Here is a 230,686-nt window from a genome sequence, read left to right on the forward strand (position 1 = left end):
CAGTATCCAGTTGCATGACAAGGATTTCAGTCTGGTGGCCAGCACGGCGGCTGAGCAACGTGGGCAGGTATTGACCGAGGGGCCGTGGCAGGGCCGTTCATTGACGGACTTCAAGGATGAGGCGGGTCGGTCGGCCATGGCGCCGCTGTTTGCCGCCGATAGTGGCCAGTTTGAATATCGCCTGGCAGGCGAGGACAGCTCACGCATCACTCGCTTCCAGCACTACCCGGCATGGAACTGGGTCGTGGCCACCACCATCGACGAGAACGAGGTGACCGTTGGCATCACCCGTCTTCGCAATCAGGTCTTCGGCCTAGCGTTGCTGCTGGCGCTCTCGGTGGCCGCAATACTCTATTTCCTTGAGCGTCGCTTGATCAGTCGCCCGCTCGATGCCCTGGTCAAACTGGCTCAGGCACTGGCGCGTGGGGATCTTTCCCAGCGCATCACGAGCCAGCGTCAAGACGAGATTGGCAAGCTGACGGACGCCATGAACAGCATCGGTGAGGACCTGAGCCGCGTGGTCGGTCAGGTCCGGACGACCACCGTTGCCGTCAATCAGGCCGCCGGGGAGATCGCCCAGGGCAACGAGGAGCTGTCGGCCCGCACCGAGCAGTCGGCGTCGAGCCTGCAGGAAACCTCCGCCTCGATGGAGGAGATCACCACGACCGTGCAGCACAGCGCCGATTCCGCTCAGCAGGCCAGCCAGCTGGTCAACTCGACCTCGGAACAGGCACGCCGTGGCAACGAGGACATGAACAAGGCGCAGGCGAGCATGGAAGACATCAATCGCTCTGCCGAACGCATCAACGAGATCATCAGCCTGATCGACGGCATCGCCTTTCAGACCAATATCCTGGCGCTCAATGCGTCGGTGGAGGCTGCGCGGGCCGGCGAGCATGGGCGTGGCTTCGCGGTGGTGGCCCAGGAAGTGCGAACGCTGGCGACACGCTCCAGCGATGCCTCTCGTGAGATTCGCGGCCTGATCGATGAGTCCATCTCCCACACGCAGCAGGGTGTGGCCCAGGTGAAGGACGCCAGTCATGCGATGGCCGAGATTCTGTCGAGCGTCGAGCGTGTCAACGACATGATCGCCGAGATCAGCGCCGGTGCCCGTGAGCAGAGTGCCGGGGTCGGTCAGGTGAATACGGCGGTCAGCGAGCTGGATGCGATGACCCAGCAGAACACCACCTTGGTCAATCAGGTCAGTGGCGCGGCGCGCAGCATGAGTGCCCAGGCACAGTCGCTAGAGTCGTTGATGTCAGGCTTCAAGGTGGCTGGCGGGCATGATGGGGCGAACCCGCACATGTCTGATGCAAACGCTTCTCCCCGACAGGAGAGTGCGGCGTTTCATCGGGCAACGCAGTCGCCGCGTGATTCGCGATTGCGTGAGGAAGAGGAATGGGAGGCCTTCTGAACCGGACTTGGGCATCATCGCCTGACTCGAGGACTGACTCGAGAGCCGGATAGGCGCACCTCGGGCGAGAGGGACAATCCGCGACGCCATGGCACGTTTAGCAGGCCCCCATCGACGATGTGTCGATGGGGGCCTGCTGCGTATCAAGCGCGCGGTGGACACGCCTTCAGCCTGGATGACGCGCCGCGAAGCGCGCCAGTTCATGTGGCTGGCAGGGTTCACCCACGAAGATTTCCACATAGTCAGCGACGCGCCCGATGCGCTCCGCGACGCTTTCCCGGGTGCGCATCGAGAGGTAGCCGATCTGGGTCAGGTAGATGGTGCGTGCTCGGACATCGGCCTGGGATTCAGGCTGGCCATGACGCATCAGCATCGCGGTCAGTGCCTGAATGCGTGTCTGATCCGCCTGGTCGACGACGGCGGCAACGTCCTCGTTCTGCAAGCCCCAGTTGCGGATCGCCAGCTCGAAGCGAGAGCCGAACAGCGACTCATCCAGCCAGCAGTCGAAGACATTGAGCATGGCCTCCACCACCGTGGCGGCGTATTGCTCGCAGCGCCCGATCAGCCTGGCGGTATTGTGGGCATCCCAACGGGCGAGCAAGGCGGCGAGCAGGGCATCGCGGTCCTTGAAGCTCCAATAGAAACTGGTGCGAGACAGCCCCAATGTCTTGGCCAGCGTCAGAACGCGTACCGAGTCCACGCCACCGAGCAACAGCTGCTGATAGGCGGCCTCCAGCCAATCCTCGGCCTTGCCACGTCCTTCCGTTCTGGCGCTCGCACTCTCGGGTCGTGTGGCGGTGGTCTCTGACATGGTGGGCTCCTGAAGGGGCTGACAGGCGGGGGATGCTGTCGTCGGGGGCTCGAAGATCCAAGCGTGACACCCGTACGGGGGTGAGTGGCGTGGCTCGAGCATGCTGTTTGCGACAGTGAGGATTCAGTCTGCGCCAGCGGAACAAGAATGCCATTTCCAGCGACGCACGATCTGGATTCTAGGGCTATAGTCAGTTCATGTACACATGTGTACACGATAAAGGCATCTCTGTTTGTGATGTCTCATGACCTGACGTTCAGGAGGCCGCATGGCTCAGGATCCGCTGCTCACACCGTTCACGCTCAAGCACCTCACTCTCAAGAATCGCTTGATGATGACCTCCCACGAGCCCGCCTATCCCGAAGATGGCATGCCCAAGGCACGTTATCGCGCCTATCACGAGGAGCGTGCGCGCGCTGGTATCGCCTTGACCATGACAGCAGGCTCCGCCTCCGTTGCCCGGGATAGCCCGCCGGTGTTCAACAATATTCTCGCCTGGCGTGATGAGGTGGTGCCCTGGCTGAGCGAGCTGACCGATGCCTGCCATGAGCACGGTACCGCAGTGATGATCCAGCTCACCCACCTGGGGCGTCGAACGCGCTGGGACAAGGCCGACTGGCTACCTGCCGTGTCGGCGTCGCATCGTCGCGAGGCGGCTCATCGCGCCTTTCCCAAGCGGGTCGAGGACTGGGACATCACGCGCCTGATCCAGGACTATGCGGACGCCGCAGAACGCATGAAAGCGGCGGGTCTTGATGGTATCGAGCTGCAGGCCTACGGGCATCTGATGGATCAGTTCTGGTCACCACTGACCAACACCCTGGAGGGGCCCTACGGCGGCAGTCTCGAGAATCGACTGCGCTTCACCATGGAAGTGTTGAGCGCGATTCGTGCCCGGGTGGGCAACGAGTTCATTGTCGGGGTGCGCTACACCGGGGATGAATGCCTGAGTGGCGGCCTGGATGCCAGTGATGGCCTTGCGGTCTCGCGTCTGCTGCGCGATAGCGGACAGGTCGATTTTCTCAATGTGGTACGCGGCCATATCGATACTGATGCAGGCCTCACCGATGTCATCCCGATTCAGGGCATGGCCAGTGCGCCGCATCTCGACTTTGCCGGACAGATTCGTGAGGCGATGGATTTCCCGACCTTCCATGGTGCCAAGATTCAGGACATCGCCACCGCGCGCCATGCCATCGCCACCGGCAAGGTCGACATGGTCGGCATGACGCGTGCCCACATGGCGGACCCGCATATCGTGCGCAAGCTGTTGGCCGGCAAGGAAGAGGATATTCGCCCCTGTGTCGGGGCCAACTATTGTCTCGATCGCATCTATCAGGGTGGCTCCGCCTACTGCATCCACAACGCCGCCACCGGGCGTGAGCTGGAGCAGCCGCATGACATCGCACCGGCCGAGGTCGCCAGGAAGGTGGTCATCATCGGGGCGGGACCGGCAGGGCTTGAGGCCGCACGTGTCGCCGGTGAGCGCGGCCATCAGGTGGTGGTGCTGGAAGCGGCGGATCAACCCGGTGGCCAGATTCGCCTGACCGCGCAGAGCGAGCGGCGTCGCGAGATGATCGGTATCATCGATTGGCGCATCAGTCGCTGCGAGGCGCTGGCCGTCGAGATTCGCTACAACGTCTTCGCCGAGGCCGATGACGTGCTGGCGGAGCAGCCGGATGTGGTCATCGTCGCCACGGGCGGCTACCCCGAGGAAGACATGCCGCAGGCCGGCAGTGAGCTGGTCGTCTCCAGCTGGGACATCCTCTCCGGCCATGTCACGCCTGGCCGCAACGTGCTGCTGTTCGATGACGCGGGGGACCACGCTGCACTCCAGGCCGCCGAGATGATCGCCAACACCGGAGCCAGGCTCGAGATGATGACGCCAGATCGCACCTTCGCGCCGGAAATCATGGCCATGAACCTGGTGCCTTACATGCGCAGCCTGCAACGTCTCGCCGTCACCTTCACGCCGACCTATCGCCTCGGCGGTGTCGCGCGCGGTGAGGAGGGCCAGTTGATCGCCCAGATCGGCAGTGATTATCTGGATGACGCCGTAGCACAGGGCAAGGGCACCGGTGCCTACGCGGATCAGCGAATCGTCGATCAGGTAGTCGTCAACTACGGCGCCCGCCCGATGGAAGATCTCTACTTCGAACTCAAACCTTACTCGCGCAATGGCGGGGCAGTGGACTATGACGCCTTGATCGAAGGACTCGCCCAGCCTGCAGACGGCCCAAGTCCTGAGCACACCGAGCGCTCAGCAGACGGCAAGTTCCAGCTCTACCGCATCGGCGATGCCGTCGCGACCCGCAATACCCATGCGGCAATCTATGACGCGCTGAGGCTGATGAAGGTGGTGTGAGGGTGAGCAGAGAGGTTGGATATCACAGGGGAGCCATGGCAAGTGACAAAGAAAGGCTCACGTATTGTCTTGAGAGAAGGTGTGGATCACTCGCCCTTTGACTCGCCGACAAGACAGCAAGCCCATCTTTTCAGTCGAGGTACTGTCCGGATGGGTACCTTCCAGCCATAGCATGCCGTCTGGTTGTATCGCGCGGATACGCTTGATGATGCGGCCGAAGTGGGGGTGCCGTGCCACCACGATATCCCCGACGCGATAGCGCGATTTCCAGCGTTTCAGCGTGACGACATAATCTTCCGGCGCAAGGCCGGGAGACATGCTGAGTCCATTGACGCGATAGAGCCCGATGGGCATCCGTTCACGCTTTCTCCATTCATGCTTTTGCGCTTCATGTGTCGTGTCTTGGGGCATTGATCAGTCCAGCTTCGGATACACGACGCTTTCAGACGGCGGATACGGGCAGGTGGCGGTAAAGGTGGTGAGTCCCTTGGTATCCCAGAACGCCGCGGCGAATTCATTGATGAGGGTCAGCAGTTTCTCGCCCTTGTCGCGCTCGATGCCCTGTTTGCAGGCAGAGCCGGCCAGCATGATGCTGTGGACCAGTGCATCGATGTCCGGATAGGCGTCACGCTGCGGCTGCTTGAGGTAGTCGCCCCAGATGATGCGGATCTCATGCTTGGCTTTCTCGGCGTGGCTTTCCTTCTGCTCCACCAGACGGGCGAGCAAGGCCTGGTCTGCCAGCGTCAGGCTGTCCTCCTGGTCCAGCTCATTGATGAGGTCCATGAAGCGGATCACGCTGAGTGCGGCGATCTGCGCAGCGGACGGGTCATAGATCTTGCAGGGGATATCACAGTGCGCGGAGGCCGCAGGGAGTGAGACCAGTCGGTCAACGGTGCGGAGCAGGGCATGAAGCATGTTCAATCCTCCTTTTGCTGAGTGGTCTGACGTTTGTGACGCGACTGACGAATGACAAAGAACGCGGTTCCGATGACGGCTGCGATGGCGCCATAGAACAGGGTGTGAACGAGGGGGCTGCTCCAGTCACTGTGGTCATGTCCCGGGTGGGCCAGTGCCGTATTGGCGGCGGTCAACAGCAGCAGTCCACTCGCGATGAGGGGGTTCTTCATGCCATATCTCCTGTGGGGGTGAGGATCAGTGATGGACCCGCGTCGCCGCATGACGCGCGGGGGTTGGCCGATAAGTCCGCTGACGAGAGACGCCCAGCCATTGCACGGTATTCATGATGTCCATTCGCACCTGGCCACTGCCGCGCAGCAAGGCTTGCTGGTGGGCATGGCACAGGCCCGGGGCGGAAAGCGCATGGGAGAGGCGGGCATGGGCAGCCTGCAGGGCGCTCATCGCCTGCGGGTGCTGCCCTTGGGCGCGATAGAGCTCCACCAGATTCTGATAGCTCACCACCAGCGCCGTGACCCCGCCTTCCGGGTCTGCACCGGGCATCAGAAAGATGTCTGCCAGGTGGCAGGCACTGAGATAGTGCTGCTCTGCCATGACGTAGTCGCCCTGTTCGAACAACGCATTGCCTGAGCGGGTTTCACGCTTCCATTGGTCCATGAGGCCCTCCTGTGTCCGGGTGTCGTCAGCATGCTAATCTTAATGATTATGATAATAATTATCATTCAATAATGGTGCAATGCCTCGACTGCAGCAAGGGCTCAGGGAGAATCCGTCAGGGACGTCCTGTGATACGTCTCAGGCTGGCAGGGCCAGGCAGGTGATGTCAGCGAAGCACCGAGCTTGAATGGGACGGCTCATTGACGACTGGCAGTCGCCGGGGACGATTGGGGAAGACGGTTGCTGCCGCCATCAGACCCGGGTGAGGCAGAGGGTGTCGGACATTCAGGTGTCAGCGACGCTGTCGGGGCTGAGGCATAGCGCTGTCTGGCCGTGTGCATGATGGTCTCCATGCTGGCGTAGACCATGTAGAGCTCTCCCAGATGCTTGTCAGTCCTTAGCGTGGCATCGTGAAGCGGCAACAGACCGAAGCGCTTGAAGATCTTCATGTTGGCGCGGTTGCACAACCCCAGAATCCCATCACCATTTCTGGATTTCACATGGCGTGCCGCTGCTGCCATCAACAGATTGCCATGGGCGAAACGTTTGGCCTCCGGGGCCATCACCAGACGGCTGAATTCATAGATGGCACCTTCTGGGATGGAAACGACATCACTCTCGTCAAAGAGGGTGCGCGACTCGAGACCGCCAGGTGTGATGCGAATGCTGCCCAGCAAGGTATCGTGCTGTGTGTCCATCAGGCAGATATGCTGACTGTTGCTGTCGATCACGTCATCGTGGTCCGTGTGCTTCTTGAGATATGCCTTGGCGACACCATGGTGTTGGTCACGCAGCTTGAGGACCTGCTGGAAAAGTGGATGGCGACGACCGAAGAATGACACCGTCTCTCGATGGGTCTGATGCGTGAAAGAAGAGATGAACTGCGTGATGACGGCGACGTCGTGACTGTCTTTCATTCCCTTGCTGACTCCTCGTTCCCTGAGGTGGATGAGATATCTCATGCTTGCGGGATGGTAAAGCTAGCACTTTATTAGTTTTGGTGCATGTTTGTTGCGTCGCCATGACAGGTTCATGATGGGGGAATCCGGATGTCGGTCTGCGCGAGACTCCGCCCTGCGGGATCACGCGAGGACTGAAGCGCGAAGAGGGCATGGTCGGTTATTTGGCGATATCATTGGCAAAAATGTCGCGAAAATTGGGTTGATGGCATGATTCTGGGTGGTTCGGCAGACGCGGTCATCCATCGTGAGCCATCTTTCCGCCTTGCCAGTGGCGGGGGATCGTCGTCCATCGTCAGCAAGGAAATGACGCAACCTCGAATATGCCATAACGCTACCCAAGGCTCATTGCTGGCGGAGATGTGCTGAGGAAACGGTGATGTGGCGTATCGTTTCCTGTCGAGGAATTCGTCGAAAGCGATCTCACCTTCGCGAGGTTAGCCCTGGGTGACGGGCGAAAATAGCGAAGACATCGAGTCTGATGTGTCGCTTCCGATCACGAGATGCCACGAAGGGGGTTGCGGTCAATCTGCCAATCGGCCGAGATGGCAATGGAGCATGGTGGGAATGCGTGATTCAGGGGTGATGCGCTGCCAGAATCACCTTACATGACACACTTGAAGGAGTTGACAATGGCGCTCAAGATTCTGGTCTTTCTGGGGTCGGTACGGACAAGTTCACCCCCATCCCCCGCACGTCTGGGAGAGCGGGTCGCCAGATGTTGCATGGCCAAGCTTGAGGAAAGTGGTCATGAAGCGGTGTTGATCGACCCCCTGAATTACGACCTCTCGGACCCCTTCAAGCCGCTGTTTTCCTATGCACAACGCAATGCCCCGCAGGATTTGCTGACACTCGCCCAGGAAATAGAGTCGGCGGATGGCTATGTGGTGGTCAGCCCCGAGTACAACCATTCCATGAGTCCGGCACTGGCGAATCTCCTGAATCACTTCGGCAGCTCGCTCTACTCCTACAAGCCCTCGGTGATCGCGACCTATTCCGCAGGACAGTGGGGTGGCGTGCGGGCGGCGGTTAACATGCGCACCTTCCTCTCGGAGCTGGGCTGTCTGCCGGTCTCGGCGATGATCCACGTGCCCCGGGCCCAGGACGTGCTCGCTGAGGACGGCAGCTACACCGAGACTCAAGATGCCCAGAAATGGAGCGGCTATCTCGAGCGGGCCTTCGAACAACTTGCCTGGTGGGCGAATGCGGCCAAGCGCTATCACGAGAGTGAAGAGGGTGAAAAACGCCCCGGCGCGTTCACGCGCAGCCCCTCGCAGCGCAACGCGCCTGAATGAATCACTGAGTGTGGAAAAGCAACAAGGGACTGCCGTGGCAGTCCCTTGTTGCTTTGCGGGTCACTCTCACGCCGCGTCATGCCATCTGGCGGATGGCTTACTCGAAGTAGGCGCGCAAGGTGTTCATGTCATCGGTTTCGGTCAGCGCCAGCGAGAGCAGAATGCGCGCTTTCTGAGGGTTGAGTGCACCGCTGCCGATACCTTCTTCCTTGGCCGTCACGATGCCGTTGCCGGTACGCGTGCTGCGAACGACTGGCAGACCATCTTCCATCGCCTGCTTCACCAATGGCTTCAGAGTGTCCGGAATGGAGCCATTGCCGCTGCCGGCTATCACGATACCCTTGGCGCCATTGTCGAGTGCAGCGGTGAACAGCGCCGGGTCCATGTCCTGATGGGCGTAGATGATATCGACCTTTGGCAGGCCATCGAGGGACGTCACGTCAAAGTGTGGCTTGTCGGTCGGGGTCGCCGGTGTGTAGTAGAAGTGCGGCTTGCCGCTGATGAAGGCACCCAGATAGCCCTGCTCGGTCGCCTTGAAGGTGTCCATCATGATGGCATTGGTCTTGGTGGTGTAATACGCCGAACCGATGCGGTCGTTGAGCACGATCATCGCCCCACGACCCTCCGCGCCTTCATCGGCGGCCAGCGTGACCGCCTCCAGCAGATTGAAGGGACCATCGGCACTGATGGCGGTCGCCGGACGCATGGCACCCACCATCACCACCGGTTTGTCGCTTTCGACCGTGAGATCCAGGAAGAAGCCGGTCTCCTCCAGCGTATCGGTACCATGCGTGATCACCACGCCATGTGTGGCATCGGTGGCCAGCGTCTCATTGATCGATTTCGACAGCTTGAGCAGGATTTCCTGATCGATGTTGCTGCTGCCGGTATTGGCGATCTGCTCGCCCGTCACCTCTGCCACGTCTGCCAGTTCCGGTACGGCATCCAGCAGTGCCTGTACGCCGATGCTGCCGGATTTGTAGTTGGTGGTGTCCGTGGAGGAGGCTGAGCTGCCCGCTATCGTGCCGCCGGTCGCGTAGATCTTGACGCCCGGGTGATCCGCCGCATTGGCCTGAATGCCATAGGCCAGAGAACAGGCGGCGATCGAGATGGCAGCTACAAGGCGGCGAGGAGTCATGAAGGAAGCTGTAGTCATTGTGGTGAGTCGCTCTTTGTCGTTGTTGTCGGAGTTATCGATGCCAATGGCCTGTCGATACCGTGCTGTCCAATGAACATCCGATGCGTCTGTGCAGAGGCAGGCGGTTTGCCTCATGGTTTCCTCAATCATGAATAAGGAAAGTTTCATGTCATGACGAGGTCTCATCCCTGCCCCCCGGTCTGACTGGGGGAGGGAGGGGGTTGAACCATACTATTGCCAGCATCAATCTGAGCAGCAATATCTCGGCCAGCTTGTGACGCTGAGCTGGCCGGATTTCATCAGGTCAGCGCCGCGCCACCATCGCTGCGTGGGTCATGTGCGGCCTCGACCTGTCCATCCGGGTGACGCATCACCGCACCGGCGTGACCCAGCGTATCGCTGTAGGCGTCTTCCAGCACCTCTACTTCATGCCCCAGCTCCCTGAGTGCCTCCGCCATGTCACCCTCAAGGCGCGATTCGAGCTTGAGGCTGGTGCTGACATCGCCCCAGGTGCGACCCAGCAGCCAGCGTGGAGCACTGATCGCGGCCTGCAATGACATGCCGTGACGGGCGATGCGAGTGAAGACAGCGGCCTGAGTCTGCGGCTGGCCTTCACCGCCCATGGTGCCGAAGGCCATCACACGGCCATCATCGAAGCAGGCGAGTGAGGGATTGAGGGTATGGAAGGGCTTGCGGCCCGGCGCCAGGCTGCGCAGTCTGTCGGGCGCCAGATCGAACGCCAGTCCGCGGTTCTGCCACATCACGCCACTGCTCGGCAGTACCATGCCACTGCCGAACTCCCAGTAGACGCTCTGGATGAAGCTGACGGTAGTGCCCTCGCTGTCCGTGGCGCCCATCCAGATGGTGTCGCCCTCGGCGGGCTCGTAGGGCCATTCCAGGGCGGCCTGCATGTCGATCATTGCCGCCTGCTGAGTCAAGGCATCCTGCGAAAGATGTGCCTGTTGCGTCGTGATGCCGCTTTCCAGCCCGCCCTCGAGGCAGTCCGGTGAGGTGATCAGGCTGTCGCGCACCAGGAAGGCACGCTTGGTGGCCTCGATCAGCGCATGTAGGTGACGCGGTGTATTGCCCTCCGCTTCGCTGATGCCGTGCCTGGCGCTCAATTCATCGTAGAGCCCGAGAATCATCAATGTCGCCAGACCCTGGGTCGGGGCGGGCAGGTTGTATACCTCACTGTCGCGCAGACGCACCTTGAGCGGGGTGACGCGTTGGGCGTGATAGCCGTTGAGGTCCTCCAGGCGCAGCGGACTGCCGGTGGACTGCAGTTCCTGCGCCATGTGAGCCGCCAGCTCGCCTCGGTAGAAATCGTCCAGCCCGGCATCCGCCAGGCGGGCGAGGGTCATGGCAAGCGCCGGCTGACGCAGGCGGGCGCCTTCCTCGAGCGCCATCGGCTCCCCTGACTCGCTCTGACCCAGATAGCGCTGCGCAAACCCGGGTTGCCGTGACAGCACGGCCAGGTGCTTCTCGCTCAAGGCTTGCTGGCTGGCGCTGACCGCGACCCCGTCATTGGCATGCCGGATGGCCTGTCGCAACAGCGTCGCGAGGGGCAATGGCGCGCGCTCGGCGTCGGAGGTGTCTGCCGAGAAGGCCAGTGCCTCCTGCCAGCCGCCGATGGTCCCGGCCACCGTCAAGGCGGACAGCGGCCCACGGGTGGGGATGCTGTCGCCATTCACCAGGGGAGCGCCTGTCTCGTCATCGGCCACACCGTAGCCTTGCGCGGCGTAGAACTCTCGGCTGGCCAGCGCCGCGGCCGGCCCACAGGCATCGATTGCGATGGGGGCGAGACCGGGTCGCTTGATCAGCCAGAAGCCATCACCGCCGATACCATTCATGTGCGGATAGACCACGGCGATGGTCGCGGCCATCGCGACCATCGCCTCGATGGCATTGCCGCCGTCACGCAGGATGTCACGGCCGGCCTCTGCTGCCAGATGATGGGGGGCAGCGCAGGCTCCACCGAATCCTCGTCGGGTATGCATCATGGCGTTTTGCTCCTGTGAATGTCGTTGTTGTTATTGCGCCGTTGTCAGTGCGCTGAGGGCGGAGATCAGCTGCCGGAGAACAGGTCGTAGAACATGCGCAGTGCCGTGAACATCAGGAAGATGGCGAAGACCTTCTTGAGCTTGGCGGCATCCATCGCATGGGCCAGCTTGGCACCGATCGGCGCACACAGCATGGTCGCCGGCACGATGGCGGCGAAACCGAGCAGATTGACGTAGCCGATGGAGCCCGGCAGCAGGTTCGGCTCCCCGATGCCATTGAGCAGGAAGCTGGCGGTGCCCGGCAGGCTGATCACCAGCCCGAGCGCTGCGCCCGTGCCCACGGCCAGGTGCATCGGAGTGCCCAGGGTGCTGAGGGTCGGCACGCTCAGGGTGCCGCCGCCGATGCCCATCAGGGTCGAGACGCCACCGATGAAGGTACCCAGCGCACCACTGCCCAGCGGGCCCGGCAGGCCAGTGCCCAGCACGGTGGACTGACGACGGAACATGTTAAGCGCCACGAGGAAGGCGACGGTGGCGAACAGCCCCATCAGGACCGCGCCGCTGAACAGGTTGGACAGCAGGCCGCCGATGATGACGCCGATGATCACGCCCGGCAGCAGACGCTTGAGTATCGCCGGGTCAAGATTGCCCTTGGCGTAGTGGGCCCTGGCCGACATGATCGAGGTGGGAATGATGGTCGCAAGCGAGGTGCCGACCGCCTGGTGCATGCGGACCGCCTCATCGACACCCAGCAGGCTGAAGAGGTGAAAGAGCACGGGCACGATGACGATACCGCCGCCGACCCCCAGCAAGCCGGCCATCACGCCTGCAATCATGCCGGTGACAATAAGTGCGGCGATCAGACCGAGAATCCAGTGCAGTGGATAGGCTGAGAACAGTTCCATGGTGTTTCCTTGTAGTACCCGTATGGTGCGGGGTCATTCATTGCTGGTGAAAGTTGCCGACAGACGACATCGGCAGTCGAGGCATCTCCCTGGAGCGCTTTCTCTCGCGCTGTCTCCGAGGGGGTGCGAGCGGGTTGGCGAGCCAAGACATTACGCGTTGCTGAATTATCTTTTCAATGCCCTTGTGATGGCCAGGCCCCGTTGGTGGCGTCAAGTCGCCTGTCAGGCTGGCCATCGTGACCGGGTTACCAACCGATGGCGTCCGGCAGCCAGGTGGCAAGACCCGGGAAGCAGAACAGCAGCACGATGGCCATGGCCTGCAGTCCCACGAAGGGGAGTACGCCGAGATACAGGTGGCGTGTCGTGACTTCCGGTGGCGCGACCCCCTTGAGGAAGAACAATGCCCAGCCGAAGGGAGGCGTCAGGAATGACATCTGCAGATTCATCGCCACCAGTACGCCCAGCCATACCATGTCGGTGCCATAGCCGATGAAGACCGGCAGGAACATCGGCAGTGCGATATAGCTGATCTCGATCCACTCCAGGAAAAAGCCGAGCACGAACAGTATCACCATCAGGAAGATGAGAGCGCCCAGTTCTCCCCCCGGCAGCAAATTGAACAGGTCGTGCACCATGTTCTCGCCGCCCAGGCCGCGGAAGGCCAGCGAGAATGGCTGCGCGCACAACAGGATGAAATAGACCATGGCGGTGATGGTCAGGGTCGAGTGCAGGCAAGCCTTGAGCATCGGGAAGTCGAGGCGCCGCGCCAGCAGCGCGATCACGAGACTGCCCAGTGCGCCCATCGAGGCCGCCTCGGTGGGGGCGGCCACGCCACCCAGAATCGAGCCCAGTACCGCGAAGACCAGCATCAGCGGCGGAATCACGCTGCGCGCCAGATCCCTCAGCAATTCCTTCATGCCGCCAGCGGCGGCGCGCTCCTCTTCCGGAATGGCCGGGACGAGTTCCGGCTTCCACCAGCCCAGCACCAGCAGGTAGACGATGTAGATGACCGCAATCGCCAGGCCCGGCACGAAGGCGGCGGCGAACAGGGTACCGACGGATTCGCCGAGAATCTCCGACAGCAGGATCAACACGAGGCTCGGCGGAATGATCTGCCCCAGGGTGCCTGAGGCGCAGATAGTGGCCGAGGCCACGCCCGGGTGATAGCCGCGGCGCAGCAGGGTCGGCAATGTCAGCATGCCGACGGTGACCACAGTCGCACCGACGATCCCGGTGGAGGCGCCCATCAGCACGCCGACCAGAATGATCGCGATGCCCATGCCGCCGTTCACGCCACCCATGGCGCGACCGATGGTCTCGAGCATGTCCTCGGCGACCCGCGATTTCTCGAGCATGACCCCCATGAACACGAACAGCGGTATCGCCAGCAACGTGTAATTGGTGACCACACCATAGAGACGTGCCGGCATCAGGCTGAACAGCAGCGGGCCGAAGCCTGCCAGACCCGCCACGAAACCGGCCACCGCCAATGAGATCGCGACCGGAATCCCGATCAGCATCAGGATCAGGAAGCCGCCGATCATGCTGAGGGCAATCCACTCATTCGGACTCATGAAGGCACCTTGGTGTTGGATGACGTGGTGGAAGAGGCGTCGGGCATGCGGTTCGTCAATGTCAGCAAGGCGCGCAGGCAATCCGCCATGCCCTGCAGGGCAAGCGCGGCGAAACCGATGGGGATGAAGGCCTTGAGCAGGTAGCGATAGGGCAGGCCGCCGGGGTCGGGTGAGCCTTCCATCAGTTGATACGACTGCTCGGTATAGCTCAGGCCGAGCCAGGCAATGGCCGTGCCGATGGCGATGGTCATCAGTGCGCCGAGCAGATCCACCAGCGCACGCCCCTTGGGGGAAAATCGATCATAGAAGACATCGACGCGAACGTCGGCGCGATGCTTGAGGGCATAGGAAATGCCCAGCAGCGCGATGGGGGAAATCAGGTGCCACTCGAATTCCTGGAGTGGCACGGGACTGATGCTGAAGAAGTAACGCAACAGCACGTTACTGGCGACCAGCACCACGAGTGCCAACAGCGAGTAACGGGCAATGATGCCCAGCCGCTCGATGATGCCCTCGAGACAGTGGATGACATGCAGCATGACATGACCTCACGAACGCCACGACGGGACAGGCCGTGGCGTAGACAGGGGGAGCAGGGATGACACCAGCGGTGATCCGTTCAGGCACTGGGGACGTGAGCCGCAGGTACCGCGACGGGGGAGGTTCGATGTCAGCCGTCAGAGTGCCAGGAAGGTCTTCTCGCTGACGGCGGCCCATTCCTTGTGTTGATCGCGGAAGGCCATGAACGACTCGTGCACACGTGCGGTGTCCGGATCGGCGGCCGCCATGTCGGTCAGCGTCTTCTCGGTGACTTCCTTCAGGCGCGCCACCACGGAATCGGGCAACGGCTGAGCGGTGACGCCCTCGTTTTCCACCAGATCATTGAGCGCTTCGGCGTTCACCGACTCACACCAGGCCTGGCTCTCGACATTGCACGCCTGAGCGGCGGCCTTGACGATGGCCTGCAGGTCTTCCGGCAGACTCTCCCAGGCGGCCTTGTTGATCATCAGCTCGGTCACGTTGGTCGGCTCGTGCCAGCCGGTGGTGTAGTAGTACTTGGCAGCCTTCTGAAGCCCCAGACGGCGGTCCTGATAGGGGCCGACGAATTCGGCGGCATCGATGACACCGCGCTCCAGCGCCGGGAATATTTCGCCGCCCGGCAACAGGCGCACGGCGACGCCCAGCTCGGCATAGACCTTGCCGGCAAGCCCCGGGATACGCATCTTCAGGCCTTTCAAGTCCTCCACCGTGTTGATCGGCTTGCGGAACCAGCCGGTCATCTGCACGCCGGTATTGCCCATCGGGAAGGCGATCAGTCCCTTGGGGGCGTACAGCTCATGCCATAGCTCCAGGCCGCCACCGTGATACAGCCAGGCATTCATGCCCTGGGTATTCATGCCGAAGGGGACGGTAGTGAAGTACTGGGCAGCGGGAATCTTGCCGGCCCAGAAATAGGCATTGCCGGCGTTCATCTCCACCACGCCACTGGCGACGGCATTGAAGCCTTCCAGTGCCGGAATCAGCTCACCGGCCGCAAAGTGCTGGATCTTCATGCGCCCGCCCGACATGGCTTCCACCTTGCGGCAGAAGTCGGTCGGGCTACCGGGGCCCTCGACATAGAAGGGCGATCCCGGGCCGTAGGCATTGGTCATCTTCCATTGATAGGTCTTGCTGGATTCCGCGCGCACGATGGCGGGCGCACCCATCACGAGTCCAGCGGTTGAGGTTGCCAGAGCGGCACCCAGGAACTTGCGACGATCGAATGTCATGGGAGGTTCTCCTGCGGACGGATGACCAGTAGTGCCCCTGCGGCGGTGGATGTGCGGATGCGGCAAGGGGAGCCTGTACGGCGTGCTGACATCGAGGTCAGCGATCTTGTTGTGTCGGTGTTTCTGCATGCTCTTGAGTAGCGATGTCTTTCATTTGTCAGTTTTGAGGCTGTCATTTGTCATCGCGCTACGAGGATGACTCTGCAAGCCGTGTGCCATTTCGCCGCCTGAGAAATTTTTCCAATTATTTCAATGAAATATGTACAGGCAGAGGGCGCTGTTTTCCGTTGAGAATGCGCGCATGCGTCTCCGGAGTTGCACATGTGAGACCGTGGAGCCGCTGATGTGCGGAGTTCAGTGCCTGACAAATGTCAGAAGATGACGCCAATCGCGGCATTTGTTCATCGATAGCATCACGGAAGGTGACATCTGGCTCGCGAATGTGGGGTGGTGATGACCAATTGTCATGCTTGCCGCATTACGGTGCGCTTGAGTCATCGCGGTGCATTACCTCTGAGCGAGGCTGTCAGGAAAGGGCTTGGCACGAGAGGGCTGAGCGGTGCGTGGGCTGATAGGGACGGGGGGCAGGGAGAAGAGAGAGCTGGGCGGAGAGAGCCGACAGGGACATGAACGGGGCCGGTGATTGCCGGGCGATGACGACAGTCAGCAAGCCCGGTGGCATCATGCGGCTTTGCCCTGTTGGAGCCTTGCATGTCACCTCATGATTCTGACGATTCCGCTTCTCCCACGCCGGCCACGTCTGCCGTCTCCTCCACGCCTTTCGCGAAACATGCTGGCGTGCGCCTGCCTGCCGCCCCCGGCGCACCGACTGACGCGCGAATACCCCGCGCCTTACTGATCGCCATCCTGCTGGTAATGGCAGTGCTTGCCTGGTGGGAGCTGCCCCAGCAGTGGGCACGCGATGTCATCGATGCCACCCTGGGGCAGGCCTTCAGTGCCTTCGCCATCGCCAAGGGCCTGAATGCGACCATCTCGGTGCTGCAGTCCTCGACCATCGACCTGCAGGTATTTCAGGTCTCGCCCGGGGAGGCGCTGGACCCCGCCAATGACATGATCGAGCGCTTCTCGTGGGTGATGTTCGCGGCCACCGGCTCATTGGCGCTGCAGAAATTGCTGCTGGGCATCTCCGGTTCCGTGATCATCAAGAGCATGACCACCGTGGCCTGTCTGCTGGCGGTGTTCGGCCTGCTGGCCGAGGGCAGGCGGGCAGACAGCGAAGCCGGGCGCGTCCCTCCCTGGTGGCAGCAGGCACTCGTGCGCCTGGCGCTATGGGGCATCGCGCTGCGCTTTGCCGTGCTCAGTGTCGCGCTGGCCAGTGGTGCGGCAGGTCAGGCCTTTCTCGATGACAGCCGAGATGCGCAGATGGCGCAGCTGAGCGTGACGCAGCAGCAGCTGGCGGAAGTGGCGGACAAGCAGGTGGGAGGCGAGCACGAAGAGCGCAGCTGGTGGCAGCAGTTCAAGGGCAGTATGGAAGGCTGGGTCGGCGGGCCGATCACCAGTGTCACCGAGGGCTTTGATGCCATGACCGACAAGGTGATCGACCTCACCATGCTGTTCATCACCCAGACGGTGCTGTTCCCGCTGGGCTTTCTGTGGGTCACCATGCGCTTGCTGCGTGGGTTGGGTCGCATGCATTGATTCGCGACCCCGGCGCGTGCCTATAGCCGCGCGCCACCACGACGATGCTTGACGCGTGTCATCAGCGACTTGCAGTCGACGGAGAGAATCTCGTCACGATTGAAGATATGTTCGCGCACGAAGCTGTCGAAGGCTTCGTAGCTGTCGGTGAGGGTGTGGATGTGCAGGCTTTTCAGGTCGCTCATGATGTAGAGGCTGACCACCTCGACACAGGCGGAAAGCTCCTCGGCGATGCGCTCGATGGCGCTGGGCGCGACGGTCAGGTCCACGAAGGTGGAGATGCCCTTGCCGAGCTTGTCCGGGTTGATGACGGCGGTGAACTGCTCGATCACGCCACTCTCGACCAATGCCTGGACGCGTGAGCGGGCGTGAGCACGCGAGATGCCCAGCTTGCGGGCGATGTCGGCATAGGACATGCGGCCGTCCTTGATCAGCAGGTTGAGCAGTTCGCTGTCGGTGCGGTTGAGGTTCATGGGCCAGGGTCTCGACGGTCTTTGTGGTGGTGGTGCGCATGGCTTATCAAACCTGTGCGATCCGCACTTGTATAGTCCGACGTCAGCCTCTGGTGAGGATATCCCGGCTCTGGAAACGACTACGGGACGCCTTGGCGTCCCGTAGTGGTCTATCTCATTCGATCACATCGCGTCGCGAACGCGTTGAGCGTCACTGATAGACGATCTCGCCCTTCGGGGCGTACGCCGAGACATCGATCGGGCTCTGCTCGGCAAGGTAGGCCTTGAGCACATCGGCATCGACGAAGCCGGTATCCAGGTAGCCCGGCAGGTCAGTGACCTTCGGATAGCCATCCCCGCCGGCGGCATTGAAGCTCGGGACGGTAAAGCGATATTGCGCGCTTCTGTCCAGGGGCTGGCCCTGGATCATCACGTCAGAGACGCTGCCCTCGGCCCGGTCGACCTGCATGCTGATACCGGCAAACTGGGCATAGGCGCCGGAGTCCACCGGCTGGGTCGCCACGGCATTGAGGTAGTCGAGCACCTCGCTGCCCGACATGCTGACGACCCCCACGGTGTTGCCGAAGGGCAGTACGGTCAGCACATCCTTGTAGGTGATCTCGCCCTGGGGCAGGGAGGCGCGCACGCCACCTGAGTTCATCACGCCGAAGTCTGCCTTGCCGGCCTGCATGGCGGCGGTGGCGATCAGGCGGCCCAGATTGGTCTGGGCAAAGCGCACCACGTCGCGATCCCCCTCCAGCTTGCCGTTGCTCTGCGCGACGGTGACATTGAGCTGCGCCTGGCCCTTCTCCTGATAGGGGCGCAGGAACTCGAGCAGCTCGCTGTCCTCGGCGATTTCCTCCTTGACCAGCACCTTGTGACGCTCGCCGTTCACTTCGACGCTCTTCTTGAGGTTCACCGGGATCAGCTGATAGTTGAGCATGGTCAGTTCGCCATTGCGGAACTCGTAATCGGCACGCCCCACGTATTTGCCCCACTCGTGTGCCTGCACGATGTAGGTGCCGTTCTGGCGGTCCGGCTGGCAATCATCGCCGGGCGCAAAGTCCGCCATCCGGTTGACGCCCTCCATGCACACCGGCTCCTGGGAGTGCCCTCCGACGATCATGTCCAGCGCACCGGTGGGCAGGTAGCGCGCAAGCGCGACGTCGCCCGGCGCGTTGATGCCATGCTCGGCATTCTGATAATGCCCCATGTGGGTGACGGCGAAGATCAGGTCCGGCTGCTCATGCTCGTTCAGTTGCTCGATGACCTTGCGTGCCTCTTCCTTGGGATCGCGAAACTCGAGATTGCTGAAGTACTCGGGATTGCCGATGCGCACGGTGTCTTCGGTGGTCAGGCCGATCACCGCGATATGGACGCCGTCTTCATCGAAGATCCTGTAGGGCGCGAACAGACGCTCGCCGGTGGCCTTGTCGTAGATGTTGGCGGCCAGCATCGGGAAATTAGCCCATTCGCGCTGCTTGAGCAGCACGTCCAGCGGGTTGTCGAATTCATGATTGCCCACCGCCATGGCGTCATAGCCGATGCGATTCATGCCTTTGAAATCGGGTTCGGCCTGCTGCAGATCGGACTCCGGCACGCCGGTATTGATGTCTCCGCCGGACAGCAGCAGCACGCTGCCACCCTCGGATTCCACTTCGGCGCGGATGCGGTCGACCAGCGTCTTGCGCGCCGACATGCCGTATTCGCCATCGCTGCTGCGCCAGAAACGGCCGTGATGATCATTGGTGTGCAGCACCGTCAGGTGATAGGACGTGTCTGCCTGCCATTCATGATCCTGATGGCTGGCGCAGGCGCTGAGCGTGCTCAGCAATGCAGCCCCCAGCAAGGTCTTCAGCGCCAGGCGCGAGCGGGGGGATGTGCGCAAGCCCGGCGCGTTTGATGAGGTGAGTCGAGTGTTCAGCATGAGCGATACGTTCCTTGTGTCTGGCTCCGAGGCGCAATGGCGCGCTCCAGCCTCAAAGTGCTGATTGTCAGGGTGGCGATTGCAAGACTGTTGATGAGAAAGCGCTTATGTGTAGTGGGTGAAGGGTAACCGATGGCAAGGCACACCGCTGTACGAGTCTGTCTTGCCATTGTGGAGATTGGATGACCTGCTCACGAAGTGCGAGCTGTACGCCGTTTGCGTGCGTCAGCGAATGGCGTGAAGAAGTGTGGCTGACCTGTAGAAGCGCGACTGGCCTCAAGAGGCGACCGACATGAAAAAACCGGCCAATGGTGCGCCGGTTTTTTCATGTCTCATTGCGGCGCCTGCGGCTCAGGCGTGTTCCTGATCTGCGCTGATGCTGTCGGTGGACTCACACTCACTCGCTCTGGGATTGAACACCTCGGCATCTTCCATCTTCGGCAGCAGCAACTCGGCGAGGATGGCGGTCAGGCCGCCCATGGTGATCGGCGAGCGCAAGGCATCGGCGAAGGCCCCCGGAATCGCGTTCAGCACATCCGGTACCATGCCGACGCCCAGGCCAAGCCCCAGGGCCAGCGCGATGATCATCATCTCGCGACGCCCGATGGGCTGCGCCATCAGGATGCGGATGCCGGACACCGCGATCAGCGCGAACATCAGCGTGGTGGTGGCACCGAGCACCGGGCGCGGCATCTGCGTGAGCAGGGTGGCGATGAAGGGCGACAGGCCCAGCAACAGCAGGAAGCCCGCCACGTAGCGGCCCACATGGCGGCTGGCGATACCGGTCAGCTGGATCACGCCGGTGTTCTGACTGAAGGTGGTGTTGGGGAAGGTGCCGGCCAGCGCGCCGAGTGCGGAATTCAGGCCATCCCCGAGCACGCCGCCGCGCAGACGCTTCTGATGCGTGTCGTCATCCACGGCAAGCCCCGAGGCGCGTGCGCTGCCGGTGAGATCGCCGACGGTCTCGATGGCGGTGATAATGAAGATGAAGGCCACCGGCAGGAAGGCGGCCAGCGAGAAGTCGAAGCCGGTATTCAGCGTCGCCGGATGCGGCAGAGCGATCAGTGCGGCATCCGCCAGTTGTGGCGCATCGTACATGCCGCCCAGCGCCGCGATGATGCAGCCGACGGCCATGCCGATGAAGATGGAGGCGATTCTCAGCCACGGGTGACGCGAGACCTGACAGGCCAGTACCGTGATCAGCACGCAGCCGGCCAGCGCCAGATTGGCGGGGGCGCCGAAGTCCGCGGCACCGAAGCCGCCACCGATATCCGTCATGCCGACCTCGATCAGACTCAACCCGATCAGCATCACCACCACGCCTGTCACCACCGGTGTGATGACGCGCTTGAGCCATGGCAGTACCGTGCCCAATGCCATCTCGATCAGGCTGCCGGCCAGACAGGTGCCGAACAGTACCGCCAGCACCTGTTCGTCACTGGCATTCTGGCTGCGCGCGATCAGGCCGGCGGTGATCAAGGCCGACACGAAGCTGAAGCTGGTGCCCTGGATGCTCAACAGCCCCGAACCGAATGGCCCCAGGCGCTGGGATTGAATCCAGGTGGCGATCCCAGAGACCACCAGCGCCATCGACAGCAGACTGGCGGTGTAGGCCCCGAGCGATAGCGCACTGGTGATGATCAATGTCGGTGCAATGATGCCCGCCAGACTGGCCAGCAGATGCTGGGCCCCGGCGAGCGCCGAGATGGGAACGGAGGGGCAGCTCTCGAGGCCGAGCAGTGGCTCGTCGATCCCCTTGTGCTGGGAGGAAGCTTGGGTCATGGGACGCTCCTTGTCGGCTCGCGGCAAATGCGGGAGGAATGGGGCTGATGATCGAGGATGACGATGCGTGATCACGCCATGCGATTCGCGGGCGGGCAATTATAAGCAAGAAGTGAACCAATATCAGGTGTCTTTTGCTGTCACGACGTCTTGTCGCCGAGGCACTCGATGAGTGGCCGGATAACGCAGGACCCCGCCGAGCGTGACTCGGCGGGGTCCTGGAATTGATGTCCCTGTGGCCCGGGCAAGCGGGCGCAGGGTCAAGCGACTGGCGTCAGACTGTCAGCAGACGTTGGATCTTGAGGCCGATCTCGCCTTCCGCGAAGGCTCCCAGGAAGCCCTGGAAGTGCTCGGATGCCACGTGGGCTTCCAGCGCTTCTTCATCCCACCATTCCTCCAGTACCACGAAGTCGCCTTCCGGTACCGGCTCGCCTTCCTCGACCTGCTTGTCTACCGCGAAGAGTTCATATTGCAGACAGCCCTTGTCGGACTGACTCTTCTCGACCAGGTCGGCGAGAATGTCACGGGCCTTTTCCTGCTGGTCGGCGGGGAAGGTCAGAGTCGCGATAAGCTTGAGAGACATGGCATGAATCCTTTCGTGAACGAAAATGATGACGCGTGAAGCGGATGCCCCACGTGACCGGCGGACGATGGGACATGAGCAGAAACGGTGTCATGTCCGATGGGCGGATGCAATGCGGCAGGCACGGAGCCCCGTGGGGGAATGCGCTGCCCGCCGCTCGATGACCCCTGCGCTTACAGGCGAGTGAAGAGTTCGTCTGCCGGCAGACGGGACTTGGGCAGTTCCGCATTGAAGTCGTCAGCGGCGCGATAGCCAAGGCTCACGGCGACCAGGGCGTTGAAGCCTTTCTCGCGCAGCCCGAATTCGGCGTCCAGCGCCACCGGGTCGATGCCTTCCAGCGGCACCGCATCGATGTTCAGGCTGGAGGCGGCATACAGCAGGCTGCCGTAATTGAGGTAAACCTGCTTGTCCATCCAGTGCTGCATGTCCTTGAGATCATGACGATGCAGGTCGATGAACAGACGACGCGCGCCGTCCATCATGGCGCTGAACTCGTCATCCTTCTTGAAGCGACCATCAGAGGCTTCGGTATCCAGTAGATGGTTCAGGTAGTCGTCGTCCAGGGTAGTGCGGGTGCAGAACAGCACGACGTGAGACGCATTGGTGATCTTCGGCGAGTTGAAGGCGTACTTGTCATCCGTACCGGCACGTGCGAAGCGCTGCTTGGCATCGTCAGACTCCAGCACCAGGAAGTGCCACGGTTGGGAATTGACGCTGGAAGCGCTCAGGCGCATCACGTTTTCCAGTTCCTGCCAGTCGGCGGCGCTGATCTTGCGCGCCGGATCGAAGGCCTTGGTGGAATAACGACGTTGCATGATGGCAGTGGGAGTCATGATGACGGACCTCGTAATGCGTCGACATCACTGAGGGTGCCCAGGACGTTGGGAGAAGATGGCGCCATCATAACGAGTGGACTCAGCGTTGAGAATCCATGTCTCATGCACCTTTATGATGAAAAAATGGCACCAATTCTATAAATTGGCACCATTTGTCAGCATGTTGTCACACCTGTGATGCCCTCAGGGCATTAATGCTTCCGCCCTTGGGCGTGTCTTCGCAGCGGTGTGATCACTCAGCAGCATGCCGTGCCGTTTGCGGCAGCGGCCCGCCACATGCACCTCGCGAATCGCGCGGTCATCCCCGAGCATCATCAGGGCGAACAGCACCTCCCCCAGCGGTACCTGCTGTGGCTGTCCCCAGCGGGTACGCCGCGCCAGCAAGTGAGTCGCCGTGGGGTCGAGCACGATCACGTCCGCCTCCATCCCCGGACGCAGGTTGCCGACCTTGTCCTCCAGCCGCATGGCGCGCGCATTGCCCAGCGTCAATTGATAGAAGCCCTGCCAGGGCGTCAGTGGCTGGTTGGCACGTGACGCAAGCCCCGCCACATCATGGGCGACCGCACCGTGCAACTGACCGACCTGATAGGCAGCCTTGAGGCTCTCCAGCTGACACAGGCTGGAGCCACCGCCGACATCGGTGGCGATGCTGATGTTGATTCCCTGATGGCGGGCGCTGGCGCGATCGAACAGCCCGCTACCGAGGAACAGGTTGGAGGTCGGACAGAAGGCGATGCTGGCGCCACGATCCGCGATGCGCTGGCGCATGCCATCGTCCAGGTGGATGCCGTGGGCGAAGGTGGTGCGCTCGTGACTCAGGCCGACATCCTCATAGACCGCCAGATAATCCCGAGCCTCGGTGAACAGTTCCGCCACCCACTTCACCTCATCGAGGTTCTCGGCCAGATGGGTCTGCAAGTGCAGGTCCGGCTGGCACTTGAGCAGTTGGCCGGCGGCCTTGAGTTGCTCAGGCGTCGAGGTCGGGGCGAAGCGCGGGGTCAGCACATAGCCGAGGCGATCACGCCCGTGCCAGTCCGCGATCAGCCGCTCATCGTCCTTGAGCGCGATGACGCCTGAATCGAGCAGTGCCGGCGGCGCATTGCGATCCATCATCACGCGACCGGCATGCACACGCATGTCGCGGCTCCGCGCGGCCCGGAACAGGGCATCGGCACTGCTGGCATGCAAGGTGGCAAACACCTGGGCACTGGTGGAGCCATGACGCAGCAGCTCATCAAGAAAGATCTCGGCGACCTCGGCGGCGTGCGCGGGGTCGGCAAAGCGCTGCTCGGCGGGGAAGGTGTAGGTATTCAGCCAGTCGATCAGGCAGTGACCATAGCTTGCGATGATATCCAGCTGCGGGAAGTGCACGTGGGTATCGATGAAGCCTGGCATCATCAGACCGGTGACGCTGTGCGGCGGGCTCAGGCGCATCAGTTCACTCACGGCATCATGCCGGGCAAGCGAGTGGTGATCCCCCACGGCGACCACATGGCCGGCGTGCATCACCAGCAGGGCATCCGCGTAGTACTCGATGGCGGGGTCCTGCTCGCCTGACGCAAGTGTTCCTTGCGGGTCGTCCAGAGGCTCATCCAGGAAGTGCAGCAGGGCGCCACGCAACAGGCTGACGCTTTCTGGCGCCTTTGCGGCCGAGCGCAGCGCCGCCGTCAGTCGGCGGTCATCCAGGTGGCAGGCCACAGATAGCGGGGTGTCTTGGTCAGTCATCATTCGGCCTTCCGTGTCGGTTCTGTCTGGTGCATCGCGTCAGGGGCAAGGCGGGCGCGCAGCTGGCGGGCACCCTTGCGCGTCAGGCCATTGCCGTCCAATGATGGGGGGTGTGACGAGGTTGGGGAGTTCGCGTCGTCGGTCTGCTGGGCGGCTCGGCTGGCCTGCAACTGAAGCAGTTCGGCCACCACCGCGATCGCGATCTCCTCGGGGCGTTTGCCCGGAATCCCCGGCACACCGATCGGGCAGCGAATGCGGGCGACCTCGTGCTCGTCGAGATCGCCGCGCAGGCGCTGGCGAAAGCGCGCCCACTTGCTGCTGGAGCCGATCAGCCCCAGCGAGGCCAGGTCATCACGCGGTGCAAGAGCCGCCACCAGCGCCTGGTCCTCGACATGATCATGGGTCAATACCAGCACATGACTGCCCGCCCTCACTGGCAGCGAGTCGGAGGCCGGCGCCGCTTTCGAGAGCGGCAGGTCCGTCAGGATATTGAATGTCTGGCGCTGCACACGGCCCTCACTGCCCTCACTGCCCGCAGGAATCGTGGCGGACTCGAGCTGCTCGGCGCGTGAATCCCGCCAGTCGATCTGCCAGTCCAGCGGCGCCAGGAGGTGGACGATGGCCTGACCGACATGGCCGGCGCCGAACAGGGTCAGCCGTGGCGCAAGCGCCGGGTACAGCTCGATCAACACCTGCACGTGGCCACCACAGCATTGTTGAGCATGCTGGCCCAGCGCGATCTCCTCGAGATGACAGCCCGATTGTCCCTGCGCCAGCATCGCTCGGGCGCGCTCCACCACCAGCTGTTCCAGCCGGCCGCCGCCGAGGCTGTCGTGCAGCGTATCCGGGGTGATCAGCATCTTGCTGCCGGCACCTCGCGGGGCGGAGCCCGCCACCGTCACCACGGTGGCCAGGGCATGGGCCGTCAGCGCTGCCTGTGCCTCGGCGAGCGCCTGATACCAGCGGCTGGTCGCGGCACTCTTGATTGCCCTCTTGATTGCACTCATGACGGCACCTGCGTTGGCTCTGCGCCGGCAGTGGCGTGCTGCTCCTGCCAATCACGCTGCTCACGCGCCGCCAGCATCACGCGCTCCGGCGTGGCAGGGGTATCCAGGCGCACTGCGCGGCGGTAGTCGGTCAACGAGGCCAACGCATCGCGCAGCGCCGCCCACACGCTGATGGCGAGCATGAAGGGGGGCTCACCCACTGCCTTGGAGCGATAGATGCTGGCGGCCGAGTTGGGATGTCCTTCTAGCAGGCGTACCGTGATCGCGCCGTCGGGTACGTCGCTGATGGCGGGTATCTTGTAGGTGGCCGGGCCATCGGTCAGCAGGCGGCCCTCCTCGTTCCACTTGAGTTCCTCCGTCGTCAGCCAGCCCATGCCCTGCACGAAGCCGCCTTCTATCTGACCGATGTCGATGGCCGGATTGAGCGAATCTCCCACGTCGTGCAGGATCTCGGCGCTTTCCAGTCGGTATTCGCCGCTCAAGGTATCGACGACCACTTCACACAGCGCCGCGCCGAAGGCGTAGTAGTAGAAGGGGTGTCCGGTGCCACTTTCGCGGTCGTAGTGGATGTCCGGGGTGGCATAGAAGCCCTTCTCGGAGAGCGAGATGCGTTCCAGATACGCCGCCTGGATCAGCTCCCCCCATGTCATCAGTACGCCGCTCGGGCCATGCAGCTCGCCATTGTCGAGGCTCAGGCTGGCGCGTGGCTGGGCGAGATGTTCGGCGGCGAAGTCGAGCAGGCGCGCCTTGAGGCGCAGGCAGGCATCACGTGTGGCCATGCCGTTGAGGTCCGCTCCCGAACTTGCCGCGGTCGGTGAGGTGTTGGGTACCTTGTCGGTGCGCGTGGCGGTGATGCGCACCCTGTCCACGCTCAGGCCCAGCTCACGGGCCGCGACCTGAGTGATCTTGGTGTGCAGGCCCTGGCCCATCTCGGTGCCGCCATGATTCACCTGCACGCTGCCATCGGTATAGACATGCACCAGGGCGCCGGCCTGATTGAGGTGCTTGGCGGTGAAGGAGATGCCGAACTTCACCGGCGTCAGCGCCAGTCCCTTCTTCACCACCGGATTGGCGGCATTGAAGGCGCGAATCTCGGCGCGTCGTGCCCAGTAGTCGCCCTGCGCCTCGAGCTGGTCGATCAGCGTGGTGAGCAGTGGGTACTGATTGACGTGCTGGCCATAATGCGTGGTCTCACGGCCCTCGCAGTAGAGGTTGCGCTTGCGGATCTCCAGCGGGTCGCGCCCCAGACGCCTTGCGATATCCTCCATGGCCGCCTCGATGGCGAGCATGCCCTGCGGACCACCGAAGCCGCGGAAGGCGGTGTTGGACGCCACGTTGGTGCGGGCACGGATACCGCGCACATGGGCATTGCCGAGGTAATAGGCGTTGTCGGCATGGAACATGGCGCGATCGACGATGGCATCCGACAGATCCGGTGAGTGGCCGCAGTCGCCGGTCAGCTCGATGATGGCGGTGTCGATGCGCCCGCTGTCATCGACACCGAACTGGTAGCGGTGATGGAAGGGATGGCGCTTGCCGGTCAGGCGCATGTCGTCATTGCGGGGCAGTCGCAGTCTGGCGGCCCGCCCCGTACGACGCGCCACCAGGGCTGCCAGACATGCCACCGGCGCGGCCTGGGTTTCCTTGCCGCCGAAGCCGCCTCCCATGCGACGGGTTTCCACCGTGATGGCATGGAAGGGCACGCCCAGCACCTCGGCGATCAGCTTCTGGACTTCGCTGGGGTGCTGGGACGAGCTGTGCACCAGCATCTCGTCGTCTTCACCCGGCAAGGCCAGCGCTGCCTGGCTCTCCAGATAGAAGTGTTCCTGTCCACCGCTCTCAAGCTCGCCGTCCAATTGCCAGGCGGATCTGGCAAGTCGTTCGCTGACGCTTTCGCGTGTCGCTGCCCGGCCGTTGGCCAGACGTGCCTGGGTATGGGTCGGACGCACCAGATCACCGCGACTGGCGGCCTGGCAGGGATCAAGCGTCAGTGGCAAGGGGGTCACCGCCACCTTGGCCAGTCGCGCCGCCTGACGCGCCGCCCGCTCGCTCTCGGCGGCAACCACGAACAGCGCCTGACCATGGTGACTGATGCGATCACTGACCAGCAGCGGGTCGCCGGGGAAGACCGGGCCGACATCGCGGTGGCCGGGGATGTCTGAAGCGCTGAGCACACAGACGACGCCGGGGGCGGCCCGCACCGCATCAAGAGCCAGGGAATCCAGAGTGGCATGCGCGACCTCGCTCATGCCGATGGCCAGGTGCAGCGTGCCTGCGGGGAGTGGCAGGTCGTCGACGTAGCGTGCCGTGCCACTGACGTGACGCTCGGCGCTCTCATGCTGATGTGACGGCGAAGCGTTCGTGGCCGGAGTGGCACTGGGGTCGGACTCAAGACTGTTCAAGGTACGCATCGAGGCTCTCCAGTGGCATGAGGGGGGCAGTCGCGTGACGTTCATTGTGGATTCGCTGCGCCACTCGGGGGACCAGATGGCTGGCGGCCAGCAGACGATACTCGCGGGAGCCACGCACGTCCGAGAGAGGCGAGAAATCGGCCTGGATGGCCTGCTCGATCCTGTGGCGAGTGAGGGTGTCGAGCTGGGCGGGCGTGAGCGATTCCAGCGTTTCACGGCTCAGGAGTGCCTCGAGATGCGGTGCACGTGTCGGAATGCCGGCCATGCCGCCGAAGGCGACTCGCCAGTGCTGAGCATGGCCACTGGCATCGCGCCGCCAGGCGAAGACCCCCAGCAGCGTGGAGATGTCATCATCTCGCCGTTTGGAAAGCTTGTGGACCGCCAGCCGCTGATTGTGAACCGGCCGCGGCAGGAAGAGAGAATGGATGATCTCGTCCGGCATCAATTGAGTGCGCTTGTAGTCGAGGAAGAAGTCCTCAAGCTTGAGGATGCGCTCCCCATCGACACTCATCAGCTGGAGATAGGCCTCCAGCGCGATCAACAGCGGCGGCATGTCCCCGATGGGTGAGGCGTTGCCGATGTTGCCGCCCAGCGTGCCGCGATTGCGGATCTGTTCACTCCCCAGGCGAGTGAGCAGCTCCGCGCCCTCGGGATAGTGTTCACGCAGCAGTGGCATCAGCTGGCGGTAGGTCACCGCAGCGCCGATCCACCAGCCTGCCTGGCCGGCGTGTTCCCCTTCCTCGATGGTGCCAAGTGCCGCGACACGCGTGGTATCGATCAGTGCCGGGAAGTCACGCAGGCGTTGCGTGTATTCGAGCATCAGATCCGTGCCCCCCGCGATCAAGGGCGCCTGGGGATGTGCGGCGCGCAGCGCCAGCAGATCTTCAAGACGGGTGGGACGATGGAAGGTGCCCGAGGCTTCCAGTTCGCTATCTCGCTCGCGACGGGACGCTGAATTCGTCTCGCCAGTGGCGGGCTGACAAGCTGCCTGCCCGGATGACAGCAGGGTGGCCGGCCCGAATTCTCCCTGCAGCAGGCGATGGGCAGCCTCGCGTATCGGTCGATAGCCTGTGCAGCGGCACAGATTGCCGCCCAGCGCATGGTCGATCATCTGATCGCGCCGCGCGGCATCGATACTCTCGCCCTCTGCGCTGCGCAGCTGATGATCGGCGTGCAGCACCGCCAGGCTCATGGCGATGCCCGGGGTACAGAAGCCACATTGGCTGGCGTGGGTCGTCACCAGCGCTTGCTGCACCGGGGAAAGCGAGGAGGTGGCGGTCTCGTTCGCCAGTCCCTCGATGGTGATCAACTCGCAATCCTGCAGCTGGTGGGCGGGCATCAGGCAGGCATTGACCGTCGTCATGGGCTGGCCCGGCACCTGCAAGGCAATCGTGCAGGCGCCGCAGTCACCGGACGCGCAGCCTTCCTTGGTGCCGGTATGCCCCAGAGAGGTGCGAAGGGCTTCAAGCGTTGTCGTTCCCGGTGCAGGCGCGGGCAGCTGACGCGCGTGTCCGTTCAAGGTGAAGTCGATCATGCAGGCATCCCGTCAGGTCGTCTTGTCATTGTGGTGCCTTCAGGCGTATGGCACAGCCGAATCTGGGCATCGCGGGCCCGATTGGCGTCTTCGAGTGTCAATGTAACAGCTCATGTTGTATTTCTAGCAAGAATCTGACCAAATGGTCAGCCCATGGTGTGGTATTTTTCCGTGGATGGCGCAAGTGCGCGTCAGGAGAGCGACGCATCGAGCGTATCGCGCCTGCCCGGGGTGAGCATTCTGACCACAGCATCGTGACGTGAGGCCGAAATCGAAGGTCATGTTCCGGTGCTGTGGTCAAGATGCTCGAACGATAACGTCTATTTGATGAGTGATGCTGATGCCTGCAGATTCTCCTTCTTCCCTGTATGCCGAAGTTCGTCGTTCCCGAAGTGCGGAATTCAGTCCGACACCCACCAGCTCTCCCCGTGAGCAGGCGGAAAGTCGAATCATGGAAGCTGCCGAGTGTGTCTTTGCCTGTCACGGCTATCGTGGCAGCACACTCAAGCAGATCGCGGACGTGGCCGAGTTGCCCAAGGCCAATCTGCTGTATTACTTCGGTTCCAAGGAAAAGCTCTATGTGCATCTGCTGGAGCAGACGCTGACGCGCTGGAATGCGTCACTTGAGGACATCACGGCCGATGATGACCCGCGCGAGGTGCTGGAGGCGCTGGTGCGCGTCAAGCTCAAGCTGGCACGCCAGGCCCCACAGGCATCGCGCCTGTTCGCGGCGGAGGTGATCAGCGGCGCGCCGTTTCTGCGTGACTATCTCAGCGGAGAGTTGCGTCAGTGGGTCCAGGCGCGCTGCGAGGTGATGAAGGCGTGGATGGCAGCTGGCAAGCTGCGCGAGGCGGAGCCGATGTGGGTCATCTATCTGATCTGGTCCACCACGCAGCACTACGCGGACTTCGCCGCCCAGATCGACCAGCTGGGCGGTGCGCCGCGCACGGATGAGGACTGGGAACAGCTGGCGGACTTCGTGGCCAGCACGCTGTGTGATGGTCTCTGTCCGCGCTGAGCCATCGGTTCGGCCAGATGGGTCATGGCAGACACGACAACGCCCGCTCCGGTGTTCCCGGCGCGGGCGTTGTCGTGTCTGCTGGTGCGTGTCATCGGAATGTCGTCGAGATGAGGGAAGGGGGAGCCGGAACAGGAGGCTCAGCTGGCCAGCTCAAGTGCACTCGCGGCCTGGCTCGTCAGGTGGGCGCCGTTGCGTTGCTCCGGCTCACAATGCTGATGCATCTGCCAGCCATCGCGGGCGTCCTGCGCCAGATAGATCAGTGCGGCATCGGCAGTGAGCCAGAGTCTGGCAAGATCACGTTGATGTCGGGTGCGGTTGGCAATCGGCAGGGCATCCGCACACACGATGACCACCGGCGCCTTGAGCAGCCAGCGTGGCGCATGGCTTGGCCAGCTGTGGTGCACGGCGTCCAGCCAGGGTGCCTTGGGGCTGGCGGGGGAGGTCTGCCAGCGCCAGCCACGGCCGACTTCCAGGATGCCGCGTGAGGTCCACAGGAGGCTGCGACGTGGCAGCTGTGCTTCCAGGCTTGCCAGCAGCGCGCTGTCACTGTCGGCCAGTGACTGGATGGCGCCCCGCTCGAGCGCCAGGCGTTCGCCGGCATGTAGTCCGGCGTCGATGTCGAAGGTCACGCGCATCACGGGTTCGGCGTTCACTGCGCAGTTTTCCAGCGGGATGTGCATGCCGCATTCCATGCCGATGGTATAGACACTCATGCCAGCATGCCCCGACGGACCATGCTGTGACGCAACAGGGTCTGATGGCGATGCTCGGCTTCCCAATCCGCGTGCACCTTGTGGTTGATGTTCGGGTCAAAGACGGCCTGTTGCTGGGCGACGCGTGATGCGTCGATATCACCGACCGCACGGGTGTCGCTCACCTGCGAGGACATCAGCAGGGGCGGAGCTTCGTAGCCCATTGCCATCACGCCCAGCAGTTGAGAGGCGCAAGCGGGGGTGTCAGCGGCTTTCTCTGCGCCCACTGCCAGAGGAGTGAAGGTCTGTGCGGCAAGCTTGTGAGTCATGGCCCGACAGGTATCGAGCAGAGTGGTCATCGTAGAGGTGGCCATGAGACAACTCCTTGCGCCACGCGAGCGCTTGATCGGTAAATTTGCCATCCGGGTGTTCGGTGGGTGTCCTGTCGGGTGGCGCATTGCCTGTGCCCGCAGGTGCCCACTTCATGTTTAGCGATCTGCATGCCGCTCCAGGGAGAATTACGCCAAATCAACCACTTGGTGAACACGTGCTGAGGCCGTGCCTGTCATCGCCAGCCCTGCAGCTCATGTGATGGGCCGAATTCCCGGGTCAACCGCCACCCGAGAGGGCAATTGATGCACTGTCACCTTGCCGCTGGCCCGACGCTTGCACTGTGATGAGGCACAATGACGTCTGGGGCATCCTTGAGCCCCGGGCGCGACGCCAGTCCCCCGTTGCCATATCAGACCCTGAGTGGCGGCCCACGGGGTGCCATGACACCAGAGAGACCCTTCGCCATGACTCAAGCCACGCGTGATGACTCCAGTGCTTCAGCCACTGACTCCGAGATGCATTCTCGCGCTGCGGCAGCGTCGCTGGCAGGCCAGAGCCTGCATCAGCGCCTGACTCACCACCTTGAGCGATTGACCCCCAACGAGCAGCGTATCGCGCGTTTTCTGCTCGCGCATCAGGATGAGCTGGCGCTCTACAATGCCGCCGAGCTCTCACGGCTGACGCATGTCTCCAAGGCCACCGTCAGTCGCCTGTTTCGCCGCCTCGGCTATCAGGACTTCCGGGAGGCACGTGATCAGGCGCGCAGCCTGCGTCATGCGGGCGTGCCTGTCGTCTCGAGCACGCCCACGCCAGACCACCATCAGCGCCACTATGAGCAGGAGTGTCGCAACCTGCGTCAAGCACTGGCGGCGCTGGACATGCTCGACATGGAAGCGCTGGGCCGCACCCTGGCCAATGCCGAACGCTTGCAGATCATCGGCTTTCGCAACGCCTATCCGCTGGCACTGCATCTGCGCCAGCAACTGCTGCAATTGAGAGGGCAGGTGGCGGTCCTGCCCCAGCCGGGCCAGTCACTCGGAGAGGAGGTCGCGCGGCTGAGCGCCACTGACGCCGTGGTGATATTCGCCATGCGCCGGCGCCCGCAGGGGCTGGCACGCCTGCTGGGGTGGCTGGGCCAGGCTCCCTGCACGGTACTGCTGGTTTGCGATGACAGCCTGAGCGAGATTCCTGCCGGTATCGAGCATGTGCTGCGCTGCCCGCTGGACAGTGTCAGCGCTTTCGACAGCTATGCCGCCGCCATGAGCCAGATCAACCTGCTGGCCACACGCCTGCTGCATGACGACCTCGTCGCTGGTCGCAGCCAGATTCGCCGGGTGACGGACACCTTCGAGTCACTCGAGGAGCTGGGAGACGGCTAGCAGTGTCATTGCGGTTGCCTGCGCTGCCGCCCATCCCATCACGATGCTTCACGCCCTGCGGGTTGCGCGCACCCGCAGGGCGCATGAACTGCCTGATTGCACCAACAGCGACCCTTTTCATGTCGATGACGCCTGGACACTGTGCGTTCGAAGAAGCGTCATCGAGGGCGTGCAATGCAACTTCTCTCCCTCGCACTGCCTTCCCGCTCGTGTTCAAGCCCGGCCTCTAGCCCGCCCCAGGCTCTCTTGAGGCCCGTCATCTGGCCTGTCTTCACGCCTGCACTTCATCACCTGAACCATTGTCAGACGAGCGCTTCGTGCACGTTCGGGCCCTGCTGGCGTGGCGTTGGCACACTCGTTGCAAAGATGGATAAGGGAATCACTTGTTTCATTGGTCAGGATTTGAGTTTCACGTTGCCCGCCAATGCGACGAGGAGTCAGCGGACAGGACTCGTCCGATAGGGCCCATCAGACAGGGCTTGTTGAAGAGGGATTGCCAGACAAGCCCTCGCGAAACACCACTGCGATAACCACCAACAACAATGAAACGCCCCAGGGCGCCGAGCGCATGATGAGTCGTTCTCCTCAGCGCTCGGAATTGACTGACACCGGAGTCGACCGATGAGCAAGCGTCACGAGAGCAAGGCCTTCAAGCACGCATCACGCACAGGCAACACGCAACGTCTTGGCAACTGGTTGCGCAAGGGGATTCTGCTGGCCGTCTGGGGCACGCTGGCCGCCACGGCCCTGACGGCCCGTGCGGATGCGCTGAGCGATATCACCGACAGCGGAGTGCTGAAGGTGGCGGTGCCCCAGGACTTCCCGCCGTTCGGCTCAGTCGGGCCGGACCTTGAACCACGGGGCTACGATATCGACATGGCGCGCTATCTGGCGGATGAGATGAACGTGAAGCTGGAGCTGGTGCCGGTCACTTCGGCCAATCGCATCCCTTACCTGCAGACCCGCAAGGTCGATCTGGTGATCTCGAGCCTGGGCAAGAATCCGGAGCGTGAGAAGGCGATCGATTTCTCCGATGCCTACGCACCGTTCTTCCTTGGCGTGTTCGGTGAGAAGGGCAGAGAGGTGGACTCCGCCCAGGGGCTGAGCGAGAAGACCATCGGCGTGACACGTGGCTCGGTGGAAGACATGGAGCTCAGCAAGGTGGTGCCGGAATCGACCACCGTGAAGCGCTTCGAAGACAACAACACGACCTTGTCAGCCTTCCTGTCGGGGCAGGTCGAGATGATCGCCACCGGCAACCTGGTCACCGCCGCCATCGCCGAACGCAATCCCTCTCGCGTACCGGTCAGTGTACTGCCGCTCAAGAACTCTCCCTGCTATGTGGGCATGCGGCATGACACGCCGGCGCTCAAGGCGCGCGTGAACGAGCTGATCGCCCAGGGGATCGAGGACGGCACGCTCAACGCGCTTTCCGAGACCTGGTTCAAGGCGCCGCTGCCGTCACTGGATGCCTGAATCGAGCTGTCGCACGCCTGACTCCCTTTTCCCGTGAGGCTTGATCGATGAACTATCTCCCGGATTTCTCGCGCCTGCTGCCGTATCTGCCCGACCTGCTGGCCGGGCTGATGACGACGGTCTGGTTGACCATTCTGACCACCACGCTGGGGATACTCGGTGCGGTGATGTGTGTCTGGCAGCGCCATCGTGCGCCGACCAGCGTCTTCAGCCGGCTGCTGGGCATGCTGGTGGAGCTGCTGCGCAATACGCCCTTCATCGTCCAGCTGTTCTTCATCTTCTTCGGCCTGCCGGCGCTGGGGCTGTCACTCAGCGCCGAGATGGCCGCGGTGATCGCGATGACACTCAACCTGGCGGCCTACAGCAGCGAGATTCTGCGTGCCGGTGTCGATGCCACCGGTCGCGGCCAGTGGGAGGCCGGGCGTGCGCTGGGTCTCACGCCCTGGCAGCGCTATCGCCATGTGGTGCTGATGCCGGCGCTGGAACGCATGTATCCGGCGCTGACCAGCCAGTGTGTGATCGTGATGCTGGGCTCCGCCGTGGTCTCCCAGATCAGCGTGGCGGACCTGACCTTCGCGGCCAACTTCATCCAGTCACGTACCTTCCTGAGTTTCGAGAGCTACGTGGTGACGGCAGGCATGTACCTGCTGCTGGCCATCGCGATGCGCGCCTTGCTCAACCGCATCGGGCGTCGTCTGTTCGGCTTTCGCCACCTGACGCCAGCCCCGCGCCGCCGTCTGTCTTCCCATGTGCTGAGAGAGGCCCACTCATGATCGACTTCACGCTGTGGGACATCCTGCGCAACTTGCTGCTGGCGGCGCGCTGGACGCTGGCGCTGTCTCTGATTGCCTTCATTGGCGGTAGCCTGGTCGGGCTGGCGCTGACCTTTCTGCGCCTGACCCGCTGGCCGGGGGCGGCACTCTTCTGTCGCCTCTACACGGAGCTGTTTCAGGGCACGCCGCTGTTGATGCAGCTGTTTCTGGCCTTCTTCGGCGTGGCGGTCTTCGGGCTGGATGTCTCGGCCTGGACGGCGGCGGCGGTCGCGCTGACGCTGTTCAGCAGTGCCTTCCTGCACGACATCTGGCGTGGCTGTGTCGAGGCGGTGCCCAAGGGGCAGTGGGAAGGGGCGCGAGTGCTGGGGCTCGGTTATCTGAAGACCATGCGTCACATCATCCTGCCGCAGGCGCTGCGCATGGCCATCGCACCGACCGTCGGTTTCTCGGTGCAGATCATCAAGGGCACCGCGCTTGCCTCGGTGATCGGCTTCGTCGAACTGATCAAGGCCGGCACCATGCTCAACAACGCCACCCTGGAACCCTTCACCGTCTTTGCGCTGGTCGCGTTGCTGTATTTCGCCATGTGCTATCCGCTCTCGCGGCTGGCTCGCCACCTGGAGGCACGTCTCAATGTCACTGCTCGCTGAAGTTTCCCCGCTGGACACCGTCTCATCCGATTCCTCGGTCACCGAGAGTGCTGCCGTCTCCGAGAAGGCAAAGGCGCCGCTGGTCAGCCTGTCGGCGCTCACCAAGTCCTTCGGCGATCTGACGGTGCTCAAGGGCATCGATCTTGAAGTGCGCCAGGGCGAGGTGGTCTCGATCATCGGTCGCAGCGGCTCCGGCAAGAGCACCTTGCTGCGCTGTATCAACCAGCTGGAACAGCATGACGGCGGTAGCATCCACGTCGCCGGCAATCTGCTGGACGGTAGCGAGATGGACGCCGCCGCTCTGGCGCAGGATGTCGGCATGGTGTTCCAGAGCTTCAATCTGTTCCCCCACAAGCGCGTCGGCGAGAACGTGATGCTGGCGCCGATGCTGGTCAAGGGCGTTGCACGGGATGTCGCGGAGCGCGAGGCCCGCGAGATGCTGGCCAAGGTCGGGCTAGGGGAGAAATTCGATGCCTGGCCGAGCCAGCTCTCCGGTGGCCAGCAGCAGCGGGTGGCGATCGCGCGCGCCCTGGCGATGCACCCCAAGGTGTTGCTGTGTGACGAGATCACCTCGGCGCTGGACCCGGAGCTGGTCGGCGATGTGCTCAAGGTGCTGGAGCAGCTCAAGCGTGAGGGCATGACGTTGATTCTGGTGACCCATGAGATGAATTTCGCCCGCGATGTGGGGGATCGCGTGATCTTCATGCACCAGGGGCGTGTGCATGAATCAGGCGACCCCGCGACGCTGTTTGCCAATCCAGCCACGGAAGAGCTGCGCCAGTTCCTTGGCGCGGTGCTGTGATCACACCGCACCGCGCCACGCCACGAAGGCGAACCCCCTGATGAGTCGAAAGGAGTCGGTCCCGATGGACAAGCGTATCTATGTTGCCCCGGCGCGTTTCTCCGGGCCGAAGGGAGAGGGGTCTCTTGAGGGTAAGCGACTGGTGGTGAAGGATCTGTTCGCGATCAAGGGCGAGCGCACCGGACAGGGCAATCCTGACCTGCTGGCGAGCGCTCCCATCGAGCGGGAGACGGCGCCCAGCGTGTTGGCGCTTCTGAAGGCGGGGGCCGATTATCGGGCGCGCACCACAACCGATGAGCTGGCCTACAGCCTCAATGGCACCAATGCCCATTGTGGCACGCCGCAGAACCCGCGTGCGCCGCTGAGGTTGCCGGGAGGCTCAAGCGTAGGCTCTGCCGTAGCGGTGGCGCGCGGTGAGGCGGAGATCGGGCTGGGAACCGATACCGGTGGCTCCATTCGCGTGCCGTCCAGCTACTGTGGGCTCTACGGGCTGCGGCCGACCCATGGCCGCATTGACATGTCAGGCCTCAAGCCGCTGGCGCCGCGCTTCGATACCATCGGCTGGATGACGCGGGATCTCGCGACGCTGACGCAGGTCAGTGAGGTGTTGATGCCGCCAACGACAGCGACTCGTTTGCCGGCAAGACTCATCCTGCTGGTGCCGGAAGGGCTGGCGGCGGGGCCTTATCAGCGACTGCTGGGGCCGCTGGCGCGTCGTCTTGAATCACTCGGTTTTCGCTGCGAGCGGCGAATGTTGAGCCAGGCCTTCATGGCGAGGGCCAGTGAGGCCTTTCGGATTCTGCAGGGCTGCGAGATTCGTCGTACGCACCAGGCATGGTTGAGTACGCCGGAGCAGGGCCCCGACTCTCGCTGGCCGCAGCTGAATCCGGATATCGCGGCGCGCCTCAAATGGTGCATGACCCTGAGTGATGCCGACGAGCAGGCAGCAGAAGCCAAGGCAGACACCGTGCGCCGCTGGTATCGCCAGCAGCTGGCAGCCAGTCATGAGGGCGGCGAGAGTGCCTGCGACGATGGCAGTGCGGCTGCCCATGCCGAGGCCACCAGCGAGGCGGTGTTCGTGCTGCCCACCACGCCGGGCGCCTCACCGCTGCTGGGCGCAAGCCTCGAGGAGATGGAGGCCTATCGTCATCGCCTGATGGGACTCACTGCACTGGCCGGCTTGAATGGCGCACCGCAATTGAGTCTGCCGTGGCTGACCGATGACGCAGCGCGGCTGCCGGAGGAGGCTGCACCACCGCCCTGGGGCGTCTCATTGCTGGGCCTGCCGGGCCGTGATGAGAGCCTGCTGGCATTGGCCTGCATGTTGGAAAACTGACCAGCATGCTGGAAGACTGACTGGCGCAGCCTTGAAGGTGCGATCGCTGACCTTCGCTGGATTCAATCACAAACGCCGCATCCCGAAAGGGCTGCGGCGTTCTTTTTGCGATGTCAGCTGGCGGGGGTATAGGGATGCTCACGCTGCCAGTGCTCGGCGATATCGATGCGACGGGTGATCCATACCCTGTCGTGGGACTGGACGTAATCGAGGAAGCGTTTCAGTGCCGCGAAGCGTCCCGGTCGTCCGGCGATCCGACAGTGCAACCCGATGGAGAGCATCTTGGGTGCCGTGTCGCCCTCGGCGTAGAGCACGTCGAAGGCGTCACGCAGGTACTGGAAGAAGTCCTCACCGTTGTTGAAGCCCTGGGCGCTGGCGAAGCGCATGTCATTGGTGTCCAGGGTGTAGGGGACGACGAGATGCGGCACCTGCTCGCCATTGGCGGTGGTCACCTCCATCCACAGCGGCAGGTCATCGCCGTAGTAATCGCTGTCGTAGGTGAAGCCGCCGTGCTCCACCACCAGTCGGCGGGTGTTGGGACTGTCGCGCCCGGTGTACCAGCCCTGTGGTGCGTGACCGACCAGCTCGCGATAGCTTTCCACCGCGCGCTCCAGGTGGGCGCGCTCATGGGCTTCATCCATGTGCTGGTAATGAATCCAGCGCCAGCCGTGACTGGCGATCTCATGACCATCCTCCAGGAAACGCGCGACCAGGTCCGGATGCCGCGCCAGCGCCATGCCGACACCGAAGACCGTCAGCGGCAACTCCCGGCGCTTGAATTCATCAAGAATCCGCCACACGCCACTGCGCGAGCCATATTCGTAGATCGACTCCATGCTCATGTGCCGCGCGGGGTAGGCCTCGGCACCGATGATCTCGGAGAGAAACTTCTCGCTCTCGCTGTCACCGTGCAGCAAGCAATTCTCGCCGCCTTCCTCATAGTTGAGCACGAACTGCACGGCGATCCTGGCACCCCCCGGCCAGTTGGCATGGGGGGGGTTGGCACCATAACCGATCAGATCACGCGGATAGTCGTCGCCCCACAGGGCATTGTCGTTGTCTGGCATCGTTCGGCTTCCTTGCGACCGGGGAGCGGAAAGGGGATGAGGCACTGTTCTATTGCCCATTGACGTGCAGGCTTTGTGCCATCTCGGGGCAAAGGCACGCCTGGCGTCACCCTGCTCGCGTCAGTCTGTCGGCGTCCACCAGCGCGGCAGCAGTCGTGCGACTTCCGGGCGCAGGAAGCGGTCATCGATCAGGTGGATCACGCCCTGATCCTGCTCGCTGCGAATCACGCGGCCTGCGGCTTGCACCACTCTGGTGAGTCCTGGGTACAGATAGGTGCAGTCGTCTGCCTTCAAGGGCTGGATGACAGGGGGCAGCGGACCTGCCTCATCGTCACGCTCCTCCTTGGCGCCGTCTGTCGAATGTCGTTCGACACGCCGCCTTGCATCGCTTTCCAGCCACTGCGCCAGACGTTGCTTGAGCGCTTCATTCTCCGGACTGAAGCCGGCAAGCCCCAGGGTGGCGATGAAGGCCCCGATCAGACGCGACCCCGGGAGATCGATCCCTTCGCCGAAGGCACCGCCCAGCACCGCGAAACCGATGCCCTGGCCGTCGGGGGTGAAGCGCTGAATGAAGGTGGTGCGCTCCGCTTCCGTCATGGCACGGGTCTGGCGCCATTGGGGAATCTCCGGCGTCAGCTGTTGCAGGGTGCTGGCGACCTGCTCGAGATAGGCGAAGCTCGAGAAGAATGCCAGATAGTTGCCCGGGCGCTGCTGGTATTGGCGTGCCATCAGCTCGGCGATGGGCCGGCAGGAGGCCTCGCGATCCCGCAGGCGGGTCGAGAGCCGATGGCGACTGACCTGCACCTGCGTCGCCCTGAACGGCGACTCGACACTCAACCAGACCGCATTGTCCGCCAGTCCCAGCAGGCGGTGATGATAGGCCGGCGGATTGAGCGTGGCCGAGAACAATAGGGTGGCGTGGCTGACGCGCAGACGGGGGGCCAGCCACGGCGCCGGGCTGACGCAGCGCAGTCGCGGCTGTATCTGGCGCACGCTGCGCCCTCGGGGCTTGCGAGGCCGGGCTGCTGCTTCTGCATCCGATGCTGCGCCGGAGCGTGAGCTTGAATCGCTGGTGAGCGTTGCCTGACGCGCCGGATTCATGGCGGCGAGTTCGACCTCGAACAGCGAGTGATCGCCAAAGCCTTCCGCGAGTCGCGTGAGCGTCAGCGCCGCGAAATAGGCCTCCATCATCTCGCCGTCAGGCTCCACGCGACGGCTGGCCGCGGTGGATGTCGGACTGGAGTCTGACGGGGTGGTGCTTGAGGCCAGGGTGGTGGTATCGCTTGCGATCAGGCCCAGCTGTTCGGGGGCTTGTGTGACCGTGGCTCGCGCTGCCTGTTGTCTGGCCGCAGGAGGGGTTGCGGCCTTGTCAGGCTCCGCCAACCAGTCACCCATCGCGCCCGTCCATTGCGTCAGCGCCTTGAGAAAGTCGCCGGGCAACGTCTCCAGCGCAAGACGTGCCTGTTGACTGCCGTCATCGGTGCTGCCGTTCCCGCTGCTTGGATTCCCTAAGCTGCCGTTTTCCGGCCCGAGCTGCTCCAGCGCTCGCCACTGCCGGGCCAGCGTGCGGGAGGCCGAGCGCAGCGGGGCCGGATGGCCCGTGCGACTCAATTGCTTGAGCAGGAAGTGGAACTGTCGGGCGTCGAGTTCGGTGCTGTACATGCCGCGGGCGCGTTCGATGAGGTTGTGGCTTTCATCGACGAGCACCACGGAGCGCCAGTCATTGGCCTGGGTCAGGGCGAACAGCAGCGCATGACTGTCGAAGTAGTGGTTGTGATCTCCGATGATCACATCCGCCCAGCGCGAGAGCTCCTGGGCGAGAAAGTAGGGGCAGATCTCATGGGCCAGGGCGTGTCGGCGTGTCGTCGCCAGCGTCAGTGGCTGGCAATCGGCAAGCGCGGCAGAGCGTGCCGCAGGCAGGCGATCATGGAAGCCGCGTGCCAGCGGGCAGGACTCACCATGACAGGCGAGAGTCGGGTGCTCACAGGTCTTGCTGCGCGCGCCGAGCTCCAGAATGCGCAGCGCTGCGGCAGGCGTGTCCGGTGATTCCGTGTGCTCGACTACCTCTGGCACCAGGGTGGTCAGCGCGTCCAGCGCCAGCGCGCGGCCCGGGGTGCGGGCGGTGAGGTAGAAGAGTCTGTCCGTGCCGTTTCTGGGCATTGCACGCAGCGCAGGATACAGCGTCGCCAGCGTCTTGCCGATGCCGGTCGGCGCCTCGGCCAGCAGCTCGCGTCCGGTCATCACCGCCTTGTAGGCATGCTCGGCCAGCTGGCGTTGACCGGGGCGCCAAGCAGGCCAGGGGAAGGCAAGCGTGCCAAGGGCGCTGTCACGGGCGTGGCGATGCGCCAGTTCATGGGCGGCGAACTCGCTGAAGCGTGCGGCCAGACGTGCAAGCTCCGCTTCCAGCGCCTCGCGGCTCCACCAGGCTTCCAGGCGTTGTTCATCCTGTGAAGCCCCGATGGAGTCACCGCCGGATTCCGCTTCATCCTTGGCAGCGCTGGCTGGTGCGTCCGCGGCGATATCCAGATACACCAGCGCCAGCGTGATGCCCTCGAGATCGCGACTGCGGCACATCAGGGCACCGTAGACACGCGCCTGGGCCCAGTGCAGGGCGCGGTGATTCGCGGGCTGACGGGACAGGTCACCACGGTGGGTCTTGATCTCCTCGAGACAGTTGCGCCTGGGATCATAGCCATCGGCGCGGCCGCGAATCTCGAGATTGTCGATGCAGCCGGAGAGTGATATCTCGCTTTCGTAGTCCTTGCCACGCCGACGCACGATGCGCTGATGGCCGCGAATGCCCTGTTGAGCGGTGGGCGAGGGCGTGAAGCGCAGGTCCAGATCGCCCTCGCGTGCGGCGAAGGCGCACAGCTCGCGTACCGCGATCCGATAGCGCTCGGGTGCGCTGCTTGAGGTGTCGGCGGTGATCATCGCGCAGTCGGTGCCTTGCGTGCCGGGGCCTCGTCCTCGACGGACGCATCAGAGGCGTTTACGGTCTGCCATTCGACCCGGCACTCCAGCGCCGGAATCGCATGGCGTGCGAACAGGGCCAGCCACTGGCGCTGATTGTCCTGCAGGCGGTCGGTGGGTGCCTTGACCTCGATCATCCGGTAACGCTCGCGGATGTTCTCGGGGAAGAACTGGATCAGGTCCGGCAGGCCAGCGCGATGCTCGCGGGGATTGGCCAGCAGGTGTCGGAAGCAGGCCTCCAGATGTGCCGGGGGGATGCAGTCCAGTGCGTGGGACAGCAGCTCCTCGCTCAACAGCGGCCAATGCACGAAGGGCGCTTGAATACCCTGTTTCTGCTGATGACGCTCACGAATCGTCTCTCGGTAGCGGCCATCGGACAGGCGCGCGAAGCAGTCCTCGAAAGCGGCCTGGCGACGGTTGACGAAGTCAGGGCGGTAGAGGTCCGCCGGACCGGTATGAAAGGCGTGGAAGAAGGCTCCCGGCAAGGGCGCGAACAGCACGTCCCAGCACAACAGGGTGAAGAGCGCGGGGAGCAGACCATTCTCGACGTAGAAGACCGGTGCCTCGGGCGTGGCCAGTGCATGCGCGGCCGCGCGCTCGACCCCATGGATGCCGGCGGCGGCCGAGGTGGCAAGGTCCGGCACCGTAAGGGTGATCTGTGGCGTGGCCGGCGCCTTGGCGCGTCTGGGCGCGGGCAAGCCAAGGCCACGGCACAGGCGAGGCAGGGCGCGCTCTAGTGCCAGCTGCTCATCCAGCGTGATGTCAGCACGCGCCAGACGCTCGCAGGCAAGTGCGTGGGCTGCGCTGATATCGCCGGAAAGCTCCAGCGCTCTCACTCGGCGCGGCATGGCACGCGGCGCGTAGGCGGAGTTCTCGAGGCAGGCGTACTGCAGTGCGGCTGCGTGATGCCAGCCCTGACGCTCAGCATCGCGCGCCAGCGAGAAACGCAGCCGGTCACGTCGCTGTGCCAGCCAGGCATTGGCGCGATTCGCCTCTGTCGCGTCGGCTTCTGACGATGTCACCTCGTCCAGGGCCGAGATGATGCGCTGCCAATGCGGCTCCAGTTCAGCATGCGCCGTCTCACGATTCAGACGCTCCCTGGCCGCCTGCCAGTCCTCACGCAGCTGCTCCAGGGCCAGATAACGATCCACCTCCCAGCGCTGGGTGAAGGCGCGCGAGTCTTGGGAAAGCGCGACCGCCTCGCAGCGCAGCAGGCCCAGTTCACTGAGCACGAAGTCCGACAGAGTCTGGCGCAGGTTGCCGAAGAACATCAGGCTCAGGCGTCGCGACAGCTCACCAAGCCCAACACTCAGCGTGTTGGCGGTGGGGTCATTTAGCCACTCGGGCAGTGACCGTGGCGTGGTATCTACCAGCAGCTCGCTGAGGGCATCCGGCATCCGGCGTTTGGGCGTGCTTCTTGGCAGCTCGGGGAAGGCGTCCTTCAAGCGCGGCAGTGTCACAAGTGACAGCATTTCCTCCAGGCTCAGGTCAGCGTTCAGGCGGCACAGCCCATCAGGCGTGGCACTGTCGGCGATCGGTGTGATCAGAGGCTGGCTTGCGGCCTCGATGTCACCGATTTCGGCATAATGCAGCTGCGTGCCCTCGAAATGATCGCCCTTGCGCATCAGCAGGCGGACCAGCAGGGCCCGTGAAGGCTCCGGCAGGCGCGTGATGGCGTCCACCGTGGCACGCTCCGCCTCTGTCAGCAGATCGGCGTGGCACTGGCAGACCCAATCGAGCAGGGTATCGAAGTTGGCCAGGTAGTAGCGCGGATTGTCGAGGGGAGCGGCTTGCATGGCGACCTGTCGAAGTGGCGGGCAGTGCAGCGGTTTGCCCGAAAGCATGGGGTTATATACAGTATATGGCCATCTGTCGGGCTGCAAACTCTTGCAAAGCCTGTCACGAGTCACCATCTGCCTGTCAGCAAGTGGTAAAATCCCGTGATCGACGTGTCATGGCAGCCTCATGGCACGTCTGCTGGACAGGCGTGAAAGCGTGTCATCCTTGATTCCTCCCCTCGGAGGCATTTCCGCGATGGTTCAGGACGGGCCATCGATCATCATTCAAGCAGGGCAGGAAGGCAGTCCATGTTTCTTGATCAGTTTCACCGGGTCGAAGATGGCCGCGTGCGGATCACCGCCGAGCAGGCCAGTCGCTTCGCCAAGCAGATGGCGGGGGATTACAACCCCATTCATGACCCGGATGCGCGACGCTTCTGTGTGCCCGGCGACCTGCTGTTCTCCCTGTTGCTGGCGAAATTCGGCCTTTCACAGTGCATGACCATCCGTTTCTGCGGCATGGTCGGCAATGATGTGCCCTTGATCTTCGAAGCGCTGGAAGAACCCGACGAGAATGGCGTGTCCCTGCTGGTGCGCGATGAAGCCGGCAAGGTCTATCTGACGGTCGAGCGCAGTGGTGATACCACCCATGACGAGGAAGTGGTCGCCAATTTCACTCGCCAGTATATCGCCTTCTCCGGGCGCAACTTCCCGCACTTCCTGCAGCCGCTGATGCTGGAGAAGGGCGTGATGTTCAATCCTGCCCGCCCGCTGGTGATCTATGACAGCATGGGCTTCTGTTTCGAACGGCTCGATATCGCCGATCTGCATCTCGATTTCGTGCGCTCCTCGCTTGAGGTCAACGGCAAGCGTGGTGACACCCTGCTCGAATTCGGCATCCATGATGGCGAGCAGTGCATCGGCAGTGGCTCCAAGAAGCTGGTCGTCAGTGGGCTGCGGGATTACTGTGCCGAGACGATGGATGCCTTCGTTGAGTCCTTCGAGGCGCTCAAGCGCGAAGCCGAAGCCTGAGCCGGTCGAACCGAGATGGCCGAACGGAGCCAGTCGAAGGTGAGATGGCCGAAGTGAGCTAGCCCTCGGGCTTGTGTGCTACAGAGATCAAGACGCCCGCCAGAGAGATCTGACGGGCGTCTTGTCGTGGGGGGCAAAAGACCGGCGGCAAGGGGGCGGCTGACGTCGTCGGTGAGTTGTCTCGCCGCGTTCAGCGCTTGATGCTGATCGGCGCCAGCGCATCACCCTGTGGCAGGATGCGCCCGATGATGGCGCTGGCGTGATAGCCGGCGGCCTTGAGCGCGGCCAGGCAGGACTCGGCCTCACCGGCCGGCACACTGGCCAGCAGGCCGCCGGCGGTCTGTGGATCGAACAGCAGCGGATAACGCGGATGATCGATGACGCTGGCCTGATCCTTCAGGGCCCGCTTGAGACGCAGGTTGGCCGGTTGCAGTGAGCTGACCACCCCGCGGGCGACGCAGTCCTCGGCGCCGTCCAGTATCGGCAGGGCGTCGATCTCGAGTTCGGCATCCACGCCGCTGGCGCGGGTCATCTCCACAAGGTGGCCGAGCAGGCCGAAGCCGGTGACATCGGTGGAGGCGCTCGCCTGATGGGCGCGCAGGATATTCGCTGCCTGCTGACTGGATTGCTGCATGCTGTCCAGTGCGGCGTCGATCCAGCGGCCTCGCGCTTCCAGGCGTGCGTGCGCTGCCAGCAGGGTGCCGGTGCCGATGGCCTTGGTGAGGATCAGCACCTCGCCTGGCTGCATGCCGCCCTTGCAGGTGACGCCGGCCAGACTCTCCTCCACCAAGCCATTGAGGGCGAAGCCCAGCGCCAGTTCCTGCCCCTCGCCGGTATGTCCGCCGACCAGTGTACAGCCTGCCTCGTTGAGCACCTCGGTGGCGCCTTGCATCAGCTCGCGCACCAGCGGTTCGACCTTGCGCTCGATCCCCTGCGGCACCGTGGCGACGGCGGTAGCGGTGTGGGGCGTCGCGCCCATGGCGTAGAGATCGCCCAGGGCGTGATTGGCGGCGATGCGCCCGAACAGGTAAGGGTCATCGATGAAGGCGCGGAAGAAGTCGACGCTGTGTACCAGTGCCTGACCCTCGGGCACTCGCACGATGGCGGCATCATCCGGGGCATGCAGCCCGACCAGCACGTCCGGGTTCTCTCGTGGGGCAAGGCTCTGCAGCGCTCGCGACAGCACGCTGGCACCGACCTTGGCGCCACAGCCGCCACAGCGCATTGCCAGTGCGGACAGGGCCTGATGCGCTTCCTGCTCATCCAGCTCGGCGGTCAGGCGCGGGTGGAGCCTGCCATCGCCGCCCTTGAGCGCCTGCCAGGCAGCGCTGATGCGCTGTTGCAATCCTGACAGGCCGCCGGTGTCCGCGGCGTCCTGCATGCTGGGCAGTTCATTGAAGCGTGCCATGAACTGGCGGTCGATATGGTCCTTCCAGCGCCACAGCCACGGACGCAGGCACGGCGACACCAGCCCAAGATTGCCGCGTGAGGCAATGGCATCACGATCCCCGGTGCTGATCAGGGCCAGCCAGCGGGACTGTGGAATATAGGGATGTAGTGACTCTCCGCGCACGGCGCGGCGCAGGTTGTCAGCCAGCGGCCGTGATTGGCGCACGGCGAATACGCCGGCCTTTTCACGCGGATGATTGACCTGATGCGCGATATCGCCCGCGGCGAAGATGGCATCATCCTCGAGCGTCTGCAGGGTATCGCGCACCTTGAGAAAGCCATCCTCATCCAGGCTCAGTCCTGTCTTCTCCAGCCAGCGTGCCCCCCCGGCGCGTGTCACCCAGATGGCCTCGTCGGCCGGATGGCGACTGCCGCTGGCACTGATCAGCTGGCGCTGGGACGACGCCCTGGAAGCGTCGACAGCGGTGATCTCCTCACCGAAATGCACCCGGATACCGCGTTCATGCAAGGTGGTGGCGAGTGCAGCGCTGACCTCAGGAGAATGCGTCGGCAACAGGCGCTGTCCGCGGGTGATCAGCGTCAGGTTCGGCGCGAGCGCAGCGGGCAACTCGGCGGCGAGGCGCTGCTGGATGGCCAGCAGCAGCTCGACCCCGCCGGCACCGCCGCCGACCAGCACGATGTCGAGAGGCCGCTCGGCGCTTCTGGCGCGCTCAAGCAGTCTCAGCCAGCGTTGCTGGAAGGTGCTGATCGGTTTGACCGCCACCACGGGGGCATCAGTCGCTTCGGGATCACCGATACCGTCGATGTGGGACAGGCGAGGCGTGGAGCCGATATTGATCGACAGCAGGTCATAGTCCACCGCCGGGCGCTCGGCGCAGATCACGCGGCGCTGGCCGCGGTCGATATCGATCACCTGATCCCGATAGAAGCGTGCGCCGGCGAACTGACACAGCCGACGCAGGTCGATATGCACATCATCAAAGGTGTAATGCCCCGCCACGTAACCGGGTAGCATGCCGGAGTAGGGCGTGTCGGTGTCGCGACAGATGACGGTGAGGCGTACGCCAGGCTCAGGCTGCATGGCGAAACGCATCAACACGCCAACATGGCTATGTCCCCCGCCGATCAGGACGATATCGCGCACGATGGGCGCCTTGGCAGGCATGGACGCAGATGGCATCAGAGGTCTCGATAGTCAGAAGAGGACGGGGATATTGAATAATGGGTAATGATATCAGGAGTCTAGCAACTTGAACTTTCTCGGTCATGCGCACCTGAGTCTGGCGGGCAGCGATAACTTCCTGTTTGGCAACCTGATTGCCGACGGCGTGCGCGGCAGTGATCTGAGCGGCTGGTCGCCTGAGATAGAAGCCGGCATCCGTTTCCATCGCCGCTGTGATGCGGTGATCGATGCCCATCCCGAGACTCGCTGGCTGTTGACTCAGGTACCGCCCGCGTCACGTCGTGTGGCCGGCATCGCCTTTGACATGATGTGGGATCACCTGCTGGCTGGTGAGATGCACGATGACGATATCGAGCGCCTCTATCGCCTGTTGGCGCGTGAGGAGGTGCCGTCACGCCTGACGAGCCTCATCGAGTGGATTCAGGTGCGCGATGCGCTCAGGCGCTATCAGGAGCTGGAGTTCACGCTCTCGACCATTGCCAGCATCGGCGAGCGCATGACGGCCAGACGCCGGTTACGCCAGACAAGTGATCCTCGCCAGCAAAGTGATTCACGAAGGCAAAGTGATACGCGAAGCGGAAGGCGTACGCACAAGATGGGGGATCTGGAAGCAGGCGCCAATCCGCTGGCGGACATGACGCCGTGGCTGGCGGATAACCGCGCGATGCTTGAGGACAGCTTCGCGCGGTTGTGGCCGGACATGCTGGCATTGCGCCAGACGATTTTTCATAAGTGACAGTATATGGCCAGGTGGGTATGCAAGCGCATATCAGTGACGTATAGCTGGTAGGCGAGTTGCTTGGTTGCCAACTAGGTTTGCTTGCCTGTGCTGATCAGCGTTGGAGAGGGCGAGAATTCTTCCCTCCTTGCCACTCCAGGTAGGCATCGATCTGTGACCGAGAGGCTTCGATCGGTGATTTCATCACAAACCAGGTAACGGGTTCTGAACATGGCGGAGTGGTCAGCGAGCCGGAGTATTGCCAGCCAGCATGCTCGCGTGGCAGTAGCAGGTTGGCCGACAGTCCGCTTGTCAGAGTCTCGGAGAGTCCTCGCTGTGGAAGACGGCTCAACAGACGGCTGAGCGCCAGGTTGTCATGTCCTTCCTCGACCAACACGGCCAGCACTGCCAACTTGCCTTCTGGAGTGGTGTGCACCAAATGGATTTCCATGGCAGCGCGCTTGCCATCGATCGCGTGTTCCGAGGGCACATGCAGATGCACCTGTGACAGAGTGTAGGGGGTGCCATCCAGTGTCATCGTGTTTCCGCTGGCCCCTTCGATCTGCAAGGTGTGCCCCGTGTCCCGAGTGACGAGCAGCGGCGAGTGGTAGTCGAGCTTCGGCCCTGTTTCCTCCAGAGGGCGTGACTGACTGTCGATGTCGATCGGTGATTGCCGGGCACCACTGGCGCATTCCGCGTAGCCGGGGGTGAGGTCTCCCCAGTGTTCCGGTCCATTGGCGCTGTCGCCCGACTCACTCGAGTAGCTCCATTCGGTGACGGATGTTCCCGGGGCTGGTGCCGTTTCATTGTCATTGGCCAAGGCCGGGAGGGATGACGAAGCGGTGGCAAGCAGCACAGCCATGGTGAGTGGGCGCAACAACGCACGAGGCGACGAGGAATTGGCTGGCATTGAGATGTCCTTGCTCAAGAGTCCGGAACATTCCAGCGTTCTGGCCTGCGGTTGGCAGGCCAGAACGCTGACGAATAAAAGCAGTCAGTGTGCCGGACTCAGAGGGAAGGTCAAGATGACGCTGGAGGGTCACTCGGTTGTCGCATTCCAGCGTCAGAGGAGGTGGGGATGCCGGTCAGTAGCGGAAATCACTCAACTCTCCAGCCATAGACATTCCACACTGTCGCCGGGGCTTATCTGTGCGTGGGGAGGGATCACGGCCAATGCCTCAGCGCCGACGCATGAGGAGAGCACGGCTGAGTTCTGGTCCGGGAAGGCGTGAGCCTCAAGCTGGCCATCATCGGCTGGAGTCAGCGTGACACGCAGATGGTCCTGACGGATGGCGGTGTTGGCCGAGAAGGCGGAGCGTACCCGGAGGCTTCTCAGGGTCCGCAGTGCGTCACAGTCGAGCATCTCGCCCAGTATGGGGCGAAGAAACAGCCAGCCACCGACCCAGCTCGACACCGGGTTGCCAGGTAGCCCCACCACACGCACCGAGTCGCCTTGCGTGTTGAGGATGCGCCCCAGCGCCAGTGGCTTGCCCGGTTTGATGGCCAGGCGCCAGAGATCCAGGCTGCCGAGCGCCTCGATGGCAGGGCGGACGTGATCTTCCTCTCCGACGCTGACCCCGCCACAGGTGACGATCAAGTCGGCCTGTTCTGCCGCTGTCGCAAGAGCATCGCGAGTGGCCTCGAAGGTATCGGCCACATTGAGTGGCGCAAGCACCACGTCAGCCCCGAAGTCGCTGAGCATCTGGCTGAGCATCACGCGATTGGAGTTGTAGATCTGCCCCGGTTCGAGGGGCTGTCCCGGTTCGATCAGCTCATCGCCAGTTGCAAACAGAGCCACTCGTACCTTGCGCCGCACCGAGACCCTGCTCAATCCTTGACCACAGAGCAGGCCCAGCATCGCGGCATCCAGTCGAGTGCCAGCGGCGATCAGCCGAGTGCCACGAGTGACGTCGCGTCCCTGTCGGCGGATATTGTCGCCGGGAATCCGTGGGCCGGGCAGCCAGGCTTCCGTGGTGCCATCTTCGTTCTCACGCAGTGTCACTTCTTCCTGCATGACCACAACGTCGGCGCCTTCGGGGATTTCCGCCCCGGTGAACAGCCGTGCACAACTTGCCGAGGCGAGTGGCGAGGTGGGCTGGCCTGCCGCGATGCGCTGGCTGGTTGGTAGCCAGGCGCCATCACCGATATCCGCCACTCTTGCACAGTAGCCATCCATCTGTGAGTTGTCGGCAGGAGGAACGTCCAGTTCGGCGTAGACGTCTTCAGCGAGGACACGCCCCGCGGCCTTGCTGACAGAGACTTGCTCTACCGGCATTACCGGACAGCATTCGCGCAATGCGGATAAGGCACTGGAAAGAGGGGCCAGGCCCTTGGCGCCAACCGGCACGCTATCGCAGCCGCAGGCGGTCGTTGCCTGACCCGTCCGGGATGCCTCTTGTGCAGAAGAGGAGTCAGTGGGCATGGGTTCCGCGCTCCGGGATCACCAGATTGGCGAAGTTGCAGGGACGGTGACGGCTGTCGAGCTGCTCCTTGAGGATGCCGTTCCAGGCTGTCCTGCAGGCCCCGGTGGAGCCGGGCAGGCAGAACACCACGGTACGGTTGGCCAGCCCTCCAAGACAGCGGCTCTGGATCGTGGAGCTGCCGATTTCCTGATGGGAAAGCTGACGGAACAGCTCGCCGAAGCCCTGGATTTCCTTGTCGAGCAGCACGCGGATGGCTTCCGGTGTGGAATCACGTCCGGTGAAGCCTGTGCCGCCGGTGGTCAGGATGACCTGCACGGCCGGGTCCGCGATCCACTCGCTGACCACGGCGCGCAACTGATAGATGTCATCGGGGACGATACGTTTTTCATGCAGGGTATGGCCGGCTGCCGTCAGGCTCTCGACCAGGGCGTCACCGGAGCGATCAGTGTCCTCGGTGCGCGTGTCGGAGACGGTCAATACCGCGATGGTGAGGCCGATCTGTTCGTCATTGCCGCTCATGATCAGTCCTTCTTGCCTTGTTGACGAGCCTCGAGCGCTGCGAGTTGCTCAGGGGTCGCCTTGGCCTGGTGATGTGTCTTCCACTCGGAATAGGGCATGCCGTAGACGTGCTCGCGCGCCGCGTCATAATCGAAGCTAACGCCGCGTTCCTCGCCGGCGGCCATCAGCCACTTGGACAGGCAGTTGCGGCAGAAGTCGGCGAGGATCATCAGATCGATGTTCTGGACATCCTTGTTGTCATCCAGGTGCTTGAGCAGACGGCGGAAAGCGGCCGCTTCCAGCTCGGTGCGGGTCTGCTCGTCCAGCTGGTTCAGGTCCTGGACGGTCTGGGGGGTCGGGTCGCTCATGGAAATCTCCTGAGAAGGCGCGGCATGGCGCAGGCCTTCATGGTAGAGGGGGCCTGGTGAGACCAGGCCAGATACCTGAAACTTTACGCAACTAATGCAGGGCTGTGAACCGGTGCGAGAGGCCGGGCGACGGGCAGGGAGAGGCGATATCAATGCAAAACGCCCGGCAGGCGAACCTGACCGGGCGAATCATCACTCATCCAGCGGATGTCTGGCCTCGGACTAATTCGGGCGTTGCTGACGCGCCAGGCTGTCGTCAGGTGCCGTGGCGGGGTCTGATGCCGGGTCCGCCGCCTCGGCCTGCTTGACCTCGTCATACCACAGATTGTGGTGTTGCTTGGCCCAGGTTTCATCGACGTAACCGGTCTTCATGCCCTCGAAGGCACCTTCCGTGCCGGCGGTACCGATGTAGATGTGGCCGAAGGACACCGCGATCAGCATCAATGAGGCAACTCCGTGGAAGACATTGGCCCACTGCATGTTGTCACGGGTCTGACCGAATATCGGGAAGTCGAGCACCAGGCCGCTGGCAATCACCACCAGGCCGACTGTCGCCAGAATCCAGTACCAGGCCTTTTCCCCGCCATTGGCGAAGCCGGCATCCGGGTGCTTGCCCTTCATCATGCCGCCGCCCTGGCGGAACCATTCAAGGTCATGCTTCTTGGGAAGGTTGAGCTTCAGCCACTTGGCCAGCACCAGAATCAGCATGATCGAGAACAACGGCCCCACATAGTTGTGGATCACCTTGGTCGCCATGATCATGTTGGCCCAGAACACATCCCCGAAGACATTGCGGAACACGAACTTGCCCCACAACAGATTGATGCCGGTGATGGCCAACGTGAGGAACAGTGTGGCCAGTGTCCAGTGCATGGCACGTTCCAGTGCCGTCCAGCGCAGCATCAACTTGCCTGAGCGGGGGTGGTCCAGATCGTTGCGCCCCACCAGCAGATAGAAGATCGCCAGCACGGCCAGCATACCGCCCAGAGCGATCAGGCCACCCGGTGAGATCCAGCGGTTGCGGATCTGGCGCCAGGTCTCGCCGCTCTGGTTGATCAGGCTGTAGTTGGAGTCATGGCGACTGTCGATGGAATTTTCCCCATCTTTCACCTGACGCCAGGTGTCGGCATTCACCGTGCCGACCGCCTGACCGATCTCGCCGTCAGGATTCGCGGCCAGCGCCTGAGGGGCCAGCCAGAGGCTGGCCAGCATCAGACACAGGAACATGGCGACGACGGTCAACCGTGAAGCTGTGAAGTGCGCGCGCATGTCGCCTCCTTACCCCTTGCGGGCTGCGTCGTAGGCCAGGTGATCCGCCTGCTGAACGCTGCTGGTGGTCAGGTTGGCCGAGGTTTCCGGGTGGCTGGCCTTGTCGACCGGCGACCAGGCACCATCCTCGTGACCGCGATAGACCACGCGCTGACGGAAGATGTCGGAGACGGTCTCGGCGTCACCGGCCAGCAGGGCCTTGGTGGAGCACATCTCGGCACACAGCGGCAGCTTGCCTTCGCTGATGCGGTTGGCACCGTACTTCTCGAACTCTTCTTCCGGGCTCTCGGCCGGGCCGCCGGCACAGAAGGTGCACTTGTCCATCTTGCCGCGCTCGCCGAAGGCACCTTGCTGCGGGAACTGTGGTGCGCCGAACGGGCAGGCATACAGGCAGTACCCGCAACCGATGCAGATATCCTTGTCGTGCAGGACGATGCCGTCATCGGTCTTGTAGAAGCAGTCGGTGGGGCAGACCGCCATGCAGGGCGCGTCGTCACAGTGCATGCAGGCCACCGAGATGGAGACTTCGCTCGGCTTGCCGTCATCCAGGGTCACGACACGGCGACGCTGAATGCCCCATTCCGTCTCGTTGGCGTTCTTGCAGGCCGTCACGCAGCCATTGCACTCGATGCAGCGCTCTGCATCACACAGGAATTTCATCTGGGCCATCTTGCTTCTCCTTCACGGCCCGTCGTCGAGTGGCTCAGACGACAGGCCGGATATTTCTGATCATCGACATATGATTGGCTCGATGATTCGGCGTTTACGCGATCGACAGTCAGGGTCGGGACGCGCTTCAGGCGAGGCTGACTCGGCACAGCGTGACCTTGGTTTCCTGCATCAGGGTCACGGGGTCATAGCCATAGGTCGTCGCGGTGTTGGCGGACTCACCCAGCACGTAGGGCACCGTGCCTTCCGGGTAGCGTGACTCCAGGGACTCGCCCTCGTAGTGGCCCCCGAAGTGGAAGGGCATGAAGACCACGTCCGGCCCGACTCGCTCGGTGACCAGCGCCTTGACCTTCACGCGGCCGCCTTCGGCACCCTCGACCCATACCATGTCGCCATCCTTGATGCCCTGGTCATTGGCCAGCGCCGGATTGATCTCGACGAACATCTCCTGCTGCAGCTCGGCCAGCCACGGGATGGAGCGTGTCTCTTCGCCACCCCCTTCGTATTCCACCAGGCGGCCCGAGGTCAGGGTGATCGGGTATTTGGCGCTGACGTCCTTCTCCTGAATGGAGGCGTAGAGCGTCGGCAAGCGATAGATGGATTCGGAATCCGGCCAGGTCGGATAGTCCTTCACCAGGTCACGGCGCGCGGTATACAGCGGCTCGCGGTGCTTGGGGATCGGGTCCGGGAAGGTCCACACCAGGGCACGTGCCTTGGCGTTGCCGTACGGCATGCAGCCATGCTTGATGCACACGCGCTGGATGCCACCGGAAAGATCGGTCTTCCAGTTCTTGCCTTCCGCCGCCTGCTTTTCCTTGGCCGTCAGGTCGTCCCACCAGCCCAGCTGCTTGAGCAGCTTGTCGGTGAACTCCGGATAGCCATCCTCGATCTCGGCGCCCTTGGACCAGGAGCCCTCGGCCAGGATATTGGTGCCGTTGTGTTCCACGCCGTAACGGGCGCGGAAGTTGCCACCGCCTTCGGCCACCGTCTTGGAGGTGTCATACAGGATGGGCGAGCCCGGATGGCCCATCTCCGGCGTTCCCCAGCACGGCCATGGCAGACCGTAGAAGTCGCCATTTGCCGGACCACCCCGTGCCTTGAGTGTCTCGAAGTCGAAGGTATGCCAGTTCTTCTGATGTGCCTTCAGGCGCTCGGGACTCTGGGCGGTATAGCCAACGGTCCACATCCCGGCATTGAATTCGCGGGTGATGTCCTCGACCACCGGCACGCTGCCCTCGACCTTGATGTTGCGGAACAGCTCGTCGGCAAAGCCCAGCTTGCGGGACAGCAGGTACATGATCTCGTGATCCGGCTTGGAATCGAACATCGGTTCGATGACCTGATCACGCCACTGCAGGGAGCGACTGGAGTTGGTCACGCTGCCGGTGGTCTCGAACTGGGTCGCGGCCGGCAACAGGTAGACGCCATCGGTGCGGTCGTGCATGACGGCGGCGATGGTCGGGTAGGGGTCGACCACCACCATCATGTCCAGCTTGGCCATGGCCTTCTTCATCTCGGGTCCACGGGTCTGGGAGTTGACGGCATGCCCCCAGTAGAACATCGCCTTGAGCGCGGTGCGCTGGGAGATGCGATCCGGGTCCTCAAGCACGCCATCGACCCAGCGCGAGACGGTGATGCCGTTGGTGTGCATCGGCTTGCCGTCGTGGTATTCGGTCTGGTCGTAGCGGTTCTGGATCCAGTCGAAGTCGACGTTCCATACCTTGGCCCAATGCTTCCACGCCCCTTCGGAGAGGCCGTAGTAACCTGGCAGGGAGTGGGACATCAGGCCCAGATCCGTGGCGCCCTGAACGTTGTCGTGGCCCCGGAAGATGTTGGCGCCGCCACCGGACTTGCCGATGTTGCCCAGTGCCAGCTCCAGAATGCAGTAGGCGCGGGTATTGTTGTTGCCGGTGGTGTGCTGCGTGCCACCCATGCACCACACGACACTTCCCGGACGGTTCTGGGACAGTCGACGTGCGACGTCGAGCATGTCGGCTTCACCGACACCGGTGATGCGCTCGACCACGTCGGGCGGGAAGTTGGCGACTTCCGCGCGTACCTCGTCCATGCCGTAGACGCGCTGCTGGATGTAGGCCTCATCTTCCCAGCCGTTCTCGAAAATGTGCCACAGCAGGCCCCAGATGTAGGCAACATCGGTGCCCGGACGCAGACGAACGTACTTGTTGGCTTTTGCTGCCGTGCGGGTGAAGCGCGGATCGACGACGATGATCTCGGCGTTGGAGCGCTCCTTGGCCAGCAGGATGTGTTGCATCGCCACCGGATGGGCTTCGGAGGGGTTGGAGCCGATGAACAGGATCGAACGACAATTGTGCATGTCGTTGAACGAGTTGGTCATCGCGCCATAGCCCCAAGTGTTCGCGACGCCGGCGACGGTGGTGGAGTGGCAGATACGCGCCTGGTGATCGACATTGTTGGTGCCGAACAGCGCTGCGAACTTGCGCATCAGGTAGGCCTGTTCATTGCTGAACTTGGCCGAGCCCAGCCAGTAGATGCTGTCCGGGCCATGCTGCTCGGTCAGCTCCAGTACCTTGTTGCCGACTTCCTCGATGGCCTGCTCCCAGGACAGCTTCTTCCACTTGCCGCCTTCGAGCTTCATCGGATACTTCAGACGACGATCAGAGTGACCATGCTCACGCAGCGAGGCGCCCTTGGCACAATGCGCGCCGCGGTTGAAGGGGTGATCGAAGGCGGGTTCCTGCTTAGTCCAGACGCCTTCCTGGACTTCGGCATAGACGCCACAGCCCACGGAGCAGTGGGAACAGATCGTGCGCTTGGTCTCGACAGGTGCCTGAGAGACTTCCGTCTTGGCCTCGGCACGCTTCATCATCGGGGTGGCCATGAAGCTGGCCGCGGCAAGGCCGCCGGTCGCAACACCGCTGCGCTTCAGGAACTGGCGGCGGTTGATGCCGAGTCCCGTACTCTCCGTGCTGGAGGGGGTGGGGGTCAGTCGCATGACATCTTTCTCCTCATCACCCGATACACGACATGCACCGCTTGGGCGGGTCAGGTGGCCGTGTCGGGAGTGGCGGTTCTTCAGGTGGCTCTTCTGGCATTCGCCAGCGAGCCCCTGTGCCGTCTTGTCGCTGTCAATGGCGGCTGGAGTGAACTCCACGCTGCCCTTTGTGTCTCTGATCGGTCACGCCGTCAGGCGAGTCTGTACTCTCCCGGAGGATCTGGCAGTGGCGGCGTTGCCACTGGCAGATTCCCCTGTGGAGGCGTGACCGACAGAAGGTCAATCTCGCAGAGTGGCGTAGAACGCCTTCACGTGATCCGTCTCGCGATAGTTGTCGGTCACTCTGTCTGCTGTCTTGCCGTCCTGTGGCGCGGCCTGATCCGGGATGACGGCCCCGGCCAGCGTTCCAGCGGCTGCCGCCCCGACGGTGCTGGCTCCCAGTACCCTCAGGAACTTGCGGCGGCCCTGACGGGCCAGTTCCTGGCCTTGCGTGTTGTCATCAGTCTTCATGCTGATCTCCTGTCTGACATGTCATGTTCAAGGCGAACGTCGCTGAATCCGTTGTCGCTTGAAGGGTGTCTCACGGTCTTGCTTCAGGTCTTGCATCAGGGTCTTGCATCAGCCCCAGCACTGGCCATGGCGTGTGCCGGGGCTGTGGGTGCTGTCCGGCGCGTGTCTGTCGGTCTCACGATTGGGGAAGTTGTATGCCTTGCCAGCCAGTGGTGCCTTGGCTTGCGATGTCCGCCAATGAGGCTGTCGGTTGGGGAGCCTCTCCGAGATTGCGTCGTTCGGCTGCCAGAAATGCCTGGCCAAGATAGCCAACCGCGGCATAGAAAGGGCTCTTGCGACGCGCAAGGTCGGCACAGCAACGCTCACCCCAGTTCGCCAGATGCTGACGGAAGAAGTTGACCTGTTCGCCGGGCAGATCCTCGATCAGCATGGCCATGACCTCGCATAAAGCCCCCAGGTGGTCCTCCGGCTCGCGAACGTCGGCTTCGCGCTCGAAACCGAGGCGCTTGAGGTCATGGCGCAGTGCCACCAGCGGCATTTCCATCAATGAGCCGGTCAGGTACCAGCTGGCATACGGCACCACTTCGCCCTGCACGACCCCGACCAGAGCCTGGAAATACTCATCCTCCAGTCGTCGAGGGTCACTGACCCGCGCCGAGAGAGACAGCGAGGCCAGCGCCCTGGGCAGTTGCTGCTGATCCGCGCCGGGCATGGTGATGGCCTCAGGCTCCAGCGCCGCCAGGAAGTCGATGAGTGGCTGATCGGGCGCTGCCCGCAGCAGGCGAGCCAGCAGGCGGTAGAGATCGGCCCGCAGTGCCTGTTGCTCGGCACTGTGGCTGATCAACGATCCATCATCAGGTGTCATATCAGTGTCATCACTTGAAGGCATGGACTCAGACCTTGAGTTGAGCATCGGGATTGCGGGCCATTTCGTGCCAGATATCCTTCACGCGGCAATCGCTGCACATCTTGAGGCGCAGCGCACCGTCACCCTGGAAATAGGCGTGGGAGGCCAGCTTGGTCTGCATCGCCGTGATGGTGGCGGTGGAGCCGAATGGGGTGCCGCAGCTGATGCAGGGGAACGGCGTGTCCTGCTTGAGCAGGCGCGGTTCACGGCGCACCTCTGGTTGTGCGGAAAAGCCCGGCGTCAGAGTGATGACGCTCTCGGGGCATGACTGCTCGCACAGGCCACATTGCACGCAATCTCCCTCGGTGAAGGACAGTGCCGGAGAGGTGCGGTTGGCGGACAGTGCGCTGGTCGGGCAGACCGCGACACAGGCCTGACACAGGGTGCAGCCGTCGCTTTCGACCTGAATCGCGCCGAAGGGCGCACCGGCAGGTACCTCGACGGCGGTCTGCGCCAGGTCAGCGGCGGCCAGCGTGGCCAGGTGATCCAGTACACGATTCAGGCGCTCACGCTTGCCGGGTCGGGCATCCGGTTGACCCAACAGCCAGTCACGCGCGATCGGCAGGCCCGGCTGGCCGTCCTCTTCGCGATCGGCACCGGGCGCCAGCGCGATGCAGAGCGGACTGACGAGCGTCATGGGCGAGGCCGGCACGGCGGACTCGGTGATCAGCACGAGACGGGGGGAACCCTGGGTGTCCGTGGCCAGTTGCATGCTCTCCAGCAACGCATTGCACAGACGCTGTTCCTGCTCGAGTTGCTGGTGCTGACCGGCAGGCAGTGTCCGAGGCAGTTCGACGATGACCTGGGTGGCGCCCAGCGCCAGCGCGGCCAGCCACTCGTCGTGCCCGGTGGCGCTGATTTCATCCAGTGCGATGTCCAGGCAGCGTTCCTGATCCTCAGGTGCCAACGGCGAGTGACGGTCACTGGCAGACTCGAGGCGGTAGCGCAGTATCGGCTGCGTGCCCCCTGCATCCTGATAGCGTTCAAGCAGACGCTGGATCTGTTCGAGACGCTGTTCGAGTGGCGGCTGGGTAAAGCTCAGCGCGCCGGACGGGCAGGCATTCACGCAACTGGCGGCACCATGGCAGAGGTACGGGTCGATCTCGATATGCGCGTTGCGGCGTCCCGCCACGGAGAAGATGGCATCGGCGCTGCAGGAGGAAAGACAACGTGTACACCCGATGCTGCCCGCACTTGAATGGGCACAGATGTCGAGATTGACGTTGACGTAATTGGGCTTGTCGAAGCTGCCGACCAGACCGGCGAATTCTGTCGCCCAATGGGTCAGGTTCGTGATCTGATCGCCGCTCTCGACAAGACTGGCGTCGCTTGCGAGACGATCCAGCTCGCCCAGCACCGTATCCTCTGCACGCAGATAGCCCGGCGGCGGAAGTTCCGCCTGATTGAGGGGCTGGTGACCCAGATCGGCGATCAGGTCGAAGGTCTCGACCTGTCGGGTACCTGTGGACAACAGTGCGCGCGCCAGATTGACCCCGCCAGACAGCAGCGTGAAATGGCCAAGATGGCCGCTCAGCGAGAGCGCCTCGCGGGTGCTGGCATGGGAGGGCAGTGCTTCGCTCGTCGTGATATGCCGCTCGTCGAGGGATACCAGAGCGCTGTTGTCCTGCTCGCTGATCAGCAGAGACAGTGACAGGGAGTGAGTGTCGGGCAGTGCCAGCATCAGGCTGGACAGGGCACGCAGGCGCGCTTCGCTGCCGATCAGCAGTGTGCGGCCCTGGCTGCGATAGCGGATCGGGGCGCTGCCGGCATCACTGGCCAGCAGTGGCAGGCTGGAAGCGGGGGAGGCTCCGAGCACTGCCGCCAGGGCGCGTTGGCGTGCTTGCTGGTTGAGCGCGCGCTGGGCGTTCTCGAGACTTGAACTGAGCATCCTCATCCTTATTTCGGTCGTGGCGGCTCCGCCCCTGGCGCCTGTCAGGTGGCGCGGTGGACGGTTCCTGATCGCCGCTGATTCTCGAGGCTTGCGCCCGGTCAGCGGTCGAAGGTCATTCAAGGAAGTGCATGGGCTTCCAGCGACGTCTTGCGTCTGATGTCATCCGGATGATCCGCTTGGCGGCATCATTGCGACTGGCTTCAGCATAGTCAGGGACTGAAGGGCCAGCGATGAGCATCGGGCGTAGACGGTCAGGTATCGGAAGGCAGTGCCGTTCTCTTGCTAGACGATACCTGCCTCTGTTGAGCGGATTCTTGCAGGCAGTGCGCCTCTCGCATGGGAGTGGAAGTCATGTGAGAGGCAAGGGAATGACCCCGCATGCCGAAAACGGAGCTCGCGCTGGGTCATAATGTCTCAGTGCCTGAGGGTAGGCGTGTCATTCTGGTGGTTGGGGCGATCTGTGGGTGGGCCCATGTCCGTCAGCCGTGACGCCATCGGTCTGGTCCCATACGCCTTGCCGTGCATGCGTGTCATGCGCAAGGGCAGCATCAGTATCAGTGTGCTGGTCCTGCGCGTGCTCGCGATGGGTCTGTGGGCCGTGATCCGATGATGTCTCATCCAGTGAGTCGAGGCCTTGCTCATCCGTTGAGGGTGCAGCCTCCGGCGCCTCATCTTGAGGCTGATCTTCCGAGCCGTGGCTGGTGGCTACGCACTCAGCCTCGTCATCTTCCAGCTTCTCGAGTCCCTCTTCGACATCGCGGGTCCAACGTCTCAGTGTCTCGGCCACACCTGCGGCGAGCGGACGCATCTGGGAGAAATCCTGATCGTAATCGTCCAGGCCATCGCGCAGGGAGTGCTCGCCTCCCATGAAGATGCGACGCAGGGCGCGTTGTCGCAGCGCCGGGTCCACTCCTGCCTGCATGTAGGCACTGATATCCGCATCCGGCAGCAGGGTGTCGGGGTCTGGCAGCTCCACGACGGGAGGGGGCTCATCTGCCTCCTGTGCAAGGGCCTCGGCGTCGGTCGTCTCACTGCCGCCTTCAGCGGACGCTTCGCCATGCCGCTCACTGTGCAGAGCATGGCCCGGCTCGTCCGATGCCTCGCAGGCCTCTGTTTCCGTGGGTGCGGTCTCAGTGGGTGCGGTGTCATTGGCCGTGGAGGGCCGAGCGACCGTCGCCAGTCCAGCGGCGGCGGCATCGGGGGAGTCCGTGGTCGTCCGTGAGGCTTCGGCGCGCTGCTTGCGGCGTGACCAGCGGGACAACAGGCCTTGCGAGGTATTGTCGCGGTCGTCGGAGTGACTCATGGCCCTTCCTTGTTGGCAGCATCAGCGTCCGGGCGCACGGTGTCGGTCTGACTGGCGCGCCCCGCCCCCTTGCGCTTCTTCTTCTTGCCTTCGTCGATGCGCTCACCATGCCGGGCGAGATAGCCCTCCAGCCAGACCATCAGGGCAGGAGGCATCGGGGTATCCAGTACCAGCTGGTCGCCATCCAGCCAATGCGAGGCCACTTCCTGGCAGGCGGTGACGACCCTTGGCTGCATGCCATCCGCTTCACGCTCTTCACACAAGACGAACAGGCGCGGCTGTTCGCAACGCAGGTTGTAACGATAGTCGGTGCGCTCGGTGAGATGCAGCTGCAGGGGCAGAGTGCGTTGAGGCTCCGGTTGCGCCGCCTGTTCAGGCGTCCGGGGCGTGGTCTCGCCGTGATCCGCGGGCGCGATCCGGGAAATCACCCAGGTGTCGAGAGTGAAGCGGCCGAGAGTCTGCTGCGAGGGGGCCAGTGTCACGGTCAGCCAGCGAGTGTCGTCAGGTCGTGATGACTCGCGTGAGGCGTCGAGTGCCGTGTCCATCAACGGGTCGGGTGGCTGGGTCATGGCGTATCTCTTGAGGGCGTTCTGGAGGTTGTTCAGGGGGTGACCTGAGGCGAGGTCGGCGGCGTATCGGGTCCAAGGCGAGTCTGCATCAGCGTCGTGGCTCGTACGTTCACGAACATGCGACGCTCTACCGGTTTTAGCAAGAAGCGTGCCGCATGCGTCGAGAATTGCATGACGCGAGATCGCAATGGCTGCCGGATCAGGACAGCCTCTCGGCCTGACTGGTATTCTTTGAGCGCTGGGTGACGACGCATGCCGCAACCTGCATGGCAGGTTCGCCGTGTGGCGGCACCCTCCGGCATCAATTCGGCTCGAAGAGGGAGACCCCGACGCCATGAAAACCTCCATGCCTCCGGTCATCAGCAATGCTCGATTGCCCACCACGCTGGATATCGTCGTGATGGATGAGCGAGGCCAGCGCCAGACGCAGTCGATCGCCGCCGAGCGCGCGCTGACGATCTACCTCAACAAGCGTGAGATCGTCACTCTGATGACGCTGGGGGCCGAGCCTGAGGCGCTGGTGGCGGGCTATCTGCGCAATCAGGGCCTGTTGGGAGATATCGAAGACCTGGAGGCGCTGCAAGTGGACTGGGAGGTGGAAAGCGCCTCGGTGGTGACGCGCCATCTACCGGAGGATATCGAGCAGCGACTGAGCAAGCGTACCGTCACCACCGGCTGCGGCCAGGGAACCGTCTTTGGCAATCTGCTGGAGCGTCAGACGCTGGAGGCGCTTGATGATCGCCCCTTTCAGCAGAGTGTGCTGTATCAGCTGCTGGCATCTCTCGCGGCCCACAATGCCACCTACCGCAAGGCGGGGGCGGTACATGGCTGTGCGCTGTGTCGGGATGATGAGGTGCTGGCATTCATCGAGGATGTCGGTCGCCACAATGCCGTCGATACCCTGGCAGGCCTGAACTGGCTTTCACCTGTGCGCGAGGACGAGACGGATTACCGGGGTGCCAATATCTTCTATACCACGGGGCGTCTGACCTCGGAGATGGTGCTCAAGGTGGCGCAGGCGGGCATTTCGGTGCTGGTCTCACGCTCCGGGGTGACCCAGAAGGGCGTTGAGCTGGCCAGCCGCTTCGGGGTGCTGTTGATCGCACGTGCCAAGGGCAGCCACTTCCAGGTGGTGGACCCTGCCGGTCGGATGATACTGGACGCCACCCCTCCGCTGCGTGCCGGTGATCAACTTCGTGAAGCCGGCAAGTCTCGCTCTGGAGGCGAGCAATGAATCAGCCTGTTTCCGGGGATGCGACGATGCATGACAACCCCTTTCTGACGGTCCATGAGGTCGCACGACTGTTGCACCTCAATGAAAAGAAGATCTATCAGCTGGCCAGTGAGGGCACCATGCCGGCCACCAAGGTCACCGGCAAATGGCTTTTCCCGCGGCGCCTGGTCGAGCAATGGATTCTGGAGTCCAGCCATCATGGGGTGCTGGCGGATCGCTTGATGATCACCGGTAGCGATGACCCCTTGCTGGCAGCGCTGACGATGCGACTCAACCAGCAGCACGATGGCAGTGCCTTCTATGGCATGAGTGTCACCGGGACACGCCTGGGGCTGGATCTGTTGAGTCAGGGGCGAGCCGATGTCTGTGCCATCCACTGGGGGCGTGCCGAGGAAGCATCGCTTCGCCATCCGGCCTTGATCCGCGGGCACGATGGTTATCGTCAGTGGGTATTGGTCCGGCTGGCTCGGCGCACCCAGGGGCTGATCATTCGTCAGGAAGATCGCCACCTGCCGATCAATCCCGGCGGCCTGTTCGGGTCTCAACGGCGCTGGGTAGTGCGTCAGGAGGGGGCCGGTTCGCAGCGCTTCCTGCAGGAGTGGCTGTCCGGCCATCAGATGCGCCCGGAGCAGCTCAACACCCTCGCCATCGCCTACTCGGAGCGAGAGGTCGCATCACTCGTCGCGCGCGGGGAGGTGGATGTCGGGCCGGGGACGTTATCGGCCGCGAATGAATTCGGTCTCGGATTCGTGCCGGTCTGTGAAGAGGCCTTTGATCTGGTCGTGCCACGCAACGTCTATTTCCGCGACCTCTTCCAGGGCCTGCTGGACTATCTGTCCACGCCCAATGGCATCCAGCTGGCACAGTCGTTGGGAGGGTATGACCTGCGTGAATGTGGTCAGCTCATCTGGCGAGGCGACGCCGCCCAACATGACTGAGTCAAGATCACCCGCTAGCACCAGGCTAAACGGTGATGATGTGGGCGCTGCCTCTGCCTCGCCAGGCCATTGTTCTGGCGAGGTAAAGATCTTTCACGTCACATGCTCCTGCAGAACGGTTTAGCGTTGCGCCAGTGGGCGTATCATCAATCGGCGTCGTTGCGCGTGCAGACCGACAGCACTACGGCATCGTCTTCGCTGGTGGAAACCAGAGCATGGCCCATGTCGGAGTCGAAATAGATGCTGTCTCCATCCCCGAGAGGCAAGGGTTCATAGAACTCGGAATACAGCAGAATGCTGCCCTCTAGCACCATCAGGAATTCCTCGCCGTCGTGGCGCACCCAGTCGGGAAACTCCTCGAAACTGCGAGCGCGCACCCGGGTCTTGAAGGGAATCATGCGCTTCTGAGCCAGCTGCCAGGAAAGCAGCTCATGTTCATAGGTCGGGGTCGGGTGGCTCTTGCCTTCACCGAGGCGTGTCAGATCACGTCTGCCCAGCGTGCCGCTCTGTCGCTTGGGAGGGCTGAGCAGTTGAGGAAGGTCGATATTGAGACCATTGATCAACTTCTGGACGGCGGTGAAGGTGGGGGATATCTGTTCATTCTCGATCTTGGACAGCGTAGAGCGTGCAAGCCCGGTACGCTGGCTGACGTCCTCGAGGGTCCAATGATTGGCGAGACGGATCTGCTTGACCCTCTCTCCAAGCTTGAGGGGCTCAACGAAGGCCTTGCGGCCGGAAGCGATCCGGACCGCGGCATCCTTGTCAGTCGGTGTACTCATGGGAAGCTTCGCTGTGGTCGATGGCGGCGGGAGTTCACAAGTTTACTATTGGAAACTTTTTCGCCAGCTTATCACAGCAAGGAAATCACGGTGTAGCTGAGCAAGGCATCGACGATGCTCCTGGCGACAGGGGATGCGTCTCTTGAAGTCGCATGTCTGGTCACTCAGAACAGCGGATGATCACGCTCATCTGGCCTTGCATGAACTTTGGGTGACGCGTGCTTGGCTGGCGGCGAATGACGCAGGGATATCCCGTCCTCCATCGGCAGACCCGCCAGTGCCTTGACATGGGCCTCAGTGCTGCGTGCCAACGCTTCCAGGCAGTAGCCGCCTTCCAGTACCGAGACGACACGTCCCTGACAATGGCGCCTGGCCACGTCCATCGCAAGGCGCGTGATCCAGTAATAGTCGTCGTCCTCGAGACACAGTTCGGCCATCGGATCCTCACGATGCGCGTCGAAGCCTGCCGAGATCAGGATCAGCTCCGGCTTGAAATCATCAAGCTTCTTCAGCCATTGCGCTTCGATGGCATGGCGAAAGTCCAGCGAACCACAGCCTTCTGCCAGCGGGGTATTGTGAATGTGCTCCCAGCGGCTCTCGAGATAGCGCCAGGGGTACATGGCGTTCTGGAACGATGAGCAGACCAGCGTGTCGGGGTCATGCTTGAAGATATCTACCGTGCCGTTGCCCTGATGAACATCGAAATCGAGGATGGCGATGCGTCTGACACCGTACTGCTGGCGGGCATGCAGCGCGCCTACTGCCACGTTGTTGTAGAAGCAGAAGCCCATGGCATCCGCGCGTTCGGCATGATGGCCCGGTGGGCGCACGGCACAGAAGACGTTGTCTGCCTGATTGCGCATCACCTGGTCGACCCCGCGCACGACGGCCCCTGCCGCGAGACGTGCCGCCACCAGGCTGTCTGCACACATCACGGTGTCCTCGCTGAGCGCCAGCAGCTGACCTGCCTGGGGCGGGCACTTGTCGAGAGCCTGCAGGTGGCGCATCGGATGGACTCTTGCCAGCTGTTCCAGCGTGGCAGGGCGTGCATCGTATTGCTGGACATGCTGAATCACGCCGCTCAATGCCAGCTGACGCTGGATGGCCTGCAGGCGCAATGGGCTCTCGGGATGTGTCGGACCCATGAAATGATTGCCACAGTCGCTATGAGAGATATAAGAGGTGATCATCGGCATGTGCCTGTTTGGCTGGGCGCTAGACTGAGGATAGTTCGAAACCTCACAGTAAGATTCACTGGTAGGCACGGATAGTGGCGGATGGTCTACCTTCTCCAGCACCTGCCGGCTGCTGTTCAGGCACTCACTTTCGCGGCATGCTGGTGGCATCGCGCATTGGATGCGCACCGGCTGACAGGACACCTCCATGGGGATGCGATTTCTGCGCAATTTCTTCGAGCCCACCAGTATCGCGGTGATCGGGGCCTCGGAAAAGACACACTCACTGGGCGGCCAGGTGCTGAGAAACCTGCTGGAAGGCGGGTTCAAGGGCACGCTTGTCGTGGTGAATCCCAAGGGCTATGACACGGTGCATGGAGTGCCCTGTGTGCGCCGGATCAGTGAGCTGGACACGATGCCGGACCTCGCCATCCTGTGCTCGCCTGCCGAGACCTTGCCGCGCATCGTCGAGAAGCTGGGGCGTCGCGGCGTCAAGGCCGCGCTGTTGATCTCCGGAGGAGTGGCACCGTCGCCGGCAAGCTCCCTGGCCCGCGTGACGGAAAAAGGGCTCGGAATGCTTGCCCGGCGTGAGCCTGTGGCCCCCGACCACGCGCGACTGCGCATTCATCCGGATCAGGAGAGTCTCAACAGCCGTCTGCTCAAGGCGGCACGTGGCAGTGGAATACGTCTGCTGGGCCCGGAGTGCATGGGGGTCTGCGTGCCCAATCGGAATCTGAATGCCTCCTTCAGTGGTCAGCCTGTCGCCAAGGGCAAGGTCGCCTATCTGGGGCAGTCGGGGATGCTGGGCAATGCCATGATCGACTGGGCGGCGGGGCGCGGTATCGGCTTCTCCCATCTGGTGACGCTGGGAGACAGCGTCGACGTGATGCTGCCTGACCTGATTGATTACCTGAATCAATATGGGCATGCCCAGGCGCTCCTGCTGCATCTCGAGCGCATCCATGACTCGATGCACTTCATGACTGCGCTGCGCGAGGCCTCTCGCAACCGACTGGTATTGGCGATCAAGAGCGGTCGCACGCCCGAGGCCGACCTGTTCGGGACTCATGTCACCCCCGGCATTCCCAATCGCGACCAGATCGTGGACGTCGCGCTGGCGCGTGCTGGGGTGGTACGCGTCAATGACAGCGAGGACATGTTCGATGCCCTCGAGACGCTCAATCGCATGAAACCGCTGCGGGGCGATCGGCTGGCGATCGTCTCCAATGGTCTCGGGCCGGCCCTGTTGGCGATCGACAAGCTGATGGCGGGAGGCGGCAAGCTTGCCGAGCTGAGCAAGGAGAGTCGGGATGCGCTGCTCAAGGATCAGCTGGATGTCAGCCTGCCCGGTCGCAATCCGGTGGATCTGGGGGGCAATGCCACGCCCGAAGACTTCGTTGCCGCAGTCAACATCGTGGCCAATGATCAGGGAGTCGATGCGGTGCTCGTCGTGCACGCCCCGACAAGACTTGCACCATCCAAGGACACGGCCGAGGCCCTGATCACGCATCGCAAGCAGTTCCGGCGCAATCTGCTGACCAGCTGGATGGGGCTCGAGCAGGCGCTGGCGGCACGTCATGCCTGCCACGCTGCGGGTATCCCGACCTATCTCTCACCCGAAAAGGGCGTCAAGGCCTTCCTGCAGATGGTGGATTATCAGCGGGTGCAGTCCCTGTTGCAGCAGACCCCGCCGAGCCTGTCCTTCACCACCAGCGCCGAGATTCGCGCCCGAGCACATGATCTGGTGCACAGCGCTCGGCGTGCCGGTCGTGAATGGCTGACCCATTCTGAAACGGCTCAGGTACTGGAGACCTATGGCATCGCGACAGCTGCCAGTCATTATGTGTCTGACGCCGCCGAAGCCGCGCAGGCCATTGCAGCTCTCAGGCAGGCGGCTGGCAAGGAAGACGCCGAGATGGCAGCGGGGCCCTTCGCCTTGCGGGTGGTCCACGAGCACAACAGCCAGCCCTTCCGTTATCGCCGCTTCCCGCAGCGTCTGTCTTCTGGCGTGGTCCAGGATCTCAATGGCCCGGAAGATATCGCCCTGGCCATGCGTCGCATCACCAGCAAGGTGAGCGAGCGTGATGACGAGCGGGGACGCAGCGGCAGCGAACGCACCCGCATCCATGAGTTCTGCCTGCAGCCGATGCGCCGCGGCAAGCACTCGCTGCAATTGAGTGCGGGCATCACGCGTGACGGGGAGTTCGGGCCGGTGGTGGTCTTCGGGCTGGGGGGCTACAAGGTCAACGTGCTGGTAGACCGCCAGGTTGCCTTGCCGCCTCTCAACATGACGCTGGCACGCGAGCTCATCTCGCGCAGTCATGCCTCGCGTCTGGTCGAGGAGCACTCGCCGGACCCCGAGCGGGATATCGCGCGCCTGTGTACCTTGTTGATCAAATTGTCGCAGTTGGCATCGGATTTGCCTGACATTCGAGGGCTGGAGATCAATCCGTTGCTGCTCAATCGTGATGAGGCCGTCGCGGTGGATTTCACGCTGGATCTGGGCAAGCCCGCGCGCTTCGCTATCATGCCGTACCCGGAAGAGCTGCGGGAGTGGGTGCGGCTTGAGGATGGCACCGAGGTGGAAGTGCGGCCGATTCGTGCAGAGGATGCGCCATTGATCACCGCTTTCCATGCCAGATTGTCCGAGGAAAGCATTCGTTTCCGTTATTTCCATCACAAGGCTTCCCTGACGCAACGCGATCTGGCGCTGCTGGCCCAGATCAATTATGACCGCCAGATGGCATTCATCGCCGAGCGTGAAGTCAGTGAGCAGGAGGAGGGCGGCTCACGTCGTGAAATGCTGGGAGTGGTGCGGGTCTGGAATGACCCTGACAACATTCGCACGGAGTTCTCGGTGATCATTCGTGATGACCTGCAAGGTGAGGGGATCGGACGACTGTTGATGGAAAAGATGCTGCGCTATTGCCGTTCGCTGGGCACTCTCGAGATGGTAGGCAAGATCATGATGGACAATCACCCGATGCGTGCACTGATGAAGCATCTGGGGTTCACCTGTCGTTACAACATGGAGGAACAGGTCATCGATGCGAGCATCCGACTCAATGAGCCCACCAGTGATTGGCAACGCCTGAGGCTTGAATCCAAGGCCTGATGCGCGCGTGTCAGGGCATGATCGGTGGTATGCCACCTTCGTCGTATAAACCTGTGTTGTTGTTTGAGTGAATATCAATAACTCTGTATCATTATTTTAAATATAAGAATCCTTTATGGAAATTGGCGCAGGGAATGACGTGGCATTCTGCTCAGTATCAGGCAGTGTCATGACGGGTATCTCCCGCATGACGGCCTGATTGGCGCTATGCCACCCTCAGCGGCGCAACATCGTGAAAGCGCGTTGCCTGCCGTGTGACTGATCAAGCCTGTTCACGCTTCCCTGTGCACTCACAACAGGAAAGCCAATGACTGACACTCGCGATGTGAAGATCCGGGTGCGCAACCTGAGCAAGGTGTTCGGTAACCAGCCTGACAAGGCGCTCACTCTGCGTGACCAGGGACTCAAACGTCCTGAAATTCTGGAAAAGACCGGCCAGACACTGGGCCTGTCCAATGTCGATTTCGATGTGATGGAAGGTGAGCTGCTGGTCATCATGGGGCTGTCCGGCTCCGGGAAGTCCACCTTGATCCGTTGTCTCAATCGTCTGATCGACCCGACAGAAGGCGAGATCCTGATCGACGGTCAGGACGTGGCCAAGCTGGATGAAAAATCGCTGCTGCGCTGTCGTCGCAAGCACTTCTCGATGGTCTTCCAGAACTTTGCGCTCTTCCCTCATCGTACGGTTCAACAGAATGCCGAGTACGGCCTTGAAGTGCGCGGCGAGGCGAAGGAAGTCTGTTTCCAGCGCGGGCGTGATGCACTCAAGCAGGTAGGACTGGACGGGTGGGAGGATGCCTACCCCGATCAGCTGTCCGGCGGCATGCAGCAGCGTGTCGGGCTCGCACGTGCATTGGCCAATGATTCTACCGTCCTGCTGATGGATGAAGCCTTCTCGGCACTGGATCCGTTGATCCGCAAGGACATGCAGCAGGAGCTGCTGGCGCTGCAGCACAAGATGAAGAAGACCACCATCTTCATCACCCACGATCTGGATGAAGCCCTGTCCATCGGTGATCGCATCATCCTGCTCAAGGATGGTGAAATCGTCCAGATCGGCACTCCCGAGACCATTCTCACCGAGCCCGCTGACGATTATGTCGCGCGCTTCGTCGAAGGCGTGGACATGTCGCGGATTCTGACCGCCCAGTCCGCCATGACGGATGTCCGTGCCACCGCGCGAGACGATGATGGCCCCCGTACGGCATTGCGCAAGATGGGAGAAAACGGCCTGGACAGTCTCTTCGTGGTGCGCCGCGACCGTACCGTTCTGGGAATCGTGACGGCAGAAGATGCCGAGCGTGCCGTGCGTGAGAACCTCACGGATCTCTCCAGTCTGATCCACTCCGATTGCTGTCGGGTCTCGCCTGATGAGCCCTTGCACAACCTGTTCGCGATGTTTGCTGGCCATCACCACCCGCTGGCAGTCGTGGATGAGCAATCGCGCTTGATGGGAGTCGTGGTCAAGGGATCCGTACTGGCTGAGCTGGCCGAAGCAGGGGAGGCGCATGCATGAGTGAATCGACAGGTTTCACCATTCCGAAGATAGAGCTGGGTGACTGGATCGAGGCAGGGCTGGATTATCTGACCAACAATTATTCCAGCGTGACCCGCGCCATTTCCAAGTTCACCGAGACCGGCATCGGTGCGCTTAATGACGCCCTGATGTGGATGCCCCAGTGGGCCTTGATCGCAATGGTCGCGCTGTTGTGCTGGCGGCTGGCGGGAACGCGCCTGGCGATCGGTTCCATCCTGGGCCTCGGCCTCATCTGGAATCTGGATCTGTGGGATCCGATGATCGAATCGCTCACCCTGGTGGTCATCGCGACGCTGGTGGCCGTGGTCATCGCCATCCCCCTGGGCATTCTGGCGGCGCTGTCGGATCGCTTCTATCGGGTCATCATGCCGGTTCTGGATTTCATGCAGACGATGCCGGCCTTCGTCTATCTGATCCCGGCCATTCCCTTCTTCGGTATCGGGTCGGTCTCGGCGATCTTCGCTACGGTCATCTTCTCGATGCCGCCGGCGATCCGTTTCACTACCTTGGGGATTCGTCAGGTGCCCAAGGAGCTGATCGAGGCCGCAGATGCCTTCGGGTCCACCCGTCGCCAGAAGCTCTTCAAGCTGCAGCTGCCCCTGTCGCTGCCGACGGTGATGGCCGGCATCAACCAGACCATCATGCTGGCCCTGTCGATGGTCGTCATCGCGGCCATGATCGGCGCCGATGGTCTGGGCAACGAGGTCTGGAAGGCGATCCAGCGTCTGCGTCCCGGAGATGGGTTCGAAGCGGGTATCGCGGTGGTGATCCTGGCCATGCTGCTTGACCGCCTGACCCAGACCTTGAGCAAGGAAAAGAAGTCGCGCTCCTGAGGTGACTCACCTCGACCCACAAGCCGGCACCGCCTGTCGTGCCGGCTTGTCCCATCTCTTCAGGGCGTTTCTTGCCCACATTTCTGCACCGCGACACATTCTCCTGTTCTTTACACGTTGCATGGGGATACGGCATTCGCGGCAGCCAGTCTTTCTGCTGGTCCTGTATTGATGAAAGGCTGACCTGATCGGCGATCAGGCAATTCTCGCCCTAAGAAATAAGTAGATTCAAATAAAGGGGAAGTTGATGAATAAGCAAGGTACTTCACGTAGCCATCTGACCATCACCGCCAAGGCACTGTTGCTGGGGGCCGCCATGTCATCCTCGGTGGTCGGTGTCAGCGCGGCTCATGCGGCAGGTGACAAGGGAGATGTCACCCTGGCGTATGTCGAGTGGTCCTCCGAGGTCGCCTCCACCAATGTCGTGAAAGCGGTGCTGGAAGCCCAGGGCTACAACGTCGAGCTCAAGGCGCTGTCCGCCGCCGCGATGTTCCAGGCGGTCGCCTTTGGTGATGCTGATGGCATGGTCGGTGCGTGGCTCCCCACGACCCATGAAGACTACATGGCCAAGGTCGGGCCCAAGGTCGAGGACCTGGGGGTCAACCTCGAGGGCACCAAGCTCGGCCTGGTGGTCCCGGCGTACAGCAAGCTCGAGTCCATCGAGGACATCACCTCGCATGCCGACGAGATTGATGAGCGTATCGTCGGTATCGAGCCAGGCGCCGGCCTGACCCGACTCACCGAGCAGGTGCTCGAGGATTACGATCTCGAGGATATCGACCTCACGACCGGTAGCGGCGCGACCATGACCGCAGCGCTGAGCAATGCCATCAAGGGCGAGCGGGATATCGTGGTGACCGGCTGGACCCCCCATTGGATGTTCGCGCGCTGGGACCTCAAGTACCTGGAGGATCCCAAGGGTGTCTATGGCGGTGCCGAGGAGATCCATACCCTGGCACGCAAGGGGCTCAAGGAAGACATGCCGGAGGTCTACGCGATCCTGGACAACTTCGCCTGGACGCCGGCGGACATGGGCGAGGTGATGCTCAACAACCAGGAGGATGATGCAGACCCCTATGAGACGGCCAAGGCGTGGGTGGAAAGCCATCCGGATATCGTCAATGAGTGGCTGCCGGCAACGGCTCAGTAACCTTCATCGTGATGGCAGCGGTCTAGTCCACCCTCGGGCTGCCATCAATGTGAGTAAGATCAAGATGAGACGCCCCCGCAGGCTTGCCTGCGGGGGCGTCTCGTCTATCAGGGTCGTCTATCCGTCTCATCTATCCGTCTCGCCGATGCGGGACGTCAGAGACGTTCAGAAGGGGCAGGGGCTGCGGACTTCCATGCGCTCGCCGCTGACCGGGTGATCGAAGGCGATCATCTCGGCATGCAGCATCAGGCGCTCGGCCATGAAGAAGGCTTCATCACTGGCATATAGATCGCAGCCCAGGATGGGGTGGCCCAGCTGCTGGCTGTGGATGCGCAGCTGGTGGGTGCGCCCGGAGACGGGCGTGAATTCGACCCGGGTACGCCTGGGGGCCTCGAGCCGCTCAAGCACGCGATAGTCACTGATGGCGGTCTTGCCTGTCTCATGGCAGATCTTCTGCAACGGGAACTGATCCACGTCCTTGGCAATCGGCAGCGAGATCCGTCCACTGTCCTGCTCGACGTGTCCCAGCAGCATCGCGCGGTAGGACTTGTCGATGGTCCGGGCCTGGAACTGGCGCGTCAGGTTGCCGTTGGCCGGCTTGTTGAGTGCCACCAGCATGATGCCTGATGTGCCGAGATCCAGACGGTGCAGCAGCTTGGCGGTCGGGTATTCCTTGACCAGCCGATGGTGCAGCGAGTCCAGATTGAGCGGATGCTTGCCGGACAGGCTCAGCAGACCACTGGGCTTGTGGATCAGCAGGATGTCCTCATCCGCGTAAAGCACCTTGTAGGTCTCATGACAGGGCGGAACGATGAACGGGTCGGCTTGTGGCTGCATGGGGTCTCACAGATGACGATGGGCGGTTCGACGGTGATGGTCGGCAAGGCGGGTGACGAGCTCGCCGTCACTCGTCAGGCAGCGGGGAGGCCAGCAGATCGATGTCTTCCCAGTGATACTCGTATTCCTCCTCCTCGGTGTCGTCGGGAGCTCGCCCGATGAACAGGCTGGCGGTGAAAGCCCGCACGAAGATCACCTCGCTGGCATCCAGTGCCGCAAGGCGCTCGCCTTTTCTGAGCTTCTTGATCTTGCGCTTGCGCGCCGCGACATCCTCACGCGCGGCGCGGGTCGCCTCTCGCCACTGGGCGGCAATCTCACCGGGGGCAGTGGACTGCGCCAGGAGTGCCGGCGGGCATTGCAGCGGAATATCTGGCGTGCCTTCATCCCGGATATGGTACTCCCAGCGGCTGGGGTCACCCTGTCGGGGAGCCTGCATCAGATGCTGGCGAATGAAGGTATGACCATGGGGATGCTCCAGCACGGTGTAGAGCACATTGCCGACCACGGCGTGATCCACCAGCGAGATGCCATGGTGATCGGAAGGTGTGTAGCTTGCCAGCAGGCGATCTACCAGCGTCTGACGAGCCACCTTGGGTGTTGCACTGTCGTCCCAGGCCATGTGGCCTCCCTTCCTGTAAACATGTGACGGTGTATGCAGGACATGAGCCGTGCAGCTGTCGCCGACCTGAGCATGCCCTGCACCGAAAAGCCGGCCATTGTCTGTTCTGGCACGGCGCAGGGCAAGTCATGCTTAATCTCGCATGCCGCGTCGATGGGATCGCATCGCGGGTGCCGCATGGCGTGATGTGAGGGGCATGGCGCGAGGGGCATGCGTGTATCGATCAGCACGCAGGCGCCTTCACGCAAAAGGCCCCGCCATGGCGGAGCCTTCGAGAGCGTGTGGCGATCAGGTGCCAATTACGGTGCGAGCATCACCTTGTGCCACTCATTGTCTTCGGTATCCAGACGCTGATAGCGGACCCGGTCGTGCAGGCGTGATGGCTGGCCCTGCCAGAATTCGATCATCTCGGGCACCACGCGATAGCCACCCCAGTGCTCAGGGCGCGGGACATCACTGTCGGCATAGACCTTCTCGAAGCGGCCCTGTCTCTCGCTGAGCCAGTCGCGATCCGGAATCTCGACGCTCTGCTGCGAGACCCAGGCGCCCAGCTGGCTTTCCTTAGGGCGGGAGGCGAAGTAGTGGTCCGAGGTGGCGTCCGAGACCTTCTCCACGCGACCCTCGATACGGACCTGGCGCTCCATGGCCGGCCACCAGAACGTCAAGGCCGCATGCGGCACATTGGCCAGTTCGCTGCCCTTGTGGCTTTGATAGTTGGTATAGAAGATGAACCCTTGTGCATCGTATCCCTTGAGCAGCACGATGCGCGCGTGCGGCTTGCCCTGGCTGTCGACGGTGGACAACGTCATCACATTGACATCGTTGTCATCGGCGGAGAGTGCGCTGGTCAGCCATTCCTGAAACTGCTCGAAGGGTTCGGCCGGGGTGTTGTCAAGATTCAGGCCATCACCGGAGTAGGTTCTGCGCACGTCAGCGATATCGCGATTCATGGTGGGCTCCCTTGATGAATTGCTCATGTAATGTAAGGACTGTGTACCGTCGAGCGCCAGATCGCAAGGGCCTCAGGCCTGTGCCATGGGGCCGAGCTGTACCCACGCCATGTAAAGGCCGGTACCGACGGCGATGGAGAGCAGCGCATTGCGTCGCCAGAGGTGAAGGCCGGCCACGCAGGCGGCGGATATCAGCATGCCGGCACCCTCGGCCTGCATCAGCCAGTCGCGCCAGAGCTCGCTGCGAGCAAGCGTGGAGGGCAGATCACGGGGGAAGTCGCCGGGCAACGACATGGCAGACAGGGACACGATGATCAGCACGACCATCACGATGGCCGGCAGATAGCGACCCATGTGCAGGATCAAGGGATGTGCGGAATGGCGTGAGAGAAACAGGAAGGGGGTCACGCGTGTCGCGAAGGTCGCCAGCGCGGCCACGCCGATCAGCAGCAGTGCCTGGGTCGTTGTCATCGTGTCCGGCTCCCGTCGCTCAGAGAGCGCTGTTGATGGAGATAATGGCCGAGCAGAAGGACACTTGCCGCGGCGATGCTGCCGAGCAGCAGTTGGTCATGGGGTAGTACCCATAGCCCCGCCAGGGTGATCACCAGGCCCAGCAGGAAGGGCCAGCGTTCCCGCAGTGCGTACCATTGCTCGATGCCGAGCACGACGAACAAGGCGGTGAGGGCAAATTCGATGCCGCTGCTGTCGAAGGTGAGCTGGCCGGCCGCCAGCCCCAGTGCGGTCCCCAATACCCACCACAGCTGGTTGAGCGCCGTAATGCGCAGCATCAGACGCTGATCATTGCGCCTGGCGGCCTTGTCATCCCGCTCACCGCTGCGCGGCAGGCTGGATAGCAGCGAGTAGGTCTCGTCGGTGAGACCGAAGATGAGATAGAGCTTGGCGATTCCGGCCTCGCGAAAACGCTCCAGCAATGACAGGCCATAGAACAGGTGGCGTGAGTTGAGCAGCAGGGTGGCGACGGCCACCTCCGTGACGCCCGCTCCAGCGCTCAGCAGAGCGACTGCCAGGAACTGCCCGGCACCCGCCAGGATGATCACCGACATCAAGAGTCCCAGCCAGGGGCTCAGGGGCAACTGGGTGAACAGCACCCCGAAGGCGGCTCCCAGCGGGATATAGCCGAACATCACCGGTAGCGTCTGACGCAGCGCCTCACGCCACGCCTGGCGAGCGCTCAGCCATTCGCTGGCCGTGTTGATCGATTCAGGCTCGGCCATCTCCAGGGAGTGCGCGCCGTCGTCGAGGGTGTGTGTCACGCCATCGGTGGTGGGTGTCGTAGGCATGAGGCGTACGGGGTTCCTGTCGGCTCAATGGGCATTGGCATCACACAAGGCTGCGTGACGACCCGATCCCGAAGGGGTCAGAGGCATCAGCATAGCGTGACGATGATGGTGTGGCGATGCGGCCAAGGTGGCACTCTGCAGTGCAATCCTCTGGATTCTAGCGCCAATTGCCCAGCAAGCCACCGTCGAGCGCTGACCTGTCATTGGAATCCTCCGCGCATCTTCAAGGGATAAGCGCTGAGGTCGAGGAGAAAGGGGGAGAGGAAAAGGGAGGCGGGAAGTTGGAAGCGGAAAGCGGGTTGAGAGTAGAGAGAAGAGAGAATAGGGAACAGTAAAGACAAAAGAAGAGAGCGGAGAGCTCGGAACAGAAAGCGGCAGGGACAGAAATGAGGGAAGGGACAGGAACATCGAATGAATCGCCGGTCGTGCAGACAAAGCGCCAGGCCTGATGACAGATAGCGCCCAGGGGGCGCTATCTGTCAGGTCCTCGTCGGGCGGCCTTTTACCCCATGGGGGTGCCGGCCCGCATCACGACTGAGGCTGATGCTTCAGATTGCGCGAGCGAAAGCGAGCATACGCCATGCTGGCGAGGAACAGGCCAAGTGCCGCCAGCGCCTCCAGTACGCCGATCACCCCATGGCCGGGTACGCTGGCCAGCATCACGCCCTGCATGAGATAGAGCAGGCTGACGAAGGCCAGCCAGACGTGGCCGCGGGCGCGACGAGTCAGCACGGCGGGCAGGAAAAGGGCAATGGGCAGCAGGCGAATCAACAACGGCACCAGGCCGGTATTGTCACTCTGGGCCATCAACTGGATGCCACCTACCAGCAGGATGATGGCCAGGGCCGCGAAGCTCACGATCACGCCGCGGCGGCTCTTGGCCTCGAGGGTGTCGAGGCCCTGTTCGCGTTCCATTCGTTCAAGCCAGGCGCGCATCTATCGGTTCTCCCTGAGGGGTTGCATGGCGAGGGCCAGACGCGCAATGCGCTTGCCTTGTGCGACGGCCAGGCGTCGCTCATGGTCGTTCACGTCATTGTCACCGCGCTTGCCGCTGACATGGGTGGTGCCATAGGGCGTGCCGCCCTGGGTGGTTTCCAGCAATTCAGTGGCACTGTAGGGCACGCCCGCATAGACCATGCCGTGGTGAAGAAGAGGCACCAGCATGGTCATCAAGGTGGTTTCCTGACCGCCATGCAGTGAGCTTGAGGCACTGAAGGCGGTGGCGGGCTTGTCGATCAGTGCCCCGTTCATCCACAGCTCGCTGGTGGAGTCGAGGAAGTACTTCAGCGGAGCGGCCATGTTGCCGAAACGGGTCGGGCTGCCAAGTGCCAGACCTGCACACTGACGCAGGTCATCGAGGGTGGCATACATGGCACCGCTGTCGGGGATTTCCGGCGTGGTCTGCTCGCAGGTCGTCGAGACTTCGGGGACTCGGCGCAGGCGGGCCTGGATTCCCGGAATGGACTCGATGCCAGCGACGATCTGCTCCGCCAGGGTCTGGGTCGCACCGTGACGCGAGTAATAAAGCACGAGCACATAGGGTGTCGTATCGGGGGACGTACTGGAATGGGTGTCAGCTGACATGGGCGTCCTCAGGTCACGAAGGGATCAGGCGTCGTCGAGCAGGGCGAGTACATCCTGCGGTGGTCTGCCGATGATGGCGCGCTTTCCGTCATCGAGAATCGGGCGTTGCATCAACCTGGGCGTGGCAGCGATGGCGTCCAGACGTCGTGCATCATCGGGTTCCTCAAGGGCGAGCGCCTTCCAGTCACTCTCGTTCTCTCGCGTCAGGGCTTTCGCCCCGCCTTCGAGTCGAGCGGCCAGCGCACTCAGCTGCTCACGGCTCAACGGGGTGTCCAGGTAACGAATGGTCTCGAATTCGTCGCTTCTCAGGCGTGACTCCAGCAACGCGAGGGTTTCGCGTGACTTGGAGCAGCGCGGGTTGTGATAGAGTTTCAGCATTGGCATGACTGTCTCCGTTTCCGGACAGGCGGTAAGGCGAATGGACTGTGCCGTCAGTGATTCCTGACGGCAGCTTCACATCAGGGATCCATTGTAGAGGGGCGCATGAGAATGCCACAACTGCCACAACTCAAGCGGATGACGCCTGCCATCGGGGTCGTCCTCAAGCTGGTCTCACGTTTCAACTATCACGATGGCAAGAAGACTGCCTCCGCCTTGACCTATACCACCCTCTTCGCAGTGGTGCCTCTGATGACGGTGATCTATTCGATGTTCGCCGTCATCCCGAGCTTTGACGGTGTCGGGCAGCAATTGCAGACCACCGTCTTTGCCCAATTCCTGCCCTCCACCGGCGAGACGGTGCTTGAGTACCTCAATGAGTTCTCGGGCCAGGCTCGCAATCTGACCTCCGTGGGCCTCATCTTTCTGTTCGTCACCTCGGTGTTGATGATGATCACCATCGAAGGGGCGTTCAATGCCATCTGGCAGGTACCGGAAGGGCGCAAGGGGCTGTCGAGCTTTCTGATGTACTGGGCGGTCCTGACACTCGGGCCGCTGATGCTGGGGTCCGGTTTCTTGCTGTCTTCCTATCTGACTTCGCTGTCTTTCTTCGATTCAGCGGCCTCGATGCTGGGCGGCAAGGCGGTATTGCTGCGCCTGTTGCCACCATTGTTGAGCGCGGTGGCCTTCACCTTCATCTACGCCGCGGTACCCAATTGCAAGGTGCGCCTGCGTGATGCGGCCGTGGGAGCGGTGACGACAGCTCTGGCACTGGAACTGGCCAAGGCCGGGTTCTCGTTCTACGTCACGCAGTTCCCGTCCTATCAGGCCATCTATGGTGCCTTCGCGGCAGTGCCACTGTTCCTGCTGTGGGTCTTCCTGTCCTGGTGCATCGTGTTGCTGGGGGCGGAAGTGGCGGCCTGGATGGGGGAACGCTCCAACGCTGACTGGCACCGCTGGCCACCGTTCTGGCAGACCCTGGGGGCCGTCATGCTGCTCAAGGATGCGCATGAACGGGGCGAGCCGCTGTCGGATGACAGCCTGACCGAGGTGTTGGGCAGCCGCTATCGTCGTGTACTCAAGCCCTTGATTGAGGAGAACATCGCCAGCCAGACCCAGGATGGTCAGTGGGTGCTGGGACGTGATCTCAATCACTATACGCTCTGGGAGCTGGCGCGAGCGCTGCCCTGGGATCTGCCGGCAGGCGAGGCCGGCGAAGCGCCGCACCCTCGTCTGGAGCCGTTGCGAGAAGCGTTGGCTCAGGCGCGTCAGGCCGAGAAGGAACGCATGGACTGCGGGCTGGTGGAGGTTCTGCCCAGTGTCGGTGAGGTCGAATCTGACTCTGCCCACACCGGCGACCCCCTTCCGACGAATCCGTCATCCACCTCCTCCATGGCGACGTGAGTTGTTCCAGGATGAATGCGAGATGACAGCAGGCCCTCGAGTGGGCAGAATGCGCACCTCACGACCTGCCTGAGGCTGGAGGATGCAAGCTGCCAGGCAATGCAAAAGGCCCGACTCCGGTACGGGCCTTTTCATGTTTCGTCGCTCAGGATTTCTTGCCGCGCGCATCGCCATGACGGCATGGACAACGGCTTGCATGACCGCCGTGGCGCAGCGGTAAAGATCCTGAGCTGGACCTTCTGCGTGCAGGCCGCGCAGGAACCGAAGAAGACTCGACAGTGTGGCGCGTCATTTCCGGCGCGCCATTTCATGTATCAGGGAGACGCGCGCGTTTCCCGCTGGAGGTGACCCCCTGCCGATGAATAGCTCTGCTCCTGAGACGACCCCACTGGTCAAGTTGCGCTCCATCACCAAGACGTTTGGCGAGCGCAAGGTGCTCGACAGCCTGGATCTGGATTTGAAGGATGGTGAGTTCGTGACCCTGCTAGGCCCCTCAGGGTGTGGCAAGACGACCGTACTGCGCTTGATCGCAGGCTTCGAGGACCCTGATGCGGGTACCATCACGCTCGAGAACGCGGCATTGCAGCACACGCCTGCGCACCTGCGTCCGGTCAATACCGTCTTCCAGAGTTATGCGCTGTTTCCGCACATGAATCTTTACGACAACGTGGCCTTCGGGTTGCGCATGGAGAAGGTGCCCAAGGCCGAGATCCACGAGCGTGTGCGTGAAGCGCTGGAAATGGTGCAATTGGCGCATCTGTCCGACCGTCGTCCGGACCAGCTCTCCGGTGGCCAGCAGCAACGTGTCGCCATTGCCCGCGCCGTCATCAAGCGCCCGCGTGTCCTGTTGCTGGATGAGCCGCTCTCGGCATTGGACTACAAGCTGCGCAAGCAGATGCAGAATGAACTGAAGCGTCTTCAGCGCCGTCTGGGCATCACCTTCGTCTTCGTCACCCACGATCAGGAGGAAGCGCTCTCCATGTCCGATCGTGTGGTCGTGATGCGGGAAGGGGGGATCGAGCAGATCGGCACGCCCCGTGAAGTCTATGAGTCGCCGAGCACGCTGTTCGTGGCGCGCTTCGTCGGCGAGATCAATCAGCTGGCGGCACGCGTCGAGCGGCCTTCCACAACGCCGGGGCGCATCCACGTCGAGGTGCTGGGAAAGTCGCTGGAACTGAGCAGCCACGGCCGCGAATACCTGGGTGGCGAGGCGGTGCAGGTGCTGCTGCGTCCGGAGGACATGCGACTCAAGTCCGCCGAGGACAGCGAAGGCTTCGCGGCCCGTGTCATCGAGCGCAACTACAAGGGCATGACGCTGGATACGGTGCTGGAGCTCGACAGTGGTCAGCAGCTGCTGGCCAGCGAGTTCTTCGATGAGGATGATCCGGACTTCGATTATCGTCTCGGTGAGCGCGTCAAGGTCAGCTGGGTGCCGGACTGGGAAATCATCCTGCCGGATGATGCCCCCGTGGAGGCGAGGGCATGAGTGTGGTGCGCAATCCCTTCAAGACGGCCACGCTGACCATCATCTGGGGCTGGCTGATCGTGCTGGTACTGGCCCCCACCTTGCTGGTGGTACTGGTCAGCCTGATGCCCGAGGGCAGTGGACAGCTACTGAGTGGCGACATCTCGCCTGCCACTCTCTGGCAGGGCTTGCTGACCAATTACGGCCAGATGATCAGTCCGGTCTATCTGGGAGTGTTTGGCCATTCGCTGTGGATCGGCCTGGTCACGACCCTGATCTGCCTGGTGCTCGGGTATCCGTTCGCCTGGATGATCTCGCGTGCCAGCCCCCGTCTGCAGCCGCTGCTGCTGCTGCTGGTGATCATTCCGTTCTGGACCAACTCGCTGATTCGCATCTATGCCCTGCGCACGCTGATCGCGACCCGTGGACTGCTCAATGATGTGCTGATGACTCTGGGGCTGATCGATACTCCCCTGCGGCTTCTGTATACCGAGGAGGCGGTGATCATCGGGCTGGTCTACATGCTGTTGCCCTTCATGATTCTTCCGCTCTACGCGGTGTTCGAGCAGCTCAGCCGCCCGACCCTGGAGGCGGCACGCGATCTCGGCGCCAATGGTCTGGCCACCTTCCGTCATGTGGTGTTGCCGCTGACCATGCCCGGCATCATCGCCGGCGTGCTGCTGGTGTTCCTGCCGGCGATGGGCATGTTCTATGTGTCGGATCTGCTGGGTGGCTCGCGTCACCCCTTGATCGGCAACATCATCAAGGGGCAGTTTCTGGAAGCCAACAACTGGTCCTTCGGGGCAGCCATCAGCGTGATGCTGACACTGGTGATGGCCTTCCTGCTGCTTGCGTATTACCGCAGCGTCAAGCTCTTCAAGCGGGAGGTGACACTATGAGCCTGAGCCGCCCCCTGCGGGTGTTCAGTCGTTGCTACATGACGCTGATCTTCACGCTGCTGTATGTGCCGATCCTGGTGTTGATCGGGATTTCCTTCAATGATTCGCGCAATCCGTTCCTCTGGGGTGGCTTCAGTCTGCGCTGGTACGACAAGCTGCTGGGCAACGCCAATCTGATGGATGCTGCGCTCAATACCCTGTGGCTGGGCGTGACGGCGGCGACTCTCGCCACGCTGATCGGCACCCTGACCGCCACGGCGCTGTACCGTTATCGCTTCCGGGGAAAGCCGCTGCTCAACGGCATGCTGTTTACCGTGATGATGATGCCGGACATCGTGATGGCGATCGCGTTCCTGGCGCTGTTCATCGCCCTGGGCATCCAGCTGGGCTATCTCTCGTTGCTGGTCTCTCATGCCACCTTCTGTCTGCCCTTCGTGGTGATCACGGTGTATTCGCGCCTGTCGGGGATCAATCCGCAATTGCTGGAGGCCGCACGTGATCTGGGGGCCAGCGAAGCACGGGCCGTCTGGCATGTGCTGGTGCCAGCGTTGATGCCGGCGATAGCCTCGGGTTGGCTGCTCAGTTTTACCCTGTCATTGGACGATGTCGTGATCTCGACCTTCGTCACCGGTCCGACCTTTGAAGTACTGCCGCTGCGTATCTATTCCATGGTGCGCCTAGGGCTCAAGCCTGAAGTGAATGCACTGGCAACTCTGCTGCTTGGATTGTCACTCTGTCTGCTGGTGATTTCCCAGTGGTTGATCAAGGAGAAAAAATAACATGCAAGGTTCCCGTTTCCCGCTGCGCGCCGCTGGCCTGATGGCTGCCGTCAGCCTGGCATCCGTGGCGACATCCGCCCCCGTTCTGGCCGCGGATGACAGCGACAAGGTGCTCTACGTCTACAACTGGACGGAGTACATGCCCGATGAGGTCATCGAGCGCTTTGAAGAACAGACCGGTATCGATGTCATCTATTCCACCTTCGATTCCAACGAAGCGATGTACGCCAAGCTGAAGCTGCTGGACAGCGACAACAGCTACGATCTCGTCTTCCCGTCGACGTATTACATCGACAAGATGGCGCGCGAGAATCTGCTGCAGAAGCTGGATGTCAGCAAGCTCAGCCATTTCAAGGATCTCGATCCCAACCTGGTCGACCGCGACTTCGACAAGGGCAATCAATATAGCGTGCCTTACATGTGGGGCAGCGCCGGGATCGGTTACAACTCGGACTATGTCGAAGAGGGCGCGCTGACCAGCTGGAACGATCTGTGGGATGACAAGTATCGTGACAAGCTGCTGCTCTCCAATGACATGCGCGAGGTCTTCCATGTCGCGCTGGCAAGCCTGGGCTACAGCGGCAATACCACGGACCCGGACGAGATCAAGGCGGCGTACGAGAAGCTGACCGAGTTGATGCCCAATGTTCGCGCCTTCAACTCCGATGCGGCGCGTGTGCCGTTCATGCAGGGCGAGGTCGATGCCGGTCTGATCTGGAACGGTGAGGTCTATCAGGCCAATGAGGAAGGCGTACCGGTGAATTACGTCTATCCCGAGGAAGGCATCATTCTGTGGATGGACACCATGGCCATCCCGTCCAATGCGCGTCACGTCGATGCGGCCTATCAGTTCATCGATTATCTGATCAGCCCGCAAGTCAGCAAGGAGATCAGCGAATATGTGGGTTACACCACCCCCAGCCTTGCCGCCAAGGAGATGATGGACCCCGAGGTGCGTGACAACCCGGTGGTCTTCCCGACGCAGCAGGATCTCGCACGTGGCGAGTTCCAGACCGATGTCGGCGATGCACTGTCGATCTATCAGAAGTACTGGGAACAGCTCAAGACGGGTCACTGATCCTGTCATGACGCCAGACGTGTGAACGCACGAATTTGGCATGGACGCTTGAGCTTGGCTGACGCCCCGAGGCATTCTCTGTCTCGGGGCGTCGTCGTTTGCGTCCTCTGCGCCCCCGGGTGGCCAACCATCGCCCCGGGCGCTGGCAGGTCTTGATGACGACCTGCTCCCTGATTGCCACGTCCTGGTGAAGACTGGAGGGTGCCATGTCACGTTTTTCCCCTGCAATGATGTCGGCAGCGCATTCGCGCGAGATCACCCCTGATGAAGCGGATGCGCTGTTCAGTCGTGAGATGCAAGGTGTTGCTCCTCTGACGCGTGGCAAGGATCGCGCGGATGTGGCCACGGGGCCCAGGGCACCGAGCGAAGCACAGCTTGCCCGTCGGGAAGAGGCCCAGAAGGCGCTGGGCAATGAGCTGGATGGGTTGTCAGACAGTTACGTGGAGCATCTGTCGCCGCATGATCCGGTCGAGTATCGGCGTGATGGCATTCAGGTGGGCGTGCTGGACCGTCTGCGTCAGGGCGGCTACCCCCCTGAGGCACAGCTCAATCTGATGCGTCGGCCCTTGATCGAGTGTCGTCGAGAGGTCCATCGCTTCATTCAGGATGCCTGGGGCAGTGAATTGCGCTCGCTGCTGGTGATCCATGGCAAGGGGCGTGATGGCGAATCGCATGCTGCCTTGATTCGCTCCTACCTGGTGCATTGGCTGCAACAGATGCCGGAAGTACAAGCTTGGAGCAGTGCCCCGCAGCGTCATGGTGGCCTGGGGGCAACGCTGGTGATGTTGCGAAAATCCCGTGCGGCGCGTGACAACAACCGTGAGCGCCACCAGAAGCGTCGCGGCTGACGCTTCGCTTCAAGGCTCACGACACAGAACTCACCACACAGAACTCACGACACAAGACTCACATCACCAGGCCTTCAGGTCTTCTGCGAGCAGGCAAGCAAAGGCCCGCCACGATGAGGTGGCGGGCCTTTTCGCGTGCACGCGGAGAGATGACGCGTGCCGGCTGACTCATTGCACGCTGTAGCCGCGTCCGCTGAAGCAGGCACTCAATGCGCGACGATAGGTGTCGGCATTGCCGGCGGTCACCGGCGGGGCGGCGGAATTGGCATCCGCGCCACTTTCCTGATTGGCCCAGCGATGACACTCGTAGCGATCCCTGGCCTGCTGGTCCTGGCTCTGCCCCTTGGAGGGATAGGCGATGACATCCACCGCGGGGGCGGAGAGTGTCGCCGGAGCAGGGGCCTGGACCGGCAGGTACTGTTGCTGGCTGGCCTCCCAGAGGTAATAGGTGCCCGCCGCCAGGTAGTAGAGAGTGGCGCCAACCCAGATGCCGCGAGCGCCTGCCGGCAGTCCATGCCCGTGGCCGGGGCCGCCCGGAGCCCAGCGTACCAGCGGCCCAGGGCCACCATGCCCGATGAAGATATCCGGGCCATCCAGACGTGGGTGCCCCGGACCGGCCATTGCCGATGCGGCCGGCAGGGCAGTCAACAGGGCAAGTGACAGCGCGAGGCCGCGCGTGGATCCTTTTCTGCTCATGCATTCAACTCCTCTGCATCAATCCGTCACGCCGATTATGCGCCTGCCGCGCTCGTTCAGTGTGCAAGCAACCCGCAAAGAAATGATATCTGATGATGTCGTGATACCCCGCAATGGCGTGTCCATGGCGTTGGGCGTGTTGCCATCAAGTGGTATTATCCGCGCCGCCATTGATGACGACTTTTCATTATGGATATGCGCGTTGAGGCGGCCAGGGGACATCAAGTGCCCACGCTGTCTCGCCAATACACCCACTAGGAAATGCCCATGCGTTCAACCCCTGCTGCGGGTGGTGGAGAGCCCGGCAAGGAGTCTCGTTCAGGCCTGTTTGCCAAGGTCAATCCGCCAGTCTTCTTCTGCGCCAACGCCATCATCCTGCTATTGGTGATCTTCACGGCAGTGTTCTCGGACACGGCCATGTCGGTATTTGACTCGGTCCAGCATTGGATCACCAATACCGTCAGCTGGTTCTATATCCTGTGTGTCGCGATCGTTCTCATTTCCGTGATCTATGTCGGTTTCTCGCGCCACGGCGAGATTCGTCTTGGTCCGGATCACTCGCTGCCGGACTACAGCAACGTCACCTGGTTCGCGATGTTGTTCTCGGCTGGCATGGGCATCGGACTGATGTTCTTCGGTGTCGCCGAACCGGTGATGCATTTCCTGAATCCGCCGACCGGAACCCCTGAAGAGGTGGAGACCGCGCGCGAAGCGATGAAGCTGACCTTCTTCCACTGGGGGCTTCACGCCTGGTCCATCTATGCCATCGTCGCGCTGATTCTGGCCTACTTCAGTTATCGCCATGAACTGCCGCTGACGTTGCGCAGCGCGCTGTATCCGTTGATTGGTGAGCGTATCCATGGGCCGATCGGCCATGCGGTGGACATCTTCGCCATCGTCGGCACCGTCTGCGGGGTTGCCACCACGCTGGGCTACGGCGTGGCACAGGTCAACGCCGGGCTCTCGCACCTGACCGGCATGCCCAACAATGACTGGACCCAGGTGGCGATCATCGTCGTGATCACCGGCCTTGCGACCATCTCGGTGGTGACCGGGCTCGACAAGGGCATCCGCATCCTGTCCGAGGTCAATCTCGGGCTTGCCGTCGTGCTGTTGCTGTTCGTGTTGCTGCTCGGACCGACTGCCTTCCTGCTCAAGGCCTTCGTGCAGAATTCCGGTTTCTACATGGCCGATATCGTCGGCAAGACCTTCGAACTCTATGCCTATGAGCCCAACGACTGGATCGGTGGCTGGACGCTGCTGTACTGGGGTTGGTGGATGTCCTGGTCTCCGTTCGTCGGCATGTTCATCGCGCGTGTCTCGCGCGGTCGTACCATCCGGGAGTTCGTGATCGGCGTGCTGTTCGTGCCGGCCGGCTTCACTCTGCTGTGGATGACCATCTTCGGCAACACGGCCATCTCGATGATCATGGAGCAGAACGTCACGGCGCTGGTCGATACCGTCAACGACAACTATTCGCTGGCCCTGTTCACCTTCCTCGAGCAGCTGCCGCTGGCGTCCATCACCTCGGTGATCGCGCTGGTGATGGTCATCGTGTTCTTCGTGACATCCGCGGATTCCGGCTCGATGGTGGTCGACATGCTGGCCTCCGGCGGGCGGGAAGATACCCCGACCTGGCAGCGTATCTACTGGGCCTTCGCGGTGGGCATTCTGGCGATCGTCCTGATGCTGGCCGGTGGGCTGGGCGCACTGCAGACGGCCACCATCGCCACTGCCTTGCCGTTCGGGATGATCCTGCTGGCGTCGATCTTCGGGCTGCTGCGCCAGCTCAATCTCGAGTCCGTCAAGCGGCGTTCACTGTCCGTCAACACGGCAGCGGCGACCCCGATGGGCGAGAAGGGCAACTGGCGCAAGCGTGCCCAGCACCTGATGAGCTTCCCGACGCGCGCCATGGTGCGGGGGTTCCTGCGCGGTACCGTCGCGCAGGGCATGCAGGAGCTGGCGGAAGAGCTGCGTGGTCAGGGGCTGGAGGTGGAAGTCACCATCAGTCGTGATCGCGTCTACTTCAATGCGCGCCATGGCGAGGAAGATGACTTCATCTACGGCGTGCGCATTCGCTCCCACCTGCGTCCGGACCTCAATCTGGATCAGGAAGACGAGGGCGATGAAGAGGATTACTGTCGTGCCGAGGTCTTCCTCAAGGAAGGCGGCCAGTCCTATGATCTGATGGGCTACAGCAAGGACCAGGTGATCAATGATCTGCTCGAACAGTACGAGCGCCATATGCACTACCTGCACCAGCTGCGCCTGACCCAGTCTGCCGGCTGACAGCGAGTCTCTGCGGGAGACCGTCAGACCCCAAGCCCCCGTGAGTTGACTCGCGGGGGCTTTTGTCTGTCTGGATGAGCCGGACTGGATAGTGCATCTGTCGAGAGACCGTGACCTGAGGCCTCGTCTTCTCAGCTCAGGCATTAGCTCTGCTTATCCAGGCGACGTCGAGATCTTATTTGTCTCGCGAGCGGGGGCCCTCTAGCATGGATTCTCCCCACAAAGTCGCATACCGGCGGGGGCCAGATGACATGCCGTGGTGGTTTCTCCTGCCAGGGTTCTCGCCCATGACTGACCGAAGGTGAACGCGATCTGCCCGCAATGTCGCCATGACGCCTGAGGTTCCCTGAGCCCCAGTATCCGCTGTCATGAACAACGATACCGGTGTCATGAAAAACGATAATAACAACCCGTCACGAGGTAGAAACATGCTGAAAGGAAAGGAACTGGATGCACTGATCGAGCAGCGAGGTGTCTTGAAGGGACTCAACTCGACGCTCGGTATCACCGCGATCACCATGACCGTGTTCTTCATTCTCTATGCGATTCTGTTGGGCAAGACGGCCAGCGATCAGTTTCTGGGCATCAAGTCCTGGATAGAGAGCACCCTGGGCTGGTACTACGTGCTGGTCATGTTCTCGACCTTCGTGGTCTGTCTTTACGTGATGTGTTCGCGTGTCGGCAAGATCCGGCTGGGGCGCGATGATGAACGTCTGGAGTTCAGCAATTTTGCCTGGTTCTCGATGCTGTTCGGCTGCGGTACCGGCGCGGGCATGCTGTTCTTCTCGATGTCCGAGCCCATGATCCACTTCGCGAGTGACTGGAGCGGGGGCAATCCGTTTCTGAGTGCTGACATCAAGGCGGCCGTCGCCGTCTTCTTCGAGGCCAAGCAGGCAGCCTTGGCGAGTGGGCTCATGCCGGGGGACGAAGGCTTCCCGGTGCCAGACAGCCGCGTCGCGGAAGCGGCGGCCGGTGGCATCAAGCTCACCGTCTTCCACTGGGGTACGATCGCCTGGGCCATGTATGCCATCGTCGGACTGTCACTGGCCTATTTCGCCTTTCGCAAGGGCCTGCCGCTCTCGATGCGCTCGGCCCTCTATCCGCTGATCGGCAACCGTATCTACGGACCCATCGGACATACCGTCGACATCCTGACCGTGTTCGGCACCATTTTCGGCATCGCCACCACGCTCGGCCTGGGCGTCGAGCAGATCGGCTCCGGCCTGATGTCACTGGGCCTCATCGAAGAGAAGTCGCGGATGGTGACCGTGGTCTCCATCCTGCTGATCAGCGCCATCGCCACTCTGTCAGCGACCAGCGGCGTGGCACGTGGCATCAAGCTGCTTTCCACCTTCAATACCTGGGTATGCCTCGGCATCCTTGCCTACTTCCTGCTGGTGAGCGATGCCAACTATCTGATCGCGAGCTCCATCACCGCGCTCGGGGATTACCTCACCGATGGCGTCTCGATGACACTGTGGACGGCGCGCACGCCGGACGAGCGCATCTGGCAGGGCGGCTGGACCATCTTCTACTGGGGCTGGTGGATCGCCTGGGCCGGATTCGTCGGCATGTTCATTGCCCGCATCTCGCGCGGCCGAACTATCCGTGAATTCATTCTCGGGGTGATGGTGATCCCCTCCATCGTGGCGCTGGTCTGGTTTGGCGTCATCGGCTCGGCGGGCATCTATCAGTCCCTGTACGGGGCCGACATGGGCATCTATACGGCTGCGGTCACCAACTGGGACTACGCCGGAACCCTCTACCACTCGTTCGAGGTGCTCACGCCCGGCATCGCCGCGACCGTAGCCAAGGTGGCGGCGCTGCTCGTGGTGATCATCTTCTTCGTCACGTCTGCGGATTCCGGCACCCTGGTGCTGGGACGCCTGTTGGCCTTCGGTCGTCCTCCGGTTCAGCAACGCATCATCTGGGGCATGATGCTGGGCGCCGTGACCTTGATCCTGCTGTTGCTGGGGGGAGATCAAGCGCTCAAGTCCTTGCAGGCTGCCTCGATCGCCGGCGCCTTGCCGTTCACCTTCGTGTTGATCGCCATGATGATCGGGTTGTTGAAATCGCTGCGCGAGGACGGCGAATCGATGATCGAGAACGAAGAGCATATCCGCAAGATGATCGAGAACGAGGTCCGCGACCTCTCTTGAGTTGCCTGTTCCTGACGTGCGCGCCAGACGTGTGCGTCCGGTGTGCAAGACATGAGGCCTCTGCCCCCTGGGCAGGGGCCTCGTTGTTTCTTGTGTTTAGGTGAGAAGGCGAGGTCTCGCTCATCCATGTCAGCGATTTTCCGGCTTTAGGTCAGGGCTGTTTCCTCCCTGGGCTCAGGGCTGTTTCCTCCTTGGGCTCAGGGCTGTTTCCCTGCTCCAGAGCCAGCCTGCGCATGTCACCAAGGTCGCAAGGTAATATCAAACGTACGTATGTTCCAATGCTGGCAGGTCCATCGATTCCGCCAACGGCGCGCAGCATGGGTTTGCGGCTATGCTGTCGAAAGTGAAGAGCCCACAGGCTGACACCCACCCGACGGAGCCCCAGCAGCGCCTCACCACGATGTCTTACGACGTAGTCGCGCGACGACGTTTTACAACAACGTCTTACAACAACAAGGTAGCGGGGGCAGTGACGCCGAGCGCCCCACGTACTGTTCAAGGAGCAACGCCATGCATGATCCCCTAGCGGCTCGACCCGATGAGTCAGGCAAGTCCACTAACGACGTGACTACAGATCCTTCCCACGTGGCAGATGCCTCGCCCGACGCTTCGAGAGCACAGCCAACGACAGGCGACATGAGCGGCATGTCGTGCCTGCGCTCCTCGCGGGAAGTGGACTTCACCGGCCTTGATTCCCTGATGGACATGTTCGAGAACGCCTGTCGCACCCACGCCCAGCGGCCGGCCTTCACTTGCATGGACCGCACCATGAGCTTTGAAGAGCTCGAAACTTCCAGTCGCCAGCTGGCGGACTGGTTCCAGCACGAGACCGATCTCAAGCCGGGCGATCGGGTCGCCATCCAGTTGCCCAATACCTTGATGTTCCCGGTGGTGGCCTTCGCCGTTATTCGTGCGGGGCTGGTGCTGGTCAATACCAATCCGCTGTATACCGAGCGCGAGATGGAGCATCAGTTCAATGACTCCGGCGCACGGGCGTTGGTGGTGCTGGCCAACATGGCCGACAAGGTGGAGCGGGTACGCGAGCGTACCGGCCTTGAGTACGTGCTGGTCTGCGAACTGGGCGACATGCATCCACCGCTCAAGCGCCTGTTGATCAATGCCGTGGTCAAGCACGTCAAGAAGCTGGTGCCGAGTTATCGCTTGCCGGATGCCATCCCGCTGCGTCAGGCCATCTCGCAGGGCAAGGCCGAGCGTTGGGAGCGGCCGACACTGGCACTCGATGATGTCGCCGTCCTGCAATACACCGGAGGCACCACAGGCGTCGCAAGGGGGGCGATGCTCACCCATCGCAACCTGCTGGCCAACATGCTGCAGGGCAAGATGGCGCTGACCCAGGGGCTCTCGGCCGGGAATGAGACGCTGGTGGCACCTCTGCCGCTCTATCACATCTATGCCTTCACCATTCATCTGGCCTGCATGCTCAGCGAGGGCAATCATTCATTGCTGATTCCCAATCCGCGGGACATTCCGGGCTTCGTGAAGACGCTGCAAAAGCATGACTTCACCATGTTCGTGGGGCTCAACACCTTGTTCGTGGCGTTGTGCAACAATCCCGGCTTCCAGGCACTGGATTTCTCTAAGCTCAAGATCACCACCTCGGGAGGCGTGGCGCTGACGCGCAAGGCGGCTGAAGAGTGGAAGCGGGTCACCGGCAGTGATATCTCCGAAGGCTACGGCATGACCGAGACCTCGCCGATCGTGTCGTTCAATCCGTTGGACGCCATCCAGCTGGGCACCATCGGGTGTCCGATGCCCTCGACGGAGGTGCGTCTCTACGATGAAGAGGGCGAGCTTGTCGCGATGGGAGAGCCCGGTGAGCTGTGCGTGAAGGGGCCGCAGGTGATGAAGGGATATTGGCAGCGTGAGCAGGCGACCAAGGATAGCTTCACTGCCGATGGCTTCCTGCGCACCGGTGACATCGCGGTCTTCCAGGACGATGGCTATATGCGCATCGTCGATCGCAAGAAGGACATGATCATCGTCTCCGGCTTCAACGTCTATCCCAACGAGGTCGAGGATGTGATCGTGCGGCATCCGGATGTCCTGGAGGCCGCTGCGGTATCGGTTCTTGATGAACGTAGCGGGGAAGCCATCAAGCTATATGTGGTACTCAAGGACGGTGCGGAGCTTGAGGCGGATGCGCTGAGAGACTGGTCGCGCAAGGAGCTGGCCAGTTACAAGGTGCCACGCCATGTGGTGTTCATCGATGACCTGCCCAAGACCAATGTCGGCAAGGTGCTGAGGCGCGAGCTGCGCGATTCCCCGCCGGAGGCGACAGCCTGAGAGGAAATGGCGAGAGACTCCTGACGAAACAAGAAGCCCCGCTCGATGAGCGGGGCTTCTTCGTGTCAGCCACTGATCGTACGGCTGGGGTGTTTCATGAGTGGCATGTCCTATGTGACATGTCACCTGAGCCATCGGACGAAAGACGTCGCAAGCACTCCTGGTGGCGTCACTGCTTGTGCGGCGCGTTGTAGATCTCCAGATCCAGTTCCTTCTCGGACTTGCCGACGAGGGTGGTGACCATCAGGTCGCCCGCGACGTTGACGGTGGTGCGCGCCATGTCGAGGATGCGGTCGATGCCGGCGATCACGGCGATCGCTTCCAGCGGTAGACCCACCTGGCTGAGCACGATGGAGAGCATGATCAGCCCGGCGCCGGGAACGCCCGCCGTGCCGATGGAGGCCAGGGTACCGGTCAGCACGATCATGCCGTAATCCATCATCGACAGCTCGATTCCGGTCATCTGCGCGATGAACAGCGCCACGACACCCTGATAGATGGCGGTACCGTCCATGTTGATGGTGGCGCCTACCGGCAGCACGAAGCCAGACACGCCTTCCGTGACGCCCAGATTCTTCTGGGCACAGCGAATCGAGATCGGCAGGGTGCCGGAGCTTGAGGCCGAGGAGAACGCCACGACCAGCGCATCGACGATGCCGCGCAGATAGCGCATCGGGTTCAGCTTGCCCAGTGTCGCCAACAGGCCGGAGTAGACCACCAGCACATGCACGATGCTCGCCAGATACGCCACGGCGATGACCTTGGCCAGCGGCAGCAGCACATCCATGCCGTAGTTGCCGGAGACATGTGCCATCAGGCCGAAGACCCCGAACGGGGCGAAGGCCATCACGAACTCGGTCAGCTTGTACATCACTTCCGCGAAGCTGTCGAAGACACGCACGACCGGTTCGCCCTTGTCGCCGATCATGATCAGCGAGACGCCGATCCCGATGGCGAAGACGATGATCTGCATGATGTTGCCATTGGCAAGCGCATCAATGGGGTTGCTGGGCACCAGATCCACCAGGATCTGCACCAGAGACGGTGCTTCCTTGGTTTCCATGGCCTTGTCGAAGCTGAATTCGAAACCGGCACCCGGCTGGAAGATGGCAGACGCCAGCATGCCGATGGCAATCGCGAAGGCCGTGGTCAGCAGGTAAAGCGCGATGGTCTTACCACCGATGCGTCCCATCTTCTGAGGGTCACGCATCGAGGTGATACCGACGACGAGGGTGCTGAATACCAGAGGTACGATCAGCATCTTGATGGCATTGATGAAGATATCGCCCAGCGGCTTGAAGACACTGGCGTTCTCACCCATGAGAGCGCCGGCAAGGATACCCAGCGCCAGGCCACCGAGGATCTTCTGCCATAGCGGCAGGCGGCGCCAGAGATTGGGACGTGAAGTGTCACTCATGTGGTTGTCCTTATTCGAGGTCGCGATCTCGATCGCTCATTGCACACAGGAGAACCCGAGCGCTGCTTGATAGGGGGTGTCGCAAGTTGAGGCACCGTTTTAGTGCGGGAAGATTACCAGTCCACCTGAGTGCTCCCCTTGCATCTTTAGTCGTAATTTTGCGGTCCCATTGCAGGATTCTGCGTTTCCATACCAATCCTGCATAAGCTCATGCCGCGAATCGTTCCACCAAAGATGTAGCGCTCAGGCAGTACTATTCACTGCAATCACCTATCTTTTACGTTAACGTCAACTTTCTAGCGCTGGCTGGACAACCTCGACTACGCTGACAGCAACGAGGCATGACGGAAACCACGTCGCATCGGCGATTGCCGGAGAGCGTATTGCATCGCGAGTCCTCCTCGCAGCGCTTCTCTCTGCATTCCCGGGGTGGCTCAGCCAGACCATCTGCCTGCTCGCTCTCAAAAGGAGCGGGCGGGGGCCTCAGGCACCTGATCGGTAAAGAGGATGATGCGCATGTCCCATACAAGAACCACCGGCTCCTGCAAGGGCGATGGCTCCACCAGTGAGCCCGCCACTCGTGAACAGGCCCCCGCGGCCGCCTCTACATCGTCTGCGAGTGCAGCCAGGGCCTCAGCCTCGGACGCAGTGAAGGCTGACACGATGGCGTCGGGCTCTGAACCGACCGCACATCCCGAGTTGACGTCACTTCCCACTTCCCGGCAGTTGGCGCCTGAAACCGCGAACGTCCTGCATCGCATCGCCTTCATGACCGGCGATGAGCTCTGCATTCCTCTCTTCCAGCGTCTGCGCCAGGATGGCTCGCTGCATGAGGGGGGGAAAGAGGTCAGTCTCACGCGCGAGAAAGCGCTCAGGATCTATCACACCATGCTGTTCATCCGGGTATTGGATGAGCGCATGCTGGCTGCCCAGCGTCAGGGGCGTCTGAGCTTCTATATGCAATGCACGGGTGAGGAAGCCACGGTGATCGGCAGTGCGGCCGCGCTGCAGGATGACGACATGATCATGGCCCAGTATCGCGAGCAGGGCGCATTGGCGTGGCGTGGGTTCAGCTGTGACGAATTCATGAATCAGATGTTCGGCAATGAACGCGACTACGGCAAGGGACGCCAGATGCCGATCCACTACGGCTCGCGTGATCTGAACTACATGACCATCTCATCGCCGCTGGCGACCCAGATTCCCCAGGCGACCGGCTACGCCTATGGTCAGAAGCTGGCGGGCAAGGGGCAATGCACCATTACCATCTTCGGAGAGGGTGCCGCGTCGGAAGGGGATTTCCATGCGGCCCTCAACATGGCCTCGGTGCATCGTGTGCCGTGCATCTTCCTGTGCCGCAACAATGGCTACGCGATCTCCACACCCTCCTGCGAGCAATTCGCTGCAGATGGCATCGCGCCGCGCGCCTTCGGTTATCACATGCAGTGCATCCGCGTGGATGGCAACGATGTGATTGCCGTCTACGAAGCCACCCAGGCGGCGCGCAAGATCGCCGTCGAGACGAATCAGCCGGTATTGATCGAGGCGATGACCTATCGCCTGGCCGCGCATTCCTCCTCTGATGACCCCTCGGGCTATCGCAGCAAGAAGGAAGAGGCCATCTGGCGCGACAAGGATCCCATCCTGCGCATGCGACACTGGCTTGAGGCCCAGGGCTGGTGGAGCGAGGAGGAGGAGAAGGCTACCGGCGATCAACTGCGCCGAGAGGTGCTCGAGTCGATGAAGCGCGCCGAGAAACTGGCTCCGCCTCCGCTGGAGAGTCTGATCACTGATGTCTATGACACGCCGCCCCCCTTGCTGGAAGCGCAGATGGAAGACCTCAAGCAGCATATCCGCAAATACCCGCATGCCTATCCCAAGGGGGCCAGCAGCATGGGGTTCAGTGCCGATGAGATCGAGCAGAGCCGCAAGGCCCATCAGCAGCGTCAGCAGGGAGGCCAGCCGGCATGAGCGATTCGACTCCGACCACTGCCCGTCACGACGTCACTCCCGCATCGGGTGAGACAGCCGGCGCGAGCTCAGGCAAGAAGCAGATGAACATGCTGCAGGCCATCAACAACGCGCTGGACATCGCGATGGCGGCCAACCCTCAGGTGGTGCTGTTCGGTGAGGACGTCGGCGTATTCGGCGGTGTCTTCCGTGCCACCAGTCATCTGCAGGACAAGTACGGCCGTGAGCGTTGCTTCAATACGCCCTTGACGGAACAGGGGATCATCGGCTTCGCCAATGGACTGGCGGCGCAGGGCTCGACCCCGGTCGCCGAGATCCAGTTCGCCGACTACATCTTCCCGGCGTTCGACCAGATCGTGAACGAGGCGGCCAAGTTCCGTTACCGCTCCGGGGATCTCTTCAATGTCGGCGGACTGACCATTCGAACTCCCTATGGCGGGGGCATTGCCGGCGGGCTCTACCACTCCCAGTCACCTGAAGCCTATTTTGCGCATACCCCCGGGCTCAAGATCGTGATCCCGCGCAACCCCCATCAGGCGAAAGGTCTGCTGCTGGCGGCGATCCGTGACCCCAATCCCGTGCTGTTCATGGAACCCAAGCGTCTCTATCGCGCTTCCGTGGGCGAGGTGCCGGAAGCGGATTATGAGCTGCCGCTGGGCGTCGCCGAGGTCATCCGTGAAGGCCGTGACATCACGCTTCTGGGCTGGGGAGCCCAGATGGAGGTCATCGAGAAGGCGGCCGCATTGGCCGAACAGGACGGTATCGACTGCGAGGTGATCGACCTGCGCAGCATTCTGCCCTGGGATTTCGAGACCGTATGTCAATCCGTGCTCAAGACGGGTCGCCTGGTGGTCAGTCATGAAGCACCGCTGACGGGAGGTTTCGCCAGCGAGATAGCGGCAACCGTGCAAGAGCGTTGCTTCCTGTATCTGGAAGCGCCCATACGTCGCGTCACCGGTCTGGACACACCGTTCCCGCTGGTGCTCGAGAAGGAGCACCTGCCGGACGAGCTCAAGATATACGAAGCCATCAAGCAGAGCCTGAATTACTGAGCCCGAATGATGGAGCTCGAATGACTGAGCCTGAATGACTGAGCACGGACCTGGAATTGCTGACGGAGGCTCGATGATGTCGAGACCGCTCATGTCCAGGTGACGGCTTGTGTTTACGTGATGAGTTGCAGGGAGTGACGTGTGCCATGAATGATTTCATCCTGCCCGATATCGGCGAGGGGATCGTCGAGTGCGAGCTGGTCAAGTGGTTGATCAAGGAAGGCGATGTGATCGAGGAAGATCAGGCGGTCGCCGAGGTAATGACGGACAAGGCATTGGTGGAAATTCCCGCGCCCCACGCAGGCACCGTGGTTCGTCTGTATTGTCGGGAGGGCGAGATTGCCCGGGTGCATGCACCGCTGTTTGCGGTGGATGAGGCGGGTGAGTCGGATGGGAAGGGTGGGGCAGGTGAAGCAGGTGGGGCAGATGGACAAGTAGCGCCGTCTGGCGATCACGCCCCGTCCGGAGCGAAGGCGCCGGGCGCCGACAGCGCGGATCAGGCCGCTGGAGAGGCTGTCAGTGAACGACGTTCGCGTGATTTCATCCTCCCGGACATCGGGGAAGGCATCGTCGAATGTGAGGTGGTCACCTGGCATGTGGCCGAGGGTGACAAGGTCGAGGAAGACCAGACGATCGTCGATGTGATGACAGACAAGGCGCTGGTCGAGATCACGGCCTCCGAGCCCGGGCGAATCGTGCGCTTCCATTACGCTCAGGGGGAGAACGCCCGTGTCCATACCCCCTTGTACGCTTATGTGCCTGACAGCGATGACACGGCCGACGAGGCATCTGGCGTGGCGCACGAGGCAGTCAAGGAGGCAGGGATGGCGACGGCTGCAGCACAGCACGCTCCGTCTGCCTGTGCCTCAGGCATGTCCCCGGCCCAGGCGCGCATTCCTGCCACACCGGCGGTTCGTCGTCTGCTGCGCGAGCATGCGCTGGACATCAGCGCCATTGCGGGCTCTGGTCGCAACGGCCGGGTATTGAAAGAGGATGTGCTCGTCTATCTCGCGCGTGATTCCGTGGCTGCTGGTACGTCAGATCGCCCGACAGCATCTCCTGCAGATCAACGCCATCGGGACGTGGCCCCCGCGGCTGCGGTGTCCCCCGATGTGGCGGTGGCCGAGCCGGTGGCGTGCGAGTCGCACGAGCCACGTGCAGCGCGGCTGGAAGCCAGGCAGGTCCCCCTCAAGGGCGTGGCGGCCGTCATGGCCCGACGCATGGTGCAATCCAGCACCCAGATCCCCCATTTCCATTACGGAGATGAGCTCGATGTGACGGAGCTGCTCGCGCTGCGCGTGCGTCTCAAGTCACGGGCCGACAAGGAGGGGACTCGCCTGACGCTGATGCCCTTCATCATGAAGGCGATGGCATTGGCGGTGCTTGAAGAGCCGATTCTCAATGCAAGTCTCAGTGACGATGAAAGCCAGGTGCTCTATCACGCAAGCTGCAATATCGGCATGGCTGTCGATGGTGCCGCCGGCCTGATGGTGCCCAACGTCAAGGGCGTCGAACGGCTGAGCATCCTCGAGATCGCGCGCGAGGTAGCCAGACTGACCGAGGCGGCACGCAATGGTCGTGTCCCGCAGGCGGATCTTAAGGGTGGCACGCTGTCGATCTCCAACATTGGTGCTCTGGGCGGCACCTATGCGGCCCCGATCATCAATCAGCCCGAGGTCGCCATCGTGGCCCTCGGTCGTACCCAGCGGCTGCCGCGCTTCGATGTCGATGGCAATGTCTGCGCGCGCGACATCATGACGATCACCTGGGCCGGGGATCACCGCATCATTGATGGCGGTACCATCGCTCGCTTCAGCAATCTGTGGAAGCACTATCTGGAGCATCCGGATGAGATGCTGCTGTCGCTGGCATGACGGGGTTCGATGAGGGAGGCGCTTGTCCATGAGTGACACGCGCGCCCATGAGCGCCTGCAACAGTTCTATATCCCGGAAGAGCAGTCCATCTACCTGCTCTCGCATCATGATGCCAAGAAGCTCAAGGACTGGGTGGCGCTGTGCGTTGCCCAGCTCGAGGGGCTGGGCTATCGCGAAATCCATCTGGTCGGCAAGGGGGCTTATGGCTTCGTGTTTGCCGGGTGGCGCCCTGGTGAAGGTACGGCCATTCGAGAGGAGCACGTCTTCAAGTTCACGCGGGTCACCTTGCCTCAGGCGTTGCAGGACCGTCTGGAGGAAGAGGCCTTCATGCTCGACCAAGTCGCGCATCCGTTGATTCCGCGCCTGATCAGTTACCAGCGCGTTCGCCGCCAGTCGATACTGGTCATGGAGCGCGCGCCGGGCATCAATCTCGAGGAGTACTCGCTCAAGCATGGCCGCATGTCACCGCGTCTGGTGATCAGGGTCGCCAGTCAGCTTGCCGGGATTCTCAAGTCGCTGCGTGGGTCATCCGCAAGCCCCGGTACGCCCGCGGTGGTGCACGGGGATATCAAACCGTCCAACCTGGTCTTCGATGCCGAGGGTGAGCAGGTGGCATTGATCGACTGGGGCAGTGCCGTCTTCGCGCAACTCGACGAGCACATGCAATACCTCACGACCAATGTGATGCAGCTGATGTCGGATGATCTGCAGCAGACCAACGCGCGACTGGGCGATGTCTACTTCATCGGCGAGGAACAGCTCAATGGCGCGCTGTCCTCGCCTCGCTTCGATGAGCAAGGCGTGGCCGCGACACTCTATGCACTGGCGTCAGGGCAGTCGTGTCGCTTCGGCGTGCGGGCCATCCCGGCAACCTCGCTGGGACTGCCACGGGAGTTCGCGCGCATGCTGGATGGCATGCTGGCGGAAGACCCGATGCTGCGAATGCAGGCGGGTGACTACTTCCTGCGCGAGATGCCAAGAATGGCTCGTCTGGTCATGCCGGAACTGCCGTCATCGCCGATACCCTCTCTGCTTCCCGTCTGGGTGAGGCCTGCCGCCCGCGACATCGACACCGTCGTCTATACCTCGCGCAAATCCTTTCTGCGGGAAGCCTTCGAGATCGATGGCATGGACAGTGCGCAGGCCAACCACGAAGACGGCGACCACGCCAATGCGCTGGATGCCGTCAACGACGTCCAGCTGGATCGCTATTACAAGAACTTCATGCAGGGCATGGGAGATACGGAGAAAGCCTTTCTGGCCGCCGTGAGCCGGCTGGGGAAGTATCCGATCGTCGGGGGACTGGCGATCCGCTGGGAGCCGCAGGGCATCTTCGTGGACACGGCGCTGCACCTGCATGACCCCTCGCTCAAGGCCGCCTTCGTGGTAGCGGTCAACAACATGGTGGCGCTGGCGCGTGCCATCTACCGACAGGGGGTGTTCAAGGCCTGTCTGTTCAATGCGCGTGATACCTTGCACCTGGAGCGCGACGACCCCGAGGACGCCTTCACGCTGCCGCAAGCCTCCCCCCGGCGTGAGGCACTCCGCTTTCCCTATGAAGTCAGCGCCGTTCCGGAGCTGGAGGATGAATCACGAGTGCACTCCTATTTCGAGGATGGCCCGGATCCCGAGGAGTTTCTGGCCCTGCCGGAACAGATCATGAACGCGCTGTCGGAACTCAACCAGATCCATCACACCGGAATGCTGATCTTCGAGGCATTGCCGCATCATCTCAAGATCCACAGTTATTACCGTCTGCTCGACCCCGGGCGTGAAGCCGATTTCGCGCATCTTCTGGATGTCATCCTGGCCGCCGTACCACTGATTTCCGGACTGGGGGTGTCGGGCTTCATGAAGATGCCCTACAAGAACACCAAGCACTTTGACCACGTCGAAGCGCAGCCCGAGCGCTTCTACCCGCGTGACCCTCGGGTCAACAGGACGACTCGGCAGGATCCAGCAGGGCAGGCCAGATAGCAGCGTGACAGTGGAGAGAAGCGAGGAAAGAGGAAAGAGGATAGAGAAGCGACTTGTCTTGCCGCTATCCTGCAGACAAACGCCCCGCTCAGGTTTCAGGCCTGGGCGCGGCGTTTTTCATTTCAGTCTGCGCGTCAGATTACGCCACGGTTTGGCGCAAGGATAACCCGTGATGAGTCATCGGAACGCTGCTGCAGCTTCAATCCTTCATCTGGCGCGGCCGTGTCATCGCCTGCGGCGACAGCAGTACTTCAAGGCGCGCCTCATCCAGCAGGCCTTCCTCGCGCACCAGCTCCAATACGCTGCGACCGCTGACCAGGGCTTCCTTGGCGATGCGGGTCGCGTTGTCATAGCCGATGTAGGGGTTGAGGGCAGTGATCAGGCCGATGGAGTTGTTGACCAGCTCCGCACAGCGATCCCGATTGGCCGTGATGCCGATCACGCAGCGATTCTTGAGCATGGTCATGGCTCGGCTCAGCTGGCGGATGGAATCCAGCAGCTTGTAGGCGATCAGCGGCTCCATCACGTTGAGCTGCAACTGGCCGGCTTCCGCCGCCATGGTCAGCGCGGTGTCGTTGCCGATCACATCAAAGGCGACCTGATTGACGGCTTCCGGAATCACCGGATTGACCTTGCCCGGCATGATCGAGCTGCCCGGCTGCTGAGGCGGCAGGTTGATCTCGTTGAAGCCGGTGCGCGGGCCGGAAGACAGCAGGCGCAGGTCATTGCAGATCTTGGACAGCTTGACCGCGAGGCGCTTGAGCATGCCGTGGAACAGCACGAAGGCCCCCATGTCACTGGTCGCCTCGACCAGGTCCGACGCCGGACGGAAGTCGATGCCGGAACGACGTGCCAATGCCTCGATGGCCAAGGCGCTGTAGCGCGGATCGGCATTGATGCCGGTGCCGATCGCCGTGCCCCCCAGATTGACTTCCTTGAGCAACTCGTTGAGGTTGGCGATGCGCTCGACATCTTCGCGCAGGGTGTTGGCGAAGGCGCGGAATTCCTGGCCCAGCGTCATCGGCACCGCATCCTGAAGCTGGGTGCGCCCCATCTTGACGACATCATCGAATTCCAGTGCCTTGCTGGCAAAGGCATTGGCCAGTTCGCTCAGCGCATCCACCAGCATCGAGTGGCTGCGCAGCAGGCCGACACGAATGGCCGTCGGATAGGCGTCATTCGTGGACTGCGCCATGTTGACGTGATTGTTGGGGTGCAGGTGCTGGTAATCCCCTTTCGGATAGCCAAGATATTCCAGCCCGAGGTTGGCGATCACCTCGTTGGCATTCATGTTGGTCGAGGTGCCGGCCCCCCCCTGGATCATGTCGACCACGAACTGATCGTGATGATCGCCATTCATCAAGCGTGCACAGGCATGCTGGATGGCATCGTGCTCACGTGTCTCGAGATAGCCCAGCGCGTGATTGGCTTCCGCGGCAGCGGCCTTGACCAATGCCAGGCCTTCCACCAGACGCGGGAAGTGGGACAGCGGCACGCCGGACAGATGGAAGTTGTTGAGTGCACGCTGGGTCTGGACACCGTAATAGGCCTCTGTCGGGACCGGCTCGCGTCCCAGTAGATCCTTCTCGAGGCGGAAACCGTTTGCCAATGCCTCCTGCTCTGCATGGCTGAGGTCGGGCTGTGAAGATGGCATGGCGTTCTGAGCGGTTTCCGAGGCACTGTTCACTTGGGCGGAACTCCTGGCTGAAGTACACTGTTGCGCTTGAAGCGCGGTGAGGTGGACAAGGGTAACCAGCAGGATGCCCCGACGACCAATGCCTATCGCCGCTGCCGTATACGTCAAATGCATACGACGAAGGTAGTGATTCTCCCCCGTGAAGCTCACTGCCAGAGACAAGGCGCTACATGACCGGTTTTCACGCATATTGCCGGCATGATCGATATCGATGGGAGTTCGGGTGAACCTGGAAACAAAATGGCTGGAAGATTTCGTCGCGTTGTCCAATACGCGCAGCTTCTCCACCTCGGCTCGCCTCAGACATGTGACCCAACCAGCCTTCAGCCGTCGAATTCGCGCGTTGGAGCAGGCCGTGGGCACCACGCTGGTGGATCGTTCGACCACGCCTGTCAGCCTGACGCCGGAAGGACAGTTGTTCTTGGTGACCGCGCGCAATTTGACCGAGCAGCTGTCCGAATGTCTGGCCCATCTACGGGGGCTTGGGATGGCCAACGAGACGCTGGACATCGCGGCGGCACACTCGCTGGCGCTGGCGTTCTTCCCCAAGTGGATCTCGCGCCTTCAGCAAGGGCTGGGGGAGTTGCCGACGCGGCTCTCCGCCATGAATGTCGGCGATGCCATCCATGCCCTGCGTGAGGGCAACTGCGATCTGATGCTGGCGTATTACGACCCTTACGCCAGCATGCAGCTGGATGCAGAGGCATTCCCCTCCTTCTCGGTGGCCAAGGTCAACATGCTGCCGGTCTGCGTGCCGCTGGAGAACGGCGAGCCACGCTTCCCGCTGACCGGCCAGAGCGAAACCAGTCAGGACGCGATTCCCTTGCTCTCCTATACACAGGGAGCGTTCCTGGGGCGCAGCGTGAAGATGTTGCTCAAGAATGATCCATTGCGGCTTCGCTTGCGCACCGTCTATGAAATGGCGATGGCGGAGGGACTCAAGGGCATGGCGTTGCAGGGAGTGGGCATGGCGTGGATTCCGGACTTCTGCATCCGGGATGAGCTGGAAAGTGGCAAGCTGGTGAGAGCCGGCAATGACGCCTGGGATATTCCGCTGGAGATTCGTCTCTATCGTTGCTCACTGGTTCACAAGCCGGGGATTGACAAGCTGTGGAAGCAGCTGATGAATCTGCCGCGAGATTTCCTTCAGGCCTGACAGGCCACACCCAGACACGACAACGGCAGGCCAATGGCCTGCCGTTGTCGTGTCTGGCAAAGCTGTCTCTATCGGCGAGTCAGAAACTGCTTTGCCCCGCATGCAAGCCCAGAAAGTTCTGGATGATGAAGAAGTGGTCTTCGAACAAGGTGTCAGGCTCCAGATCTGCCAGTGCCACCCAGCGAGCCTGCTCTTCGCTGTCCTTGCCACTGCTGCGCAGTTTCGGTAGCTGCTGCTCCGGGCGCAGTGCGAAATAGAAGGCCTCTGCCAGCGTGCGACCGCGCCAGCTGCGATGAGGCTCATCGAACAGACGCTGCCCACGCAGTGAGCCGCGCAGGACAGGTTCTGGCACCTTGAGCCGCACGCGTTCTCTCAATTCGCGCAGGCAGGCATCCAGCAGGCGCTCCTGCGACTGGACGAAGCCCCCGGGCAAGGCGTAAAGCCCCTTGCCAGGCGCCGCGCGTCGGGTGGTCAGCAGGATATGCCCTGATTGCACGACGACCGCATTGACCGTGATGAACAGGGGAGGATAGGGCGCGTCACTCCATGCCGCGCGATACTGCTCGAGCAGTCGACGCTCCTCGACCAGACCTTGCCATGCCGTTTCCTCCAGAAAGCCGCGCAAATGTTCTGCGACGCTGCCGGGCAGCAACTCCAGTCCCTCGTTGTCCAGCCAGTCCTCGACTCTGGCCCGCTCGCTGAAGATCACATCGCGGATATGACTCGCCACCATGCCCTCGTGGTAAGGCCCTGCCACGGATTCCCACTGCGGGAACAGACTCAGATAATAGCTGGAACGTGCATTGTCATTGCCATGCGTGGCCCCGATCAAGGCGATGCGTGGCATGCGATTGGCCTGCGGGCGTGCGATGTCACGCACCTTGCGCTGCACATCCCGCACCCAGACATCGTCGTTGTAGAGAGCATCCAGCAGCGGCACGATTTCCAGTCGGGCATTGGCATCCTCCCCGAAACAGCTGCGAATCATGTTGGTGCGTTCATCGAAGGTGAAAGGGTTGCGCAAGGAACGCGCCTGCCAGGCAGACCCCACCAGGACGATGACCTGGCGTGCACGACGCAGGGCCTCCTCCATGATCGCGACATGACCATGGTGAACGGGTTGGAAGCGGCCGATGAAGACGAGACAGTCATACTGACAGGCGTTGTCTGCCGAGCCCTCGGAGCAGAGCTGAGACGGTGCACGCATGGCGGGCATGAGAGTCGATGAGGGCATGAAACGCTCCATGGAATTCTGAAGACTGCATCTGGATGGCAGGTCGTGCGTCCCCGATAGCCTATCAGATAACGCGCATACGCTGAGCATGGCCTGGCAGTGTGCGATCTGTCTGCGTCTGCAGGCATCTACATATTATACCGTTATCTTTTGTCTTCACACAGATATCGATCCTACCCACAACACTGTCATCGACGAGGTGGGAGAGGCGAAAGACGAGAGAAACGAGAGAGGCAATAGAAAGCGGAGAGCAGGCGAGGCATCACGCAGACTGGCTACCCCCCGCAAGGCATGCCTTGCAGGGGGCCAGCCGGTATCGTCATGACCCGCGGTGCGTCACGTGATATCGGGAGTACAGGCTCAGGAAGCCTTGGCGGTCAGCACGTCGGTGATCCACTCGACGACCTGCTCACCGTTGGCATTGACGCAGACGTCGACCAACGGCGTCTGGGACCATTGATTGCCGAGGAACTCGCGTCCTTGCGGCGCGAACAGGGTCTGGCCTTCCGCCAGCCCTTCGACTTCGACGCTCAGGTGGCCACGCTCGACGGTGAACATCTCCGGCTTCATCAGCCAGGCCAGGGCACAGCTGTCGTGCGGACAGCAGCCATCGATGCCACGAGCTTCCTGGTAGAAGGCCTTGTAGAACTGATAGCTGCCGGACAGCACCTCGCCCAGGGCACCTTGCGCGACACGGATGCGCTCGACATGTGCCGGGGACAGCACGCAGCGGTGAGTGGCATCCAGGCCGACCATGGTCAGCGGCCAGCCTGCCGTGAGCACCTTGGAGGCGGCATGCGGGTCGTTGAAGATATTGGCTTCCGCGACCGGAGAGACGTTGCCGCCTTCACGGATGGAGCCACCCATCACGACCACCTGCTTGACCTTGGTGATGATGCTCGGGTCCAGTTGCAGGGCGGTTGCCAGGTTGCCCAGCGGGCCTACCGCGACGAGGGTGATCTCGCCCGGACGCGCATTGACCTGCTCGACGATGAACTGCGGTGCACTGATGGGCAACGCCTTGCCCTTGGGCTCCGGGATATCCATGTTGCCAAGGCCGTTGGCGCCGTGGATGTGCGCCGGTGCGGGGAACTTGTCCTTGACCAGCGGTTGGGCAGCACCCTGTGCGACCGGGATATTCTGGCCCGCCAGCTCCCCCAGCAACAACGCATTGGACGTGGCGGTCTCGATGGTGACGTTGCCGAAGGTGGTCGTCATGCCGAGGAATTCGATGTCCGGATGTGCCAGGCAGATGGCGATGGCCTGGGCGTCATCAACGCCCGGGTCGGTATCAAAGATGATGGGAGTCTTCATGATGTCCTCTTGCCGATAAAGCCATGAACCGGTGCCATCGGCACCTCAATCAGCGTGCCGTGGGCTGAGCCTCACCCTCAGGAAAGGCTCAGACCTGTCCGGTTCAAGGGGGTGATCGTTCAGTTGCTCAATGCGTCCAGGGGGGGCCACTTAGCCAGGGCGTCAGCGACATCGCTGCTGCCCGGAATGCTGGGAGCGGCGCCTTCACGACTGACACAGAGTGCGGAGGCCGTGCTGGCGCGACGCAGACTGTCTTCGATGTTCATGCCATCGATCTGGCTGGCCAGGTAATAGCCGATGAAGGTATCGCCGGCAGCGGTGGTATCCACCGCCTTCACGCGATGGGCAGGCAGCTGGATGCGCTGCTCGCCCAGCTGATAGCAGACGCCCTCGCTGCCCAGAGTCAGCACGACCTCGGTGGCGGGCAGGCGCTCATGCAGGGCATTGAGCAGCGTGTCGACCGGTGCGCTTTCTTCCAGCTCGACCAGTTGCGCCGCTTCGCCACGGTTCAAGAACAGCACCTGGCAATGCTCCAGCGGGAGATCCAGCACTTCAGCACTCATCGGCGCCGGGTTGAAGGCGATCTTCATGCCCTTGGCATGCGCCATCTCGATGACCTTGCCAAGCGCATTGCACTCGTTCTGAAGCAGCAGCCAATCGCCCTGGGTGACTCCGGAGAACAGCTCGGAGAGGTGTTCGTCGGTGAAGCCATGATTGGCACCAGGGTAAAGGATGATGCTGTTCTCGGCGTGATCATCCACCTGAATGATGGCGTGACCGCTGGCGCTGGCGCTCAGTTCGACCTGAGACGTGATGACACCGGCGCTCTCCAATGGCTCAAGTGCCCAGCGGTCGGCATTGCCGAGACGTCCCCAGTGGGTGACATCTCCGCCTGCGCGTGCCAGAGCGAGGGACTGGTTGGCCCCCTTGCCGCCCAATACCTGACGGAAGGAGTGACTCGCCAGAGTTTCACCGGGGCGAACCAGATGAGGGACCCGGTAGACGTGATCGATATTGATGGAACCGTAGTTGTAAAGCATGCAGCCTCCTTGGGGGCGAGCATCCTAGCAAAGCCTTGGCCGCCTGTCCGCAGTCCTGACACCAAGGTCTGACCTTTTGGACATGTTTGAGCGTTGAAGCGCGAAGTCCACCTATAGGCAAGAGAAGGCGCATACTCGATTCACTTATGGAGGAATCAGGAAATCCGCCAATGCCGGGAATTCAACGTACCCCCATCACCATCAAGAAATGGGTCTGGCGCGCGCTGTTTACCAGTACCATGATCCCGTTGCTGCTGGTAGAGACGGCGCTGGTAGCGGTGTACTTCCTGTCCAACGACGAGATACGTGATGCCAACCTGAATTACCTTCAGGCGCAGTCGAGCAGTGAGTTGAATCTGGCCATGCTGCGCGAGGCCAAGAGCCTCAATCGTCAGCTGGAACATATACAGGATCTCTCCACCGGCATGGCGGCACAGGCCCGCATGATTCGACTCGACAGTGCTTCTCCCGTCAGTGCGAAGCAAGCGGCTCGGCATGGATTCGAGCGCAGTGGCGCCTGGGCCAGCCAGAGGGATGAAGGGGATCAGGCCAGTGGCTTCCATGCCGTGCTGCCTGATATCGAGATCGATGTGCCACTGGCATTGCGAATGACGGCCGTGGACCCCCTGATGCGCAATATCGTCTCGACCCATCCCGCGGTCATCCAGACCTTCGTGACGCTGGCGAACTGCTCTGTGCGAATCTATCCCTATGTGGATCTCGTCGAGTTGTTGCCCCCCGATCACGATTGCCGAGACTTCTCCTTCTTCTACCTGGCCGCACCGGCCATGAATCCCGAGCGCCACACCGTCTGGACGGATCTCTATCAGGACCCCGCCGCCAATGGCTGGATGACGTCTGCCGTCACGCCTTTTTACGACGGTGACGAATTTCTCGGTGTGGTAGGCATCGACATGACCCTGGATGTCATCGTCAACCAGATTCTGGCCATGGAACTGCCCTGGAGCGGCTTCGCGATGCTCTACGATGCCAAGGGGCGCTCACTGGCGGTGCCGTCGAGAGGCGAATCTTTGCTCTCTCTGGCACCGGTCGAGCAGCCGGACGTCAGCATTCTCCAGGAGGAGGACGTGCTGCGGCCGGCGCAGATGGAGCTGTCCAGGCATCCCGTCTTCGCCACCCTGTCCGAGCAGATCCTCGGGCAGCGTCGTGGCTCTGCAAGCGTCTTGGTGAATGGTGAGCCCTTCAAGGTGGCCTGGGAGCGTCTGAGCAGCAATGACTGGATCATGTTGAGCATGGTGGAGGAGTCGGCCGTCTTCTCGCGTACCGCCGAGATCGGGCGCAATTTTCAACTGGTCGGCATGGCGCTGGTGGGCGGCCTGATTCTCTTCTATCTGAGCTTCTTCCTGCTGATGAGCTGGCGCACCCACCACATCAGTCGCCATCTGTCCGTGCCGCTGGCAGAGCTCAGGGATCGCCTGCATCGTATCGGCATGGGGGCGGAGATCGAGTCTCCCGGGCAATGCGGTATCGTCGAGCTGGATGATGCCCATCATACGGCGGAAGAGATGTACCGACGTCTGCGCCAGACCCAGCAGGAACTCCAGGCCAGTGAGCGGCGCTTGCTCGACTCCCTGGAAGCCAGTGGCGACAGTCTGTGGGAGATGGATATTCCCGGGTGCATCATCCACATTCACCCCAATCTGTGGCGGATGCTGGGAGCGACAGGGCGTGAGCCGCTGGTGATGCGCGAGCTGGACTTTGATCGGCTGATCCATCCTGATGACCTGGAAGCCGTGCATGTCCTGCGTCACCGCGTGTTCACCACCTTCGGCGATACCTTCGAATGTCAGTACCGCATGCGCGCCCCGGGAGAGGAGGATCTGCGGCACATCGAAAGCATGGGCTGCAATGCGCATTCTGATCTAACGGTTGAACCGGGCATCGAGCCGCAAGGCGGCGAGGGCCATGCGGCATCGTCGGCGAGTCGGCATGACGAGGATCAGGCGGCGGATGCCATTGATTGGGTATTGCTCATCTCGCGCGGGCGGGTAGTGACGTGGGATGCCGAAGGCCACCCCGTCAAGGCCGCTGGCATGCATATCCGTATCGACAGATCCTCATTCGCCAGCCACCTGCGCTGAGCGAGCTCAAGAGTGATCTCAGGCTAGCTGCCATCGATGTCGCGTCACTCCTCTTGAATGACGCGGCAATCCCGGCACCAGAAGGGGCCAGATGCCTTGCGCATCTGGCCCCTTCTGGTGTCTATCCATGCCTCTGCCAGCGGGCGGGCATCGGAGTGCAGCCCCCTCGTCCATGTCTCAGACGTTTTCGCCGAGATAGGCCTCGATATTGGCAAGACTCAGATCCAGTATGTTCTGACGCGCTTCACGACTGATCCAGGCATTGTGGGGCGTGACGATGAGGTTCCATCCGGCCTCAGACGCCGTGCGGCCGTCAGCCAGCGCTGTCAGCAGGGCATGGCCTTCCCGGGGCGGTTCCTCCGGCAGGCTGTCGACGGCCAGTCCACCGAGGTGCCCAAGCTTCAAGGCGGCAAGTGCAGCCTCTTCATCGATGATGCCACCGCGTGCACAGTTGATGAGCAGGGCACCGGGCTTCAGCAACGCCAGGGCCTGCTCGTCGATCAGATGGTGTGTCTCAGGCGTCAGTGGGCAGTGCAGGCTGATGACGTCCGCTTCAGGCAGGAGGTGTTTCAGGCTCGGTCGTTGAGACGTCGACTCACTGCCCGGGCGCGCGGCGAAGGTGACGCGCATGTCGAACGCCTCTGCCAACCTGCCCACGGCAGTCCCCAGCTCTCCCTTGCCGACGATCACCAGATGCTTGCCGGCCAGTTGCAGGGTGGGGCGGCCCATCAGGCAGAAGGTATTGCTGCGCTGCCATTCACCGCTCGCGACATCTCCCTGGTAGCCAGGCAGTTGTCCGGCCAGTGCCAGCATCAACATCCAGGTGTGCTGTGCGACAGAGGCGGTGCCATAGGCCGCGACGTTCATGACGCGTATGCCTTGCGCCCTTGCCGCTTCCATGTCGATGTTGTTGGTGCCGGTGGCCATGACGGCGATCAGCTTCAATGTCGGCAGGGCCTCCAGATGCTGCGCCTCCAGGCGTACCTTGTTGACCAGCACGATTTCGGCACCCTCCAGACGCTCCACGACCTGCTCGGGCAACGTGGCATCATGGCAGACAAGCCCATTGACCCGGTCCTTCAGGCGGCTGAAGTCAAGGCCGTCGCCAAGTGATGCCATGTCGAGCATCACGGCCTGCGGGCCAGAACCAGCGGCAGCAGTAGGGGGAGTTGCAGATGCGAGTTGGGGATCAGACATCGGTGTCCTCATGACGTGAGACGGCCGGGCGGCAGTGAATGAGGCCTGACCCTGGCCGGGCATGACGGCGCATTGCCGGGAATCTATCGAGGTGTTGCCCCGCAAGGGGCCGAGCACGCTATAATGTGGCCCTTTCGCTTTGACTTGAAAGACGTTCAACTGGCCTTATTGTACGCGTTCCGAAGCTGTGCTTGAGATGTCACTCATATTGATGTCTCCGGCACGTCTGATGCAAGGGCGCCGCAAGGCATAACATTGTCATGGTCCGGGATTCGCATTCATGCGCTCGGGACCAGTATCGTCAGGAAAAAACCATGCCGATCTATGAATACCACTGCAAGGCCTGTGGCCATCGGATGGACAAGTTGCAGAAGATCAGCGCCGCGCCGCTGACGGAATGTCCGGAATGCAAGACGGACCAGCTGGAAAAGCTGGTATCCGCCGCCGGTTTCCGTCTGGCGGGCAGTGGCTGGTACGAAACGGATTTCAAGTCCGGCAGCAAGAAGAATCTGGCCGGAGGTGGCGATAGCTCGTCCTGATGTCTCCCGTCATCAGGCCAGCTGTCATGCCTGCCATCCATGTGCAAGGTCATGCATGAGTGGCAGGCATCTCCAGCGTCAGGCCCTCTGAGACAGACGCGCACCAGTGCGTCGATCACGAATTTGAGCAACAAGGAATCAACATGCGCAGCCACTATTGCGGCAAACTGAACGAGACCCTGATCGATCAGGATGTCACTCTGTGCGGGTGGGTGCACCGCCGTCGCGACCACGGTGGCGTCATCTTCCTCGACATGCGCGACCGTGACGGTATCGCCCAGATCGTCGTCGATCCGGACACCGTCGATGCCTTCGCCACTGCCGACAAGGCGCGCAGCGAGTACGTCCTGCGCATCAAGGGCCGTATTCGCATGCGCCCGGAAGGCACCCAGAACCCGAACATGCCGACAGGCATGATCGAAGTGCTGGCCAAGGATGTCGAAGTGCTCAACACCGCACAGACGCCGCCGTTCCAGCTGGACGACCACAACAAGGTCGGTGAGGAAGTTCGCCTCAAGTATCGTTATGTCGACCTGCGTCGTCCGGACATGATCGACAAGCTGCGCCTGCGTTCACGCATCACCCACAGCGTGCGTGCCCAGCTGGAAGCCCTGGGCTTCCTCGACATCGAAACCCCGATTCTCACGCGTGCCACGCCGGAAGGGGCACGTGACTATCTGGTGCCGAGCCGCACCTATGCCGGCAGCTTCTTCGCGCTGCCGCAGTCTCCGCAGCTGTTCAAGCAGCTGTTGATGGTCGCCGGTGTCGATCGTTACTACCAGATCGCCAAGTGCTTCCGTGACGAGGATCTGCGCGCCGATCGTCAGCCGGAATTCACCCAGATCGACCTCGAGGCCAGCTTCGTCGACGAGAAGGACATCATGGGCATGACCGAGACCATGATCAGTGGCCTCTACAAGGAAGTGCTGGATGTCGAGCTGGGCGACTTCCCGACCATGCCGTATTCCGAAGCCATGCAGCGCTTCGGTTCCGACAAGCCGGACCTGCGTATCCCGCTGGAGCTGGTCGATGTCGATGATCTGATGAGCGGTGTGGACTTCAAGGTCTTCTCCGGCCCGGCCAAGGATGACAAGGGCCGTGTCGCCGCGCTGCGTGTGCCGGGCGGTGCCAGCCTGTCACGCAAGGAAATCGACGCCTACACCAAGTTCGTCGGCATCTACGGTGCCAAGGGCCTGGCGTGGATCAAGGTCAACGAGCGTGCCAAGGGCATCGAGGGTCTGCAGTCGCCGATCGTCAAGTTCATGGAAGACGTCGTGGATGACGTGCTGGACCGCTGTGGCGCCGTCGATGGCGACATCGTGTTCTTCGGTGCCGACAAGGCCAACATCGTGGCCGAGGCCATCGGTGCGCTGCGCGTCAAGCTGGGCGAAGACCTCAACCTCTACACCCGCGAATGGGCACCGCTGTGGGTCGTCGACTTCCCGATGTTCGAAGCCGATGCCAATGGCCGCCTGAGCGCGCTGCACCACCCGTTCACCGCGCCGTCCTGCACCCCGGAAGAACTCAAGGCCGATCCGGAAGCGGCACTGTCTCGCGCCTATGACATGGTCATCAACGGCACTGAGCTGGGTGGCGGTTCCATCCGTATCCACGACCAGGGCATGCAGCGTACCGTGTTCGAAGTGCTGGGCATCGGCGAAGAGGAAGCGGAAGAGAAGTTCGGCTTCCTGCTCGACGCGCTCAAGTTCGGCGCGCCGCCCCATGGTGGTCTGGCCTTCGGTCTCGACCGTCTGGTCATGCTGATGACCGGCGCCAAGACCATTCGTGAAGTCATTGCCTTCCCGAAGACCCAGAGCGCTGGCTGCATGATGACCGACGCCCCGGGGGAAGTCAGCGGTGAGCAGCTCAAGGAGCTGAACATCCGTCTGCGTCAGAAGGTCAAGGTCGAAGAAGAAGGCGGTCAGGCCTGATCCAGGCGAATGACCCCGGGGTGATCAACCTCTCCTGACAGGCGCCATCAGCGCCCGGGAGAGGGGCAGTCCCGCGCAAGCGGGCAAGTGACCCCCGGCAAGGCGGTGTGAGACTGTTACCTGCAGATGATGCAGGCAATGACAGTGTCGCACCGCCTTTTTTGTGGCATTGTGGCTGGTTATATACACAGTAAGCTGGAAAGACGACAGGGGTGGAGCGGCAATGAGTGTGAGACGTGAGGCGGTGGCATGATCATTCTTGGCATTGATCCGGGATCACGCCTGACCGGTTACGGCGTACTGGACGTCTCGGCGGCTCAGCCCCGCTATGTGGACAGTGGCTGCATCCGCATGTCCCAGGTCAGCCTCGACCAGCGGTTGGCGCAGATCTACGCCGGTATCAGTGAAGTGATTGCCATGCATCGCCCGGCGGAGTTCGCCATCGAGCAGGTCTTCATGTCCAAGAATGCCGACTCCGCGCTCAAGCTCGGTCAGGCACGTGGGGCAGCCATCGTGTGTGCGGCGAACCACGGCCTGCCGGTATCAGAGTATGGGCCGCGACAGATCAAGCAGGCTGTCACGGGGTCCGGTGCAGCAGACAAGGCGCAGGTCCAGCATATGGTGACCCATACGCTCAAGCTCTCTGCAACGCCTCAGGCGGATGCCGCGGATGCTCTGGCCATCGCGCTGACACATTGCTTTGCACGCATGCGACTGACCCCGAGCAGCGCGCAGCTGGAGGCGTTGGGCCTGGGGGCGGGTGCAGGGCGCAAGAGTACCCGCGCACGACGCAGCAGTAGCTGGCGTGACTTTGAGCCGGGCAAATGAGGTGTCTGCCGGTCACGTAGGGTCTGAAGAGTGTCTGGTCAGGGGCTGAAGAGAGTGGGGAGCAGACTCCGGCGTGTGCCGAAGACGGCCTCTACAGGCGAGAAGTGACAAGCCCGCTTGCGCCAGATACGCTATCGTTATCAATAAATTCCAATTTTTCAGTCACTTGTAGGCTTGTTTTCACGATGTCAGGCAGCATCTTGCGTTCTGCTGGCATCCGCATGCTGCCTGCATCTGGCCTCATGGCAACAAGTGACTGTCAGATTCATGCGACAAAATCGTCGTGACACTCGGACATGCCGCCTGCACGTTATCTTTGGTAGGCTTGCCCGCATCGCAACAACCCGTGCCGCCTGACACCTGATGTGATGAGCAGGCGGCACTGAAGACTCAAGGACAGCCCGAAACATGATTGGACGTCTGACCGGGCGTTTGCTCGAAAAGCAGCCGCCTCATCTGGTACTCGATGTACAGGGTGTGGGCTATGAACTCGAAGCCTCCATGAATACCTTGCTGGGTCTGCCGGCTGTCGGGGAGGACTGTCAGCTGTTCACCCATCTGGTCGTGCGTGAAGACGCCCAGTTGCTCTATGGCTTCGGCAAGGAGCCGGAGCGTCGTCTGTTCCGGGAATTGATCAAGATTTCCGGGGTCGGGCCGCGCCTGGCGCTGGCGATTCTCTCGGGAATGGAGCAGGCCGATTTCATTCGCTGCGTGCACGACGAAGACAGTCGGGCACTGACTCGCTTGCCCGGCGTCGGCAAGAAGACGGCGGACCGCCTGATCATCGAGATGCGCGACCGGCTCAAGCATTGGACGATTCCGCAGGACGATGGTCTGTCGGAAATGGCGCGCGCTTCGCAGCCACAGCCGCCGGTTACCCATCCCCTGGCCGACGCCGAAGCCGCTCTGGTCGCGCTGGGCTACAAGCCGGTCGAGGCGGCCAAGATGCTCTCGGGACTCGAGACAGGTGCCTCCACGGAAGCCCTCATCAAGGCGGCGTTGTCCCGCAAGATGGCCAGCTAGCGCACGAGTCTCGTGCCTGATAGCGTGAATGACAGAATAGGCACGATCTGATTGGATTTATTGACTAGGGAAAGGCCGGCGACTGGGGTAGAAAGTGCGCGCTTGATTGCATTGGCGCAAGATCATTTCACTGCCTCGGTCAGACCACCTCTCGCCACATGATTCATGTCTGCAGCATGAGTCATCAGGAGTTGAGCAAGCATCATGATGGAGTCGGATCGACTGATCTCCGCGGCCACGCATGATCCGGAAGAACGGATCGATCGCGCCAATCGGCCGCGAACGCTGAATGAGTATATCGGTCAGCCGATCGTGCGCGAGCAGATGGAAATCTTCATCAGTGCCGCTCGCGGTCGTGGCGATAGCCTGGATCACACCCTGGTATTCGGGCCCCCGGGACTTGGCAAGACCACTCTGGCACACATCATTGCCAGTGAGATGAGCGTGGACATCAAGTCGACGTCCGGACCGGTTCTGGAGCGGGCAGGTGACCTGGCCGCCATGCTGACGAATCTTCAGGAAGGCGATGTACTGTTCATCGACGAGATCCATCGCCTGTCACCGGCGGTCGAGGAAGTGCTGTATCCCGCGATGGAGGACTATCAGCTGGATATCATGATCGGTGAGGGCCCGGCTGCCCGCTCGATCAAGCTGGAACTGCCACGATTCACTCTGGTGGGGGCGACGACCCGGGCTGGTCTGTTGACCGCGCCCCTGCGAGATCGCTTCGGAATCGTTCAGCGCCTCGAGTTCTACGATATCGAGTCGCTGACCGGTATCGTCTCGCGCAGTGCGAAGCTGTCAGGCATGGAAGTGGAGATGGATGGCGCGCGCGAGGTCGCACGACGCTCGCGAGGGACGCCGCGTATCGCCAATCGGCTGCTGCGGCGGGTGCGTGACTTTACCGAGGTGCGCGGCGATGGCCGTCTGACGCTGGATGTCGCGGACAAGGCGCTCAACATGCTCAATGTGGATAGCCACGGGCTGGATCATATGGATCGCCGGTTGCTGCTGTCGATGATCGAGAAGTTCGATGGCGGGCCCGTCGGTGTGGATTCGCTGGCGGCCGCCATCGGCGAGGAGCGCGATACCATCGAAGATGTGCTGGAGCCCTATCTGATTCAGCAGGGCTTCATGATGCGAACGGCGCGTGGGCGCGTGGTGACCAGTTCCGCCTATCAGCATTTCGGCATCACGCCGCGTGAGACCCAGGCGCGTCTGACGCCGGGTGGGCAGGAGGACGCATGATGTCGTCTCTTCAGACATCCAGACCCGGCGAGGAAACGTTGACTGAGCAGACGGGCGAATTTCATCATGCGGTGCGGGTCTATATCGAGGATACCGATGCGGGTGGCATCGTCTATTACGTCAATTACCTGCGCTTCATGGAGCGCGCACGCAGTGAATGGCTGCGCGCACGTGGCTATTCCCAGCAGACACTTCTGGAGCGCGGTATCCAGCTTGTCGTGCACAGTGTGGCCAGTCGCTATCATCGTCCTGCGAGACTGGATGATCTGCTTCAGGTCACGGCAACGGCAGGTGAATTGCGTGGCGCGCGCCTTGTCTTTCATCAACAGGTGATGAAGGACGGGGTGATGTTGAGTGATGCCGAGGTGGTGATTGCCTGTGTCGATGCCAGCACATTGCGTCCGCGTCGATGGCCAGTGGAATTGCTGAACGCTCTTGAGGTCTGAGTCACCGATACCAGATTGACCGAGAGTCGCCGTGGTCAAGGCGTGAACGAGTGAGACGCCGTTGCAGCCATCCTTCTGGTCGGATGTCAGGCGACGGAGTCGGACGAATGTTAAGGGTGTCGCCTCACCGGCGGCACTGACTGAACCAAGTAAAAGAGGGATTTCCGTGGAAGATTCGATGTCGATCATTTCGCTGTTCGCGAATGCCAGCCTGGTGGTGCAATCCGTCATGTTGCTGCTGTTGGCGGCTTCCATCGCCTCCTGGGTAGTGATCTTCCAGCGGGGGATGGCATTGTCACGAGCGAAACAGGCGTATACCGCCTTTGAAAAGCGTTTCTGGTCCGGAGTGGATCTCAATCACCTCTACCGTGAATTGCCCAGTGAAGAAGAGGCGACGCCGGGTGCTGCAGGCGTCTTCCGTGCAGGCTTTCGTGAGTACAGCCGTCTCAAGCCCAAGTCCAGCAATGCCGATGCAGTGATGGACGGCGTTCAGCGCAGCATGCGTGTCACGCTGTCACGCGAGGAAGAACGTCTCAATATCCATCTTCCGTTCCTGGCCACCGTCAGCTCCGTAAGCCCCTATGTGGGTCTGTTCGGGACGGTGTGGGGCATCATGGGCTCTTTCCAGGCACTGGGGACTGCACAGCAGGCCACTCTGACCACTGTCGCTCCCTGGATTGCAGAAGCGCTGGTCGCCACCGCCATGGGGCTTTTTGCCGCGATTCCGGCAGTCATCTTCTATAACCGTCTGGCCAGCCGTGCCGATCAGCTGCTGGGCCGTTATGAAGACTTCGCCGAAGAGCTTCACTCCATTCTGCATCGCAATCTGCACGGCCGTGGCAGCAACGACGCCTGAAAGGAGAGTCGAGCATGAAAGGACCTTACAGCCGGGGGCACAAGCGCAAGCTGTCCTCTGAAATCAATGTGGTGCCCTTCATCGATGTCATGCTGGTGCTGCTGGTCATCTTCATGATCACCGCGCCGATGATGACCCAGGGGGTACAGGTCGAACTGCCCAAGGTCACCTCCAAGCCCATCGACAATCCTGATGACGTGACACCGCTGATCGTCTCGCTGGATGACAGCGGCAACTACTACATCGATCTGGGCTCTGATCAGGACAAGCGGACTCCCGTCGCCCTGGATGACCTGGGCAGCAAGGTGGCCGCCATCGTGTCGGAAAAGCCCAAGACACCCGTGCTGGTCAAAGGCGCCAAGACAGCGCCATATGGTGATGTGATGGGGCTGATGAGCACTCTGCAGGGGGCGGGCGTTCCCAATGTCGGGCTGATTTCAGAACCGCCGAATGAGGGCTGATGGATGAGTCAGCCGGAAATCGAAAAGCGGGCAGGCTATGGATTACCCGTCGTGCTGGCCGTGGGTCTGCATGTGGTCATCCTGGTACTGACCCTGGTGAGCTGGCCTGAGTCCGAGCCGGATCAGAGCAGCACGACCATCGTCAACGCGACGCTGGTCAGCACCGAAACGACGACCAATCAGCCCCAGCAGGCCAAGGCCAGCAAGGCGCGGGATGCCGCCGAAGAGGCCGATGAGCGTCAGAGCGCCAAGGAGGAGGCCTCCCGGGAAGCGGAGCGCGCTGCAGAACAGCAGAAGAGTGCTGCGCGCGAGAAAGCCGCGCAGCTCAAGGCAGAGCAGGCCAAGGCTGCCGAACAGGAGAAGGCGGCACAGGCCAAGGCGGCTGAGCAGTTGAAGGCGGAGCAGAAAGCGGCTGCCGAGGCGGCAGACAAGGCCAAGGCAGATGCAGCGCGTCGGGCGGAAGAAGCCAAGGCGATTGCGCTTGAGCGCAAGAAGGCTGAAGCTGAAAAACAGGCCAAGGCAGACGCCTTGAAGAAGGCGGAAGCCGAAAAGGCGGCCAAGGCCAAGGCGGAAGCGGAGAAGGCCGCCAAGGAAAAGGCGGAAGCGGAGAAGGCCGCCAAGGAAAAGGCAGCCGAGGAAGCGCGCAAGAAAGCCGAGGCGGAAAAAGCCGCGAAGGCCAAGGCAGAGGCTGAAAAGGCGGCCAAGGCCAAGGCGCAGGCTGAAAAGGAAAAGGCAGCCAAGGCAGCCGCCGAGAAAGCAGCGAAGGAAAAGGCGGCCAAGGAAAAGGCAGCGGAAGAGGCTCGCAAGAAGGCAGCCGCGGAGGCCGCGCGCCAGAAAGCGCTTGCCGAGAAGGCAGCACAGGCATCTGCTGGGTCACTGGATAGTCTGATCGACAGCGAAAGTGACGCCATCAGTGGCGCCAAGCAGGCCGCACAGGCGGCCAATGGCTTTGAGAGTCTGCTCAAGAAGTATGTCGGGCAGAACTGGAATCGGCCTTCAGGTACCGTACCCGGCATGACGGTGACGCTGCGCGTCTCATTGCTGCCGACAGGGGAACTTGTTTCGGCTGCGGTCAGCAAGAGCAGTGGCAATGCCGCCTTTGATCGTTCCGCGATACAGGCGATACAGAAAGCAGCACCGTTTACCGAGATGCAGGACCTGCCGGCTTCAGCCAAGAGCCAGTTCCGCAACTTCAATCTGTACTTCAATCCAGAGGACCTGGGCCGATGAGACGAGTGACTACATGGATGATGGCAGCCGCCATGCTGGTCGTGACCAGCATGGCGCGAGCGGACCTGACCATCGAGATCACCAAGGGCAATGACAGCGCGACGCCGATCGCCGTGGTGCCGTTCGAGAACCTGACGGGGGGAAGTCTCCCTCAGGATCTGGCCCGTATCATCTCGGATGATCTGGCGCGCAGCGGCCAATTCGAGCCGATCAAGCGTGACAACCTGATCGCGCTGCCGGGGACTACCCAGGATGTCTTCGTCAATGACTGGAAGCGCCTCGGCGCCAGCTATCTGGTGGTCGGGCAGGTCAAGAATGCGAGCAGCGGTGGCTACAGCATTCAATACGAGCTGATGGATGTGCTCGGGAACAAGCGCATGCTGGGAGAAGTCATCACGGGCAGTGATGGCCAGTTGCGTTCGCGCGCCCATTACATGAGTGATGAAATATTTGAGGAAATCACTGGAATTCGCGGTGCTTTCTCGACAAAAATCGCCTACATTACCGCCAATGGCGTGGGTGACAACATTCGTTTCGCACTGTATGTTGCCGACTCGGATGGCCATGGTAGTCAGGAGATTCTTGCATCCGATGAACCGATCATGTCTCCTGCATGGTCGCCGGATGGAAAGAAACTGGCGTACGTGAGTTTCGAATCAGAACGGCCTGCGATTTATGTTCAGGAGCTGGGAAGTGGTCGTCGTGCCAAACTGACCGGTTTCCGTGGCATCAATGGTGCTCCGGCCTGGTCTCCGGATGGCCGCAAGTTGGCGATGGCATTGTCAAAGGATGGTCAGCCCGAGATTTATGTGATGGATATCGCGTCACGCAAATTCCAACGTCTGACCAACAATCCTGCGATCGATACCGAGCCGGACTGGCTGCCGGATGGCAGTGGCATGGTCTTCACGTCTGATCGTGCCGGCTCGCCACAGATCTATCGTCTTGATCTTTCCGGTGGTACTGAACGCGTGACGTTTACCGGAAACTACAATTCCCGTGGGCGTGTGTCGCCCGATGGGGAAACCCTGTTCATGATCAATCGCTCCGGCAACGGTTATCAGGTTGCCAAGCAGGATCTGAAGAGTGGTCGAGTGACATCCCTCACGGATACTCAGTGGGATGAATCTCCAAGTGTTGCACCGAATGGCACTATGGTGATATATGCCACTCAGCAAGGAACCCGTGGGGTCCTGGGCGAGGTCTCGGCAGACGGAAGAGCACAATTTTCCCTGCCGTCACCACAAGGCGAAGTGCGTGAACCTGCGTGGTCGCCGTTCCTGAACTAAACCACTAGAATGCATCCGAGTCACAAAGAAAGGCTTGGCATTCGTTTTCATTAGAGCAAGGAGTTTTACAATGCAGTTCACCCCGTATGCAAAAGGTCTGTTGGTTGCCCTGTCCCTGAGCGTCATGGCCGGTTGTTCCAGCAGCGGTGGCGCCCAGGACGGCGACATGGATTCAGCCAACAGCGGTGCCAACACTGCCGGCATGAACTCTGGTGCCAACACCAACGGCAACCAGATGAGCAACGCTTCCATGCCTGACGTGCGTACCATCTACTTCGCATTCGACAAGGACACCATCCGTCCTGAATTCGAAAGCGTCCTGATGGGCCACGCCCAGTACCTGAAAGCCAACACCAGCGCCAACGTCGTTCTGGAAGGCCACGCTGATGAGCGCGGTACTCGTGAATACAACCTGGGTCTGGGCGAGCGTCGTGCCAAGTCTGTCGCACGCTTTCTGACCGTTCAGGGTGTGTCTCCGTCCCAGATCGAGATCGTCTCCTACGGTGAAGAGCGTCCGGCCGTTCAAGGTCACGGCGAATCTTCCTATGCCAAGAACCGTCGTGTGGTCTTCGACTACTGAGTTCGGCAATCCCTCTGAGGTCCCTGCGGGATAACAGAGACGCTTGAAACTTGTGTTGAGCAGGCCTGAGTCGCAAGGGCAACCTTGAGGCTCGGGCCTTCTCGCACGGCAACATGATGATTCGGCGGAGCCGACAGCATGAAAGACAGCCTGAAATGGTTGTGCGGTGTGGGAGCCCTGGCGCTTCCGTTGTCAGTTGCAGCCGCACCCGCAGTGGAAGACCTTACCGTACAGTCCAACTCGCTTTATCAGCAGGCCAACACTCGCTTGAGTGGTGGCGGCACCCTGACCCTTCTCAACCAGCTTGATGAGCAGGCCCAGGAAATTGCGCGGCTGCGCGGGCGTGTCGATGAACTGGAATATCAGTTCAAGCGACTCACCGAGATGTCGCAGCAACGGTACCTGGACCTGGAGCAACGTGTTTCGGGAACAAGTCCAGCCGGTGAGAACGGTCAGGAGGTCGATGCGCAGACCGCAGCCGCGGTCAGTGGTGGTGCGGGCAGCAATGCCAGCAGCGCCAATGCCTCCAGTGGAGGGGATGCCCAGAAGGATTACGAGAACGCCTTTGCCAAGGTGCAGTCGCGTGATTTCGACGGAGCGATCGATGCCTTTGAATCCTTTGTGGTGGATCACGGGGATTCCAATCTCGCGGCTAATGCCCATTATTGGTTGGGGGAATTGTATTCCGCGAAGAATCAACTGGATGCTTCTGCCCAGGCCTTTGATACTGTCATCAGTGAGTTCTCGCAATCCAGCAAGGTGCCGGATGCGATGTACAAGCTGGGACTGGTCAAGGCGCGGCAGGGCAAGGCGCAGGAAAGTCGCAAGTTGCTCGAGGAACTGGTTCGCCAGTACCCCGACAGCAAGGCCGGCGGAATGGCCAAGGATTTCCTCGCCTCTGGCGCATGACGCCAGATGATAATGACAAAGCCCGCACTTGTTGACTGACAAGGCGGGCTTTGTGCGTTCTGACATGCGCCCGCATGTCATCGATACACCTCAGGCCTTGCCCTTCGGGTCAGCCTCTCGGCAAGGCCAGCGTTCAGGACGGGATATCCTCATGGCGGAATGCAAGATCGATTATCAGGCACCAGCGGATCTGCTGAAAGGGCGAATCATTCTCGTGACTGGTGCAGGCTCGGGCATCGGTCGTGAAGCAGCCATTGACTATGCCAGGCATGGCGCGACCGTCATCTTGCTGGGGCGCACCATTGCCAAGCTCGAGGAAGTCTATGACGAGATCGAAGCATTGGGGGCTCCTCAGCCAGCGATCTACCCGCTGAACTTCGAAGGGGCCACGCTCAAGGATTACCAGCAGATGGCGGAAACGCTCGACAAGGAATTCGGGCGACTCGATGGGGTGCTGCACAATGCCAGTCTGCTGGGCAAGATCACCCCGTTCGAGCAGTATGATCCGGCGTTGTGGGAGCAGGTCATGCAGGTCAACATCAATGGGCCTATCTGGATGTTGCAGGCGCTGCTGCCACTGCTGAAAGCGTCTCGGGATGCGTCCGTGGTGCTGACGAGTTCCAGCGTCGGCCGCAAGGGGCGTGCTTTCTGGGGGGCCTACAGTGTCTCGAAGTTCGCCACCGAAGGCTTTTCACAGCTGCTGGCACAGGAGCTCGAGAATACCAGTCAGGTCCGCGTGAATACCCTCAATCCCGGTGGGACTCGAACGTCGATGCGCAAGTCGGCCTTCCCGGCGGAAGACCCGGATACCCTGCGTACGCCAGCCGACATCATGCCAAGCTACCTGTGGCTGATCGGTCCGGAGAGTCGTGGCCGCACCGGCGAGATGTTCGATGCCCAGCCGCCCAGGACGTGAGATGTCCGAGCGGGTGACAGTGACGAGCACTTGATGGTGAGAAGTTGTCACTGACAGGATTGCCTGCAATGAAAACGCCGACGGCCATGGCCGTCGGCGTTTTCATTGGCAGGGCGTCAGGGTATCGCGCGCCGCGTCAGCGCAGTTCCGCTGCGCGCAGAGCGGCATTGATGACTTCTTCCGAGGTGTCGAACCACACATCGGCAGGCCAGGCGTCCACATCATCCCCGTCGCGGACGTAGCCATAGCGCACGGCGACCGCCAGCATGCCCGCCGCGCGCGCCGCCTGCATGTCGCGATCATGATCCCCGAGATACCAGCATCGTGACGGTTCGACGCCGAGGAGGCGGGCCGCCTCCCACAATGGCTCAGGATGGGGCTTCTTGACGGGCAGGTCATCGGCGCACAGCAGACAGCCCGGAGTGAGCGCCATGGACTCGATCAGCGGCTCGGCGAACTGACGCGGCTTGTTGGTCACGATCCCCCAGGGCAGGCCGTTGCGCTGACAGATCTCGATCAGGGCGTCATAGCCCGGGAACAGCTCGCTGTGGGCCGCGACATCACGGGCATAGAAGTCCAGCAGGCGTGTACGCTCCTCGGCATGCGAGGGATGATCGATGTCGTGACCCAGCGCCAGTCTCACCAGGGCGCTTCCGCCATGCGAGACCTCGGCGCGAATCACCTCATAGCTCAGTTCCGGCAAGGCATGATGGCTACGCAGCTCGTTGGTCGCACGCGCCAGGTCCGGCGCAGTGTCCACCAGGGTGCCATCGAGATCGAAGATCAGCGCAGCGGGACGGGGCAGTGCGGCCGGCAGACTCATGCGAGTTCGTCTTCCGTCGGGCGGCGCGTATGCATCAGATAGTTGACGCTGAGGTCGGCGGTGTTGAGGCGATATTTACGGGTCAGCGGGTTGTAGGTCATGCCGGTGGAACCCTCCATCTTGAGGCCCGCCTCACGCGTCCAGCGGCCAAGCTCAGCCGGGCGGATGAACTTGCGGTACTCATGCGTGCCGCGTGGCAGCATCTGCAGCAGGTATTCAGCACCGATGATCGCGAAGGCGTACGCCTTGGGATTGCGATTGATGGTCGAGAAGAACACCTTGCCTCCCGGCTTGACCAGTCGCGCGCAGGCGTTGATCACCGAGGAAGGGTCAGGAACATGCTCGAGCATCTCGAGACAGGTCACGACATCGAATTGTCCCGCCATTTCCTCGGCGGCAGCTTCCGCGGTGGTCTGGCGATAATCGACTTCCACACCGGATTCCAGCTGATGCAGGCGTGCCACTGACAGCGGGGCTTCACCCATGTCGATCCCGGTCACGGTGGCGCCACGGTGAGCCATGGCCTCGGACAGGATGCCGCCGCCACAACCGACATCGATGACTCGCTTGCCCGCCAGTCCGGCATGGGTGTCGATGTAATCGACGCGCAGCGGGTTGATGTCGTGGAGTGGCTTGAACTCGCTGTCGCGGTCCCACCAGCGGCTGGCGAGCGCGGAGAATTTGGCGATTTCGCTGGCATCGACGTTGCCCAGATGATCCGGGGCAGTGGAATCTTGCTTGGCGTCGCTATGGCTCATGATCGGATCCTTACCGTTACGGAAGTGCATCGCAAGCATGCACGCCCCTGTACAGACGCGTCACCCTCGGGCACGATTCCTCCATTCTAATCCGCCTGTCGTCGCGGGTCAGCGGTAACTGCAAAAAACTCGTCATGACGGGAACTTGCAGATGGCCTCAGCCATTATCGCGCCGCGGTGTTCTCCAGTGCGAACCCCTTTGTCCGTGAGCCTACAGGGAAGTGTCATGAGCCTGATTCCAATTCGCTGGCTGACCCAGTCAGACAATGCCACCGGTAGCGACGAAGATGCCTTGCCGCGACTGGCACTGCTGGATCAACGTCTGCTGCCGGGCGAGACCCGAGAGATCGAACTGCGGGATGCAGACGGCGTGGCTCGCGCCATTGCCGACATGGTAGTGCGTGGTGCACCGGCCATCGGCATCGCGGCCGCCTATGGTGTGGCACTGGAGGCGGTTCGCGCCGCACATGAGGGCGGGGCATGGGGGGCGCGTCTGGAAGCGGCCTGCGAGGTTCTGGCGGCTTCTCGGCCGACGGCGGTCAATCTGTTCTGGGCGCTGGATCGCATGCGTACGGTGATCGCTGCGCACGCCATGCGTGAGCTTGCCCCCCACGAGGCACTGTTGCGGGAAGCCGTGCGCATTCATGAGCAGGATCTCGAGGACAATCTGCGCATGGCGGAATTCGGTGCGCAGGTGATTGCCGCGTCCCTGACGGCCGACACCCCCCACTGTGAGGTGATGACCCACTGCAATACCGGTGCGCTGGCGACTGGGGGGCACGGTACCGCCCTGGGCGTGATTCGCACGGCGTATGCTCAGGGGCTGATCAGCCGCGTCCATGTCAACGAGACACGCCCCTGGTGGCAGGGGGCTCGACTGACCGCCTGGGAACTGGTGCAGGAAAAGATTCCCGCCCGACTGGCCGTGGAGGGTGCCGCCTCGCTGATCATGCAATCCAGGGACGGCGATGGCGATGTGCGCTGGTTGATCGTCGGTGCGGACCGCATCGCGGCCAACGGCGACACGGCCAACAAGATCGGCACCTTCTCCCTGGCGGTCCAGGCGCGTGCCCATGGCGTCAAGGTGATGGTGGTGGCGCCCCTTGCCACCTTCGATGCCAGTCTGGACAGTGGGGCCGCCATCCCCATCGAGACTCGCGATGCCGATGAACTGCGTCAGGCAGGAAATCGCAGGATCGCTCCCGATGAGATCGAGGTCTTCAATCCGGTCTTCGATGTCACACCGCATGAGTATATTGATGCCATCGTCACCGAGCATGGTGTGGTAGAGTCGCCCGATAGCGACAGTGTGGGTGCCCTGCTGGGGCGTGCCCAGCGTCGCTGAGAAGGCACCCTGTCCGCGGAGCGAAGGCTTCGCGTGGACTGGCCCGTCATGGACGTCTCAGACAGACGATCTGATGGGCCAGTGTGGAAAATCTGCGGTCAATTCGCACTTTTTTGCCAAACTGGCATAACCCCTGCCTAGATTTCAGGACGGTCGCCATCTCGTCCGGGCGGCAGTAACTCGGTAGAGTCGTCACGATCTGCCACGACATAGACACAAGGAAGACGCTTCATGATACGCAAGGCTGTATTGCCTGTTGCAGGTCTCGGAACTCGTTGCCTGCCGGCCTCCAAGGCCATCCCCAAGGAAATGATCACCATCGTCGACAAGCCGGTGATCCAGTATGTGGTGGAAGAAGCGGTTGCGGCGGGTATCAAGGAAATCGTCCTGGTCACCCATTCCAGCAAGAATGCCATCGAGAACCACTTCGACAAGCACTTCGAGCTCGAGACGACTCTGGAAGCCAAGGGCAAGTTCGAGCTGCTCGAGGAACTTCGTCACATCATTCCGGATGATGTCAAGATCATCAGCGTGCGTCAGCCGGAACCGCTGGGTCTGGGCCATGCGGTGCTGTGTGCCAAGCCAATCGTCGGAGACGAGCCTTTCCTGGTGATGTTGCCGGACGTGCTGGTCGACGGCGAAGGTCTCGAGAAGAATGACCTGGCGCGGATGATGGAGGCCTATGAAGCCACCAATGCCGCCCAGATCATGGTCGAGAACGTGCCTCAGGAGATGGCCTACAAGTACGGTATCGTCGCCATCGATGGCGAGACGCCGGAAGCGGGCAAGTCCGCGATGATCAGCGGGATGGTCGAGAAGCCGGCACCGGGCACCGAACCCTCCACTCTGGCGGTGATCGGTCGTTACCTGCTGCCGGGTCGCATCTTCGAGTTGCTCGAGAATACCCCGCCGGGTGCCGGTGGCGAGATCCAGCTGACCGATGCCATCGATACCCTGCGCGATGACAAGGCGGTCGCCGCCTATCGCATGGCCGGTGATACCTATGACTGCGGCCATCAGCTGGGCTATCTGGAAGCCACCATTTCCTTCGCCAAGCGTCACCCGAAATTCGGGGAAGGCTTCCGCGAGCTGATGACCCGCTATCAGGAGAAATGAGCCATGCAGGTGCTGGTGCACGGAAGCGAACTGGCGGCTGCCACGGCCAGTGCCGCCTTGGCGAGTGTCGGCCACAATGTCTGGTGGTGGCCGCATGAAGACATGGACTGGGAGTCACTGGACCGGGTCGACTGGCTGAACAGTGAGCCGGGCCTGCGAGAGCGGCTGGATCGCCACGTCGAACGTGGCGATCTGACGCTGGTGAAGGGACTTGGTTCACTGCGTCGCATCGATGTGCACTGGGTGGCCGTCTCGCCGGATCAACGTGAGGGTGCTCTGACGCGTATCGAGCAGGTCGTCGCGACACTCGCGGAGCCGACGGTGCTGGTCAACAATTCGACCTTCCCTGTCGGGACCACCGAGCGTTTCGAGGCGCTGCTGTCGCGGGATGATCAATATGCGGTGGCCTTGCCGGACATGCTGGAAGAGGGGCGCTCGCTGGCGACCTTCGAGCGCCCCGCGCGCTGGTTGCTGGGCAGCGAGTCCGAGGTAGCGACACGTCGCGTCCAGGAGCTTCTGCGCGCCTTCAATCGTCGGGAAGATGTCTTCCAGATCATGCCGCGCCGCGCCGCCGAGCTGACCAAGCTGGCCATCAATGGCATGTTGGCGACCCGGATCAGTTACATGAACGAAGTCGCCGGGCTTGCGGATTCCCTCGAGGTAGACGTCGAGTACGTGCGTCAGGGCATGGGCGCCGACCCGCGCATCGGCTTCGGCTATCTGTATCCGGGCTGTGGCTTCGGTGGTCCCAACTTCTCGCGCGACCTGATGCGTCTGGCCGATGTCCAGCATGAGACCGGACGTGAATCGCTGCTGCTCGAGCATGTTCTCGACATCAACGAGGCCAAGAAGGAGACGCTGTTCCGCAAGCTGTGGCAGCACTTCGATGGCGAGCTGCGCGGTCGCACCATCGCCATCTGGGGGGCGGCGTTCAAACCGGGCACGGCGCGTATCGACCATGCGCCGGTGTTGACGCTGCTCGAGGCGTTGTGGGCTCAGGGAGTGCGCGTTCGTGTGCATGATCCGGCGGCGCTGTCCGCGTTGGGCGAGGCCTGTGGCGCACATCCCTTGCTGGAGCTGGTCGATGGCAACATGTACGACGCCCTCGAAGGGGCGGACGCCCTGATGCTGGTCACCGAATGGAAGTGTTACTGGAATCCGGACTGGCAACGTCTCAAGCGTGAGCTGGGCGCGAAGCTGGTGCTGGACGGTCGCAATATCTATGACCCCAGCTACGTGGCCAGCCAGGGGCTGACCTACCGAGGCATCGGGCGTCGCGCGACGCCGTGACACCGTCTCGGCACCTGACGAATGTGCATGACATTCGCCTGGCATGAACAAGGCCCCATCCGGCAACGGATGGGGCCTTTTCCTTGGTCACTCCTGTGGCTCATCAGGCCCAGGGCTCAAGCACGAACTTGCCGACATGGGTCTTCTCGAGGAAGGCCTTCTGGGCCTTGGCGATATCCTTCAGCGGGAAGCTCGCCGCGATCAAGGGGCGAATCTCCCCGCGCTCCACGTAGCGCACAAGATTGGGGAAGGTTGCCTTGCACCAGGCGGTGGTGCCCAGCAGTCGGAGATTCTTGAGGTACAGATCACGCAGGTCCAGGGTGACCATGGGCCCGGCGATGGCGCCGGTGGTCACCAGCCGCCCACCACGTGACAACAGCTTGAGCATCACCGGGAAGGCATCGCCGGCGACATTGTCGACCACCAGATCGACGGATTCCTGCCCGAGTTCGGCGACCAGGTCCGCATGGCGATCAAACAGTCTGTCGACCCCCAGCGTGCGCAGGGCCTCATGCTTGGAAGCGCCTGCCACAGCATAGACGATGGCGCCACGTCGCTTGGCCAGTTGCAGGGTGGCGGAGCCGACGCCGCCCGACGCGCCGGTGACCAGTACGCGTTCGCCGGACGTGAGCTCGGCCTGTTCCAGCATGTTCTCCGCTGTGCCATAGGCGCAGGGCAGTGAGCCCAGTTCCACGTCGCTCCAGTCACATTCGACCGGGAAGACGTCACTGGCCCGGATACTGACGAATTGCGCGAAGGCGCCATCGAAGTCAGAGCCCATCCATTCGTTTTCCAATGACTCCCAGCCTGCACTGCGCATGCAGGCCCGCACCAGTACGCGCTTGCCGAGCAGCGCTGTGTCGGCACCTTCGCCGAGCGCGACCACTTCACCACAGCAGTCGGTTCCCTGGATCAGGGGGAAGGGCGTCTCGCCTTTCCAGCCACCTTCAGGCGGGACCGGCTTGTCGATTGTCGTCTCGCCAGGCGAGGTGTCGTGCTGGCTGCTGGCCTGGTTCGTGGCCGTGGTGATGCTGGAGGAATACCAGCCAAGGCGCGTATTGATCTCGGTATTGTTCATGCCAGCCGCCAGTACCTTGATCAGCACTTCCCCCTTGTCTGGCACAGGGACAGGCCGCTCTTGCGCCTCGAGGCGTTCATAGCCGCCGTGGCCGGTGGTCACGATGGCGAGCATGGTGTCGGGTAACGAGGAGGTGATATCGGATGGCATGACGTTCCCTCTGGGGATGAAGAAAGAGTAGAGTGAATGTTCTACCTTGCAGGCTAGCAAATGGCGAGGCGGCATGTCATCTGCAAGCGCGCTTCGTAAAGGATCATCAGGCGATAGGGGAGCCAGAAACCAAAAGACCCCGCCGATTGGCGGGGTCTTTCCTTGCACCATCCTCTCACTCGAACGTCACTGTCAGGTCATATCATCCATGACGTCTGATGTGAGAGTGAAGTGAAGGTGCCATCACTCATGCCGGGTGTCTCAGGCTGCGAAGTTCTGTGCAGCGAAGTCCCAGTTGATGATGTTCCAGATGCTTTCCAGATACTTCGGACGCGCGTTGCGGTAGTCGACGTAGTAGGCGTGTTCCCAGACGTCGACGGTCAGCAGCGGGGTCTGGCCTGCCTTGGCGATCGGGGTGTCTGCGTCGTCAGTGTTGACGATTTCCAGCTCGCCCTGAGCGTTCTTGACCAGCCAGGTCCAACCGGAACCGAAGTTGCCGGCAGCGGAAGTGTTGAAGGCTTCCTTGAAGTCAGCGACGGAGCCCCACTTGGCCGCGATGGCATCTGCCAGCGGGCCTGTCGGCTCGCCACCACCGTTCGGAGACAGGCAGTGCCAGTAGAAGGTGTGGTTCCACACCTGAGCTGCCTGGTTGAACAGGCCGCCCTGAGCGCTCTGGATGATGTCTTCCAGAGACTTCTCTGCGTCCGCAGTGCCTTCGACCATGCTGTTGAGCTTGGTGACGTAGGCCTGGTGATGCTTGCCGTAATGGTACTCAAGGGTCTCGGCGGAGATGGTCGGCTCGAGTGCGTTCTTTTCGTACGGCAGTGCCGGGAGTTCAAATGCCATGGGGGATAAGCTCCTTTTCCTCACCAATAGAATCTTGCTCTGACTTCGTTGGGGCAGGCATGAAGGCTTTCAAGCCTCCTTCAGTGTTCTCTTCGACGTCAGGCGACGAGGAGACAATCGCCAAGGATCCATTCAGCCAGCACATGATGGAAAATGTGCAATTAGCGTGAAAAACCTTGTGAATCCAGATAGCTACGAAGCCAGAGGCTGCGAGAGTCGCAGTGCTTTGCACTATAGCACTCGTGTTCCTGCAGGCCAACGCCGCCGGGACCTGCTGGCGGGAAAGCACCGAAGGGTGTCGGTGAGCGATGTCAGGTATCGCGGGCGACGTCGCCGTCTGGCGGGAAGGTACAGTGCGGTTACATGAGAGGGACCGCGGGCCGTGCTGCTGGGGAACCTGATGAGATGGCCGGGGTCTGCTGTTAGACTCGGCAGAGCCGGCAACCGAAAACCGGCCAGTCAATCAGCGGGATACGGGCGTTTTCCCTCCAGGTGTCGCATGAGGCTCGGGCCTTGCCGCGGATGATGCCGACGCCTGTCGCTGGAACCTTGAGTCGATGTGCCAGTCATGGAGCCAGTATGCGGCAGGACACTACGGAACCTTCGATGGACAATTCCCGGGATGAATCACTGATAGCACGGCGTGATGAAGCGCTGGCCCGTCATCCTGATGCAGCCCCGCCCCCGCGTCGTTGGCCGCTGTGGGTGTGCGTGCTGGCACTGGGAGGGGTGGTCGCCTGGCAGCAATGGCAATTGCAGCAGCTTCAGGACATGCGAGGCCAGCAGAGTGATCAGCTGAGTCGTCAGGTCTCGGGACTCAAGGGCGATGTCGAGAACGACGCCCGGCTGCTGGGGGATGTGGATGAGCGTCTTGCCCAGCTCACCACGCGGGTGGACGAGTCGCTGAGTGCGCGCATCGACGGCCTCACGCAGACCGATGAATCCCTTGCCGACAGCCTCGCTGAACAGCAGGCCGCCTGGCAGGAGCGTCTTGCCGCGCTCTCGGACACGCTGACGGCATCGCAGGACGCGCAGGCGAGTCGTCTCGCAGCGCTTGCCGAGTCCACCGAGGCCCAGCTCGAGGGACTACGCCAGGCGGGTGACAACCGCACCACCTTGCTGAGTGCCTTGCAGGGCTCCGTCAGTGCCCTTGAGTCCTTGAGCCGGGATGGGCGTGCGACGCTCAAGGCACGCCTAGATGCACAGGCTGACACCCTGGCCCATCTCGAGACCGAGTTTAAGGCAGTCGAGCAAGCGCAGCAGCAGTCGCTGCCCCGACTCGAGCAACGCCTGAGCGATCAGTCCAGCCGCCTGGATCAGCAGGCCGTGCAGCTTGAGCGTCTCGCCTCGCAGCGGGACGCCCTCAGGCAAGCGCAGGATGAGGCGACGTCAGAGGATCGCCAGACAAGCTCGCAGGCGCTGACGGCCTTCAAGCAGTCCCAGCAGGAGGCGTTGGACGCGTTGCGTCGCAGGCTCGAGCAGCAGCAGGCGTCCCTGACGGGGCTGGTGGACGCCCGGCTCGCGCCGTTGAGCAAGACCCAGACGTCGCTGTCTTCCCAGCTGGGGGAGCTGCGACGCCAGCAGACGGCGCTCAGCGCCGGGCTGGAAGCCCTGGGTGAGGCGTCCACGCAGGACGAGCAGCTGCGCTCCCTGGATGCCAGCCGTCGGCAGTTGAGTGGCCGCGTGGCGTCCATGTTGAGTCAGCTGTCCCGGTTGGAGCAGCGAGTCGCGCGCCTGGAGCGCTGAGCAGTGATGGAATCCTGGAGGGTCACGTACCCGTGAAGGATACGAACCTCCCCGAACCGGCCTGCGGCAGATGACATATGGTCAGTAACAGTGATGGACAGTACTCGCATGAGTACCTAACAAGGGACGTGCAATGAGTGGCGACAAGAATGGGAGAGCGGGTTCGCTCGAGCCTCGAGGCAAGGTGTTGAGCAACGACGCTGCACGCCGCTATCTGCGCTGGAGCAAGCCGCTGGTCCTGTGCACCGGCCTGCTGCTGGCACCACAGGCATTGGCGCTGGATGCCGCGGTGAAAGGGCTGAAAGGTGCCGCTGCCACCAACGTGGTCAATTATCTGGCGGGGCTTACGTTGGAGGAGGATGTCCCAGCCGAGCGCTACGAGGACGAGATCATCCGGCGCATCCAGGAAGCGCTGCAGGCCTTCGGTTACTACGATGCTCAGATCACGCTCCGCTATCCCGAGAAGGGGTTGCTGGGCGGCGATGATGTGGTCGTGACGGTGGATGCCGGTGAGCCGGTCACCATCGAGACGCTGGAGCTGCGACTCGAGGGCGACGCCGCACGCGACAAGGTCATGAAGAAGGTGCTGGCCGACGCCGACCTCGAGGAAGGGGATGTGCTGCGTCACTCTCGCTATGACAGCCTCAAGTCGACCCTGACGTCACTCAGTCTCGAGCGCGGCTATTTCGACACCTCCTTCTCCCAGCAACGCATCGAGGTACGCCCCTGGCTGCACTCGGCACGCATCTATCTGGTCATGCAGAGCGGTCAGCGCTACCGCTTCGGCGATATCACCTACCTCAACAGTCAGATAGAACTGGATCGCGTCAAGGCCATGCAGCCGTTCCAGACGGGTGATTATTACGAAGCCGGCAAGTTGACCCAGTTCAACCAGCGGCTGAGTGAGGCAGGCTGGTTTCGCTCGGCCGCCATCAAGCCACAGCTCAATCCGGGTGCCGAACTCAAGACCACCAGCCCTGACAGCAAGATCAAGACGCGCAACGTCAAGACACCCTATGCCGAGGCACAGGGGTATGAGGGGTCATGGCTTGCCGATGTCGAGAGGGCTGAGGTAGAGCAGACGAGGGATGAGAGTCACCGCTCGGACTCGACGGTGCCTGCCGCGCAGGCTGCGGGGGCGGCTACAGAAGATCAAACGTCTCTGGACGCCGGTAGCGATACGCCGGTACTGACTGGCGATGCGCTGGAGGCTGCGGTTAAGACGGTCAACGGTCCCATCATTCCCGTCGAGATCAGCCTGATCCCCGCCGACCGTCACAAGTTCGAGACCGGTATCGGCTACGCGACGGATGTCGGACCACGCCTGCAGTTCAGTTGGGAGATGCCGTGGGTCAATCGCTATGGCCATAGCCTGACCAACAGCCTGTTCCTGTCCTCGCCGGAACAGACCTTCGAGGGCGAATACCGCATGCCGCTCGAAGACCCGCTCAAGGATAGCTATGTCCTCGAGTACGGGATGTCGAACACCGACGATGAAGATACCGAGAGTCTCGAGACCACCGTGCGCTTCACTCGCGAGTGGAAGTTCGACAATGGCTGGACTCAGCGTGTGTTCTTCGGTTCCACCTATGAGGACTACACCCAGGCGGATGAATCCGGAGCCGTGCTGCTGCTGTATCCCGGTGTGAGCTGGAACCGCACACGAACACGCCCTAAGACCTTCCCGATGTGGGGCGACCGCCAACAGCTGACCTTCGAATATGGCGATCAAATGTGGGGCTCGGACGTGACCTTCCTGCGCTCCCAGTTCAACACCAACTGGATACGCTCCATCGGCGACAACCATCGTTTCGTGGCGCGCATGGGCGTCGGCCACGTCGATACCGACAACTTTGATGACATGCCACCCTCGATGCGTTTCTTCACCGGGGGCGACAACAGTGTGCGTGGCTATTCCTACGAGACACTCGCCCCGGAAGATGACGACGGCGATTTGGAAGGTGGTAGCTCATTGCTCACCAGCAGCCTGGAATACGATTACCGTCTGACCGGCGACTGGTGGGGCGCGACCTTCTACGACGCCGGCAACGCCTTCAATGGCTGGGACGCACTCGAGCTCAAGACGGCTGCCGGCATGGGGATTCGCTGGATCTCGCCGGTGGGGCCGATTCGTCTCGATATCGCCCATCCCTTCGATGACGAAGACAACGATTACCGTATTCACTTCTCGATCGGGCCGGAATTCTGATCAGCTGTGTCTCTAAAACGAGTGTCGTGCGGATCAAGCGCCAGCAAAGGACCATCAGCTGAGCGGATGAGCTGATAAAAAAGCTATGGAGATGTTGGAATTGTCTAATCCCTATGTACGTCGGGGCGGCCTGGTCATCCGGTTGCTGATATGGCTGCTCGTGTTCCTGATCGGGCTGACGATGCTGCTGGTCGGGGGCGTGTTGTCCCCGTGGGGCACAGGGCTCGTGCTCGATCAGGCACGCTCACGTGGCTTCATCGATTATTCGCAGGCCTCAGGCTCACCCTTGGAAGCGCTGTCGCTCAAGGACGTCTCGCTGGACCTGCCGGGACTGGCCGTCAACGCCGACTCCCTTTCGCTGGCCTGGGGCGAGGACTGTCTGCTCCAGGGCAAGCTGTGTCTCGAGTCGCTTGAGTCCAGCGGGCTCGCCATCACCCTGAGTGATAGCGGTGCCAGCGAGGAGCCTGAGCCAGAGAGCGGTGAGAGTCTCAACGTGCCCATCGTGGTGCCGATTCCCATCGAGGTGCGCAAGGTCGCCATTGATGACTTCGCCCTGTCGCTGGCAGATGGCAGTCGCGTCACCTTCGATCACTTTCATACCTCGGCCGCGCTGTCGGTGAGTACGCTGACGCTGGGCGAGACACGCCTGATCACCAGTCGTTTCATTCCGGCTGATGCCGTCGCGGCTCAAGCGACGTCAGCGACGTCAGCGACGTCTGACACTGTGAGTCTCGAGGGGGTGAGCCTCACGCCTGAGGCGCAGCAAGCGGCGAGCGCAGTGGTCAACGCTCAGAGGGTGGTGCCTCAAGCCGAGACCGCCGCCAGGGCCATCTCGAACAAGGCCATCACGGATGATGCCGCAGAGCCGGCTGGCAAGACTGCAGACAAGACCTCAGATGAGACAGCGCAGGCCGGGCGCATCGCCTTGCCGGAGGTCTATATTCCGCTGACCATCGAGGTCCCTGATCTGGCCATTGAAGACTTTGCGCTCAAAGGGCCGAGCCCGTATGAGGTCAGCCGTCTGTCGCTGGCGCTCAAGGCGGAAGGGCATGACATCACGCTCTCGCGTCTCGAGGTCGACTCGCGTGACGTGAATGCCGATCTCGTGGCGCAGGTCACGCTCAAGGACGAGTATCCCCTGAGCGCCACGCTCAATGCCGAGACCCTGATCGACCCCGTGCGCCATGAAAGGCTGCGCCTGTCGCTTGAGGGCTCGCTGGCGGATCTTGAGGCCTCTCTCAAGGCCGACGGACCACTGGCCGCCGAGCTTGTGGCTAGCGCGGATGTGCTGGACAGTGATCTGCCCTTCGAGGCACGCCTGAGCGCCGAGCGGATCACCTGGCCCCTTGCCGCCGCCAGTGACGCAGCGGGTGATGCTGCTCTTGCGCCTCAGAAAGAGGCCCAGACTGCGGATCAGGACAACGCAGCCAAGCACATCGCCAAGAGCCAGTCTGCCTCCTTCACGCCTGACTATATCGTCGAGAATCTGGCACTGGTCGCCAAGGGCTCACTGTCAGGCTATACGACCACGCTGGATGCCATCATCGAGGGCCGTGACATTCCGCGTGCCACCGTGTCATTGGCAGGCGACGGCGATCTCGAGCATTACCGTTGGCAGCCGCTCAAGATCGCGCTCAAGCGTGGCTCCGCGACGACCCGCGGTGAGATCCAGTGGAAGGAAGGACTCCGGGTCGTGGCCCAGCTGGCGCTCGACAAGCTGCATCCCGAGGATCTGATGCCGGCCCCAACCGGTGGAGGGCAGAAAGCCGTGCGCGGTGAGCTGAGCGGCAATCTCGCGGCCAGCTTCCATCAGCCGCTGCAAGGCCCGTGGGCCGTCGATGTCAGCAAGCTGGATATCCGTGGCACCTTGCTCGAGCGGCCGCTCACGCTGACCGGCAAGCTTTCAGGCAATGCCGACATGCAGTGGAACGTGGACGCGCTGGAGCTGCGCCAGGGGCAGAACCGCCTGAGCGCCAACGGCAAGATTGCCAAGACCATCACGCTTGCCGCCAATATCGATTTCCCGGCGCTCTCGACCCTGATGCCGGATGTCGCGGGTGAGCTCAAGGGCAAGATCGATGCCACGGGCACCCTCGACAAGCCGCGACTGGCGAGCAACTTCACGGGACGACGCCTGCAGATCGGGGAGAATCGTATCTCTGACATGGCGCTGTCTGCCGGGGTCGATGCCCGCAAGCGTGGTGTGGATGACCCGGCACTGGATATCGCCCTCAACGCCGACGGTGTTCGGGCTGGCGGACAGCAGATCGCGACGGTCGCGCTGACGCTGGGGGGCTTCCTGAGCGATCACACCTTGCAGTTCGATACCGAGATGGCCGGCGAGATGCCATTGTCACGTCTGGGACTGACCCTCAAGGGCGGGCTCGACAAGGCGCGTGAGCATTATCGTGGGGCGCTGTCTCCGCTGACGGCGAATACCGACTTCGGTGACTTCAACTTCGACACGCCGGCACGCTTCGATGCCAATCTCGCCAAGGACAGCGTGCTGGTGCAGCCATTCTGTCTGAGTCGGGAACAGGGGGGGCAGATCTGTGTCGCCGAGCCCTTGAGTGCGGGCAATGACGGCCAGGCCGTGGTGACGCTCGAGGGGATTCCTCTGGACATGGCCCAGAGCGCCATGCCGGAGAGCTGGACCATCGGCGGTGCCACGGGTGGCAAGATCACGGCAAGCTGGAAGCAGGGTGGCCAACGCTGGAATGCGGACGCGGAGCTGGCAGGCAAGTTGACACTGGCCGGGGAAGACGCTGATGGCAATGCCTGGTCGCTGCCGGAAACCACCTTGCAACTGGCGTTGGAGGCCACGCCCGAGAAGGCTGATCTCGATACCCAGATTCGCCTCGACAGTGCAGGCGGCATCGGGCTTACCGTGTCGGTCCTCGACCCGGCGGGTACAGGTCAGCTGGATGGCTCGCTGGCCATCCGCGACATCGATCTCTCACCGTATCGTCCGCTGGTGGCGGGCATGACTCAGCTGGAGGGCAAGCTGGCGGGTGACGTTAAGGTCGGCGGCAATCTGAGCCTGCCGTCGTTGACCGGCCCGATCGCGCTGACCGGCGTCAAGGTACAGGGTGAGGGGCTGCCGGTGTCGCTTTCGGATGCCCAATTCACTGTCGACTTCGATGGCAACAGTGCCGATATCGATGGGTATCTGGTGGGCAATGATGCGCGCTGGGGTATCGATGGCGAGGCGGCCTGGCCGACCCTGGATGACTGGACGGCGGCATTGAATCTCGACGGTGCGAAGAATCCGCTCGAGCTTAATATCGCCGGGATCGGGCGCATGCGCGTCGCACCGGATCTGCAGATCGATGCCAGCCCTACGCTGCTCAAACTGCGAGGTGACGTCAATGTACCGTGGACACGCATCGAAGTGGACCAGGTGCCGCCGTCTGCCGTGTCACCCTCCAGTGACACCATCATCATCGAGCGTCCCAGTGATGAGGACACTTCCAACCCGGCTGAGCTGGCGGATGGCAGCGATACCGCCAAGGCGCTCAATGAGGCCGGCATGGCGCTGGATGTGAGGATCGGCATCCATATCGGGCCAGATGCTCGCCTGGAGGCGATGGGGCTCAAGACCAGGCTCAGAGGCGATCTCGATGTGCGCCAGTCCAAGGGCGGTGTGCAGGTCTTCGGTGAGGTCAATCTCGTCGACGGGACCTACAAGAGCTTCGGGCAGGACCTGCAGATCAGCAAGGGGCAGGTATTGCTGGCCGGTCCGCCCTCGAGTCCGCGTCTGAATATCGAGGCGATCCGTGATCCTGACAACACCGAGGACGACGTGACCGCAGGGGTGCGTGTGACGGGGCTTGCCTCCTCACCCAGCATCGAGATCTTCTCGGACCCCTCGATGGATGAGTCGTCGGCACTGAGCTATCTGCTGCGCGGCGAAGGCCTGGACAGTGATACCAGCAGTGACAGTGCGGTCACGTCCGCCTTGATCGGCATGTCGCTGGCGCAAAGTGGCCAGGTGGTCGGACAGATCGGCGAAACCTTTGGCGTGAGGGATCTGAGTCTGGACAGTTCCGGTAGCGGGGATGACAGCCAGGTGGTGGTCAGCGGCTATATCGCCCCGGATCTGAAGCTCAGTTACGGCGTCGGGCTGTTCTCGCCGATCGCGGAGCTGACGCTGCGCTACAAGCTGTTCCGCAATCTGTATGCCGAAGCGGTGTCCGGTACGGCGCAGGCCGTGGATCTGCTCTACAGCTTCTCATTGGGTCGCAGTGAGCTGGCGCCCAGAGTCGGCAAGGACAGATGATACGCCAGGCCAATTGATTGCCACAGATTCAGCCCCCATCGATAGCGTCGGTGGGGGCTGTTTCGTTTTGCAGGGCGTTTCGCAGGGCGAGTTTCACAGGGCGCGTCTTGCAGGGCTTGCATGGCTTATGCCCGAGATCGTGATCGTGCGCGTCAGCACCAGGCGCTGATGGTCAGCGTCATGCCGTGCAGCAACGCTTGATCTTCTTGCCGCTGCCACAGGGACACAGGCTGTTGCGCCCTGGCGTCAATGTCTGCCACTCGGCATCACCGTCGACATAACGCCAGTGATGGCCATCATGATGAAATCGGCTAAGTTCCTGCAATCGTTGGAACTTTCCCTGCTCGAAGAAGGTGGCGTGAAAGCGTACCATGCCGGTATCGGCATCTTGTCCGCTGTCCAGAATCTCCAACGCCAGCCATTGCGGGCCAGCACCTTCCAGGTCGGCGCGTGCTGGGCAATGTGCCGCGTCCCAGCTGTCGATGAGGAAGTCGCTCAGCGAGAGGCAGAAGGCACTGTAGCGGGCGCGCATCAATTGCTCAGGGCGTTCGGCGCGGGTGATGTCCGCATGAATCGGCTGACAGCAATCGACGTAGCGTCGTGCCTCAGCGGTGTTGGGCTGGCAGGGGCAGATCTTGGGGGGCAGAGATGACATCATTGAACCTATACACGATTGCACGACGCGACACAGGAGAGAGTCCGCCATGTGGAAGACGCAAGACAAGCAGGCCATTCCCTCGGCAGAAGATGCCTTGCCGGGGCGCGAACAGCCGCTGCAGATAATGGGTACCCATCACGTCAATGGGCGCTCGATTGTACCTCCCTATCCCCAGGGATGTGAGGAGATCGTGCTGGGACTGGGATGTTTCTGGGGCGCGGAGCGTCTGTTCTGGCAGCTGCCGGGCGTCGTGGTGACGGCCGTCGGGTATGCTGGCGGCCATACGCCGAACCCGACCTACGAGGAGACCTGTACCGGCAAGACCGGACACACCGAAGTGGTACGTGTGGTGTTCGATCCGACGGTCATCGGTCTGCCGGAGATCCTGCGTGCCAGCTTCGAAGCGCACGATCCGACGCAAGGCATGCGTCAGGGCAATGACATCGGCAGCCAGTATCGCAGTGCGATCTACTACGTCGATGACGCGCAGCGTGAGATCGTCGAGAAGAGCCTGGCGGATTATCAACAGGCGCTCAATCAGTCCGGTCTGGGACGGATTACCACCGAGATCGCTCCGCTCGAGACATTCTATTACGCGGAAGATTTCCATCAGCAGTATCTTGCCAAGAATCCGGGCGGCTATTGTGGCCTGAAGGGCACGGGGATCAGCTGCCCGATCGGCTAGCTGGCGGGCTGCGAGCGCATGAACGGTCTGCCCTGATTGCGCTGCCCTGAAGAAACGCGAAAGCCTCATGGTGACCGTCAGCACGACGCCAGCCATGAGGCTTTCTGGTTGCTGGGTCCGCCTGCTGGTTGATGGCCGATTGCGCGTCTCAGTCCGTCGTGGGGGAGGCCTCATCCTGGCTGCGTGAGCGACTCACCAGCAGCCATACCAGTGCCACGAGCGGCAAGGCGCCACCGATCGCCATGATGCCATTCCAGCCGAGATGGGCGTAGATCAGACTGGTCAGCGCCGAGCCGATCGCACCGCCGACGAAGATGCTGGTCATGTAGATGGCATTCAGGCGGCCACGGCTCTCGGGGTCGAGGGAATAGATGGCGCGCTGGCCGAGGACCATGTTGGTCTGTACCGCGAAATCGAGCAGCAATCCCGTCACGGCCAGTGCAACGACCTGTAGAGTCATCGGCATCAGCCCCGTCGCGAAGCTGGCACTGGCGAGTACCAGGGCGCCTACGGTGGCAATCGAGGTGTGGCCTGCATCTGCCAGGCGTCCGCTGATCGGGGCGGCGACAGCTCCCAACACCCCCACCAGGGCGAACAGCGCGACCTGCGTCTGCGAAAAGCCGTGTTCGTTGACCAGCTCGAGCGGTACGGCACTCCAGTAGAGACTGAATGCCGCGAACATCAGCCCCTGGTAGAGGGAGCGACGACGCAGTACCGGTTCATCACGCAGCAACTTGCCGAGGGTCTTGAGCAGCGCGGGATAGCTTGAGGTATGGCGTGGCTGGCGGCTGGGGACCACCCGCCATACCACGCCCCCGACCAGCAGCATCAAGGCGGCACCGACGAAGAAGATGCAGCGCCAGCCGAAGTGATCCGCCAGCAGGCTGGAGGCGGGCCGTGCCAGCAGGATGCCCAGCAGCAATCCGCTCATGATGTTGCCGACCACGCGGCCACGGCTGTGTTCGGCAGACAGGTGAGCCGCCAGCGGGATCAGGATCTGCACCGAGACCGAGCTGACACCGATCAGCAATGACCAGAGCAGAAACGAGGAGGGAGCATCCGCCAGCCCCGCCAGTACCAGACTCGCCGCCGAGATCAGGATCGTGGTGATCAACAGCCGGCGGTTTTCCAGCAGATCGCCCAGCGGTACCAGAAACAGCAGGCCAAGCGCATATCCTCCCTGGGTCAGCGCCACGATGAGACTGGCGCTGCTTTCTGACAGTCCGATGTCGCCCGCGATCATGTTGATGATCGGCTGCGAGTAATAGACATTGGCGACGATCGCGCCGCAGCAGAAGGCAAACAGCATCACCAGGGCGCTGCTGATGCCGTCGCTGGGGGTCGAGGAGGAGGTGTCGGAGGGAGTCATGCGTGATTGCCCCGTGTCATGAATGAAATCCATCATCGTCACGGGGAAGGTGAATCCCCATGGCCGCGTCAAAGAACAGCTCTGACATGCGGTCAAGGGGACGCGACCATAAGGGCTGGATGGCGCAACTCTGGATTCCAGTCGGTCATGGCGTCAGCCAGCACCGATGTCACCGAGCAGGCTGCCTGACCTTCTGCTTGAGGCGATGCCGCCTGTCGTCTCGGCTTCAGCGATACCGCTGGCGATCCTGTTCGGCTTCGGCGAAGCGGTCGATCCACTGTACCAGCGCACCGTCACCTGCCACATTGCAGGCCGTGCCAAAGCTGTCCTGCGCCAGATAGAGCGCCATCATCAGGCCGACGGCGGCAGCATCGAACCCCAGCAGACTCTGGAGCACACCGACCGATGTCATCGCGGCGCCGCCAGGCGAGCCCGGCGCGGCGATGATGGTAACCCCGAGTGCGGCAATGAACGGCAACAACGACATCAGGTCGGGCTGCGGCAATGCCGGCGTCACCAGGATGACACCGATGGCGCAGATGGTCAGCGTGATGGCGCTGCCACACATGTGGATCGTGGCAAGCAGCGGAATGGCAAAGCTCGAGACCGAGGGCGAGATATGATTCAGGCGCGTCTGGCGCACGGTCACGGGGATCGTCGCGGCGGATGACATGGTGCCGGCGGCAGTGAAGTAGGCCGGCAACATGTTGCGTAGCGCCACCAGCGGTGCACGGCCGGTACTCATGCCACTGGCAAGGTAGAGAAGACTCAGCCACAGCCAGTGCAGGGTCAGCGCGAGAATCAGGATCATGCCGAAGCTTTTCAGCGTGTTGGCCACCGTGCCGGCGATGGTCATCTCGCAGAACAGGCCGGCGATATAGAAGGGCAGTGCCGGTATCAGTGCCTTGGCGATGAAGCGCTCGACGATGTCACGACCCCCGTCGGCAAGATTGCGCAGGCCATCATGGCCGGTGGCGGAGATACCGATCCCGAACAGGAAAGCCGTGACCAGTGCGGTGCTGATATCGGTCAAGGGGGGGATGTCCAGCGCGAAATAAGGTTGGAGCACCATCGGGTGACTGGCGGGCATCTGGGTGTGGCTCACGATATGTGGCACCAGTTCGAGACCCACCACCGCCGACATCAATCCGGCCAGCGTGGTAGAGGCATATGCCAGCACCATGGTCAGTGCCAGCAGCCGTCCGGAGGAGCGCTCGAGACGTGCGATGCCGCTCATGATGAAGAACAGGATGATCAACGGGATGGCATACTCCAGCAGCTCGCCGAACAGCACCTTGAAGGTGAGCAGGCTGCGCACGAGGATGTCCGGGGCCCATTGACCCAGCAGTACACCGGCGACGATGCCGAGTACCAGACGAAAAATGAGGTTCATTATCAGACCAATAGCCTAGGTATCAGGCGCGCAGTCTACCATCCTCATGGCATCGCGACAGTGCAATCCTTCTTCTCTCCATATACCGTTATCTTGTCTGTGTTTCCTTTTACAGAAATGACGGCGTCTTCGGGCCGGAAGACGTCTGTGAATCTGACCTGCGAAGGTCTCCGCGTGCTCGCCCCACGATACAGGGCAGCAGTCACGCGGCAGGTGCTCGAACGAGGCGGCAGGCAACGTCAGTTACAGCGTTTCCTGCTGAACACTGTGACGCTGACGGGAGTGTGACAATGCTGACCAATCCGTGAGCTGGCGCGTGATTCTGCGTGCCAGCCAGGACGACAGGCGACCGCGCCGCCACTCAATGAAGCCCACATGCCCGCCGCGTTCGCTCAACTCGATCCGCACCGCTTCAGAGGGCTGCGGAAACCGCGAGAACAGATCGCGAGGCATAAAGGGATCGTCCAGCGACTGCAATATCAGGGTCGGTAGCTCGATGTCTCGCAACAGCCGGCCGGCCGAGGCACGGGAGTAGTAGTCACTGGCCGAGGAAAACCCATGCAAGGGCGCCGTGACTTCGTTGTCATAGGCCCAGAAGCTGTTCAACTGCGTCAGCTGGTGTGCACCGATGGAAATGGGCAGCGGCCCGTTGGCCAGCTTGGCGGCCACCTTGGCTTTCATGCTCTTGAGCAGATGTCGCTGATAGAGTCGCGAGCTGCCCTGATTCAGCACGTCGGAGCTTGCCGCGAGATCCAGTGGTGCGCTGATCGCGATCGCCCCGGCGAGGTCCAGCCCATCTCCGCCTTGTTCCGCCACCAGCTTGAGCAGCATGTTGGCTCCGAGAGATACGCCACAGGCCACCTTGAGGGCATGAGGGTAACGCCTGCCCATCTCCCCCAGAACCCAGTAGGCATCCGCCGTGTCACCACTGTGGTAGGCCCGCGGCAGTCGGTTGGGCGATTGCCCGCACCCCCGGAAATGCATCAGCACGGGCCGCCACCCCAGACGCGCTGCCGCATTGAGCAGATCCCGAGCGTAGGGCGACTCCAGATTGCCTTCCAGGCCATGGAACAGCACGAACAGCGGGGCGTCATCGGACAGTTCAACTTCCCGTTCGCGACGGCTGTTGCCATCACTGGTCACCCAGGAGAGTTCGACGAAATCACCGTCCGGCAGGTTGAGTATCTCGGTGCGGCGAGACAGCGGGGCGCGAGGCAGCAGGCGGGGCAGCAAGGTCTGGACATGGCGATTTCGCAACCCCAGAGCGGGCCGGAACTCGGAGGTGAAGATCGAATGAGGCATGACGCTGACTCCAGAGACAGGAAATCCCGAGCAGGGGCATCGCGCGCCACATGCCAGGATTTCCTGACTTCCATTCAGTGATTCTTTACGTCTGATACCAGGACTGGCTGCATCATTTCATTATCCATCGGTCACTGCTAGTTGCACTGCAGCATGATGCGCCGTCGTCGGTCAGGTCACTGCGCTGCTCACAATCCGGTGTCGGGGCTGCGCGTCAGGTTCTCGGCGCCATCGGCGGTGATGACCAGATTGTCCTCGATTCTGACACCGCCATGGGGCGCCAGGGCGTCTACCAGTGACCAGTTGATCGCCTTGCCCCGTGCATCGCTGCGCAGTGGCTCGAGAAGCATGGGAATGATGTAGCACCCCGGCTCGATGGTGATGGCCATGCCGGTCTCGAGTACGCGGGTCAGGCGCAGCATCGGGTGACCTTCCGGAGGGTGACGCACCTCACCGCTGGTGTGATCCGGAATTCGACCCGCGACATCATGCACCTGAAGTCCCAGCAGGTGCCCGAGACCATGCGGACAGAAGGCGGCGGTGATGCCTTGTGCGACCTGCTCCTCGGCAGGCAGGGAAACCACGCCCAGTTCACGCAGCAGCTCCCCCAGCTCACGATGCATTTCCAGGTGAAGCTCGACGTAATCGACCCCGGGCGCCAGTCTGGCGATCAGGCGCTTCTGGAGCGCTTCCACGCCCACTATCAGTGAGCGGTAAAGGGGCAGCGCGTCATCACCCGCCCAGCTGCGGGTGATATCGGAGGCATAGCCGTGCACGCTGGCACCGGCATCCACCAGCAGGCTGCGGCGGGAATCAGGCGTCTGCAGGCCATAGTGCTGGTAATGCAGTACCGCGGCATGTTCGTTGAGGCCGACGATATTGCCGTAGGGCACATCGGATTCGCGTTGGCGGGACGCGCCGAGATATGCCAGCTGGATATCGAGTTCCGCACCGCCTTCCATGAAGGTCCGCCGGGCAGCCAGGTGGCCACGGGCAGCGCGCAGGCTGGCCTCTCTCAGACAGGCGATCTCGAATTCGCTCTTGCAGACGCGCCCCTCGTCCAGCTGACGGACAAGCCCGAGCGGATTGGGCAGCGCCCCAAGCTCGCTGACCACCTCCGGCTTAAGCTCGGCGATCTCACCCACCAGCGCCACGCGGCCCTCGGGACGCTTCGGCAGTGTCGGCTTGCGTAGATGCACGATCTCGAAGCACGCAGCCCAGGGGGCGATGTCAGGCGTCGGCAACGTGGGCGACAGGTGCCAGAAATCATCGGGGGCATACAGATAGAGCGTCGGACGCTCACCCGGTCGAACCAGCAGCCAGCTATCGCTCAGGCCTGCCATCGGCACCCAGTGAAGGAAGTGAGCATGGGACTTGAAGCTGGCATCCTGGTCATCGGCGAAATGCCGTTTCGGCTTGCCGCTATGCAGCACGATGGCGTCCAGATCATGCTGTTGCATGGCAAGCTCATAGCGCGCCTGCAGCGCCGCCAGATGCGCGCGATGTGCCTCGGCATGGGTCAGTGCGGGGTCATTCAGGCGAGGTTCGAACATCTGTCTTCCTTATGTCAATGTGGTTCAGAGCTGCGCTGTCGCCGGCGAGTCCTTCAGGTCAGTCCGCCGGACTCCGGTGGCTTGCCAAGCCGCGACCATAGCTCACTGACGCTGGCGTGACGTGGCTCTCGCGGGCGATAGAGTCGAATATGCAGTGGCAGATCCCAGCGTTCATCTCCGGCGCGCACCAGCTGCCCGCTGGCCATCTCCGCGGCCGCCAGACGCTGTGGCAACCAGCCGATGCCGTAGCCCTGCAGCACCAGTGCCTTGATGTTGGCTGCCTGGATGTTCTCGTTCATGGTCACCAGGTGTGCCTGGACGGGCACCTGAGCCAGGTGAGCCGTCAACGAGGTCGCGATGACGGCGCGGGGGTGAGGACTGATGAACGGCAAGGGATTGCGACGCGTGCCCGGCAGGGGGTGAAGCGGGCTGCCATCCGCCTGGGGCGCACATAGCGGGATGAAGCACTCCTCACCGACCACCAGGTATTGGTAGCTGTCCAGTTCAAAGCCGAGATCCACACGTGCCTGAGGCCAGTAACACATGGCCAGATCACACTCGCCGCGATCCAGACCATGAAAGTAATCCGCCGCCAGCCAGCCCGTCGCACGCAGATAGGGAAACACCTGCTCACGCAGCTGGTGCTGATCCAGCCATTCGGGCAGGAAATGTGATACCAGCGATTGCGGCGCACCGAGCGAGATCTTGCTGGCCTGCTGCTGGGCCATGTCCTGCAGACGTTCACGCGTGATGCGTACCCGCTCGGTAATCTGCTCGCACAGCTGGAGAAACTCATCCCCGGCAGGGGTGAGTGACAGTGGCAAGGTCTGACGATTGATCAATGTGGTGCCCATCTCCTCTTCCAGCAGTTTGATACGGCGAGAAAAGGTGGGCTGAGAGACATTCTGTGCATCGGCTGCCCGTGAAAAGTGACGGGTCTGAGCCAGAACGATGAAGTCTTCGAGCCAGCGTATTTCCATGGATTCGGTGTGCCTCGTCGGCCTGTCGACAGGCCATGTCAGGAGGTCGGGCGCACATCTCTGCGGACGTGTCACACCAGGGTATCTTGCGGGGAGGTCAATGGCGCCATGCCCGGCAGCGTTCATCGTGACGATTCGCTACCGGGCGGATTGACCCCTTGGTCAATATCGGATCTGCGAGATGTTGCCCTAGACCGAGAGTGGGATGCAATCGTCGATCCGTCGATGTCTACCCGAAAGTCCACGCCAGGCATGTCATCAGACGGCAAGGCAGTCGGCTTGCGCCGGCTGCCTTGGAATCGCCATCCGTGCCCCGAGGGCCGGGCCCTGAGGCACGGGGCGACTCACCACGGAGTGGCATCTGGGCAGGTGTCCTGCTCAGTCGATTCTGCCTTCCTCGACGGCATGGCAGGCCACCTGACCACCCTCGATGGCGATCAAGCGCGGGATCTCCCGACGGCAGCGTTCATTGGCATGCGGGCAGCGGCCATGGAAGACGCAGCCCGATGGCAGATTCACCGGGGTCGGCACCTCACCCTCCAGGCGGATGTGATTGGGCTTGTCATCATGCAGGCGCGGTATCGCCGACATCAGTGCCTGGGTGTAGGGGTGTCTGGGACGAGCGAACAGCGAGCGAGTGTCCGCCAGCTCACACAGGGTCCCCAGGTACATCACGGCGACACGTGTCCCGAAGTGCTCTACCACGGCAAGATCATGGGTGATGAACAGGTAGGTCAGATCCCGCTGTTCCTGCGCATCCATCATCAGATTGAGCACCTGAGCCTGAATCGAGACATCCAGTGCCGAGATCGGCTCATCGGCGACGATGAACTCGGGATCCACCGCCAGTGCGCGGGCAATCGAGATGCGCTGGCGCTGGCCACCGGAAAACTCGTGGGCATAGCGCTTGCCCCAATCCGGGTCGATCCCCACCGAGCGCATCACTTCCTCGATCTTGTCGCGGATCTCACCATCCTTCAGTGTCGGCTGGTGGAAGCGCAGCGGCTCCTCCAGCGTCTGCTGGATGGTCATGCGGGGATTGAGCGACGCATAGGGGTTCTGGAAGATCATCTGCATGCGACGGCGATAGGGCAGCAGGTCCCTGGGCGCCATGTCATCGATACGTGTCCCGTCGAACCGTATCTCCCCGCCACTGGGCTTGAGCAGCCCCATCACGGTACGTGCGACCGTCGACTTGCCACAGCCGGACTCGCCGACGACACACAACGCCTCGCCCCGCTTGACGTCGAGAGTGACGCCATTGATGGCATGCACGTACTCCTGCTTGCGCCGCAGGCGTCCCTTCTCGAAGGTCAGCTGTTCGAGGAAGTCACCGGACAGCGAGAAACGTTTCTCGAGATCGCGGATCTCGACCAGGGTGTCGCCGAGCGCGGCACTTGTCCCGCTGGCGAGACGCTCCTCTGGTGTGAGAATGGCCTGACTCATGCGTTCACCTCCGTTCGGGGAGCCTGGGAGGCATCGGTGACGATCGGGGTCCACGACTCTCCTTTCACCATCGCCTGCACCATGTGACAGGCCACCTTGCAATTGCCGGAAGCCACGAAGGCGGGCACCTGCTCATGACAGACATCCGCCGCGAAATCACAGCGCGGATTGAAGGCGCAGCCAGCCGGAATCTTGGTCAGCGTGGGCATCGAGCCGCGAATCTGATTCAGGCGACTACCGGGCGTGGCCATCTGGGGCAGGGCGTTGATCAGCCCCTGGGTATAGGGGTGCTGAGCATCATTGATGATCTCGCGGGTCGGGCCCTGCTCGATCACGCGGCCGGCATACATCACCAGGGTGCGCTGGGTCACCTGGCTGACGACACCCAGGTCGTGGGTGATCAGGATCAGCCCGACATTGTGCTTCTCGCACAGCAGCAACAGCAGCTCCATGATCTCGGCCTGGATGGTCACATCCAGTGCGGTGGTCGGCTCATCGGCGACGATGATGTCCGGGTCCAGCAGCAACGCGATGGCGATGATGATGCGCTGACGCATGCCACCGGACAGCTCGTGCGGGTACTGATCAAGACGCTTTTCCGGTGAGGGAATGAAGACCTGATTGAGCTTGTGCAGGGCGATGGCGCGCGCATCCTTGCTGGAGATGCGGCGGTGCGCCTTCAAGCACTCGATCATCTGTTCGCCGATGGTCAGCACCGGATTCAGCGTCATCATCGGGTCCTGGAAGATCATCGAGATGCGATTGCCGCGAATCGATTGCATCGCCTTGGGCTTCATGGTGTTGAGCACTTCGCCATCGAATTTGATCTCGCCGCCGGCGATGTAGCCGGGCTTGGCGATCAGATTCAGGATGGTGAAGGCGGCGACCGACTTGCCGGCCCCCGACTCGCCCACGATGCCCAGGCGTTCGCCACGTTCCAGCGTGAAACTGACGTCGCGCAGGGCGCGGACCTCGCCGCCTCGCATGGCGAAGCGGACATCGAGGTGGTTGACTTCAAGTAATGCCATTGTCTTGATTCCTCGCGGCTTCAGCCCTTGTAGAGGCGGGGGTTCATCACGTCACGCAGCCAGTCGCCCAGCAGATTGATCACCAGTACCAGCAGAATCAGCACGCCACCGGGAATCAGCGTGATCCACCAGCTGCCTGACTGCAGATAGTCGAAGCCGGATTTGATCAGTGAGCCCAGTGACGGCTGGGTTTCCGGCATGCCGAGGCCGAGGAAGGACAGCGCCGCCTCCGAGATGATCGCGTTGGCGATCTGCACGGTGGAGATGACGAAGATCGGCGACAGGGTATTGGGAAGAATGTGGCGGAACATGATGCGGCGGGAACGTAAGCCCATCACCCGTGCGGCATCGACATATTCCTTGCTCTTCTCCGCCAGCACGGACGCCCTGACGGTACGCGCATACTGGGGCCATTCCGCCAGCCCGATGATCAGGATCAGCAGGATCAGCGCATAGTCCGAGAAGGCGGCGCCACCAAAGGTCGCCTTGATGATGGCACCCACCACGATGGCCACCATCAGGGTCGAGAACGACAGCTGGATATCGGCCATGCGCATCAGGAAGGCATCGACACGTCCCCCCAGATAGCCCGCCAGCAGCCCGAAGGTCACGCCGAGCAACGCCTGCAGAATCACGGCACCGAAGCCGATCAGCAGCGACACGCGCGTGCCGTACAGAATGGTGGAGAGCAGATCTCGCCCCTGGGCATCGGTGCCCAGCAGGAAGGCCGGATCACCACCCGCCATCCACGCCGGCGGAAGCTCCGAGTTCATGATGTCGATGGTGGCCAGGTCATAGGGGTCCGCCGGGGCGATCCACGGGGCGAGAAAGGCCCCGAGCACCATGGCGATGAAGACCAGCAGGCAGGCCTGGGCCATCCAGTCACGCTTGAAGCTGTAGACCAGATAGGACTCACGGAAGCGCTGCCAGCGTCCGGGCACCGCGATGGAGCTGGTCTTCGGAGTGACGGGCGTATGGGTCTCGGAAGTGGAATGGCTCATGCCGATTTCCCCGCAAGCTTGACGGTGGGGTTGACCAGACCGTAGATCAGGTCGACGAGCGTATTGGTGATCACGAAGATCACGCCGACCATCATCAGGTAGGCCACGATCAGCGGAATGTCGGAGCGGGTGATGGCCTCGAGGAACATCAGGCCCATGCCCGGCCACTGGAAGACGGTCTCGGTCAGGATGGTGTAGGCCACCATGGTGCCGATCTGCACGCCGCCGACGGTGATCACCGGCAGCATGGTGTTCTTCAGCGCATGCAGGAAGTAGATGCGCTTGAGGCCGATCCCCTTGGCACGCGCGAACTTGATGTAGTCCGACTGCAGGACCTCCATCATCTCGGCGCGAATCAGGCGGATGAACAGCGGCAGCATGATCGAGGCCAGCGAGATGGCCGGCAGTACCAGATGCCAGAGGCCATCGGCGGTGAAGAAGCCGCTGGACCAGGGGCCTGCCACATGGACCAGCTCACCCCGCCCGTAGGAGGGCATGCCGCCATCGGTGGAGAGCATGCCGTTCAGCACACTGCCCCAGGTGGTATCACCGGGGAACCAGTCCACCGTGACGCCGATCGCGAACAGCTGGATCAACACGATGGCCGTCAGGAACACCGGCACCGAGATTCCGATGATCGAGGTGCCCATGAACAGGCGTGACAGCCAGTTGCGTGGGCGGATCGCCGCGAACACGCCGATGGGGGCAGAGAGCAGGATGATGATCAGGCTCGAGGCCATCACCAGTTCCAGCGTGGCGGGCAGGTGCTTGAGTATCACCTCGGTCGCTGGCTGCTTGTAGAAATACGAGGTGCCGAGATCCCCTTGCAGGGCATTGCCGGCAAAACGCAGATATTGGGTGATGAAGGGGTCGTTGAGCCCCATTTCATCGCGCATGACTTCACGCTGGGCTTCTGACACGGCCTGGCCGGTCATCTCGCGCAGCGGGTCGCCCAGGTTGTCCTGAATGGCGAAGCTGATGATGCTGATCACGAACATGACCAGTACGGCGTGCATCAGGCGTTTGATCAGAAAGGCAATCATGGATCGCCACCTTCCTCGTGAACATCACGGTATCGCGCGCGGCGGCCTGGTCTGGCTGGCCAATCGCGCTGGGTGTCAGGAGTCCCGCCTGTCGCTGGCCTGTCATCGGGCACAGGCTCCCCAACCCATCACCGAGAGGCGATGACCTAGGGGAAGGAACAGGCGGGGGTAAGTCGTCGCCTTCAGCCAAGCAGGGCAACCAGAGAGCTCACGTTGCCTATCTCCGGTTGCCTGACTTGCCTGTCGCGAGGGGTGCGTGGCCAGGAACATGGCACTGGACGATGCAAGACGGTCCAGTGCCTGTCGCTCACTCACGGCGTGGGATCAGTCCTGGTCGATGACCAGATCACCCAGGTACGGGAAGTTCATCACGTTGAGGACCGGCTCGATGTTGACGCCATCACGCGCGCCCCAGGCAAGGTTCTGCCAGTGCAGCGGCACGAAGCCGGCATCGTCGTAGACGGCTTTCTCGGCAGCCTGCAACATCTTGGCGCGCTTCTCGGTGTCGGTCTCCAGGTTGGCCTCGGTGACCATCTTGTCGACGTCCGGGTTGCAGTAGTTGCCGGAATTGTACTGACCGACACCGCTGTCGGCATCCGGGCAGAAGGTCAGGAATTCGAAGAAGTTGGCGCTGTCTTCGGTATCCGAGTGCCAGCCGATCATCATCATGTCGGCCGCACGTGCATCATATTCCGGCCAGTACTGGGCCTTGGGCAGGGTCTTGAGGTCTACCGTGATGTTGATCTTGGCCAGCATCGAGGCGACGGCCTGAGCGATCTTGGCGTCGTTCACATAGCGGTTGTTGGGCGCCATCATGCTGATCTTGAAGCCATCCTCGTAACCGGCTTCCTTCATCAGCTCCTTGGCCTTGGCCACGTCATAGCGCGGTGTCAGCTCAGGATTGTGGCCCTGATAACCATCCGGCGACATCTGGGCAGCGGGGGTCGCGAAGCCCTTCATCAGCTTCTGGGCGATACCTTCCTGATTGATGGCGTAGTTGACCGCCTGGCGGACACGCTTGTCCTTGAAGGCTTCGACACGTTCCTGGTTCATCTGGAAGGTGATGATGCGGGTGCCGCCCATCTCGACCAGGTGCACGCCATCCTGCTTGCGGATGCGCTCCAGGTCGGTCGGCGGTACCGGCGCGATGAAGTCCATGTCGCCGGAGAGCAGCGCCGCGACACGGGTGGCGTTTTCCTTGATCGGCGTCAGCACGATGTCGTCGACATTGCCCGGGGATTCGGTATCCCAGTAATCCTCGAAGCGCTCGAAGCTGATCTTCACGCCCTGCTGACGGTCAGTGACCTTGTAGGGGCCGGTACCGGACTCGTTGCGTGAGGCGAAGGTGTTGGCGGCCTTGGCGATCTCATCCTTGGCCTTGCCGTCTTCGGTCTCGCCGGAATAGAACTTGCTGTCCATCGGGAAGATGTAGGTGGCGGCATTCAGCACCAGCGGGAAGGGCTTGTCGGTCACCAGATCCACGGTGTAGTCATCCACTGCCTTGACGTCAGTGAACGGTGCGAAGATGGCCTTGAAGTCAGCACTCTTCTTGAGGCGCTCGATGGTCCAGACCACATCCTTGGCGGAGAAGTCATTGCCGGAATGGAACTTGACGCCTTCGCGCAGATGGAAACGCATGGTGTTGTCATCGACACGCTCCCAGCTCTTGGCCAGACGGCCATCGAAGCCCAGATCCTTGTTCCAGCGAATCAGCGGGTCATAGACCATGTGCGACAGCTGCAGAGTGCCGCCGGAGAGTTGCTCGTGGATATCGAGCGTGACCGGGTCTGCGTCGTAGGCCATGCGCAAGGTGACATCTTCGGCCAGGGCTGGTGTCGCCATGGCCAATGTCGCGCTGCCGATCAGCGCGCACAGGGTCTTCTTTTGGAAGAGGGACTGGAAGGCATTCTGACGGGTCATGAGCTTCCCTTTGCTTGTGATGTTTGGTTGTTCTTGTGGCTCTCTTCGCATTGTCTCCCTCAGGGCGACACGCAAGGATGCGCTTTCACAGTAGTGAGACACGCCGCACAGAGACAATCGAAATGTTGACTAGCCAGATTCAGGCCGTGAATAGCGGTGTCGACAAAAGCGCAACACACACGTTGCTGGTGCATCACGAGGCAAGGGCGTCTTGCATGGCGTTCGTTGGACGATGGCAAGTGTCGTTCAGGACGGTTGGTTAAGTCTCTTGCCTGTGTCACGTGGGGAAAGCGTGACTGGTGATAGCATTCCGACAAAGGCGGTTGAAGGGATATTCTTATTCAATTCAATGGCTTGATGGCGATATGCATCCTTGCTCATCGAAAGGTGGCAAGAGAGCCACGCCATCGTGTCCTCTCGCGAGTCGGGCAGACGACGGAGCCTGTCTTGCGGAGATGACGGCGGGGAAATTCTTGACGAGGCGGTGTTCCCGGACGAGGAATCCGAGATTGCCTGGAAGGAAACGATGAGGTGCACCGTTCTGGTGCGAGGCTTGATTCGCGACTAAGGTCTAGTCGTTGTGCGCAGTCTCGCGGGCGTCATACACCCGAAATCAACGCTGCAACGTGACACGCCTCCCGAAAGGAAGGCGTGTGGTGGCGCACCGCTGGCGAGCCGAGAAGCCTCAGGCGTGGAGGCAGAGCAGGGTGCGCCTGCTCACTTACTCATTTCACTTACTCATTGCTGCCGGCGACAGGCGTCAGGCGGTCAACCCGATAGAGGTTCGGCACCTGGGAGAGACCGCTGATGGTGCACTCCAGGTTGTTGACGCGACCATCCGAGAGGCCATAGACCCAACCGTGGATCTGCAGATTCTGACCGCGCTCCCAGGCACGCTGGAGGATCTTGGTACGCGCCAGGTTCTGTACCTGAGAACGCGCATTCAGCTCACACATGCGGTCGACCTGTTCGTCCAACGGCAAGTCCTTGAGCTCGGCGTGATGCAGGTTGTAGAGCTCGCGCAGACTGTGCAGCCAATAGTCCACCATGCCGTTGTCCCCGCCGGTGATGGCAGCGCGTACACCACCACAACCGTAATGGCCGACGATCATGATGTGCTCGACCTTGAGGACATCCACGGCGTACTGGATCACTGACAACGCATTCATATCGTTGTAGTGAATCAGGTTGGCGACGTTGCGGTGAACGAAGACTTCACCCGGCGGGAGGTCGATGATCTGGTTGGCGGGGACGCGTGAGTCGGAACAGCCGATCCACAGATAGTCCGGATTCTGCTGGTCGGAGAGTCGCTTGAAGAAGTCAGGATCGCGCTCGGTCATGGACTTGGCCCAGACCTTGTTCTGCTCCAACAGCTTTTCAATATTGCTCATGGCGAGGGGACCACTTATCAGGATGACGGGGCAGGGGAAGATGTTGTACAGACATGCTTGCCGCCGCCAGGCCCTCTGCAATGCAATACGTCAACATCGCAGGCCATCGTGAGCGGCGCATGTTGTAACTTTTGTCTAACATCATTGGTATTTTTACCGCGCGATGACCTGCAGGGTCAACCAGCAGTCACGATGGCGGATGACCGCGGCCCACGTCATGGGGCTGCCGAGGGGCATGACTCCTGATACCATGTGGCCAATTCATCAAGGAGATTCCCGTGTCCGATCAGACCCAACAGCCTGTGACAGGCCAGTTTGACTTCGACCTGTTCGTCATTGGCGCCGGTTCCGGCGGTGTGCGTGCAGCGCGTACTGCCGCAGCCACCGGTGCACGCGTTGCCGTCGCGGAAGATCGCTATCTCGGCGGCACCTGCGTCAACGTGGGTTGCGTGCCGAAGAAGCTCTACTCCTATGCGGCTCACTACCATGATTCCTTCAAGAACAGCGCAGGTTTCGGTTGGAACATCGGCGAGGCTCCCCGGTTTGACTGGGCCACCCTGCGAGATCGCAAGACCGCCGAGATCACGCGCCTGAACGGCATCTACCGCAACATGCTCAACAACTCCGGCACCACGCTGATCGACGGCCGTGCCACGATCGCCGATGCCAACACCGTCGAAGTCAACGGCAAGCGCTATACCGCCGCGAAGATTCTGGTGGCCACCGGTGGCTGGCCTTTCCTGCCGGACTTCCCGGGCCGTGAGCATGCGCTGGACTCCAACCGCATCTTCGATCTCGAGCAGTTCCCCAAGCGCTTCTTCGTCATTGGCGGCGGCTACATCGCCGTCGAGTTCGCCAGCATCTTCAATGGCCTGGGAGCCGAGGCGCATCTGAGCTATCGCGGCGAGCTGTTCCTGCGGGGCTTTGACGATGAAGTGCGTGCCTTCACGCGTGACGAGATGGCCAAGAAGGGCGTCAACCTGCACTTCAACACCACCGTGCAGTCCATCGACAAGCAGGGCGATGTCTATCAGGTCAGCCTCAGCGATGGCCAGGTGCTGGAAGTCGACTGCATTCTCGCCGCGACCGGTCGCAAGCCGAACATCGATGGTCTCGGTCTCGAGAATGTCGATGTCGAGCTGAATGCCGACGGTACCGTGCGCGTCAATGAGCGCTTCGAGACCACCACGCCTTCCATCCTGGCACTCGGTGACATCACCGGCGGGCCGGAACTCACGCCGGTCGCGCTGGAAGAGGCCATGCATCTGGTTCGCGCACACTTCGGTGATGGCGTGGTCGGTGGCCTGGATTACGACACCATCGCGACGGCCGTGTTCTGTCACCCCAACATCGGCACCGTCGGCCTCAGCGAGGAAGCGGCGCGCGAGAAGTTCGACAGCATCCGTGTCTACACCGCCGATTTCCGCCCGATGAAGCACACGCTGTCCGGCAGTGACGAGCGCAGTCTGATGAAGCTGATCGTCGATGATGCAACCGACAAGGTCGTCGGCGTCCACATGGTGGGGGATGAGGCAGGCGAGATCATGCAGGGCATCGGCATTGCCGTACGTGCTGGCTTGACCAAGACCGACTTCGACCTGACGGTCGGTATCCACCCGACCGCTGCCGAAGAATTCGTGACCATGCGCAGCGTGACCCGCACTTGACGCCCCATGCAGGCGACGGTGAGGAAGCTCTGGGCTATTCCATGGGCAGCGTTACCATTCGTTGACACTCGTCAGCGATCGCCAGCTTGAAAAAACGCCTCGCGGCATCACCGCGGGGCGTTTTTTTATGCGCGAAGGGCGCTTGACCAGTGAATTTCTTGTCTGCCAGTTCAGGTCACCACATGATCTTGCCAGCGCATACACCTTTCGTAGCATAAAGCTTTTCCGTTACGTACCAGAGACATCAGCTATGCTAATCTCATCTCAGCGTCGAGCATCCACAAGTTGCTGAAATATCAACCTTGTCATGCAATGCGGTGATCAGGTTGTCTCCTTCGCAGTGTTCAGCCGGGATGCAAGACGGCAACACCAATAACAAGCCAGCAAAGGGAGTTTCAAGATGACCATGATCAAGAAGTCGTTGACAGCGGCGGTCGCGACCGCAGGTCTTGGCCTGATGGGGATCTCCGGTGGCGCCAGCGCCGCGGAGCAGACCTTCGTGACCATCGGCACCGGCGGTGTCACCGGCGTCTACTATCCGGCCGGTGGTGCCATCTGCCGCCTCGTGAATCGTGGCAAGGCGGAACACGGCATTCGTTGCAGCGTCGAGTCCACGGGTGGTTCAGGCTACAACCTGAACAGCATTCGTACCGGTGAGCTGGACATGGGCGTCGCTCAGTCAGATGCCCACTACAACGCCTATGAAGGCGAGGGTGACTTCGCGGACTTCGGCCCCAACAAGGAACTGCGCTCCCTGTTCTCCCTGCACCCGGAACCGTTCACCGTCGTTGCCCGCAAGGACAGTGGCGTGACCGAGTTCGATCAGCTGGAAGGCAAGCGCATGAACATCGGCAACCCGGGTTCCGGTCAGCGCTCCACCATCGACACCCTGCTGTCTTCCCAGGACAAGGACACCAGCGTCTACTCGGTGGCATCCGAGCTCAAGGCTTCTGAGATGTCCTCCGCGCTGTGCGACAACAAGATCGACGGCTACGTCTATGTCGTGGGTCACCCGTCCGGTTCCATCAAGGAAGCTACTACCACCTGTGACGCGACTCTGGTCAACGTCACCGGCGACGCGGTCACCAAGCTGGTCGACGAGAAGCCGTACTTCTCGGTCGCCACCATCCCGGGCGGCATGTATCGCGGCAACGATGACGACGTCACCACCTTCGGGGTGCGCGCCACCATCGTGTCCAGCACCGAAGTGGAAGATCGTGTCGCCTATGAGGTGGTCAAGGCCGTGTTCGACAACTTCGATCAGTTCCAGCGTCTGCACCCGGCCTTCCAGGTGCTGAACAAGGAAGAGATGGTCAGTGCATCGCTGACAGCTCCGCTGCACGATGGCGCCAAGCAGTACTACAAGGAAGCGGGCCTGCTGAGCGAGTGATGCGGTTGACTCGCTTGCCTGTCGCAGGCTGACCAGGCTTCACCACGGAGACCGCACATGTTGCGGTCTCCGTGCTTGTGCAGGAACCGTTGTAGAGACCTCACCTTCGTGACTCGTCGTCCTCATGAGTCGCAGCTCCTGCATGGCCAATGGATGGCTGCCGCCGGCGGGTCTGGTGATGCAGCAAGGCGCATGATCCATCCCTGTCGGTCTGAGCGGTGAGCAGGTGGGAAAGGTGGTACCCCGAGCGTCGCTCGGCGCTGAGTCAGGAAATATCGTCCTGATTCAGCCAATTAATGGAAACATCCGTCAGGCCGGACATACTGAAGATGTAACCTGCTTGATAAGCATGTGGCTGTGCAGCGTCATCCTGGGTCGGGAACATGGCGGGTAGACGTAGATGCCGTTTCCTGATGATGCCTGCCAGCCATCGCCTGACTCGCGTTGATCGGATCATAAAAAATGACCAAAACTCAATCTTCACCGCCGTCCTCTGCGCCTGGCGCCGAGACGGATCATGATGCAGAAGTGCAGAAGATGCTCGAATCGGAGGTCGGCGGGCGTCATCCGGAAGGCTTCGTGGGGCGCCATTTCATGTGGCTGATCCCGCTTGCCTGGTCTCTTTTCCAGCTCTATCACGCCTCGCCCTTGTCGCTGCTGAACTCCGACACCGCGCGAGCCGTCCATCTCTGCTTCGCCATCTCGCTGGCGTTCGTGGCCTATCCCGCTTACAAGGGCGCGCCCGCCAATCGTATTCCTCTGTATGACTGGGCGTTGGCGATATTCGCCGTGGCGGGCGTGGCCTACGTGCTCATCTTCAGTGACGAACTGGCGCGACGAGCGGGTGCCTATACCACGACGGACCTCGTGTTCTCGGGCATCGGCCTCCTGTTGCTGCTGGAAGCGACCCGTCGCGCGCTCGGGCCGCCGCTTGCGGTCGTCGCCACCGTCTTCCTGCTCTACAGTCTGTTTGGCGCCTACATGCCCGATGTCATCGCGCATGCCGGGGCCAGTCTCAACAAGCTTCTGGGGCATCAGTGGCTGACCACGGAAGGGGTCTTCGGTGTCGCGCTGGGTGTCTCCACCGACTTCGTCTTCCTGTTCGTGCTGTTCGGTGCCTTGCTTGAACGCGCCGGTGCCGGCAACTACTTCATCCGCATGGCCTTCTCGATGCTCGGTCACATGCGCGGCGGACCGGCCAAGGCTGCCGTGGTGGCGTCTGGCTTGTCGGGGATCATTTCCGGCTCTTCCATCGCCAACGTCGTGACCACCGGGACCTTCACCATCCCGTTGATGAAGAAGGTCGGCTTCCCTGGCACCAAGGCAGGCGCCGTCGAGGTGGCAGCCTCCACCAACGGCCAGCTGACACCTCCGATCATGGGTGCTGCCGCCTTCCTGATGGTGGAATATGTCGGCATTCCCTATCTGGATGTCATCAAGCATGCCTTGTTGCCTGCACTGATCTCCTATATCGCGCTGATCTACATCGTGCACCTGGAAGCGTGCAAGGCCGGCATGGAAGGCCTCAAGCGGACGCACAAGACCAGCCTGATGGCTTCGATGCTGACCTTCCTGACCGTCTTCATCGGCATGGGCGTGCTCACGCTGGTGGTCTATTACGGTATCGGCTGGATCAAGGGTCTGGCGGGTGATGGTGCGGTCTATATCGTGCTGCCGCTGCTGCTGGCGTCCTATGTCGGCCTGATCGCCTATTCCGCCTGCTTCCCTCCGCTGGAGGAAGGGGACATCGATGAATTGCCGCCGGTGGGTCCGACGGTCAAGGTCGGTCTCTATTTCCTGCTGCCGGTCGTGGTGCTGGTGTGGTGTCTGACCGTCGAGCGCATGTCGCCGGGGCTTTCCGCCTTCTGGGCGGTGCTGTTCATGATTTTCATCACCGTGACCCAGCGCCCATTGGTCGCGATCTTCCGCAAGGAAGGCAATCTGGGGGGGGCAACCCAGCGTGGCGGTGAGGACCTGTTCCATGGTCTGGTCATCGGTGCCAAGAACATGATCGGGATCGGTGTCGCCACGGCGGCGGCCGGTATCGTGGTCGGTACCGTGACCCTGACCGGGCTCGGGCTCAAGATGACGGCATTCGTCGAGTTCATCTCGGCAGGCAACCTGATGCTGATCCTGATCTTCACTGCCGTGATCAGTCTGATTCTGGGCATGGGGCTTCCCACCACGGCCAACTACATCGTGGTCTCCACGCTGATGGCGCCGGTCATCGTCAATCTGGGCGCCGAGAATGGCCTGATCGTGCCGCTGATCGCCGTGCACCTGTTCGTGTTCTACTTCGGGATACTGGCAGATGACACGCCACCGGTGGGTCTGGCCGCCTTCGCGGCGGCGGCCATCGCCAAGTCAGACCCGATCAAGACCGGTATCCAGGGCTTCACCTATGACATCCGCACCGCGATCCTGCCCTTCATGTTCATCTTCAACACCAACCTGTTGCTGATGAACATCGATAGCTACTGGCATCTGGCGATCACCATCGCCTCGGCGGTCGCGGCGATGCTGGTCTTCGCGGCGGCCACGCAAGGTTATTGGCTGACGCGTACCCGCTGGTACGAGACCATCGGTCTTCTGCTGATCACCTTCACGTTGTTCCGTCCGGGCTATTGGTGGGACATGGTCTATCCGCCAGTCATCATGGCGGCTCCGCAGCAGATCGAGACCCTGATGGAGGAGGCACCGGTCGACAGCAAGCTGCCGATTCATGTGTCAGGCATCAATCTGGATGGCGATGAGGTCTCCAAGACCGTGCTGCTGCCGGTGTCGGATGCCGACAGTGGCGAAGCGCGCCTGAGCGATGTCGGTCTGACGCTGGATATCAGCGACAAGCAGGTGCTGGTCAGCATGGTGGAATACGGTAGCGTGGCACAGCAGGCCGGTATCGATTTCGATTTCACCATCGATGGCATCCAGCAGACCGCTGAACGTCCACCGAAGGAAATCGCGATGCTGCCAGCCATCGTGCTGTTGTGGTTGATCGGCTGGTTGCAGGTGCGCCGTCGCCGTCGCGAAAGCGTCACTGCCTGATGCTTCGGGGTCTGAACGATCGAGACCCGTGACATTGCGCACCCGCCAATGAAAAACCGCCCCTGACATCGTCAGGGGCGGTTTTTTTCATCTGTCCTTCCGCAGCGCTCCTGGCGACGCGGTTGTCTGACGATCTGCGGCAGGGGATGTCTGGCAAATGAAATCTGGCAAATGAAAAGTGCAGAGAGTCCAGTGGCTGCGTGCTTATGGCTGCACGAGATGCTCGGCAGGAAGGCCGGCAACATGGCCGTGACGAACAGCAGATGAGAGTGCGGCCAGCAGAGCCGGGGACAGATTATGCGCCTGCGTTGCGTGACCTGTCAGCACCCTGTGCGTGAAATCGAGCGCCAAATTGAAACATCCTCGACATATTCAGCGTGATAGCTTCAAAGGGCACACCCCAACGGAAGGCATGTCGCCAATGGTAAGAGTCGAGAAGCAGTCCCGTCGTCTGTACGTCCTCGATACCAACGTGCTGATACACGACCCCTCCGCCATCTTCCAGTTTGACGAGCACGATGTCGTCATTCCGATGACGGTGCTGGAGGAGCTGGACAAGCACAAGAATGGCCACAAGGAAATTGCCCACACTGCTCGCCAGATCAGTCGCACCCTGTCTGATCTCACCGCCGACATCACACCACAGGAGATTCTGCGCGGTATTCCACTGCCGGGCTCGTTGAATGGCGCCGGCAATCTTCATTTTCTCTCCGGCAGCATCGATCAGAGCGAGGCAAGCGCCGACAACCGCATTCTTGCCGAGACACGCAGTCTCGCGGCGCGCAGTCAGGATGCATCCGTCATCCTGGTGACCAAGGACATCAATCTGCGCATCAAGGCAGCGGCACTGGGCATGGCCGTCGAGGACTATCTGACGGATCGCGCCTTCAGTGACAGCGATGCCATGATCGAGGGCGTGAAGCTTTATCACGAGGCTGGGCCTGACGGTCAGGGCGTGTGGGATGATCTGCAGGTGGATGTCACCGTCAGTCGCGAGAATCATCGCACCTTCTACACCCTCGCCGGCCAGATGCCCAAGGACTGGTATCCGGGAATGTTGATCGCGGATTGTGATCGTGGTGCCAGCTTCGAGGCCATCGTGCGCGAGCTGGACAATGATCACGCCTGCCTTGAGGTATTGCAGGATTTCCGCAACGAGCGTAGCGCCTGGGGCGTCAATGCCCATGACAGTCGCCAGAATTTCGCGCTCAATCTGTTGATGGATGAGAGCGTCGACATGGTCTCGATTGCCGGGAGTGCCGGGACAGGCAAGACCTACATGACCCTGGCGGCGGCATTTGAGCAGACTCTGGAGAAGAAACGCTTCGAACGTATCATCTTCACGCGCGCGCCGATCGCCATGGGGGAAGAGATCGGCTTTCTCCCCGGGACCGAGGAAGAGAAGATGTCGCCGTGGATGGGCGCCTTCCACGACAACATGGACAATCTGCTGCGCAAGGAAGGCGAAGGCACCAGCGCGTGGAACGAGGAGGCCACCCGTGCCTGGATTGGCAACCGTGTCCAGATACGCTCGCCGTCCTTCATGCGTGGGCGAACCCTCAGCGATACCTTCCTGATCATCGATGAAGCCCAGAACCTGACACCGAAACAATTGAAAGGGCTGTTGACCCGGGCTGGTGCCAACACCAAGGTCGTGCTGCTGGGCAATGTCGGGCAGATCGATACGCCCTATCTGACGGCCAATACCTGTGGTCTCGCGGTGGCAGTGCAACGCTTCGCCAATTGGCCGCATGCCGGTCACGTCACGCTCAAGTGTGTCGAGCGTTCGCGTCTGGCACTGGTGGCGGAAGAACTGCTGTAGATTTCTCGACAGCGGTGAGCATGGTATGACGTAAGTCCTGAGGTGCGGGAACGCGCGATCCTCCAAACGAAACGCCACCCTTGAGGGTGGCGTCTTTCATTGGTGTGAGTGTTGCAGCAACCTCAGCAGACGTTGCAGGAACATCAACACACAAAGGGAGGAAGCGGCGCGAAGGCCAGGCGCTCCTTGAGCAACTTGTTTTCATGCGTGATCTGGCTCAGCTGTGCCTCCAGACGAGATTGTTCCGCCATGGACTGCTCCAGCTGAGAGCGCAGATCCTTGAGCTCCACATCGCGCTGCTGTCGTAGCGTGGTTTCCTCGAAGCGACGACGTTCCTCTTCCTGAAGCAACTTCCGCTGCTCCGCCGTCTGGGCATCCAGACGTTCCACGCGCTTCTCGAGCTGCTCGTGGCGGCGGCGATGCTGCTTGTCCAGCTCCTGCTTCTCCAGGCGCGCATCATCGAGCAGCTTCATCAGGCGCGTCTCACTGGCCTCGTGACGAGACTCTTCCTGCGCCAGGCGCTCCTTGAATTCGCTTTCCTGTTGCTGCACCAGCTGCTGATGGCGCTCATGGTCATGCTCGCGTGTCCGCTCGAGTGCGGTGACATCTTCCTGGGCAAGCGTCAGGCGCTTCTCGAGCTTCTCCTGCAATTGCTGCCATTGTTCGCGCTCACTGGTCAAGGTCGCCAGTGTCTGCACGCGCTCCTCGAGACGCGCCTGTACTCCCGCCAGTTGCTCCGTGAGTGCACTGAGCCGCTGCTCTGCATCCTCTGCGCGCCGCTGTGACTGTGCCTCGGCCTCACGGGCTGCCTCGGCCTGGCGGTCAGCTTCCTGCCGATAGTGCGCCAGGCTCTCGTTGGCCAGAGACTGGGCTTCACTCCATACCGTGGCCAGTGTCTCCGTCAGACTATCCGGCATCGCCTGGGTCAGAGGCTCATCACGTTTCTCGGCGCGACGTTGGCGCCATTCGCGCAGATGATCGCTGATGGTGGTGAAGCTGCCGGTCCCCAGCACTTCCCGAATCTTCTGCACGCTGGGCGCTTCACCACGTGCCATCAAGGATTCTATCGCTCGTTGTACATCCTCGTACTGGACGCCAATGCGCGCCATGGGAATCTCCGTCCGTATTCTGAAGTTGATGCTCAGCGGCCATTACGCCACGAAGTGACGTTCACTACCACTCCATTGGTCAGGATTCTGCGTGATATGCACAAGAAATCTTCCCTGTGCTCTCGCGGGCTCCCCTTTAGGCAGACTTCTGGCCGCTTAGCGTCATTGTAGCGACTCGTCTGCTTGGAATAAAGATAATTACGTATTACGTAATACGTAATTTACGTTACCCTTGATGGTAGTAATTCATGATTACGCGCCTTATCTTGAATTATCATGGGCGTAACGTCACAATCAGCCCCCAGGCAACGCGACAGGAGTCGAGACAGTGGAGAAGGGCGCACACGGTGGCATGACCGCGTTGATCGGGCGCCTTGAGGGCGAGCTGGCCAATACCACCAGCACTGCAGCCGTCACGCAGAGTGGCGACGCTGCACTCATCAAGGCACAGACGGACATTGAAGCCGTGGCGGCGTGGCTCAATGAATATCGCCACAGCCCGCAGACCCTGCGCGCCTATCGCAAGGAAGCAGAGCGTCTGCTTCTGTGGCTCAGGGCGGAAGGTGAGCAGGGGAGAGACGCCGCCCTGGCAAGTCTGGATCGTGAGCGGCTCGAGCACTTCGAGGCCTTTCTGGCCAATCCTCAGCCAGCGGAGGTCTGGATTGGCAGTGTGCGTGCCCGCAGGCACCCCGAGTGGCGACCCTTTCGCGGGCCGCTGGCTCCGGCCAGCCGCCGCCAGAGTCTGGTGATCCTGCAGGGGCTTTATGCCTGGTTGATCGAGGCCGGCTATCTGGCGCGCAATCCTTTCCGGCTGATGCGCGACAAGCGGCGCATGGACAATCGCACGCTGCGCATCGAGCGCTATCTGGAGCGTCCGCTATGGGATTGGTTGTGGGGGCGTATCGAGGCGCGCTGTGATGAGGTGCGTTGTCACGTACCGACAGCCGGCAGTGCCTCCCTCGAGCACGAGGTGTCGCGGGAGCGATTCATCGCGGAGCGCCAGCGGTTTCTGTTCGCGTTTGCCTACCTGATGGCGCCGCGTATCGCCGAGATGGCCGCCGCCAGAATGGGGGATATCATCAAGCGGGAAGGCCAGTGGTGGTGGCGAGTGATAGGCAAGGGTGCCAAGCTGGCCGAGATTCCGCTGCCGCCCCCGATGCTCGAGGCCCTGGTGCGCTGGCGACGCCTGCGTGGACTGAGTGACTTGCCACAGGCACTGCCCGCTGATGAGTCACTGCCTCTGCTCGCGCGGTTGGATGGCACGACCCCTCTCGGCGACAATCAGCTCTACCGGTTGATCAAGCAGATGTTTACCCAGGCCGCCCACGACATGCGCCAGCGAACGGAGCACCCCGGCGACGCCAGCGAGTTGATGGCACGCACGCTCGACCAGGCAAGCCCGCACTGGCTGCGTCACACCGCCATTACCCACCAGGCACAGGCCGGGGTAGAGCTGCGTTTCCTGTCTCGCTCCGCCAGACACTCACGGCTGGATACCACCTCTCGCTACCTGCATGCCGAAGACGGCGAGTGGCAGCAGCAGATGGCAAGGCACTCGCTGGCGACGACGACGGCTACCCCTGAGGAGGAGGCGTGACTGCTGGCATGGCGCCAGGCTTCACGCCTCCCGTGCGTCCGTCGGAGTCAGGCGTTATCATGGCCGACAGCATATTTTCAGACACTCTTCAGTGACATCATCGGGAGTCAGCATGAGCGACGCGCAACAAGCGCAGGCGGAACTGGTCGAGGAATTCAGCTTCTTCGACAATTGGATGGACCGCTATCAGTACATCATCGACATGGGCAAGGCGCTGCCGGAGTACCCGGAAGAGTTGAAGGGGCCTGAGACCAAGATCGACGGCTGCCAGTCCAACGTCTGGATTCATCCTGACGTACGTGGTGAAGGCAGCAAGCAGCGTCTGCACTTCCAGGCCACCTCGGATGCGGCCATCGTGGCAGGCCTGATCGCCGTGGTGCTGCGCATCTACAACGACCGGACACCGCAGGAAATCGTCGCCACTCAGCCGACCTTCCTCGCTGAGCTTGGCCTCGACAAGCACCTTTCGCCGACACGCTCCAATGGCCTGCATGCCATGCTCAAGCGTATCTACGGCGTGGCCGAGCTGCACGCCAACGCCTGAGGCCTGTCGTCTGGGGGCAGATGCTTCAGGTCTGGGCCGACACGAGTAACGCAAGACGCCCGCCATTCCAGTCTCGATATTTCGAGCGGAATGGCGGGCGTCTTTTTTGGGCTTTTATCAAGAATTTCTCAGGGCTTTCTCAGGTCGTTCAGCAGGGCGTTTTCACACTCTCAGCGATGCTCGCGCACTTCCAGCACATGGGTCATGGCCTGATGCTGACCATCCCAGACATAGCGCAGGTGCGGCCCCTGAATGGGGATGCTGACCGCCGGCGGACGCAGAATGGCAGCGCACTCGGCGCTTGCATCCACCTGAGCGTGGCGCACGCTGGGGTAGAGCAGGCCAAAGCTGTCAGTCTCTCGCAACCTGGCGGCAAAGGCCTGACTGGCAGGGTAGCTGGCCGTGTCCGGCTGGCATAGCTCGGCGTATCCCTGGCGAATGTCGTGCAAGGGTTGCGTCACGCGATTGACGTAACTGCGCATCGTCATTTCCTGGCTGGGTTGCGCGGTATCGGCCAGAAAGCGTGCCATATGAAAGCGGGTTTCGCTGATGGCGGTGTCCAGGCTACTGGCGCAGTAGTAGACACCGAAGCTGCCATCGGTGAAACGTGATGCGCGGCCGATGTGAGTGAAGGCCGCCATCACCGGTGTGGAGCCCGGCCCGCTGATGCGATCCTCGGGTGCGACACGGTTCAGCTCGCCGGCCTCCTCGCGCAGACGATCATTGGTCAGCGCCTCGATGGCAAACGCCATCTCCAGCTCATCAGGCTCGAGAATATCCTCGAACACCGAGATGGGCGGGAAGGCGCTGGAGATGACGCGCCAGGCGTTCTGCCAGTCCGGCAGTGTCAGGGCAGGTTGGGGCAGGGCGCTCATGCTCATCCACGCACTCCGTCGAGATAACGACGGGTGTCGGCCAGTGACACCACCTGCCCAGCCAGCATGTAGTCGAGCGCGCTCTGTCCATTGAAGGGAGCGGCACGATTGGGGCGGCGCACCCATTCATGGGCCATTTCAGGCGTGTTGCTGAACAGGATGCGCAACGCCTTGTGAATCCCCATCACGTAGGAGATACGCTCCAGGGTGTCATTGGGCAGGCGGACTTCCGGCAGCTTGCGGTACTTGTGATAGGTGGTGGTGCCGATGCCGCCGAGCAGCACGCGTTGATCGGCAGCGCTGCATTGCCATTTCTCCATGATGTTGAAGAAAGACTTGAGGGCAACGCGACCCGCGCTGGGGCTGGTCGGGGACACACGATCGATGGCGGTTGCGGTGGACATGGCGCTCTCCTGCTGACTGACGATGGCATCGCACATGACGCCTTTCACATGTGAAGTATATCACGACTTCACTTCACATGCGTAAATCAGCTCGCAGGAGCGTGCGACACCATCAGGGCGTGGGGCCTGAGTCGCGGTCATTGCCCGCGCAGCAGTCTGACGATGGCTCCTTGCGTGGCGGCACGGGGTCCACTCCTCCGGGGCCACCGAGGGGATGACAGCGTGACAGGCGTCTGACTGTCAGCCAGCACCCCTTGAGCGGCCCATGCACCTTGATGGCCTCGAGGCCATAACTGGAGCAGCTGGGATAGAAGCGACAACGCGGCCCCAGCAGCGGGCTGAGCACCAGCTGATAGCCGCGCAGCAGGCCGGTGAGCAGGCGCGTCATGCCAGCCGTCACCGCGCGCGACAGCGAGCCGCGAGCAGGGCGGGGATCGGGGTCTCGTTGACCTGACTCAGGCGTTGCCATACAGCGTGTCGGGATCAATGATCGGTGCATCGGTGATCTCTGCGCCTTCGGCGTCAAGGCGCCAGTAGAAGCAGCTCTTGCGTCCGGTATGGCAGGCAGGGCCGGTCTGATCGACCTTGACCAGCAGGGTGTCACCGTCGCAGTCAAGGTGGGTGCTGACCAGATGCTGCTGCTGACCGGAGCTTTCGCCCTTGCGCCACAGCTTGCTGCGCGAGCGCGAGAAGTAGCACACGCGTCCCGTGGTCAGCGTCTCGCGCAATGCCTCGGCATTCATCCACGCCATCATCAGTATCTCACCGCTGTCATGCTGCTGGGCGATGGCAGGAATCAACCCGTCGCCATTCCACGGCAGGGCAGCCATCAGGGTCTCCAGCGCGACCTTCTCGCCGACCTGTGCATTTTCCAGCGACTTGAGCAGTCCATCCTGTGCCATTGAATCCATATCCTTGCAGAAGCTGTATCGAAGACTGGCCCCGTCGCGACGTTCACTGCGCAGGTTGCAGCGTTTCGGTTCGGAGGCCAGATCTCAAGAAGTCTCAGTGTAACAAGCCGCGACTCAGCGGCGCAGACCGCCACGGGCGCTACGCCAGATCAGCGAGACCAGATAGGCGATCCCCGCCACCAGTACGATGGTGGCACCGGCAGGCAGATCGAACTGCCAGGAAAGCGCCAGACCACCGGTGGTGAAGGCCATGGCCGCCAGACTCGCGATCACGATCATCATGCCCAGTGAGCGCGCATGATGGCCGGCCAGCGCGGCTGGCAGTGACAGCAATGCCAGCACCATGATCAGCCCGACGGCCTGTAGCAACAGCACCACGGTGATGGCGACCAGTACCAGCAACAGCAGATAGAGCGTCTTGACCGGCACTCCTCGCAGGCGAGCGAACTCTTCATCGAAGATCACGGCCGTCAGAGGACGGTGCACGACCAGCAGCACCAGTGCCAGCCCACTCACCATCCAGGCCAGGGTGCCGATGGCGTCTGCGGGCACCAGCAGCAGATTTCCGAACAGATAGCTCATCAGATCGACCTTGTAGCCCGGTGTCTGACTGATGAAGAGGATGCCGGTGGCCATGCCGATGGCCCACAGCGCACCGATGACGGTGTCTTCCTGATCAAACCCCTTGAGGCTGATATAGCCGATCAGCAATGCCGCGAGGATGGCACTGATGAACGCACCGACGAGCGGGCTGGCCCCCATGAAGTAGGCGATCCCCATGCCGGCAAGCACCGTGTGGGCGATGCCGCCTGCCAGATAGCCGATGCGGCGTACCACGACATAGGGGCCGACCAGGCCCGCCGCGAGGCTTGCCAACAGGCCGGCGAAGAGGGCGTTCTGAAGAAAGTCCTGGCTGCCCAGGGCGGTGATGAAATTCATGTGTTGTAAGCCTAGAGCGCGGGGCAGGCGCCGTGAAAGAAATGAAACCCGCCAGGCAGCCTGTCACGGGCCGCCGTATCAATGATGGTGATGAATCATCTGGACGTGTTCGCCGTAGAGCCGCTCGATCGATTCGGCGGTCAGCGTCTCGGTGTCATGGACGATCATCTTGCGGTTGAGACAGGCCACCCGATCGACATAATCACTGATGAAGCCGAGATCATGACTGATCACCACCACGCTCATGCGATTGGCCAGCCGATTGAACAGCTCGAACAATGAACGCTCACCATCGCTGTCGACGCTCGCGGTGGGCTCATCCAGCAACAGCAATTGCGGCTCGGCCGCCAGTGCCCGGGCTATCAGGACACGCTGCAGCTGACCGCCGGAGAGGGCATCGATATGCCGACGGCGCAGATGACCGATACCGACTTCCTCCAGCACCGCACCGATCGCCTCACGATCCGCGCGTGGCCAGGGGCCCCATTGACGCTTGCGTCCCTGGCGTCCCATCAGCACGACGTCTTCCACGCGGATCGGAAAGCGCTTCACGAAATTGGCGAACTGTGGCACATAGCCGATATGGCGTGCGGCAGATTGGGGAGTGCGCCCCAGCACGCGGACACACCCAGCTGCCGGCTTGTGAAGGCCAAGCACCAGCTTGAGCAAGGTGCTCTTGCCGCCTCCATTGGGGCCGATCAGCCCCACGATCTCGCGGGCGCCGACCTGGAAGTCGACATCGTCGAGAATGACCTGCTCACCATAGCGAAAGGTCACGCCGCGAATATCGATGGCATCCGGCGCATCCGCCGGTACCGGGCGAAATACCGGACCGACACTGCGCCCGGTGGCTGGTGCATCCGGATGGCTGTCCGGGCGCCGGCGCGCGCCGGAGATGGGGCTGGCCATGACGAGAGGTACCTCTTTGCAACGCAGACGGGCGCGTGAGCGCCCGTCTGACTTTTTTATGGGGCAGAGCATTGTGCAAGATCATGCCGCATGCGCAATACCTGGCCAGAAATTACTGACTGTCGGTCCGCTCGAAGCCTGCTTTCAGTGCTTCGGTGGCACGCTTGAGATTCTCGAGATAGTCCTCGGCCAACGGGTCCAGCACGGCGACTTCGGCATCCAGCGAGCTGGCGATGCGCTTGGCGGCCGTCTGGGAGAATTGTCCCGAGACGAAGATGGTGCCGATGTTCTCATCCTTGGCACGTGTGACCAGAGTGGCCATCTCGCGTGGTGTAGGCTCACGACCACTGACTTCAATGGCATGCTGCGCGAGTGAGTAGCGATCCGCGAAGTAGCCGAAGCTGGGGTGGAAGATCAGGAAGTTGCGACCCTTGTAAGGTGCCAGCGCCTGCGCGATCTGCGTGTCCAGCGTATTCAGGGTCTTGAGCAGCCGCTGCTCATTGGCATCGATTTCACCGGCATGTTCAGGCAGCTGGGCTTCCAATACCTTGGCAGTGCGCTCGACGACGGTCTGCATTCGCTGCGGATCCAGCCAGAGATGAGGGTCGGCTTCGCCGAGGTCTTCATGCTCATCATGGCCCGCGTGCTCGTCATGGCCTGAGCCGTGATCATGATGATGAGCGTCTTCACTGCCGAAATGGCGCGTGTTGAGACCCTCTTCCAGATGCACGACCTGCATCTCGGCATTGTTCTTCTCGAGACGCGGCAACCAGACCTGCTCGAAGGGTACGCCGATGGCGAGATAGAGGGGAACCGTCGACAACTCGGCCACCTGGCGAGGGGTCGGATCATAGGTGTGCGGGCTGTTGCCCGGTTTGACCAGCGTCGTGATCTCGACATGATCCCCGGCCAGCTGATCGACCATCCACTCGATAGGCGGCACGCTGACGGCGACATGCAGTGGCGCACTGTCTTCGGCTTGCGCGTTGGGGGCCGCCAGAATGGCAAGCGCACCCAGCACGCTCAACGGCAGGCTACGCGCAGCCCGCGAACCCAGCGTGCGCTGGATCCGGGACAGCAGCTTTTCGCAGAACACTTGGCGAGAGGCCAGGGGAGAGCCCGCATGCATACTCATGACACCACTTCCTTCTGATAGTGATCACGGCATGATGCGGGCAAGGCGTGCCGAAGATCGACACGCCAGGACCGCCATCAGCCGCGGTTGAACGAGAGACGCTGGCCGTTGGCCACCGGGTTGACGGTCTTGCCGTCATAGGCTTTCACGCCATTGACGAAGGTCGCATCGATGCGTGCCTTGAAGGTCACGCCATCGAAGGGGCTCCAGCCACACTTGTAGAGCACGTTGTCACGGGTGACGCTGGTCTCGCCATTCAGGTCGACCAGCACGAGATCCGCGAACGCACCTTCACGGATATAGCCGCGATCGACGATGGAGAAGCGATCCGCGACGTTGTGGCTGGTCTTCTGCACCAGGGTTTCCAGGTCATAGATGCCGTCCTGAACCTGATCCAGCAGTGACAGCAGGGCATGCTGCACCAGCGGCAGACCGGAAGGCGCCTTGAAGTAGGGGTTCTGCTTCTCTTCCCAGGTATGCGGCGCGTGGTCAGTGGCAATGATGTCGATGCGACCATCCATCACGGCGGCACGCAGGGCGGCACGGTCTTCGGCGGTCTTCACGGCCGGGTTGCACTTGATCAGGCTGCCACGCGTGTCGTAATCGGCATCGCTGAACCACAGGTGATGCGCGCAGACCTCGGCGGTGATCTGCTTGCCAGCCATCGGGCCCGGCTTGAACAGCGCCATCTCTTCAGCGGTGGTCAGGTGCAGGACATGCAGCTGGGTGCCGTTGCGAGTGGCCAGGTCGATCGCCAGGCGTGAGCTCTTGATGCAGGCCTCGCGAGAGCGGATCAGACCGTGCTCGGAGAAGGGCACGTCTTCCCCGAAACGCTCACGCCAGCGCGCCTCGTTCTCCAGAATCATCGGAGTGTCTTCGCAATGCGTGACGATGGGCGTCGGAGCATGCTTGAAGATACCTTCGAGAATCTCCGGATCATCTACCAGCATGTTGCCGGTCGAGGCACCCATGAAGATCTTGATGCCGCAGGTCTGATTCGGATCCAGCGTCTTGATCGCTTCCAGGTTGTCGTTGCTGGCACCCAGATAGAAGGCGTGGTTGGCATGCGCACGACCCGCCGCGACGGCGAACTTGGCTTCCAGCGCATCGCTGTCCAGGGTGGCCGGCTTGACGTTGGGCATGTCGAAGAAGGTCGTGATGCCCCCGGCGACGGCGGCGGCCGACTCGGTGGCGATATTGCCCTTGGCGGTCAGGCCGGGCTCACGGAAATGCACCTGATCATCAATCATGCCCGGCAGCAGATGGCGGCCGGCAGCATCGATCACTTCACGCGCGTCCAGATGTGAGAGATCACTGCCGATGGCATGGATACGCCCGTCCTTGATGCCCACATCCAGAGTGGAAATGGTGCCTTCATTGACGACCTGTGCCTGCGAAATGCGGATGTCCAGCATGTGACGTCCTCCGTGGGAAGCAAATGTTATATCGTATCAAAAGCGCTCGCAAGCGCCATTCACTGAGCGGTTTCTACCATGTCAGCGACCTGAGAGGCGCATTTCTGGCAACGCCCTTCACTGAGCGGTTTCTACCATGTCAGCGACCTGAGAGGCGCATTTCTGGCAACGCCCCTCAAGTTCGACAGTCTGGCGTTCGATCGAGAAACCATGGCGATCTGCACTGGCGAGAAGGCGAGTGCCAAGATCATCGTCGTGCATCTCCTCGACTCTCCCGCAACCACGGCAGATCAACAGCTGGAAACCGTGCTGATGCTCGGGACAGTGGCAGGCAAGGAAGGCATTGAGCGATTCGATGCGATGGACGAGGCCTTGTTCGATCAGGAAATCCAGCGCGCGATAGATCGTAGGCGGGCGGGCGGCACCGTGTTCCTTGGCAAGCTGATCCAAAAGGTCGTATGCCTTGAGTGCGCCATGACTGTTGGCGATCAATTCCAGCACACGTCGCCGGATCGGGGTGAAACGCACGCCACGCTTCAGGCATTGGCGTTCAGCCTGGTCGATCAGCGAAAGTTGCTCGGGCATGAAGAATCCTGGGTGTCGGGAATTCTGAGGATCGAGAATCCGGGATGACGAGAGGCCAGTGACACGTTGAGAGTGAATCAGATCAGCGTGTTACCTCAATGAACAGACTCTTATTCTAGGGCATTTGGGCGGTCTCGGGCCATATGCAGACTCAGGCTTGTCAGATAGCGGCAAGGTAGAGTGTTGTCACTGCACAGCAAAGGCATGTTATAACATAACAATAACGAGCGTGATTTCCCTCTTGCCTACCCACCGAGGCGCTTACCATGCACTCGATCACCCCGATCACTCCGATCACTTCTCATGACACACCATCGGCTTACCGGCCTGCGAAGGGCGGCAGGTTGACCCAGTCAGCTGTCACGGCGAGCGGTTCGAAAGATTCGGCAACACCACACTGGCACATCGGCGAGCAGGCGCTGGATCTCGGGGAGATCTTTCGCCCGGAGGTGACGCTGGCCGTGATGCAGCGCCGCATCGATGCGGCATTGAAAATGGCGGTCAAGGCTCAGTCCTCGGGTGCCTACCCGCTGCGCATGCGCTGGCGCGGGCCTATCAATGACCTGCGTGAGGCGCTGGAGCGCTACCTACCCGCACCGGATGCCGGGGCTGCGCTGATAGAGGATATCTATGTGCTGGGAGAGGCCATCGGCGAGCTGTTCGACGTGCAGGATATCGGCATGCGGCTGGAAATGACCCAGAGCGCCATGTGCCCACGCTTTCATGTGGATCGCATTCCGGCCCGGTTGGTGACGACCTATGAGGGCCCCGGAACGCAATGGTTGCCGGAGCAGGCCGCCGATCGCCTGGCTCTGGGGCATGGCGTTGTCGGACACCGGGACATCTGTCGGGACCCGGAACAGATCCGGGAGCTGCGCCCGGGGAGCCTGGCCTTGCTCAAGGGAGAATGCTGGCCCGGCAATGAGGGGCATGGTCTGATCCATCGCTCGCCAGTCGTGCCGACCGGTAGCCGCCTGATGCTGAGCATGGACCCCGGTTGAGGGTCTCGTCCCGCGAACGCAAACGCCCCGTGACACTCGCGTGTCACGGGGCGTTGTTCTCTGCGGTCACGCCATCATTCAGGAATGGGGGCCATTCCGACGTTGGCCACGTCTTCCTTGCTGCGCGCGAAGTGCTTTCGGGCGAAGGCTACCCGTTCCGCGACAGGCACGCCATCGGGTTGACGCTCGATCAGCTCGAGACGCTTGCGCAGTCCTTCGCCATTGGCCATCTGGATGGCGAGGCCCGGTCGGGCATTGAGCTCGAGCAGCATCGGGCCATGGCGCCGGTCAAGCACCATGTCCGTGCCCAGATAGCCCAGTCCCGTCATCTCGTAACACCCCGAGGCCAGTTCGAGCAGGGTGTCCCACTGGGGCACCTTGAGCGAGAAGATGTCATGTCCTGTATCGGGGTGGGCGAACTGCGGGCGATCGTACTGCACGCCGCGCACGGCCCAGCCTGACCCGATATCCAGCCCGACACCGACCGCCCCCTGGTGGAGGTTGGCCTTGCCATCCGAGGCTGCCGTCGACAGGCGCATCATCGCCATCACGGGATAGCCCTTGAAGACGATGACCCGAATGTCGGGAACGCCTTCATAGGTGAACTCGGCGAAGGCCTGATCGAAGGAAATCAAGCCTTCGACCAGCGCCACATCCGGTGATCCGCCCAGCGAATAAAGTCCTGACAGGATGTTGGAGACGTGGCGCTCCATGTCGGCACGCGTGATGCGCGCGCCGCTGGGCTTCACATACTCTTCGCCATCATGGTGCTCGATGACGAGGATCCCCTTGCCGCCAGAGCCCTTGGCCGGCTTGATCACGAAACCTGCGTGATCGCGCACCATGTCGACGACCCGCTCGACCTCGAACTGGCTGGCGACCTTGCCGATCATCTCCGGCGAGGCCAGACCGTACTTCTGACACAGCAGCTTGGTCTGCAGCTTGTCATCCACCAGCGGGTAGAGGCGACGGTCGTTGTACTTCGAGATATAGCCGATGTTGCGGCGATTCATGCCGACAACCCCCCGGGCGCGCAGGGCGCCCGGTGTGGTCCAGTTGCGCGACCAGCGATTCATCCATGACGCGAGCATCTCAATCCTCCGTCAGCGGCTTGAAGCGACGCAATTCCAGCAGACGATAGCCGGTGTAATTGCCCAGCAGCAGGATGAAGGCCATCAGCACGAGCTGCAGACCCAGGAAGTTGAAGGTCAGGTGGCGCACCCACGGATTGTTCATTGCCAGATAGGCCAGCACGGCGGTCAGAAGGCTACCGCCACCTTGCTTGAGGACTTCCTTGGGGCCTTCCTCTTCCCAGAGGATCGACATGCGCTCGACGGTCCAGGACAGGATGATCATCGGGAAGAAAGTGATGGTCAGGCCGGCATTGAGTCCGAAGCGATAGGCGAGTACCGAGAAGATCGAGATGATCGCGATCACCGTGATGATCACCACCGAGACCCTGGCGACAAGCAACAGGTTGAGCCGCGAAAGGTAGCTGCGGATCACGAGCCCGGTGGCGACGATGAGCAGGAAACCGATCAAGCCGGTGATCAGGCTGGTCTGGATGAAGGCGAGGGCGATCAATACCGGCATGAAGGTACCGGAAGTCTTCAGGCCCACGAGCACCCGCAGCAGCACGACGACCAGTGCGCCGATCGGGATCAGCAGAATGGTCTTGAACAGGGCCTGCTCTTCCAGCGGCAGCGAGTGGATCGAGAAGTTGAGCAGCTCGTCATTGGCCAGCTTGTTGCGAACCGCGACGGCGGCCGGTTCGTTGTGGCGAATCATCGAGAAGCTGACGCGGGAATTGACGCCACCTTCCACTTCCAGCATCGGGGCACCGCGGCCTTCCCACAGCAGCAGGTTGTCAGGCTCACCTTGCTTGCCGGTCTCGGGGTTGATAAGCACCCAGTCAGTGTTGAGCTTCTCACCCTCGGGGGAGTCGATCTCGACAGCCTGATTGCTGTCAGGTGTCTCGGCGAAGACCTGCAGCCAGGAGCTCACGTTCTGGCGACGGCGTCCGTCTTCCAGGCTCAAGCCACTGACCAGACGTGCGCTCACGCCCGCTTCATTGAGCAGACGCAGCATCAGCACCGGACGCTGGAACTGGGTCAGCAGCAGACGCGCGTTCTCACCCTGACGCTGATTGTCGAACTGCTTGATCAATTCACGGGCGAAGGTGAAGGAGTCGGCGCTGCGGGTGCGCGCCTGCTCGATCACCTGAGCGGCAGCCGTATCATAGGGACGTTCCCAGGACACTTCCTGAGGCGCCGGCAGGCGCTTGATGGCAGCAGGCGTCGCATTGTCGGACTCCAGCATGGTCACGGTGTAATACAGCAGCTGGGAGCCAGCGGCCTCACGGATCGACCATTCAGCACGACGGCCCGGCAGATCATCCAGATACGACAACCCGAAGCCGGAGGAGGCCGTGTTCTCGGTCAGGACGCTATAGCCTTTCTGATTTTCCGGAAGCGCCAGCGACGCCTTGACCGGACCGCCCGTTGCCGTGAAGGCGACCTGGGCCTCGATATCCCAGACTTTCTGTTGTGCACCCGGCACCCAGGGCACATCGAAGGAAATATGGCGGTAGGCGGTCAGGCCCACGCCAATCAGCATCAGCAGGCCGACCAGCAGGTAAAAGGAGAAACGCGACATGGGAGTCCTTGAGTATTATGCAGTCACAGGGTCTGGCACCCGGCCAGACCCTGTCAGTGGAGATGTTCGAGATCCGTGAACGTCAGGTGAGGGCGAGGGTCAGTCGCGATTTCCTTCATTCGGGTCCTGATCCTTGGCAGCGGCGGTGCTGGGAGCGCTGCCCGGGAATTCCGGACGCGGATTGATGAAGGTGCGGCTGACATCGACGGCTGCGATATCCATCATGAAACGACGGCCCAACAGCACCGGGTACGTCAGATCACGACGATCATTCAGGGTGAATTCGACACGCTGCTTGATGTCGCCAAGCGTCATCAACATGCTGACCACAGGACGATCTTCCCGGCCTGACGCCTGCACGATGGTCACGGTACGGCTGACCTTGGCTTCTACCCACTTGTCGCGCACCTCGGGAACGAAGTATTTGGCATCCTCGCGAAGCGCCAGCTTGAACTTGACCCACTTGTCGCCATCACGTTCGAACTCGGTGATGTCACGCGCCGACAATGAGGACGTGTTCGCGCCGGTATCGATGCGCGCCTTGAAATAGCTGCCGATGTCCGGAAAGCCGACCCACTCGACACGTCCGAGCAGCGTCTTGTCCATGATCGGGTTTTCAGAGGCGGTCTTGCAGGCCTGAACCACCTGCGGAGCTGCCGGCTGTTCCATTTCGGCATGCATGCGGCGCAGTTGGCTGCCGACTTCCCGCATGTCGCGGCGCAATGAGCGGTTCAGTTCGCGCTGCTCGACAAGCTGTTGTTGCTGGACGTCGCATTGCCCGGCGATCTGGCTCTCCAGGGCATCGATGCGTTGCGAGAAGGCCTCCGGGGTCAAGACCGGCTTGGGGGGCTGAGGTTGCGCCGGAACACAACCTGCCATGACGATGACGCTGGACAATGACACGGGCAGCAGCAGCTTGCGGATCAGCATGATAAAGAGGGTTCCTGTTCAGCCTTGCTGACGATCTCGTCTTCACGAGTTCGCCTTGCATGATTCTTGTTCATCCATCTCGCACCGTACTTGCACGAGTGGATGATGGGAGGGAGCCCGGCCACCTTCAGTCGTCGTCTTCGCAGCGATCGCTGAAGGTGTGGCAAAGGGCGATGATACGTAGGCCGGATAGTCGCTGTCCATGATTCGCCACCCACGGCTGGTGCGCCCGGGAACGGCTTCCGTCAATGCGTTGCCATTCACGGACAATCATTCAATCCAGCGTGATGCGAAGCGCTCATGACGCCTCTTGCCGTCGATTTCATCGCTCGACAGGCAAGAATGTCGCTCGTTGGGGACGTGCCTGTCCCAGCCGAGTTGACGTCTCCGGCTACCATACTTTGGCACTTATTTCATGGACTTGCACATTTCTCGCATCGTGAGTGCACCTTGTGGTGGGTGTCACAAGTCATCGAATGATCGGCGGGAGCACTGGAGACCTCAGTGGCGAAGTCTGTTCTCAACGGGCTGGTCGTGACATAAGGGCAGAAGAAGACCAATCACTGACGTCAGCTGACGACAGGCAGACATGCTGCTGAACATTTCAGGACATCAGGCACTCGAGTTGTGGTTCAGCATGGCGGGTATCGGTCATGCACAGCCGAACACATGACAGGCAGCATGATCGTCAGGGCGGGTCCTGTGAGACGTGAGTCTGGGCTTCTCGAATACTAGATTTAACATAATATATATTATACGAGCTTATAGAATGTCGACATCACGCCTGCGCTGACGATCCACTGCAAGCGTCGAGACACATCCAAATTGCTATTTGTAGAATCACTGCATAGTATCAGTACAAGTTTCCTTGTCGAGAATGTCGATGATTCGCTCCCGCTTGCGCTCCCTCGGTCTGATCACCCTGCTGGCCTCCTCAGCAAGTCTGTTGATGGCTTGCAGCAGTCCCTCAATCGATACCTATGCCGGTTCCGGACCCGAGTTCAGAATCGACGAGTACTTCCTCGGGCACACACGAGGCTGGGGAATGGTTCAGGATCGTTCCGGTGAAGTGACTCGACGCTTCGTAGTGGACCTACAGGGCACCAGGCAGGATGGACGATTGACCCTCGACGAGAACTTTCGCTACAGCGATGGCGAGACGCAGCATCGACAATGGACCTTCGTCCCGACGGGTGACCGTCAGTGGCGCGGCACGGCAGCTGACGTGACCGGAGAAGCCACGGCAGCCAGCAATGGCCATGCCTTTCGCATGCAATATGTCCTACAGGTTCCCATCGATGGCAGTGTCTGGGAGTTCAACATGGATGACTGGATGTATCTGCAACCAGACGGACGCGTGTTGAATCGCACCTCGATGCGCAAACTGGGCATCGAGCTTGCCACCATCACCCTCGCCTTTCAGCGCTGCCCTTGTGTGAGCGGCCGCTAGAGGCGCTTGTTCAAGGACGAATGTGTCTCGGCAAGCCACTGGGCATAGCTATCTTCCGGGAGCGCAGGTTGCCCGAAGGCATCGCTCTGAACCTGATCGAACCCGAGAGACTCAAGCTCCGATAGTTGCTGAACTCGCTTGCTACCTACCGCGATGGGCACCAGTCCCAGCGTTTTCATCGCACAGGTCCATGCCTTGATCAAACGAGTCTGATCCGGCTCATGCTGCTGAGGTGCCATGAAGCGTGGGTGCAGCTTGACGGCCACCGCCGGCATCCGGCTCAACAGACGCAGGTTGGCATTTTCCCGGCCAAACCGATCAATGCAGAAGGAGACTCCGTCACGGGTCAACGAGGTCATTGCCGCAATCATTGCCTCTGGTGTCTCCGCGAAGCGTTCGCAGCCCGTGAGATCCAGGCGCAGATGCTCCCCCTTGAGGCGGTTAAGTCGCAGGATGCGCCTCAATGTCTCGGCGTATTCACTGTCAATCAGGCGCTTCGCCGAGAGATTCAGTGATACCGGCACTCCGAGAGACTCCGTGGAGCGCTGCGACTGCCAACGACTGACCATGGCGCACGTCTGGCGCAACACCCAGGTATCCAGTTCTTCGCCAAGGCCTGCGCGCTCAGCCATGCGCAACATCTGGTTCGCGGTGACCCAGCGCCCTTGAATCTGCCAACGCAGCAGCATCTCCATGCCGCACACCTTTCTCGTCCGGACATCCAGGATCGGCTGCGCATGCAGGCTGAGCTCATTGTCTCGCAAGGCCCGGGCGAAGCGATCGCCCAATGCGATGGCAAGGGTGACATTGCTGCTGAGATCGGCGACCTGAAGATTCTGCTGACACGGTGCCCAATGAGCCGCACTGGCAAGTTCCTCCTCGAGAAGTTCGACAAGCTCATGGGCCGTGGTCCCCTCGGGCGTAAAGGTGGCCGTTGCGACCAGGAGTTTGGGCCTCAGAGCACTGGAAAGATGCATCAGCCAAGGCTGAGTGATGAAACGTTGCCAACGCATGCCGCTGACAGACTGCCGCTGAGGCAGCAGGATGATCAGGGTATCGCTGCACAGACGACCCTTGATGACGTCTTCATCATCGAAGCTTTCATTGATCTGGCTGGACAGTGACTGCATCGCTTCCTGGAGGAAGACCTCGCCCTGATGGTGACGCCAGTGTTCTGCCTCCGACACCTTGAGCATGATGGCCTGGTAGCTTTCACTCCCTCGGCTTTCCATCCAATGGGCAAATGTCTGAAGATAACGACGCCGTGTGCTGTAGCCGGTAATGGGGTCAATGCTGGCCTGAAGCGTGGCACGCGTTCGTTCCGTCAGGAGGCTGTCGCGCTGGACCAGCTCGTTTTCGACCAGCGTGGCACAGCGCCCCAGCCTTTCGAGTTGTGGCGCACTCAGCTCACGTGGTGTGTGATCGATGAGGCACAAGGTGCCCAATGGCAATCCTGAACTGTCTCGCAGCAAGGCGCCGGCATAGAATCGGAGATATGGCGGGCCGGTGACCAGGGGATTGTCATGGAAGCGTTCATCCTTGCTCGCGTCGTTGACGACGAGGTAGCGCTCTTCATGGAGAGCGTGGGCGCAGAAGGCTAGGTCACGCCCCGTTTCACGTGCATCGATACCGCAGTGGGCCTTGAACCATTGGCGATTCTCGTCCACCAGTGACACGAGACAGATGGGGACATCGAAGATATCCGCGACTAGGCGCGTCAGGTCGTCATAACGCTTTTCATGCTCACTATCCAGTACGTGAAGCGCGTGGAGGCTATCGATTCGCTCCTGTTCGCGAGGATGAGGGGCTGCTGGCATGAACCCGGGACGCCCACCTGCCGCAATGGCGGGTGGGCTGACAGACGCGTTGTGTGGGGGGATGGCCATTGGCGAGAATCTCATCTGAGTGACACGGACACCATTCAGCTTAACGTTGCCTGCTTCGCGAAGGGAGACTGAGAGTCTCTGGTCAATTAAACGGTAAACTTTCGAATATTCGTGATGCAATATGGAGCCGCGCGCCCTTCTGCCCTGCTCCCACATACCACGAAGCCCCCGCAGCTTGGCTGCGGGGGCTTCGTGTGGTCAGGCCATGAATCTCGCGGATCGTGACGCGGATTCAGGCTTCGGCAGGTGCGTAGGAGCCATCTTCACGGTGGACTTCCTTGCCGGTCAGACCCGGTGTGAAGACACATGCCAGATGCATGGTCTTGGTAGCACGCAGCAGGTGGTCGTCATGTTCATTGAGGATATAGACGTCACCCGGCTTGATCGGCCAGACCTTGCCATCCGCCAGTGTCTCCACCTCGCCCTCACCTTCCATGCAATACACGACTTCATAGTGGTGCTTGTAGTGGATATGGGTCTCGGTACCTTCGAAGATACGGGTGATATGGAAGGAGCACTTGCCACCATCTTCGTCGAGCAGCAGACGAGTGCTGTCCCAGTTGCCGTTCTCGGCCTTGACCAGACGATCCGTCTTGCGGGCTTCCTCGAGATTGCGAACGATCATCAACTTCTCCTCATTTGGGCGCTGTCATGACTCGACAGCTGACAGATGGCGATTCCCGCAGTGACATGAAGGCAATGGCGCTTGAACACGAAAGAGCCACGGCGCAGAACGATAAGCGCCTTCTTCGGTGACAGGTGACAAGGGCCAGGAATCGCATGAGATGACCCGCGCCATCGCGGGCCAAAGAAGAACGGGCGCCGATCACGTGACCAGCGCCCGATACCGCAGAGACTCAGCGCAGGACGGCCGCCGCATTTTCCTCGATGATGTCGAGGGCTTCCAGCAGGTCTTCATCACGGATGGTCAGCGGACACAGGCATTTGACGACCTGCCCGGAGTGACCGCTGGTCTCGATGATCAGGCCCTGCTCGAAACAGCGTGAGGTGATGGCATCTGCCAGTTCACCTGACGCCACATCGATACCGCGCATCAAGCCACGACCTTTCTCGTGCGCCGCGAAGCCGTTTTCACGCGCCTTGGCGGCAATCTTCTGGAAGCGCTCCTCGACGATACGGCCCTTGCGCTGGATGTCGCGCTCGAACTTATTGTCGCTCCAGAAGTGACGCAGTGCAGCGGCGCCGGTCACGAAGGCCAGTGCATGGCCACGGAAGGTGCCGTTGTACTGACTCGGCTTCCACTCATCCAGCTCCGGACGCATCATCACCATCGCGAACGGCACGCCAGAGGCCGACAGTGACTTGGAGTTGCAGACGATGTCCGGAATGATGTCGGCATGCTCGAAACTGAAGAACTTGCCGGTACGACCACAGCCCGCCTGGATATCGTCGATGATCAGCAGGATCTTATGCTCCTTGCACAGGGCATCCAGACGCTGCAGCCATTCGATGGAGGCCGGGTTGATGCCACCCTCGCCTTGTACGGTCTCGACCAGTACGGCTGCCGGGCGGTCCAGACCACTGGAGGAGTCCTTCAGCAGCTTGTCGAGATACGCGACGGTGTCCACACCCTCGCCCATGTAGCCATCATAGGGCACGAACTGTGCGCCCTGGGCTGGCAGACCCGCTGCATCTCGGAACTTGGCGTTGCCTGTCGTGGCCAGAGCACCCATGGTCACACCATGGAAACCATTGGTGAACGACACGATGTTGTGACGGCCAGAGACCTTGCGCGCCAGACGGATGGCCGCTTCGACGGCATTGGTACCGGTCGGCCCCGGGAAGTGGACTTTGTAGTCCAGACCACGCGGCTTGAGGATCACTTCTTCTAGGGCTTCCAGGAAGTCGCGCTTGGCGGAAGTCCACATGTCGAGACCGTGGATGATGCCATCGCTGCTGATGTAATCGATCAATGCCTTCTTGAGCACCGGGTGGTTGTGCCCGTAGTTGAGCACGCCCGCGCCGGCCAGGAAATCGATGTAGCGCTTGCCATCCTCGGTGAACAGGTGGGCATTCTGCGCCTTGGTGAAGACGGTCGGGAAAGAACGAGAATAAGTGCGTACCTCGGATTCCATCTGTTCGAGTATCTGCGTATTCATGCTGTCACCTCCCTGGTGATGGATGGCCATGCTCGGCGCGATGAAAGCGCTGGCGGCCATACCAGAATGTAAAGACGATTCAACGAATGACACTGACCCGCTTGCACATGATGACTTGGGGGTCGACAAGTGATGTCACGACTTTCCTGTCATGAACATCCAGCGGGTGAGACGTGATTCTCCTCGAGGTCCGACACGAGAATCGTGACGCCGCCTCACCCGAGACTTCTCCATAGCGTCTTGAGACACCATGGCTGGCTCAAATATCGCTCGGCAGGAACGGACCGATACGTACCAGGTTCTCCGCGAGGTGCACGCCGCCCAACTGATCCGAGGAGAAATACTCACGCGAATGCAGGGGGACCTGCCAGCGCTCGGACAGTCGAGTGAAGAGTGCCCAGGACGCTTCATTGTCAGGTGTAATGGTGGTCTCGAGGTGGCGCACATGGGCCATCTCCGGGCGCTTCATCACGGCCTCGATCAGACGACGTGCCAGGCCAGTCCCACGGGCTTTCTCACCGACGGCGATCTGCCACAGGAAGAAGGTCTGCGGGGCATCATTGCGGGTGTAGCCCGAGACGAAGCCGACCACCTCACCCTCTTCATCCGTTGCCACGGCGCAACTGTCACGGAATTGGGTTGCCAGCAGAACGTACGAATACCCTGAATTGAGGTCCAGCGGCGGGCATGCCTTGACCAGCTCATAGATGCCCCAGCCGTCATCAGTGGTCGGCTGACGGATGAACAGCGGCGTCGTGGCGCGGTTGATCACGGCATCATGGGTGTGGTGGGCAAGGCCCTGAATCGTGGAAGTCATTGTCATGGTTTTCATAGATTATTTCGCAGTTGGCGAATTCGCTATAAACCATAACAAACCGTTATGAGTCTTGCAAACCATAGTTTATTTGCGAAGCGCTCATACATAACGGGAAATTATCGTTTATCACCTCATCGCATGAGCCGCTCCACGGGGCAATCGCCACGCCTCCGCCCACCGCGCAGACGCCAGTCATGCCATGCCCCCTGTCCCCCATCCCCTATCGCCGTGCCTGAGTGCAGTACGCATCGCTGTCAGCAGAACGACATATGGCGCCCGCAGGCGCCATATGGAGAAGAAAGGGTATGAAGAGATGCCGTCGCGGCAGGCATCGTGAAGACGTCATATACGGTCTCTGACGATGTCAGCAGATCCCCATCGCACGTGCCCGAGCGACAGGTCAGCGTTTCACGGCTGTCGAGGAAGCGGCTCGCCTGGAGGAGGTCGCCACGATCTGCCCGAGTTCATCGTGGCGACTGAACTGGATGGCGCAGTTGCGGCCTTCATTCTTGGCAGCATATAGCGCCATATCGGCATTGTGAGTCAGCGCTTCACGTTGATTGCCGTGTTGCGGCGCGATCGCGATACCGATGCTGCACCCCACTTCCAGCTTGTGGTCTTCATAGAGGAAAGGCTTGCCCAATGAGTCGATGATGCGCTGTGCCAGCTGGGCAAGTTCACCATGGCGCCCCAGATTTGCCTGGATGTCGGCATTGTGGACCAGTACCACGAATTCATCGCCGCCCAGACGTGCGACGAAGTCGTCCTTGCGCACCACCTAGTTGAGCCTTTCCGCGATCACCTTGAGGGCGACGTCACCAGCCGCGTGACCATAGGTGTCGTTGATGGGCTTGAACTTGTCGATGTCCAGCATCAGACAGGCCATCTGACCGCCCTCTTCATTGACATCAGCCAGCCACTGCTCGCTTCTCTCATAGAAATGCTGACGATTGGGCAGCCCTGTCAGGGAATCATGCATTGCCAGCTGAGTGATGCGTTTCTTGTAGTTGTTGCTCTCGATGATGTTGTACTTGAACTTCTGCAACGCACGCGCCATCTGGCCGACTTCATTGGTGTGCTGAGTACTGTCGATCACCACGCTGACATCATCATTGGCCAGAGTGTTCATCGTCTGCGTGAGGCGGCGAATCGGCTTGAGCACATAGCGAGCGAACAGCCACATGGAAAGCCCGATCAGCACCACGATCATCGCCAGCGCCAGGCCATTGACCACCGGGGCCACCGTGGCTAGCAGCTTGAGCGTCTTGCCGACCGCGGCAGAGGTGGCCCCGATCCGCATGCGGGTTTCATGATCCAGCACCCCCAGTGCGTCAAGCGCTGGCGCATCATTGACCTTGACCCGTTGATCGATCTCACGCGGTGAAAGGTCTGCCTGCTCATCATGCAGCTGGTTGACCTTGTTCAAGCGGTCACTATAGGACTGAATGACATCGGCGATATCGCGGATGGCACGTTGCTCGGCGGTGTTCATGCCCAGCTGACGATAAGCCGCTAGGGTGGCGCGAAGCGATTCGATGTCCTGCGCCGCCTGCTGACCATAAATGGCGTCACTGCGCAGCACGTAATTCTTGAAGTGGTGGATCATCTCGCCGTAGCCGAGATCACGGCGCAGGTTGGCCACCAGGCGAGCCTTGCCCATGCCGTTCTCGAGCGGATTGTCATTGTCACGTAGCTCCACGATTGAGATACGGCGCAGGGTATCCAGCCCCGAGACAGCCTGGAAATCGTCGATCTGAACCACCTTGTCGATATCGGCACTCGAACTCCCCTGCTCGATCATCGTGCGTATTCTGGGCACCATCAGCTCATAGCGATTGATAGTGGCACGCAGACCCGCCACCGCCTGCTCCTCCCTCTGAGACAGTCCAAGGCTCTGGTAACGACTCAGAGCGCTACGAGCGGCACCTATCTCGTTCTGCACCTCGCCGATCAGCTCGAGGTCCTGACGCAGCACGAGATTCTTGAAGTCATGCACCATGCCGCCATAGCCCAGGGCCTTGGTCAGCTGACCTTCCAGGCGCGGTTTGTCGGAGCGCGCCTGCTGATATTCCTGCCAATCGCGTTGCAGGTCGGACACGTTGCGGGTAATAAAAGCCAACACGACCAGCAACACCAGCCCTGCCAGTGCGGAGAGTCCGCAGATGATGATGTTGATGGTGCGAAAGCGCATGTTGGCCAGGGTCATGTATGGCGGTCTCTTCACTGGTGGATACGGTCATCGGACAAGCCGTCATGAGGCGTCAGCGTAGGCGCCATCTGCAGCATTCATCTTCAAAATACCAGAAATCCTAATACTCGGATGTATTACGCGAGGTCATTCCCGGCAGCAGCCTCCTAATGAAAAGATCCCCCACCGCAACGCGATGGAGGATCTTCATCTGATCAAGCTGGACGGGATGTCGCAGGCGCACGCTATCGACAGGCGCCTTGAGGCATCACGTCAATGAATCAGTTGTAATAGGCATTGCTTGTATCAGTGTGATCGGTCACGTCACGAATGCCGGCGAGCTCGGGGATGCGTTCCAGAAGCGTCTTCTCCACGCCATCCTTGAGCGTCAGGTCAACGGCCGAGCACCCCTGGCACCCGCCGCCGAACTGAAGCACGGCAACCTGGTCGTCGGTCAGCTGCATCAGCTTGATCTCACCACCGTGTGCCGCCAGGCCCGGATTGATCTCGCTGTAGAGGATGTAATTGATGCGATCTTCCAGCGGGCTGTCCGCATTGACCTTGGGCATCTTGGCATTCGGTGCCTTGATGGTGAGCTGGCCGCCCATGCGATCCGCATTGAAGTCGACCGTCGCCTCTTCCAGGAACGGAACGCTGTGGGTGTCGAGATAGACCTTCAGCTTCGGAAGATCCAGAATCTCGTCGGTCGGCTCTTCTTCTCCCGGGCGGCAGTAGGCAAGACACGTCTCGGCATACGGAGTGCCCGGCTGGGTGATGAAGATGCGCACGCCGATACCTTCAACGTTCTGCTTATCGAGCAGCTCGGCAAGATACTCTTGGGCGCTATCGGTAATCTGGATGCTCTCACTCATGGCGCAGAGACTCTCTTGATGTCAGGTGACTAATGGCTCCATGTTAAGGAAATCCTGCTGCACTCGCAATCCTGAGCAAATCACTCGGGTTTGGTGTCATGGCCGCGGCCACTCCCGGGTGGGCTTTCCTAAAGCACTCATGTTGCGCATGAATCATGCTCATCGTGACGATTCTGCGGTCTGATACGATAGCCACATCTGGCAAGGCGAGGATGCCGCGAGCGGATCCTTCACCAGAGCCTCCCAATAGCAATGAGTTCGCGCCTGTGGCGTGTGGCTTGCCTGGCAAAGTCCTTGCTTGGCAAACAGAATCACACGTCCGGGAAACAACGCGACAAGTCACGTACGCTGGAGTCCGTCATGGCGCAAGCCCACCCCCCTGTTCCCTATTCCCTGCCCCTGTCTGACGCGCTGAGACAGGCGCTGCAGGAGCGTATCTTGATCCTCGATGGTGGCATGGGCACCATGTTGCAGAGCTATGGACTGGAAGAGCAAGACTTCCGTGGTGAACGCTTCGCCGACTGGCCCAGTGATATCAAGGGCAACAACGACCTGCTGGCCCTGACACGCCCGGATATCGTCGAAGCGATCCACCGCGCCTATTTCGAGGCCGGCGCCGACATCGTCGAGACCAACACCTTCAATGCGACCCAGTTGTCGCAGTCCGATTACGGCATGCAGGCGTTGGTGTACGAGATCAATCTCGAATCGGCGCGTCTGGCGCGCAAGGCAGCCGATGACGTGGCCGCCGAGACCGGCATCCCGCGCTTCGTCGCCGGGGTGCTCGGCCCGACCAGCCGCACCTGCTCCATCTCCCCCGACGTGAACGACCCCGCCAAGCGCAACGTCACCTTCGATATCCTGCGCGACAACTATCGCGAAGCTGCGCTGGCGCTCTTCGAGGGCGGCGCGGACCTGATCCTGATCGAGACCATCTTCGACACGCTCAATGCCAAGGCGGCTATCTATGCCTTGGAGGAGCTGTACGACGAAGGTCACCCGCGCCTGCCGGTGATGATCTCCGGCACCATCACCGATGCCTCGGGACGCACGCTGTCCGGCCAGACCACCGAAGCCTTCTGGAACTCGGTACGCCACGCTCGCCCGCTGAGCATCGGCCTAAACTGTGCTCTCGGTGCCGAGGAGCTGCGCCCCTATCTGCGTGAGCTGTCCGAGAAGGCCGATACCTTTGTCTCCGCGCATCCCAACGCCGGCCTGCCCAATGAATTCGGCGAGTACGACCAGACCCCGGACGAGATGGCCGAGATCATCCGAACCTTCGCCGCGGAGGGTCTGCTCAACATCATCGGTGGCTGTTGTGGCTCCACGCCGGAACATATTCGTGCGATCAAGGGTGTGGTGGATCAATGCGCGCCCCGCAAGGTGCCCGAGACCGCCAGAGCTTGCCGCCTGTCGGGGCTTGAGCCCTTCAACATCCAGCCGGACTCGTTGTTCGTCAATGTCGGTGAGCGTACCAACGTCACTGGCTCCGCGCGCTTCCGTCGCCTGATCAAGGAGGAGGATTACACCACCGCGCTGGAAGTCGCCCTCGAGCAGGTCGAGAGCGGCGCGCAGGTCATCGACGTCAATATGGATGAAGGCATGCTGGAGTCACAGGAGGCCATGGTGCGCTTCCTGAACCTGATCGCCTCGGAGCCGGACATCTCGCGGGTGCCGATCATGGTCGACTCCTCCAAGTGGGACATCATCGAGGCGGGGCTCAAGTGCATCCAAGGCAAGGCGGTGGTCAATTCCATCTCGCTCAAGGAAGGCGAGGAAAGCTTCCAACACCAAGCGCAGATCTGTCGACGCCATGGCGCGGCCGTGGTGGTCATGGCATTCGATGATGTCGGACAGGCCGACACCTATGAGCGCAAGATCGAGATCTGCGAGCGAGCCTACCGATTGCTGGTCGAAGATATCGGCTTCCCGGCCGAGGACATCATCTTTGACCCCAACATCTTCGCCATCGCCACCGGCATCGAGGAGCACAACAACTACGGCGTCGATTTCATTGAGGCCACGCGCTGGATTCATGCCAACCTGCCGCATGCGATGATCTCCGGCGGCGTCTCCAACGTGTCCTTCTCGTTTCGCGGCAACAACCCGGTGCGTGAAGCGATCCACTCGGTATTCCTCTATCACGCCATCCAGGCGGGTTTGAGCATGGGCATCGTCAATGCCGGCCAGCTGGCGCTCTACGATGATCTACCCGATGAGTTGCGTGAGGCCGTCGAGGATGTGGTGCTCAATCGTCGTGATGACAGTACCGAGCGTCTGCTCGACATTGCCGACAAGTACAAGGGTGATGGCAGTACTGGCGAGAAGAAGGAAGATCTCGAGTGGCGCAGCTGGCCAATCAACAAGCGTATCGAGCACGCGCTGGTCAAGGGCATCACCTCGCATATCGAGGAAGATACCGAAGAGGCGCGGGTCCAGGCGGCGCGCCCCATCGAGGTCATTGAAGGCCCCTTGATGGATGGCATGAATGTCGTCGGTGATCTGTTCGGTGCGGGCAAGATGTTCCTGCCCCAGGTGGTGAAGTCCGCGCGGGTCATGAAACAGGCGGTTGCCCACCTGATCCCATTCATCGAGGCAGAAAAATCCGGAGACACCCAGGCCAAGGGCAAGATCGTCATGGCCACCGTCAAGGGCGATGTCCACGATATCGGCAAGAACATCGTCGGCGTGGTGCTTCAATGCAACAACTATGAGGTGATCGATCTGGGCGTGATGGTGCCGGCGGAGAAGATCCTGCAGACCGCCATCGACGAGAAGGCCGATATCATCGGGCTTTCGGGCCTGATCACACCATCACTGGACGAGATGGTTAGCGTCGCCAGGGAAATGCAGCGCCGGGGCATGCAGTTGCCGTTGCTGATCGGGGGCGCCACCACCTCCAAGGCGCATACGGCGGTCAAGATCGAGCCGCAGTATGAGCATCCTGTCATCTATGTCACCGATGCGTCGCGCGCCGTGGGCGTGGCGTCTCGTCTGCTGTCCCCCGAGCTCAAGCCCGACTTCGTCGATCAGGTGCGCAGCGAGTATGCCGTGGTGCGTGAGCGCAATGCCAAACGACGCCCGAAGGCTGCGGACCTTGACTATGCCGAGGCGCGCAAGCGCCGCTTCCAGCCTGACTGGGAGAATTACACGCCGCCGGCGCCAAGTTTCACGGGCCTCAAGGTCTTCGATGGGTATGATCTCAACGAACTGGTCGAGCGTATCGACTGGACGCCCTTCTTCATGAGCTGGCAGCTGTCAGGCAAGTATCCGAAGATCCTGCAGGATGAGGTGGTCGGAGACGCCGCGCGTGCCCTGTTCGCCGATGCCAGAGAAATGCTGCGCAAGTTGATCGATGAGAAGGTGCTGACCGCACGTGGGGTCATCGGTTTCTGGCCAGCCAACTGTGTCGACGACGATACCCTGGAGGTCTATGCCGATGAGTCGCGTACTCACGTCATCGAGCACCTCCACCACATCCGTCAGCAGATGACCAAGAACCGCGACGGCGTCTGTCACAGCCTCTCCGATTTCATCGCTCCCCGAGACAGCGGCAAGCCGGACTGGATCGGTGGCTTCGCCGTCACCACCGGGCATGGGGCGGATGAATTGGCCAGACAGTACGAGGAGGCTGGCGATGACTACAACGCCATCATGGTCAAGGCGTTGGCGGATCGTCTCGCCGAAGCCTTTGCCGAGCGCCTGCACGAACGTGTCCGCAAGGAGTTCTGGGGATATGACGCTGAAGAAGTGCTCGACAACGAGGCACTGATCGCCGAGCGGTATCGGGGCATACGCCCGGCGCCAGGCTACCCGGCCTGCCCGGACCACACCGAGAAGGCCACGCTGTTCCGCATGCTCGAACCGGAGACGCATGCCGGCATGGTGCTGACCGAGAGCTTCGCCATGTGGCCGGCCGCCGCTGTTTCCGGCTGGTACTTCGCCCATCCTGAGTCGAAGTACTTCTCCACCGGCAAGATCACCCGGGACCAGGTGCTGTCATTGGCGGAGCGCAAGCGCATGCCACTCGCCGAAATGGAGCGCTGGTTGTCACCGGTACTGAGCTACGATCCGGACAACGCCAGCTAGATCAGGTCGTACGAAGACTTGCCAAGCCGGCAAACTTATCTCGCATGATCATGCAAAGGGCACCTGCCAGCGCAGGTGCCCTTTTGCGTGGGGCTGGTTGACTCAGCAGAGTCTCGGTCAGCGTCATGCACCGGATGCTGCCTGTGACACCTCACGCTATAATGGCCTCCTTTGTCCTTCCCTGCCCTCTGACCTGCGAGCCGTCTGTGTCCCTGTTCTGCGCATCCATCCCGTCTGTCCTGCCCTGCGCGGCGGCATCGTCTGAAGGTGACCCTGGAGATTGCCGGCGGCGGTATTCACCGGCGATGGGGCGTCCGTGATGTTGCCTGAACGCCAACGCAGCCTGAGAATTCTGAAGCTGGCACTGCCCATCATCGGTGGCATGCTGTCGCAGAGCCTTCTCAATCTGATCGATGCCGCCCTGGTAGGACAGCTTGGTGAGACGGCGCTGGCGGGAGTCGGGGTCGGGGGCTATGCCATGTTCATGGTCACGGCCTTGATATTCGGGCTGTCATCCGCCGTGCAGGCCCAGACCTCTCGACGGCTGGGAGAATCTGCCCCCGAACGTTGCGGCGAAGGGCTGAACGCCGGACTGATATTGGCATTGTCGGTGGGCATTCCCGTGATGTTGGCCTGCCATCACTGGGCAGACACCTTGCTTCGTCTGATCAATGACCAGCCTGAGGTCCACGCAACGGCCACCTCCTACTTCCAATGGCGCGTCGCCGGCATCGTGCCCGTCGCCATGGCATTCTGCTTCCGCGGATTCTGGAATGGACTTCAGCGCACCGGTATCTATCTGCGCATCATGTTGATCACCCAGCTGATCAATGTGGTGTTGAGCATCATCTTGATCCATGGACTCTATGGCGCCCCCAGGATGGGCGCCGATGGTGCAGGTGCCGGTACGACACTGTCCCTCTTCGTGGCATTGGGCCTGTGGGTGCAGGCGACCCTGGGAGAGCGCAGACAACATGGCGTACTGCATGCCTGGCCGCCACTGAGACACTACCTGACGCTGCTCAAGCTGGCGGTGCCCCACTCCTTCCAACAGCTGTGGTTTGCGGCGGGCTATGCCGTGTTGTTCTGGATTCTGGGCAGGATCGACGCGGCCAGCGTGGCAGTGGGTCATGTGCTGGTCAATCTCTCCCTGCTGCTCATTCTGCCCGGAGTCGGTCTGGGGCTGGCGGCCATGAGTCTGGTGGGCCAGGCATTGGGACGCGATCACCATGAAGATGCCCATCGTTGGGGATGGGATACGGTGCGCATCGCCCTGCCTTGCCTCATGCTGCTGGGATTGCCGCTCTGGGCGGCACCGGAAAGCGTGCTGGGCCTCTTCCTGCATCGCCCGGAGTTGATCGCGCTGGGCAAGCTCCCGTTACAGCTGACCGCCGTGATGATCATCATGGATTGTGCGGCCATCGTGCTGGCTCAGGCGTTGCTCGGGGCTGGTGCCAATCGCACGGTCATGACCGCCACCCTGGCCATCCAATGGCTGCTCTTCCTCCCGCTTGCCTGGTGGTTCGGGGTGCATCTGGAGGGTGGATTGCTGGCCATCTGGTGTACTCAGCTCGGGTATCGAATCTTCAACTCCCTTGTCTTCAGTGCCATCTGGCAACGCAGAGAGTGGCAGTTGCTGCGGCTCTGAGTCTCGCCCTCTTCCTTCATCAAAGGGCCGTGGTGGCCTTGTCCTGTCGACCTCGAGATCGCCACGGGGGGGGGGCATCACCGCCACGTGGGTTCCCTTTCATCTGGCATTGCCTCTGAATCGGTCTGGAGGACCGAAGCGTTGAAATCGGGTGATAGCGCACGGTTGTTGAGGCGTATGACATGCTGAGGTCTGGAGTATATTAGCCCTACTGTAAATTCTTGACATCGGGTGCCGACATGTCGATTACGTCTACATCAGGAGGTTGGATCAAGAGTGCGCGGCGATGGATTCCCGTCGCTTGCGTCATGACATTCAGCCCCCCGATTGCCGCTTCCTCAGCCCCCCTCCCACCAGCCCTTGATGTTTCCTCGGCCAGCAGTCACTCGAGCATGACCAGGGTGGCCGACGAGATGCCCCCCGCGGCGGCGTCCCTCGCACCCGGGCGAAATTTGACCGCCGTCTTCGTCAATCCGGGGCTGACTGGGGAACGATTCTGGAACATGGTCACGGCGACGATGCAGGCAGCAGCTCGAGACCTGAATGTCTCGCTGGAAGTCGTATATGCCGAGCGAAATCACATCCTCATGAAACGATTGGCAAGCGCGGCTCTGGCGCGTGCAACACCCCCGGACTACCTCGTGCTGGTCAATGAGGAGCAGGCCGCTTCCGACCTCCTGCCTCTGGCAGATGGCGGCTCATCACATGTCGTGATGCTGTTGAACGGCTTGACCCCGGAGGAGCAGACAACTCACGGCGTCCCGGGCAGTGTCCACCCCTCCTGGATCGCCAGCGTCATTCCCGACAACCATGGTGCCGGGAGAAGGATGGCCAGCGAATTGATTGACGCGGCGCGTATCTATCCCCCCGGTGAAACGCGCCACGGGCTCGCCTTGATTGGCGATACCAGAACGCCAGCCTCCATCGCTCGCAATGCTGGGATGCTGAATGGCTTTGCTGAGCATGACGTCGTCAAGATGACGCGCATTCTCGAGGCACGCTGGAACCTTCCGGATGCTGAGCGGCTCACGCATCACTATCTCCAATGGGCCGAACGCTCGGGATTGCACAATACCCTCATCTGGGCGGCAAACGACGCCATGGCGGAAGGTGCCGTCCGAGCGGTTGAAGCCAGTGGCATGCAGCCGGGCAAGGATGTGCTGATCGCGGGTCTCAACTGGTCGCCCGAGGGCATCGCCATGGTGATGGACAAGCGCATGGTGATGTCAGATGGCGGGCATTTCATGGCGGGAGCCTGGGCGATGGTGATGTTGAGAGACCACGCTGATGACACCCACTGGGCCCCCAGAACCGTGAACTTCCCGATGAGCCCCATCCATCAGGGAAATGTCGATATCTACGGCCCGTTGCTGATCCAGCCGGACTGGGAAACGGTGGACTTCACGCGCTTCAGATTGCAGACAAAGGAAGACGACTACGCGTTTGATCCGATGGCAGTGTTGGAGCAGATCAAAGACTCGCCTGCGCCACTCGAACGATAGGACTGATCGAGCAGATCATGGTGCGGCCCCGGGTGAGGAACACGTCAGATCACGCATCGCCAGGCAGCCCTCTCCCCTTCAGCTCGCCAGCCGCGGGGATCGACTTGCTTCCTGACAGCCTGTCACACGCGATAATGGAGTCATCATGAGATTGACGCGACCTTCACTGGCTTCACGATGTTCGAGGATGTGCCGTGCCCTTGCCCTGTTGGCATTGATGTCCATCTCAACGATGACTCAGGCCGAGAGCTTGCGTCCCATCAAGCAGGTCGTGTTTCTGAACCCCGGATATTCCACGGAAACGTTCTGGGCCCAGGCGATCATCGCTGCCTCGACGACCGCTGAATCCCTGGGGATGCATCTGGAAGTCTTCAGTGCCAGACGCAACACCGACGAATTCATTCGAATGGGAAAGCAGGTATTGAACCGAGAGAGCCCTCCGGATCTATTGATCACCACCAACAACCATGGACTGGCGGTTCCATTGATCGAGATCAGCCATGCCGTGCGCGTGCCCATGATCATCATCGTCAATAGCCTGACCCCCCGCCAGGCCAGAGCGTTGGGCAAGCCACTTGGCCGATATCCCTACTGGCTGGGCAGCGTTTCGCCTGATCATCAGCAAGGGGGGCACGACAGCATGGTGGCACTCATCAATCGCCATGACGTCTTGCATGGCAAGTCGGATGGTCGAGGCATCGCTCTTGTCGGAGGGCTGCATGACGAGGCGACACGACTCCGGGTGCGCGGTGTACAGGACGCGCTTCTCAGAGCCCCCCCATCTGTCCCCGGATCGGATATTTCAGGCCAACTGGAGTTATGAGGATGCCTACCGAAAGGTCGAAAGCTACTTGAGACATCAAACAGACGCCCGCCCCCTTCGCATGATGTGGGCGGCCAATGACCTGATGGGCATCGCGGCCATTGATGCCCTCAAGCACAATGGGCTTCGCCCGGGCAAGGATGTCGTCGTGGCTGGCATGGGATGGACCCGTGCCGGAGTCGATCACCTGCGCTCAGGAGAGATGGAGGTCAGTGCTGGCGGAGGCGCCCTGGCGACCGCCTGGTCACTGGTCCTGCTCGCCGCGGTACAACAAGGAAGCCTCCAGGCACGTGATATCGGTACTCGCTATTACACCATGGGGATCGCGCTGGCTGGGGACCCGGAGGCCTTTCTGGACAGGATTCCTCTGGAAGTCCTTGCCCTGCAACCGATGGATCATCTGATCAATGAGGTCGCGACACTTCCCCCTGATGCCTCTCCCTTCCTTCCGATGCCCGCTCATGCCGCTTCATCGTCCAGCGTTGCAGCACCGAGTGCATTGACGGCCGTCCATCAAGGAGCACGCCGCCATGCGCAATGACGAGACACAGGACAGGCCTCACGACACGACAGAGGTGCATGAGGGTCATGAGGGTCATGAGGGCCACGATGCCTCGCCCCTGCGCTGGCGGATATTGCGCGTGCTGGCGCCGCTCATCCTGTTGATCTGTGCAGTCAGCGGCGTCGTGGGTTATTCACTGTATTCAAGTGAAACCATCGAGCACATGCACGAAGATCATCAAGAGATGATGAACATCACGGTTCTGTCCCTGCCAAGTGCGATCTGGAACTTCGATGACGATGTCATTCACGCCTATCTGGAAACGCTGAGCAGTCACCCCAGCGTGCATGCAGTGCGCTACTACAACCATGAGGGCACTCTCGTCGAGGAGATCACCAAGGCGGGCGACGCCCTGGACCCGATGATACATTCCCAGGAGCTGGTCTATCGCAATTCTCTCGTGACGCAGGTCGTGGGGCGACTGGAGATGGAAAGCACCAATGCTCCCTTGCTTGCCAAGCAATACCAGGGAGGAGCGCTGCTGTTCGTCATCGCACTCTCGATCATCATCTGCGTTCTGCTGATCGTTTCCTGGCAATTGAAACGCTACGTGATGGTCCCTCTCAACCGGGCGATCGCCAGCATGAGTCAGCTGGAGAATCCGCAGACGGCATTTCGCAGGATCCCGCTCACGCGCTCAAGAGAGATCAACAAGGTCATTGCACAGCTGAATAGCCTGGGGGAGCGCATCTTCATCATGATGGAGGCGCTGCGTGACAACGAAGAGCGCTATCAGCATTTCTATCGCGACACCCCTGCACTGCTTTTGGTGATTGATGCTCACGGTACGGTGCTGGATGTCAGCCAGAGGATGCTCGAGGTAACGGGGTGGAAGCGAGAGCAACTGGTGGGATCGCCCTTCGATACCTTGATCATCGGCCAGAATGCTCATTGTATCGATCGCATCAGCTCGGCGCTTCGCAAGGGGGACGCGTGCGAGAACCAGGTGATGACCCTCAAATGCCTCTACGAAGAGGACCGGCAGGTACAGGTGGTCATCCCGTCGGCCACCAATGACAGCGAACGCGGCACCATGATGCTGTTGTCGGACGTTACCGAATTGAAGCGGACCCAGAAGCGATTGCTGGAGCATGAGCTGATCGACCCGCTGACACAGCTGCCGAATCGTCTGGCCCTGAACTCACACCTTCAGACACTCATCAATGGCGGGGCTCCCTTCGGACTGCTGCTGGTCAACATCGATCGTTTTCACAGCATCAATCACCACCTCGGCCCTGTCGACGGCGACATCCTGCTCAAGGAAGCAGGAGAACGTCTGAAGAGTTGCACTCCAGCCTGGATGGGTCGCTCCGGCGGAGATGAATTCGTCATGACCTGTGACACAAGCGAATTGCGCGCCCTGGCGCGTCGGATTGAACTGGCCTTCTCGACGCCGCTTCTCAAGGCGGGGGAGCCCATCAATCTCAGCCTGAGTAAGGCAGGGCTTGAAGTTCGCCAGGATGATGAGACACCCAGTCGTCTGATGCGCCTGCTCGAGCGCACTGTCATGGATATCAAGCACAAGGGAGGCAACCAGTACCGACTCTGTGTACGCGACAGCGCTCTGGAGGACGGTGAGCCACTGTTTCTCAAGGAGCGTCTGATTCGCGAGGCCCTGACCAGAGGTTGGCTCTGCCTTTACCTGCAGCCCATCTTCCAGGCGCAAAGTCCTGATCTCGATGCACCAACATTGCTGGGGGCGGAGGCACTGGTGCGTATCCATCACCCAGACCTTGGCTTGATTGCGCCCGATGAATTCATTGCGGCAGCGGAGAAGACGGGACAGATCATCGATATCGGAAACTGGGCACTGGAAGAAGCGGCCGTCATCTTGAGTGAATGGCAAAAGCAAGGTATCGAGACTCGTTACCTGTCCGTCAATGCCTCTGTCATGCAGTTCAGGGATCAGGGCCTGCTGCACAAGCTCGAATCATTGATCGAACGCCATCCGATACGTCCTCGGCAGCTGATCATCGAAGTGACCGAAAATCTGATGCTCGACAATGAGGACAGCCTGCGCTTTCAGCTGGAGGCGATTCGCAAGCTGGGCGTGAATCTGTCATTGGATGACTTCGGTACTGGCTTTTCATGCCTTTCCTATCTTCACAACCTGCCCTTCGGCACCTTGAAGATCGACCGTTCATTCGTGATGAACGTACAGACAAGCCGGCGAGACAGGGAGCTTGCACGCATCATCGTCGACATGGGGCATTCGCTTGGCATGCAAGTCGTCGTGGAGGGAATCGAGGAACGGGGTCAGGCAGAGATCTTCAGGGCCATGGGAGTGCGCGCCTTCCAGGGGTATCACTTCGCGCGTCCGATGCCCCTGCAGGCCTTCAATGCCCGGTATTCATCGGCAAGTGAAACCCGCATGTGTCTTCTTCGGGCGGCGACACCCGACGATCAGAATCGCGACGGCCAGATGGGAACGGGCCGTGACGTGGATTGACGCCAGCGACATGATGTCATCCAGGGCCAGACGCGCATATTGCAGCCTCTGGCCTTTTCTTTCGTTCTTGCCGTAGGCACACTCATGGCATCTTCTTCATAACCCTATCATCGAAAAGTATGATTATTTATTCTTTTAAAGAATAAAAGATAGGGAGTAAGGTGACCGCAGCATCAACAAGACTCGCATCAGTGGTCGCCCACCTGATGCCCGACCGCAGGACACCCCTGACATGTATCGGTATGACACTTACGACCAGACCCTGGTCGACGAGCGGGTAGCTCAGTTCAAGGACCAGATGGACCGCTATCTGGCCGGCCGCCTGGGTGAGGAAGAATTTCGTCCCCTGCGCCTGCAGAACGGCCTCTACATTCAGCGTCACGCACCGATGCTGCGTATCGCCATTCCCTACGGCATGCTGAGCGCTGCACAGCTGCGCTCACTGGCTGCCATCAGCCGTCGCTATGACCGTGCCTATGGTCACTTCACCACGCGTCAGAATCTGCAGCTCAACTGGCCGAAGCTTGAAGATGTCCCGGCGATCCTCGCCGAGCTGGCCCAGGTCGAGATGCATGCGATCCAGACCAGCGGCAACTGCATCCGCAATACCACTACGGATCAGTTCGCCGGTATCGCGCAAGACGAGACGGTGGATCCGCGTCCCTGGTGTGAGCTGATTCGTCAGTGGTCCACCCTGCACCCGGAGTTCGCCTATCTGCCGCGCAAGTTCAAGATTGCCGTCACCGGCGCCAGCGCGGACCGTGCCGCGATCCAGGTCCACGATATCGGCCTGCGCCTGACACGTGGCGAGGATGGTCGCGTCAAGGCGACCGTGCTGGCAGGTGGCGGCCTCGGTCGTACCCCGATGGTCGGCGATGTCGTGCGGGAAGATCTCGATTGGCAGCACCTGCTGACCTATCTTGACGCCATCGTCCGGGTCTACAACCAGTGGGGCCGTCGTGACAACAAGTACAAGGCGCGCATCAAGATCCTGGTCAAGGCATTGGGCATCGAGGAGTTCCGCCGCCGTGTCGAGGAAGAATGGGCACACCTGAAGGATGGCCCCGAGACACTGACAGACTCGGCGGTTGCCAAGGCGACCGAGTACTTCCCGGAACCGGCGCGTCGTGCCGTCGGCGAGGACGCGATTGCGGCCTACGAGACACTGCGCAGCGAGAACCGGGCCTTTGCCCGTTTCGTGACCAACAATGTCGTCGGCCACAAGGTCCCGGGTTACAAGGCCGTGACCTTGTCACTCAAGCGCCGTGAACTCGCGCCGGGCGATGTCACCGCTGATCAGATGGACGCCGTGGCCGACCTCGCGGAAGAGTACGGTTTCGGTGAACTGCGTGTGACGCACGAGCAGAACCTGGTGCTGTCAGATGTGCCGGTCGATCAGCTCGAGAATCTCTGGAAGGCGCTGGACGCGCTGGGCATGGCCAACCCGACCGTTGGCACCCTGGCCGACATGATCTGCTGCCCTGGCGGTGACTTCTGCTCACTGGCCAATGCCAAGTCGATCCCGATCGCCCAGGCACTGCAGGATCGCTTTGAAGACCTCGACTTCCTGTATGACCTCGGCCCGCTGGATCTGAACATCTCCGGTTGCATGAACGCCTGCGGCCACCACCACGTCGGCAACATCGGCATTCTCGGTGTCGACAAGAAAGGCCAGGAGTTCTATCAGGTCTCGCTTGGCGGCCGCAGTGATGACAACGCGACCATCGGCAAGATTCTCGGCCCGTCATTCAATGCCGAGGACATGCCGAACGTCATCGACAAGGTGTTGCAGGTATATGTCGAGCAGCGACTGGAAGATGAGGTCTTCGTCGATACTTACCACCGCATCGGCATGAAGCCGTTCAAGGAGCGGGTCTATGCCTGAGGTGACAGCGGAAATGACGTCAGCACGTGAATTGACTGATCAGCGTCAAGGCGGAGTCATCCGTCAGAACCAGCTGGTCCCCGAGGACGCCTGGCAGGTCGTGCGCCTTGATGAAGACGGTAACCTGCCAAGCTACCAACAACCTGCCCTGCTGCCTCTGGCACACTGGCAGGCGCTGGTGGACGCAGGTGAAGGGTCTGACCAGCTTGGCCCCTGGCTTGCCAGCGATACCGAGCTGACACCGGAGCTGGGAGAAGCACTTGCCACTGCACCGCTGCTGGCAATCGATTTCCCCAACTTCAATGATGGGCGTGGCTATACCCTCGCCCGCCTGATGCGAGAGCGGTATGGTTTCCAGGGCGAAATTCGTGCCATTGGCGATGTGCTGGTCGATCAGCTGCATTATATGAGCCGCTGTGGCATCGACGCCTTCCAGCTGCGCTCGGACCAGTATGTGGAAGATGCCTTGTACGCGCTGTCCATCTTCAGCGTGAGTTACCAGACAGGTATCGATCAGACGAGTCCGCTGTTCTCTCGTCGCTGGTAACCCTGACGACTAGCCAATGAAAGGCCCCGTGAGCTGGATGTCACCAGTTCACGGGGCCTTTTCGTTTCTGGTCACCTCTTTCGTTGCAGACCTTGTCGTGGTATCGGTCTCTATCATGGTATCGATGCCTATCGACAGGTCACGCCGCCATCACCGTGGCCAGCAATGCCATGCCCCCGACCAACAGAGCAGCCATCACCAGTCCTACCACCAGAAAGTCCAGCGCATGACCATGCTCGAAGTCACGTTTGCGGTTGGCTTCCTTCTGAACGCCGATGAATGCAGCAAGCACGGATTTGACTTCGTTGATCATGAGCACCTCCCAGAATGACGCATATCAATATGGTGGTGGAACAACGCTGCAAGGCGTGGCGGCAACCCCTGCGGACAACTACGATGAGGTGATGCTGCCTTTCGCGTCACATGCGGCCCTGAATTCACTATTGGCCAGAATCTGCTCGAATACCAGTGAATCATGACACGGACGGGACACAAGACAGCAGCTTCCAGTGCATTATCCAGCCGCTGAAGGAGCTATCCTCATGGAACTTTCCGTCGTGCCATCTCTGCCTTTCAAACCCTTGACGGCCCATCCGCTGTCCTGGATGAACCGTCCTGATGATCTCGTGCACCCTCTCGCCCCCTGGATGCGATGCCAGCAGGTCTTCTGGTCGCTGGGGTTGCAGGCCTATCAGCAGGAACTGGCCTTCATTCAGCTCTGTCAACTCAAGGGGCTTGAGATGACTCAGGCGCTATTGGCAGGTGACTGGCAGGAGGCTCGGACCTCGCCTGAATTGCTTGGCAAACTCGCCGGGGATGTCACCGAGCATGCGCTGACTCGCATGAAGCGACTGCAGACATTGAATGAAGAATTGCAGGATGCCATCTGGGAAGAGATCTGACTCGCATGACAGGAGCCTCCCCCGGTCTCCACGCAATGTGCCGGGGGAGAGATCACGCCAGAAATGCACAGCGAAAGGGTGCCTCTGGCGATGGCAAGGAGACTGGCGCCGTGAGGATGGAATGTGATGATTCAGGCAAGGACCATGGATGACATCAATCCGTCCGTGTCTGGAACTCACTGAGATCGCACAGCCAGGCATGTGCCGTTTCACGATCCAGCCCGAATTCCGCGATCAGACTCTCCAGACGCGCATTGAATTCAGCCTCACGCGCTTCAGCCGGGTCCGTTGCCTGGGGGCTGCTTTCTGACGTGGCGGGGGGAGTCGAGGGACGATCCAGCGCATTCAACTCTTCAGCCAATGCCTTTTCAAGTTCATCAAACAAGGCACGCTGCTTGCGGGCGCTTGCGATGACCTTTTCATCATGTCGGTTCATGCATGGTTTCCACTATTGATCTTGTCGACAACAAGAAGAGAGGCTGAAACATTCAAGACAGCAAAATATCACACTATGCCCAAGGCTTCTGCAATGTCATATCGGCAACATGGGGGAGTAACGGAATCAGGAGGCAACCCCTTGGGAAGAAAGCCGCCAGGGAAGTGATATCTTCTTGAAAGCCATGAAGAAAGCGCCTGTCATCATGCCCATTTCCCACCATGCTAGCAAGCATGCAAGGGACGCTGACCCGCCGCCTTGAGACGGCAATTCCCAGGCAATCTCACCATGTTGGGCATGGCGTTGACCAGACGCTCGGTGCGTGATCGACAAGCAACGAACGCTTTGTCGTTGTGGTGTATCCTCAGTGTACGAAAAATACACGGATGATGTATCTGATGATCAAGGATAATGATCTTTCCTCAGACAACACACCATCAGGGCGGTCTTTCCTTGACGCCACGCGAGAATTCGCCGGCCTTTCGATTCGGCACTGGTTGGGGCTGGTAGCGCTCTCAGGCGTGGTGCTAGGCCTGGTGTTGATCATTCTCGAAAGAGACAGCCGCGAGATGGAAGCGCTGCATGCGGCTTCCACGCGTGACCTCATCACGAGCGAGAGGCGTCTGCAGGCAAGCCTGCTGGTCGAGCAGACGCTCGGCGTGATTGCCTCACGACATCGAGATTACGAACATCGTCTGCAGCGACTGATGATGACGACGATGCGGGCCCCCTTCCTGGGAATCACCCACCTTACCGGTCGAGATCGGTCCTATATCAGTACCGAGCTCCTGCGTCAGTTCCCTGATCTTCGCATCAACCCGGATTGGATCGATATCGTTCAATTGCCGAGCAATCTCTATCCGGAATGGTGGTCCACCGAACTCAATCTGCGTCTGCACACGAGCAATGACAGTCCTCACTTCCTGCGTGGCACGGACGCAGGCCTGATCTTCGCCATCCCGAGCCAGCAGGGCCTGGGCAAGGATGGTGAGGTTCGACGCCCTCGCAACACCGCCTCGACCATCTGGACCCTGATTCATATCGACCCGCAGATGGTGGCATTCCTGGTCGCCAACGAGCTTCGTCAATCCCTGCATGCCAGCCTGGACAAGGGAGAGAGTCGCTATGTCTGGATCAATGAAATTCTGGATCCGACGGGCGGCCCCGGCTACGCCCGTCGCCTGATTCACCCGCTCTTGCCCGGCACCGAAGGCACGCTGCTCTCCACCGAGCATCGGGACAGCAGTGGACGCCAGCCTTACAAGACCGAACTCGAGGGTGTCCTGCAGGGAAGTGGCATCTTCTTCGATTACCGCTTCCCCCGCTCCCGTGGGGGGCCTGAAGAAGACAAGACGACCTACGCCGCGCTGTATCCGCCCTTCCAATGGATCGTGGCCAGTGGGGTCTACATGGGCGACATCAACAATGCGGCCCTGACAGCCCACGCGGACATCATGCAGGAGAAAAGCCGTCTGGAGCGCTGGCATCTCCTGCTGACCCTCGGTGCCTGCCTGCTGCTGTTCCTGGCTATCGGTCATGCCCTCTTCCGGCAATCCCGCACACGTCAGCGTCAGATGCGCCAACGCATGGGGCGTCTGGAAAACGAGCTTGAGCAGCGCGGTGAGGACAGGCTGATCAATACCCTGCAGATGATTCGCAATGAACGCTGCCCCCAGCGTGAAGGCAATGACCTCATCGTCGCCGAATACGTGACGGCCATCGCCAGAGAGCTGGGGCTTGAAGAGGCGCAGATCAGCGCACTGGAGCGCACGGCCATGCTCCATGACATGGGCCGACTGACACTTCCCGACACGCTGCTCAAGCCGATGGCGCAGCTTCAGTTCGATCAACAACAGTTGTTGCGTCAACAGGCGGATATCGGCAGCCGAGTGTTGAGAGAAGCGCTCAATGCGCCTCTGGAGGCCAGCCTGCTGAGAGAAAGCCAGCACTACATGCCTTACCGTCAGACGGACTCGGAGGCGGCCTTGCTGTCGCGGCCTGCCAGTCCCGCGATCCTGGCGCTGGTCGTCCAGGTTCTGGAGCTGGTGAGATACTCGGGCCTGACTCAGGCGGAGGCCATCAGTGAAATCGAGCATTGCGCCTACCAACCCTTTGCGCCGGACATCCTTCAGGCGGCACGCAGGGTGCTGACCCGCAAGCCGATCCCCAGGGCCGAGCCACGCAGCGCGATTCCCGGTCCGCGTCAGATCGAGCGCCATGCGGATCAATGGCGTGACCAGACGACCGGTTGCTTCAACCGTGCCTTGCTGGAGACCCTGCTGACAGGCTTGCTGCATGAAGGGCATGTCACTGTGCAGGGGATAACGCTTCACCATCTCCAGCTCGTCGGGACGCAGTCCCCTCTCACTACGGACCGGCAATTCGGCCCCCATCTGAATGCCTGTTTGTACCCGCTCAAGGTCTTCCATCTGGCCCCTGGCCACTTCGTGGTCCTGGAAGACGAGACCGAGGAAGCCTCGGACGTTCCCGTGCTGACTCCAGCCACTCAGCAGCAATTGAGGAATGTACTCAGGACCTTCGAGACAGACGCGGAACTCGTCACCCGACAGAGACTTCTGTCCGGTGATGAGTCACTCAAGGACTGGCGACATCACATCGATCAGCTGATCGCTGATGACTGATGATTGATGGCAAGGTCTGAGGGGAGTCGACCGATCCCAGCGGCCTGCCCGAAGTCTCGCCATACCCCCTCCCCACCTCCCACGGCGACCTGGCCTGCCGGCAACGACCAAAGTTGCATTCGTTGAGGCTTGTTCAAATGTCTGACATTTATTAAGGTTCATTCAGACATTTACCGTAGCTTGCCCTGCGCACTACGTCAGCCACGAGGCCTCGCGTGACCATCTCTCGCCCAGACCCACTCTCTGAGACTTCCAGCGATACAGCGCCGGATCAGGATTCCTCTCGCAAGAAAGATTCACTGGCGCCGGCCATGACGGGCTCCAGACAGCCCGTAGCCAGCATGGAAGCCATCGCTGCCTGCCTGGCGCGTGAAATTCTGGCCGGCAAGTTCGAGCCAGACGACAACTTCCCGCGTGAAATGGACCTCTGCAAGCGCTTCGATGCCAGTCGTAACCGGCTGCGCAATGCACTGGCCCAGCTGGTGGGGGCCGGGTTGCTGGAGCGCACTGCCGGCCGTGGCACCCTGGTGCGGCCGATGAGCGAATGGCAACTGCTGGATCCACTGATGAGCGACTGGATCAGCGGACTGGAAGGCATCAACCCTGCCCTGATGCGTGAGATCTACGCCTTCCGGCTGTCCGTCGAGCCCTATGTCAGCGCCCTGGCGGCGACCAAGGCCAACGCCCAGGACCTCGCAAGGCTGGAGCGCGCCTTCGAGGGAATGGTCGCGACTGCCAATGACGAGCAGCAGGCAGCTCACAGCGAATTTGACGTGGCGTTCCACGAGGCCATCTACCGCGCCACCCACAACCTGGTGTGGGCCCAGCTGGGTAGCTTGCTGCGCCCTTCCATCAGCCAGTTGATCGAGTCCTCCCAGCAGGCGGCACAACAGCACGACCAGGCCCATCACCGTGCCAGTCTCGAGCGACATCGCGCCGTGATGGAAGCCATCCGCCTGCGTCAACCGGACATGGCGCGTACCTGTGCCGAGCGCGTGCTGGAAACGGCTGCACGCGATCTCGGATTCGGCCTTGATCATCCGCGCCTCGAGACGCCGCGCTTCTGACCCACGACTTTTCCTTCTTCAATGCTTTCCAAGCTCGACACGAGCGTCATCCCAAGGAATCTCGACATGAAAATCACTCGACTCAAGACCTGGCAAGTTCCGCCACGCTGGTTGTTCCTCAAGATCGAGACCGATGAGGGCTGCTATGGCTGGGGGGAACCGGTCATCGAAGGGCGCGCCGCCACGGTGGAAGCCGCGGTCCACGAGCTGTCGGATTATCTGGTCGGCCAGGACCCGCGCAACATCGAGCACCTGTGGAACGTCATGTACCGCGCAGGGTTCTATCGCGGCGGCCCTATCCTGATGTCCGCGATCGCCGGCATCGACCAGGCCCTGTGGGACCTGAAGGGCCGTGATCTGGGAGTGCCCGTGCATCAGCTGCTCGGCGGCCCGGTGCGCGACAAGATGCGGATGTACGCCTGGACGGGCGGCGATCGCCCGTCAGATGTCGGCGCAGGTGCCAAGGCGCTGGTCGACCAGGGGTTCACGGCCTTCAAGATGAACGGCACGCCGGAGATGCAGATCGTCGATTCCCACAAGAAGATCGATGACGCCGTGGCGCGTGTCGCCGAAGCGCGTGATGCGGTCGGCCCCGATGTGGGGATCGGCATCGACTTCCATGGCCGCGTGCACCGCCCGATGGCCAAGGCGCTGCTGCGGGAACTGGAGCAGTTCCACCCGATGTTCATCGAGGAGCCGGTGGCACCTGAGCACCTGCCCGCGCTCAGGCATATCGCCGAGGGCATCGCGACGCCCATCGCTACCGGCGAGCGCCTGCACACCCGCTTCCAGTTCCGTGACCTGCTGGCGGACGGCATGGTCGACATCATCCAGCCGGATCTCTCCCACTGCGGCGGCATCAGTGAAGGCTTCAAGATCGCGACGCTGGCCTCGGCCTATGACGTGGCCCTGGCACCGCACTGCCCGCTGGGCCCGCTGACGCTGGCGGCTTCCCTGCAGCTGGATGCGGTGTGTCACAACGCCTTCATCCAGGAACAGAGCATGGGCATCCACTACAACAAGGACAACGACGTCCTGGATTACCTGGTCGACAAGGACGCGCTGGCGATCAAGGACGGATTCTGCGCCATTCCCCAGGGTCCGGGGCTCGGGGTCGAGATCGACGAAGCCTTCGTCGAGGAACGTGCCAAGGTCGGGCATCGCTGGCGCAATCCGGTCTGGACCCACGAAGACGGCTCCGTCGCTGAGTGGTAATGCCGAGCAAGCCGCAACGTACACACCGACAACACAGACGCCATGCCAGGACAGGCTCTCTGCCGAGAGTCTGTCATGCTGCAGAAGGGACTCATCATGACCCGTACCGCATCACCCCATACTGAACTCCCCGCCTTCGCGAACTTTCGCTACCCGGACCTCGCGGGTGCCAGTGTCTTCATCACCGGCGGAGGCTCGGGTATCGGTGCCGCATTGACCGAAGGCTTCCTGGCGCAAGGTGCCAAGGTCGCCTTCGTCGGGTTGTCCGATGCCAGCGAGTTCTGTGACGCCATGGAGGCCCGATACGCCAATCGCCCCCTGTTCATCCGCTGCAACATCCAGGACATCGAGGCATTGCAGGCGGCAGTTGCACAGGCGCGCGAGGCCCATGGCCCGATAGGCGTTCTGGTCAACAATGCGGCCCGCGATACTCGCCATACGCTGGAGGGATGGACGGTGGAGCAGTGGGATGAATCCATCGCCACCAACCTGCGTCCCCAGTTCTTCACCGCTCAGGCGGTCGCGGCTGACATGCGGGCACTGGGAGGCGGCGCCATCATCAACCTGTCTTCCAACAGCTACATGCTGGGGCTGGGGGGCTATCCCACCTACGTCACTGCCAAGGCCGGCATCATGGGGCTTACCAAGGCGCTGGCGCGTGAACTGGGGCCAGACGCCATTCGCGTCAACTGTCTGATTCCGGGCTGGGTAATGACGGAGCGTCAGCGCGAGCTGTGGGTCAATGATAAGGACTTGAACGAGTGCATCGACCAGCAGTGCCTCAAGGAAGCGATTCCGGTCGAGGACATGATCAATCCTTGTCTGTTCCTGGCCTCCACCGCCTCACGCATGATGACCGGCCAACCGATGGTCGTGGATGGAGGTCGAGTGTGAGTGCCGTCCATGCCCTCCCCGCCTGGATCGCCGTGGATTGGGGCTCCAGCAATCTGCGTGCCTGGGCGCTGGATGATCAGGACCGGATCATCGCCCAGGCAAGCAGTGCCCGCGGCATGCTGGGTCTGGCGAGCGATGAATTCGAGGATGTCCTGCGGGTGGTGATCAATGACTGGCTTCCCGGGGACTCCACCTCAAGCATGCCGGTGTTGATCTGCGGCATGGCGGGCGCACGCCAGGGCTGGGTGGAAGCGGCCTACCTTCCGGTCCCGGGTGAGCAAGCCCCTGCCATCGATGTCCTGTCTGGCCTGGCAGAGCAGCTGACCCATGTGGCAACGCGCGACAGACGTATCGCCGTCACCATCGTGCCGGGGCTGTGTCAGCACCAGCCGGCCTTTGATGTCATGCGCGGCGAGGAGACACAGCTGGCGGGTCTGGTCGCCGCTCAGCCGGGCTATAGCGGGGCTGTCTGCCTGCCCGGCACCCACGCGAAGTGGGCACAGCTCGAAAACGGTTCGATCACGGGCTTCACCACCTTCATGAGTGGTGAACTCTACAAGCTGCTCAGTCAGGATTCGGTCCTCAAGCACTCCGTGGCGGGAGGGGATCTTGCCGATGAGCCACAGCGTCAGGCATTTCTGGCAGGCATCGATGCGGCCATGGCGGAACCGGCGCGCATGACGGCGGCGCTGTTCGGCATCCGTGCGCGGGATTTGCTCGATGAACGCCTCGATGATGAGGCCTCTCGCGCGGCCTTGCTGGGTGCACGGCTTTCCGGTCTGGTGCTGGGCCTTGAGCTGGCCGGTGCCACATGCCTGCAGCCGCAAGGGTCGCTAATCACCTTGATCGGTGATGACACCTTATGCCAGCGCTATCGGATCGCACTCGAGCATCTGGGCTATCGCGTCAGCCTGGCCGCCAATGCCGACATGATTCTGGCCGGGCTCGGGCGCATTCATCACGCCTGTCAGACACGCCTCGCCACTGACTGACACCCCCATCTTTCCCCTGGAGACTTCCATGAGCCTTCCCCTGGTTGCCATTCTGCGCGGCGTCACGCCGCAGGAAATCATCGCGATTGCCGACGAGATCATCGCGGCGGGCATCACCCGCATCGAGGTCCCGCTCAATTCGCCCCAGCCGCTGGTCAGCATCGCGGCACTGGTCAAGCACTGTGCGACGGCCCATGACGGCCAGATCCTCATCGGTGCCGGCACCGTCCTGACGCCGGAGCAGGTGCGGGACGTGCACGGCGTCGGTGGTCGGCTGATCGTGTCGCCCAATGCCGATGTCGAGGTCATTCGCGAGAGTCGCCGACTCGAGATGGTGTCCATGCCAGGCATCGTCACGCCGACGGAGGCCTTCGCGGCCCTCGCCGCCGGCGCCTCAGGTCTCAAGCTCTTCCCGGCGACCCAGGTCGGTATCGTCAACATGAAAGCGATGCTGGCCGTGCTGCCCACAGGCACCGAGCTGTATGCCGTCGGGGGCATCGGCAGTGACAACTTCGCGCAATGGCGTGCGGCAGGTATCCATGGTGCAGGTCTGGGAACGGCCATCTACACGCCGGGTCTGACGGCTTTTGACGTCGGTGAACGAGCACGCAAGCTGGTCTCCGCCTGGGCCGCCGCCGACTGAGCCCCAGCGGCTCTCCCACAGGATTCACGAGGAGTAACGGATGACACGATCGACCTGCCTGGGCACGGCTGAGCGCCTCGTGGCCAGCCACTGCGAGCTGGGAGAAGGCCCCGGCTGGACACCCGCGACAACCACCCTGCCTGCGCGGGTGCGCTGGCTGAACATCCTCGCCGGCGAGCTGCATCACGCGGCCGCGGACGGCAGTGATCACGTCATCACTCAGCTTGCGCGCCGCACCTCCTATGCGGCGCTCACCCTTGAAGGCGACTACCTGCTGGTCGCGGAAGGCATGCTGTCACGCTGGAACCCCGAGACAGGCGCCGTGGAGGATGTCATGCCCTTCGAGGCGGACGCCATGCCAGCGACACGCAGCAATGATGCTCGAGTGGATACCCACGGCAGTCTGTGGCTCTCGAGCATGGGCTACAACGCCGAGACCGGGTCTGGCAGCCTCTACCGCCTGCATCGCGGTGAGCTGACCCGCGTCCTCGAGGGCCTGAGCATCCCCAATGCGCTGTGCTTCTCGCCGGATGGCCGCTTCGCCTATTTCACTGACACCGTTACCGGTCAGGTGATGCGCTGGACGCTGGACGCCGATGGCTGGCCACGCAAATCAGCAGGTGAAGGGTCAGCAAGTGAAGGGGCGGTAGGTGAATACGACGCCCCCGAAGTCTGGGCCGATCTGCAGGATTGTGGCGGTGGCCCGGATGGCGCCGTGATCGACGCCGACGGCCATATGTGGATTGCGCTCTGGGGAGCCGGCCGCGTGTCAAGGCTGGATCATGGCGGCAAGGAAATCGCCCATGTGACGCTGCCGGTCAGCCAGCCCTCGTGCCCGCTGTTCGGTGGTGAGGGGCTGAGCACGCTGTATATCACCACGGCGCATGAGGGCATGGCCACGCCGGATCATGCGGCGGGTGATGGTGATCTCTTCGCGCTGGACCTGTCAGCACACGGCTTCAAGGGACTGGCAGAACCGCCGCTGGTGCTGGGCTGACACTGACATTCCGTCTCTGATCTTTCTTTATTTCTGGACCTCTCATGATGACCGCAGACGCCCCATCCACCCGACCTTCGGCAGCGCCCGACGCGACCTGGTCCCCCCAACAGCAGTGGCTGAGCCTGAGCGCCGACGGCATCCAGCTGCAGCTGGATCTCGCCGATGGTCTGCTCAAGCTGGCCCACCTGGGGCGCATCGCCCCGGTCACGCCAGCCCAGCACCGCCTGATGAGCGCTGCTGCCACGCCCCAGGCAAGCCTCGATCAGCTCCCGCCCAATACCTTGTTCAATGATGCCGGGCTTGGCTTTGCGGGCTATCCGGCCTTGATCGGTGACCGTGATGGGCGTGACTGGCTCACCGACATGCGACTGAGTGAGGTGGCGTGCTCGACCGATTCACTGGGCGCGCATGCCCAGCTGACACTGGCGGATGCCACGAGCGAGCTGGAAGTTCTGCTGTCAGTCACGCTCACCAGCGAGGGGGTGCTGCGTCAGTCCACCACCCTGCGCAATCCTGGTACGGCCGACTATCGCCTCGAGTGGCTGGCGGCCTGCTGCCTGCCACTGCCGAACCGCTTCGAACAGTGCCTGAGCTTCGGTGGCCGTTGGGTCCAGGAGTTCACCGAGACACGCCACGCCCTGAGTGAAGGCACCTTCACGCTCGAGAATCGTCGCGGGCGCAGCTCTCACCAGCGTGTGCCCTCCCTCATCGTGGGTACCGGGGGGTTCAGTGAGCAGTCCGGGGAGGTCATCAGCGCGCACCTGGCCTGGAGCGGCAACCATCGACTGCTGGTGGAGCGCCAGTTCGATGGCAGCACGCAACTGCAGCTGGGCGCACTGCTGTTGCCCGGTGAGCAGGTACTGGCCGCCGGGGACAGCGTCACCACGCCGGAAGTCGTCATGGCGTGGTCTGACACGGGCATCAATGGCGCCAGTCAGCGCATGCATCGTACCTTGCGTGCACGGCTTGACTGGCCGACGCCGAACAAGCCTCGCCCGGTCCACGTCAACACCTGGGAGGCCCTCTATTTCGATCACGACGCCGAGCGGCTGGAGGAGCTGGTCAACGCTGCCGGTGACGTCGGCGCGGAACGCTTCGTGCTCGACGATGGCTGGTTCGTGGGCCGCGATGGTGAGCGAGCAGCGCTGGGCGATTGGTACCTGGATCAGGGCAAATACCCCGAGGGGCTGGGGCCCTTGATCGCGTCCGTCCATGCCCAGGGCATGGAATTCGGTCTGTGGGTGGAACCCGAGATGGTCAATCCGGACAGCGCGCTCTTTCGCACGCATCCCGACTGGATACTGGCGCTGGAAGGCCGTGAACAGCCACTGGGGCGGTATCAATGCGTGTTGGATCTCACACGCCCTGACGTCACTGACTATCTGTTTGCGCGACTGGATGCCCTGCTCAGCGACTACCCGATCCGCTATCTCAAGTGGGACATGAATCGCGACCTCACCCACGCCGCGACCCAGTCCGGCGAGCGTCGCGGCATGCCTGCAGCGCATGCTCAGGTACAAGCGCTCTATGCGCTGCTCGCACGTCTGCGCCAGGCGCACCCTGAGGTGGAAATCGAGAGCTGCGCCTCGGGGGGCGCCCGTACCGACCACGGCATTCTGCGCCACACCCATCGCGTCTGGACCTCGGACTGCAACGACCCGCATGAGAGAACGCACATCCAGCGCGGTGCCAGTCGCTTCCTGCCACCGGAGCTGCTCGGGGCTCATATCGGGCCGGAGCATGCACACACCACGTCGCGGCGTACCTCCCTTGCCTTTCGTGCCTCCACGGCCCTGTTCGGTCACCTGGGCCTTGAACTGGACGTCAGCCAGCTCGCGCCATGCGAGCGTGGGGAGCTGCGCGTCTGGATCGAGCGCTACAAGGCATTGCGCGGGCTGTTGCATGGCGGCGTGAGCTGGCGTCTGGACTGCCTGGATGACGGCCAGCATGCACATGGCGTGGTCAGACAGGACGGTGAAGAGGCGCTTTACTGCATCAGCCAGCTGGCCATGCCACGCCACGCCGTACCTGCGCCACAGCCGCTGGCAGGGCTCATCGCCGAGCAGCATTATCGACTCGAGCTGCTGGAACTGCCGGAACATCCCGAACGCCGCATGAAGCAGCTGCCGGCCTGGGTGCAGGCCCAGCTCTCGGGGGAGCCCGTCGTCGCCAGTGGCGAGATGCTGATGCGTGCCGGGCTTGCCCTGCCGGTGCTCGACCCGGAACAGGCGATCCTGATCCACCTGACGGCGGCACACGACGTTGACTGAGCCTGTGCTCCGGCTATCACTTCACCGATTCAAGGATGACCTGTATGCAACTCGGCGTCTGTTATTACCCGGAACACTGGCCGCGTGAGCGCTGGGCGCAGGATGCCCGTGACATGTTCGAGGCCGGCATTCGCGTGGTGCGCATAGGCGAGTTCGCCTGGAGTCGGCTGGAGCCGCGCTCCGGAGAGCTGCGTTTCGAGTGGCTCGACGAGGCCGTTGAGGTGCTTGCCCGCGCCGGTCTCAAGATCGTGATGGGAACCCCGACGGCCACGCCCCCGAAATGGCTGGTGGATGCCCATCCCGAGATACTGGCCGTCGATGAGCATGGCCAGGTGCGGGGGTATGGCTCACGTCGCCATTACTGCTTCTCCTCACCCGTCTATCGTACGCAGAGCGAGCGTATCGTGCGTCTGATGGGGGAGCGCTACGCCACTCATCCGGCGATCATGGCGTGGCAGACCGACAACGAATACGGCTGTCACGACACCATCCTCAGCTACTCTCGAGCGGCGCGCGCAGGCTTCCCTGAGTGGCTGGAACAACGCTACGGCAGTGTCGAAGCGCTCAATGAGGCATGGGGCGCGGTGTTCTGGAGCCTGGAGGTGACCGCTTTCTCGCAGGTCGAGGCGCCGGTCGGCACCGTCACCGAGCCACATCCGGCGATCGTGCTGGATTATCGTCGCTTCTGCTCCGACATGGTGGTCGAGTACAACCGGCTTCAGGTCCAGACGCTGCGAGACAGCGGCGTGAACGTCGATATCGTGCACAACTTCATGGGCCTGTTCACGGAGTTTGACCACTTTGACGTCGCCCGGGACCTGGACATCGCCAGCTGGGATAGCTACCCGTTGGGCTTTCTGGAGCGTGGTGCCCATCTCGAGGCCACCAAGGCGTTCTATCGCCAACAGGGCCACCCTGATTTCGCCGGTTTCCACCACGACCTCTATCGCGCCATGTGCAAGGGGCGCTGGTGGGTCATGGAGCAACAGCCGGGTCCGGTCAACTGGGCCATCAGCAATGCCGCCCCACTGCCCGGCATGGTTCGCCTCTGGAGTCATGAGGCCTTTGCCCATGGCGCGGAAGTCGTTTCCTATTTCCGTTGGCGTCAGGCCCCCTTCGCGCAGGAACAGATGCATGCGGGTCTGTTGCGTCCGGATGGTTCACCGGTCTCGGCCTGGCCGGAGCTGTTGCAGGTCCGCGATGAACTGGCTCGCTTGAGCGCAGAAGGCCTCAGTGGGCGCGAGATCGAGACCGAACAGGCCCCCGTGGCCTTGATGTTCGACTATGCCTCGATCTGGGCCTGCCAGATTCAACCGCATGCCGAGGACTTCGATGCGTTGGAACTGCATCTGAGCTGGTACAGCGCCCTTCGCCGGCTGGGTCTGGACATCGACATCGTCTCCCCTCGTGATGATGTCAGTGGCTATCCTCTCGTCGTGTTGCCCTGTCAGGTGATTGCCGACGATGCGCTTGCGGCACGCCTGAGCGCTGCACGTGACAGCGGCAGCCGTATCGTGATCGGCGCACGCTCCGGCTCACGCACGCCAGACTTCCAGATACCCGATCAACTGGCACCGGGCGCCCTCGGCGAGCTGGCCGGCGTCACGGTCGATCGGGTCGATGGTCTGCGCCCCGGTGCCTGCCCCGGGGTCACCACAGCCAATGGTCATCATGGCCACGCGTTGCGCTGGCGAGACCTGCTCGACAGCACGCGTACCACGGCAAGGGTCGTGACCCGTTTCGATGATGGAGAAGCGGCTCTCACGGAGCGCGCAGGGGTCAGCTATCTGACCGCCTGGCTTAAAGAAGACACCCTCATGGCCGTGCTGGTCGAGGAATGTCGCAAGGCAGCCATCCTTACCACCGCCCTGCCGGAGGGTGTGCGCCTGCGCTGCAGAGGCAATCTGGTGTTTGCCTTCAATTATGCGCCTGAACCACGCTGGCTACCCGAAGGCCTGGTGCCGGAAGATGGCTGGATCTGCGGAGGCCAACAGCTCGCTCCCGCTGGCGTCAGTATCTGGCGCATGGCATGACGAGATGTCCAAGGCGATGACGGCAACGGAGCGCTTCAGTAGTCTTGCCATCATCCAGACAAGCGTCACGTACGTATGACTCCATGACCCCTGTCGGCCTCGCGACCGGCGGATGGTTCGATCGTTTATGGCGGTGCCTCCGGGTACCGCCTTTTTCTTAATGCGACAGTTGCCAACAAGAGTCTTGTCAAGAGCTTGCCGCTGGCGGTGTGCAGAACACAGCCCCTTCCCGTGGAAGGTCTTCTGCTGACACGATGGTCCCTTCTGCCCTGGAGACTCGCGGAATTGGCAGGATTTTTTATCCAAACGATAGATAACGGTATAAGTTCTATCTGTTGTACCACACGCCTTGCCACCCCCCGATACGGGAGTCCCACGCTGCCACTTAAGCCGCATTGTCCTCTTGTCAGACAAACTCTACCGTGAGCCAGATGTCACTGTAGAACAGTCCATATAAAGAAATAATTACAGGAAACGCACCTGTTCACAGGACATACGTCGTCATTGGCAGACGGCACACCATGACTACAACGCCAACCACGAGATGTCCCTTTCATGAGCATTCTTGCCATTCTGATATCGCTGGGACTGTTGATGTTCCTGGCCTACCGCGGTATCACCGTTCTGTTGCTGGCACCTGTGATGGCGGCTCTTGCCGTCGTGCTTTCAGGTGATGCAGGCGCCCTGCTGCCCAGCTATACCGTCACCTTCATGAGCCAGCTGGGCGGTTACCTGGCCAAGTTCTTCCCGCTGTTCATTCTCGGTGCTCTGTTTGGCCAGTTGATGGCGGATTCCGGGGCTGCCCACGCGATTTCCGAGGGACTGGTAAGACGCCTCGGAACCCGTCATGTGATCCTCACCGTCGTGCTGGCCTGCGCCCTGCTGACCTACGGTGGCGTCTCGCTGTTCGTGGTCGCTTTCGCCGTCTATCCCATCGGGGCCCAGCTCTTCCGGCGCACCTCGACACCCAAGCGACTGCTGCCCGCGGCACTGGCACTGGGCTCCTTCACCTTCACGATGACCGCCCTGCCCGGTACCCCGGCGATCCAGAACGCGATTCCGATTCCCTACTTCCAGACCAACAGCTTCGCGGCTCCCGGACTTGGCATCATCGCCGGTCTGATCATGCTGGGGCTGGGCACCTGGTGGCTGAAGGGCAGAGCCACGAAAGCTCAGGCGCAGGGCGAAGGCTATGGCAAGCATGACAATGAGGCATTGAATGATGATGCGCCGGTGGCAAGCATGAGCATGCTGGCAGCGGTGATCCCGCTGATACTGGTGATCGGACTCAATGCCCTGCTCACCTACCTGGTTTTCCCGCGCATCGACTTCTCCTATCTCAATGACGCCTTCCCGGAGCTGGACCCGGCCGGCGCCACCGGCATGTGGTCGATATTGATCGCGCTGAGCTGTGCGTCACTCTGGCTGGTGGTGACTCGCTGGAAGCAGTGGGCTGACTTGAAGACGACGGTCAACAATGGCTGTTTCGGTGCCATGCTGCCCGTCTTCAACACCGCCTCGGAGGTCGGTTATGGCGCCGTGATCGCAAGCCTGGCCGGCTTTGCACTGGTCAAGGAGGCAGTACTGGGGCTCTACCCCGACAATCCGCTGATCTCGGAGGCCGTGGCGGTCAACGTGCTGGCAGGGATTACCGGCTCCTCCTCGGGCGGCATGAGCATCGCGCTCTCGACACTGGGCTCGACCTACATGGAGATGGCCGTCAATGCCGGGATAGACCCTGAATTGATGCACCGTGTGGCGGCACTGGCGGCTGGCAGCATGGATACGCTACCGCACTCAGGTGCAGTCATCACGCTGCTGGCCATCTGCAAGCTGACTCACCGCCAGTCCTACGGACAGATGTTCATGATGACCGTGGCGTTCCCGATGCTGGCACTGATCAGTGTCGTGACGCTGGGCAGCCTGTTTGGCAGCTTCTGACCACGACATGCCTCTGAAAGCCAAGGGCGACAGAAACGACACAGGCCACCTCAAGGGGTGGCCTGTGTCGTTTCGATACCTGAGACATCTGTCTCAGGGCGCCTTGATGGCACGGATAGTCTCAATATACGTGATGCTGTTGGATCATGGGGACTTCGGCGAGGGCACGCGTCTTGATCCAGAGCGTCAGATCTTCCTTGTCGGCCCGGGGATTCTCCGCCACCCAGTCGACGATGCGCGAGGCAATGAACTCGGCGTAGAAGTCATCATCGAACTGCAACAGCATCAGGTCTTCACTGGCCTGGCTCACTCGCAGCAGCACTTCACTGCCGGGCAGCACATACAGGCTCAATTCGTGCAGGTATTGCGTCGTGAAGGTGACACGCTTGAAGCGATCAGGGGCATCACGACCACTGTTGCTGATGTCATTCATGAAAGCCATGATGCTCCCCTGTAGTAGACATCTCATGCATTTCGCTCAGATATGAGCAGATATCTTCAATGATAGACCAGATGCTCTTGCCACGGTTGCTTTTATTAGCGTTTTTTAACGGACCACCCGACGCCTGAGCGCGGAACATTGATCAGGCGTCAGATTCACGCGTTCTGACGCAACGCATCACTCTCGAGCGTGAGTTGCACCCGCTCCAGCCAGCCCGCCAGCAAGGCTTGCTTGTGGCGACTCATGGCGTCCTGTTCGGCGATGGTCTGCGAGAATCGGCGCCCGGCCTTCTGAAGACGCCTGGGTCGCTTGCCCTGACTGCATCGCTCGAAATCCTCCGCCAGCGCCAGAATCAAGCTCTGCAAGGCACGCTGCACGGGCCTGGACATGTTCTCGCCAAGCTCGCGTCGCACGAAGCCTATTCCGCGCCCGATATCCATGCCTGTCAGGCCCAGAGACATCAGAGGCATTCCCTGCGGCTTGTCCGCGATCGCAGGTGAATCGGCCCCGCCCTGACGTGACTGCTGCTCCTGTTGACGGCTTTGCTCATGGCGGGCAAGACGCAGCAGGCGATCCCCCATGCGTCCCCCGAACCAGCTGTCCACCTGCTGAGCGGGGCGTTCGGCCAGCTCCCGGATATCACTCGCCGTTGTCTGGATCAGCTGGCGTTTGTCCCAGCCGGCCCCGGGTACCGGGATCAGGCGAAACCCGAGAATGGTCACGATCAGGCCGATCCCGGCCGCCAGACTCCGGTTGAGGGTATAGGCCACATCGAAGGTCATGCCGTTGTCGGGCATCACCAGCAGGATATTGAACACCACGAACGGCAGACAGATCCCCGCCAGCACCGGCACCACGGACCCCATCAGGCCGATGAACAACGGCACACTGAAGATCAGAATGAACAGCACGAAATGCTGGGCCTGACTCAACAGGACATTGCCGAACAACAGCACACTGGGAACGGCGAACAGCAGGCCTTTGAGCACCATGGGGATGATGGGGGCGGGGTCATCGCGACTGGCGAAGATACCGGAGAACAACGTGCCCAGCAGCATGGCCACCGCCCCATTGTCCCAGGCCGTCGCCAGCCAGAAGATGGAGGTAGTCCCGAAGATCAGCATGGCACGCAGCGCATTGGTCGCCGCTCGTCCGTGATCGCGATGCCAGCTCAGGCTGGGCTGGCGCAATTGATGACGACCGGGATGATTGATGACCTCACGCGCCTGAAGCATCACCAGCGCATGGCCCAGCACTTCCCGAAGACTATAGAGCAGCCGTGCCTCGAGGGCAGACAGATTGCGCTGACCGCGCGAGATTCTCAGACATTCTCCGCGCAGCTCCTTCAAGGTGGCGCGTGCCTGCCCGATCCCCTGGTTGTCGGCCATGCTCTGGAAGGCGCTGCCGAGTCGCTGCATCAGGTCCTGTGTCGGCTGACTGAAGCGCTCCGGTTGCTGAACGGCCGGACGCGCGAGCTGATCGTCTTGCCCGTCGTCGTCGATGGCGTTGTGGTGCTCGGACTCAACGTCAGCGCCAGTGGCGTGATGGCGCAGGAAGAATTCCGGGTGACGCAGCTGATGCAGTGCCTTGAGGGTGGCATAGAGGCGCATGCTCCGCCGGGTCAGCAGATGGACACCGCGGATACGCCCCTTGCCCTGAGGCCCCTCATATCGCGCGGAGTGGGCATCGATCTCGAGATTGTTGAGCGCCCCAAGGCCGGTCATCATCTGTTCGAGCATCGCCTGACGTTCGCGATTCTCCTCGGCATGACGTTGCTCGGCGCTCAGGTCATCCTGGGAGGGGTCCGAGAAGGCCAGCGCCATGTAACGGAAGGTGGCGTTGACGGCGGTATCCGCCAGCTGCCCCAGATGGTCCCGCACACGTATCGGCCAGACCAGCGCACTGACCAGCACGGCGCACAGTGCACCGAGACTCAACTCACTGAGGCGAGCCAGCGCCACCGAGAAGAAGTTGCCGGGCGCCGAGGACGTCAGCACCACGATGATCATGCAGGCCACCGCCCCCATCACGCAGCCATAGGAGAGGTTGTTGTGGGTGAGCGAAGCCCCGTAGATGCACAGGCCGATCCACAGGGTGACACTGCCCAGTGCCAATTCCGGCGCTTGGGCAAACAGCCCCATGATCACGACGGCGACACCGACACCCGCCACGGTGCCGGCGATCTGGCAGATGCCCTTCTCGACCACCATCCCCGACATCGGGCGTATCTGCAGAAAGGCCGCCGAGATCAGCGCCCAGTACGGGCGATCCAGATCAAAATAGAAGGCCGCGTAGAGTGCCAGTGACATGGCAAGGACACCCTTGAAGGCGAACTTCAGGGCAAAGGAAGAGGGTCTGAGAAACGCCGCGAGTGCCGGAGACATCGATCAAGGTGCTCCGTGGCCGCTGTCCTCGGCATCGGTGATGTCACTGAGCAGCCGGACACTCGCCGTCATGCCTGCCGCCAGATTGACCCCGGACGCCCGTACCGCCTCGATATCATCGAACTCCACTCTCACCGGGATGCGCTGTGCCAGGCGTACCCAGCTGAAGGTCGCACTCACCTGCGGCAGCTGCTGGGCATTGGTCGCGGTATTGTCATCGGCGATCCCCTCACCGATTCCCACGACACGGCCCTTGAAGTCCTTGTTGCCGCTCATCAGCGTGATCTGGACCGGATCTCCCTTGCGCACATGCTGCAGCTTGGTTTCCTGGAAATAGGCGCTGAGATAGAAGGAGTCATCCTTGATCAACGCCATGACCGAAGTACCCGCCGTCACATAGTTGCCCTGCGTCAGGTGCATGTTGAGGATGCTGCCATCCGCCGGGGCGGTCAGCTGGGTACGGTCAAGATCCAGTTGCGCGGATTGAAGCGCCGCCTCGGCCTGCTGCACATCGGCGCGAGCCACCTCGGCCTCGAGGCGAGCACTGTCACGCTCCTCTTCACTGATCGCCCGGTTGGTCAGGCGACTGCGTCGATTGGCTTCATGCTCCTTGAGCCGCAAGGTGGCCTTGGCACTGGCCAGACTCGCCTTGGCCTGAGCCAGCGCCGCCGCATAGCGGGCCTGGTCGATCTGCAGAATCACGTCGCCCTGCTTGACGCGAGTGGTGTCCGCCACGTTGAGCTCACTCACCCAGCCAGACACGTCAGGACTCAGCGTGATCACCTCGGCACGCACGCGAGCATCCCGCGTCCAGGGACTGTACATGTAGGTCTTCCACAGCCAGATGGCACACCAGACCGCCACGGCCACCAGACACAGGGTAATGACCCATTTCACGACTTTCTGTCGAGACTTGCTCATGCAGTTTCCTTGAAGAGTTGATCCTGACGGGAGCCTCGGCTCACACGAGGTTGCGCAGAGTGATGCTTGCCAGTGACGCCTGAGCTCGACCGCCTTCGAAGATGGAGTGACGTTGCCACAGTGACGCGACAGGTGAATGACGAGGGACATCTGACGCTTGCGACGCGAGCGCTGTCGCGATGACGATGAGTGACGGACCAGACACGAGTCGGTGAAGGCGTCAGGTCACCAGTGCGACGATTCCCGTCAGACAGATGATGAAGAGCGAGATGTCGAACCAGGCCTCGAACCATAGCTCATGATTGGCAAGCACCCGGTGCAGCAACGAGCGAATCAACCCGGCGATCACCAGCGCCGCCAGCGCATAGACCAGCATGGGGCTGATCAGGAATTCTCCCACCACCATCTCGTGCAGTGCATTGAAACCTGCCAATGGCATGTCAGGGGGTGTTTCGTTCATCGACACATGTCCTTTGGAGATCCTCTGGAGGTGAGATCACGCATGCGGGGGGCGATAGGCGAGATTGGTCGCCAGCATTGACGCTCAGTCAACGTCAACCAATGGAGGCAGGTCCGCCTGCATTCAAGGTCTCAAGCGCCCGCCACCCCACAAGAATATATGCAGGCTAACATTTATCAGGCGAGTTGCCACGTGCCCGTGATGAGACGCGACAGTGCGCAAGTGCTTCCCCCTGCTGGATTTTCCAGTAGGCGCGCGGGTGAAGTCAGCGTCCGGGCAGAACATCTGGTGGGTGTGGCAGTCATGACAAGCGGCTTGCCTCTCGACAAGCCGCTTTTGAAGGCTCCGCTCCGCTTTCGCACTCAACAACGCGCTCACTCGGTTGCGTTACACGGCATAACCGAGGATGCGCGGCAGCCATAGCGCCAGTTCCGGGAACAGCATCACCACTGCCAGGGCCGCGAGCATCGCCACGACAAAGACCATCGCCCATCCGACGGTCTTCTCGAGTCGAACACCGGCCACACTGCTGGTCACCATCAGATTGACGGCCACCGGCGGCGTGAACTGGCCGATCGCGATGTTCATCGCCAGCAGGATGCCGAACCATACCGGATGCCACCCGAAGTGCTGCATCACCGGAATCAGCACCGGCATCAGGATCAGGTAGATGGAGACCGCATCCAGCAGCATCCCGGCGATCAGTACCGCCACCATCACCAGAATCAGCAGCACCGTGCCGCTATCGGACAGCGTAATCAACCACTCGGCGAGATGGCGGAAGGTACCCAGCATGGTGCCGGCCCAGGCGAATATGCCCGCCAGCGCGATGATCAGCATCACCACCCCCGAGATTACCGCTGCTTCCCTGAGCAATTCCCACACCTGGGAGAGCTTGAGTTCACGGGTGATGAAGAGCCCGACACACAGCCCGTAGGCGGCCGCCACCACCGCCGCTTCCGTGGGCGTGAAGAGGCCTGAGCGCAGCCCGCCCAGGATGATCACCGGTGCCAGCAGCGCGGGGATCGCTGAGCGGAACGCCGGACCCAGCGCGATACGTTCCACCTGAGTCGGATCTTCCCAGCGATAGCGCCGCGACAGCACCCAGGCCGGTACCAGCAGTGCCGCACCGACCAGCAAGCCCGGAATCAGCCCTGCGGCAAACAGCGCGCGCAGATCCACCCCCGGCACCACGATGGAATAGAGGATCAACGCGATGGAGGGCGGGATCAGGATCGCCGTGGAGGCCGAGGCCGCAATCAGCGTCGCCGAGAACGCCTTGGGGTAGCCCGCCCGTGTCATGCTGGGAATCATCACCATCGCCACCGCGGCGGCATCTGCCGGGCCGGAACCACTCATGCCGCCCATGATCAGACACACCAGCACCGCCACCAGCGCGAGGCCACCGTGACGCGGCCCGATCAACGCCTGGGCAAAGCGCACCAGCCGCGCCGCCACGCCGGCACGCTCGAACACCAGCCCCGTCAGGATGAACAATGGAATGGCGATCAGCGGATACTTGGCGATGCTGTTGTAGGTATTGGTCCCCAAGGTGGCCAGCATGCTGACCGGCAGACCCGCGACGATACCCACCGCCCCCGACAGCCCCAGCGCGAAGGCCACCGGCACGCCGAGTATCAACAGCGCGGCAAAGCTTGCGAGCAACCAGAGATCAGGACTCATAATCTGACTCCTTGTGCTCCGGCGACGCATCCTGACCGGGACCATGACCGGGCCCTTGCGCAAGACGCTCGACACATTGCTGCAGCTGGCGCCAGGCCATCGCCAGCGCCAATATCGGCAGCCAGATCACATACCACCAGTTGGGCAGGCCCAGTCCCGGTGACAGCGACTCCCACTGATACTCCTCCAGCGCGAAGGTGCCGCCAAACCAGACGACCAATCCAAGCACGACAAGTACCGCCAGGGTCTGCAACACCACCACCAGTCGCCACAGCGGCAACGGCAGCACGTCTTCCAGCAGCGCGATACGAATATGTGCCTGACGGCGAATCGCCACCGAGGCGCCCGCCAGCGTCAGCAATACCAGCAGGAAGACCGAGAATTCCTCGGTGAAGGCAAAGGAGGCATCGGTGGCGTAACGCACCACCACGTTGGCCAGACTGATGATGCCGATCAGGCCCAGCGCCAACGCCGCCAGCCAGGATTCCGGCCGCACGCGTGGCGGTAGTCTATCCGCGGGGGCAGGCGCTGCGTTGGCGCCAGTGTGATGTGAGGCTTGTTGAGACGGTTGTTGCGACTTTTGCGACATGACACGCGATCCACACGAACGCCGAGGCTGTCAGGCCCCGGCGTGGTTCTTCACTCAATAACGCGCACAGACCGCATTATTCCCGATGTCATCTGCTCCGTGATCAGCGGCGATCATGGCCAGACTCAGCGCGAGGCCTCGACCTCGGCACGTGCCGTCTCGACCAGCGCCTCACCGATCTTCGGTGTCCAGCTTTCGTAGACCGACTGGGTGGCATCACGGAAGGCCTGCATCGCATCGTCATCGAGCTTGACGACATTCACGCCGCGCGCCTCGATATCCGCCAGCCGCTGGGCATTGCCTTCACGACTCATGGCGATCTCCCAGGCACCCGCTTCCCTGGCGGTCTCGGTCAGCAGGGTGCGCTCCTGTTCGCTGAGCGACTTCCAGACACGCTGGTTGGCGGCGAAGATCAGCGGGTCCGCCATGTAGTGCCAGAGGGTCAGATGGGTCTGGCCGACCTGATCGATCCGCGCCACATCAAACACCGACAGCGGGTTCTCCTGACCATCCACCGCACCGGTGGTCAGCGCCGGCTTGGCATCCGCCCAGCTCATCTGGGTCGGGTTGGCGCCCAGCGCCGTGAAGGTGTCCTGGAACAGCGGCGAGCCCACCACACGAACCTTCAGGCCCTTCAAGTCGTCCGGCGTGGTGATCGACTTCGAGGAATTGGACACCTCACGGAAACCGTTCTCGCCCCACGCCAGCGGCTTGATACCCTTGGACTCGATGGCGGCGAAGACCTGCTTGCCCGACTCACCCTGGGTCAGCGCATCGATGGCGGCGTGGTCCGGCATCAGGAACGGCAGCGAGAACAGGTTGAGCTCCGGCACCTGGGGCGACCAGTTGATGGTCGAACCCACCGCGAGATCGATCAGCCCCTGACGCATGGCCGAGAATTCCTTGGTCTGATCGCCTGCCACCAGCTGGGCATTGGGATAGACACGCAGGGTGAGGTCGCCACCGGAGCGCTCCTCTACCAGTTTCGCCCACTTCTCGGCCGCCTGCCCCCACGGGAAGGCATCCGACAGCACGGTGGAGACGGACAGCTCGCGCGCCTCGGCATCACTCGCCATCAGCGGTGACAACAGAGCCAGGCCAAGCACGCCAGCCATCAGGGCAGCGCGACTCGGGGCGGCAACACGCGAAGAAGTAGAAGAGGTAGTGGAAGGAGTTGCAGACATCGAAGCGTGGCGATGCCATTGACGAGTGACGGTGTCAGTTCCGGAGGCGGAATCAGCGTTGGCGAGTGCGGCGGTCAGGGTCATGAATAACCTCTTGATTATGATGTTGTTGAGTGTGTCCTTGGGCAGATTCGCATCTACTTTGGTCGCTGACCATTCGACCATGCGACAGATCGGCGCTTTTTCGACGCTCACATGCTATCTCGCTCGACTCCCATAACTGTATATACATCCACCCCTCGGGTTTTCCGAAACTTTTTGCGTACGAAACTCTCGACCATGTGGTGTCATCAACGTGTGTTGCCAAGGAGTGTATCCAGCGATTCAAGAGGGCCAACCTTGGTTCAGGCCCCGCCAACAGGGAGTTTTAGGATATTTCACTTTGCTTGATGCCGTGCCTTTTACAACGCCAGCGTGCCCCCAGCCCCTCCGAGGTCAGGATTTCACGGATGACTGTATATCCATCCAGCCCATTACATCATTGCGACAAATTTCCAGATCTGTCGCCTTTCATCCACGCAATGGCGCGCCACGGGTCGCAGACTGCGGATTCGGTCGGTAGACTGAGCGCCGTTCCCGCAAGGACCAACTACGACTGACCACCATCACGCACGCAAGTGTCGTACCTGACATCTCGTCGGCACCGCTTGAACGGTTCCGACCCTGACCGATGAGGCCCCTTCCATGCCGCACCCCCAGCAGGAAGCCGTACCCACTCCCACCTTCGAGACCGAGCCGCTCGACACGTCGCCCAAACGACTGCAGCCGACCAGCAGTCTCGGCGCAGCGGTCGTTCTGTGGTCGCTGCTGCTGGGAATGGGGATGCTGATGCTGGCCAACGGGCTGCAGGGCAGTCTGTTGGGGATTCGTGCTTCCTCGGAAGGCTTCAGCAACACTATGACCGGCATCATCATGTCGGCGTACTTCGCCGGCTTCCTGCTCGGCTCGACGCTTGCACCGCGCAAGCTGCGTCGGGTCGGCCATGTGCGCACCTTCGCGGCGCTGGCCTCCATCACCTCGGTGTGCATCCTGATCCATGCGCTCTATGTGGTGCCCGAGGTGTGGATCGCGATGCGCTTCATCACGGGCTTCGCCTTCGCCGGTCTCTACGTGGTGGCGGAGAGCTGGCTCAACAGCCAGGCGACCAACCAGATGCGTGGCCGTCTGCTGGCCATCTACATGGTGATCACCTATCTGGGCATGGGCGGCGGCCAGTTGCTGCTCAACGTCGCCAACCCGAATACCTATCTGCTGTTCATCCTGGTCTCGGTGATCATGTCCTTGGCGCTGGTGCCGATGCTGCTGTCCGCCTCACCGCAACCGGAAGGCGCGCAGCCGGAGGCCATGGGGCTGGTGCGCCTGCTGCGCCTCGCGCCGCTGGGCACTCTGGGCGGCTTCGCCACCGGTATCGCCAACGGCACCGTCTTTGGGATGGGCGCAGTGTATGCCGACCGCGCCGGTCTGCCGGTGCAGGAAGTCTCCTGGTTCATGGGCGCCTTCATCCTGGGTGCCGCCCTGCTGCAATGGCCGCTGGGCAAGCTCTCCGACAAGCTCTCGGCCAAGAAGGTGATTCTGGGCTGCAGTGTCGGGGCGATCGCGCTGTCCATCGGCGGCGTGCCGTTCAGTGGTGGCAGCATGCTGACCATGGCGCTGCTGGGGGCGGGGCTCGGCGGGTTGATCCTGACCCAGTACTCGCTGTTCCTGGCGGCGGCCAACAACCTGCTGACCACGCCACAGATCATCTCCGCCAGCGGCACGCTGGTACTGATGCATGGCGCGGGCGCGATTCTGGGCCCGCTCACCGCGGGCCTGCTGATGGAGCGCTTCGGGGCCGTCGGCTTCCTCTATACCCTGACCGCCATCCACGTGCTGATCGTGATTCTCGCCGCCAGTGTCACCAGCAAGCCGCGTCAGGTGCTGGATGCCGAGGATGGCGATCACCCCGGTCACTATGTGGTGGCGCCCTCCACCACCAGTCCGCTGAGTGCCGCCTGGGTCGAGGAAGCCATCACCGAGCCCGAGACCGGTCAGCTGGAATTCGACTTCGATGCCGAACCTGAGCCGGAGCCTAGCGAGGAAGAACTCGCTGCCCAGCAACAGGAAGCGGCCTCTGAAACAGAAGGAGGCGTCGTGCAGCAGGTCGACAACGAGGAAGGCGTGATGAACGACCGCGTCACCGGCATGGAAGACGACTGGCATCTGGATGGCCATATCGATGAGCAGGCCCAGCACCTCAGCGAAGAGGAGCGCCGCGTCAGGTCGGAGCCGGAGCGCGAGAGCTACTGATCACGCCTGACGGCATGCCGAAATTGAAAATAGGATAAGCGTTAACCAAGAACACCGCCCTGAGAGGCGGTGTTCTTGGTTGGAGCGGGCGAAATAGCGGCGGGCGAACCGGGACAGGAAAAACAAGGGCAGCCGTAACAGCAAACGGTTCAGCGGGGGGGTAAAGACCAGGGAAACGAAGAAGGCTCATAACGATAAAGGCTCAGCGACGACGCTTGCCCGCCCGCGCCACCAGATGCGGCGCCAACACACCCTGCAGACGGCGCACGGCCTGGGAGTGCAACTGGGAAACCCGCGACTCGGTGACATCGAGCACCGCGCCAATCTCCTTGAGATTGAGATTCTCCTGATAATAGAGCGCCATCAACAGCTTCTCGCGCTCCGGAAGCCGTTCGATGGCCTCGGTGAGTGCTCGGCGGGTATCGGCCTCCTCCAGCGCCTCGTGGGGCAATGCGAAGGGTTCCACGTAGGGAGTGGAGATTCCGCCCGGCGCGGCGCCATCCTCATCCAGCATCTCGTCCAGCGACATCACCATGCCGTTGTTGGTATCCAGCAGCAGGCGTCGATAGTCCTCCAGCGCAAGCCCCATGGCAGAGGCGATCTGGGTCTCCTCGGGCGGATAGCCCAGGCGCTGCTCCAGCTGCTGGATCACGCTCTCAAGCTCGCGCCCGGCCCGCCGCACACTGCGCGGCAACCAGTCTCGCGAGCGCAGCTCATCGAGCATCGCACCCCGGATGCGCTGACTGGCATAGGTGGCAAAGCTGGCACCGTGGCCCTGCTCATAGCGGCCCACGCATTCACACAGCCCCAGCATGCCAGCCTGAATCAGATCCTCGAGATCGACACTCGCTGGCAAGCGCACCTGCAACTGAAGCGCGATCCGGCGCACCAGCGGCTGATACTCGGTGTAGATATCCTGCTGGGCCATGCGCCCATTGGCGGTATACATCGGCGTCCTGGTCCTCGCTTGCATCCCTCGGGGTCGTTTGACTCAGGGTCGTGCCCCCTATCCTCGGGACTCCTGTTCCCAGCGTATTGTCGCGCCCCCACCACAAACCATTCGCTCGAATAGCTACCCTCAGTGACGGCTTTCCTGCCTTACGTCGCCATTGGGCCACGGGGAGGCGGAAATGAAGGCAGACAGGAAGAAATAGTGAGAGAAGACGAGACACGCACAACGCCCACCAGTAGTTCCACTGAATGTCGCGAGGATGTCACGGGAAGCGCCCGCAAGAAGAGCGCGCAAGGAAAGCCAGAGGGACAGCCGGAATGAGAAACGTCGAAAGGCCGCAAAAAATTTCTAAAGTTCTGCCGCGCCGCGACGATAACTGAAGCAACGGCACAGGAGTCGTTACTGGCGACACGCCATCTATCTCCCCATTACGACAGGAAGTGACACATGGCTTCAGTGATCAATACCAACACCCTTTCCATGGTGACTCAGCAGAACCTGAATCAGTCCCAGAACGCCCTGAGCACCTCCATGGAACGTCTCTCCTCCGGCCTGCGCATCAACAGCGCCAAGGACGACGCCGCCGGCCAGGCCATCGCCAACCGCATGGACTCCCAGATCACCGGCCTGTCCCAGGCACAGCGTAACGCCAACGACGGCATCTCTGTCGCCCAGACCGCTGAAGGCGCTTTAAATCAGGTCAACGATAACCTGCAGCGCGTACGTGAACTGACTGTGCAGGCACAAAGCGGAACTAATAATGCAGATGATCTAAGTTCAATTCAAGATGAAATCACCATGCGAATGGAAGAGATTGAACGAATCACAGAACAAACAAGCTTTAATGGCATTAATGTTCTTGAGTCAGATCAAAACTTGAGTATCCAAGTAGGCTCTAATGATGGTGAAGTAATTGATATAAAGCTTCAAGCCGTATCCTCATCAACTCTGGGAATGTCAGGATTCGATATAACAAATACATTTTCAAGTAAAAATCTAACTGAAGTTGTCTCGGGTGGAACAGTAAATACCACTGAAACAGCTAACATAAAAGCTAATGCGTATTCACCGGCACCAGGCACAGCAGACCTTGAAGCTGAAGGAGTATATGAGAAAAAGACTGGAGATGGTTATGTAGTAAAAGCTGAGAATGGCCAATATTACGAATTAACTACTAATGAAAACACCGGTAAAATGACGTGGGATTCAGGATCCAGCTCTGTTGCAGCGTCAGATGTAAACGAGACACAAGCAGTTACTTCGATTACTGAAAAAACTACTGCACCGTCAACTGTTAATTATGTGGGGAGCGATTCGATCCTTGCTGATGGCTCGACGACAGTTAGCGGAATTTACCAGCGAAATGATATTGAAAAAAACTATATCGATAACCCTGCAAGCGATACCATTACAGGCTATGCTACAAAAGGAACAGATGGAAAGTTCTATGAAGTTGAATTAAGTGTTGACACCACCGATAGTGGTTATGATGTTAATGATAAGTCTACATGGGTAATGCAAGCTACGCTCGTAGGCACTGACGAGGGCGCTGGTAATGGCACAAAGGCAGTAGAAGTTAGTATCGGAAATATCAGCAACAGCTCGGCGGCCGAGACTGAGGTCGGTGTGACGGAAAAAACCATCACCTCTAATGATGACCTAAAGAATGAAGCATTGGCATCTGCCCCTGTATCTACAGGGCTATATGCACTTTCTGATGGCAGTGGGTACGCGGTAAAAGCAGACAATGACGAATATTATGCAGCCACAGTCGCAAGTGATGGGGGTGTGACTTGGGATTCATCCACCACATCGATATCTTCATCTAAAATTGATACCACTACTGGTACCATTGATGATGTTTTAACCGGCACAACAACGATCACGCCCACTGGCTTGGCAGAAAATGAATCCTTATATCAATTGACAGATGCAGATGGGGCTTCTCTCGGCTCATATGTAGTAAAAAGCACCGATGGCAATGGTAATACAATTTACAATAGCGCGACATTAGACACAGATACTGGTCTAGTGACCAAAAGTGAAGACACATTAACTTTCGACCCCTTATCACAAATCGACAATGCACTTAAAACAGTTGATACACTGAGGTCTGGTCTAGGTGCTGTTCAGAACCGTTTCGATTCTGCCATTACCAACCTGGCAACCACTGAAACCAATCTCTCGGCAGCCCAATCGCGTATTCAGGATGCCGATTACGCGGAAGAAGTCTCCAGCATGACCACCGCACAGATTCTGCAGCAAGCGGGGACTTCCATGCTGACCCAGGCCAACCAGGTGCCGCAGAACGTGCTGTCACTGCTGGGCTGATCTCTGGCTCGCGTGCTGCATAGGCCTGTCACTCAGCAAGAGTGGCAGGCCCGCCGCTATCGGATGATAGTGACCTTGTCTTTTCAACCTCCGCCATCGATATCCAGTAGCAGCAAACAAAAAAGGGCAGACGCATCGCGTCTGCCCTTTTTCATTGAAATGCGGACATGAATCATACCGCCATATTCATGATTTCCTTGTAGGCGCTGAGCAACTTGTTGCGCACCTGCACAGTCATCTCGAATTCCAGTGAGGCCTTCTGGCCTGCCACCATGACCTGATCGAGGCTGACATCAGGACTGCCCAGCTCGAAGGCCCTAGCCTGCCCCGCCGCGACCTGCTGAGACTGGCTGACGCGCGACAGCGAGTCCTTGAGCATGCCGGCAAAACCCGACGACGCCTCAATCATCTCGCCTGGCTGCCCGCTGCCCCCCGCGGCCTGAGCCGCCATGCGCTCAAGTTGCTGCACCCCGTCCTTCATGGCGGGTGACAGCGCGGACGTCACGCTCGCGCCAACTGATTCGATTGCCATCCCGCCTCTCCTGTCTCAACGCGCGCCATTCGTCTGCCGCTTTCAGTGGAGCTCAGCCTATCAGCCAAACGCAGAGCTGAAAGTCGCTAATACCCGCTTTTTGACACGCTATTCGTCTGATTGGTTACCCCGACAGCTTCGATAATGGGCACCCTGCGACAAGAGGGTGACACAACTCTCCTGCCTGCAGGCACCACCGCTGCGACCCCAGACCACGGCGCCGTCATCTTGCGCTAACCGGACATCTGCATGAGTACACCCAGCCAGTCAGCGCCCCAGGGGGCCAGCAAGCCCTCGGCGGGCAACGGCAGCCACACCGTCAATGACCTCAAGACCCGTCTGGCGTCACTGCCACGCCTGCCCTTGATCATGGCGGCGGCGTTCTGCGTGGCCGTCATCGTCGCGCTGCTGCTATGGGGTACCCAACCACAGTGGAGCGTGCTGTACCGCGATCTGCCTGCCGATGAAGGTGGCGAGATCGTCACGCAGCTCGAGCAGGCCGGCGTGCCCTATCGTCTCAGTGATCAGGGCGCGACCCTGGAAGTACCGGCAGACCAGGTCTATCGCCTGCGCCTGTCCATGGCACAGCAAGGCCTTCCGAGTCAGGGCGGCACCGGATTCGAGCTGATGGACACCCAGGCCTTCGGCATCAGCCAGTTCACCGAGCACGTCAATTATCAGCGCGCCCTGTCGGGGGAGCTGTCACGCACCATCGCAAGTCTCGAACCCGTCGCCAGCGCGCGCGTGCATCTCGCCCTGCCCGAGGAATCCGTCTTCGTGCGTGAGCGACGTCCGGCGACAGCCTCGGTGGTGGTCGAGCTGCACCGGGGTCAACAGCTCAAGGATCGCCAGATCCAGGCCATCCAGCACCTGGTGGCAGGCAGCGTGCAGGGCCTGGTGAGCGAGGACATCACCGTCGTGGACCAGAATGGCGAGCCGCTGTCGCGCCCGGCTGGCGATACGCTCAATCTCGATGGCAGCGCCCTGGAATATGCCCAGGCGCTGGAGCAACGCTACCAGTCGCGCATCAACGTATTGCTGACCCCGATTCTCGGACGCGACAACTTCCGTGCCGAAGTCAGCGCCCAGCTGGACTTCTCGCATTCCGAGCAGACGGAAGAACATTACAGCCCCAATCAGACCCCCGGCACTGCCGCCGTGCGCAGTGCACAGCTCAACAATGCCGGCGCGGGTGACATGGCGATGATCGGCGGCATTCCCGGAGCACTGTCCAATACGCCACCGGGTACCGCCGCCTCGCCCATCAATGCCGCGGATGACACCGGGGATGAGGGTGACACTGCCGCCAGCCACGCAACCGATGAGGAAAGGGATGGCAACTATCAGCAC

The 230,686-nt window shown here is 61.5% G+C and carries 185 protein-coding genes and 1 pseudogene (2 of these 186 only partly in view); 84 read left to right on the forward strand and 102 right to left on the reverse strand.

What is annotated here, in order from left to right:
* On the forward strand, positions 1-1,414 hold the 3' portion of the coding sequence (locus ACZYGA_RS06605; RefSeq protein WP_479398658.1) for a methyl-accepting chemotaxis protein. Its footprint begins 668 nt before the window's first position; 1,414 of the gene's 2,082 nt are visible here — the last part of the coding sequence; the start codon falls outside the window, past its left edge; its stop codon occupies positions 1,412-1,414.
* Positions 1,415-1,580: 166 nt separating this feature from the next.
* On the opposite strand, the gene ACZYGA_RS06610 is transcribed toward ACZYGA_RS06605, so the two are convergent.
* Positions 1,581-2,225 carry a TetR/AcrR family transcriptional regulator gene (locus tag ACZYGA_RS06610; RefSeq protein ID WP_404625424.1) on the reverse strand — a complete coding sequence of 215 codons (645 nt, stop codon included), beginning with the start codon at positions 2,223-2,225 and terminating at the stop codon, positions 1,581-1,583.
* 268 nt (positions 2,226-2,493) lie between these two features.
* Between ACZYGA_RS06610 and ACZYGA_RS06615 the strand changes: the two genes are divergently transcribed.
* Positions 2,494-4,590 carry an oxidoreductase gene (locus ACZYGA_RS06615; protein ID WP_479398660.1) on the forward strand — a complete coding sequence of 699 codons (2,097 nt, stop codon included), beginning with the start codon at positions 2,494-2,496 and terminating at the stop codon, positions 4,588-4,590.
* Between the two features lie 57 nt (positions 4,591-4,647).
* Here the strand turns inward: ACZYGA_RS06615 and ACZYGA_RS06620 are convergent, their stop codons facing one another.
* The 5 genes from ACZYGA_RS06620 to ACZYGA_RS06640 form a co-directional block, all read right to left on the reverse strand.
* Positions 4,648-5,001 carry a S26 family signal peptidase gene (locus ACZYGA_RS06620; protein ID WP_479398662.1) on the reverse strand — a complete coding sequence of 118 codons (354 nt, stop codon included), beginning with the start codon at positions 4,999-5,001 and terminating at the stop codon, positions 4,648-4,650.
* A 3-nt stretch (positions 5,002-5,004) separates the two neighbouring features.
* Complete coding sequence (gene sodN / locus ACZYGA_RS06625) at positions 5,005-5,505, reverse strand: superoxide dismutase, Ni (RefSeq protein WP_417285920.1); 501 nt, start codon at positions 5,503-5,505, stop codon at positions 5,005-5,007.
* Between the two features lie 2 nt (positions 5,506-5,507).
* Positions 5,508-5,717 (reverse strand): hypothetical protein, encoded by a 210-nt coding sequence (locus ACZYGA_RS06630; RefSeq protein WP_404625429.1) that lies wholly within the window; start codon positions 5,715-5,717, stop codon positions 5,508-5,510.
* Positions 5,718-5,742: 25 nt separating this feature from the next.
* Positions 5,743-6,162 carry a hypothetical protein gene (locus tag ACZYGA_RS06635; protein WP_191236954.1) on the reverse strand — a complete coding sequence of 140 codons (420 nt, stop codon included), beginning with the start codon at positions 6,160-6,162 and terminating at the stop codon, positions 5,743-5,745.
* A gap of 197 nt (positions 6,163-6,359) precedes the next feature.
* Positions 6,360-7,079, reverse strand: coding sequence for a hypothetical protein (locus tag ACZYGA_RS06640; RefSeq protein ID WP_479398664.1), 720 nt, complete (start codon positions 7,077-7,079; stop codon positions 6,360-6,362).
* 674 nt (positions 7,080-7,753) lie between these two features.
* On the opposite strand from ACZYGA_RS06640, the gene ACZYGA_RS06645 reads away from it, so the two are divergent.
* Entirely contained in the window at positions 7,754-8,416 is a 663-nt protein-coding gene (locus tag ACZYGA_RS06645) for an NADPH-dependent FMN reductase (RefSeq protein ID WP_479398666.1), read from the forward strand.
* Positions 8,417-8,513: 97 nt separating this feature from the next.
* On the opposite strand, the gene ACZYGA_RS06650 is transcribed toward ACZYGA_RS06645, so the two are convergent.
* The 6 genes from ACZYGA_RS06650 to ACZYGA_RS06675 all read right to left on the reverse strand — a co-directional run bounded on the left by ACZYGA_RS06650 (position 8,514) and on the right by ACZYGA_RS06675 (position 15,802).
* Entirely contained in the window at positions 8,514-9,572 is a 1,059-nt protein-coding gene (locus tag ACZYGA_RS06650) for a type II asparaginase (protein ID WP_217622031.1), read from the reverse strand.
* A 281-nt stretch (positions 9,573-9,853) separates the two neighbouring features.
* A complete protein-coding gene (locus ACZYGA_RS06655; RefSeq protein ID WP_479398667.1) occupies positions 9,854-11,554 on the reverse strand; it encodes a gamma-glutamyltransferase family protein in 1,701 nt (566 codons plus the stop codon).
* Positions 11,555-11,619: 65 nt separating this feature from the next.
* Positions 11,620-12,459: a sulfite exporter TauE/SafE family protein gene (locus ACZYGA_RS06660; RefSeq protein ID WP_404625435.1), complete on the reverse strand. Its 840-nt coding sequence runs from the start codon at positions 12,457-12,459 to the stop codon at positions 11,620-11,622.
* A gap of 245 nt (positions 12,460-12,704) precedes the next feature.
* Entirely contained in the window at positions 12,705-14,033 is a 1,329-nt protein-coding gene (locus tag ACZYGA_RS06665) for a TRAP transporter large permease (RefSeq protein WP_479398669.1), read from the reverse strand.
* Positions 14,030-14,572: a TRAP transporter small permease subunit gene (locus ACZYGA_RS06670; protein ID WP_141392067.1), complete on the reverse strand. Its 543-nt coding sequence runs from the start codon at positions 14,570-14,572 to the stop codon at positions 14,030-14,032. The genes ACZYGA_RS06665 and ACZYGA_RS06670 overlap by 4 nt, the downstream gene beginning before the upstream one ends.
* 138 nt (positions 14,573-14,710) lie before the next feature.
* Entirely contained in the window at positions 14,711-15,802 is a 1,092-nt protein-coding gene (locus ACZYGA_RS06675; protein WP_077376697.1) for a TRAP transporter substrate-binding protein, read from the reverse strand.
* A gap of 711 nt (positions 15,803-16,513) precedes the next feature.
* Here ACZYGA_RS06675 and ACZYGA_RS06680 point away from each other — a divergent pair.
* Positions 16,514-17,461, forward strand: a complete 948-nt coding sequence (locus tag ACZYGA_RS06680) for a hypothetical protein (RefSeq protein WP_479398671.1) — start codon at positions 16,514-16,516, stop codon at positions 17,459-17,461.
* 20 nt (positions 17,462-17,481) lie between these two features.
* Here ACZYGA_RS06680 and ACZYGA_RS06685 read toward each other — a convergent pair whose 3' ends face one another.
* From ACZYGA_RS06685 to ACZYGA_RS06725, 9 genes are all read right to left on the reverse strand, one after another.
* Positions 17,482-17,934 carry an Lrp/AsnC family transcriptional regulator gene (locus ACZYGA_RS06685; protein WP_077376692.1) on the reverse strand — a complete coding sequence of 151 codons (453 nt, stop codon included), beginning with the start codon at positions 17,932-17,934 and terminating at the stop codon, positions 17,482-17,484.
* A 190-nt stretch (positions 17,935-18,124) separates the two neighbouring features.
* Positions 18,125-19,840 (reverse strand): bifunctional UDP-sugar hydrolase/5'-nucleotidase UshA, encoded by a 1,716-nt coding sequence (ushA, locus tag ACZYGA_RS06690; protein WP_479398673.1) that lies wholly within the window; start codon positions 19,838-19,840, stop codon positions 18,125-18,127.
* A gap of 351 nt (positions 19,841-20,191) precedes the next feature.
* On the reverse strand, positions 20,192-21,622 hold the full coding sequence (locus ACZYGA_RS06695) for a uracil-xanthine permease family protein (RefSeq protein WP_479398674.1): 1,431 nt from the start codon (positions 21,620-21,622) through the stop codon (positions 20,192-20,194).
* Between the two features lie 274 nt (positions 21,623-21,896).
* Positions 21,897-22,205 (reverse strand): putative quinol monooxygenase, encoded by a 309-nt coding sequence (locus ACZYGA_RS06700; protein ID WP_084208749.1) that lies wholly within the window; start codon positions 22,203-22,205, stop codon positions 21,897-21,899.
* A 173-nt stretch (positions 22,206-22,378) separates the two neighbouring features.
* Positions 22,379-23,038 carry an oxygen-insensitive NAD(P)H nitroreductase gene (gene nfsB, locus ACZYGA_RS06705; RefSeq protein ID WP_176503656.1) on the reverse strand — a complete coding sequence of 220 codons (660 nt, stop codon included), beginning with the start codon at positions 23,036-23,038 and terminating at the stop codon, positions 22,379-22,381.
* Between the two features lie 186 nt (positions 23,039-23,224).
* Entirely contained in the window at positions 23,225-24,769 is a 1,545-nt protein-coding gene (gene guaD, locus ACZYGA_RS06710) for a guanine deaminase (protein ID WP_479398675.1), read from the reverse strand.
* Complete coding sequence (gene xdhC / locus ACZYGA_RS06715) at positions 24,766-25,773, reverse strand: xanthine dehydrogenase accessory protein XdhC (RefSeq protein ID WP_479398676.1); 1,008 nt, start codon at positions 25,771-25,773, stop codon at positions 24,766-24,768. Before xdhC ends, guaD begins: the two co-directional genes overlap by 4 nt.
* Positions 25,770-28,184, reverse strand: a complete 2,415-nt coding sequence (gene xdhB / locus ACZYGA_RS06720; protein ID WP_479398678.1) for a xanthine dehydrogenase molybdopterin binding subunit — start codon at positions 28,182-28,184, stop codon at positions 25,770-25,772. Before xdhB ends, xdhC begins: the two co-directional genes overlap by 4 nt.
* Positions 28,162-29,718 (reverse strand): xanthine dehydrogenase small subunit, encoded by a 1,557-nt coding sequence (locus tag ACZYGA_RS06725; RefSeq protein WP_479398679.1) that lies wholly within the window; start codon positions 29,716-29,718, stop codon positions 28,162-28,164. The genes xdhB and ACZYGA_RS06725 overlap by 23 nt, the downstream gene beginning before the upstream one ends.
* A gap of 451 nt (positions 29,719-30,169) precedes the next feature.
* Between ACZYGA_RS06725 and ACZYGA_RS06730 the strand changes: the two genes are divergently transcribed.
* On the forward strand, positions 30,170-30,736 hold the full coding sequence (locus ACZYGA_RS06730) for a TetR family transcriptional regulator C-terminal domain-containing protein (protein ID WP_479398680.1): 567 nt from the start codon (positions 30,170-30,172) through the stop codon (positions 30,734-30,736).
* 140 nt (positions 30,737-30,876) lie between these two features.
* Here ACZYGA_RS06730 and ACZYGA_RS06735 read toward each other — a convergent pair whose 3' ends face one another.
* Positions 30,877-31,452, reverse strand: coding sequence for a hypothetical protein (locus ACZYGA_RS06735; RefSeq protein ID WP_404625453.1), 576 nt, complete (start codon positions 31,450-31,452; stop codon positions 30,877-30,879).
* Entirely contained in the window at positions 31,449-31,805 is a 357-nt protein-coding gene (locus tag ACZYGA_RS06740) for a hypothetical protein (protein ID WP_191236967.1), read from the reverse strand. Before ACZYGA_RS06740 ends, ACZYGA_RS06735 begins: the two co-directional genes overlap by 4 nt.
* 423 nt (positions 31,806-32,228) lie before the next feature.
* Here ACZYGA_RS06740 and ACZYGA_RS06745 point away from each other — a divergent pair, with 423 nt between their 5' ends.
* The 6 genes from ACZYGA_RS06745 (at position 32,229) to ACZYGA_RS06770 (ending at position 38,180) form a co-directional block, all read left to right on the forward strand.
* Positions 32,229-33,143, forward strand: a complete 915-nt coding sequence (locus tag ACZYGA_RS06745) for a MurR/RpiR family transcriptional regulator (protein WP_479398681.1) — start codon at positions 32,229-32,231, stop codon at positions 33,141-33,143.
* A 621-nt stretch (positions 33,144-33,764) separates the two neighbouring features.
* Positions 33,765-34,619, forward strand: coding sequence for a transporter substrate-binding domain-containing protein (locus ACZYGA_RS06750; protein WP_417285911.1), 855 nt, complete (start codon positions 33,765-33,767; stop codon positions 34,617-34,619).
* 47 nt (positions 34,620-34,666) lie between these two features.
* The gene (locus ACZYGA_RS06755; protein WP_136937857.1) at positions 34,667-35,392 is read left to right on the forward strand and encodes an amino acid ABC transporter permease; all 726 of its coding nucleotides are present in this window, start codon (positions 34,667-34,669) and stop codon (positions 35,390-35,392) included.
* Positions 35,389-36,042, forward strand: a complete 654-nt coding sequence (locus tag ACZYGA_RS06760; protein WP_479398683.1) for an amino acid ABC transporter permease — start codon at positions 35,389-35,391, stop codon at positions 36,040-36,042. The genes ACZYGA_RS06755 and ACZYGA_RS06760 overlap by 4 nt, the downstream gene beginning before the upstream one ends.
* Positions 36,026-36,844 carry an amino acid ABC transporter ATP-binding protein gene (locus ACZYGA_RS06765; RefSeq protein WP_417285910.1) on the forward strand — a complete coding sequence of 273 codons (819 nt, stop codon included), beginning with the start codon at positions 36,026-36,028 and terminating at the stop codon, positions 36,842-36,844. The genes ACZYGA_RS06760 and ACZYGA_RS06765 overlap by 17 nt, the downstream gene beginning before the upstream one ends.
* 64 nt (positions 36,845-36,908) lie before the next feature.
* Positions 36,909-38,180: an amidase family protein gene (locus tag ACZYGA_RS06770; RefSeq protein ID WP_479398684.1), complete on the forward strand. Its 1,272-nt coding sequence runs from the start codon at positions 36,909-36,911 to the stop codon at positions 38,178-38,180.
* A 113-nt stretch (positions 38,181-38,293) separates the two neighbouring features.
* Here ACZYGA_RS06770 and puuE read toward each other — a convergent pair whose 3' ends face one another.
* The 3 genes from puuE to ACZYGA_RS06785 form a co-directional block, all read right to left on the reverse strand.
* Positions 38,294-39,247 (reverse strand): allantoinase PuuE, encoded by a 954-nt coding sequence (puuE, locus tag ACZYGA_RS06775; protein WP_218015177.1) that lies wholly within the window; start codon positions 39,245-39,247, stop codon positions 38,294-38,296.
* A gap of 120 nt (positions 39,248-39,367) precedes the next feature.
* On the reverse strand, positions 39,368-42,178 hold the full coding sequence (locus ACZYGA_RS06780; RefSeq protein ID WP_479398686.1) for an ATP-dependent DNA helicase: 2,811 nt from the start codon (positions 42,176-42,178) through the stop codon (positions 39,368-39,370).
* Positions 42,175-44,013 carry a VRR-NUC domain-containing protein gene (locus ACZYGA_RS06785; RefSeq protein WP_479398688.1) on the reverse strand — a complete coding sequence of 613 codons (1,839 nt, stop codon included), beginning with the start codon at positions 44,011-44,013 and terminating at the stop codon, positions 42,175-42,177. Before ACZYGA_RS06785 ends, ACZYGA_RS06780 begins: the two co-directional genes overlap by 4 nt.
* 291 nt (positions 44,014-44,304) lie before the next feature.
* Between ACZYGA_RS06785 and ACZYGA_RS06790 the strand changes: the two genes are divergently transcribed.
* Positions 44,305-45,027, forward strand: coding sequence for a DUF3581 family protein (locus ACZYGA_RS06790; protein ID WP_077376644.1), 723 nt, complete (start codon positions 44,305-44,307; stop codon positions 45,025-45,027).
* Between the two features lie 190 nt (positions 45,028-45,217).
* Here the strand turns inward: ACZYGA_RS06790 and selD are convergent, their stop codons facing one another.
* Entirely contained in the window at positions 45,218-47,617 is a 2,400-nt protein-coding gene (selD, locus tag ACZYGA_RS06795; protein ID WP_417285905.1) for a selenide, water dikinase SelD, read from the reverse strand.
* Between the two features lie 70 nt (positions 47,618-47,687).
* On the opposite strand from selD, the gene ACZYGA_RS06800 reads away from it, so the two are divergent.
* Positions 47,688-48,356 carry an ACP phosphodiesterase gene (locus ACZYGA_RS06800; RefSeq protein ID WP_417285904.1) on the forward strand — a complete coding sequence of 223 codons (669 nt, stop codon included), beginning with the start codon at positions 47,688-47,690 and terminating at the stop codon, positions 48,354-48,356.
* 97 nt (positions 48,357-48,453) lie between these two features.
* On the opposite strand, the gene ACZYGA_RS06805 is transcribed toward ACZYGA_RS06800, so the two are convergent.
* From ACZYGA_RS06805 to ACZYGA_RS06860, 12 genes are all read right to left on the reverse strand, one after another.
* Positions 48,454-49,248 carry a carbonic anhydrase gene (locus ACZYGA_RS06805; RefSeq protein ID WP_077376638.1) on the reverse strand — a complete coding sequence of 265 codons (795 nt, stop codon included), beginning with the start codon at positions 49,246-49,248 and terminating at the stop codon, positions 48,454-48,456.
* Between the two features lie 192 nt (positions 49,249-49,440).
* Positions 49,441-50,760, reverse strand: coding sequence for a molybdopterin molybdotransferase MoeA (locus ACZYGA_RS06810; protein WP_417285902.1), 1,320 nt, complete (start codon positions 50,758-50,760; stop codon positions 49,441-49,443).
* Complete coding sequence (gene moaB, locus ACZYGA_RS06815; protein ID WP_176503274.1) at positions 50,750-51,280, reverse strand: molybdenum cofactor biosynthesis protein B; 531 nt, start codon at positions 51,278-51,280, stop codon at positions 50,750-50,752. Before moaB ends, ACZYGA_RS06810 begins: the two co-directional genes overlap by 11 nt.
* Positions 51,281-51,282: 2 nt before the next feature.
* Positions 51,283-51,627 carry a DUF1244 domain-containing protein gene (locus ACZYGA_RS06820; RefSeq protein ID WP_077376629.1) on the reverse strand — a complete coding sequence of 115 codons (345 nt, stop codon included), beginning with the start codon at positions 51,625-51,627 and terminating at the stop codon, positions 51,283-51,285.
* A gap of 222 nt (positions 51,628-51,849) precedes the next feature.
* Positions 51,850-52,896, reverse strand: a complete 1,047-nt coding sequence (locus ACZYGA_RS06825; RefSeq protein ID WP_077376626.1) for a formate dehydrogenase subunit gamma — start codon at positions 52,894-52,896, stop codon at positions 51,850-51,852.
* 9 nt (positions 52,897-52,905) lie between these two features.
* Positions 52,906-53,565, reverse strand: coding sequence for a formate dehydrogenase FDH3 subunit beta (gene fdh3B, locus ACZYGA_RS06830; protein WP_084208727.1), 660 nt, complete (start codon positions 53,563-53,565; stop codon positions 52,906-52,908).
* Between the two features lie 127 nt (positions 53,566-53,692).
* Positions 53,693-56,539, reverse strand: coding sequence for a molybdopterin-dependent oxidoreductase (locus tag ACZYGA_RS06835; protein ID WP_479398689.1), 2,847 nt, complete (start codon positions 56,537-56,539; stop codon positions 53,693-53,695).
* Between the two features lie 279 nt (positions 56,540-56,818).
* Complete coding sequence (locus ACZYGA_RS06840) at positions 56,819-57,049, reverse strand: hypothetical protein (protein WP_077376618.1); 231 nt, start codon at positions 57,047-57,049, stop codon at positions 56,819-56,821.
* A 175-nt stretch (positions 57,050-57,224) separates the two neighbouring features.
* Positions 57,225-57,914 (reverse strand): TorD/DmsD family molecular chaperone, encoded by a 690-nt coding sequence (locus ACZYGA_RS06845; protein WP_479398690.1) that lies wholly within the window; start codon positions 57,912-57,914, stop codon positions 57,225-57,227.
* 28 nt (positions 57,915-57,942) lie between these two features.
* Positions 57,943-59,844, reverse strand: coding sequence for a 4Fe-4S dicluster domain-containing protein (locus tag ACZYGA_RS06850; RefSeq protein WP_479398692.1), 1,902 nt, complete (start codon positions 59,842-59,844; stop codon positions 57,943-57,945).
* A 439-nt stretch (positions 59,845-60,283) separates the two neighbouring features.
* Positions 60,284-61,150 carry a DUF3306 domain-containing protein gene (locus ACZYGA_RS06855; protein ID WP_404625478.1) on the reverse strand — a complete coding sequence of 289 codons (867 nt, stop codon included), beginning with the start codon at positions 61,148-61,150 and terminating at the stop codon, positions 60,284-60,286.
* Complete coding sequence (locus tag ACZYGA_RS06860; RefSeq protein WP_289863491.1) at positions 61,147-61,719, reverse strand: DUF3305 domain-containing protein; 573 nt, start codon at positions 61,717-61,719, stop codon at positions 61,147-61,149. Before ACZYGA_RS06860 ends, ACZYGA_RS06855 begins: the two co-directional genes overlap by 4 nt.
* A gap of 334 nt (positions 61,720-62,053) precedes the next feature.
* Between ACZYGA_RS06860 and ACZYGA_RS06865 the strand changes: the two genes are divergently transcribed.
* Positions 62,054-62,953 (forward strand): formate dehydrogenase accessory sulfurtransferase FdhD, encoded by a 900-nt coding sequence (locus ACZYGA_RS06865; RefSeq protein ID WP_404625479.1) that lies wholly within the window; start codon positions 62,054-62,056, stop codon positions 62,951-62,953.
* Complete coding sequence (locus tag ACZYGA_RS06870) at positions 62,950-63,891, forward strand: helix-turn-helix transcriptional regulator (protein ID WP_254696481.1); 942 nt, start codon at positions 62,950-62,952, stop codon at positions 63,889-63,891. Before ACZYGA_RS06865 ends, ACZYGA_RS06870 begins: the two co-directional genes overlap by 4 nt.
* Before the next feature lie 146 nt (positions 63,892-64,037).
* Here the strand turns inward: ACZYGA_RS06870 and ACZYGA_RS06875 are convergent, their stop codons facing one another.
* Both ACZYGA_RS06875 and ACZYGA_RS06880 read right to left on the reverse strand, forming a co-directional pair.
* Complete coding sequence (locus ACZYGA_RS06875) at positions 64,038-64,670, reverse strand: helix-turn-helix domain-containing protein (protein WP_077376603.1); 633 nt, start codon at positions 64,668-64,670, stop codon at positions 64,038-64,040.
* Positions 64,671-64,834: 164 nt separating this feature from the next.
* Positions 64,835-65,860 (reverse strand): histone deacetylase family protein, encoded by a 1,026-nt coding sequence (locus ACZYGA_RS06880; protein ID WP_479398693.1) that lies wholly within the window; start codon positions 65,858-65,860, stop codon positions 64,835-64,837.
* A gap of 193 nt (positions 65,861-66,053) precedes the next feature.
* On the opposite strand from ACZYGA_RS06880, the gene ACZYGA_RS06885 reads away from it, so the two are divergent.
* From ACZYGA_RS06885 to ACZYGA_RS06900, 4 genes are all read left to right on the forward strand, one after another.
* Positions 66,054-68,960, forward strand: a complete 2,907-nt coding sequence (locus ACZYGA_RS06885) for a bifunctional acetate--CoA ligase family protein/GNAT family N-acetyltransferase (protein ID WP_404625482.1) — start codon at positions 66,054-66,056, stop codon at positions 68,958-68,960.
* 307 nt (positions 68,961-69,267) lie between these two features.
* The gene (locus tag ACZYGA_RS06890) at positions 69,268-70,476 is read left to right on the forward strand and encodes a quaternary amine ABC transporter ATP-binding protein (protein WP_084208718.1); all 1,209 of its coding nucleotides are present in this window, start codon (positions 69,268-69,270) and stop codon (positions 70,474-70,476) included.
* On the forward strand, positions 70,473-71,330 hold the full coding sequence (locus tag ACZYGA_RS06895) for an ABC transporter permease (RefSeq protein WP_077376591.1): 858 nt from the start codon (positions 70,473-70,475) through the stop codon (positions 71,328-71,330). Before ACZYGA_RS06890 ends, ACZYGA_RS06895 begins: the two co-directional genes overlap by 4 nt.
* Positions 71,331-71,577: 247 nt before the next feature.
* Positions 71,578-72,480, forward strand: coding sequence for a glycine betaine ABC transporter substrate-binding protein (locus ACZYGA_RS06900; RefSeq protein ID WP_077376588.1), 903 nt, complete (start codon positions 71,578-71,580; stop codon positions 72,478-72,480).
* A gap of 165 nt (positions 72,481-72,645) precedes the next feature.
* On the opposite strand, the gene ACZYGA_RS06905 is transcribed toward ACZYGA_RS06900, so the two are convergent.
* The 8 genes from ACZYGA_RS06905 to ACZYGA_RS06940 form a co-directional block, all read right to left on the reverse strand.
* On the reverse strand, positions 72,646-73,317 hold the full coding sequence (locus ACZYGA_RS06905; RefSeq protein ID WP_136937843.1) for an RluA family pseudouridine synthase: 672 nt from the start codon (positions 73,315-73,317) through the stop codon (positions 72,646-72,648).
* Between the two features lie 67 nt (positions 73,318-73,384).
* A complete protein-coding gene (locus tag ACZYGA_RS06910) occupies positions 73,385-73,936 on the reverse strand; it encodes a hypothetical protein (protein WP_404625484.1) in 552 nt (183 codons plus the stop codon).
* A 299-nt stretch (positions 73,937-74,235) separates the two neighbouring features.
* Positions 74,236-74,886: a pyridoxamine 5'-phosphate oxidase gene (pdxH, locus tag ACZYGA_RS06915; protein ID WP_479398695.1), complete on the reverse strand. Its 651-nt coding sequence runs from the start codon at positions 74,884-74,886 to the stop codon at positions 74,236-74,238.
* 72 nt (positions 74,887-74,958) lie between these two features.
* Entirely contained in the window at positions 74,959-75,357 is a 399-nt protein-coding gene (locus ACZYGA_RS06920; protein ID WP_136937841.1) for a branched-chain amino acid transporter permease, read from the reverse strand.
* Positions 75,354-76,187, reverse strand: coding sequence for an AzlC family ABC transporter permease (locus tag ACZYGA_RS06925; RefSeq protein WP_417286252.1), 834 nt, complete (start codon positions 76,185-76,187; stop codon positions 75,354-75,356). Before ACZYGA_RS06925 ends, ACZYGA_RS06920 begins: the two co-directional genes overlap by 4 nt.
* Positions 76,188-76,715: 528 nt before the next feature.
* A complete protein-coding gene (locus tag ACZYGA_RS06930) occupies positions 76,716-77,123 on the reverse strand; it encodes a DUF2069 domain-containing protein (RefSeq protein ID WP_136937840.1) in 408 nt (135 codons plus the stop codon).
* The gene (gene wrbA, locus ACZYGA_RS06935) at positions 77,124-77,771 is read right to left on the reverse strand and encodes an NAD(P)H:quinone oxidoreductase (protein ID WP_077376567.1); all 648 of its coding nucleotides are present in this window, start codon (positions 77,769-77,771) and stop codon (positions 77,124-77,126) included.
* 24 nt (positions 77,772-77,795) lie between these two features.
* A complete protein-coding gene (locus ACZYGA_RS06940) occupies positions 77,796-78,155 on the reverse strand; it encodes an ArsC/Spx/MgsR family protein (protein ID WP_404625488.1) in 360 nt (119 codons plus the stop codon).
* Between the two features lie 99 nt (positions 78,156-78,254).
* Between ACZYGA_RS06940 and ACZYGA_RS06945 the strand changes: the two genes are divergently transcribed.
* The 6 genes from ACZYGA_RS06945 to smrA all read left to right on the forward strand — a co-directional run bounded on the left by ACZYGA_RS06945 (position 78,255) and on the right by smrA (position 84,622).
* Positions 78,255-79,553, forward strand: a complete 1,299-nt coding sequence (locus ACZYGA_RS06945; RefSeq protein WP_404625489.1) for a YihY family inner membrane protein — start codon at positions 78,255-78,257, stop codon at positions 79,551-79,553.
* 358 nt (positions 79,554-79,911) lie between these two features.
* Positions 79,912-81,039 carry a spermidine/putrescine ABC transporter ATP-binding protein PotA gene (gene potA, locus ACZYGA_RS06950; RefSeq protein WP_404625490.1) on the forward strand — a complete coding sequence of 376 codons (1,128 nt, stop codon included), beginning with the start codon at positions 79,912-79,914 and terminating at the stop codon, positions 81,037-81,039.
* The gene (gene potB, locus ACZYGA_RS06955; RefSeq protein ID WP_404625492.1) at positions 81,036-81,917 is read left to right on the forward strand and encodes a spermidine/putrescine ABC transporter permease PotB; all 882 of its coding nucleotides are present in this window, start codon (positions 81,036-81,038) and stop codon (positions 81,915-81,917) included. Before potA ends, potB begins: the two co-directional genes overlap by 4 nt.
* Complete coding sequence (gene potC, locus ACZYGA_RS06960) at positions 81,914-82,696, forward strand: spermidine/putrescine ABC transporter permease PotC (RefSeq protein WP_077376552.1); 783 nt, start codon at positions 81,914-81,916, stop codon at positions 82,694-82,696. Before potB ends, potC begins: the two co-directional genes overlap by 4 nt.
* 1 nt (position 82,697) lies before the next feature.
* The gene (locus ACZYGA_RS06965; protein WP_404625495.1) at positions 82,698-83,774 is read left to right on the forward strand and encodes an ABC transporter substrate-binding protein; all 1,077 of its coding nucleotides are present in this window, start codon (positions 82,698-82,700) and stop codon (positions 83,772-83,774) included.
* 206 nt (positions 83,775-83,980) lie between these two features.
* Positions 83,981-84,622 (forward strand): DNA endonuclease SmrA, encoded by a 642-nt coding sequence (gene smrA / locus ACZYGA_RS06970; RefSeq protein WP_308483181.1) that lies wholly within the window; start codon positions 83,981-83,983, stop codon positions 84,620-84,622.
* A 168-nt stretch (positions 84,623-84,790) separates the two neighbouring features.
* Here smrA and ACZYGA_RS06975 read toward each other — a convergent pair whose 3' ends face one another.
* On the reverse strand, positions 84,791-85,318 hold the full coding sequence (locus ACZYGA_RS06975; RefSeq protein WP_084208710.1) for a hypothetical protein: 528 nt from the start codon (positions 85,316-85,318) through the stop codon (positions 84,791-84,793).
* 267 nt (positions 85,319-85,585) lie between these two features.
* Here ACZYGA_RS06975 and ACZYGA_RS06980 point away from each other — a divergent pair, with 267 nt between their 5' ends.
* From ACZYGA_RS06980 to ACZYGA_RS06990, 3 genes are all read left to right on the forward strand, one after another.
* Positions 85,586-87,607: a BCCT family transporter gene (locus ACZYGA_RS06980; protein WP_077376546.1), complete on the forward strand. Its 2,022-nt coding sequence runs from the start codon at positions 85,586-85,588 to the stop codon at positions 87,605-87,607.
* 428 nt (positions 87,608-88,035) lie between these two features.
* Positions 88,036-89,766 (forward strand): BCCT family transporter, encoded by a 1,731-nt coding sequence (locus ACZYGA_RS06985; protein ID WP_479398696.1) that lies wholly within the window; start codon positions 88,036-88,038, stop codon positions 89,764-89,766.
* 636 nt (positions 89,767-90,402) lie between these two features.
* A complete protein-coding gene (locus ACZYGA_RS06990; RefSeq protein ID WP_404625501.1) occupies positions 90,403-92,070 on the forward strand; it encodes an AMP-binding protein in 1,668 nt (555 codons plus the stop codon).
* Between the two features lie 169 nt (positions 92,071-92,239).
* Here the strand turns inward: ACZYGA_RS06990 and ACZYGA_RS06995 are convergent, their stop codons facing one another.
* Entirely contained in the window at positions 92,240-93,487 is a 1,248-nt protein-coding gene (locus ACZYGA_RS06995) for a dicarboxylate/amino acid:cation symporter (protein WP_417286255.1), read from the reverse strand.
* A gap of 768 nt (positions 93,488-94,255) precedes the next feature.
* Here ACZYGA_RS06995 and ACZYGA_RS07000 point away from each other — a divergent pair.
* From ACZYGA_RS07000 to ACZYGA_RS07015, 4 genes are all read left to right on the forward strand, one after another.
* Positions 94,256-95,458: a thiamine pyrophosphate-dependent dehydrogenase E1 component subunit alpha gene (locus ACZYGA_RS07000; RefSeq protein ID WP_404625679.1), complete on the forward strand. Its 1,203-nt coding sequence runs from the start codon at positions 94,256-94,258 to the stop codon at positions 95,456-95,458.
* 83 nt (positions 95,459-95,541) lie between these two features.
* Positions 95,542-96,510, forward strand: coding sequence for an alpha-ketoacid dehydrogenase subunit beta (locus ACZYGA_RS07005; protein WP_084209720.1), 969 nt, complete (start codon positions 95,542-95,544; stop codon positions 96,508-96,510).
* A 146-nt stretch (positions 96,511-96,656) separates the two neighbouring features.
* Positions 96,657-98,384, forward strand: a complete 1,728-nt coding sequence (locus ACZYGA_RS07010; protein ID WP_479398697.1) for a dihydrolipoyllysine-residue acetyltransferase — start codon at positions 96,657-96,659, stop codon at positions 98,382-98,384.
* 28 nt (positions 98,385-98,412) lie between these two features.
* On the forward strand, positions 98,413-100,362 hold the full coding sequence (locus ACZYGA_RS07015) for a serine/threonine protein kinase (RefSeq protein ID WP_404625505.1): 1,950 nt from the start codon (positions 98,413-98,415) through the stop codon (positions 100,360-100,362).
* Positions 100,363-100,561: 199 nt separating this feature from the next.
* Here ACZYGA_RS07015 and ACZYGA_RS07020 read toward each other — a convergent pair whose 3' ends face one another.
* Complete coding sequence (locus tag ACZYGA_RS07020) at positions 100,562-102,016, reverse strand: aspartate ammonia-lyase (RefSeq protein ID WP_417286258.1); 1,455 nt, start codon at positions 102,014-102,016, stop codon at positions 100,562-100,564.
* Positions 102,017-102,281: 265 nt separating this feature from the next.
* On the opposite strand from ACZYGA_RS07020, the gene ACZYGA_RS07025 reads away from it, so the two are divergent.
* Entirely contained in the window at positions 102,282-103,214 is a 933-nt protein-coding gene (locus ACZYGA_RS07025) for a LysR substrate-binding domain-containing protein (RefSeq protein WP_077377372.1), read from the forward strand.
* A gap of 79 nt (positions 103,215-103,293) precedes the next feature.
* On the opposite strand, the gene ACZYGA_RS07030 is transcribed toward ACZYGA_RS07025, so the two are convergent.
* The 3 genes from ACZYGA_RS07030 to ACZYGA_RS07040 form a co-directional block, all read right to left on the reverse strand.
* On the reverse strand, positions 103,294-104,421 hold the full coding sequence (locus ACZYGA_RS07030; protein ID WP_404625681.1) for a bifunctional nicotinamide-nucleotide adenylyltransferase/Nudix hydroxylase: 1,128 nt from the start codon (positions 104,419-104,421) through the stop codon (positions 103,294-103,296).
* Positions 104,422-104,808: 387 nt separating this feature from the next.
* Positions 104,809-105,762, reverse strand: coding sequence for a nucleoside hydrolase (locus ACZYGA_RS07035; RefSeq protein ID WP_077376524.1), 954 nt, complete (start codon positions 105,760-105,762; stop codon positions 104,809-104,811).
* Between the two features lie 119 nt (positions 105,763-105,881).
* Positions 105,882-106,802 (reverse strand): ribokinase, encoded by a 921-nt coding sequence (locus ACZYGA_RS07040; protein WP_404625508.1) that lies wholly within the window; start codon positions 106,800-106,802, stop codon positions 105,882-105,884.
* A gap of 170 nt (positions 106,803-106,972) precedes the next feature.
* Here ACZYGA_RS07040 and ACZYGA_RS07045 point away from each other — a divergent pair, with 170 nt between their 5' ends.
* Positions 106,973-108,904, forward strand: a complete 1,932-nt coding sequence (locus ACZYGA_RS07045) for a PDC sensor domain-containing protein (protein WP_479398699.1) — start codon at positions 106,973-106,975, stop codon at positions 108,902-108,904.
* 177 nt (positions 108,905-109,081) lie between these two features.
* On the opposite strand, the gene ACZYGA_RS07050 is transcribed toward ACZYGA_RS07045, so the two are convergent.
* Positions 109,082-110,101 (reverse strand): D-2-hydroxyacid dehydrogenase, encoded by a 1,020-nt coding sequence (locus ACZYGA_RS07050; protein ID WP_404625512.1) that lies wholly within the window; start codon positions 110,099-110,101, stop codon positions 109,082-109,084.
* A gap of 314 nt (positions 110,102-110,415) precedes the next feature.
* Between ACZYGA_RS07050 and ACZYGA_RS07055 the strand changes: the two genes are divergently transcribed.
* The 13 genes from ACZYGA_RS07055 to ACZYGA_RS07115 all read left to right on the forward strand — a co-directional run bounded on the left by ACZYGA_RS07055 (position 110,416) and on the right by ACZYGA_RS07115 (position 122,357).
* Positions 110,416-110,640 carry an FmdB family zinc ribbon protein gene (locus ACZYGA_RS07055; protein ID WP_136937831.1) on the forward strand — a complete coding sequence of 75 codons (225 nt, stop codon included), beginning with the start codon at positions 110,416-110,418 and terminating at the stop codon, positions 110,638-110,640.
* 143 nt (positions 110,641-110,783) lie between these two features.
* Positions 110,784-112,571, forward strand: a complete 1,788-nt coding sequence (gene aspS, locus ACZYGA_RS07060; RefSeq protein WP_479398700.1) for an aspartate--tRNA ligase — start codon at positions 110,784-110,786, stop codon at positions 112,569-112,571.
* A 249-nt stretch (positions 112,572-112,820) separates the two neighbouring features.
* Entirely contained in the window at positions 112,821-113,399 is a 579-nt protein-coding gene (gene ruvC / locus ACZYGA_RS07065) for a crossover junction endodeoxyribonuclease RuvC (RefSeq protein ID WP_077376507.1), read from the forward strand.
* A 408-nt stretch (positions 113,400-113,807) separates the two neighbouring features.
* Positions 113,808-114,422, forward strand: a complete 615-nt coding sequence (ruvA, locus tag ACZYGA_RS07070) for a Holliday junction branch migration protein RuvA (RefSeq protein WP_404625515.1) — start codon at positions 113,808-113,810, stop codon at positions 114,420-114,422.
* Positions 114,423-114,626: 204 nt separating this feature from the next.
* Positions 114,627-115,670 (forward strand): Holliday junction branch migration DNA helicase RuvB, encoded by a 1,044-nt coding sequence (ruvB, locus tag ACZYGA_RS07075; RefSeq protein WP_404625517.1) that lies wholly within the window; start codon positions 114,627-114,629, stop codon positions 115,668-115,670.
* 38 nt (positions 115,671-115,708) lie between these two features.
* Positions 115,709-116,116: a tol-pal system-associated acyl-CoA thioesterase gene (ybgC, locus tag ACZYGA_RS07080; RefSeq protein ID WP_479398702.1), complete on the forward strand. Its 408-nt coding sequence runs from the start codon at positions 115,709-115,711 to the stop codon at positions 116,114-116,116.
* A 178-nt stretch (positions 116,117-116,294) separates the two neighbouring features.
* Positions 116,295-116,972, forward strand: a complete 678-nt coding sequence (gene tolQ / locus ACZYGA_RS07085; RefSeq protein WP_077377369.1) for a protein TolQ — start codon at positions 116,295-116,297, stop codon at positions 116,970-116,972.
* Positions 116,973-116,986: 14 nt separating this feature from the next.
* The gene (gene tolR, locus ACZYGA_RS07090) at positions 116,987-117,433 is read left to right on the forward strand and encodes a protein TolR (protein ID WP_077376494.1); all 447 of its coding nucleotides are present in this window, start codon (positions 116,987-116,989) and stop codon (positions 117,431-117,433) included.
* Between the two features lie 3 nt (positions 117,434-117,436).
* The gene (gene tolA, locus ACZYGA_RS07095) at positions 117,437-118,663 is read left to right on the forward strand and encodes a cell envelope integrity protein TolA (protein ID WP_404625522.1); all 1,227 of its coding nucleotides are present in this window, start codon (positions 117,437-117,439) and stop codon (positions 118,661-118,663) included.
* Positions 118,660-119,952: a Tol-Pal system beta propeller repeat protein TolB gene (gene tolB, locus ACZYGA_RS07100; protein ID WP_077376488.1), complete on the forward strand. Its 1,293-nt coding sequence runs from the start codon at positions 118,660-118,662 to the stop codon at positions 119,950-119,952. The genes tolA and tolB overlap by 4 nt, the downstream gene beginning before the upstream one ends.
* A gap of 70 nt (positions 119,953-120,022) precedes the next feature.
* Positions 120,023-120,532: a peptidoglycan-associated lipoprotein Pal gene (gene pal, locus ACZYGA_RS07105; protein ID WP_065392600.1), complete on the forward strand. Its 510-nt coding sequence runs from the start codon at positions 120,023-120,025 to the stop codon at positions 120,530-120,532.
* A 138-nt stretch (positions 120,533-120,670) separates the two neighbouring features.
* Positions 120,671-121,441 carry a tol-pal system protein YbgF gene (ybgF, locus tag ACZYGA_RS07110; RefSeq protein ID WP_077376485.1) on the forward strand — a complete coding sequence of 257 codons (771 nt, stop codon included), beginning with the start codon at positions 120,671-120,673 and terminating at the stop codon, positions 121,439-121,441.
* Between the two features lie 151 nt (positions 121,442-121,592).
* On the forward strand, positions 121,593-122,357 hold the full coding sequence (locus ACZYGA_RS07115) for a YciK family oxidoreductase (RefSeq protein WP_077376482.1): 765 nt from the start codon (positions 121,593-121,595) through the stop codon (positions 122,355-122,357).
* Between the two features lie 136 nt (positions 122,358-122,493).
* On the opposite strand, the gene ACZYGA_RS07120 is transcribed toward ACZYGA_RS07115, so the two are convergent.
* Together ACZYGA_RS07120 and ubiG are read right to left on the reverse strand one after the other, a co-directional pair.
* Positions 122,494-123,180, reverse strand: coding sequence for an HAD-IA family hydrolase (locus tag ACZYGA_RS07120; RefSeq protein ID WP_404625524.1), 687 nt, complete (start codon positions 123,178-123,180; stop codon positions 122,494-122,496).
* Complete coding sequence (ubiG, locus tag ACZYGA_RS07125) at positions 123,177-123,938, reverse strand: bifunctional 2-polyprenyl-6-hydroxyphenol methylase/3-demethylubiquinol 3-O-methyltransferase UbiG (protein WP_077376476.1); 762 nt, start codon at positions 123,936-123,938, stop codon at positions 123,177-123,179. Before ubiG ends, ACZYGA_RS07120 begins: the two co-directional genes overlap by 4 nt.
* 226 nt (positions 123,939-124,164) lie before the next feature.
* Between ubiG and mtnA the strand changes: the two genes are divergently transcribed.
* The 3 genes from mtnA to ACZYGA_RS07140 all read left to right on the forward strand — a co-directional run bounded on the left by mtnA (position 124,165) and on the right by ACZYGA_RS07140 (position 127,689).
* Positions 124,165-125,283 (forward strand): S-methyl-5-thioribose-1-phosphate isomerase, encoded by a 1,119-nt coding sequence (gene mtnA / locus ACZYGA_RS07130; protein WP_084208693.1) that lies wholly within the window; start codon positions 124,165-124,167, stop codon positions 125,281-125,283.
* Between the two features lie 231 nt (positions 125,284-125,514).
* Positions 125,515-126,399, forward strand: a complete 885-nt coding sequence (galU, locus tag ACZYGA_RS07135) for a UTP--glucose-1-phosphate uridylyltransferase GalU (RefSeq protein ID WP_077376470.1) — start codon at positions 125,515-125,517, stop codon at positions 126,397-126,399.
* A gap of 3 nt (positions 126,400-126,402) precedes the next feature.
* Positions 126,403-127,689, forward strand: a complete 1,287-nt coding sequence (locus ACZYGA_RS07140) for a nucleotide sugar dehydrogenase (RefSeq protein ID WP_404625527.1) — start codon at positions 126,403-126,405, stop codon at positions 127,687-127,689.
* A 103-nt stretch (positions 127,690-127,792) separates the two neighbouring features.
* Here ACZYGA_RS07140 and ACZYGA_RS07145 read toward each other — a convergent pair whose 3' ends face one another.
* Together ACZYGA_RS07145 and ACZYGA_RS07150 are read right to left on the reverse strand one after the other, a co-directional pair.
* A complete protein-coding gene (locus ACZYGA_RS07145) occupies positions 127,793-128,917 on the reverse strand; it encodes an alcohol dehydrogenase family protein (protein ID WP_303565010.1) in 1,125 nt (374 codons plus the stop codon).
* A 261-nt stretch (positions 128,918-129,178) separates the two neighbouring features.
* Positions 129,179-129,763 (reverse strand): superoxide dismutase, encoded by a 585-nt coding sequence (locus ACZYGA_RS07150; protein ID WP_136937823.1) that lies wholly within the window; start codon positions 129,761-129,763, stop codon positions 129,179-129,181.
* Between the two features lie 606 nt (positions 129,764-130,369).
* Here ACZYGA_RS07150 and ACZYGA_RS07155 point away from each other — a divergent pair.
* From ACZYGA_RS07155 to tamB, 3 genes are all read left to right on the forward strand, one after another.
* Positions 130,370-131,509: a coiled-coil domain-containing protein gene (locus ACZYGA_RS07155; RefSeq protein ID WP_404625530.1), complete on the forward strand. Its 1,140-nt coding sequence runs from the start codon at positions 130,370-130,372 to the stop codon at positions 131,507-131,509.
* 187 nt (positions 131,510-131,696) lie between these two features.
* Positions 131,697-133,718, forward strand: a complete 2,022-nt coding sequence (gene tamA / locus ACZYGA_RS07160) for an autotransporter assembly complex protein TamA (protein WP_404625532.1) — start codon at positions 131,697-131,699, stop codon at positions 133,716-133,718.
* Positions 133,719-133,818: 100 nt separating this feature from the next.
* Complete coding sequence (gene tamB / locus ACZYGA_RS07165; protein WP_479398703.1) at positions 133,819-137,997, forward strand: autotransporter assembly complex protein TamB; 4,179 nt, start codon at positions 133,819-133,821, stop codon at positions 137,995-137,997.
* A gap of 178 nt (positions 137,998-138,175) precedes the next feature.
* Here the strand turns inward: tamB and ACZYGA_RS07170 are convergent, their stop codons facing one another.
* On the reverse strand, positions 138,176-138,652 hold the full coding sequence (locus ACZYGA_RS07170) for a YchJ family protein (RefSeq protein WP_404625535.1): 477 nt from the start codon (positions 138,650-138,652) through the stop codon (positions 138,176-138,178).
* A 49-nt stretch (positions 138,653-138,701) separates the two neighbouring features.
* Between ACZYGA_RS07170 and msrA the strand changes: the two genes are divergently transcribed.
* On the forward strand, positions 138,702-139,340 hold the full coding sequence (msrA, locus tag ACZYGA_RS07175) for a peptide-methionine (S)-S-oxide reductase MsrA (protein WP_084208689.1): 639 nt from the start codon (positions 138,702-138,704) through the stop codon (positions 139,338-139,340).
* Between the two features lie 148 nt (positions 139,341-139,488).
* On the opposite strand, the gene ACZYGA_RS07180 is transcribed toward msrA, so the two are convergent.
* The 11 genes from ACZYGA_RS07180 to can all read right to left on the reverse strand — a co-directional run bounded on the left by ACZYGA_RS07180 (position 139,489) and on the right by can (position 153,766).
* Positions 139,489-140,709 (reverse strand): MFS transporter, encoded by a 1,221-nt coding sequence (locus ACZYGA_RS07180; RefSeq protein ID WP_404625537.1) that lies wholly within the window; start codon positions 140,707-140,709, stop codon positions 139,489-139,491.
* A gap of 226 nt (positions 140,710-140,935) precedes the next feature.
* The gene (locus ACZYGA_RS07185; RefSeq protein ID WP_084208688.1) at positions 140,936-142,102 is read right to left on the reverse strand and encodes a dicarboxylate/amino acid:cation symporter; all 1,167 of its coding nucleotides are present in this window, start codon (positions 142,100-142,102) and stop codon (positions 140,936-140,938) included.
* Positions 142,103-142,345: 243 nt separating this feature from the next.
* Complete coding sequence (locus tag ACZYGA_RS07190; protein WP_077376448.1) at positions 142,346-143,404, reverse strand: hydrolase; 1,059 nt, start codon at positions 143,402-143,404, stop codon at positions 142,346-142,348.
* Between the two features lie 188 nt (positions 143,405-143,592).
* Complete coding sequence (pepQ, locus tag ACZYGA_RS07195; RefSeq protein WP_404625540.1) at positions 143,593-144,957, reverse strand: Xaa-Pro dipeptidase; 1,365 nt, start codon at positions 144,955-144,957, stop codon at positions 143,593-143,595.
* 53 nt (positions 144,958-145,010) lie between these two features.
* A complete protein-coding gene (locus tag ACZYGA_RS07200; protein WP_077376443.1) occupies positions 145,011-145,937 on the reverse strand; it encodes a LysR family transcriptional regulator in 927 nt (308 codons plus the stop codon).
* A 378-nt stretch (positions 145,938-146,315) separates the two neighbouring features.
* Complete coding sequence (locus ACZYGA_RS07205; protein WP_077376441.1) at positions 146,316-147,383, reverse strand: ABC transporter ATP-binding protein; 1,068 nt, start codon at positions 147,381-147,383, stop codon at positions 146,316-146,318.
* Positions 147,380-148,411, reverse strand: coding sequence for an ABC transporter ATP-binding protein (locus ACZYGA_RS07210; RefSeq protein WP_136937816.1), 1,032 nt, complete (start codon positions 148,409-148,411; stop codon positions 147,380-147,382). The genes ACZYGA_RS07205 and ACZYGA_RS07210 overlap by 4 nt, the downstream gene beginning before the upstream one ends.
* Before the next feature lie 20 nt (positions 148,412-148,431).
* A complete protein-coding gene (locus ACZYGA_RS07215) occupies positions 148,432-149,412 on the reverse strand; it encodes an ABC transporter permease (RefSeq protein WP_404625542.1) in 981 nt (326 codons plus the stop codon).
* Positions 149,409-150,455, reverse strand: coding sequence for an ABC transporter permease (locus tag ACZYGA_RS07220; protein ID WP_279854542.1), 1,047 nt, complete (start codon positions 150,453-150,455; stop codon positions 149,409-149,411). The genes ACZYGA_RS07215 and ACZYGA_RS07220 overlap by 4 nt, the downstream gene beginning before the upstream one ends.
* A 324-nt stretch (positions 150,456-150,779) precedes the next feature.
* Entirely contained in the window at positions 150,780-152,375 is a 1,596-nt protein-coding gene (locus tag ACZYGA_RS07225) for an ABC transporter substrate-binding protein (protein WP_136937815.1), read from the reverse strand.
* Between the two features lie 734 nt (positions 152,376-153,109).
* The gene (gene can, locus ACZYGA_RS07230) at positions 153,110-153,766 is read right to left on the reverse strand and encodes a carbonate dehydratase (protein WP_077376424.1); all 657 of its coding nucleotides are present in this window, start codon (positions 153,764-153,766) and stop codon (positions 153,110-153,112) included.
* 278 nt (positions 153,767-154,044) lie between these two features.
* Here can and gorA point away from each other — a divergent pair, with 278 nt between their 5' ends.
* The 4 genes from gorA to ACZYGA_RS07250 all read left to right on the forward strand — a co-directional run bounded on the left by gorA (position 154,045) and on the right by ACZYGA_RS07250 (position 161,690).
* Positions 154,045-155,433 (forward strand): glutathione-disulfide reductase, encoded by a 1,389-nt coding sequence (gorA, locus tag ACZYGA_RS07235; protein WP_479398705.1) that lies wholly within the window; start codon positions 154,045-154,047, stop codon positions 155,431-155,433.
* 406 nt (positions 155,434-155,839) lie between these two features.
* A complete protein-coding gene (locus ACZYGA_RS07240) occupies positions 155,840-156,823 on the forward strand; it encodes a TAXI family TRAP transporter solute-binding subunit (RefSeq protein WP_217622094.1) in 984 nt (327 codons plus the stop codon).
* Positions 156,824-157,285: 462 nt separating this feature from the next.
* Complete coding sequence (locus ACZYGA_RS07245; RefSeq protein WP_127735429.1) at positions 157,286-159,868, forward strand: TRAP transporter permease; 2,583 nt, start codon at positions 157,286-157,288, stop codon at positions 159,866-159,868.
* A 421-nt stretch (positions 159,869-160,289) separates the two neighbouring features.
* On the forward strand, positions 160,290-161,690 hold the full coding sequence (locus tag ACZYGA_RS07250) for a PhoH family protein (RefSeq protein ID WP_077376418.1): 1,401 nt from the start codon (positions 160,290-160,292) through the stop codon (positions 161,688-161,690).
* 143 nt (positions 161,691-161,833) lie between these two features.
* Here the strand turns inward: ACZYGA_RS07250 and ACZYGA_RS07255 are convergent, their stop codons facing one another.
* A complete protein-coding gene (locus tag ACZYGA_RS07255; RefSeq protein ID WP_084208682.1) occupies positions 161,834-162,799 on the reverse strand; it encodes a DNA-binding protein in 966 nt (321 codons plus the stop codon).
* Between the two features lie 328 nt (positions 162,800-163,127).
* On the opposite strand from ACZYGA_RS07255, the gene ACZYGA_RS07260 reads away from it, so the two are divergent.
* Together ACZYGA_RS07260 and ACZYGA_RS07265 are read left to right on the forward strand one after the other, a co-directional pair.
* The gene (locus ACZYGA_RS07260) at positions 163,128-164,396 is read left to right on the forward strand and encodes a tyrosine-type recombinase/integrase (RefSeq protein ID WP_479398706.1); all 1,269 of its coding nucleotides are present in this window, start codon (positions 163,128-163,130) and stop codon (positions 164,394-164,396) included.
* A gap of 112 nt (positions 164,397-164,508) precedes the next feature.
* Positions 164,509-164,940 (forward strand): SufE family protein, encoded by a 432-nt coding sequence (locus ACZYGA_RS07265; RefSeq protein WP_479398708.1) that lies wholly within the window; start codon positions 164,509-164,511, stop codon positions 164,938-164,940.
* A 170-nt stretch (positions 164,941-165,110) separates the two neighbouring features.
* Here the strand turns inward: ACZYGA_RS07265 and ACZYGA_RS07270 are convergent, their stop codons facing one another.
* The 9 genes from ACZYGA_RS07270 to ACZYGA_RS07310 all read right to left on the reverse strand — a co-directional run bounded on the left by ACZYGA_RS07270 (position 165,111) and on the right by ACZYGA_RS07310 (position 172,113).
* Positions 165,111-165,821, reverse strand: a complete 711-nt coding sequence (locus ACZYGA_RS07270; RefSeq protein ID WP_479398709.1) for an RES family NAD+ phosphorylase — start codon at positions 165,819-165,821, stop codon at positions 165,111-165,113.
* The gene (locus tag ACZYGA_RS07275) at positions 165,818-166,219 is read right to left on the reverse strand and encodes an MbcA/ParS/Xre antitoxin family protein (protein WP_176503301.1); all 402 of its coding nucleotides are present in this window, start codon (positions 166,217-166,219) and stop codon (positions 165,818-165,820) included. The genes ACZYGA_RS07270 and ACZYGA_RS07275 overlap by 4 nt, the downstream gene beginning before the upstream one ends.
* A gap of 112 nt (positions 166,220-166,331) precedes the next feature.
* Positions 166,332-166,607 carry a membrane protein insertion efficiency factor YidD gene (gene yidD, locus ACZYGA_RS07280; RefSeq protein ID WP_217622036.1) on the reverse strand — a complete coding sequence of 92 codons (276 nt, stop codon included), beginning with the start codon at positions 166,605-166,607 and terminating at the stop codon, positions 166,332-166,334.
* Between the two features lie 67 nt (positions 166,608-166,674).
* Complete coding sequence (gene hisI, locus ACZYGA_RS07285; protein WP_371861076.1) at positions 166,675-167,121, reverse strand: phosphoribosyl-AMP cyclohydrolase; 447 nt, start codon at positions 167,119-167,121, stop codon at positions 166,675-166,677.
* A gap of 123 nt (positions 167,122-167,244) precedes the next feature.
* Complete coding sequence (locus ACZYGA_RS07290; RefSeq protein ID WP_404625553.1) at positions 167,245-168,069, reverse strand: metal ABC transporter permease; 825 nt, start codon at positions 168,067-168,069, stop codon at positions 167,245-167,247.
* 78 nt (positions 168,070-168,147) lie between these two features.
* Positions 168,148-168,978 (reverse strand): metal ABC transporter ATP-binding protein, encoded by an 831-nt coding sequence (locus tag ACZYGA_RS07295; RefSeq protein ID WP_404625555.1) that lies wholly within the window; start codon positions 168,976-168,978, stop codon positions 168,148-168,150.
* 112 nt (positions 168,979-169,090) lie between these two features.
* Entirely contained in the window at positions 169,091-170,113 is a 1,023-nt protein-coding gene (locus ACZYGA_RS07300; RefSeq protein WP_479398710.1) for a metal ABC transporter solute-binding protein, Zn/Mn family, read from the reverse strand.
* 77 nt (positions 170,114-170,190) lie between these two features.
* The gene (locus ACZYGA_RS07305) at positions 170,191-171,528 is read right to left on the reverse strand and encodes a dihydroorotase (RefSeq protein ID WP_077376398.1); all 1,338 of its coding nucleotides are present in this window, start codon (positions 171,526-171,528) and stop codon (positions 170,191-170,193) included.
* A 117-nt stretch (positions 171,529-171,645) separates the two neighbouring features.
* Entirely contained in the window at positions 171,646-172,113 is a 468-nt protein-coding gene (locus tag ACZYGA_RS07310) for a Fur family transcriptional regulator (RefSeq protein ID WP_136937809.1), read from the reverse strand.
* A gap of 344 nt (positions 172,114-172,457) precedes the next feature.
* Here ACZYGA_RS07310 and ACZYGA_RS07315 point away from each other — a divergent pair, with 344 nt between their 5' ends.
* Positions 172,458-173,114 (forward strand): DUF1826 domain-containing protein, encoded by a 657-nt coding sequence (locus tag ACZYGA_RS07315; protein WP_479398712.1) that lies wholly within the window; start codon positions 172,458-172,460, stop codon positions 173,112-173,114.
* 74 nt (positions 173,115-173,188) lie between these two features.
* On the opposite strand, the gene ACZYGA_RS07320 is transcribed toward ACZYGA_RS07315, so the two are convergent.
* From ACZYGA_RS07320 to ACZYGA_RS07330, 3 genes are all read right to left on the reverse strand, one after another.
* A complete protein-coding gene (locus ACZYGA_RS07320) occupies positions 173,189-174,205 on the reverse strand; it encodes an alpha-L-glutamate ligase-like protein (RefSeq protein WP_240499519.1) in 1,017 nt (338 codons plus the stop codon).
* 1 nt (position 174,206) lies between these two features.
* Complete coding sequence (locus ACZYGA_RS07325; RefSeq protein WP_077376389.1) at positions 174,207-175,769, reverse strand: inactive transglutaminase family protein; 1,563 nt, start codon at positions 175,767-175,769, stop codon at positions 174,207-174,209.
* A gap of 99 nt (positions 175,770-175,868) precedes the next feature.
* Positions 175,869-176,699, reverse strand: a complete 831-nt coding sequence (locus ACZYGA_RS07330) for an ATP-dependent zinc protease family protein (RefSeq protein WP_077376386.1) — start codon at positions 176,697-176,699, stop codon at positions 175,869-175,871.
* Positions 176,700-177,648: 949 nt separating this feature from the next.
* Between ACZYGA_RS07330 and ACZYGA_RS07335 the strand changes: the two genes are divergently transcribed.
* Entirely contained in the window at positions 177,649-178,149 is a 501-nt protein-coding gene (locus ACZYGA_RS07335) for a DUF3833 domain-containing protein (protein ID WP_479398899.1), read from the forward strand.
* On the opposite strand, the gene ACZYGA_RS07340 is transcribed toward ACZYGA_RS07335, so the two are convergent.
* From ACZYGA_RS07340 to nfuA, 6 genes and pseudogenes are all read right to left on the reverse strand, one after another.
* Positions 178,146-179,966 (reverse strand): EAL domain-containing protein, encoded by a 1,821-nt coding sequence (locus tag ACZYGA_RS07340; protein WP_479398713.1) that lies wholly within the window; start codon positions 179,964-179,966, stop codon positions 178,146-178,148. The genes ACZYGA_RS07335 and ACZYGA_RS07340 overlap by 4 nt on opposite strands.
* 301 nt (positions 179,967-180,267) lie before the next feature.
* On the reverse strand, positions 180,268-180,660 hold the full coding sequence (locus ACZYGA_RS07345; RefSeq protein WP_065392486.1) for an ectoine synthase: 393 nt from the start codon (positions 180,658-180,660) through the stop codon (positions 180,268-180,270).
* Positions 180,661-180,892: 232 nt separating this feature from the next.
* Entirely contained in the window at positions 180,893-182,155 is a 1,263-nt protein-coding gene (gene ectB, locus ACZYGA_RS07350; protein ID WP_404625566.1) for a diaminobutyrate--2-oxoglutarate transaminase, read from the reverse strand.
* Between the two features lie 259 nt (positions 182,156-182,414).
* Positions 182,415-182,972 (reverse strand): diaminobutyrate acetyltransferase, encoded by a 558-nt coding sequence (gene ectA, locus ACZYGA_RS07355; RefSeq protein WP_077376377.1) that lies wholly within the window; start codon positions 182,970-182,972, stop codon positions 182,415-182,417.
* A gap of 400 nt (positions 182,973-183,372) precedes the next feature.
* Positions 183,373-185,178: pseudogene (locus ACZYGA_RS07360) on the reverse strand (diguanylate cyclase domain-containing protein).
* 263 nt (positions 185,179-185,441) lie between these two features.
* On the reverse strand, positions 185,442-186,032 hold the full coding sequence (gene nfuA / locus ACZYGA_RS07365; protein WP_479398714.1) for a Fe-S biogenesis protein NfuA: 591 nt from the start codon (positions 186,030-186,032) through the stop codon (positions 185,442-185,444).
* 360 nt (positions 186,033-186,392) lie between these two features.
* Here nfuA and metH point away from each other — a divergent pair, with 360 nt between their 5' ends.
* From metH to ACZYGA_RS07405, 8 genes are all read left to right on the forward strand, one after another.
* Positions 186,393-190,121: a methionine synthase gene (gene metH, locus ACZYGA_RS07370; RefSeq protein ID WP_479398716.1), complete on the forward strand. Its 3,729-nt coding sequence runs from the start codon at positions 186,393-186,395 to the stop codon at positions 190,119-190,121.
* 319 nt (positions 190,122-190,440) lie between these two features.
* A complete protein-coding gene (locus ACZYGA_RS07375) occupies positions 190,441-191,769 on the forward strand; it encodes an MATE family efflux transporter (RefSeq protein ID WP_084209709.1) in 1,329 nt (442 codons plus the stop codon).
* A gap of 392 nt (positions 191,770-192,161) precedes the next feature.
* Positions 192,162-193,271, forward strand: a complete 1,110-nt coding sequence (locus ACZYGA_RS07380; protein ID WP_479398717.1) for an ABC transporter substrate-binding protein — start codon at positions 192,162-192,164, stop codon at positions 193,269-193,271.
* 187 nt (positions 193,272-193,458) lie between these two features.
* Positions 193,459-194,094, forward strand: coding sequence for a type 1 periplasmic-binding domain-containing protein (locus ACZYGA_RS07385; protein ID WP_479398719.1), 636 nt, complete (start codon positions 193,459-193,461; stop codon positions 194,092-194,094).
* A 28-nt stretch (positions 194,095-194,122) separates the two neighbouring features.
* Positions 194,123-194,635, forward strand: coding sequence for a hypothetical protein (locus ACZYGA_RS07390; protein WP_479398720.1), 513 nt, complete (start codon positions 194,123-194,125; stop codon positions 194,633-194,635).
* Positions 194,625-197,105: a putative bifunctional diguanylate cyclase/phosphodiesterase gene (locus ACZYGA_RS07395; RefSeq protein WP_479398722.1), complete on the forward strand. Its 2,481-nt coding sequence runs from the start codon at positions 194,625-194,627 to the stop codon at positions 197,103-197,105. Before ACZYGA_RS07390 ends, ACZYGA_RS07395 begins: the two co-directional genes overlap by 11 nt.
* Before the next feature lie 232 nt (positions 197,106-197,337).
* Positions 197,338-198,990, forward strand: a complete 1,653-nt coding sequence (locus tag ACZYGA_RS07400; RefSeq protein ID WP_077376353.1) for a nitrite/sulfite reductase — start codon at positions 197,338-197,340, stop codon at positions 198,988-198,990.
* Positions 198,983-199,537, forward strand: coding sequence for a DUF934 domain-containing protein (locus tag ACZYGA_RS07405; protein WP_479398724.1), 555 nt, complete (start codon positions 198,983-198,985; stop codon positions 199,535-199,537). Before ACZYGA_RS07400 ends, ACZYGA_RS07405 begins: the two co-directional genes overlap by 8 nt.
* 139 nt (positions 199,538-199,676) lie before the next feature.
* Here ACZYGA_RS07405 and ACZYGA_RS07410 read toward each other — a convergent pair whose 3' ends face one another.
* Positions 199,677-199,850 carry a DUF2970 domain-containing protein gene (locus ACZYGA_RS07410; RefSeq protein WP_077376348.1) on the reverse strand — a complete coding sequence of 58 codons (174 nt, stop codon included), beginning with the start codon at positions 199,848-199,850 and terminating at the stop codon, positions 199,677-199,679.
* 229 nt (positions 199,851-200,079) lie between these two features.
* Here ACZYGA_RS07410 and ACZYGA_RS07415 point away from each other — a divergent pair, with 229 nt between their 5' ends.
* The gene (locus tag ACZYGA_RS07415; RefSeq protein ID WP_176493923.1) at positions 200,080-200,439 is read left to right on the forward strand and encodes a hypothetical protein; all 360 of its coding nucleotides are present in this window, start codon (positions 200,080-200,082) and stop codon (positions 200,437-200,439) included.
* Between the two features lie 154 nt (positions 200,440-200,593).
* Here ACZYGA_RS07415 and ACZYGA_RS07420 read toward each other — a convergent pair whose 3' ends face one another.
* Positions 200,594-200,875 (reverse strand): hypothetical protein, encoded by a 282-nt coding sequence (locus tag ACZYGA_RS07420; protein WP_084208667.1) that lies wholly within the window; start codon positions 200,873-200,875, stop codon positions 200,594-200,596.
* Positions 200,876-201,273: 398 nt separating this feature from the next.
* On the opposite strand from ACZYGA_RS07420, the gene ACZYGA_RS07425 reads away from it, so the two are divergent.
* The 10 genes from ACZYGA_RS07425 to ACZYGA_RS07470 all read left to right on the forward strand — a co-directional run bounded on the left by ACZYGA_RS07425 (position 201,274) and on the right by ACZYGA_RS07470 (position 215,572).
* Positions 201,274-203,517 (forward strand): cache domain-containing protein, encoded by a 2,244-nt coding sequence (locus ACZYGA_RS07425; RefSeq protein WP_479398726.1) that lies wholly within the window; start codon positions 201,274-201,276, stop codon positions 203,515-203,517.
* 311 nt (positions 203,518-203,828) lie between these two features.
* A complete protein-coding gene (locus ACZYGA_RS07430) occupies positions 203,829-204,584 on the forward strand; it encodes a FadR/GntR family transcriptional regulator (protein WP_077376336.1) in 756 nt (251 codons plus the stop codon).
* A gap of 66 nt (positions 204,585-204,650) precedes the next feature.
* Entirely contained in the window at positions 204,651-205,799 is a 1,149-nt protein-coding gene (gene dgoD, locus ACZYGA_RS07435) for a galactonate dehydratase (protein WP_479398728.1), read from the forward strand.
* Between the two features lie 96 nt (positions 205,800-205,895).
* Entirely contained in the window at positions 205,896-206,693 is a 798-nt protein-coding gene (locus ACZYGA_RS07440; RefSeq protein ID WP_479398729.1) for an SDR family NAD(P)-dependent oxidoreductase, read from the forward strand.
* Positions 206,690-207,685 carry a 2-dehydro-3-deoxygalactonokinase gene (locus ACZYGA_RS07445; protein ID WP_479398731.1) on the forward strand — a complete coding sequence of 332 codons (996 nt, stop codon included), beginning with the start codon at positions 206,690-206,692 and terminating at the stop codon, positions 207,683-207,685. Before ACZYGA_RS07440 ends, ACZYGA_RS07445 begins: the two co-directional genes overlap by 4 nt.
* A 28-nt stretch (positions 207,686-207,713) precedes the next feature.
* A complete protein-coding gene (locus ACZYGA_RS07450; protein WP_479398732.1) occupies positions 207,714-208,328 on the forward strand; it encodes a 2-dehydro-3-deoxy-6-phosphogalactonate aldolase in 615 nt (204 codons plus the stop codon).
* A gap of 40 nt (positions 208,329-208,368) precedes the next feature.
* Positions 208,369-209,325: an SMP-30/gluconolactonase/LRE family protein gene (locus ACZYGA_RS07455; protein WP_479398734.1), complete on the forward strand. Its 957-nt coding sequence runs from the start codon at positions 208,369-208,371 to the stop codon at positions 209,323-209,325.
* Between the two features lie 44 nt (positions 209,326-209,369).
* A complete protein-coding gene (locus ACZYGA_RS07460) occupies positions 209,370-211,598 on the forward strand; it encodes an alpha-galactosidase (RefSeq protein ID WP_479398736.1) in 2,229 nt (742 codons plus the stop codon).
* Between the two features lie 44 nt (positions 211,599-211,642).
* Entirely contained in the window at positions 211,643-213,631 is a 1,989-nt protein-coding gene (locus ACZYGA_RS07465) for a beta-galactosidase (RefSeq protein WP_479398738.1), read from the forward strand.
* Positions 213,632-214,186: 555 nt separating this feature from the next.
* On the forward strand, positions 214,187-215,572 hold the full coding sequence (locus ACZYGA_RS07470; RefSeq protein ID WP_479398740.1) for a GntP family permease: 1,386 nt from the start codon (positions 214,187-214,189) through the stop codon (positions 215,570-215,572).
* Between the two features lie 121 nt (positions 215,573-215,693).
* On the opposite strand, the gene ACZYGA_RS07475 is transcribed toward ACZYGA_RS07470, so the two are convergent.
* From ACZYGA_RS07475 to ACZYGA_RS07505, 7 genes are all read right to left on the reverse strand, one after another.
* Positions 215,694-216,014, reverse strand: a complete 321-nt coding sequence (locus tag ACZYGA_RS07475) for a type 2 periplasmic-binding domain-containing protein (RefSeq protein WP_479398741.1) — start codon at positions 216,012-216,014, stop codon at positions 215,694-215,696.
* Positions 216,015-216,169: 155 nt separating this feature from the next.
* Positions 216,170-218,398 (reverse strand): FUSC family protein, encoded by a 2,229-nt coding sequence (locus ACZYGA_RS07480; protein ID WP_479398743.1) that lies wholly within the window; start codon positions 218,396-218,398, stop codon positions 216,170-216,172.
* Positions 218,399-218,401: 3 nt separating this feature from the next.
* Positions 218,402-219,319 carry an efflux RND transporter periplasmic adaptor subunit gene (locus ACZYGA_RS07485; RefSeq protein WP_077376306.1) on the reverse strand — a complete coding sequence of 306 codons (918 nt, stop codon included), beginning with the start codon at positions 219,317-219,319 and terminating at the stop codon, positions 218,402-218,404.
* Positions 219,320-219,539: 220 nt separating this feature from the next.
* On the reverse strand, positions 219,540-219,779 hold the full coding sequence (locus ACZYGA_RS07490; protein WP_240499517.1) for a DUF1656 domain-containing protein: 240 nt from the start codon (positions 219,777-219,779) through the stop codon (positions 219,540-219,542).
* Positions 219,780-220,166: 387 nt separating this feature from the next.
* Positions 220,167-221,462, reverse strand: coding sequence for a TRAP transporter large permease (locus ACZYGA_RS07495; protein WP_191237026.1), 1,296 nt, complete (start codon positions 221,460-221,462; stop codon positions 220,167-220,169).
* Positions 221,452-221,958, reverse strand: a complete 507-nt coding sequence (locus ACZYGA_RS07500; RefSeq protein WP_404625594.1) for a TRAP transporter small permease — start codon at positions 221,956-221,958, stop codon at positions 221,452-221,454. The genes ACZYGA_RS07495 and ACZYGA_RS07500 overlap by 11 nt, the downstream gene beginning before the upstream one ends.
* Positions 221,959-222,176: 218 nt before the next feature.
* A complete protein-coding gene (locus ACZYGA_RS07505; RefSeq protein WP_404625684.1) occupies positions 222,177-223,166 on the reverse strand; it encodes a DctP family TRAP transporter solute-binding subunit in 990 nt (329 codons plus the stop codon).
* A gap of 753 nt (positions 223,167-223,919) precedes the next feature.
* Here ACZYGA_RS07505 and ACZYGA_RS07510 point away from each other — a divergent pair.
* A complete protein-coding gene (locus tag ACZYGA_RS07510; RefSeq protein ID WP_404625596.1) occupies positions 223,920-225,521 on the forward strand; it encodes an MFS transporter in 1,602 nt (533 codons plus the stop codon).
* A gap of 202 nt (positions 225,522-225,723) precedes the next feature.
* On the opposite strand, the gene ACZYGA_RS07515 is transcribed toward ACZYGA_RS07510, so the two are convergent.
* A complete protein-coding gene (locus ACZYGA_RS07515; RefSeq protein ID WP_404625598.1) occupies positions 225,724-226,470 on the reverse strand; it encodes an RNA polymerase sigma factor FliA in 747 nt (248 codons plus the stop codon).
* 450 nt (positions 226,471-226,920) lie between these two features.
* Here ACZYGA_RS07515 and ACZYGA_RS07520 point away from each other — a divergent pair, with 450 nt between their 5' ends.
* Positions 226,921-228,804 (forward strand): flagellin N-terminal helical domain-containing protein, encoded by a 1,884-nt coding sequence (locus tag ACZYGA_RS07520; protein WP_404625599.1) that lies wholly within the window; start codon positions 226,921-226,923, stop codon positions 228,802-228,804.
* Between the two features lie 172 nt (positions 228,805-228,976).
* On the opposite strand, the gene fliE is transcribed toward ACZYGA_RS07520, so the two are convergent.
* A complete protein-coding gene (gene fliE / locus ACZYGA_RS07525; protein ID WP_404625600.1) occupies positions 228,977-229,336 on the reverse strand; it encodes a flagellar hook-basal body complex protein FliE in 360 nt (119 codons plus the stop codon).
* 249 nt (positions 229,337-229,585) lie between these two features.
* Here fliE and fliF point away from each other — a divergent pair, with 249 nt between their 5' ends.
* Positions 229,586-230,686: the 5' portion of a flagellar basal-body MS-ring/collar protein FliF gene (gene fliF / locus ACZYGA_RS07530; protein ID WP_404625601.1), read on the forward strand. Its footprint extends 657 nt past the window's final position; only the first 1,101 of its 1,758 coding nucleotides appear in the window; the start codon lies at positions 229,586-229,588; the stop codon falls past the right edge of the window.

Source organism: Cobetia sp. BL01, from assembly GCF_056493605.1.

Coding starts and splice junctions, on each gene's coding strand:
- ACZYGA_RS06980 (WP_077376546.1), top strand. CDS start 85,586: ATGCGTTCAACCCCTGCTGCGGGTGGTGGAGAGCCCGGCAAGGAGTCT.
- ACZYGA_RS07470 (WP_479398740.1), top strand. CDS start 214,187: ATGAGCATTCTTGCCATTCTGATATCGCTGGGACTGTTGATGTTCCTG.
- ACZYGA_RS07245 (WP_127735429.1), top strand. CDS start 157,286: ATGACCAAAACTCAATCTTCACCGCCGTCCTCTGCGCCTGGCGCCGAG.
- wrbA (WP_077376567.1), bottom strand. CDS start 77,771: ATGTCAGCTGACACCCATTCCAGTACGTCCCCCGATACGACACCCTAT.
- ACZYGA_RS07380 (WP_479398717.1), top strand. CDS start 192,162: ATGACCAGGGTGGCCGACGAGATGCCCCCCGCGGCGGCGTCCCTCGCA.
- ACZYGA_RS06675 (WP_077376697.1), bottom strand. CDS start 15,802: ATGACATTCGATCGTCGCAAGTTCCTGGGTGCCGCTCTGGCAACCTCA.
- ACZYGA_RS07295 (WP_404625555.1), bottom strand. CDS start 168,978: ATGGCCAGCCCCATCTCCGGCGCGCGCCGGCGCCCGGACAGCCATCCG.
- ACZYGA_RS06930 (WP_136937840.1), bottom strand. CDS start 77,123: ATGCGCGCCTGGCTTGAACGAATGGAACGCGAACAGGGCCTCGACACC.
- potB (WP_404625492.1), top strand. CDS start 81,036: ATGAGTGTGGTGCGCAATCCCTTCAAGACGGCCACGCTGACCATCATC.
- dgoD (WP_479398728.1), top strand. CDS start 204,651: ATGAAAATCACTCGACTCAAGACCTGGCAAGTTCCGCCACGCTGGTTG.
- fdh3B (WP_084208727.1), bottom strand. CDS start 53,565: ATGGCCCAGATGAAATTCCTGTGTGATGCAGAGCGCTGCATCGAGTGC.
- sodN (WP_417285920.1), bottom strand. CDS start 5,505: ATGCTTCATGCCCTGCTCCGCACCGTTGACCGACTGGTCTCACTCCCT.
- tolA (WP_404625522.1), top strand. CDS start 117,437: ATGAGTCAGCCGGAAATCGAAAAGCGGGCAGGCTATGGATTACCCGTC.
- ectB (WP_404625566.1), bottom strand. CDS start 182,155: ATGAATACGCAGATACTCGAACAGATGGAATCCGAGGTACGCACTTAT.
- puuE (WP_218015177.1), bottom strand. CDS start 39,247: ATGCCAGACAACGACAATGCCCTGTGGGGCGACGACTATCCGCGTGAT.
- ACZYGA_RS06835 (WP_479398689.1), bottom strand. CDS start 56,539: ATGCGACTGACCCCCACCCCCTCCAGCACGGAGAGTACGGGACTCGGC.
- ACZYGA_RS07040 (WP_404625508.1), bottom strand. CDS start 106,802: ATGCTTTACAACTACGGTTCCATCAATATCGATCACGTCTACCGGGTC.
- ACZYGA_RS07275 (WP_176503301.1), bottom strand. CDS start 166,219: ATGTCCACCGCAACCGCCATCGATCGTGTGTCCCCGACCAGCCCCAGC.
- ACZYGA_RS06825 (WP_077376626.1), bottom strand. CDS start 52,896: ATGCGCGCGCACTTCACAGCTTCACGGTTGACCGTCGTCGCCATGTTC.
- ACZYGA_RS06620 (WP_479398662.1), bottom strand. CDS start 5,001: ATGCCCCAAGACACGACACATGAAGCGCAAAAGCATGAATGGAGAAAG.
- ACZYGA_RS06700 (WP_084208749.1), bottom strand. CDS start 22,205: ATGTCTCTCAAGCTTATCGCGACTCTGACCTTCCCCGCCGACCAGCAG.
- ACZYGA_RS07330 (WP_077376386.1), bottom strand. CDS start 176,699: ATGCTGATCCGCAAGCTGCTGCTGCCCGTGTCATTGTCCAGCGTCATC.
- ACZYGA_RS06650 (WP_217622031.1), bottom strand. CDS start 9,572: ATGACTACAGCTTCCTTCATGACTCCTCGCCGCCTTGTAGCTGCCATC.
- ACZYGA_RS07210 (WP_136937816.1), bottom strand. CDS start 148,411: ATGGCATTACTTGAAGTCAACCACCTCGATGTCCGCTTCGCCATGCGA.
- ACZYGA_RS07460 (WP_479398736.1), top strand. CDS start 209,370: ATGATGACCGCAGACGCCCCATCCACCCGACCTTCGGCAGCGCCCGAC.
- ACZYGA_RS06905 (WP_136937843.1), bottom strand. CDS start 73,317: ATGCAGCCACAAGCCGACCCGTTCATCGTTCCGCCCTGTCATGAGACC.
- ACZYGA_RS06630 (WP_404625429.1), bottom strand. CDS start 5,717: ATGAAGAACCCCCTCATCGCGAGTGGACTGCTGCTGTTGACCGCCGCC.
- ACZYGA_RS06670 (WP_141392067.1), bottom strand. CDS start 14,572: ATGCTGCATGTCATCCACTGTCTCGAGGGCATCATCGAGCGGCTGGGC.
- ACZYGA_RS07145 (WP_303565010.1), bottom strand. CDS start 128,917: ATGCCATCCGATATCACCTCCTCGTTACCCGACACCATGCTCGCCATC.
- ACZYGA_RS07375 (WP_084209709.1), top strand. CDS start 190,441: ATGTTGCCTGAACGCCAACGCAGCCTGAGAATTCTGAAGCTGGCACTG.
- ACZYGA_RS07055 (WP_136937831.1), top strand. CDS start 110,416: ATGCCGATCTATGAATACCACTGCAAGGCCTGTGGCCATCGGATGGAC.
- ACZYGA_RS07345 (WP_065392486.1), bottom strand. CDS start 180,660: ATGATCGTTCGCAATCTCGAGGAAGCCCGCAAGACGGATCGTCTGGTC.
- ACZYGA_RS06910 (WP_404625484.1), bottom strand. CDS start 73,936: ATGGCCTGGGACGACAGTGCAACACCCAAGGTGGCTCGTCAGACGCTG.
- ACZYGA_RS06725 (WP_479398679.1), bottom strand. CDS start 29,718: ATGATCGACTTCACCTTGAACGGACACGCGCGTCAGCTGCCCGCGCCT.
- ACZYGA_RS07115 (WP_077376482.1), top strand. CDS start 121,593: ATGGCGGAATGCAAGATCGATTATCAGGCACCAGCGGATCTGCTGAAA.
- ACZYGA_RS06900 (WP_077376588.1), top strand. CDS start 71,578: ATGAATAAGCAAGGTACTTCACGTAGCCATCTGACCATCACCGCCAAG.
- ACZYGA_RS07005 (WP_084209720.1), top strand. CDS start 95,542: ATGAACATGCTGCAGGCCATCAACAACGCGCTGGACATCGCGATGGCG.
- ACZYGA_RS06865 (WP_404625479.1), top strand. CDS start 62,054: ATGAAAACCTCCATGCCTCCGGTCATCAGCAATGCTCGATTGCCCACC.
- ACZYGA_RS06780 (WP_479398686.1), bottom strand. CDS start 42,178: ATGATCACCGCCGACACCTCAAGCAGCGCACCCGAGCGCTATCGGATC.
- ACZYGA_RS06885 (WP_404625482.1), top strand. CDS start 66,054: ATGGGGATGCGATTTCTGCGCAATTTCTTCGAGCCCACCAGTATCGCG.
- ACZYGA_RS07215 (WP_404625542.1), bottom strand. CDS start 149,412: ATGAGCCATTCCACTTCCGAGACCCATACGCCCGTCACTCCGAAGACC.
- ACZYGA_RS06695 (WP_479398674.1), bottom strand. CDS start 21,622: ATGACCCAAGCTTCCTCCCAGCACAAGGGGATCGACGAGCCACTGCTC.
- ACZYGA_RS07150 (WP_136937823.1), bottom strand. CDS start 129,763: ATGGCATTTGAACTCCCGGCACTGCCGTACGAAAAGAACGCACTCGAG.
- ACZYGA_RS06685 (WP_077376692.1), bottom strand. CDS start 17,934: ATGAACCTCAACCGCACCGACAGCGAACTGCTCAACCTGCTGATCAAG.
- ACZYGA_RS07420 (WP_084208667.1), bottom strand. CDS start 200,875: ATGAACCGACATGATGAAAAGGTCATCGCAAGCGCCCGCAAGCAGCGT.
- ACZYGA_RS06610 (WP_404625424.1), bottom strand. CDS start 2,225: ATGTCAGAGACCACCGCCACACGACCCGAGAGTGCGAGCGCCAGAACG.
- ACZYGA_RS06655 (WP_479398667.1), bottom strand. CDS start 11,554: ATGATGCATACCCGACGAGGATTCGGTGGAGCCTGCGCTGCCCCCCAT.
- ruvC (WP_077376507.1), top strand. CDS start 112,821: ATGATCATTCTTGGCATTGATCCGGGATCACGCCTGACCGGTTACGGC.
- nfsB (WP_176503656.1), bottom strand. CDS start 23,038: ATGACTCCCACTGCCATCATGCAACGTCGTTATTCCACCAAGGCCTTC.
- ACZYGA_RS07400 (WP_077376353.1), top strand. CDS start 197,338: ATGTATCGGTATGACACTTACGACCAGACCCTGGTCGACGAGCGGGTA.
- ACZYGA_RS06615 (WP_479398660.1), top strand. CDS start 2,494: ATGGCTCAGGATCCGCTGCTCACACCGTTCACGCTCAAGCACCTCACT.
- hisI (WP_371861076.1), bottom strand. CDS start 167,121: ATGGCACAGGATGGACTGCTCAAGTCGCTGGAAAATGCACAGGTCGGC.
- ACZYGA_RS06895 (WP_077376591.1), top strand. CDS start 70,473: ATGAGTGAATCGACAGGTTTCACCATTCCGAAGATAGAGCTGGGTGAC.
- ACZYGA_RS06730 (WP_479398680.1), top strand. CDS start 30,170: ATGGAAGCTGCCGAGTGTGTCTTTGCCTGTCACGGCTATCGTGGCAGC.
- mtnA (WP_084208693.1), top strand. CDS start 124,165: ATGAGCCTGATTCCAATTCGCTGGCTGACCCAGTCAGACAATGCCACC.
- ACZYGA_RS07515 (WP_404625598.1), bottom strand. CDS start 226,470: ATGTATACCGCCAATGGGCGCATGGCCCAGCAGGATATCTACACCGAG.
- potC (WP_077376552.1), top strand. CDS start 81,914: ATGAGCCTGAGCCGCCCCCTGCGGGTGTTCAGTCGTTGCTACATGACG.
- ACZYGA_RS07480 (WP_479398743.1), bottom strand. CDS start 218,398: ATGTCTCCGGCACTCGCGGCGTTTCTCAGACCCTCTTCCTTTGCCCTG.
- ubiG (WP_077376476.1), bottom strand. CDS start 123,938: ATGAGCCATAGCGACGCCAAGCAAGATTCCACTGCCCCGGATCATCTG.
- ACZYGA_RS06985 (WP_479398696.1), top strand. CDS start 88,036: ATGCTGAAAGGAAAGGAACTGGATGCACTGATCGAGCAGCGAGGTGTC.
- ACZYGA_RS07155 (WP_404625530.1), top strand. CDS start 130,370: ATGGACAATTCCCGGGATGAATCACTGATAGCACGGCGTGATGAAGCG.
- ACZYGA_RS07425 (WP_479398726.1), top strand. CDS start 201,274: ATGATCAAGGATAATGATCTTTCCTCAGACAACACACCATCAGGGCGG.
- ACZYGA_RS07240 (WP_217622094.1), top strand. CDS start 155,840: ATGATCAAGAAGTCGTTGACAGCGGCGGTCGCGACCGCAGGTCTTGGC.
- ACZYGA_RS07250 (WP_077376418.1), top strand. CDS start 160,290: ATGGTAAGAGTCGAGAAGCAGTCCCGTCGTCTGTACGTCCTCGATACC.
- ACZYGA_RS07335 (WP_479398899.1), top strand. CDS start 177,649: ATGGCTTGCAGCAGTCCCTCAATCGATACCTATGCCGGTTCCGGACCC.
- smrA (WP_308483181.1), top strand. CDS start 83,981: ATGTCACGTTTTTCCCCTGCAATGATGTCGGCAGCGCATTCGCGCGAG.
- ACZYGA_RS06770 (WP_479398684.1), top strand. CDS start 36,909: ATGGACAAGCGTATCTATGTTGCCCCGGCGCGTTTCTCCGGGCCGAAG.
- pepQ (WP_404625540.1), bottom strand. CDS start 144,957: ATGTTCGAACCTCGCCTGAATGACCCCGCACTGACCCATGCCGAGGCA.
- ACZYGA_RS06645 (WP_479398666.1), top strand. CDS start 7,754: ATGGCGCTCAAGATTCTGGTCTTTCTGGGGTCGGTACGGACAAGTTCA.
- ACZYGA_RS07205 (WP_077376441.1), bottom strand. CDS start 147,383: ATGAGTCAGGCCATTCTCACACCAGAGGAGCGTCTCGCCAGCGGGACA.
- ACZYGA_RS07510 (WP_404625596.1), top strand. CDS start 223,920: ATGCCGCACCCCCAGCAGGAAGCCGTACCCACTCCCACCTTCGAGACC.
- ACZYGA_RS07300 (WP_479398710.1), bottom strand. CDS start 170,113: ATGAGTATGCATGCGGGCTCTCCCCTGGCCTCTCGCCAAGTGTTCTGC.
- guaD (WP_479398675.1), bottom strand. CDS start 24,769: ATGATGACTGACCAAGACACCCCGCTATCTGTGGCCTGCCACCTGGAT.
- ACZYGA_RS07140 (WP_404625527.1), top strand. CDS start 126,403: ATGCAGGTGCTGGTGCACGGAAGCGAACTGGCGGCTGCCACGGCCAGT.
- ACZYGA_RS07410 (WP_077376348.1), bottom strand. CDS start 199,850: ATGATCAACGAAGTCAAATCCGTGCTTGCTGCATTCATCGGCGTTCAG.
- ACZYGA_RS06920 (WP_136937841.1), bottom strand. CDS start 75,357: ATGACAACGACCCAGGCACTGCTGCTGATCGGCGTGGCCGCGCTGGCG.
- fliE (WP_404625600.1), bottom strand. CDS start 229,336: ATGGCAATCGAATCAGTTGGCGCGAGCGTGACGTCCGCGCTGTCACCC.
- ACZYGA_RS06965 (WP_404625495.1), top strand. CDS start 82,698: ATGCAAGGTTCCCGTTTCCCGCTGCGCGCCGCTGGCCTGATGGCTGCC.
- ACZYGA_RS07050 (WP_404625512.1), bottom strand. CDS start 110,101: ATGTCTGATCCCCAACTCGCATCTGCAACTCCCCCTACTGCTGCCGCT.
- ACZYGA_RS06665 (WP_479398669.1), bottom strand. CDS start 14,033: ATGAGTCCGAATGAGTGGATTGCCCTCAGCATGATCGGCGGCTTCCTG.
- ruvB (WP_404625517.1), top strand. CDS start 114,627: ATGATGGAGTCGGATCGACTGATCTCCGCGGCCACGCATGATCCGGAA.
- ACZYGA_RS07180 (WP_404625537.1), bottom strand. CDS start 140,709: ATGACTCCCTCCGACACCTCCTCCTCGACCCCCAGCGACGGCATCAGC.
- ACZYGA_RS06660 (WP_404625435.1), bottom strand. CDS start 12,459: ATGGAACTGTTCTCAGCCTATCCACTGCACTGGATTCTCGGTCTGATC.
- ACZYGA_RS07290 (WP_404625553.1), bottom strand. CDS start 168,069: ATGAATTTCATCACCGCCCTGGGCAGCCAGGACTTTCTTCAGAACGCC.
- ACZYGA_RS07325 (WP_077376389.1), bottom strand. CDS start 175,769: ATGTCGCGTTTCTCCTTTTACCTGCTGGTCGGCCTGCTGATGCTGATT.
- xdhB (WP_479398678.1), bottom strand. CDS start 28,184: ATGCGTACCTTGAACAGTCTTGAGTCCGACCCCAGTGCCACTCCGGCC.
- ACZYGA_RS07035 (WP_077376524.1), bottom strand. CDS start 105,762: ATGAAGACTCCCATCATCTTTGATACCGACCCGGGCGTTGATGACGCC.
- tolB (WP_077376488.1), top strand. CDS start 118,660: ATGAGACGAGTGACTACATGGATGATGGCAGCCGCCATGCTGGTCGTG.
- ACZYGA_RS06805 (WP_077376638.1), bottom strand. CDS start 49,248: ATGCCAGCCAATTCCTCGTCGCCTCGTGCGTTGTTGCGCCCACTCACC.
- ACZYGA_RS07415 (WP_176493923.1), top strand. CDS start 200,080: ATGGAACTTTCCGTCGTGCCATCTCTGCCTTTCAAACCCTTGACGGCC.
- ACZYGA_RS06850 (WP_479398692.1), bottom strand. CDS start 59,844: ATGCTCAGTTCAAGTCTCGAGAACGCCCAGCGCGCGCTCAACCAGCAA.
- yidD (WP_217622036.1), bottom strand. CDS start 166,607: ATGACGCGCCTGCTCACCGGCCTGCTGCGCGGCTATCAGCTGGTGCTC.
- tolR (WP_077376494.1), top strand. CDS start 116,987: ATGAAAGGACCTTACAGCCGGGGGCACAAGCGCAAGCTGTCCTCTGAA.
- ACZYGA_RS07405 (WP_479398724.1), top strand. CDS start 198,983: ATGCCTGAGGTGACAGCGGAAATGACGTCAGCACGTGAATTGACTGAT.
- ACZYGA_RS06635 (WP_191236954.1), bottom strand. CDS start 6,162: ATGGACCAATGGAAGCGTGAAACCCGCTCAGGCAATGCGTTGTTCGAA.
- ACZYGA_RS06735 (WP_404625453.1), bottom strand. CDS start 31,452: ATGAGTGTCTATACCATCGGCATGGAATGCGGCATGCACATCCCGCTG.
- ACZYGA_RS06750 (WP_417285911.1), top strand. CDS start 33,765: ATGAGCAAGCGTCACGAGAGCAAGGCCTTCAAGCACGCATCACGCACA.
- ACZYGA_RS07305 (WP_077376398.1), bottom strand. CDS start 171,528: ATGCTGGACATCCGCATTTCGCAGGCACAGGTCGTCAATGAAGGCACC.
- moaB (WP_176503274.1), bottom strand. CDS start 51,280: ATGAGCGGCAATGACGAACAGATCGGCCTCACCATCGCGGTATTGACC.
- ACZYGA_RS07190 (WP_077376448.1), bottom strand. CDS start 143,404: ATGCCTCATTCGATCTTCACCTCCGAGTTCCGGCCCGCTCTGGGGTTG.
- pal (WP_065392600.1), top strand. CDS start 120,023: ATGCAGTTCACCCCGTATGCAAAAGGTCTGTTGGTTGCCCTGTCCCTG.
- selD (WP_417285905.1), bottom strand. CDS start 47,617: ATGCCATCTGCGTCCATGCCTGCCAAGGCGCCCATCGTGCGCGATATC.
- ACZYGA_RS07255 (WP_084208682.1), bottom strand. CDS start 162,799: ATGGCGCGCATTGGCGTCCAGTACGAGGATGTACAACGAGCGATAGAA.
- can (WP_077376424.1), bottom strand. CDS start 153,766: ATGAGCAATATTGAAAAGCTGTTGGAGCAGAACAAGGTCTGGGCCAAG.
- ACZYGA_RS07120 (WP_404625524.1), bottom strand. CDS start 123,180: ATGAGTCTGCCGGCCGCACTGCCCCGTCCCGCTGCGCTGATCTTCGAT.
- ACZYGA_RS06785 (WP_479398688.1), bottom strand. CDS start 44,013: ATGCAAGCCGCTCCCCTCGACAATCCGCGCTACTACCTGGCCAACTTC.
- ACZYGA_RS07030 (WP_404625681.1), bottom strand. CDS start 104,421: ATGCGTGCACCGTCTCAGCTCTGCTCCGAGGGCTCGGCAGACAACGCC.
- ushA (WP_479398673.1), bottom strand. CDS start 19,840: ATGCTGAACACTCGACTCACCTCATCAAACGCGCCGGGCTTGCGCACA.
- ACZYGA_RS06765 (WP_417285910.1), top strand. CDS start 36,026: ATGTCACTGCTCGCTGAAGTTTCCCCGCTGGACACCGTCTCATCCGAT.
- ACZYGA_RS07045 (WP_479398699.1), top strand. CDS start 106,973: ATGCCGGGAATTCAACGTACCCCCATCACCATCAAGAAATGGGTCTGG.
- tolQ (WP_077377369.1), top strand. CDS start 116,295: ATGTCGATCATTTCGCTGTTCGCGAATGCCAGCCTGGTGGTGCAATCC.
- ACZYGA_RS06680 (WP_479398671.1), top strand. CDS start 16,514: ATGTCACCTCATGATTCTGACGATTCCGCTTCTCCCACGCCGGCCACG.
- ACZYGA_RS07440 (WP_479398729.1), top strand. CDS start 205,896: ATGACCCGTACCGCATCACCCCATACTGAACTCCCCGCCTTCGCGAAC.
- ACZYGA_RS07505 (WP_404625684.1), bottom strand. CDS start 223,166: ATGGCTGGCGTGCTTGGCCTGGCTCTGTTGTCACCGCTGATGGCGAGT.
- ACZYGA_RS06940 (WP_404625488.1), bottom strand. CDS start 78,155: ATGCCAATGCTGAAACTCTATCACAACCCGCGCTGCTCCAAGTCACGC.
- ACZYGA_RS07385 (WP_479398719.1), top strand. CDS start 193,459: ATGTGCCGTGCCCTTGCCCTGTTGGCATTGATGTCCATCTCAACGATG.
- ACZYGA_RS07310 (WP_136937809.1), bottom strand. CDS start 172,113: ATGCCCGAGCAACTTTCGCTGATCGACCAGGCTGAACGCCAATGCCTG.
- potA (WP_404625490.1), top strand. CDS start 79,912: ATGAATAGCTCTGCTCCTGAGACGACCCCACTGGTCAAGTTGCGCTCC.
- ACZYGA_RS06740 (WP_191236967.1), bottom strand. CDS start 31,805: ATGGCCACCTCTACGATGACCACTCTGCTCGATACCTGTCGGGCCATG.
- ACZYGA_RS07395 (WP_479398722.1), top strand. CDS start 194,625: ATGCGCAATGACGAGACACAGGACAGGCCTCACGACACGACAGAGGTG.
- ACZYGA_RS07225 (WP_136937815.1), bottom strand. CDS start 152,375: ATGACCCGTCAGAATGCCTTCCAGTCCCTCTTCCAAAAGAAGACCCTG.
- ACZYGA_RS06880 (WP_479398693.1), bottom strand. CDS start 65,860: ATGATCACCTCTTATATCTCTCATAGCGACTGTGGCAATCATTTCATG.
- ACZYGA_RS06975 (WP_084208710.1), bottom strand. CDS start 85,318: ATGAGCAGAAAAGGATCCACGCGCGGCCTCGCGCTGTCACTTGCCCTG.
- ACZYGA_RS07430 (WP_077376336.1), top strand. CDS start 203,829: ATGACGGGCTCCAGACAGCCCGTAGCCAGCATGGAAGCCATCGCTGCC.
- xdhC (WP_479398676.1), bottom strand. CDS start 25,773: ATGAGTGCAATCAAGAGGGCAATCAAGAGTGCCGCGACCAGCCGCTGG.
- metH (WP_479398716.1), top strand. CDS start 186,393: ATGGCGCAAGCCCACCCCCCTGTTCCCTATTCCCTGCCCCTGTCTGAC.
- ruvA (WP_404625515.1), top strand. CDS start 113,808: ATGATTGGACGTCTGACCGGGCGTTTGCTCGAAAAGCAGCCGCCTCAT.
- ACZYGA_RS06890 (WP_084208718.1), top strand. CDS start 69,268: ATGACTGACACTCGCGATGTGAAGATCCGGGTGCGCAACCTGAGCAAG.
- ACZYGA_RS06790 (WP_077376644.1), top strand. CDS start 44,305: ATGTTTCTTGATCAGTTTCACCGGGTCGAAGATGGCCGCGTGCGGATC.
- ACZYGA_RS06945 (WP_404625489.1), top strand. CDS start 78,255: ATGAGAATGCCACAACTGCCACAACTCAAGCGGATGACGCCTGCCATC.
- ACZYGA_RS06810 (WP_417285902.1), bottom strand. CDS start 50,760: ATGCCCACTGACTCCTCTTCTGCACAAGAGGCATCCCGGACGGGTCAG.
- ACZYGA_RS06855 (WP_404625478.1), bottom strand. CDS start 61,150: ATGAGTCACTCCGACGACCGCGACAATACCTCGCAAGGCCTGTTGTCC.
- nfuA (WP_479398714.1), bottom strand. CDS start 186,032: ATGAGTGAGAGCATCCAGATTACCGATAGCGCCCAAGAGTATCTTGCC.
- ACZYGA_RS07475 (WP_479398741.1), bottom strand. CDS start 216,014: ATGGCTTTCATGAATGACATCAGCAACAGTGGTCGTGATGCCCCTGAT.
- ACZYGA_RS06995 (WP_417286255.1), bottom strand. CDS start 93,487: ATGAGTGACACTTCACGTCCCAATCTCTGGCGCCGCCTGCCGCTATGG.
- ACZYGA_RS07320 (WP_240499519.1), bottom strand. CDS start 174,205: ATGCTCGCGTCATGGATGAATCGCTGGTCGCGCAACTGGACCACACCG.
- ACZYGA_RS07340 (WP_479398713.1), bottom strand. CDS start 179,966: ATGCCAGCAGCCCCTCATCCTCGCGAACAGGAGCGAATCGATAGCCTC.
- ACZYGA_RS07520 (WP_404625599.1), top strand. CDS start 226,921: ATGGCTTCAGTGATCAATACCAACACCCTTTCCATGGTGACTCAGCAG.
- ACZYGA_RS06860 (WP_289863491.1), bottom strand. CDS start 61,719: ATGACCCAGCCACCCGACCCGTTGATGGACACGGCACTCGACGCCTCA.
- ACZYGA_RS06840 (WP_077376618.1), bottom strand. CDS start 57,049: ATGAAGACTGATGACAACACGCAAGGCCAGGAACTGGCCCGTCAGGGC.
- ACZYGA_RS07465 (WP_479398738.1), top strand. CDS start 211,643: ATGCAACTCGGCGTCTGTTATTACCCGGAACACTGGCCGCGTGAGCGC.
- ACZYGA_RS07010 (WP_479398697.1), top strand. CDS start 96,657: ATGAATGATTTCATCCTGCCCGATATCGGCGAGGGGATCGTCGAGTGC.
- ACZYGA_RS06990 (WP_404625501.1), top strand. CDS start 90,403: ATGAGCGGCATGTCGTGCCTGCGCTCCTCGCGGGAAGTGGACTTCACC.
- msrA (WP_084208689.1), top strand. CDS start 138,702: ATGTGGAAGACGCAAGACAAGCAGGCCATTCCCTCGGCAGAAGATGCC.
- pdxH (WP_479398695.1), bottom strand. CDS start 74,886: ATGAATCGCGATATCGCTGACGTGCGCAGAACCTACTCCGGTGATGGC.
- ACZYGA_RS07170 (WP_404625535.1), bottom strand. CDS start 138,652: ATGTCATCTCTGCCCCCCAAGATCTGCCCCTGCCAGCCCAACACCGCT.
- ACZYGA_RS07450 (WP_479398732.1), top strand. CDS start 207,714: ATGAGCCTTCCCCTGGTTGCCATTCTGCGCGGCGTCACGCCGCAGGAA.
- ACZYGA_RS06925 (WP_417286252.1), bottom strand. CDS start 76,187: ATGCCTACGACACCCACCACCGATGGCGTGACACACACCCTCGACGAC.
- ACZYGA_RS07265 (WP_479398708.1), top strand. CDS start 164,509: ATGAGCGACGCGCAACAAGCGCAGGCGGAACTGGTCGAGGAATTCAGC.
- ectA (WP_077376377.1), bottom strand. CDS start 182,972: ATGACTTCCACGATTCAGGGCCTTGCCCACCACACCCATGATGCCGTG.
- ACZYGA_RS07020 (WP_417286258.1), bottom strand. CDS start 102,016: ATGCCATCTTCACAGCCCGACCTCAGCCATGCAGAGCAGGAGGCATTG.
- ACZYGA_RS07220 (WP_279854542.1), bottom strand. CDS start 150,455: ATGATTGCCTTTCTGATCAAACGCCTGATGCACGCCGTACTGGTCATG.
- ACZYGA_RS06760 (WP_479398683.1), top strand. CDS start 35,389: ATGATCGACTTCACGCTGTGGGACATCCTGCGCAACTTGCTGCTGGCG.
- ACZYGA_RS07185 (WP_084208688.1), bottom strand. CDS start 142,102: ATGAACCTCATTTTTCGTCTGGTACTCGGCATCGTCGCCGGTGTACTG.
- ybgF (WP_077376485.1), top strand. CDS start 120,671: ATGAAAGACAGCCTGAAATGGTTGTGCGGTGTGGGAGCCCTGGCGCTT.
- ACZYGA_RS07485 (WP_077376306.1), bottom strand. CDS start 219,319: ATGAGCAAGTCTCGACAGAAAGTCGTGAAATGGGTCATTACCCTGTGT.
- ACZYGA_RS06845 (WP_479398690.1), bottom strand. CDS start 57,914: ATGACACCTGATGATGGATCGTTGATCAGCCACAGTGCCGAGCAACAG.
- aspS (WP_479398700.1), top strand. CDS start 110,784: ATGCGCAGCCACTATTGCGGCAAACTGAACGAGACCCTGATCGATCAG.
- ACZYGA_RS06870 (WP_254696481.1), top strand. CDS start 62,950: ATGAATCAGCCTGTTTCCGGGGATGCGACGATGCATGACAACCCCTTT.
- ACZYGA_RS06755 (WP_136937857.1), top strand. CDS start 34,667: ATGAACTATCTCCCGGATTTCTCGCGCCTGCTGCCGTATCTGCCCGAC.
- ACZYGA_RS07490 (WP_240499517.1), bottom strand. CDS start 219,779: ATGAACGAAACACCCCCTGACATGCCATTGGCAGGTTTCAATGCACTG.
- ACZYGA_RS06745 (WP_479398681.1), top strand. CDS start 32,229: ATGACTCAAGCCACGCGTGATGACTCCAGTGCTTCAGCCACTGACTCC.
- ACZYGA_RS07000 (WP_404625679.1), top strand. CDS start 94,256: ATGACCGGCGATGAGCTCTGCATTCCTCTCTTCCAGCGTCTGCGCCAG.
- ACZYGA_RS07200 (WP_077376443.1), bottom strand. CDS start 145,937: ATGGAAATACGCTGGCTCGAAGACTTCATCGTTCTGGCTCAGACCCGT.
- ACZYGA_RS06820 (WP_077376629.1), bottom strand. CDS start 51,627: ATGAGCGACCCGACCCCCCAGACCGTCCAGGACCTGAACCAGCTGGAC.
- ACZYGA_RS07015 (WP_404625505.1), top strand. CDS start 98,413: ATGAGTGACACGCGCGCCCATGAGCGCCTGCAACAGTTCTATATCCCG.
- galU (WP_077376470.1), top strand. CDS start 125,515: ATGATACGCAAGGCTGTATTGCCTGTTGCAGGTCTCGGAACTCGTTGC.
- ACZYGA_RS06640 (WP_479398664.1), bottom strand. CDS start 7,079: ATGAAAGACAGTCACGACGTCGCCGTCATCACGCAGTTCATCTCTTCT.
- ACZYGA_RS07270 (WP_479398709.1), bottom strand. CDS start 165,821: ATGAGCATGAGCGCCCTGCCCCAACCTGCCCTGACACTGCCGGACTGG.
- ACZYGA_RS06875 (WP_077376603.1), bottom strand. CDS start 64,670: ATGAGTACACCGACTGACAAGGATGCCGCGGTCCGGATCGCTTCCGGC.
- ACZYGA_RS07495 (WP_191237026.1), bottom strand. CDS start 221,462: ATGAGTCCTGATCTCTGGTTGCTCGCAAGCTTTGCCGCGCTGTTGATA.
- ACZYGA_RS07455 (WP_479398734.1), top strand. CDS start 208,369: ATGACACGATCGACCTGCCTGGGCACGGCTGAGCGCCTCGTGGCCAGC.